At 69.9% G+C, this 226,941-nt stretch carries 214 protein-coding genes, 8 tRNA genes, 3 rRNA genes, 1 other RNA gene and 1 pseudogene (2 of these 227 running past the window's edge); 108 read left to right on the top strand and 119 right to left on the bottom strand.

Annotated features, from left to right (window positions below):
• The 10 genes from EXU32_RS01660 to EXU32_RS01615 all read right to left on the bottom strand — a co-directional run.
• Positions 1-245, bottom strand: the 5' portion of a protein-coding gene (locus tag EXU32_RS01660) for a histone-like nucleoid-structuring protein Lsr2 (protein WP_130628329.1). Its footprint begins 85 nt before the window's first position; the window shows 245 of its 330 coding nt (coding positions 1-245); the start codon lies at positions 243-245; its stop codon lies off the left edge, out of view.
• 42 nt (positions 246-287) lie between these two features.
• Positions 288-494, bottom strand: a complete 207-nt coding sequence (locus EXU32_RS01655; protein WP_130628328.1) for a lysyl-tRNA synthetase — start codon at positions 492-494, stop codon at positions 288-290.
• 1 nt (position 495) lies between these two features.
• Entirely contained in the window at positions 496-1,947 is a 1,452-nt protein-coding gene (gene lysS, locus EXU32_RS01650; protein WP_130631000.1) for a lysine--tRNA ligase, read from the bottom strand.
• A gap of 147 nt (positions 1,948-2,094) precedes the next feature.
• Positions 2,095-3,423, bottom strand: coding sequence for a DUF6297 family protein (locus tag EXU32_RS01645; protein ID WP_130628327.1), 1,329 nt, complete (start codon positions 3,421-3,423; stop codon positions 2,095-2,097).
• The gene (locus EXU32_RS01640) at positions 3,416-4,045 is read right to left on the bottom strand and encodes an ABC transporter ATP-binding protein (RefSeq protein ID WP_242612851.1); all 630 of its coding nucleotides are present in this window, start codon (positions 4,043-4,045) and stop codon (positions 3,416-3,418) included. The genes EXU32_RS01645 and EXU32_RS01640 overlap by 8 nt, the downstream gene beginning before the upstream one ends.
• Positions 4,042-4,926, bottom strand: a complete 885-nt coding sequence (gene nadC / locus EXU32_RS01635) for a carboxylating nicotinate-nucleotide diphosphorylase (RefSeq protein WP_130628326.1) — start codon at positions 4,924-4,926, stop codon at positions 4,042-4,044. Before nadC ends, EXU32_RS01640 begins: the two co-directional genes overlap by 4 nt.
• On the bottom strand, positions 4,923-6,671 hold the full coding sequence (locus EXU32_RS01630; RefSeq protein ID WP_207233859.1) for an L-aspartate oxidase: 1,749 nt from the start codon (positions 6,669-6,671) through the stop codon (positions 4,923-4,925). The genes nadC and EXU32_RS01630 overlap by 4 nt, the downstream gene beginning before the upstream one ends.
• Positions 6,664-7,107, bottom strand: coding sequence for an aspartate 1-decarboxylase (panD, locus tag EXU32_RS01625; RefSeq protein WP_130628325.1), 444 nt, complete (start codon positions 7,105-7,107; stop codon positions 6,664-6,666). Before panD ends, EXU32_RS01630 begins: the two co-directional genes overlap by 8 nt.
• A 58-nt stretch (positions 7,108-7,165) precedes the next feature.
• Complete coding sequence (gene panC, locus EXU32_RS01620; protein ID WP_130628324.1) at positions 7,166-8,074, bottom strand: pantoate--beta-alanine ligase; 909 nt, start codon at positions 8,072-8,074, stop codon at positions 7,166-7,168.
• On the bottom strand, positions 8,071-8,973 hold the full coding sequence (locus tag EXU32_RS01615; RefSeq protein ID WP_130628323.1) for a Rossmann-like and DUF2520 domain-containing protein: 903 nt from the start codon (positions 8,971-8,973) through the stop codon (positions 8,071-8,073). Before EXU32_RS01615 ends, panC begins: the two co-directional genes overlap by 4 nt.
• A 394-nt stretch (positions 8,974-9,367) precedes the next feature.
• Between EXU32_RS01615 and EXU32_RS01610 the strand changes: the two genes are divergently transcribed.
• Complete coding sequence (locus EXU32_RS01610; protein WP_130628322.1) at positions 9,368-10,747, top strand: IS1380 family transposase; 1,380 nt, start codon at positions 9,368-9,370, stop codon at positions 10,745-10,747.
• A gap of 200 nt (positions 10,748-10,947) precedes the next feature.
• On the top strand, positions 10,948-11,886 hold the full coding sequence (locus tag EXU32_RS01605) for an SAM-dependent methyltransferase (protein WP_130628321.1): 939 nt from the start codon (positions 10,948-10,950) through the stop codon (positions 11,884-11,886).
• On the opposite strand, the gene EXU32_RS01600 is transcribed toward EXU32_RS01605, so the two are convergent.
• Positions 11,869-13,098, bottom strand: a complete 1,230-nt coding sequence (locus EXU32_RS01600) for an SGNH/GDSL hydrolase family protein (protein WP_165399535.1) — start codon at positions 13,096-13,098, stop codon at positions 11,869-11,871. The genes EXU32_RS01605 and EXU32_RS01600 overlap by 18 nt on opposite strands.
• A 55-nt stretch (positions 13,099-13,153) precedes the next feature.
• Here EXU32_RS01600 and EXU32_RS01595 point away from each other — a divergent pair, with 55 nt between their 5' ends.
• The 4 genes from EXU32_RS01595 (at position 13,154) to EXU32_RS01580 (ending at position 17,778) form a co-directional block, all read left to right on the top strand.
• Positions 13,154-14,335, top strand: a complete 1,182-nt coding sequence (locus tag EXU32_RS01595) for an NADH-quinone oxidoreductase subunit D (protein WP_130628319.1) — start codon at positions 13,154-13,156, stop codon at positions 14,333-14,335.
• A gap of 130 nt (positions 14,336-14,465) precedes the next feature.
• Positions 14,466-15,320 (top strand): DUF6801 domain-containing protein, encoded by an 855-nt coding sequence (locus EXU32_RS01590; RefSeq protein ID WP_130628318.1) that lies wholly within the window; start codon positions 14,466-14,468, stop codon positions 15,318-15,320.
• Between the two features lie 193 nt (positions 15,321-15,513).
• Complete coding sequence (locus EXU32_RS17285) at positions 15,514-16,824, top strand: hypothetical protein (protein WP_207233858.1); 1,311 nt, start codon at positions 15,514-15,516, stop codon at positions 16,822-16,824.
• A gap of 156 nt (positions 16,825-16,980) precedes the next feature.
• Complete coding sequence (locus tag EXU32_RS01580) at positions 16,981-17,778, top strand: class F sortase (protein ID WP_130628317.1); 798 nt, start codon at positions 16,981-16,983, stop codon at positions 17,776-17,778.
• On the opposite strand, the gene EXU32_RS01575 is transcribed toward EXU32_RS01580, so the two are convergent.
• From EXU32_RS01575 to dacB, 9 genes are all read right to left on the bottom strand, one after another.
• Positions 17,771-18,247 (bottom strand): DUF3180 domain-containing protein, encoded by a 477-nt coding sequence (locus EXU32_RS01575; protein WP_130628316.1) that lies wholly within the window; start codon positions 18,245-18,247, stop codon positions 17,771-17,773. The two genes, EXU32_RS01580 and EXU32_RS01575, sit on opposite strands and share 8 nt — an antisense overlap.
• Complete coding sequence (folK, locus tag EXU32_RS01570; RefSeq protein WP_130628315.1) at positions 18,247-19,101, bottom strand: 2-amino-4-hydroxy-6-hydroxymethyldihydropteridine diphosphokinase; 855 nt, start codon at positions 19,099-19,101, stop codon at positions 18,247-18,249. The genes EXU32_RS01575 and folK overlap by 1 nt, the downstream gene beginning before the upstream one ends.
• Positions 19,098-19,955, bottom strand: coding sequence for a dihydropteroate synthase (gene folP, locus EXU32_RS01565; protein WP_130628314.1), 858 nt, complete (start codon positions 19,953-19,955; stop codon positions 19,098-19,100). Before folP ends, folK begins: the two co-directional genes overlap by 4 nt.
• On the bottom strand, positions 19,952-20,527 hold the full coding sequence (gene folE, locus EXU32_RS01560; RefSeq protein ID WP_130628313.1) for a GTP cyclohydrolase I FolE: 576 nt from the start codon (positions 20,525-20,527) through the stop codon (positions 19,952-19,954). The genes folP and folE overlap by 4 nt, the downstream gene beginning before the upstream one ends.
• A gap of 3 nt (positions 20,528-20,530) precedes the next feature.
• On the bottom strand, positions 20,531-22,651 hold the full coding sequence (gene ftsH, locus EXU32_RS01555; protein WP_130628312.1) for an ATP-dependent zinc metalloprotease FtsH: 2,121 nt from the start codon (positions 22,649-22,651) through the stop codon (positions 20,531-20,533).
• A gap of 225 nt (positions 22,652-22,876) precedes the next feature.
• Positions 22,877-23,428 (bottom strand): hypoxanthine phosphoribosyltransferase, encoded by a 552-nt coding sequence (gene hpt / locus EXU32_RS01550; RefSeq protein WP_055992932.1) that lies wholly within the window; start codon positions 23,426-23,428, stop codon positions 22,877-22,879.
• A 28-nt stretch (positions 23,429-23,456) separates the two neighbouring features.
• The gene (gene tilS / locus EXU32_RS01545) at positions 23,457-24,461 is read right to left on the bottom strand and encodes a tRNA lysidine(34) synthetase TilS (protein WP_130628311.1); all 1,005 of its coding nucleotides are present in this window, start codon (positions 24,459-24,461) and stop codon (positions 23,457-23,459) included.
• A 1-nt stretch (position 24,462) separates the two neighbouring features.
• Positions 24,463-25,506, bottom strand: coding sequence for a zinc-dependent metalloprotease (locus EXU32_RS01540; protein WP_130628310.1), 1,044 nt, complete (start codon positions 25,504-25,506; stop codon positions 24,463-24,465).
• A gap of 70 nt (positions 25,507-25,576) precedes the next feature.
• On the bottom strand, positions 25,577-26,971 hold the full coding sequence (gene dacB / locus EXU32_RS01535; RefSeq protein WP_130628309.1) for a D-alanyl-D-alanine carboxypeptidase/D-alanyl-D-alanine endopeptidase: 1,395 nt from the start codon (positions 26,969-26,971) through the stop codon (positions 25,577-25,579).
• A gap of 85 nt (positions 26,972-27,056) precedes the next feature.
• Here dacB and EXU32_RS01530 point away from each other — a divergent pair, with 85 nt between their 5' ends.
• A complete protein-coding gene (locus tag EXU32_RS01530) occupies positions 27,057-27,680 on the top strand; it encodes an inorganic diphosphatase (RefSeq protein ID WP_130628308.1) in 624 nt (207 codons plus the stop codon).
• Here EXU32_RS01530 and EXU32_RS01525 read toward each other — a convergent pair.
• On the bottom strand, positions 27,667-28,113 hold the full coding sequence (locus EXU32_RS01525; RefSeq protein WP_130628307.1) for an SRPBCC family protein: 447 nt from the start codon (positions 28,111-28,113) through the stop codon (positions 27,667-27,669). The two genes, EXU32_RS01530 and EXU32_RS01525, sit on opposite strands and share 14 nt — an antisense overlap.
• A gap of 39 nt (positions 28,114-28,152) precedes the next feature.
• On the opposite strand from EXU32_RS01525, the gene EXU32_RS01520 reads away from it, so the two are divergent.
• Positions 28,153-29,040: an alpha/beta fold hydrolase gene (locus EXU32_RS01520; RefSeq protein ID WP_130628306.1), complete on the top strand. Its 888-nt coding sequence runs from the start codon at positions 28,153-28,155 to the stop codon at positions 29,038-29,040.
• Positions 29,041-29,142: 102 nt separating this feature from the next.
• Positions 29,143-29,219: transfer RNA gene (locus EXU32_RS01515), tRNA-Thr, on the top strand.
• Between the two features lie 211 nt (positions 29,220-29,430).
• Here the strand turns inward: EXU32_RS01515 and EXU32_RS01510 are convergent.
• The 4 genes from EXU32_RS01510 to tmk form a co-directional block, all read right to left on the bottom strand.
• Positions 29,431-30,090, bottom strand: coding sequence for a lysophospholipid acyltransferase family protein (locus EXU32_RS01510; protein ID WP_130628305.1), 660 nt, complete (start codon positions 30,088-30,090; stop codon positions 29,431-29,433).
• A 61-nt stretch (positions 30,091-30,151) separates the two neighbouring features.
• Positions 30,152-31,684, bottom strand: a complete 1,533-nt coding sequence (locus EXU32_RS01505) for an alpha/beta hydrolase (protein ID WP_130628304.1) — start codon at positions 31,682-31,684, stop codon at positions 30,152-30,154.
• Between the two features lie 68 nt (positions 31,685-31,752).
• Positions 31,753-32,925 (bottom strand): DNA polymerase III subunit delta', encoded by a 1,173-nt coding sequence (locus EXU32_RS01500; protein ID WP_130628303.1) that lies wholly within the window; start codon positions 32,923-32,925, stop codon positions 31,753-31,755.
• Entirely contained in the window at positions 32,922-33,539 is a 618-nt protein-coding gene (gene tmk / locus EXU32_RS01495; protein WP_130628302.1) for a dTMP kinase, read from the bottom strand. Before tmk ends, EXU32_RS01500 begins: the two co-directional genes overlap by 4 nt.
• A gap of 60 nt (positions 33,540-33,599) precedes the next feature.
• Between tmk and EXU32_RS01490 the strand changes: the two genes are divergently transcribed.
• The gene (locus EXU32_RS01490) at positions 33,600-34,940 is read left to right on the top strand and encodes a serine hydrolase domain-containing protein (protein WP_130628301.1); all 1,341 of its coding nucleotides are present in this window, start codon (positions 33,600-33,602) and stop codon (positions 34,938-34,940) included.
• A 42-nt stretch (positions 34,941-34,982) separates the two neighbouring features.
• Here the strand turns inward: EXU32_RS01490 and EXU32_RS01485 are convergent, their stop codons facing one another.
• From EXU32_RS01485 to topA, 4 genes are all read right to left on the bottom strand, one after another.
• Positions 34,983-35,420 (bottom strand): pyrimidine dimer DNA glycosylase/endonuclease V, encoded by a 438-nt coding sequence (locus EXU32_RS01485; protein WP_130628300.1) that lies wholly within the window; start codon positions 35,418-35,420, stop codon positions 34,983-34,985.
• Between the two features lie 266 nt (positions 35,421-35,686).
• Positions 35,687-37,255 (bottom strand): AMP-binding protein, encoded by a 1,569-nt coding sequence (locus EXU32_RS01480; protein WP_130628299.1) that lies wholly within the window; start codon positions 37,253-37,255, stop codon positions 35,687-35,689.
• Positions 37,256-37,262: 7 nt separating this feature from the next.
• Positions 37,263-37,715: an SCP2 sterol-binding domain-containing protein gene (locus tag EXU32_RS01475; RefSeq protein WP_130628298.1), complete on the bottom strand. Its 453-nt coding sequence runs from the start codon at positions 37,713-37,715 to the stop codon at positions 37,263-37,265.
• Positions 37,716-37,804: 89 nt separating this feature from the next.
• On the bottom strand, positions 37,805-40,585 hold the full coding sequence (gene topA / locus EXU32_RS01470; protein WP_130628297.1) for a type I DNA topoisomerase: 2,781 nt from the start codon (positions 40,583-40,585) through the stop codon (positions 37,805-37,807).
• Between the two features lie 166 nt (positions 40,586-40,751).
• Between topA and EXU32_RS01465 the strand changes: the two genes are divergently transcribed.
• Positions 40,752-41,537, top strand: coding sequence for a dioxygenase family protein (locus EXU32_RS01465; RefSeq protein WP_130628296.1), 786 nt, complete (start codon positions 40,752-40,754; stop codon positions 41,535-41,537).
• 177 nt (positions 41,538-41,714) lie between these two features.
• Entirely contained in the window at positions 41,715-42,104 is a 390-nt protein-coding gene (locus EXU32_RS01460) for a DUF4878 domain-containing protein (RefSeq protein WP_130628295.1), read from the top strand.
• Between the two features lie 71 nt (positions 42,105-42,175).
• On the opposite strand, the gene EXU32_RS01455 is transcribed toward EXU32_RS01460, so the two are convergent.
• From EXU32_RS01455 to EXU32_RS01435, 5 genes are all read right to left on the bottom strand, one after another.
• On the bottom strand, positions 42,176-43,687 hold the full coding sequence (locus EXU32_RS01455; RefSeq protein WP_130628294.1) for a DUF7059 domain-containing protein: 1,512 nt from the start codon (positions 43,685-43,687) through the stop codon (positions 42,176-42,178).
• 246 nt (positions 43,688-43,933) lie between these two features.
• Positions 43,934-46,270 (bottom strand): sodium-translocating pyrophosphatase, encoded by a 2,337-nt coding sequence (locus EXU32_RS01450; RefSeq protein WP_130628293.1) that lies wholly within the window; start codon positions 46,268-46,270, stop codon positions 43,934-43,936.
• A 98-nt stretch (positions 46,271-46,368) separates the two neighbouring features.
• Complete coding sequence (locus EXU32_RS01445; RefSeq protein ID WP_130628292.1) at positions 46,369-47,148, bottom strand: hypothetical protein; 780 nt, start codon at positions 47,146-47,148, stop codon at positions 46,369-46,371.
• Entirely contained in the window at positions 47,145-48,113 is a 969-nt protein-coding gene (locus EXU32_RS01440) for a 2-hydroxyacid dehydrogenase (protein ID WP_165399534.1), read from the bottom strand. The genes EXU32_RS01445 and EXU32_RS01440 overlap by 4 nt, the downstream gene beginning before the upstream one ends.
• A 68-nt stretch (positions 48,114-48,181) precedes the next feature.
• Positions 48,182-48,535, bottom strand: coding sequence for an STAS domain-containing protein (locus tag EXU32_RS01435; protein ID WP_130628290.1), 354 nt, complete (start codon positions 48,533-48,535; stop codon positions 48,182-48,184).
• A gap of 18 nt (positions 48,536-48,553) precedes the next feature.
• Between EXU32_RS01435 and EXU32_RS01430 the strand changes: the two genes are divergently transcribed.
• From EXU32_RS01430 to EXU32_RS01420, 3 genes are read left to right on the top strand one after another with little or no spacing between them, the layout of a single operon-like run.
• The gene (locus EXU32_RS01430; protein ID WP_130628289.1) at positions 48,554-50,878 is read left to right on the top strand and encodes a DEAD/DEAH box helicase; all 2,325 of its coding nucleotides are present in this window, start codon (positions 48,554-48,556) and stop codon (positions 50,876-50,878) included.
• An 18-nt stretch (positions 50,879-50,896) separates the two neighbouring features.
• Positions 50,897-51,424 carry a hypothetical protein gene (locus EXU32_RS01425; protein ID WP_130628288.1) on the top strand — a complete coding sequence of 176 codons (528 nt, stop codon included), beginning with the start codon at positions 50,897-50,899 and terminating at the stop codon, positions 51,422-51,424.
• A gap of 12 nt (positions 51,425-51,436) precedes the next feature.
• Complete coding sequence (locus EXU32_RS01420; RefSeq protein ID WP_130628287.1) at positions 51,437-51,817, top strand: DUF1304 domain-containing protein; 381 nt, start codon at positions 51,437-51,439, stop codon at positions 51,815-51,817.
• Positions 51,818-51,864: 47 nt separating this feature from the next.
• Here EXU32_RS01420 and EXU32_RS01415 read toward each other — a convergent pair whose 3' ends face one another.
• The 8 genes from EXU32_RS01415 to EXU32_RS01380 form a co-directional block, all read right to left on the bottom strand.
• Entirely contained in the window at positions 51,865-52,257 is a 393-nt protein-coding gene (locus EXU32_RS01415; protein WP_130628286.1) for an Rv3654c family TadE-like protein, read from the bottom strand.
• Positions 52,244-52,576, bottom strand: coding sequence for a TadE family type IV pilus minor pilin (locus EXU32_RS01410; RefSeq protein WP_130628285.1), 333 nt, complete (start codon positions 52,574-52,576; stop codon positions 52,244-52,246). Before EXU32_RS01410 ends, EXU32_RS01415 begins: the two co-directional genes overlap by 14 nt.
• A gap of 19 nt (positions 52,577-52,595) precedes the next feature.
• Positions 52,596-52,787, bottom strand: coding sequence for a DUF4244 domain-containing protein (locus tag EXU32_RS01405; protein ID WP_130628284.1), 192 nt, complete (start codon positions 52,785-52,787; stop codon positions 52,596-52,598).
• A 230-nt stretch (positions 52,788-53,017) separates the two neighbouring features.
• Positions 53,018-53,569 (bottom strand): type II secretion system F family protein, encoded by a 552-nt coding sequence (locus tag EXU32_RS01400; protein WP_130628283.1) that lies wholly within the window; start codon positions 53,567-53,569, stop codon positions 53,018-53,020.
• Positions 53,566-54,243 carry a type II secretion system F family protein gene (locus tag EXU32_RS01395; RefSeq protein WP_130628282.1) on the bottom strand — a complete coding sequence of 226 codons (678 nt, stop codon included), beginning with the start codon at positions 54,241-54,243 and terminating at the stop codon, positions 53,566-53,568. The genes EXU32_RS01400 and EXU32_RS01395 overlap by 4 nt, the downstream gene beginning before the upstream one ends.
• Positions 54,240-55,277 carry a TadA family conjugal transfer-associated ATPase gene (locus EXU32_RS01390; RefSeq protein WP_242612850.1) on the bottom strand — a complete coding sequence of 346 codons (1,038 nt, stop codon included), beginning with the start codon at positions 55,275-55,277 and terminating at the stop codon, positions 54,240-54,242. Before EXU32_RS01390 ends, EXU32_RS01395 begins: the two co-directional genes overlap by 4 nt.
• Positions 55,274-55,990: a hypothetical protein gene (locus EXU32_RS01385; RefSeq protein ID WP_130628281.1), complete on the bottom strand. Its 717-nt coding sequence runs from the start codon at positions 55,988-55,990 to the stop codon at positions 55,274-55,276. Before EXU32_RS01385 ends, EXU32_RS01390 begins: the two co-directional genes overlap by 4 nt.
• A 295-nt stretch (positions 55,991-56,285) precedes the next feature.
• Positions 56,286-57,140, bottom strand: coding sequence for a Fic family protein (locus EXU32_RS01380; RefSeq protein WP_130628280.1), 855 nt, complete (start codon positions 57,138-57,140; stop codon positions 56,286-56,288).
• Between the two features lie 32 nt (positions 57,141-57,172).
• On the opposite strand from EXU32_RS01380, the gene EXU32_RS01375 reads away from it, so the two are divergent.
• The 6 genes from EXU32_RS01375 (at position 57,173) to EXU32_RS01350 (ending at position 63,205) form a co-directional block, all read left to right on the top strand.
• Positions 57,173-58,372: a histidine kinase gene (locus EXU32_RS01375; protein ID WP_207233857.1), complete on the top strand. Its 1,200-nt coding sequence runs from the start codon at positions 57,173-57,175 to the stop codon at positions 58,370-58,372.
• Between the two features lie 10 nt (positions 58,373-58,382).
• Positions 58,383-59,147, top strand: coding sequence for a LytR/AlgR family response regulator transcription factor (locus EXU32_RS01370; RefSeq protein WP_130628279.1), 765 nt, complete (start codon positions 58,383-58,385; stop codon positions 59,145-59,147).
• Positions 59,144-59,515: a hypothetical protein gene (locus tag EXU32_RS01365; RefSeq protein WP_130628278.1), complete on the top strand. Its 372-nt coding sequence runs from the start codon at positions 59,144-59,146 to the stop codon at positions 59,513-59,515. Before EXU32_RS01370 ends, EXU32_RS01365 begins: the two co-directional genes overlap by 4 nt.
• Positions 59,512-61,035, top strand: coding sequence for a cation acetate symporter (locus EXU32_RS01360; protein WP_130628277.1), 1,524 nt, complete (start codon positions 59,512-59,514; stop codon positions 61,033-61,035). Before EXU32_RS01365 ends, EXU32_RS01360 begins: the two co-directional genes overlap by 4 nt.
• 209 nt (positions 61,036-61,244) lie before the next feature.
• Positions 61,245-61,586, top strand: a complete 342-nt coding sequence (locus tag EXU32_RS01355; RefSeq protein WP_130628276.1) for a DUF485 domain-containing protein — start codon at positions 61,245-61,247, stop codon at positions 61,584-61,586.
• Between the two features lie 2 nt (positions 61,587-61,588).
• Positions 61,589-63,205, top strand: coding sequence for a solute symporter family protein (locus EXU32_RS01350; RefSeq protein ID WP_130628275.1), 1,617 nt, complete (start codon positions 61,589-61,591; stop codon positions 63,203-63,205).
• A gap of 59 nt (positions 63,206-63,264) precedes the next feature.
• Here the strand turns inward: EXU32_RS01350 and bioB are convergent, their stop codons facing one another.
• Positions 63,265-64,323, bottom strand: coding sequence for a biotin synthase BioB (gene bioB, locus EXU32_RS01345; RefSeq protein ID WP_130628274.1), 1,059 nt, complete (start codon positions 64,321-64,323; stop codon positions 63,265-63,267).
• Positions 64,324-64,467: 144 nt separating this feature from the next.
• Between bioB and EXU32_RS01340 the strand changes: the two genes are divergently transcribed.
• Positions 64,468-65,049 (top strand): TetR/AcrR family transcriptional regulator C-terminal domain-containing protein, encoded by a 582-nt coding sequence (locus EXU32_RS01340; RefSeq protein ID WP_242612849.1) that lies wholly within the window; start codon positions 64,468-64,470, stop codon positions 65,047-65,049.
• 13 nt (positions 65,050-65,062) lie between these two features.
• On the opposite strand, the gene EXU32_RS01335 is transcribed toward EXU32_RS01340, so the two are convergent.
• On the bottom strand, positions 65,063-65,983 hold the full coding sequence (locus EXU32_RS01335; protein ID WP_130628273.1) for a phenylalanine 4-monooxygenase: 921 nt from the start codon (positions 65,981-65,983) through the stop codon (positions 65,063-65,065).
• Positions 65,984-66,259: 276 nt separating this feature from the next.
• Between EXU32_RS01335 and acs the strand changes: the two genes are divergently transcribed.
• Positions 66,260-68,194 carry an acetate--CoA ligase gene (gene acs, locus EXU32_RS01330; protein WP_130628272.1) on the top strand — a complete coding sequence of 645 codons (1,935 nt, stop codon included), beginning with the start codon at positions 66,260-66,262 and terminating at the stop codon, positions 68,192-68,194.
• Positions 68,195-68,343: 149 nt separating this feature from the next.
• Here acs and rrf read toward each other — a convergent pair.
• From rrf to EXU32_RS01310, 4 genes are all read right to left on the bottom strand, one after another.
• Positions 68,344-68,460 (bottom strand): 5S ribosomal RNA (gene rrf, locus EXU32_RS01325).
• A 92-nt stretch (positions 68,461-68,552) separates the two neighbouring features.
• A 23S ribosomal RNA gene (locus tag EXU32_RS01320) occupies positions 68,553-71,664 on the bottom strand.
• A 347-nt stretch (positions 71,665-72,011) separates the two neighbouring features.
• Positions 72,012-73,534: ribosomal RNA gene (locus EXU32_RS01315) — 16S ribosomal RNA — on the bottom strand.
• Together the 16S, 23S and 5S rRNA genes form the textbook arrangement of a ribosomal RNA operon.
• Before the next feature lie 650 nt (positions 73,535-74,184).
• On the bottom strand, positions 74,185-74,997 hold the full coding sequence (locus EXU32_RS01310) for a glycerophosphodiester phosphodiesterase family protein (protein WP_130628271.1): 813 nt from the start codon (positions 74,995-74,997) through the stop codon (positions 74,185-74,187).
• 225 nt (positions 74,998-75,222) lie between these two features.
• On the opposite strand from EXU32_RS01310, the gene EXU32_RS01305 reads away from it, so the two are divergent.
• Complete coding sequence (locus EXU32_RS01305) at positions 75,223-75,681, top strand: phage holin family protein (protein ID WP_130628270.1); 459 nt, start codon at positions 75,223-75,225, stop codon at positions 75,679-75,681.
• Positions 75,682-75,761: 80 nt separating this feature from the next.
• Positions 75,762-76,589 (top strand): alpha/beta fold hydrolase, encoded by an 828-nt coding sequence (locus EXU32_RS01300; protein WP_242612848.1) that lies wholly within the window; start codon positions 75,762-75,764, stop codon positions 76,587-76,589.
• Here EXU32_RS01300 and EXU32_RS01295 read toward each other — a convergent pair.
• Together EXU32_RS01295 and nth are read right to left on the bottom strand one after the other, a co-directional pair.
• On the bottom strand, positions 76,552-77,238 hold the full coding sequence (locus EXU32_RS01295; RefSeq protein WP_130628269.1) for an NUDIX hydrolase: 687 nt from the start codon (positions 77,236-77,238) through the stop codon (positions 76,552-76,554). The genes EXU32_RS01300 and EXU32_RS01295 overlap by 38 nt on opposite strands.
• Positions 77,235-77,987: an endonuclease III gene (gene nth, locus EXU32_RS01290; protein ID WP_130628268.1), complete on the bottom strand. Its 753-nt coding sequence runs from the start codon at positions 77,985-77,987 to the stop codon at positions 77,235-77,237. The genes EXU32_RS01295 and nth overlap by 4 nt, the downstream gene beginning before the upstream one ends.
• 51 nt (positions 77,988-78,038) lie before the next feature.
• Here nth and EXU32_RS01285 point away from each other — a divergent pair, with 51 nt between their 5' ends.
• Positions 78,039-78,716 (top strand): Crp/Fnr family transcriptional regulator, encoded by a 678-nt coding sequence (locus EXU32_RS01285; RefSeq protein ID WP_130628267.1) that lies wholly within the window; start codon positions 78,039-78,041, stop codon positions 78,714-78,716.
• Between the two features lie 102 nt (positions 78,717-78,818).
• Here EXU32_RS01285 and EXU32_RS01280 read toward each other — a convergent pair whose 3' ends face one another.
• From EXU32_RS01280 to EXU32_RS01265, 4 genes are read right to left on the bottom strand one after another with little or no spacing between them, the layout of a single operon-like run.
• Complete coding sequence (locus EXU32_RS01280) at positions 78,819-79,628, bottom strand: MBL fold metallo-hydrolase (protein WP_130628266.1); 810 nt, start codon at positions 79,626-79,628, stop codon at positions 78,819-78,821.
• Complete coding sequence (locus tag EXU32_RS01275) at positions 79,625-80,458, bottom strand: NUDIX hydrolase (RefSeq protein WP_130628265.1); 834 nt, start codon at positions 80,456-80,458, stop codon at positions 79,625-79,627. Before EXU32_RS01275 ends, EXU32_RS01280 begins: the two co-directional genes overlap by 4 nt.
• Complete coding sequence (locus tag EXU32_RS01270) at positions 80,458-80,922, bottom strand: RidA family protein (RefSeq protein WP_130628264.1); 465 nt, start codon at positions 80,920-80,922, stop codon at positions 80,458-80,460. The genes EXU32_RS01275 and EXU32_RS01270 overlap by 1 nt, the downstream gene beginning before the upstream one ends.
• The gene (locus EXU32_RS01265; protein ID WP_130628263.1) at positions 80,922-81,077 is read right to left on the bottom strand and encodes a DUF4177 domain-containing protein; all 156 of its coding nucleotides are present in this window, start codon (positions 81,075-81,077) and stop codon (positions 80,922-80,924) included. The genes EXU32_RS01270 and EXU32_RS01265 overlap by 1 nt, the downstream gene beginning before the upstream one ends.
• A 29-nt stretch (positions 81,078-81,106) precedes the next feature.
• On the opposite strand from EXU32_RS01265, the gene EXU32_RS01260 reads away from it, so the two are divergent.
• Genes EXU32_RS01260 through EXU32_RS01250 form a run of 3 tightly spaced genes read left to right on the top strand, consistent with a single transcriptional unit; the run spans position 81,107 to position 85,866 of the window.
• Positions 81,107-82,102 carry an ArsA-related P-loop ATPase gene (locus tag EXU32_RS01260; RefSeq protein WP_130628262.1) on the top strand — a complete coding sequence of 332 codons (996 nt, stop codon included), beginning with the start codon at positions 81,107-81,109 and terminating at the stop codon, positions 82,100-82,102.
• The gene (locus tag EXU32_RS01255; RefSeq protein WP_130628261.1) at positions 82,102-83,256 is read left to right on the top strand and encodes an ArsA family ATPase; all 1,155 of its coding nucleotides are present in this window, start codon (positions 82,102-82,104) and stop codon (positions 83,254-83,256) included. Before EXU32_RS01260 ends, EXU32_RS01255 begins: the two co-directional genes overlap by 1 nt.
• Positions 83,257-83,313: 57 nt before the next feature.
• On the top strand, positions 83,314-85,866 hold the full coding sequence (locus EXU32_RS01250; protein ID WP_130628260.1) for a transglycosylase domain-containing protein: 2,553 nt from the start codon (positions 83,314-83,316) through the stop codon (positions 85,864-85,866).
• Between the two features lie 64 nt (positions 85,867-85,930).
• Here the strand turns inward: EXU32_RS01250 and EXU32_RS01245 are convergent, their stop codons facing one another.
• Positions 85,931-86,389: a GatB/YqeY domain-containing protein gene (locus EXU32_RS01245; protein ID WP_130628259.1), complete on the bottom strand. Its 459-nt coding sequence runs from the start codon at positions 86,387-86,389 to the stop codon at positions 85,931-85,933.
• Positions 86,390-86,445: 56 nt separating this feature from the next.
• Between EXU32_RS01245 and EXU32_RS01240 the strand changes: the two genes are divergently transcribed.
• The 8 genes from EXU32_RS01240 (at position 86,446) to EXU32_RS01205 (ending at position 91,101) form a co-directional block, all read left to right on the top strand.
• Positions 86,446-87,381 carry a metallophosphoesterase gene (locus EXU32_RS01240; protein ID WP_130628258.1) on the top strand — a complete coding sequence of 312 codons (936 nt, stop codon included), beginning with the start codon at positions 86,446-86,448 and terminating at the stop codon, positions 87,379-87,381.
• Entirely contained in the window at positions 87,378-87,893 is a 516-nt protein-coding gene (locus tag EXU32_RS01235) for a hypothetical protein (RefSeq protein ID WP_130628257.1), read from the top strand. The genes EXU32_RS01240 and EXU32_RS01235 overlap by 4 nt, the downstream gene beginning before the upstream one ends.
• 74 nt (positions 87,894-87,967) lie before the next feature.
• Positions 87,968-88,041 (top strand) — tRNA-Pro (locus EXU32_RS01230).
• Positions 88,042-88,160: 119 nt separating this feature from the next.
• The gene (locus tag EXU32_RS01225) at positions 88,161-88,586 is read left to right on the top strand and encodes a VOC family protein (protein ID WP_130628256.1); all 426 of its coding nucleotides are present in this window, start codon (positions 88,161-88,163) and stop codon (positions 88,584-88,586) included.
• On the top strand, positions 88,583-89,224 hold the full coding sequence (locus EXU32_RS01220; protein WP_242612847.1) for a GntR family transcriptional regulator: 642 nt from the start codon (positions 88,583-88,585) through the stop codon (positions 89,222-89,224). The genes EXU32_RS01225 and EXU32_RS01220 overlap by 4 nt, the downstream gene beginning before the upstream one ends.
• A 16-nt stretch (positions 89,225-89,240) precedes the next feature.
• Positions 89,241-89,987 (top strand): YoaK family protein, encoded by a 747-nt coding sequence (locus EXU32_RS01215; RefSeq protein ID WP_130628255.1) that lies wholly within the window; start codon positions 89,241-89,243, stop codon positions 89,985-89,987.
• 14 nt (positions 89,988-90,001) lie between these two features.
• Positions 90,002-90,364, top strand: coding sequence for a YchJ family protein (locus tag EXU32_RS01210; RefSeq protein WP_130628254.1), 363 nt, complete (start codon positions 90,002-90,004; stop codon positions 90,362-90,364).
• Positions 90,364-91,101: an enoyl-CoA hydratase-related protein gene (locus tag EXU32_RS01205; RefSeq protein WP_130628253.1), complete on the top strand. Its 738-nt coding sequence runs from the start codon at positions 90,364-90,366 to the stop codon at positions 91,099-91,101. Before EXU32_RS01210 ends, EXU32_RS01205 begins: the two co-directional genes overlap by 1 nt.
• A 19-nt stretch (positions 91,102-91,120) precedes the next feature.
• Here the strand turns inward: EXU32_RS01205 and EXU32_RS01200 are convergent, their stop codons facing one another.
• The 11 genes from EXU32_RS01200 to EXU32_RS01150 form a co-directional block, all read right to left on the bottom strand.
• The gene (locus EXU32_RS01200; protein ID WP_130628252.1) at positions 91,121-92,323 is read right to left on the bottom strand and encodes a pyrophosphate--fructose-6-phosphate 1-phosphotransferase; all 1,203 of its coding nucleotides are present in this window, start codon (positions 92,321-92,323) and stop codon (positions 91,121-91,123) included.
• Entirely contained in the window at positions 92,320-93,228 is a 909-nt protein-coding gene (locus EXU32_RS01195) for a LytR C-terminal domain-containing protein (RefSeq protein WP_130628251.1), read from the bottom strand. Before EXU32_RS01195 ends, EXU32_RS01200 begins: the two co-directional genes overlap by 4 nt.
• 219 nt (positions 93,229-93,447) lie before the next feature.
• Positions 93,448-94,527, bottom strand: coding sequence for an aspartate-semialdehyde dehydrogenase (locus EXU32_RS01190; protein WP_130628250.1), 1,080 nt, complete (start codon positions 94,525-94,527; stop codon positions 93,448-93,450).
• A complete protein-coding gene (locus tag EXU32_RS01185; RefSeq protein WP_130628249.1) occupies positions 94,524-95,798 on the bottom strand; it encodes an aspartate kinase in 1,275 nt (424 codons plus the stop codon). Before EXU32_RS01185 ends, EXU32_RS01190 begins: the two co-directional genes overlap by 4 nt.
• A 186-nt stretch (positions 95,799-95,984) precedes the next feature.
• Positions 95,985-96,539 carry a DUF5063 domain-containing protein gene (locus tag EXU32_RS01180; RefSeq protein ID WP_130628248.1) on the bottom strand — a complete coding sequence of 185 codons (555 nt, stop codon included), beginning with the start codon at positions 96,537-96,539 and terminating at the stop codon, positions 95,985-95,987.
• Positions 96,532-97,131, bottom strand: coding sequence for a recombination mediator RecR (gene recR, locus EXU32_RS01175; RefSeq protein ID WP_130628247.1), 600 nt, complete (start codon positions 97,129-97,131; stop codon positions 96,532-96,534). The genes EXU32_RS01180 and recR overlap by 8 nt, the downstream gene beginning before the upstream one ends.
• 56 nt (positions 97,132-97,187) lie before the next feature.
• Entirely contained in the window at positions 97,188-99,332 is a 2,145-nt protein-coding gene (locus EXU32_RS01170; RefSeq protein WP_130628246.1) for a DNA polymerase III subunit gamma and tau, read from the bottom strand.
• A gap of 133 nt (positions 99,333-99,465) precedes the next feature.
• Positions 99,466-100,029: an NADPH-dependent FMN reductase gene (locus tag EXU32_RS01165; RefSeq protein ID WP_130628245.1), complete on the bottom strand. Its 564-nt coding sequence runs from the start codon at positions 100,027-100,029 to the stop codon at positions 99,466-99,468.
• Between the two features lie 72 nt (positions 100,030-100,101).
• Positions 100,102-101,745, bottom strand: coding sequence for a hypothetical protein (locus EXU32_RS01160; protein ID WP_130628244.1), 1,644 nt, complete (start codon positions 101,743-101,745; stop codon positions 100,102-100,104).
• A gap of 125 nt (positions 101,746-101,870) precedes the next feature.
• An RNA gene (gene ffs / locus EXU32_RS01155) (signal recognition particle sRNA small type) lies at positions 101,871-101,967 on the bottom strand.
• A 122-nt stretch (positions 101,968-102,089) separates the two neighbouring features.
• Positions 102,090-102,177: transfer RNA gene (locus EXU32_RS01150), tRNA-Ser, on the bottom strand.
• Between the two features lie 84 nt (positions 102,178-102,261).
• On the opposite strand from EXU32_RS01150, the gene EXU32_RS01145 reads away from it, so the two are divergent.
• The 3 genes from EXU32_RS01145 to EXU32_RS01135 all read left to right on the top strand — a co-directional run bounded on the left by EXU32_RS01145 (position 102,262) and on the right by EXU32_RS01135 (position 105,562).
• A complete protein-coding gene (locus EXU32_RS01145) occupies positions 102,262-102,720 on the top strand; it encodes a DUF3817 domain-containing protein (protein WP_130628243.1) in 459 nt (152 codons plus the stop codon).
• 89 nt (positions 102,721-102,809) lie between these two features.
• Positions 102,810-104,174: a condensation domain-containing protein gene (locus tag EXU32_RS01140; RefSeq protein WP_130628242.1), complete on the top strand. Its 1,365-nt coding sequence runs from the start codon at positions 102,810-102,812 to the stop codon at positions 104,172-104,174.
• Positions 104,171-105,562 (top strand): condensation domain-containing protein, encoded by a 1,392-nt coding sequence (locus tag EXU32_RS01135; RefSeq protein ID WP_130628241.1) that lies wholly within the window; start codon positions 104,171-104,173, stop codon positions 105,560-105,562. The genes EXU32_RS01140 and EXU32_RS01135 overlap by 4 nt, the downstream gene beginning before the upstream one ends.
• 78 nt (positions 105,563-105,640) lie before the next feature.
• On the opposite strand, the gene EXU32_RS01130 is transcribed toward EXU32_RS01135, so the two are convergent.
• On the bottom strand, positions 105,641-107,497 hold the full coding sequence (locus tag EXU32_RS01130; protein WP_130628240.1) for a hypothetical protein: 1,857 nt from the start codon (positions 107,495-107,497) through the stop codon (positions 105,641-105,643).
• An 80-nt stretch (positions 107,498-107,577) separates the two neighbouring features.
• A complete protein-coding gene (locus tag EXU32_RS01125; protein ID WP_130628239.1) occupies positions 107,578-109,128 on the bottom strand; it encodes a helicase HerA-like domain-containing protein in 1,551 nt (516 codons plus the stop codon).
• A gap of 51 nt (positions 109,129-109,179) precedes the next feature.
• Here EXU32_RS01125 and EXU32_RS01120 point away from each other — a divergent pair, with 51 nt between their 5' ends.
• Both EXU32_RS01120 and EXU32_RS01115 read left to right on the top strand, forming a co-directional pair.
• Positions 109,180-109,479 carry a type II toxin-antitoxin system VapB family antitoxin gene (locus EXU32_RS01120; RefSeq protein WP_130628238.1) on the top strand — a complete coding sequence of 100 codons (300 nt, stop codon included), beginning with the start codon at positions 109,180-109,182 and terminating at the stop codon, positions 109,477-109,479.
• Between the two features lies 1 nt (position 109,480).
• Positions 109,481-109,987, top strand: coding sequence for a LytR C-terminal domain-containing protein (locus tag EXU32_RS01115; protein ID WP_130628237.1), 507 nt, complete (start codon positions 109,481-109,483; stop codon positions 109,985-109,987).
• Between the two features lie 20 nt (positions 109,988-110,007).
• Here the strand turns inward: EXU32_RS01115 and EXU32_RS01110 are convergent, their stop codons facing one another.
• The 4 genes from EXU32_RS01110 to EXU32_RS01095 all read right to left on the bottom strand — a co-directional run bounded on the left by EXU32_RS01110 (position 110,008) and on the right by EXU32_RS01095 (position 111,470).
• Entirely contained in the window at positions 110,008-110,361 is a 354-nt protein-coding gene (locus tag EXU32_RS01110; RefSeq protein WP_130628236.1) for a hypothetical protein, read from the bottom strand.
• Between the two features lie 49 nt (positions 110,362-110,410).
• A complete protein-coding gene (locus tag EXU32_RS01105) occupies positions 110,411-110,620 on the bottom strand; it encodes a hypothetical protein (protein ID WP_130628235.1) in 210 nt (69 codons plus the stop codon).
• Between the two features lie 249 nt (positions 110,621-110,869).
• Positions 110,870-110,959, bottom strand: a tRNA-Ser gene (locus EXU32_RS01100).
• Positions 110,960-111,023: 64 nt separating this feature from the next.
• On the bottom strand, positions 111,024-111,470 hold the full coding sequence (locus tag EXU32_RS01095; protein ID WP_130630992.1) for a nucleoside deaminase: 447 nt from the start codon (positions 111,468-111,470) through the stop codon (positions 111,024-111,026).
• Positions 111,471-111,551: 81 nt separating this feature from the next.
• On the opposite strand from EXU32_RS01095, the gene upp reads away from it, so the two are divergent.
• The 3 genes from upp (at position 111,552) to EXU32_RS01085 (ending at position 113,212) form a co-directional block, all read left to right on the top strand.
• A complete protein-coding gene (upp, locus tag EXU32_RS01090) occupies positions 111,552-112,190 on the top strand; it encodes a uracil phosphoribosyltransferase (RefSeq protein WP_130628234.1) in 639 nt (212 codons plus the stop codon).
• A gap of 90 nt (positions 112,191-112,280) precedes the next feature.
• On the top strand, positions 112,281-112,454 hold the full coding sequence (locus EXU32_RS17080) for a hypothetical protein (protein ID WP_165399533.1): 174 nt from the start codon (positions 112,281-112,283) through the stop codon (positions 112,452-112,454).
• A gap of 2 nt (positions 112,455-112,456) precedes the next feature.
• On the top strand, positions 112,457-113,212 hold the full coding sequence (locus tag EXU32_RS01085; RefSeq protein WP_130628233.1) for a PH domain-containing protein: 756 nt from the start codon (positions 112,457-112,459) through the stop codon (positions 113,210-113,212).
• On the opposite strand, the gene EXU32_RS01080 is transcribed toward EXU32_RS01085, so the two are convergent.
• The 6 genes from EXU32_RS01080 to EXU32_RS01060 form a co-directional block, all read right to left on the bottom strand.
• Positions 113,206-114,180 carry a permease prefix domain 1-containing protein gene (locus EXU32_RS01080; RefSeq protein WP_130628232.1) on the bottom strand — a complete coding sequence of 325 codons (975 nt, stop codon included), beginning with the start codon at positions 114,178-114,180 and terminating at the stop codon, positions 113,206-113,208. The genes EXU32_RS01085 and EXU32_RS01080 overlap by 7 nt on opposite strands.
• Positions 114,177-114,512, bottom strand: coding sequence for a PadR family transcriptional regulator (locus EXU32_RS01075; RefSeq protein WP_130628231.1), 336 nt, complete (start codon positions 114,510-114,512; stop codon positions 114,177-114,179). The genes EXU32_RS01080 and EXU32_RS01075 overlap by 4 nt, the downstream gene beginning before the upstream one ends.
• Positions 114,513-114,784: 272 nt before the next feature.
• Entirely contained in the window at positions 114,785-116,233 is a 1,449-nt protein-coding gene (gene pntB / locus EXU32_RS01070) for a Re/Si-specific NAD(P)(+) transhydrogenase subunit beta (protein WP_130628230.1), read from the bottom strand.
• A 3-nt stretch (positions 116,234-116,236) separates the two neighbouring features.
• A complete protein-coding gene (locus tag EXU32_RS01065) occupies positions 116,237-117,763 on the bottom strand; it encodes a Re/Si-specific NAD(P)(+) transhydrogenase subunit alpha (protein WP_130628229.1) in 1,527 nt (508 codons plus the stop codon).
• 151 nt (positions 117,764-117,914) lie between these two features.
• Positions 117,915-118,046 carry a hypothetical protein gene (locus EXU32_RS17590; protein ID WP_278044454.1) on the bottom strand — a complete coding sequence of 44 codons (132 nt, stop codon included), beginning with the start codon at positions 118,044-118,046 and terminating at the stop codon, positions 117,915-117,917.
• A gap of 82 nt (positions 118,047-118,128) precedes the next feature.
• On the bottom strand, positions 118,129-118,473 hold the full coding sequence (locus tag EXU32_RS01060; RefSeq protein ID WP_165399532.1) for a DUF4333 domain-containing protein: 345 nt from the start codon (positions 118,471-118,473) through the stop codon (positions 118,129-118,131).
• Positions 118,474-118,531: 58 nt separating this feature from the next.
• Between EXU32_RS01060 and EXU32_RS01055 the strand changes: the two genes are divergently transcribed.
• From EXU32_RS01055 to EXU32_RS01045, 3 genes are read left to right on the top strand one after another with little or no spacing between them, the layout of a single operon-like run.
• Positions 118,532-119,749, top strand: coding sequence for a pyridoxal phosphate-dependent aminotransferase (locus tag EXU32_RS01055; RefSeq protein ID WP_130628227.1), 1,218 nt, complete (start codon positions 118,532-118,534; stop codon positions 119,747-119,749).
• Positions 119,746-120,177, top strand: coding sequence for a fluoride efflux transporter FluC (locus EXU32_RS01050; protein WP_130628226.1), 432 nt, complete (start codon positions 119,746-119,748; stop codon positions 120,175-120,177). The genes EXU32_RS01055 and EXU32_RS01050 overlap by 4 nt, the downstream gene beginning before the upstream one ends.
• Positions 120,174-120,530 (top strand): fluoride efflux transporter FluC, encoded by a 357-nt coding sequence (locus EXU32_RS01045; RefSeq protein WP_130628225.1) that lies wholly within the window; start codon positions 120,174-120,176, stop codon positions 120,528-120,530. Before EXU32_RS01050 ends, EXU32_RS01045 begins: the two co-directional genes overlap by 4 nt.
• Before the next feature lie 70 nt (positions 120,531-120,600).
• Here the strand turns inward: EXU32_RS01045 and EXU32_RS01040 are convergent, their stop codons facing one another.
• Positions 120,601-121,197 (bottom strand): superoxide dismutase, encoded by a 597-nt coding sequence (locus EXU32_RS01040; RefSeq protein WP_130628224.1) that lies wholly within the window; start codon positions 121,195-121,197, stop codon positions 120,601-120,603.
• A gap of 122 nt (positions 121,198-121,319) precedes the next feature.
• Between EXU32_RS01040 and EXU32_RS01035 the strand changes: the two genes are divergently transcribed.
• From EXU32_RS01035 to EXU32_RS01015, 5 genes are all read left to right on the top strand, one after another.
• Positions 121,320-121,823, top strand: coding sequence for a MarR family winged helix-turn-helix transcriptional regulator (locus EXU32_RS01035; protein WP_130628223.1), 504 nt, complete (start codon positions 121,320-121,322; stop codon positions 121,821-121,823).
• Between the two features lie 71 nt (positions 121,824-121,894).
• Positions 121,895-125,149 carry a fused isobutyryl-CoA mutase/GTPase IcmF gene (gene icmF / locus EXU32_RS01030; RefSeq protein WP_130628222.1) on the top strand — a complete coding sequence of 1,085 codons (3,255 nt, stop codon included), beginning with the start codon at positions 121,895-121,897 and terminating at the stop codon, positions 125,147-125,149.
• Between the two features lie 21 nt (positions 125,150-125,170).
• Positions 125,171-125,536 (top strand): YidH family protein, encoded by a 366-nt coding sequence (locus EXU32_RS01025; RefSeq protein WP_130628221.1) that lies wholly within the window; start codon positions 125,171-125,173, stop codon positions 125,534-125,536.
• 7 nt (positions 125,537-125,543) lie between these two features.
• The gene (locus tag EXU32_RS01020) at positions 125,544-125,870 is read left to right on the top strand and encodes a DUF202 domain-containing protein (protein ID WP_130628220.1); all 327 of its coding nucleotides are present in this window, start codon (positions 125,544-125,546) and stop codon (positions 125,868-125,870) included.
• Complete coding sequence (locus EXU32_RS01015) at positions 125,870-126,628, top strand: helical backbone metal receptor (RefSeq protein ID WP_130628219.1); 759 nt, start codon at positions 125,870-125,872, stop codon at positions 126,626-126,628. Before EXU32_RS01020 ends, EXU32_RS01015 begins: the two co-directional genes overlap by 1 nt.
• A 63-nt stretch (positions 126,629-126,691) precedes the next feature.
• Here EXU32_RS01015 and EXU32_RS01010 read toward each other — a convergent pair whose 3' ends face one another.
• The 3 genes from EXU32_RS01010 to EXU32_RS01000 all read right to left on the bottom strand — a co-directional run bounded on the left by EXU32_RS01010 (position 126,692) and on the right by EXU32_RS01000 (position 131,266).
• On the bottom strand, positions 126,692-128,446 hold the full coding sequence (locus EXU32_RS01010; protein WP_130628218.1) for a S8 family peptidase: 1,755 nt from the start codon (positions 128,444-128,446) through the stop codon (positions 126,692-126,694).
• 182 nt (positions 128,447-128,628) lie between these two features.
• Entirely contained in the window at positions 128,629-129,894 is a 1,266-nt protein-coding gene (locus EXU32_RS01005; RefSeq protein WP_130628217.1) for an acyl-CoA dehydrogenase family protein, read from the bottom strand.
• Between the two features lie 46 nt (positions 129,895-129,940).
• Positions 129,941-131,266 (bottom strand): acyl-CoA dehydrogenase family protein, encoded by a 1,326-nt coding sequence (locus EXU32_RS01000; protein ID WP_165399531.1) that lies wholly within the window; start codon positions 131,264-131,266, stop codon positions 129,941-129,943.
• Between the two features lie 258 nt (positions 131,267-131,524).
• Between EXU32_RS01000 and EXU32_RS00995 the strand changes: the two genes are divergently transcribed.
• Positions 131,525-133,363: a phosphoenolpyruvate carboxykinase (GTP) gene (locus EXU32_RS00995; protein WP_130628216.1), complete on the top strand. Its 1,839-nt coding sequence runs from the start codon at positions 131,525-131,527 to the stop codon at positions 133,361-133,363.
• 87 nt (positions 133,364-133,450) lie between these two features.
• The gene (locus EXU32_RS17585) at positions 133,451-133,579 is read left to right on the top strand and encodes a hypothetical protein (protein ID WP_257907875.1); all 129 of its coding nucleotides are present in this window, start codon (positions 133,451-133,453) and stop codon (positions 133,577-133,579) included.
• Between the two features lie 907 nt (positions 133,580-134,486).
• Here the strand turns inward: EXU32_RS17585 and EXU32_RS00990 are convergent.
• The gene (locus EXU32_RS00990) at positions 134,487-134,882 is read right to left on the bottom strand and encodes a DUF4190 domain-containing protein (protein ID WP_130628215.1); all 396 of its coding nucleotides are present in this window, start codon (positions 134,880-134,882) and stop codon (positions 134,487-134,489) included.
• A gap of 804 nt (positions 134,883-135,686) precedes the next feature.
• On the opposite strand from EXU32_RS00990, the gene EXU32_RS00985 reads away from it, so the two are divergent.
• From EXU32_RS00985 to EXU32_RS00975, 3 genes are all read left to right on the top strand, one after another.
• The gene (locus EXU32_RS00985) at positions 135,687-135,869 is read left to right on the top strand and encodes a hypothetical protein (RefSeq protein ID WP_114204275.1); all 183 of its coding nucleotides are present in this window, start codon (positions 135,687-135,689) and stop codon (positions 135,867-135,869) included.
• 68 nt (positions 135,870-135,937) lie between these two features.
• Complete coding sequence (locus tag EXU32_RS00980) at positions 135,938-136,111, top strand: hypothetical protein (RefSeq protein ID WP_162787020.1); 174 nt, start codon at positions 135,938-135,940, stop codon at positions 136,109-136,111.
• A gap of 77 nt (positions 136,112-136,188) precedes the next feature.
• Positions 136,189-136,587 (top strand): hypothetical protein, encoded by a 399-nt coding sequence (locus tag EXU32_RS00975; protein ID WP_114204277.1) that lies wholly within the window; start codon positions 136,189-136,191, stop codon positions 136,585-136,587.
• A 978-nt stretch (positions 136,588-137,565) separates the two neighbouring features.
• Here EXU32_RS00975 and EXU32_RS00970 read toward each other — a convergent pair.
• Positions 137,566-138,945: an IS1380 family transposase gene (locus EXU32_RS00970; RefSeq protein WP_130628214.1), complete on the bottom strand. Its 1,380-nt coding sequence runs from the start codon at positions 138,943-138,945 to the stop codon at positions 137,566-137,568.
• A gap of 739 nt (positions 138,946-139,684) precedes the next feature.
• Here EXU32_RS00970 and EXU32_RS17075 point away from each other — a divergent pair.
• Genes EXU32_RS17075 through EXU32_RS00955 form a run of 3 tightly spaced genes read left to right on the top strand, consistent with a single transcriptional unit; the run spans position 139,685 to position 142,547 of the window.
• Positions 139,685-141,229 carry a replication initiator gene (locus tag EXU32_RS17075; protein WP_165399530.1) on the top strand — a complete coding sequence of 515 codons (1,545 nt, stop codon included), beginning with the start codon at positions 139,685-139,687 and terminating at the stop codon, positions 141,227-141,229.
• Positions 141,226-141,420 (top strand): helix-turn-helix domain-containing protein, encoded by a 195-nt coding sequence (locus EXU32_RS00960; RefSeq protein ID WP_207233856.1) that lies wholly within the window; start codon positions 141,226-141,228, stop codon positions 141,418-141,420. The genes EXU32_RS17075 and EXU32_RS00960 overlap by 4 nt, the downstream gene beginning before the upstream one ends.
• The gene (locus EXU32_RS00955) at positions 141,417-142,547 is read left to right on the top strand and encodes a tyrosine-type recombinase/integrase (RefSeq protein ID WP_130628213.1); all 1,131 of its coding nucleotides are present in this window, start codon (positions 141,417-141,419) and stop codon (positions 142,545-142,547) included. Before EXU32_RS00960 ends, EXU32_RS00955 begins: the two co-directional genes overlap by 4 nt.
• A gap of 145 nt (positions 142,548-142,692) precedes the next feature.
• Here the strand turns inward: EXU32_RS00955 and EXU32_RS00950 are convergent.
• The 7 genes from EXU32_RS00950 to EXU32_RS00920 form a co-directional block, all read right to left on the bottom strand.
• Positions 142,693-142,765, bottom strand: a tRNA-Arg gene (locus EXU32_RS00950).
• A 186-nt stretch (positions 142,766-142,951) separates the two neighbouring features.
• A tRNA-Ser gene (locus EXU32_RS00945) sits at positions 142,952-143,040 on the bottom strand.
• A gap of 79 nt (positions 143,041-143,119) precedes the next feature.
• Positions 143,120-144,592 (bottom strand): LCP family protein, encoded by a 1,473-nt coding sequence (locus EXU32_RS00940; RefSeq protein ID WP_165399529.1) that lies wholly within the window; start codon positions 144,590-144,592, stop codon positions 143,120-143,122.
• Positions 144,593-144,828: 236 nt separating this feature from the next.
• Positions 144,829-145,032, bottom strand: coding sequence for a cold-shock protein (locus EXU32_RS00935; RefSeq protein WP_055991015.1), 204 nt, complete (start codon positions 145,030-145,032; stop codon positions 144,829-144,831).
• A gap of 226 nt (positions 145,033-145,258) precedes the next feature.
• Entirely contained in the window at positions 145,259-145,708 is a 450-nt protein-coding gene (aroQ, locus tag EXU32_RS00930) for a type II 3-dehydroquinate dehydratase (protein ID WP_130628211.1), read from the bottom strand.
• Positions 145,709-145,732: 24 nt separating this feature from the next.
• Positions 145,733-147,094, bottom strand: a complete 1,362-nt coding sequence (locus EXU32_RS00925; RefSeq protein ID WP_130628210.1) for a protealysin inhibitor emfourin — start codon at positions 147,092-147,094, stop codon at positions 145,733-145,735.
• Positions 147,095-147,159: 65 nt separating this feature from the next.
• A tRNA-Ser gene (locus EXU32_RS00920) sits at positions 147,160-147,246 on the bottom strand.
• A 93-nt stretch (positions 147,247-147,339) separates the two neighbouring features.
• Between EXU32_RS00920 and EXU32_RS00915 the strand changes: the two genes are divergently transcribed.
• A complete protein-coding gene (locus EXU32_RS00915; protein WP_130628209.1) occupies positions 147,340-147,681 on the top strand; it encodes a protoporphyrinogen oxidase in 342 nt (113 codons plus the stop codon).
• Positions 147,682-147,752: 71 nt separating this feature from the next.
• Here EXU32_RS00915 and cysE read toward each other — a convergent pair whose 3' ends face one another.
• Together cysE and cysK are read right to left on the bottom strand one after the other, a co-directional pair.
• On the bottom strand, positions 147,753-148,349 hold the full coding sequence (gene cysE, locus EXU32_RS00910) for a serine O-acetyltransferase (RefSeq protein ID WP_130628208.1): 597 nt from the start codon (positions 148,347-148,349) through the stop codon (positions 147,753-147,755).
• A gap of 2 nt (positions 148,350-148,351) precedes the next feature.
• The gene (cysK, locus tag EXU32_RS00905) at positions 148,352-149,278 is read right to left on the bottom strand and encodes a cysteine synthase A (protein ID WP_130628207.1); all 927 of its coding nucleotides are present in this window, start codon (positions 149,276-149,278) and stop codon (positions 148,352-148,354) included.
• A gap of 238 nt (positions 149,279-149,516) precedes the next feature.
• Here cysK and EXU32_RS00900 point away from each other — a divergent pair, with 238 nt between their 5' ends.
• The 3 genes from EXU32_RS00900 (at position 149,517) to EXU32_RS00890 (ending at position 154,264) form a co-directional block, all read left to right on the top strand.
• A complete protein-coding gene (locus EXU32_RS00900) occupies positions 149,517-153,140 on the top strand; it encodes a (Fe-S)-binding protein (RefSeq protein ID WP_130628206.1) in 3,624 nt (1,207 codons plus the stop codon).
• A gap of 182 nt (positions 153,141-153,322) precedes the next feature.
• A complete protein-coding gene (locus tag EXU32_RS00895) occupies positions 153,323-153,685 on the top strand; it encodes an SPW repeat protein (RefSeq protein ID WP_130628205.1) in 363 nt (120 codons plus the stop codon).
• A gap of 9 nt (positions 153,686-153,694) precedes the next feature.
• The gene (locus EXU32_RS00890) at positions 153,695-154,264 is read left to right on the top strand and encodes a TetR/AcrR family transcriptional regulator (RefSeq protein ID WP_130628204.1); all 570 of its coding nucleotides are present in this window, start codon (positions 153,695-153,697) and stop codon (positions 154,262-154,264) included.
• 108 nt (positions 154,265-154,372) lie between these two features.
• Here the strand turns inward: EXU32_RS00890 and EXU32_RS00885 are convergent, their stop codons facing one another.
• From EXU32_RS00885 to EXU32_RS00860, 6 genes are all read right to left on the bottom strand, one after another.
• Positions 154,373-154,777, bottom strand: a complete 405-nt coding sequence (locus EXU32_RS00885) for a DoxX family protein (protein ID WP_055990993.1) — start codon at positions 154,775-154,777, stop codon at positions 154,373-154,375.
• Between the two features lie 118 nt (positions 154,778-154,895).
• The gene (locus tag EXU32_RS00880) at positions 154,896-155,837 is read right to left on the bottom strand and encodes an ABC transporter substrate-binding protein (protein WP_130628203.1); all 942 of its coding nucleotides are present in this window, start codon (positions 155,835-155,837) and stop codon (positions 154,896-154,898) included.
• The gene (locus EXU32_RS00875; RefSeq protein WP_130628202.1) at positions 155,834-156,568 is read right to left on the bottom strand and encodes an ABC transporter permease; all 735 of its coding nucleotides are present in this window, start codon (positions 156,566-156,568) and stop codon (positions 155,834-155,836) included. Before EXU32_RS00875 ends, EXU32_RS00880 begins: the two co-directional genes overlap by 4 nt.
• A complete protein-coding gene (locus tag EXU32_RS00870; RefSeq protein ID WP_130628201.1) occupies positions 156,565-157,215 on the bottom strand; it encodes an ABC transporter permease in 651 nt (216 codons plus the stop codon). Before EXU32_RS00870 ends, EXU32_RS00875 begins: the two co-directional genes overlap by 4 nt.
• A gap of 1 nt (position 157,216) precedes the next feature.
• Positions 157,217-158,350, bottom strand: a complete 1,134-nt coding sequence (locus EXU32_RS00865; protein WP_130628200.1) for an ABC transporter ATP-binding protein — start codon at positions 158,348-158,350, stop codon at positions 157,217-157,219.
• Positions 158,351-158,404: 54 nt separating this feature from the next.
• Positions 158,405-159,439: an enoyl-CoA hydratase/isomerase family protein gene (locus EXU32_RS00860; protein ID WP_130628199.1), complete on the bottom strand. Its 1,035-nt coding sequence runs from the start codon at positions 159,437-159,439 to the stop codon at positions 158,405-158,407.
• A gap of 61 nt (positions 159,440-159,500) precedes the next feature.
• Between EXU32_RS00860 and EXU32_RS00855 the strand changes: the two genes are divergently transcribed.
• Entirely contained in the window at positions 159,501-160,466 is a 966-nt protein-coding gene (locus tag EXU32_RS00855) for an endonuclease/exonuclease/phosphatase family protein (RefSeq protein WP_130628198.1), read from the top strand.
• On the opposite strand, the gene EXU32_RS00850 is transcribed toward EXU32_RS00855, so the two are convergent.
• Positions 160,467-161,996 (bottom strand): amidase, encoded by a 1,530-nt coding sequence (locus tag EXU32_RS00850; protein ID WP_130628197.1) that lies wholly within the window; start codon positions 161,994-161,996, stop codon positions 160,467-160,469.
• Positions 161,997-162,139: 143 nt separating this feature from the next.
• Complete coding sequence (gene dcd, locus EXU32_RS00845; RefSeq protein ID WP_130628196.1) at positions 162,140-162,715, bottom strand: dCTP deaminase; 576 nt, start codon at positions 162,713-162,715, stop codon at positions 162,140-162,142.
• Between the two features lie 251 nt (positions 162,716-162,966).
• On the opposite strand from dcd, the gene EXU32_RS00840 reads away from it, so the two are divergent.
• Complete coding sequence (locus EXU32_RS00840; protein ID WP_130628195.1) at positions 162,967-163,515, top strand: hypothetical protein; 549 nt, start codon at positions 162,967-162,969, stop codon at positions 163,513-163,515.
• Positions 163,516-163,772: 257 nt separating this feature from the next.
• On the opposite strand, the gene EXU32_RS00835 is transcribed toward EXU32_RS00840, so the two are convergent.
• Together EXU32_RS00835 and EXU32_RS00830 are read right to left on the bottom strand one after the other, a co-directional pair.
• Positions 163,773-163,846, bottom strand: a tRNA-Gly gene (locus EXU32_RS00835).
• Positions 163,847-163,908: 62 nt separating this feature from the next.
• On the bottom strand, positions 163,909-164,940 hold the full coding sequence (locus EXU32_RS00830) for a low temperature requirement protein A (RefSeq protein WP_207233855.1): 1,032 nt from the start codon (positions 164,938-164,940) through the stop codon (positions 163,909-163,911).
• A gap of 255 nt (positions 164,941-165,195) precedes the next feature.
• On the opposite strand from EXU32_RS00830, the gene EXU32_RS00825 reads away from it, so the two are divergent.
• Complete coding sequence (locus tag EXU32_RS00825; RefSeq protein ID WP_130628193.1) at positions 165,196-167,067, top strand: acyl-CoA dehydrogenase; 1,872 nt, start codon at positions 165,196-165,198, stop codon at positions 167,065-167,067.
• Between the two features lie 88 nt (positions 167,068-167,155).
• Here EXU32_RS00825 and EXU32_RS00820 read toward each other — a convergent pair whose 3' ends face one another.
• From EXU32_RS00820 to EXU32_RS00810, 3 genes are all read right to left on the bottom strand, one after another.
• The gene (locus tag EXU32_RS00820) at positions 167,156-167,359 is read right to left on the bottom strand and encodes a DUF6458 family protein (protein ID WP_130628192.1); all 204 of its coding nucleotides are present in this window, start codon (positions 167,357-167,359) and stop codon (positions 167,156-167,158) included.
• A 22-nt stretch (positions 167,360-167,381) separates the two neighbouring features.
• Positions 167,382-167,582 (bottom strand): hypothetical protein, encoded by a 201-nt coding sequence (locus EXU32_RS00815; RefSeq protein WP_130628191.1) that lies wholly within the window; start codon positions 167,580-167,582, stop codon positions 167,382-167,384.
• A gap of 75 nt (positions 167,583-167,657) precedes the next feature.
• On the bottom strand, positions 167,658-169,631 hold the full coding sequence (locus tag EXU32_RS00810) for a bifunctional copper resistance protein CopD/cytochrome c oxidase assembly protein (protein WP_130628190.1): 1,974 nt from the start codon (positions 169,629-169,631) through the stop codon (positions 167,658-167,660).
• Positions 169,632-169,750: 119 nt separating this feature from the next.
• On the opposite strand from EXU32_RS00810, the gene EXU32_RS00805 reads away from it, so the two are divergent.
• The gene (locus EXU32_RS00805; RefSeq protein WP_130628189.1) at positions 169,751-170,152 is read left to right on the top strand and encodes a MarR family winged helix-turn-helix transcriptional regulator; all 402 of its coding nucleotides are present in this window, start codon (positions 169,751-169,753) and stop codon (positions 170,150-170,152) included.
• Positions 170,153-170,246: 94 nt separating this feature from the next.
• Here the strand turns inward: EXU32_RS00805 and EXU32_RS00800 are convergent, their stop codons facing one another.
• The 3 genes from EXU32_RS00800 to pdhA are packed head-to-tail and all read right to left on the bottom strand — an operon-like array spanning position 170,247 to position 173,917.
• Positions 170,247-171,677: a dihydrolipoamide acetyltransferase family protein gene (locus EXU32_RS00800; RefSeq protein ID WP_130628188.1), complete on the bottom strand. Its 1,431-nt coding sequence runs from the start codon at positions 171,675-171,677 to the stop codon at positions 170,247-170,249.
• A gap of 12 nt (positions 171,678-171,689) precedes the next feature.
• Positions 171,690-172,679: an alpha-ketoacid dehydrogenase subunit beta gene (locus tag EXU32_RS00795; protein ID WP_130628187.1), complete on the bottom strand. Its 990-nt coding sequence runs from the start codon at positions 172,677-172,679 to the stop codon at positions 171,690-171,692.
• The gene (pdhA, locus tag EXU32_RS00790) at positions 172,676-173,917 is read right to left on the bottom strand and encodes a pyruvate dehydrogenase (acetyl-transferring) E1 component subunit alpha (protein WP_130628186.1); all 1,242 of its coding nucleotides are present in this window, start codon (positions 173,915-173,917) and stop codon (positions 172,676-172,678) included. The genes EXU32_RS00795 and pdhA overlap by 4 nt, the downstream gene beginning before the upstream one ends.
• A 391-nt stretch (positions 173,918-174,308) precedes the next feature.
• On the opposite strand from pdhA, the gene EXU32_RS00785 reads away from it, so the two are divergent.
• Positions 174,309-175,241: a type IV toxin-antitoxin system AbiEi family antitoxin domain-containing protein gene (locus EXU32_RS00785; RefSeq protein ID WP_165399528.1), complete on the top strand. Its 933-nt coding sequence runs from the start codon at positions 174,309-174,311 to the stop codon at positions 175,239-175,241.
• 41 nt (positions 175,242-175,282) lie between these two features.
• On the opposite strand, the gene EXU32_RS00780 is transcribed toward EXU32_RS00785, so the two are convergent.
• Together EXU32_RS00780 and hisC are read right to left on the bottom strand one after the other, a co-directional pair.
• Positions 175,283-175,681 (bottom strand): phage holin family protein, encoded by a 399-nt coding sequence (locus EXU32_RS00780; RefSeq protein WP_130628184.1) that lies wholly within the window; start codon positions 175,679-175,681, stop codon positions 175,283-175,285.
• A gap of 36 nt (positions 175,682-175,717) precedes the next feature.
• Entirely contained in the window at positions 175,718-176,791 is a 1,074-nt protein-coding gene (gene hisC / locus EXU32_RS00775; protein ID WP_130628183.1) for a histidinol-phosphate transaminase, read from the bottom strand.
• A 339-nt stretch (positions 176,792-177,130) separates the two neighbouring features.
• Here hisC and EXU32_RS00770 point away from each other — a divergent pair, with 339 nt between their 5' ends.
• From EXU32_RS00770 to EXU32_RS17370, 5 genes and pseudogenes are all read left to right on the top strand, one after another.
• Positions 177,131-178,969, top strand: coding sequence for a substrate-binding and VWA domain-containing protein (locus tag EXU32_RS00770; protein ID WP_130628182.1), 1,839 nt, complete (start codon positions 177,131-177,133; stop codon positions 178,967-178,969).
• A gap of 157 nt (positions 178,970-179,126) precedes the next feature.
• Entirely contained in the window at positions 179,127-180,020 is an 894-nt protein-coding gene (locus tag EXU32_RS00765; RefSeq protein ID WP_130628181.1) for an ABC transporter substrate-binding protein, read from the top strand.
• Positions 180,020-181,036, top strand: coding sequence for an amino acid ABC transporter permease (locus EXU32_RS00760; protein WP_242612845.1), 1,017 nt, complete (start codon positions 180,020-180,022; stop codon positions 181,034-181,036). Before EXU32_RS00765 ends, EXU32_RS00760 begins: the two co-directional genes overlap by 1 nt.
• Before the next feature lie 5 nt (positions 181,037-181,041).
• The gene (locus EXU32_RS00755) at positions 181,042-181,854 is read left to right on the top strand and encodes an amino acid ABC transporter ATP-binding protein (protein WP_130630987.1); all 813 of its coding nucleotides are present in this window, start codon (positions 181,042-181,044) and stop codon (positions 181,852-181,854) included.
• 134 nt (positions 181,855-181,988) lie between these two features.
• Positions 181,989-182,528 (top strand): annotated as a pseudogene (locus EXU32_RS17370) (DinB family protein).
• 18 nt (positions 182,529-182,546) lie between these two features.
• Here EXU32_RS17370 and EXU32_RS00745 read toward each other — a convergent pair.
• The gene (locus EXU32_RS00745) at positions 182,547-184,358 is read right to left on the bottom strand and encodes a flavin-containing monooxygenase (protein WP_207233898.1); all 1,812 of its coding nucleotides are present in this window, start codon (positions 184,356-184,358) and stop codon (positions 182,547-182,549) included.
• A 127-nt stretch (positions 184,359-184,485) separates the two neighbouring features.
• Between EXU32_RS00745 and EXU32_RS00740 the strand changes: the two genes are divergently transcribed.
• From EXU32_RS00740 to EXU32_RS00695, 10 genes are all read left to right on the top strand, one after another.
• Positions 184,486-185,775 (top strand): GAF domain-containing protein, encoded by a 1,290-nt coding sequence (locus tag EXU32_RS00740; protein WP_130628179.1) that lies wholly within the window; start codon positions 184,486-184,488, stop codon positions 185,773-185,775.
• Between the two features lie 9 nt (positions 185,776-185,784).
• Entirely contained in the window at positions 185,785-187,056 is a 1,272-nt protein-coding gene (locus EXU32_RS00735; protein WP_130628178.1) for an MFS transporter, read from the top strand.
• 86 nt (positions 187,057-187,142) lie between these two features.
• Positions 187,143-188,582 carry a cytochrome ubiquinol oxidase subunit I gene (locus tag EXU32_RS00730; protein WP_130628177.1) on the top strand — a complete coding sequence of 480 codons (1,440 nt, stop codon included), beginning with the start codon at positions 187,143-187,145 and terminating at the stop codon, positions 188,580-188,582.
• A 15-nt stretch (positions 188,583-188,597) separates the two neighbouring features.
• A complete protein-coding gene (cydB, locus tag EXU32_RS00725) occupies positions 188,598-189,698 on the top strand; it encodes a cytochrome d ubiquinol oxidase subunit II (protein WP_130628176.1) in 1,101 nt (366 codons plus the stop codon).
• A gap of 2 nt (positions 189,699-189,700) precedes the next feature.
• The gene (cydD, locus tag EXU32_RS00720) at positions 189,701-191,377 is read left to right on the top strand and encodes a thiol reductant ABC exporter subunit CydD (RefSeq protein ID WP_130628175.1); all 1,677 of its coding nucleotides are present in this window, start codon (positions 189,701-189,703) and stop codon (positions 191,375-191,377) included.
• Complete coding sequence (gene cydC, locus EXU32_RS00715; RefSeq protein WP_242612844.1) at positions 191,374-193,245, top strand: thiol reductant ABC exporter subunit CydC; 1,872 nt, start codon at positions 191,374-191,376, stop codon at positions 193,243-193,245. The genes cydD and cydC overlap by 4 nt, the downstream gene beginning before the upstream one ends.
• Positions 193,220-193,648, top strand: coding sequence for a BlaI/MecI/CopY family transcriptional regulator (locus EXU32_RS00710; protein WP_130628174.1), 429 nt, complete (start codon positions 193,220-193,222; stop codon positions 193,646-193,648). Before cydC ends, EXU32_RS00710 begins: the two co-directional genes overlap by 26 nt.
• Positions 193,645-194,496: a M56 family metallopeptidase gene (locus tag EXU32_RS00705; RefSeq protein ID WP_130628173.1), complete on the top strand. Its 852-nt coding sequence runs from the start codon at positions 193,645-193,647 to the stop codon at positions 194,494-194,496. Before EXU32_RS00710 ends, EXU32_RS00705 begins: the two co-directional genes overlap by 4 nt.
• 116 nt (positions 194,497-194,612) lie before the next feature.
• The gene (locus EXU32_RS00700; RefSeq protein ID WP_130628172.1) at positions 194,613-195,338 is read left to right on the top strand and encodes an AIM24 family protein; all 726 of its coding nucleotides are present in this window, start codon (positions 194,613-194,615) and stop codon (positions 195,336-195,338) included.
• 165 nt (positions 195,339-195,503) lie between these two features.
• On the top strand, positions 195,504-195,776 hold the full coding sequence (locus tag EXU32_RS00695) for a hypothetical protein (protein ID WP_207233852.1): 273 nt from the start codon (positions 195,504-195,506) through the stop codon (positions 195,774-195,776).
• Positions 195,777-195,807: 31 nt separating this feature from the next.
• On the opposite strand, the gene EXU32_RS00690 is transcribed toward EXU32_RS00695, so the two are convergent.
• Entirely contained in the window at positions 195,808-196,284 is a 477-nt protein-coding gene (locus tag EXU32_RS00690) for a MarR family winged helix-turn-helix transcriptional regulator (RefSeq protein WP_165399527.1), read from the bottom strand.
• A gap of 99 nt (positions 196,285-196,383) precedes the next feature.
• On the opposite strand from EXU32_RS00690, the gene EXU32_RS00685 reads away from it, so the two are divergent.
• The 8 genes from EXU32_RS00685 (at position 196,384) to purB (ending at position 205,298) form a co-directional block, all read left to right on the top strand.
• Positions 196,384-196,920, top strand: a complete 537-nt coding sequence (locus EXU32_RS00685) for an NADPH-dependent FMN reductase (protein ID WP_130628170.1) — start codon at positions 196,384-196,386, stop codon at positions 196,918-196,920.
• A 304-nt stretch (positions 196,921-197,224) separates the two neighbouring features.
• The gene (locus tag EXU32_RS00680; RefSeq protein ID WP_130628169.1) at positions 197,225-198,529 is read left to right on the top strand and encodes an ISL3 family transposase; all 1,305 of its coding nucleotides are present in this window, start codon (positions 197,225-197,227) and stop codon (positions 198,527-198,529) included.
• 59 nt (positions 198,530-198,588) lie between these two features.
• Positions 198,589-199,191 carry a TetR/AcrR family transcriptional regulator gene (locus EXU32_RS00675; RefSeq protein WP_165399526.1) on the top strand — a complete coding sequence of 201 codons (603 nt, stop codon included), beginning with the start codon at positions 198,589-198,591 and terminating at the stop codon, positions 199,189-199,191.
• A gap of 75 nt (positions 199,192-199,266) precedes the next feature.
• Entirely contained in the window at positions 199,267-201,567 is a 2,301-nt protein-coding gene (locus EXU32_RS00670; RefSeq protein WP_130628167.1) for an MMPL family transporter, read from the top strand.
• 140 nt (positions 201,568-201,707) lie between these two features.
• A complete protein-coding gene (locus EXU32_RS00665) occupies positions 201,708-202,721 on the top strand; it encodes a 2-dehydropantoate 2-reductase (protein ID WP_130628166.1) in 1,014 nt (337 codons plus the stop codon).
• Positions 202,718-203,302: an AAA family ATPase gene (locus EXU32_RS00660; protein WP_165399525.1), complete on the top strand. Its 585-nt coding sequence runs from the start codon at positions 202,718-202,720 to the stop codon at positions 203,300-203,302. Before EXU32_RS00665 ends, EXU32_RS00660 begins: the two co-directional genes overlap by 4 nt.
• Positions 203,299-203,796, top strand: a complete 498-nt coding sequence (locus tag EXU32_RS00655; RefSeq protein ID WP_130628164.1) for a low molecular weight protein-tyrosine-phosphatase — start codon at positions 203,299-203,301, stop codon at positions 203,794-203,796. The genes EXU32_RS00660 and EXU32_RS00655 overlap by 4 nt, the downstream gene beginning before the upstream one ends.
• A 92-nt stretch (positions 203,797-203,888) precedes the next feature.
• The gene (purB, locus tag EXU32_RS00650) at positions 203,889-205,298 is read left to right on the top strand and encodes an adenylosuccinate lyase (protein ID WP_130628163.1); all 1,410 of its coding nucleotides are present in this window, start codon (positions 203,889-203,891) and stop codon (positions 205,296-205,298) included.
• A gap of 343 nt (positions 205,299-205,641) precedes the next feature.
• On the opposite strand, the gene EXU32_RS00645 is transcribed toward purB, so the two are convergent.
• The 5 genes from EXU32_RS00645 to EXU32_RS00625 form a co-directional block, all read right to left on the bottom strand.
• A complete protein-coding gene (locus EXU32_RS00645) occupies positions 205,642-207,783 on the bottom strand; it encodes an MMPL family transporter (RefSeq protein WP_207233851.1) in 2,142 nt (713 codons plus the stop codon).
• Between the two features lie 37 nt (positions 207,784-207,820).
• Positions 207,821-208,894 carry a GDSL-type esterase/lipase family protein gene (locus EXU32_RS00640; protein WP_242612843.1) on the bottom strand — a complete coding sequence of 358 codons (1,074 nt, stop codon included), beginning with the start codon at positions 208,892-208,894 and terminating at the stop codon, positions 207,821-207,823.
• A 110-nt stretch (positions 208,895-209,004) separates the two neighbouring features.
• Positions 209,005-209,202, bottom strand: coding sequence for a hypothetical protein (locus EXU32_RS00635; protein ID WP_242612842.1), 198 nt, complete (start codon positions 209,200-209,202; stop codon positions 209,005-209,007).
• Between the two features lie 242 nt (positions 209,203-209,444).
• Entirely contained in the window at positions 209,445-210,299 is an 855-nt protein-coding gene (locus EXU32_RS00630) for a transglutaminase-like domain-containing protein (RefSeq protein ID WP_130628162.1), read from the bottom strand.
• Between the two features lie 59 nt (positions 210,300-210,358).
• Entirely contained in the window at positions 210,359-210,709 is a 351-nt protein-coding gene (locus tag EXU32_RS00625; RefSeq protein ID WP_130628161.1) for an ArsR/SmtB family transcription factor, read from the bottom strand.
• A gap of 81 nt (positions 210,710-210,790) precedes the next feature.
• Between EXU32_RS00625 and arsM the strand changes: the two genes are divergently transcribed.
• The 7 genes from arsM to EXU32_RS00590 all read left to right on the top strand — a co-directional run bounded on the left by arsM (position 210,791) and on the right by EXU32_RS00590 (position 217,684).
• Positions 210,791-211,612, top strand: coding sequence for an arsenite methyltransferase (gene arsM / locus EXU32_RS00620; RefSeq protein WP_130628160.1), 822 nt, complete (start codon positions 210,791-210,793; stop codon positions 211,610-211,612).
• Entirely contained in the window at positions 211,612-212,709 is a 1,098-nt protein-coding gene (gene arsB, locus EXU32_RS00615; RefSeq protein WP_130628159.1) for an ACR3 family arsenite efflux transporter, read from the top strand. The genes arsM and arsB overlap by 1 nt, the downstream gene beginning before the upstream one ends.
• A complete protein-coding gene (locus EXU32_RS00610; protein WP_130628158.1) occupies positions 212,706-213,329 on the top strand; it encodes a low molecular weight phosphatase family protein in 624 nt (207 codons plus the stop codon). The genes arsB and EXU32_RS00610 overlap by 4 nt, the downstream gene beginning before the upstream one ends.
• Before the next feature lie 25 nt (positions 213,330-213,354).
• Complete coding sequence (locus tag EXU32_RS00605; RefSeq protein ID WP_130628157.1) at positions 213,355-213,777, top strand: arsenate reductase ArsC; 423 nt, start codon at positions 213,355-213,357, stop codon at positions 213,775-213,777.
• A gap of 155 nt (positions 213,778-213,932) precedes the next feature.
• Entirely contained in the window at positions 213,933-215,477 is a 1,545-nt protein-coding gene (locus tag EXU32_RS00600) for a peptide chain release factor 3 (protein ID WP_347400284.1), read from the top strand.
• Positions 215,474-215,887, top strand: a complete 414-nt coding sequence (locus EXU32_RS00595) for a MerR family transcriptional regulator (protein WP_130628155.1) — start codon at positions 215,474-215,476, stop codon at positions 215,885-215,887. Before EXU32_RS00600 ends, EXU32_RS00595 begins: the two co-directional genes overlap by 4 nt.
• Before the next feature lie 111 nt (positions 215,888-215,998).
• Complete coding sequence (locus tag EXU32_RS00590) at positions 215,999-217,684, top strand: ribonuclease J (RefSeq protein ID WP_130628154.1); 1,686 nt, start codon at positions 215,999-216,001, stop codon at positions 217,682-217,684.
• Between the two features lie 39 nt (positions 217,685-217,723).
• On the opposite strand, the gene EXU32_RS00585 is transcribed toward EXU32_RS00590, so the two are convergent.
• On the bottom strand, positions 217,724-218,254 hold the full coding sequence (locus tag EXU32_RS00585; protein WP_130628153.1) for a YbaK/EbsC family protein: 531 nt from the start codon (positions 218,252-218,254) through the stop codon (positions 217,724-217,726).
• 67 nt (positions 218,255-218,321) lie between these two features.
• Here EXU32_RS00585 and EXU32_RS00580 point away from each other — a divergent pair, with 67 nt between their 5' ends.
• The 8 genes from EXU32_RS00580 to EXU32_RS00545 form a co-directional block, all read left to right on the top strand.
• Positions 218,322-219,524: a transcriptional regulator gene (locus EXU32_RS00580; protein ID WP_130630982.1), complete on the top strand. Its 1,203-nt coding sequence runs from the start codon at positions 218,322-218,324 to the stop codon at positions 219,522-219,524.
• Between the two features lie 16 nt (positions 219,525-219,540).
• On the top strand, positions 219,541-221,196 hold the full coding sequence (pgm, locus tag EXU32_RS00575; protein WP_130628152.1) for a phosphoglucomutase (alpha-D-glucose-1,6-bisphosphate-dependent): 1,656 nt from the start codon (positions 219,541-219,543) through the stop codon (positions 221,194-221,196).
• A 111-nt stretch (positions 221,197-221,307) separates the two neighbouring features.
• Positions 221,308-222,831, top strand: coding sequence for an acetaldehyde dehydrogenase ExaC (gene exaC / locus EXU32_RS00570; protein ID WP_130628151.1), 1,524 nt, complete (start codon positions 221,308-221,310; stop codon positions 222,829-222,831).
• 28 nt (positions 222,832-222,859) lie between these two features.
• Positions 222,860-223,231 (top strand): DUF779 domain-containing protein, encoded by a 372-nt coding sequence (locus EXU32_RS00565; RefSeq protein ID WP_130628150.1) that lies wholly within the window; start codon positions 222,860-222,862, stop codon positions 223,229-223,231.
• 76 nt (positions 223,232-223,307) lie between these two features.
• Complete coding sequence (gene ilvA / locus EXU32_RS00560; protein WP_130628149.1) at positions 223,308-224,558, top strand: threonine ammonia-lyase IlvA; 1,251 nt, start codon at positions 223,308-223,310, stop codon at positions 224,556-224,558.
• 51 nt (positions 224,559-224,609) lie between these two features.
• Complete coding sequence (locus tag EXU32_RS00555; protein ID WP_130628148.1) at positions 224,610-225,416, top strand: class I SAM-dependent methyltransferase; 807 nt, start codon at positions 224,610-224,612, stop codon at positions 225,414-225,416.
• Between the two features lie 73 nt (positions 225,417-225,489).
• Positions 225,490-225,771 (top strand): metal-sensitive transcriptional regulator, encoded by a 282-nt coding sequence (locus tag EXU32_RS00550; protein ID WP_055990820.1) that lies wholly within the window; start codon positions 225,490-225,492, stop codon positions 225,769-225,771.
• A 71-nt stretch (positions 225,772-225,842) separates the two neighbouring features.
• A protein-coding gene (locus EXU32_RS00545) for a heavy metal translocating P-type ATPase (protein ID WP_130628147.1) crosses the window boundary here: on the top strand, positions 225,843-226,941 show its 5' end (the start). The gene runs 1,103 nt beyond the window's last position; 1,099 of the gene's 2,202 nt are visible here — the first part of the coding sequence; the start codon lies at positions 225,843-225,845; its stop codon lies beyond the right edge, outside the window.

Genomic DNA, 226,941 nt, shown 5'->3' with positions numbered 1-226,941 from the left:
CACTCACGGATCTTGCTCAGCTCGCCGCTGCTGGAGCGGGCACTCGATGCGGTGCCGGTGCTCTTGCGTCCGGAGACCCGACGACCCGCGCCGACATATCCGGCGAGCGAGTCGCGCAGGGCGGCGGCATTCTTGTCGTTGAGGTCGATCTCGTAGGTCACACCATCAAGACCGAAGGTGACGGTCTCGGTGGCGTCGCCGCCGTCAAGGTCGTCCTCGAGGATGATCTGGACTCGCTGCGCCATGTGAATTCCAATCGTGGGGTGAATGATTGGACTCCACAATAGTCATGAACTCGCAGAATCTCCTGAGTTATCCCCAGAAGCGTTCTCGGAATCGGCCTTTGTGTGATCTGCATTCCACTTCGCGAGGGCCTTTCGTTCACTCCGGTCGGCCTCGATCATGTATCGGATGATCCAGTAGAAGAGAAAGGCGACACCGAGCGTGGGCAGCAATGCCGCCACATAGGGCCAGTATTCATTGATGAAGTCCATCTCAGGCCTCCGGCTTCAGGTGCGGGAAGAGAATGGTCTCTCGGATGCCCACACTGGTGAAGAGCATGATGAGCCGGTCGATCCCCAGGCCCAGACCGCCCATGGGCGGGGCACCGAACTCCAAGGCGCGCAGGAAGTCCTCGTCCAGCGCCATCGCCTCGTCATCACCCGCGGCCGCGCGCCGCGACTGGTCCTCGAGGACCTCCCGCTGGATGACGGGGTCGATGAGCTCGGAGAAGGCGGTACCACGCTCGACCCCGCCGATGAAGAGGTCCCAGGCCTCGATCTGCCCCGGCCTGTCGCGGTGCGGACGGGCGAGCGGCTGGGCGATGGCGGGATAGTCGCAGATGAAGGTCGGCTGCACGCAGGTCGGCTCGACGAGCTCGGCGACCAGCTCCATGGCGGCCTTGCCGGCGTCCCAGGCGGGGTCGAGCTGGACCCCCTTCGCGTCGGCGATCTCGCGCAGACGCTGCACCGATGTAAAGACGTCGACATTCTCGCCGACGGCCTGGCTCAGTCCGTCGTAGAAGGACAACCAGCGCCATTCGCCACCGAGGTCGACCTCACCGGCTGCCGTGCTCACGATCTGGGTGCCGGCAACCTCTGCGGCGGCCAGGTGCAATTCCTTGATGAGCTCGGCCATCGTGAACTGGTCACCCCAGGCCTCGTAGGCCTCGAGCGAGGTGAATTCGGGTGAGTGCGTCGAATCCACGCCTTCGTTGCGGAATAGGCGACCCATCTCGTAGACCTTGTCGACACCCCCGACGACCGCCTTCTTCAGCGGCAGCTCCAAGGCGATGCGCAGCGACATCTTCTGGTCGAAGGCATTCATGTGCGTGTCGAAGGGGCGCGCGGCGGCGCCACCATGCACCAGCTGCAGCACGGGCGTCTCGATCTCGATGAAGGAGCGCGCGTGCAGGGTCTCTCGGATCGCGCGCACGATGCCGGCGCGCAGGCGCACCATGTCGCGCGCCTCCTGGCGCACGACGAGGTCGGCGTAGCGCTGACGCACGCGTGCCTCCTCCGACAGCTCCTTGTGCAGGACCGGCAGGGGGCGCAGTGCCTTGGACGCCATGGTCCAGGCGGTCGCCATGACGGAGAGCTCACCGCGGCGGGAGCGGATGACCCGACCGGTGACCGCGACGTGGTCGCCCAGGTCGACGTCGGCCTTCCACTGCGCGAGGGACTCCTCGCCGACCTCGGCGAGGGAGAGCATCACCTGCAGCCTGGTCCCGACGCCCTCCTGGAGGGCAGCGAAGGCGAGCTTGCCCGTGTTGCGCACGAACATCACCCGGCCGGCGACGGTGACGACGTCCTGGGTCTCCTCGCCGGTCTCGAGGTGCTGCCAGCTCTCGGTGACCTCGGCGAGGGAGTGGGTACGGCCCACCGTGACCGGGTAGGCCTCCTTGCCGTCGGCGAGCAGGCGGTCTCGCTTGGCGCGACGGATGCGCATCTGCTCGGGCAGCTCGTCGTCGACGGGGGTATCGGTGGGGTGGTCGCTCACGGGGCACCACGATATCCGCGCGCCCCTCAACCCCCGAATCCGCACGCTGTCGCGCTCACCACGGGCGCGGTGCGGGGGCCGGTCGATGCTCGCCCGTCAGTCCCGTGGACGCAGGAGCTGCCAGGCCGCGAGGCCGGCGCAGGTGAGCAGTGCGAGCGGCCCCTGGTCGACAGCTGCGCCGATGAGCACCACCGCGGCGCCCGCGAGCACGATGTCCGGCCCGAGGACGAGACGCTGGACCAGCCCGACGTGGACGGCTCCGGCAGGAGTGGCGAGGGCGGCCCCGAGCTCGGGCGGCGGGTCGCAGGAACGCATCGCGCCGGCCATCGCGGCGAGGGCGAAGGCCACCGGGGCCCACCACGGCAGACCGAGGGCACCCACCGCGACGAGCGCCCCGATGACCGCCATGACGAAGGGGGGTACCGCCAGGACCGCAGCGACAGCCGCCGGGTGCTCCGGCAGGGCACGACGAAGGCCGGGGGTGGTCAGCCACGTCGACAGCCCTCCGGCGCTGGTGCGGGCGACGGCGAAGACGACGAGCGCGGCGACCACTGCTCCGGCGAGGCGCCCGAGGAGGAGACCCACGACGAGCGCACCCACGCACGACAGCAGTGCGGTGAGGAGCTGCCGGGAGCGGCGGGTGAGGGCGTGGACCTCGTGGACGAGCATGCTCGGCAGGGGGCCCCCGGCACCGGGACGGCTCGCGTACCTCCCACGGCGGGCGAGGCGCCGACGGGCGGCCAGCACCTCCAGGGCGACGGTGTCGAGCATGAGCGTCGCGGCCGTGACCGCCTGCACGACCTGACCGGCCCTGCCCAGCTCGACGTCGGGGACGGCGCGCGCGGCGGACGACAGCCCGAAGGACCCGCCCTGCCGGCGCAGCGTCAGCGGCACGATCACGAGGCAGGCGAGCAGCCCGACCACCGCGCACCCGACGACGGAGACGACGGGATCAGTCGCCGCACCGGACCCGCTGGCGAGGGAGAAGCCGATGAGGACACCCCAGGCGGCGCCGGCCACCGCGGCCACGAGCAGCACGCGCAGGACCCGGCCGCGCAGCAGCAGGCCCCGGTCCGCCGGTGTCGACAGCAGCCAGCTCATCTGCCCCGGGTCCGCGGACACCGGCCCGACGGCGCGCAGCCCGACGACGGCCGCGAGCAGACCGAGCATCGCCGCGACGAGCGCCACGACGTCATGGCCTCCGGTGCCGAGGCAGACCGCGGTGTCGCAGTCGGGGCGCAGGATGGCCGGCCCGGTGGCGGCGAAGAGCATCGTGAGCAGGGTCGCGGCGATGAAGAGGCCCACGTACCAGTCCTGGAGGACCTGCAGCGCGCTGGGCGCGTGCGTCGCGCGGCGGCGGGTGCGCAGCACCTCCCGCGCGGCCTGCCGGTCACCGGTGAGCGGCTCGGCGCTCACCTCAGACATCACCCTCGAGGGTCACGATGCGGGCACCGCTGCGCCGCACCACCTCCGGGTCGTGGCAGGCGACGAGCACGGCTCGACCGGCGGCGGCATGGCCGGCCAGCCAGTCACCGAGCCACCCTCGACCTGCGTCGTCGAGACGCTGCTCCGGCTCGTCGGCCAGGAGCAGCGTCCACGGCCGCACCATCGCGGTCGCGAGCGCGAAGCGCTGCGCCTGCCCGGACGACAGGGTCCCCGGCAGCTGGTCGCAGACGTGCTCGATCTGCGCCTCGTCGAGCGCTCCCGCGACGATCGCTGCGGGGTCCTCCACGGCATGCCCACGGGCGAGCAGGTCGAGGTGCTCCGCGACCGTGAGGTCGGGCAGGATGCCGAGGTCGCCCAGCACGGCGCATACGGCCCGCCGGGTCTGCGGTTGGCGGGTGTCGAGCCGGTGCTCGCCGAGGAGGACCTCCCCTTCGTCGGGGGTGTCGGCCCCCACGATGCACCGCAGCGCGGTGGACTTGCCGACGCCGTTGGGGCCGACGAGGGCCACGACCTCACCGGCGGCGACCTCGAGGTCGAGACCCTGGAGCACCGGGCGCCCACCGAAGCCCTTGGCCAGGCCCGTGACGCTCAGCAGGCTCATGCGAGGTCGAGGGCGAGGTCGATGATCGGCGAGGAGTGCGTCAGCGCGCCGACGCTCATGTAGTCGATGCCGGTCGCTCCGTACTCGGCGGCGACGTCGAGGGTCAGTCCACCCGTCGCCTCGATCTCGACCCCCTCGCCCCGCTCGCCCGCCCACGCCCGCGCGGCGGCCACGGTCGCGCGCAGCAGGTCGGTGGACATGTTGTCGCACATGAGGAACCGGGAGCCGGCCTCGAGCGCCTCGAGCGCCTGCTCGGTCGTCTCGACCTCGACCTCGACGGTGATGTCGGGGTACCGCGCGCGGATGGCGGTGTAGGCGGCGCCCACTCCCCCGGCGGCGAGCACGTGGTTGTCCTTGACCATCGCGACGTCGAAGAGGCCCATCCGCTTGTTGGTCCCGCCGCCGGCCCGCACGGCGTACTTCTCGAGCGCGCGCAGCGCCGGCGTCGTCTTGCGGGTGTCGAGGACGGTGCAGCCGGTCCCCTCGAGCGCGTCGGCCCAGCGGCGCGTGTGGGTGGCCACGCCGGAGAGCCGCGACATGACGTTGAGCAGGGTCCGCTCGGCCATGAGCACCTGCTGGGCCGGTCCGTCGAGCACCGCGATGACGTCCCCGGGGACCAGTCGGGTGCCGTCCGCGATCCGCACCTCGAGCGAAGGGGGGATCCCCCCGGTCCTCGTGGCGACCCCTTCCAGCACGAGGGCGATGACCGGCGCACCGGCGAGGACCCCGGCCTCTCGGGCGACGACGTGCCCGGTCGCGGCCTGGTCGGCGGGGATCGTCGAGGTGCTCGTGACGTCGAGCGCGTCGGGTCCGAGGTCCTCGTCGAGCGCGATGTCGACGAGCCGGCGGGCGTCGTCGAGCGGGAAGTCGAGCGTGGTCACTGCGTCCCCTCCAGCGGGTCCTCGTCGGCGTCGTCGTCGGCCTCGGGCCAGGCGAGGTCGACGTCGAGCTTGATGACGGCGAGCTCGCCGTCGTCGGGGTCACGAACGTGCAGCAGGTGGGCGGCCCAGCCCGTGTCGTCGTGCTCGGGGTGGTCGCGGCGTACGTGCCCACCGCGGGTCTCCTCGCGCAGGTGAGCGGCCGTGGCCAGCGCCTGACCGAGGTGGAGCAGGTTGGTCGTCTCCCACGAGAGCGGACCGGGCTCGGCCGTGCCCGGGGGCAGCGCGGCCAGGGTGGCCAGGTCGGCGAGCGCGCCGCTGGTGGACTCGGCGGAGCGGAGCGGACCCACCCCCCGCGTCATCGTGCGCTGCACCTCGGTGCGGTGACGGGCGTCGAGGAGGCCGTGACTCCCTTCGTCCTGCATTGCCATGGGGGAGTGCAGGTCGACGGCGGGCAGCTCACCGGCCGCGAGCCGCTGGGTGAGGTCATCGGCGATGCGGTGGGCGAAGACGAGGCCTTCGAGCAGCGAGTTGCTCGCGAGCCGGTTGGCGCCGTGGACCCCGGTGCACGACGTCTCACCGCACGCGTAGAGCCCGGGGAGGTTGGTCCGGCCCCGCAGGTCGGTGCGCACCCCGCCGGAGGCGTAGTGCTGCGCCGGGGCGACGGGGATCGGCTGGGTCGCCGGGTCGATCCCGAGCTCGCGGCAGCGCGCGACGATCGTCGGGAAGCGCTGCTCGAGGAAGTCGCCGCCGAGGTGACGCGCATCGAGGTAGACGTGGTCGGTGCCGGTCGTCTCCATGCGCTCGAGGATGGCCCGCGCGACCACGTCGCGCGGCGCGAGATCGGCCATCGGGTGCACGCCGGTCATGAAGGCCTCACCCGCCTCGTCGACGAGCACGGCGCCCTCACCCCGCACCGCCTCGGAGACCAACGGCTGCTGACCCGTCGCGCCCTCGCCCAGGTGCATGACCGTGGGGTGGAACTGGACGAACTCGAGGTCCGCGAGCGTGGCCCCCGCCCGCAGGGCAGCGGCCATCCCGTCACCGGTGGCGACGGGTGGGTTGGTCGTCGCGGAGTAGATCTGACCCAGGCCACCGGTCGCCAGCACGACGGCACGGGCGTGGGCGGCCCCGATGCCGTCGATCTCGCCCTCACCGATGACGTGCACGGTGGCTCCCCCGACGGTCCCGTCGGCAGTGGTGAGCAGGTCGAGGACCAGCGCGTGCTCGATGATCTCGATGCCCGGGTCGGCGCGCACCGCCTCGAGCTGGGCGATGAGGGCCCGCGAGATCTCGGCGCCGGTCGCGTCGCCGCCCGCGTGGGCGATGCGGTCGCGGTGGTGCCCGCCCTCCCGGGTGAGGGTGATCTCGCCGGCCGCGTCGGTGTCGAACCGCGCCCCGAGCCCGATGAGCTCGCGCACCCGGGCCGGACCCTCGGTGACGAGCACCTCGACGGCCAACTCGTCGCACAGCCCGACGCCCGCGACGAGGGTGTCGTCGAGGTGCTCCTCGGGCGAGTCCTCGGGGGCGAGCGCCGCGGCGATGCCGCCCTGCGCCCACCGGGTCGAGCCGGCAGACAGCTCGGTCTTGGTGACCAGGAGGACCCGGTCGACGTGCTCGCGCAGTCGCAACGCGCAGGTCAGTCCCGCGATGCCGGACCCGACGACGAGGACGTCCGCACGGGTGGTCCACCCCGGTGACGGGGAGGTCAGGTACCGCGGCAGGACGACCGGCGCGGGATCATGCACCTGCTGCGCCCTCCGGGTGCTCACGGTGGGTGACGGCCGAGGTCTTCAGCCCGTAGCCCTCGGGCACGTCACCGGGGTCGTGGTACTGCTCGACGATCGTGTTGTCCCCGTCGACGAAGACGACATTGGGCTCGAAGGTCCGCGCCTCCTGATCGTCCATCGCGGCGTAGGCGATGATGATGACGATGTCGCCGGGCGAGACGAGCCGGGCGGCCGCACCGTTGATGCACACGATGCCGGTGCCGCGCTCGCCCTCGATGGCATAGGTGGTCAACCGGCTGCCGTTGTCCACGTCGACCACGTCGACCTGCTGGCCGGGGAGCATCCCGGCAGCGTCCATGAGGTCCATGTCGATGGTGAGCGACCCGACATAGTGCAGGTCGGCCTGCGTGACCGTGGCCCGGTGGATCTTGCTGTGGAGCATGAAGCGCTGCACGGGGAGTGTCCTTCTGATCGGCGGATGACCGAGGCTCAGTCTCTCAGAACCTCGCGACTCACCCGCGCGGCGCCGCCTCGGGGCTGTCCGAGAAGACCTCCCGCGCTCCCCCACCGGGGCCGACGAGCACGGGCGTGTTGTCGATGAGGCGGGTGGTGCCGACCTTGGCCGCGACCGCGAGCAGGGCCTCGCCCTTGTACCACTCGGGTACGTGGTCCAGCGTCGTCGGATGGACGAGCACGAGGTAGTCGACGAGCGCGAGGGGCTCCTCGATGAGCACCTCTCGGGCAGCGCGACGGATGGCCGAGGGTCCCTCCTCGGCCCGGGCCGCTCCGGCCTGCAGCGCGCGGGAGAGCGAGAGCGCGGTCTGCCGGTCGCTGTCGGAGAGGTACATGTTGCGACTGCTGAGGGCCAGCCCGTCCTCCTCGCGGACCGTCGGCACGGCCACGACGCTGGCGGGGAAGTCGATGTCGCGCGCCATCCTGCGGATGAGCAGCAGCTGCTGGGCGTCCTTCTGCCCGTAGTAGAAGAGGTCACCGCCCGTCAGGTGCATGAGCTTGCCGACGACGGTGAGCATCCCGTCGAAGTGGCCCGGCCGGGACTGCCCCTCGAGGACGTCGCCGAGCGGTCCCGCGGAGATGCGCACGCCGGGGTCGCCGTCGGGGTAGATGACGTCGGGGGTCGGGGCGAAGACGAGGTCGACCCCTTCGCGGGTGCAGATCGCCAGGTCGGAGTCGAAGGTGCGCGGGTAGCGCGACAGGTCCTCCTTGGGCCCGAACTGGAGCGGGTTGAGGAAGATCGTCACGATGACGTGCTCGGCCCGCTCGCGGGCCGTGCGGATGAGCCGGGCGTGCCCCTCGTGAAGGGCGCCCATCGTCATGACGACCGCGGTGTCGCCGCCGGTGAGGGCGGCGCGGGCGGTGGCCAGCTCGTCGCGTGTACGGGCGACGACGGGGGCGGCGGTCATCGGGTCTCCTCGTCGAGGGTGGTCAGGATGGTCTGGGCAGCATCCTCGCGCAGCCGGCCGCTGCGCGTGGCGCGCAGCGCGGTCGCCCGCGCCTGCGCCCGGTAGGCGGGGGCGATGTCCTCCGAGAGGGTGGACAGCTCACTCAGGTGCGCGGCCACGGTACCCGCGTCACCCCGTGCGACGGGACCGGTGAGCGCGCCGTCGCCGGAGGAGAGCGCGTTGTCCAGACTCGCCTGGAGCAGCGGGCGCAGGACGCGGTCCGCGGGCTCGATGCCGGCCGAGCGCAGGATCTCCATCGCCTGGGCGACGAGTGTGACCAGGTGGTTGCTCCCGTGGGCCAGGGCGGCGTGGTAGCGACCACGCGACTCCTCGGGCACCCAGACGGGCTCACCGCCCATCTCGACGACGAGCGCCTCGGCGACCGGGCGCAGCTCCTGCGGGGTGGTGATGCCGAAGCAGCACTCGGTGAGCCGGTGCAGGTCGAGGCTGGTCCCGGTGAAGGTCATGGCGGGGTGGATGGCCATCGGGAGCAGCCGGTCGGCCACCGGGGCGAAGGGGGCCAGCCCGTGCCTGCCCGAGGTGTGGGCCACGAGCTGCCCGGTCACCCAGGTGCCCGTCGCGTGCAGTCCCGCGACGAGGTCAGTCAGGGCGTCGTCGGGGACGGCGAGGATGACGAGCTGGGCGGACCGGACCACCTCGGGGACGGGCAGCACCGGCACGCCCGGCAGGAGCAGCTCGGCGCGCTCGCGCGACTCCTCGGAGACGGCAGAGACCGCGACGACCTCGTGGCCGGTGGAGCGCAGGGCCGCGCCGAGGACGGCGCCGACGCGGCCGGCTCCGACGACCCCGATCCGCAGGGTCGGGCGCGCGGGGACCGGTGGCGGGGCGGGGATGCTCACCGGCCAGACGGTACCCGCCCGGCCACTCCTCCCCCCTTCCGCATCTCCTTGAGGTCGTGCGCATTTCTGGCCGCATCTCCTTGAGGTCGTGCGCATTCCAGGCCGCATCTCCCTAAGGTCGTGCGCATTCCGGGCCGCATCTCCTTAAGGTCGTGCGCATTCCGGGCCACATCTCCTTAAGGTCGTGCACAGTTCAGGCCGCATCTCCTTAAGGTCGTGCGCATTTCTGGCCGCATCTCCTTGAGGTCGTGCACAGTTCAGCCCGGATCCACCGATGAGGTGTCGATGACGTAGGCAGTTGTGCGGGTCGGAACATGCGAATGCCCCTGCGAGCGAGGAGAATTGGGACTTACGACAGTTCCAGTTCACCAAGCAAAGAAGGGGCATCCGGTAGATGCAATCCTCTCACAACCTCACCGCCGTTTTCGATGACCCGAACCTGGTCTCCTGCGCCGGGCTGGCCCCGACCATGGCGCTGGCCCAGCGCGCCGGCCTGGCCCGGCTGGTCACCAAGCACCTGACACTCGAGGGGGACGGCAGCGCCAACGCGCACCTGAAGATCCCCGCCCTGGTCGCGGGGATGGTCGCCGGCGCGGACTCCATCGATGACATGGACCTGCTGCGCCACGGCGGGATGGACCGCCTGTTCACCGGGGTACGCGCTCCCTCCACGCTGGGCACGTTCTTGCGCACCTTCACCTTCGGGCACGTGCGGCAGCTGGACGCGATCGCCTCCCGGTTCCTGACCGGCCTGACCAAACAGTCTCCGGTCCTGCCCGGCGCGCACCGAATCGCCTACCTGGACGTCGACGACACGATCAAGGCCACCCACGGCTACGCCAAGCAAGGCGTCGGCTACGGCTACAACCACGTCAAGGGCGTCAACGCGTTGATCGCCACCCTGTCCACCCCGCTGGCCGCGCCGGTCATCGTGGGCACCCGACTGCGCAAGGGCAACACCAACTCCGCCCGCGGCGCGGGCAAGTTCGTCGCCGACGCACTGGCCACCAGCCGCGCCGCCGGCGCGACCGGCGAGCTGATCGTGCGCGCCGACTCCGCCTATTACGGCCACGACGTGGCCGCCGCCGCCCACCGGTCCGGTGCCAGGTTCTCCGTCACCGCCCGGATGAACACAGCTGTCACAGCGGCGATCTCGACCATCAGCGAGGAATCGTGGGTCCCGATCCGCTACCCCAACGCGATCTGGGACGAGGACGAACAGCGTCTGGTTTCTGACGCCGAGGTCGCCGAGATTCCCTTCACCGCGTTCACCTCCCGCCGCAAGAGTGAGCACATCACCGCCCGGCTGATCGTGCGCCGCGTCAAGCGCCTCAACCCCACCAGCGTGCCCGCCGGGCAAGGCGAGCTGTTCCCCACCTACCGCCACCACGGCGTGTTCACCGACACCCCGCTGCCCATGCTCGACGCGGAGGTCGCGCACCGCGCCCACGCCATCATCGAGCAGGTCCACGCCGACCTGCGCTCCGGTCCCCTGGCCCACGCACCCTCTGGCTCGTTCGCGGCGAACAGTGCCTGGCTGGTGCTGGCCGCGATCGCGTTCAACCTCACCCGCGCCGCCGGGGCCCTGGCCTCCCTCTTCCACGCCAAGGCCACCACCGCCACCATCCGCGACCAACTGATCAGCGTCCCGGCCCGGCTGGCCCGCTCCGCCCGCCGCCTGCGCCTGCATCTGCCCGAGGGCTGGCCCTGGCAGTACGCCTGGGAAGTCCTGTTCGCCGCCACCTGCGCACCACCAGGCACCGCGAGGAACTGACCACCAGCCCCGCCGGGGCACGACCAAGGACCTGCAGTGGAAGAGCCGGACAGACCGGCGACTACCTCACGCCCTCACACGCGACCACCCGAAAATCGTGAATCACGCCGTCACGAGAACCCGGACGGTGGATCCGGGTTCAGGCCGCATCTCCTTAAGGTCGTGCGCATTTCTGGCCGCATCTCCTTAAGGTCGTGCGCATGGTGCGGACGTGGGAGCAGGCATGGCACGACGCCTTGTACGGCGACGTGGGCTTCTACCGGCGGCCGGAGGGACCGGCCGGCCACTTCGCCACCTCCGCCCAGGGACCGGCCGCCGACGTGCTGGCCGACGCCCTCCTCGAGCTGGCGCGAAGGGAGTCACTCACGACGATCGTCGACGTCGCCTGCGGTCGGGGCGAGCTGCTGGGCAGCCTTGCCGCACAGGCCGACTCGGCGATGCGTCTGGTCGGCGTCGACGTGGTCGACCGCCCCATCGACCTGCCCGAGCGCGTCGAGTGGGTGCGCTCTCCCGGCGGCACCGACCTGCCGGACCTCGGCTCCCCCGAGCGCGCGCTCGTCCTCGCGCACGAGTGGCTCGACGTCGTGCCGTGCCCGGTCGCGCAGGCCGACCGGCATGGCGTGCTGCGGACCGTCCTCGTCGACGAGGACGGCACCGAGAGCCTCGGTGAGCCGCTCGCCACAGAGGATCTGCGATGGGCCCAGAGCCACTGGCCCGGCCCCCACGCGTGCGGTGACCGGGTCGAGGTGGGCCGCCCCCGCGACGCCGCCTTCGCCACCCTCGTCGCCCGCACCGGCTCCGGGCTCGTCGTGGCCGTCGACTACGGCCACACCGTGGCCGCTCGCCCCCGCGCGGGCACCCTCACCGGCTTCGCCGATGGCAGTGCCTGCCTACCGGTCCCCGACGGGAGCTGCGACGTGACCGCCCACGTGGCGATGGACACCCTCGGGGCGGACGGGCTGCACACCCAGCAGGACCTGCTGCGAGGGCTGGGGGTCGACGGCACGCGGCCGCCCGTGGCGCTGGCCCGCAGGGACCCGGCCGGCTACCTCGCAGCCCTCGCTGCGGCCTCGCACGCCTCCGCACTCACCGGTCCGGGTGCCGGGGACTTCCTGTGGGCGCTACGACGCGTCGGGTGAGGAGCCCACCGTGCTGCTCAGCTCGCCCGGCGGCGCGAGGATCTCGGTCAGGCTCGCGGCGATGAGCGGCTGCCCCGCTGCCGAGGGGTGCAGCCCGTCGATGAAGTACCGCGACCTCGGGTCGGCCCGCGGCAGCACTGCCGACAGGTCGACGAAGCTCACCCGCTCGTGGGCCGTCCTCGCCCGCATCTGCTGCAGGTAGGCCGACCAGGCCGGCCGACCCGGCTCCGTCTGCGGGGTGAACCAGCCGACGAGCAGGATGGGGCCCTCGTAGCCCATGCCGCGCGCCTGCTGGACGAGCGAGTCGAGACTGCGACCGAACTGCGCGGCGGGGACGTCCGCGCGCTGGTCGTTGAAGCCCAGGGGCACCAGGAGCAGGTCGGGGTCGAGCGAGAGCGAGTCCTTGAGATAGGTGGGCGTCTGGGCGATCGTCTGCACCGACACCCCCGACCGGGAGGCGTCGAGCACGTGCACGCAGCGATCTCGATCCCCGCGGAAGGGGGTGAGGTCCGTGACCGTGGCGGCCGTCGAGCTCGTCGTCGGCAGGGCATTGCGCACCGTCACGGTGTGCTGCCCGGGACCCAGGTCACCGGAGGACCACACCGCGCGCTCGGCCCGCGGGTCGGTGTCGGTGGGCACCGCCCGCCCGTGCGCGGGCACCACCCCGTCGACCTCGATCTGCAGCGGGCCACCGGCGAAGCGCGTGCGATAGCCGACGTCGACCGAGTCGGCCGTGACCGTCCAGGTGACCGCCCCGCCGGGCTTGAGCGTGAGTCCCCGGCCACCGGGCCCGAGCGTGGGTGCAAGGACCGTGGGGCCCGTGACGAGAGGGTCGGGCAGCGTCGGCGCCCGGTAGTCCGCGGGCACCAGTGAGGTCGTGCCGTGCCATCCGCCCGCCGTCGTCGGGCACGCGGGTGTCCCCAACCGCGTCCGCAGCGCCGCCTGCAGCCGGTCCAGCCAGCGCCTCTCCAGGTGATCGCCCAAGCCGTAGCCCTCGCTGACGGAGTCGCCGAGGACCACGATGCGGGCCGCGTCACGGTCGTCGCGCCGCACGGCGTCGAACCACGGGTCCAGCACCGTCGGGGACTCGACCGCCGCGACCCCGGTGGCGCTCTCCCCTTCGCCCGAGTCGTCGGAGCAGCCGGCGAGCAGACCGAGACCAAGGGTCAGTGCCACCAGCCCCGCCCCTGCTCGTCGCGTCGCGCGTGCCATCCGGTCATCGTGCCAAACCGCCCTGCGTTCCCGGGGCTGACGCATACTGGCGGTCATGACGAGCGCACCGGGCCCCGACGGCACCCGGACCCTCGACGTCGGGGTGGGTGACGGCTCCCTCGCGAGCGCCGACATGGTGCTCAACATCGGCCCCCAGCACCCCGCGACCCATGGGGTCCTGCGGCTGCGGGTCGTCCTGGACGGCGAGCGGATCGTCTCCGCGGACCCGATCGTCGGGTACATGCACCGTGGCGCGGAGAAGCTCTTCGAGGTCCGCGACTACCGGCAGATCACCGTCCTGGCCAACCGGCACGACTGGCTCTCAGCCTTCGCCAACGAGCTCGGTGTCGTGCTGGGGGTCGAGGCGATGCTCGGCATGGAGGTGCCCGAGCGGGCCATCTGGGCACGGACCCTGCTCGCCGAGCTCAACCGCGTGCTCAACCACCTGATGTTCCTGGGCTCGTACCCCCTCGAGCTGGGTGCGATGACGCCGATCTTCTACTCCTTCCGTGAGCGCGAGGAGATCCAGGCCGTCATGGAGGAGATCTCCGGCGGTCGCATGCACTTCATGTTCAACCGCGTCGGTGGCCTCAAGGAGGACCTCCCGGCCGGGTGGCTCGACCGGGTGACCGCGGCGGTCGCCGCGGTGCGCGCCCGCATGCCGCAGCTCGAGTCGCTCATCGTCGACAACGAGATCCTCGACGGACGGACCCGAGGCATCGGCGTGCTCTCTCGTGAGCTCGCCTGCGCCTACGGCGTCTCCGGGCCCATCGCCCGGGCGAGCGGTGTGGACATGGACCTGCGCCGCGATGCTCCTTACCTGGCCTATGGCGAGCTCTTCGGCGAAGGGGGTCCCGGTCGGGTCGTCACCCGCACTGGTGGCGACTCCCTGGCCCGGCTGGAGGTCCTGCTGGAGCAGACCCACGTGAGCCTCGACCTCGCCGACGCGTGCGTCGAGCGGCTGCGCTCCCTTGACCGGGGGCCGATCAACCAACGCCTGCCCAAGGTGCTCAAGGTCCCCGAGGGCGAGCGGTACACCTCGACCGAGGGTCCCCTCGGCCTCAACGGCTACCACCTCGTCTCCCGCGGGGAGAAGACGCCGTGGCGGCTGAAGCTGCGCTCGGCCTCCTTCAACAACGTGCAGGTCCTGCGTGAGCTGCTGCCCGGCTGCCTCGTCGCCGACATGGTGTCCGTGCTGGGCTCGATGTTCTTCGTCGTCGGGGACGTCGACAAGTAGTCACCGGCGTCGGCGGGTCGGTGAGGCAGGGGTCACCCGGCTGCCCGGTTGAGAGGCTACCGACGGGTAGGTACGGTGCGGGAGACCGCGCCGCTCTCGAGCGGACGACCGATCTACCTGATGGAGCGTCATGTCCCACCGCTTGAAGACCAACCTCTCCGCCGGAGCCGCTCTCGTCGCCGGCTGCGGGATGCTCGGCCTCGCCACTGCCGCCCCGGCCCAGGCCCAGGTCTCCGGAAGCCTCGACTACACCTGCTCCGAGACGGGCCAGAACATCAAGTTCACCGACCCGTGGAAGGTCGCGCTGACGCTCGACATCCCCGAGACCGTCGCCCAGGGCGAGACGATCCCGGCCGGCGCCGTCACGGCGAAGGTCACTCCCGGCGCCGACGCCACCCAGACCATGCAGGGGCTGGGGGTCAAGACCCTCAAGGGCACCGGCAGCACCACCTACACGCTGGGTGACGGCGAGGCGCGCGACATCGCCCTCGAGGTCCCGCAGACCGACGTCCCGGCGACGGGCGAGGTCTCGGTGGAGGCCACCGGTCAGACCACCGAGGAGACGGCGCCCGCCGAGGACACCAACCTCCCCATCACTGCGGGTGACTTCACGGCCGACCTGGAGAACCAGGACGGCTTCATCTTCAAGATCTCGTGCACGGCCCCGGCCGACGCGACCGTGGGCACCATCGCGGTCGGCGACGCCACGCCGCCCGCGGAGGAGCCTGACGACGAGCCCACTGCTCCGGCGGACGAGCCCACGGCCCCGACGGAGGACCCGAGCGCGCCGGCGGAGGACACCCCCGCCCCGGCCGAGGACCCGGCGAGCGGCGACGCGGGCCAGCCCGAGGTCCCGGGCGTCGTCCAGACGGACGGTGTGCGGGGCGAGGGCTCCGCGGCGCCGCTCGCGCTCGGCGGCCTGCTGCTCGCCGGCGCCGGAGCGGGCGCTGTCGTCGTGGCTCGTCGCAAGGCAGCTCAGCACTGAGCCGGACGACGAAGGGCCGCGGCTCGGGCAGGTGCCCGTCCGCGGCCCTTTGTCGTGCGTGTCGACAGCACCACATGCACGACGCCTGACAAAAGTCTGAGAAAACCTTGAGTACTTACCCAGCAGTCGGTAAGTTTCACTGCGACGGCACCTGCCAAGGGGGCCGCAGGGACAGCTTCAAGGGGAAAGACACATGGCCAAGCGCCTCAAGACCCGCCTCTCGGCGGGCGCAGCACTCGTCACCGGACTCGGCATGATGGGCCTCGCCACGGCCGTGCCGGCCCACGCCGCCGCCACGATGCAGTACTCGTGCACCACCCCGCTCGGGCCGCAGGTCCTGGACGTCAAGCTCGACACCGACGCCCCGGAGACCGCCACCACCGGCGAGGCCCTGACGATCACGCCGAGCGGCACGGTCACGCTCAACGAGAGCATCTCCAACGCCATGGCGGGTGCTCTGGGCTGGGAGGACGTCTCCGCGGACATCCCGGGCGTCGTCGCCACAATCAGCAACGGCACGGACAGCGCCGACTTCACCACTGACCTGAGCATCCCGCGCACCACGATCCGCACCAACGGTGCCTGGGTCACGGACTCCACGCCCGACCTGCCGATCACGGGCACGGCCCAGTCGACGACGATCGAGCAGGCCGGCAGCTACACCCTGAGCGCTCCGGACACCTTCAACACGACCTTCCACGGTTACGACGCCGCGGGCGAGACCGGGACCCTGAGCCCGATCGCGTCGGTCTGCACCTATGTCCCTGACTCCGGTAGCAAGGTCATCGACACGATCACCGTCACGGAGGCTCCCACGACGCCTCCGCCCACCACGGACGAGCCGACCACGCCTCCGCCCACCACGGACGAGCCCACGACGCCTCCGCCCACCACGGACGAGCCGACCACGCCTCCGCCCACCACGGACGAGCCCACGACGCCTCCGCCCACCACGGACGAGCCGACCACGTCGGTTCCCACCGTCGAGGCCAACGACTGGTTCGACGAGCCGAGCAGCCTGCCGATCACGTCGGACCAGAAGCACTTCTCGATCACCGGAACGGCCGACCGGGCCGGCACGATCGACGTCGTCCTGCTCGACGCGGACAAGAAGGTCCTGCGCACCATCAACTGGGACGTCACCCAGGGCTCCAACACCAAGGAGTTCGCGTTTGCCGAGGGCACCGGCTACGTGCGCATCGTGTCGCAGGACTGCGTCGATGCTGACGGCAACGACGGCTCCGTCGCCGACAGCGGCTGCAATGTCGAGTACTACGCCCCGTGGATCAACCCCGACGACAGCGAGACCGGCACCGACGACGGTGACGACAACGCTCCGACTGGTCCCGAGACCCCGGGCGTCGTCCAGACCGACGGCTTCACCCGCGTCCAGGAGCCGGCCGGCAACAACACGGCCGCCTTCCTCCTCGGCGGTGCCCTGCTCGCCGGTGCGGGCGCAGGCTCGATCGTCCTGGCTCGCCGCCGCCAGAGCGCCCAGCACTGAGGTCGCGCACTGACCCTCGTCAGTGACTGACGGAACGGGCCGTCGGGTCGGGATCACTCCCGCACCCGGCGGCCCGTACCGTTGAGACAGGGGGAACTTCACACCCCCTTCGCGCGTTCCACCCGTGAGCCGCTCGTGAGCACCAGGAGGACAGCTGTGACGACCCCACCGACGCGCCGTCAGCGGTGGCGGGACCGCAAGCGGTACCGCCGCACGACGGCGGTCCTCGCTGCGGCGGCCGCCGTGCTCCTCGGCGGCGGCGTCGCCGCAGGCACCTGGTGGACCACGCAGCAGGACGACGAGGCCACCGTCTCACCCGGCACCTATGTGCCTCCCAGCAGCATCATGCCGACCTCGCAGACCCCGTCGACGCCGACTGCGACGACTGCGAAGAAGACCTCGAAGAAGAAGACGTCGTCCTCGACGAGTGCTCCGACGTCCACGAGCAGCTCCTCGAGCGCGAGTGCTCTCGCTCCCGCGGTGCAGGCGCCCCAGGGCAGCCCCACCCGAGTCCAGGTGACCTCGGGCGGTCGCGAGCTCGTCAACGCCAGCCTCGAGGCGACGAAGCTCGACGCGCAGAAGGTGCTGGCTCCTCCCTATGGCACCGCCGGCTGGTACGCCGAGCCGGGCTGGCCCAAGCCGGGCCACAAGGGTGCCAGCATCCTCGTCGGGCACATCAACAGTGGCGGCAACCCCGACGTCTTCTGGAACCTGCCGAGCGTCAAGCTCGGCGACCTCGTCACCGTCACCTACGGCTCCGGCGAGCAGGTGAAGTTCAAGATCACCCGCTCCGAGGCCGCTCCCAAGACGGGCGTGCCCAAGGACGACACGATCTGGGACTGGGACAACCCCAAGCCGGTCCTGCGCCTGATCACCTGCGACCCCGAGACCCCGCTCAAAGGCGGTCACTACGAGGGCAACTGGGTCGTCTGGGCCGACCAGATGGTCAGCTGAGGCGCGAGCTCGAGGTCGGGTCCTCGTCGTCATCGTCGTCGAGGCGGCACCACGACTGCACCAGCAGTCCCGCTGCGACGAGCGCCAGGGCGCCGAGCGCACCGACCGCCCACTTCACGGCGAGCTCACCGCGCCCGGCGAAGCCGACGTCGGGCAGCAGGGCGAGCGCCTGACCGAGGTCCAACCCGGCGATGACCGCGCCGGTGAGTGCGCTGGCCTGGGCCAGCCCCAGGATGCGCGCAGCGACCAGCGGCTCGACATGGCCCTGGCCACGGCGCATCCGCCACATCCGTCGGCCCGTCGCGACCACGACGAGGCCCATGCCCAGCAGCAGCACACCGGCCAGCCAGCCGACCCGCATCGGCGCGTGCCCGCCGGCGACCCACCATCGCCCGCCGGCCCAGCTGAGCACGCCTACCGCGACGAGCACGATCGCCACCGTCGAGGAGCGCAGTCCCCGCTCCAGCATCAGATGTCCTCGACGTCGCTCGCGTCGACGCCCGCGAGCAGCTCGGTCACGGGCACCACCCGGTCCCCGACCCGCAGGACCGCGTCGGGATCGACGCGGGACCACGGCTGGAGGACGAATCCGCGCTCGTGGGCCCGGGGGTGCGGCAGGGTGAGGACCAGGTCATCACACCTGACGTCGGTGCCCGATGCCGGGTCGCCGTACTGGATCAGGTCGAGGTCGAGCGTGCGGGCACCCCACCGCACCTCGCGGACGCGACCGTGACGCGCCTCGACGGCGTGCAGTCGGGCCAGCAGCTCGTGCGGGGCCAAGGCGGTCGTCGCGAGGACGACGGTGTTGGTGTAGCGCGGCTGGTCGGGTCCGCCGACCGGGTCCGTGCTGACGAAGGGAGCCCGACGCACCGACTGCACGGCGTCACCGAGGTCGTCGATGGCGCTCTGGAGGGTGCGGGGCGCGTCACCGAGGTTGGCCCCGAGGGCGATGACGACCGGGACGGCGCGAGTGCGCTCGATGGTGACCGCGACATCGCCGAAGGGCACGCCGACCGGCGCTGACGGCTTGTGCACGGTGACCTCGACGGCGCGCACACCGGGTCGGACCAGCGCGTCGGCGGCGACCTGCTCGGCGAGGGACTCGATGAGGTCGAGCGAGGGGCCCTCGATGCGGCGGACGACGTCGGCGCCGACCTCGGCGTAGTTGATCGTCAGGGCCAGGTCGTCGGTGGTCCCGGCCGGCGCGAGGTCGACGTGGAGGACGACGTCGACGACGAAGTCCTGGCCGTCCCGCTTCTCGTCGGCGAGCACGCCGTGGAACCCTCGAGCACGCACGCCGAGCAGGCTGATCCGGTCACTCACAGCGCGACCTCTCCCAGGGCTGCGACGACGTCGATCGCGTCGACCGTGGCGGTCACGTCGTGCACGCGCACGCACCACACGCCGGCGCGGGCCGCGCGGGCGCTCGTGGCGGCCGTGACGACGGCCCGGGCATCGAGGGGACGCTCCTCACCCGGCGCACGCCCGACGCTGCCCAGGAAGCCTTTGCGCGAGGTACCCAGGAGCACCGGGTGGCCGAGGTCGACGACCTGCTCGAGGCCGGCGAGCAGGCGCCAGTTGTGCTCGGCCGTCTTGGCGAAGCCGATGCCCGGGTCGAGGATGAGCTGATCCCGAGAGGCCCCTGCTGCCAGCAGCACGTCGACCCTCGCGGTCATCTCGGCACAGACCTCGGCGACGACGTCGGCGTACTCGGCCTTCGTCTGCATGTCGTGCGCGTGACCTCGCCAGTGCATGACGACGAAGGGAGCCCCGCTCGACGCGACGAGGGCGGGCATCTGCGGGTCGGCCAGGCCGCCGCTCACGTCGTTGATGATCGCGCCGCCTGCCGCGAGCGCGACCTCGGCCACGCTGGCGCGCATGGTGTCGACGGACACGGCGATCCCGTCGGCCGCGAGTGCCTCGACGACCGGTACGACGCGACGCAGCTCCTCGGCCTCGGAGGGCCGCTCGGCACCGGGTCGGGTGGACTCGCCCCCGACGTCGACGATCGACGCGCCGGCGGCGACGAGCTCACGACCGTGGGCGATGGCGGAGTCGGTCTCGATCCACCGGCCCCCGTCGCTGAAGGAGTCGGGAGTGACGTTGACGATCCCCATGACGACCGGGCCCGGCCGGTCGTGACCGGCCGCGATCCGCTCGAGGACCGCGTGGGTCACCGAGCGGCCCCGGCGAGCAGTGCCATCGCCTCGGCGCGGGTGGTGGAGTCCCGCAGCTGGCCGCGGACGGCGGAGGTGATCGTCTTGGCCCCCGGCTTGCGCACCCCGCGCATCGACATGCACAGGTGCTCGGCCTCGACGACGACAATGACACCGGCGACGTCGAGGTGCTCGACGAGCGCGTCGGCGATCTGGCTCGTCAGCCGCTCCTGCACCTGCGGTCGCTTGGCAAACATGTCGACCAGGCGGGCCAGCTTGGACAGCCCGGTCACCTTGCCGCTCGGCCCCGGGGTGTAGCCGACGTGCGCGACACCGTGGAAGGGGACGAGGTGGTGCTCGCAGGTGGAGTAGAGCTCGATGTCGCGCACGATGACGAGCTCGTCGTGATCGATGTCGAAGGTCGTCGACAGCAGCTGCGCAGGGTCGGACCGCAGCCCGGCGAAGACCTCGGCGTAGGAGCGCGCCACCCGCGCCGGGGTCTCGACGAGGCCGTCACGGTCGGGGTCCTCCCCCACCGCGATCAGGATCTCGCGCACGGCCGCCTCGATGCGGTCCAGGTCGACATCGGCCATCGGTCAGCCGCGTCCCTGGTCGTCGCCGTCGACGGCCTCGCCCGGTGCGACCTGACGGATCTCGGTGGCGGGACGCTCATTCGCCTCGTCCGTGGGGATCGTCGCGCCCTCTTCGGCGGCGCGGTCGATGGCCGCGGTGACGCGGGGATCGCTCTGCGGCGCGTCGGTCCGGCCCGGCTCGGTGTCGCGGGCGCGCATGGCGGCCTGCTCGGCGGGCGTGAGGACCGGCGGGATGTCGGAGATCGTGCGGGACTCGCTGCTCAGCCACGTGGGGCGGCGAGGGCGCTTGCGCACGCTGGCGAAGACGACCTCGAGGTCCTTGGTGTTGAGCGTCTCGTGCTCGAGCAGCTCGAGGACGAGCTGGTCGAGGACGTCGCGGTTGTCGTTGAGCGCGTGCCAGGCCTCGTCGTGGGCGGCCTCGATGAAGCGACGGACCTCGTGGTCGACGATCCCGGCGACCTCCTCGGAGTAGTCGCGCTGGTGGCCCATGTCCTTGCCGAGGAAGACCTCGCCGGTGGACTGGCCGAGCTTGACCGCACCGATCTTCTCGCTCATGCCGAACTCGGTGACCATCTTGCGGGCCATGCCCGTGGCCTTCTCGATGTCGTTGGAGGCACCGGTCGACGGGTCGTGGAAGATCATCTCCTCCGCGACGCGACCGCCGAGGGCGTAGGCGAGCTGGTCGAGGATCTCGTTGCGCGTGGTCGAGTACTTGTCGTCCAGCGGCATGACCATCGTGTAGCCGAGTGCTCGGCCACGCGGGAGGATCGTGATCTTGGTGACCGGCGCGGTGTGGTTCATCGCCGCTGCCACGAGCGCGTGACCGCCCTCGTGGTAGGCCGTGATCTTGCGCTCCTGGGCGCTCATGATCCGGGTGCGCTTCTGCGGGCCGGCGATGACGCGGTCGATGGCCTCGTCGAGGATCTCGTCGTCGATGAACTGCTTGTCGAGACGGGCCGTGAGGAGCGCTGCCTCGTTGAGGACATTGGCCAGGTCGGCACCGGTCATGCCGGGGGTGCGACGGGCGACGGTGAGCAGGTCGACGCCGGGGGCCATCGGCTTGCCGGCCGCGTGCACCTCGAGGATGCGGTGGCGACCGATCATGTCGGGGTTCTCGATGGCGATCTGCCGGTCGAAGCGGCCCGGACGCAGCAGGGCCGGGTCGAGGATGTCGGGACGGTTGGTCGCCGCGATGAGGATGACATTGGTCTTGACGTCGAAGCCGTCCATCTCGACGAGCAGCTGGTTGAGCGTCTGCTCGCGCTCGTCGTGACCGCCACCCATGCCGGCGCCGCGGTGACGTCCCACGGCGTCGATCTCGTCGACGAAGATGATCGCCGGGGCGTTGGTCTTGGCCTGCTCGAAGAGGTCGCGCACCCGGCTGGCACCGACACCGACGAACATCTCGACGAAGTCCGAGCCGGAGATGGAGTAGAAGGGCACGCCCGCCTCGCCGGCGACCGCACGGGCCAGGAGGGTCTTGCCGGTACCGGGCTGGCCGTAGAGCAGCACGCCCTTGGGGATCTTGGCGCCCACGGCGAGGAACTTGCTCGGCTCGCGCAGGAACTCGACGATCTCGTGCAGCTCCTCGACCGCCTCGTCGGCGCCGGCCACGTCGACGAAGGTCACCTTGGGGGTGTCCTTGCTGGCGAGCTTGGCCTTGGACTTGCCGAACTGCATGACCTTGGAGCCGCCGCCCTGGGCCTGGCTGAGGATGAACCAGAAGAGGCCCACGAGCAGCACGAGGGGCAGCAGCGAGAAGAGCAGGCTGGACCAGACGCTCGGCGTCTCGACCGTGTCGTTCTGCACCCCGTCGACGTTGTCCTCGACAAGCTTGAGCATCTGGCCCGCGCGGGCGTCGATGAACTCGGTCTCGACCTTGCTGGCGTCCTTGACCGACTCGCCGTCGGAGTAGGTCTGCCCGTCCTTGAGGTCGAGCTGCAGCAGGTTGTCGGTCGTGAAGTGGGCGTCCTTGACCTTGCCCTCGGTCACGAGCTTTTCGGCCGCGGACGTGTCCACGCGTGAGTACTCGTTGCTGTTTCGCGTCGTGAACATCAGGACGAAGACTGCGATGAGCAGCAGTGCCCAGAATGCGGGTGCGCGGAAGATCTTCTTGGCGTTCATACGGGTACGGGGACTCCCCGGACTTCCTGGCTCGACGACGTGGCGACCCCCAACGACAGCGGGGACATCAGGACGAAACTACCTGAACGCCGGCATCGAGCGGTCACCAGACCAACGCCCACCTGTGCGGGGGTGTTCCCGAATGCCCCCCGATCCCTGAGGAGGTTGCGCAGCAACCGTCTCGAAGGGCCCGATCCCTGAGGAGGTTGCGCAGCAACCGTCGGGTCAGGAGTAGACGTGCGGCGCCAGCGTCGCGACGTCGCGCAGGTTGCGGTAGCCCTCGGCGTAGTCGAGGCCGTAGCCGACGACGAACTCGTTGGCGATGTCGAAGCCGACCCAGCGGGTGTCGATCTCGACCTTGGCGGCCTCGGGCTTGCGCAGCAGCGTGAGGATCTCGACGGACGCGGGCGAGCGCGAGTCGAGGTTGGCGCGGATCCACGACAAGGTCAGACCGGAGTCGATGATGTCCTCGACGATCAGCACGTGCTTGCCGCTGATGTCGGTGTCGAGGTCCTTGAGGATCCGCACGACACCGGAGGACTTGGTGCCGGAGCCGTAGGAGCTGACGGCCATCCAGTCCATGGGGGCCGATCCGGGCAGGTGGCGCATGAAGTCGGCCATCACCATGACGGCGCCCTTGAGCACGCCGACGAGCAGCACGTCCTTGCCCTGGTAGTGCTCCCAGACCTCGGTGGCGAGCTCGGCGAGCCTCGCCTGGATCTGGTCCTCGGTGATGAGGACCTCGACGAGGTCGTCCTGGATGTCCTTGGAGTCCACAGCTCTCCTTTGTCGGGTCGGGCCGGTCTCATTGTCCACCAGGTGCACGCCCGATGTGCACCCGGTGGTCGGCTCGGCGCACCCTCAGGTCGCCGGGCAGGTGGAGGGCGCCCTGGCCGTGCCAGTCCGTGACGAGGCGGTCGCAGGCGGCGACGTGCGCAGCACCCAGGGCGCCTGCGGGCGCACCGGCGGCGACGAGCAACCGTCGCCACACCCGTGAGCGAAGGGCGGGGGCCAGGTCCGCGAGGTCCGTCACCGGGATGCCGGCCGGGTCGTCGTCGGGGACGGCCTGCTCGGCGAGGTCGTCGAGCAGGTCGGCGTCGTCACGCAGCAGGTCGGCGCTGCGCGCCAGCGCCTCGGCCAGGCCCGGCCCGAGGTCCGCCTCGAGGGCCGCGAGCGCCTGCCGGACCCGCACGCGGGCGTAGGCCCGGTCGGAGTTCATCGGGTCCTCCCACGCCACGAGGCCCCATGCGGCACACGCCTTCTCGGTCGTCGTGCGGGGCAGGTGCAGCAGCGGCCGGACGAAGGGAGTCCCCGCCCGGACCACGAGGTCGGCCATCCCCGCGAGCGACCGCGCACCGGAGCCGCGGGCGAGGCCGAGGAGCACCTGCTCGGCCTGGTCGTCGCGGGTGTGGCCGAGCAGGACGACGTGCGCGGGGTGCTCCTCCCCCATCGCGGCGGCCGTCTCCGCGAGGGCGGTGTAGCGCGCCTCGCGGGCATCGGCCTCGAGCCCGTCGCCGGAGGAGGTGATGACGGCCTGCACGACCGCGACCGGGGCGAGCCCGAGGTCAGCGCACTGCTGGGCGGCGAGCACCGCCGTGTCCGCCGACTCCTCCTGCAGCCCGTGGTCGACGACGATCGCCCCGACGGTCACGTCGTGGGCGGCACCCTCCGCTGCCAAGGCCCCCGCGAGGGCCAGCGAGTCCGTGCCCCCGCTGACCGCGGCGAGCACCAGCGAGCCTGCCGGGAGCCCGTCGAGGACCGCGCGGACCCCCCTTCGGCAGTCGGCCTGGGAGGGGTGGCCGGCACCCACCTCAGCCGTGGACCCGCCGCACCCAGGCGGCGGGGTCGGTGATCTCGAGGGCGGTCGGCAGCGTCTCGGGAGAGGTCCAGACGGCGTTGAAGCCGTCGACGCCGACCTTGTCCTGCACCTCGCGGACGAAGACGGCACCGTCGCGGTACTGGCGCATCTTGGCCTCGAGGCCGAGGAGCCGGCGCAGCAGGCGGTCGGCGGCTCCGGCGCCCTTGCGGCGCTTGGTGAAGCGCACACGGATGGTCGCCACGGTCGGTACGTGCTCGGGGCCGACGTCGTCCATGACGACGTCGGCGTGGCCTTCGAGGAGGGACATGACGGCGGTGACCTCGGCCATGCGCTCGCGCTGCTCGGGCGTGATGACCAGCTCGGCGAGGCCCTGGCCGTCGCCGCTGAGGGCGCGGGGCACCTGGGTGGCGATCTGCTCCAGGCGTGACTTCAGGGACTCGGCGTCGGGCATGAGGTCACCGGCGAGGCCCCGGGCGCTGTCGATGAGGTGCTCGCGCAGCCACGGCACGGCGGTGAACTGCACCCGGTGAGTCTCCTCGTGCAGGCAGACCCAGAAGCGGAAGTCTCGCGGCACGACGGACAGGTCACGCTCGGTCGTCATGATGTTGGGCGCGACGAGCAGGAGCGCCGGGGTGCCGTCGGGTGCGATGTCGTACTGCCCCAGGACCTTGGTGGAGAGGAAGGCGAGCATGCCGCCGGCCTCGGCGCCGGTGAGCTTGGACCCGATGGCCTGGGCCGGGGCCCACGGCTCCTTGCCCTTGCGGCTGGCCATGGCCTGCATCGCGGGGTCGAGCAGCGCTGCCATGGAGTCGGCGTTGACCTCGATCCACGTGGGCCGGTCGACGACGAGCGGGGCGGGCGCGTCACCGGGCGCGGTCAGCCGTGAGGTGGCCGCGACGGGGGCGACTGCTGCGGCTGCCAGCTCGCGGATCTCGGCGACCGTCTCGGCTGCCTCGTCGTGGCTCACGTCGGGCCCGGGCGGGACGAGCCGCGCGCCGGCGGTCTTGGCGAACTTCCAGTCCACGTATTGGGTCACGGGCCCACCCTACGGAGCAGACCCCCTTCGCCCAACCCGCGATGTCGGGGCCGCTGCGCGGACGGACTACTCAGCGGCAGCCGCAGGCGGTCAGGTCGGCCACGATCTTGTCGAGGGCCGCCCGAGCGCCCAGGGTGCCCGTTGTCGAAGGGACGCGATCGGCGACGAGCACGAAGGACAGCAGTCGCCCCTCCTGCGTCGTCGTCGTCCCCGCCAGCGCCGAGGTACCCGTGAGGGTGCCGGTCTTGGCCCGGGCGATGCCCGCGGCGGCGTGCGAGGCGCTGGTCTGGAAGCGCTCGTGCAGGGTCCCGGTCAGCCCGGCGATCGGCAGCTCCGACAGGACCAGGCTCATCGTCTGCGCCGACCCGGTGATGCCCAGCTGCATCACGTCGGAGGTCACCCGCGCGGGCACGACCTGGCCGGAGCTGAGGCCGCTGTTGTCCTTGAGCCGCACGCCGGTGAGGTCGATCCCGGCCCCCTCGAGGGTGGAGCGCACCCAGGCGGTCACCTCGGCGAAGGACGAGCCGGCGCCGTCGGCCACGGCGGCCTGCCGGGCGACGTTCTCGGTCAGGGCGTTGTCGCTGTGGTCGAGCGCGAGGGCGAGCACGTCGCCCAGGGGCGCCGACTCCACGGCCCCGAGCTGCTCGGCACCCTGCGGGGCCGCCTGCTTCCACGACGCGGCCGAGTCGTCGACGGAGACCGTGACGCCCGCCTTCTTCAGCTGGGCCGCGAAGGCCTTGAGGACGGCCTTCTCCGGGAAGCGTGGCGAAGGTTTGAAGGGCTCGGGTCGGTCGCCGGCGAGGCCCACCATCGACACGCCCTGGGTGTAGCCGGCGGCGACGTCGGCCATGTCCCACGTCGGCGCGTAGCGCTCGCCGGCCGCGTACGTGGCGTCGAGGCGAAGGGAGTGGCGGGCTCCCCCCTTCGTCCCCAGGGAGGCGGCGACCTGCTTGGCCAGGTCGGCCAGGCCGGCCCGGCCCTCGACCGTGGTCGGGTCGCCCGCGCCCTTGGCGAGCATCGTGTCCCCGGAGGCGACGAGGACGAGCTCGTCGCCCTCGCCGCGCACCACCGTGGTGGTCATGGTCGTGCTCAGGTCGGCGCGCTCGGCGACCGCGGCAGCCGTGAGGAGCTTGGCCGTCGAGGCGGGCGTCTGGGGGCGGTCCTCGCCGAGGGAGTAGAGGGTCTCGCCGGTCAGTGCGTCGCGCACGACGACACCGACGCGGGGCCCGAGCTGCTTGTCGCGGACGTCGTCGCGCAGGGCCCGGGTGATGCCGGCGTCGGTCGGTGCAGGCGCGCTCTTGGACGCGGGCGGCAGGACCACGGCCGGCTCGACCGGCCGGGGGACCTGCTCGGAGACGGCCTCGTCGATCGTCAGGACGCCCGGGACCCGGTCGTTGGCGTCGGCCACGCCGTAGCCCACGACGAGGGCTGCGACAGAGGTCAGTGCGATCAGTGCGCGGCGCACGCGTGGCCCCCTGCGGTGTTTCGGCGGTGGTGGTGGAACACTGGCCCCGAGAGTAGTTCACCCATCACGGACAAGAGGTACACCTGTGGAGTTCGACGTCACCATCGAGATCCCGAAGGGCCAGAAGAACAAGTACGAGGTCGACCACGCCACCGGGCGCATCCGCCTCGACCGCATGCTCTTCACCTCCATGGCCTACCCGAGCGACTACGGCTATGTCGAGGACAGCCTCGGTGAGGACGGCGACCCGCTGGATGCCCTCGTGCTCCTGGACGAGCCGACCTGGCCCGGCTGCCTCGTGCGCGCCCGGCCGATCGGCATGTTCCACATGCGCGACGAGGCCGGCGGCGACGACAAGGTCCTGTGCGTCCCCGCGGGCGACCCGCGCAAGGAGGGCATCAAGGACCTCGAGGACATCAGCGAGTTCGACCGCCTCGAGATACAGCACTTCTTCGAGACCTACAAGGACCTCGAGCCCGGCAAGTCCGTCGAGGGTGCCCACTGGGTCGGTCGCGAGGAGGCCGAGCAGACCGTCCGCGAGGCCGTCGAGCGCGCCAAGGCCAACGGCATGAGCACCGCCCGCTGGAACATGCCGGCCGGGCACACCACGCAGCCCGACGTCACGCACTCGGAGGACGACATCAAGGCCGCCGCCGCACGGGCCCGCGAGGAGCTCGCGACCAAGGAGAACCCGCTCAGCGACGACTGACCAGGTCACCAGCCAACCCGCGGCGGCCCTGCCGCATCATCCACGCGTGGTTGGCTCGCAGCACCGCAGGCGCGAGGGTCGCCGCCCGGGACAACCGGGCGGCGACCCTCACGTCTTGGTCGAAGACCGCGGTCGTCGCACCCCCGCTCGATGCGATCGACCACTGGGCCCACCCGCTGAGGTCACCGTCGAGGACGACGCGCAGGCGGCCCCCTTCGTGGTCCTCGATGTCACGGGTGAGGACGAGCTGCAGCGTGATCGGCAGCAGGCTGCGGATCTGCACCTGCCCGGACCGGTCGTCCAGCTGCTCCACCGACCGGACCTGGGGCCACCAGCGCGGGTAGTGCTCGATGTCGGCGAGCGCGGCGACGACCGGCTCGGCGGGACCGGGGAGCGACCACTCGTGGTGGAAGACGAAGCGCTGGGTGCTCACACTCCCATCCAACCGCACACATGAACTACGGTTCGGATCGTGCGCTACTACTCCCGTGACGGCCTGACCTTCGACGTCGACGACTCCGGCCCCGAGGGCGCGGATCTCGTTGTCCTGCTGCATGGTTGGCCGCAGGACCGCACGGCGTGGGACAAGGTGACGCCCCTGCTCACCACGACCGGTGTGCGGGTCATCGCGCCCGACCTGCGCGGATACTCCCCCGGCGCCCGCCCCGGCAACCACCTCGACTACGAGATCACCGAGATGGTCGCCGACGTCGTCGCGCTGCTCGACGAGGTCGGTGCCGAGCAGGCGCACATCGTCGGGCACGACTGGGGCGGAGCGCTGGCCTGGGCCATCGCTGCCCGCGCGCCCGAGCGCGTCGCGACCCTCACCGTGCTGTCCACGCCGAGCCCGTCCGCGATGGCCAAGGGCGTGCGCTCGGGTGACCAGCTGAAGCACAGCTGGTACATGGCGCTCTTCGCGCTGCCGGTGCTCCCGGTCCTGTTCTTCCGGCTCTTCGCCCAGCAGATCCTCGAGAAGATCGGGATGCCTCGCGAGCGCGCCGCCCACGACGCCCGCCGGCTGAAGTCTCCCGGCGCCGCCGAGGGCACCTTCGCCTGGTACCGGGCAGCCCTCTCCCCCACCCTGATCTGGCGCAAGCGCAGGGCGAAGGGGGGTCCCCGCCGCAGCGTGCACCGCCGGGTCATCCCCACCGCCTTCGTCTGGGGCAGCAAGGACCCGGCCTTTGCCAAGGTGTCGACGGACCACACGGTCGAGCAGCTGCGTCGGCGAGCCGGCGACCGGCCCGAGCTGGCGATCACCCGCGAGCTGCACACCGGGCACTGGCTGATGGAGACCCACCCCGAGGTCATCGCCGAGGTCGTCCTGGAGCGGATCAACACCCCGACGGCCCTCGCTGGCTGAGGTGCGAGGCCGCCCGCGGCCGAGCCTCGAAGCCACGCGCGGCCCCGATTACGTCGCACGGGCCCGGATCCGTATACTCGTGCCTCGCGTCCTCGGGCGCACGCCGCCTTAGCTCAGTCGGCTAGAGCGTCTCACTCGTAATGAGAAGGTCGTCGGTTCGATTCCGACAGGCGGCTCCACGCAAGCCCCCCGGTAACTCGGGGGGCTTCGTCGGTTCTGCGGGCTGCACGTTTTCGGCCACTCCCCCTTCGCCCTGACGTTGGTACCCCCTTGGTACCCCCACTCGACATGCAGCCGGCCCGGCCCGGCGTCGTTATGAGCACTTGGCCGACCCTCTCCGGGCAACCAGGCGCCGTCAACGACGCCAGGCTCTCGCGGGCCTTGCTGGTCCTAGCGTGCGCTCCACATCTGCTGGGCATGGCCGATCTCGTCACGGATGGCGGTCATGATGACGTCCGTGACCTCCCGCGCGGCCGCGTCGTCGGTGCGCTCTGCCCAGACCGACAGGTCAAGGCGGGGGCCCACCGACAGGCAGGCGGTGTGGCGGTGCCAGATGTGGTGGTGGCCCTGCTGCGGCCCCCACGTGCCGATCGGGATGACGACTGCCTCGGGATGACGCAGCGCAAGCCGAGCAGCACCGGTCCGCGCCGGCCCCGGCATCCGGTCGACCTCGGTCGTGAGCCGGCCCTCGGGGTAGAGCGCGACGAGCTGTCCCTGATCCAGCCGCTCGGAGGCGCTGTCGAGAGCGTCACCCGCAGCCGCCGACCCTCGTGCGACCGGGATCTGACCGGTGACCCGAGCCAGCGCGCCGACACCCGGCCAGCCGAAGACCTCCTGCATCGCGAGGAAGTGGGGGAAACGTCGGTGCCCGATGACCACCCGGGCCACCGCCAGCGGGTCGGTCATCGTGAGGTGGTTGGCCACGAGGATCACGGGCCCGGTGCGTGGGATCTCTCCGGCCCGGAAGCGCACCCGGTGGGCCACCTTGGCGACGAGCCACACCAGGACGAAGCCTGCGGCGTTCTTCACGTGCTGACGAGGTGTGGTCACGCCTGCATTCTGGTCCACGGGCCACCTCGACCGAAGGGGTAGAAGTCCTCAGCCCGCGGGGTCACTCCGAGCAGGTGAGCTCGCCTCCCTCGGGCGTCTTGCCGGTGAGCCAGTACTGGTCCACTGCCTTGTCCACGCAGTCGTTCTGCCGCATGTACGCGGTGTGGCCGTCGCCTTCGTGGGTGACGAGGGCCGAGTCCGCGAGCTGCTCGTGCAGGCGCACGGCCCACTCGTACGGCGTGGCCGGGTCGCGGGTGGTGCCGACGACGAGGATCGGGTCGGCCCCCTTCGCGGCGATCTTGTGGGGGGTGTTGGTGGCGTCGATCGGCCACTGGGGGCACGGGGACTCCGAGGCGAGCGCGCGGCCCCAGATCGGCGCAGCCGCGACGGCCTTGTCGATGAGCGCCTGCTGGTCATCGCCCTCCTCGGGGCGGTCCAGGCAGTTGACGGCAGGGAGCGCTTCCAAGAGGTTCGTCGCGTAGCGGCCGTTCGCGTCGCGGCCCGCGTAGGCGCGTCCGAGCTGGGCGAGCGGACTGCCGTCGCCGTCCTGCGCACTGACGAGGGCATCGGTCAGCTGCGACCACATCCCCTGGTCGTAGAGAGCCTGCGCGATGCCGTAGGTCGCCCACCCCTCCGTCAGCTCGATGCCTGCCGACGCCGGCAGCGGGTTCTGGTCGAGCTGCACCAGCTGGTCCTGCACGTTCCCCACGACCTCGTCCACGCTGTTGCCGAGCGGGCAGTCGTTGTCGACGCAGCTGCGGGCCCAGGCCTTGGTCGCGGTGTCGAAGCCTGTGGCCTGGCCGATGACGGACTCCTCCGCCGACAGGTCGGGGGGCATGACCCCGTCGAGCACGAGACGGCCAGCGCGGTCGGGGAAGAGGTCGGCGTAGGTCGCGCCGAGATAGGTTCCGTAGGACTTCCCGAGATAGGTCAGCTTGCCGTCGCCGAGTGCCGCCCGGAGCACGTCCATGTCCCGAGCGGCCTCCGCCGTCGAGACATGCCCCAGGAGGTCGCCGCTCTTGGCCTTGCACCCCTGGCCGAAGGACTTCTGCTGCGCGTTGTCCGTCGCCCACTCCTCGGTGGTGTCCGGCGTCGGGTCCTTGGCCAGGTAGGCGTCCAGGTCGGAGTCGCTCAGGCAGTCGATGGGGGCCGAACGTCCCACACCCCGCGGGTCGAAGCCGACGACGTCGAAGTACCTGCGGATCTGTGGGCTGACGATGTTGTCGGCGGCCGCCGCGTAGTCCACGCCCGAGCCTCCCGGCCCGCCGGGGTTGACGACCAGGGATCCCGCAGCCTGCTTCTTCGCCGGCATCCGCAGCACGGCGATCTCGATCGTCGTGCCGCCGGGGTCGTCGTAGTCCACCGGGACCGTGAGCTTCGCGCACTCCCCCGAGCCCGTGTCGCAGTCACCCCACTGCAGGGCCTGCTCGTAGAAGGGCTCCAGGCCCGTCGTCCCCTCGGGCGGGCGCTTGTCCCCCGTGGACAGTCCCGTCGGCGCGATGTCCGGCTCGAGCAGTGAGCACCCCGACAGCGGCAGGAGGAGTGCCACAGCCGCCGCCAGGACACGAAGGGGGCGGTGCGTGCGACGGATCATGGCCCAGACGCTACCTGCCGCCTGTCCCGCTCCGGATCAGCGCTCACCGGCCGACGCCACCGAGCGGTCTAACGAGCAGCAGGCAGCTGCAGCGACACGGCCATGGCCTCGAGCGCCAGCAGCGGCGCGACATTGGCCGCGATGCGCTCGCGCGCAGTGGCGATCGCCTCCATGCTCAGGAGCAGGCCCTCGCCGCTGAACGAGCGAGCGACCTCCTCGACGACGGGCCGGGCGTCCTCGTTGACCAGGGCCACAGGTGACCCGGCGTGCAGGACGAGCGCGTCGCGGTAGACCGAGAGCAGGTCGACGAGGGCGCGGTCGATCATGTCGCGGGTGAAGCGAGTGGCCCGCGTCTTCTGCTCCTTCTCCAGCGCGCTGACCTGGGCCCGCACGTGCGGGGGCTGGGTCCGGGCGCTCGGGTCGGCGCCGAGCGTCTCGAGGAGACGCTGCTTCTCCGCGGCGCCTCGGGTCTCGAGGGTGCGGTCACGCTCCTGCTCGGCGATCTGGAGCAGGTCGGCGGCGGCGCCGACGGCGTCGGAGACGCCGCGGATGCGCGCGGACATGGCGATCGTGTCGCGCCGCCGGATGCGCGCGCCCTCGTCGGTGGCCAGTCGCTTGGCCAGCCCGATGTGGCTCTGGGCGGCTCGTGCGGCATAGGTCGCCATGCCGGGGTCGATGCCGTCGCGGCGCTGCAGCAGCCGGGAGACCTCGGCGACCGGGGGGGTGCGCAGCCGCACGTGCCGCGAGCGCGAGCGCACCGTGATGAGCACGTCCTCGAGGCTCGGGGCGCACAGCAGCCACACGGTCCGGGGCGTCGGCTCCTCGAGGGCCTTGAGCAGGGCGTTGCCGGACTGCTCGGTCAGGCGGTCGGCGTCCTCGATGAGGATGATCCGGTACCGGCCGACGCTCGGCGAGCGACCCGCCAGCTGGACGAGGTCGCGGGTGGCGGCGACACCGATCGACAGTGCCTCGGTGGCCAGCACGTCGACATCGGCGTGCGTGCCGTCGAGCGCCGTCCGGCACTCGCGGCACTCGCCGCAGCCACCGGCAGGGCACAGCAGCGCCCCGGCGAAGGCCCGCGCCGCAGTCGATCGGCCGGACCCGGGCGGCCCGGTGAAGAGCCACGCGTGGGTCATCGCGGCCGCGTCGCTGACGGCGCGCTGGAGGGTCTGGATCGTCTGGGTCTGGCCGACGACATCGCGCCAGATCGGGGGCTGCTGATCGGCGACCGGGGCGCTCACAGCACACCCTCCCGGACCAGTCGCTGCCGGACCTGCGCGGCGATCTCGAGCGCCGGGGCGGAGCCGTCGACGACGAGATAACGCTCGGGGGCTCCCTTCGCCATCGCCAGGAAGTGCTCACGAACCGCAGCGTGGAAGGCGTCGGCCTCCGACTCCATCCGGTCGTGCGTGCCACCGCGACGACGCCTCCCTTCGCCCGGGTCGACGTCGACGAGCACGGTGAGGTGCGGGGTCAGCCCACCGACGGCCCATGACTGCAGGTGGGCCACCTCGTCCGCGCCCAGCGAGCGCCCGGCGCCCTGGTAGGCGACGGAGGAGTCGGTGTAGCGATCGGTGACGACCACCGCTGCGCGGGCGAGCGAAGGGAGGATCACCTCCTGGACGTGCTGGGCCTTGTCCGCGGCGAAGATCAGTGCCTCGGCGCGTGGGGTGATGTGCTCACCGTGCAGCACGAGGTCGCGCAGCGCGGAGCCCAGCGTCGTGCCGCCCGGCTGGCGGGTCACGACGACCTCGCGACCGGCCTCCTCGAGCGCCGCCACGAGGTGACGCACCTGCGTCGACTTGCCCGCGCCGTCGCCGCCCTCGAAGGCGATGAAGTAGCCACTGTCCGTCACGTCGTCGACCCTATGGCACCGGTCGGACACCCGGGACCAGCCGGCGATACGTTGGGGATCATGAGTTTCAGCGACGAGACCGGCCGAGCCCTCACCATCCGCGCCCTGACCGCCCAGACCGATGGGCGGGTCCCTGGCCTCGCGGCCGGGGTGGCCCGCGCGGGCGCCCTGGAGTGGTCCACCGGGGTCGGGACGATCGACCTCGCCTCCCCCGGGGACGCACCCGACGCCGACACCCAGTACGCCGTCGCGAGCAACTCCAAGACCTTCACCGCCGTGGCCGTCATGGCACTGCGCGACGAGGGCCGCCTCGACCTCGACGACACCGTCGAGACCCACCTGTCCGACAGCTCGCACGCCCGCGTGACGATCCGCCAGCTGCTCTCGCACACCTCCGGGATGCAGCGCGAGCCGGTCGGCGACGTCTTCGACACCATGGTCATGCCCAGCCGCGAGGAGCTGCTGACGGGATGGCCCGGGGCGGAGCGCGTGGGCCGACCGCACGACCGCTGGCACTACTCCAACCTCGCCTTCTCCGTCCTCGGCGAGATCATCTCCCGCCTCGACGGGTGCTCGTGGGAGGACTCGATCCGCCGTCGGATCCTCGACCCGCTCGAGATGACGCGCACCGGGACGCTCCCGTCCGGGCGCCGGGCAAAGGGGTACTACGTGCCCCCCTTCGCCGATGTGCCGCTCGAGGAGCCGGTCTTCGAGGCGCGCGCCATGGACCCGGCCGGTGGGCTGCGCTCGACCCTGACCGACATGGCGCGGTGGGGCGGCTTCATCGCGGCCCCGGTGGACGAGATCCTCTCCCCCGACACCCTCGAGGAGATGTGCCAGCCGCAGGTCATGTCGGACCCGATCGGCTGGACCTCCGCGTGGGGTCTGGGGTTGCAGCTCGTCCGCCACGAGGGGCGCACCTGGGTCGGCCACACCGGCGGCTGGCCCGGCTCGATCACGGGCGTCTTCACCGAGCGCTCCTCGGCGACGACCGGCCTGATCTTCATGAACAACTCCGCGCCCGTGGCGCCGGGTGCCGCCGCGATCGAGCTCGCCACCATCGCGATCGAGCGCGAACCCGTCGTCCCCGAGCCGTGGCAGCCCGGCACCACGGTCCCCGAGGACCTCGTCCCGCTGCTCGGGCACTGGTACTCGGAGGGGACCCACTTCGTGCTGTCGGTGCGGGAGGGCAAGCTCGAGGCGCGCGTGGCCGGTCAGCCCAAGGAGCAGCCGCCGTCGATCCTGGAGCCCGACGGCACCGACCGCTATCGCACGGTCTCCGGCCGCGAGAGCGGCGAGCTGCTGCGGGTGCAGCGCGACGAGTCGGGAGCGGTGAGCCACTTCAACTGGGCGACCTACCGATTCACCCGCGAGCCGCTGGCCTTCGGCGCCTGGCTCTGAGTCAGGCTCGAGGCCGGGCTCGGGTCCGGCTCGAGGCCGGGCTCAGGGCAGGACGGCCCGCTCCCACGAGGCGACCGGGCCCTCGACGACCTCGAAGACCGGGTGCGGTCGGGCCGGCTCCGTCCTCAGCCGTGCCGCCCACTCGGGCGCACGCTGGTCGCACTTGGCGAGCAGGTGCTGGTACTCCAGCGCGAGCTGCCCGTCGGTGACGGTCATGCGCAGGGTCTCGTCGGCGACCCCGGCCAGACGGGTGCGGTCGAAGCGGTAGCCGCGCCGGTCGGCCTCGTCGGCCAGCCCGGCCAGCCAGGTGATGACACCCGTCGCCGGCTCGTCGAGCTCACGGAAGCGCTCGAGCTGCGGGTGGCGCGTGTACCCCTTCGTCCGTCCGAGCAGCACGGCCTGCGCGAGCAGCCCCTCGCGCCAGCCCGAGACGAGCGCCGCCCGGTCCAGCTGGGCAGGATCCAGGCTCCACAACCGCATCGCCGCTCCGATCCCTAGTAGCTACTTGCGGGTACGACGTGCACCTCTCGTCGCCTCGCGCCGACGACTCCCGCAATTCCGGGGGACTTCATCGCGGTCACCTGACAAGTGCACGTCGTACCCGCAAGTAGCCCGATGGAACCGGAGAAGCGGGTGAAGGCAAGGGGATGGCCCGACTCATGACGCAGTCCGTCCACGGCCGGAGTCTTGGGGCCATCCCTTGCCCTTCACCCGCACCCAGCTGGACCGAGGGCAGGCAGGGCCCATCAAGCGAAGTGCTTGCGCAGCTCCCGGTTGAGGATCTTGCCCGTCGCGTTGCGCGGCAGCTCGTCCATGAAGACGACCTCGCGCGGGACGCAGTGGCGGGCCCGGTGGGCGCGCACGTGGTCCTTGAGCTCGTCGGCCGAGAGCTCGTGACCCTCGTTGAGCGCGACGAAGACCGCGAGCCGCTGACCGAAGTCGGGGTCCGGCACACCGATGACCGAGATCTCGCGCACGGCCGGGTGCTCGGCGAGCAGGCCCTCGACCTCGATGGGGTACACGTTTTCGCCGCCGCTGACGATCATGTCGTCGTCACGCCCGTCGACGAAGTACAGGTCGCCCTCGACGTGGCCCATGTCGCCGGTCGAGACGAGCCCGTCGATGAAGTCCTTGGTGTTGCCGTTGGTGTACCCGTCGAAGACGAGCTCGTTGCCGCAGAAGATCCGGCCCTTCTCGCCCGGGGCGACCTCGCGGCCGTCCTCGTCGAGGATCTTGACGACGGTGCCCAGGGGCGGGGTGCCAGCGGTGTTGGCGTCGCGCCGCATGTGCTCCGGGGTCGCGATGCAGACCCAGGAGGCCTCGGTGGACCCGTAGAGGTTGTAGAGGACGTCGCCGTACTCGTCCATGAACTTCGTCGTGAAGCCGGACGGGTAGGCCGATCCGGAGGTCGCGACGACGCGCAGCCTGCGTCGCGATCGGGCGGCCGGGTCGCTCGGCAGCTCCATCATCCGCTGCAGCATGACGGGGATGGCGAACATCGCGTCGGGCTGCAGCTCGTCGAGGGCCGCGCGGGCGGACTCGGGCTTGAAGCGGCGCTGCAGGATGATCGTGGCGCGCAGTGCCATCGACAGCTGCATCGCGGCGTAGCCCCACGTGTGGAAGATCGGCGCGGAGATCAGGATCCGGTCGTGCGCGCGGAGCGGGATCCGGTCGATGATCGAGATCAGCGGACCGAAGCCACCCGGGGTCTTGCGGGCGGCGCCCTTCGGCGTACCGGTGGTGCCGGACGTCAGGATGACCGTGCGGCCCCCCTTCGCCGGGACCGGGAGGGAGTCGGGCCGCGCGGTCTGCGCCACCCGGCTGGCCAGCTCGGTCTCGGTGACCTTGGGCATCGACTCGGGCAGGTGGGCGACGACCTCGGCGAACTCGTCGTCGTGGATGAGCGCCTTGACGCCCTGCTGCTCCAGGACGACCGCGAGCTGCGGCCCGGCCAGGCCGGTGTTGCCCAGGACGAGGTCGATCCCGACGGCCGAGGTGGCGGTCATGACCTCGATGGCCTGCACGTGGTTGCGGGCCAGCAGGCCGATCCGGTCACCGGGACCGAAGCCCATCTCCCGCAGGATGACGGCGATCTTCTCGGAGTTGGCGAGCAGCTGCGCATAGGTCGTCTCGCCGCGGGTCTCGTCGATGACGGCGACCGTCTCCGGGGAGCGGTTGGCGGCCTGGCGCAGCTCGCCGGCGAGGCCGAAGCCCCACTTCTTCAGTGCGGTCAGCTGCTTGACCTGGGCGACGGGCGGCCCGGGGTTGAGCATGCCGCGCTTGGCCATGGTCTTGGCGATGATCAGGGGATTCATTGCGGTGTCACGCCTTCGGGATGTCGAAGAGTGTCGGGAACTTGGCGGCCACGGCGATGTCGCCCTTGACCTTGATCTTGCCCCGCATCACGAGCATCGTCGGGTTGCCTCGACCGGTGGCGATCTTGGTGAACTCCGGCGGCGCCATCATCAGCGACGCGTCGAACTGCTCGCCGGGGGCGTCCGAGATCGAGCAGGCACCGTCGTCGATGACGACCTCGTAGGTGTCGTGGGGGTGGTCGTCGGGTCCACCGGTGATGCGGAACTGGATGACGGCGCTCAGTGCCCCCGCCTTGTCCGCGCGGAAGAGCTCGGGGAATCGTCCGAAGATCGCGTCCAGGATCGGCACCCGGTGCTCGCCGCGCATCACCTCGGCGATCTCGTTGTCGGACATCGCCTTGACGGTCCGGGCGAACTCCTGCGGGGTCATCGACTCGAATGTCGACGGGTCCAGGTCCATGTGCAGCTCCTCTGGTGCGCGGTCGAGGCGACCATACCCACGGGTATTGGACCCGGCAACGGCTCGCGCTGCCGGACCCACCCTCGTGATCAGGACTTCTTGGCCGCCGTCTTCTTGGCGGTCTTCTTCGCCGCGGCCTTCTTCACGGTCTTCTTCGCGGCCTTCTTGGTCGCCTTCTTCGCCGACTTCTTGCGGGTGCTGGGCCCCTTGGCCCGCTTCTCCGCGATCAGCTCGTAGGCCCGCTCGGCAGTGAGCGTCTCGGGCTCGTCGTCACGGCGCAGCGTGGCATTTGTCTCACCGTCGGTGACGTAGGGACCGAAGCGACCGTCCTTGACGACGACCTTCTTGCCGCTCACCGGGTCCTCGCCGAACTCGGCCAGGGGCGGCTTGGCGGCGGCCCGCCCACGCTGCTTGGGCTGGGCATAGATCGCGAGCGCCTCCTCGAGGGTCATCGCGAAGATCTGCTCCTCGGTCTCGATCGAGCGCGAGTCGGTCCCCTTCTTCAGGTACGGGCCGTAGCGGCCGTTCTGCGCCGTGATCGGCACCTCGACCTGCGTCTCGGTGCCGTCCTCCGCGGTCGTGGTCTCGGTGACCGTGCCGAGGGTGCGAGGAAGGGAGAGCAGGCGCAGCGCCTGCTCCAGGTCGACGGTGGCCGGGTCCATGCTCTTGAAGAGCGAGGCCGTGCGCGGCTTGGCCTTCGCCTTGCCACGCTTGGGCTTGTCGTCCGCGGCCTCCTCGAGCACCTCGGTGACGAAGGGCCCGTAGCGGCCGTTCTTGACGATGACCTCGCGACCGGTCTCGGGGTCCTGCCCGAGCACCCGCCCGTCGTCGGCAGCGGCCGCGAGGAACTCGCGGGCCATCGCCGGCGTCAGCTCGTCGGGGGCCACGTCGTCGTTGATCGTCGCCCGCTTGGGCGCCGGCGTCGTCTTGGTCTCGTCGGTGACCTCACCGGTGGCAGGGTCAACCCCCTTCGGCACGACCTCCTCGACGTACGGGCCGTACCGACCGACGCGGACGACGATGCCGTCGCCGATGTCGATCGTCGAGATCGCGCGGGCGTCGATGTCGCCCAGGTCCGAGACGAGGCTGGCGAGCCCCTCGCTGCCCTGGCCGTCGCCGTAGTAGAAGCGCTGCAGCCACGCCACCCGCTCGGCCGAGCCGGAGGCGATCTCGTCGAGGTCCTCCTCCATCGAGGCGGTGAAGCGGTAGTCGACGAGGCGGCTGAAGTGGACCTCCATGAGCCGGGTCACGGCGAAGGCGAGCCACGTCGGAGCCAGGGCACTCCCCTTCTTGCGGACGTACCCACGGTCCTGGATGGTGCTGATCGTCGAGGCATAGGTGGAGGGTCGGCCGATGCCGAGCTCTTCCATCTTCTTCACGAGGGAGGCCTCGGTGTAGCGCGCGGGCGGCGAGGTCTCGTGCCCCGAGGCGTTGGCGTCGACGACGTCGACCGCTGCGCCCTCGGAGAGCTTCGGCAGACGTGCCTCGCCGTCCTTCTTGGACTCTCGCGGCTCGTCGGTGCCCTCCTCGTAGGCGGCCAGGAAGCCCTTGAAGGTGATGACCGTGCCCGAGGCCGAGTACTCGGCCGTCGTGGCGACCTCGCACCCGCCGAGGTCGGCGCCCAGCTTGATCGTCGCGGTCGAGCCCTTGGCGTCGGCCATCTGCGAGGCGACGGTCCGCTTCCAGATCAGCTCGTAGAGCTTGAACTGGTCACCGCGCAGCTCGCCGGCCACCTGGGCGGGGGTGCGGAAGCGGTCCCCGGCGGGGCGGATCGCCTCGTGCGCCTCCTGGGCGTTCTTCGACTTCTTGCCGTAGACACGCGGCGACTCCGGGACGAAGTCGGCGCCGTACATGTCCCTGGCCTGGCCGCGGGCGGCAGCGATCGCGGAGCCCGACAGGTTGGTGCTGTCGGTACGCATGTAGGTGATGTAGCCGTTCTCGTACAGCTTCTGCGCCACGCCCATGGCCGCCTTGGCGCCCAGGCCGAGCTTGCGACCGGCCTCCTGCTGCAGCGTCGAGGTGGTGAAGGGGGCGTACGGCCGGCGGGTGTAGGGCTTCTCCGTGACGGACGAGACCGTGACCGCGGCGGCGATCGTGGCCTCGGCGACCGCGGTCGCGGCCCGCTCGTCCAGCTGCCGGGCGGTGCCCTTGAGCGATCCGGTGTCGTCGAAGTCGCTTCCGGTGGCGACCTTGGTCCCGTCGAGGGAGGCAAGCCGTGCGGCGAAGGGAGCGGACGTCGAGCTGAAGGTGCCCTCGACGCTCCAGTACGAGGCGACCTTGAAGGCCATCCGCTCGCGCTCACGCTCGACGACGATGCGGGTCGCGACCGACTGGACGCGACCGGCGGACAGGCCTGCCTTGACCTTGCGCCACAGGACCGGCGAGACCTCGTAGCCGTAGAGACGGTCGAGGATGCGGCGGGTCTCCTGGGCGTTGACCAGGTCGATGTCCAGCTCGCGGGTCTCCTCGACCGCGCGCTGGATGGCCTCCTTGGTGATCTCGTGGAAGACCATCCGCTTCACGGGGACCTTGGGCTTGAGTGTCTCGAGGAGGTGCCAGGCGATGGCCTCGCCCTCACGGTCCTCATCTGTGGCGAGGTAGAGGGTGTCGGCGTCCTTGAGCAGGCGCTTGAGCTCGGCGACCTTCTTCTTCTTGTCCGGGTCGACGACGTAGAAGGGCTCGAAGCCCTCCTCGATGTTGATCCCGAAGCGGCCGAAGGGGCCCTTCTTCATCTCCGCCGGCATCTCGGAGGGGGTCGGGATGTCGCGGATGTGGCCCACCGACGCCTCGACGACGTAGTCCGAGCCGAGGTACCCACCAATGGTCTTGGCCTTGGCGGGTGACTCCACGATGACGAGCTTGGTGGCCATGTGCGCCTCATTCCTGACCCCACGTGCAGCGGATTCGTCGCTGCTTCGACGTCGGGGTGCATCTGGCGCCGACCGTACTACGGGCCGTCAACCCCCTTCGCACGGCGGGGTGGTGGTGAGATCGCTCCTCTTGATTTTAATTGTAGGTACAAGTATTGTGAGGGCCATGACGACCCCACCCGTGCTCTTCCTGTCCCACGGCGCTCCCCCGCTGGCCGACGACGCCCGCTGGACCGCCGAGCTGGCCCGCTGGTCCGGATCCTTCGAGAAGCCGAAGAACATCCTGATGATCTCGGCCCACTGGGAGGACGCGCCCGTCACCGTCAGCCCCACGCAGCGCAAGGTCCCGCTGACCTACGACTTCTGGGGATTCCCCCAGCACTACTACGACGTCCGGTACGACGCCCCCCTGGCACCCGAGCTGGCCAGCGAGGTGTCCGGCCTCCTCGCGGCGAAGGGGGTCGACGTCCAGCACGACGAGACCCGCGGCCTGGACCACGGCGCCTACGTGCCTCTCGTCGAGATGTACCCGGAGGCCGACATCCCGGTGCTGCAGATGTCGATGCCCACCCTCGACCCGCACGCGCTCGTCGACCTCGGCCGTGCCCTCGCGCCGCTGCGGGACCAGGGCACGCTCATCGTCGGCTCCGGCTTCACCACCCACAACCTGCGGTGGTTCAACCCGCGCGCCGGCGCGGACGCCGCGCCCCCGGCGGCGTCCAGCGAGTTCGACCACTGGGCCGCCGAGACCGTCGGGTCCGGTGACCTCGATGCCCTCGAGCGCATGCTCGAGGTCGCACCCGCAGCCCACGAGGCGCACCCGCGCACGGAGCACTGGGCTCCCCTGTATGTCGCGGCGGGCGCCGCAGAGGCCTCCGGCGCGAGCGAGCGGGCCGTGGCCGTCGACGGGTTCTGGTTCGGCTTGTCCAAGCGGTCCTGGCAGTTCAGCTGATCGTCGGCCGCTCGCACCAGCCGATCGCGTCGGCCGCTCGCGGCGGCCGATCGCGACGTGAGGAGCGACACGGGCGTGGGTAGTCCTCCCCATCGCTGACCGGCCCCGTGGTCGTTAGGGTCGTCCCCAGGACACCGTCCGACGCCACGTCGGGCACCGACAGGGAGGACCACCCACATGAAGAAGCTCGCCACCATCGTCGCTGCCAGCGCACTGACCCTCGGCCTCGCCGGCTGCGGCGGCGGCAACGACGCCGAGAAGACCGTCGAGTCCTTCGGTCAGGCGCTCAAGGACAAGGACTTCAAGACCGTCTGCGACACGATCGACCCCGAGCTGGTCAAGACCATCGAGGCGGGCTCGCCCGACGGCCAGTCCTGCGCCGACGCGATGAAGGCCAGCGAGGACGAGCTGACCGGCGACATCGGCGAGGACGACGAGATCAACATCGTCAAGTCCGAGATCGCCGAGGACGAGAAGACCGCCACGGTCACCGTCAAGAACAAGGACGACAAGGAGCAGGACATCAAGCTGAAGAAGGTCGACGACGACTGGAAGATCACCTTCTGATGACCTGACCGGCTCGAGCACCTCGAGCCAGCTGACCAAGGGCGGCCGGACTCCGGCCGCCCTTCGTCATGTCATCCCGGCAGCAGCAGACCGTCCGCCGCCAACCGCCGCACGAGAGCGGCTCCGGCCCCGAGCGACTCCCCGGTCGGCAGGTCGAGCAGCGCCGAGATGGCGATGAGCGACTGGCGTGCGGTGAGCTCGCCGTCGCTCACCGACACGAGGGCGGCGTCGAGGGTGTCGAGCCTGATCGAGCGGGCGAGCCCGCCGCCCTGCCGCAGCACGATGACATTGGGGTCGCTCGCACCCGGGGCCGCGTGGGTCTCGGTCGTCACGTCCGCTGCGCAGGTCCAGGCGGTGTCCAGGACCTGGTCGTCGTCCATGCCGGCGAGCCGGTCGCGCGCCGCGAGCCCGGCCACGATGGTCGGCCCCATCGGGGAGGCCACCGGTCCGGTGAGCTCGACGAGGTCGACGAAGGGCGCCCGCTGGGTCGTCGGTCGGTGCAGCGTGATGATGCCGAAGCCGATCTGCTCGACCCCACGCGCGGCGAAGTCGTCGAGCCAGGCGCCGACGAGCGCCTCGTACTCGCTGGTCCCGGGCAGGTGGCCGCCGTCGCGGGACCACAGCTCGGCGTACTCCGCCGGGTCCTGCACGTCGCGCTGCACCACCCAGGCGTCGAGCCCGCTGGCCGCGACCCACTCCCCCAACCTCTCGCGCCAGTCCTGCCCCGCCGCGGTCTCCCAGTTGCCGAGGAGCTGGGCGACCCCGCCCGGCGCGAGGTGGGCGCCCACGCCCTTGGTCAGCGCCTCGACGACCGCGTCGCCGGCGGCGCCGCCGTCGCGGTACTCGTAGAGCGGCACCCCTGCGGACCGGGGCGTGATGACGAAGGGGGGATTGCTCACGACGAGGTCGAAGGCCTCTCCGGCGACCGGCTCGAGGAAGGATCCCTCGCGCAGGTCCCAGTCGGCCTGGTTGAGTGCGGCGTTGAAGGCGGCGTACCCCAGGGCCCGACGCGACAGGTCGGTGGCGACGACCGCGTCGGCGTGCCCGGAGAGGTGCAGGGCCTGGACCCCGCAGCCGGTGCCGACGTCGAGCGCCCGGGCGACCCGGGTGCGGGGGGTCCACGAGGCGAGGGTCGAGGACGCCCCGCCGATGCCGAGGACGTGGTCGACGGGCAACGGCCCGGTCCGGGTGTGGTCGGTCGGGTCGGACGCCACCCACCAGGAGCGTCCCTCGTCGTCCCCGTAGGGCCGCAGGTCGCAGGTCGCGACGACGTGCGCGCCGTGGGGCTCGACGATGCCGAGCGTCACCGCACCGGTGACCCCCGTGCGGGGCAGCGCCCTGGCGAGGTCGTCCGCGGCCGTGGGCAGCCCGAGCCCGAAGCACCCGACGAGCACCCCGAGCGCGTCCCGCGCGCCGGCGACCGCGCGTCGGGCCGGCAGCGTCTGCTCACGGCCCAGTGCGTTGGCGGCGAGGTCGCCGAGCCTGGCCCGGACCTCGTCGACGCCGAAGGGGGCGTCGGCGAGGTCCTGCCGGAGCGAGTCGAGCAGGGCCGGGTCGGTGCGCGGGGTCGCCGTGGAGGTCACGACGCCGAGCCTAGTGCGGGGTGCACCTCCCGGGCCCTCCCCCCTTCGTCACCCGCCCACCGCATCTCCTTGAGGTCGTGCGCTCCCGGCTGCGCATCTCCTTAAGGTCGTGCGCTCCCGGCTGCGCATCTCCTTAAGGTCGTGCGCTCCCGGCTGCGCATCTCCTTAAGGTCGTGCGCTCCCGGCTGCGCATCTCCTTAAGGTCGTGCCCTCCCGGCCGCGCATCTCCTTGAGGTCGTGCGGATCTCAGGCCCGGTCTACCGCCGGCTCCGCCTCGGTGCTGCTCATCGCCACGTCGTCGCGCTTGGTGATGACGAGGGCCACGACGATGATCAGCAGTGCCACGAGCGCGATCCCCCAGCGGACGATCTGGTCGGTGCTGTCCCCGAGGTAAAGGGTGATGATGGCCGGCGCGATGAGGACCGCGACGAGGTTCATCACCTTGATGAGCGGGTTGATCGCCGGGCCGGCCGTGTCCTTGAAGGGATCGCCGACCGTGTCGCCGATGATCGCGGCCTCGTGACCGGGTGAGCCCTTGCCACCGTGGTTGCCGTCCTCGACGATCTTCTTCGCGTTGTCCCAGGCGCCACCGGAGTTGGCGAGGAAGACGGCCATGAGCGCACCGCAGGCGATGGCACCGGCGAGGAAGCCGGCCAGCGCCCCGATGCCGAGCCCGAAGCCGACGATGATCGGCGTCAGCGCAGCGAGCAGGCCCGGGGTCGCGAGCTTGCTCAGCGAGTCCCGGGTGCAGATGTCGACGACGCGGGCGTACTCGGGCTTCTCGGTCCCCGCCATGATCCCGGGGTGCTCGCGGAACTGTCGCCGCACCTCGTGCACGATGGACCCCGCCGCCACGGTGACGGCGTTGATGGCGAGGCCGGAGAAGAGGAAGACGACCGCGCCTCCGATGAGCACGCCCACGAGGACGCTCGGCGAGACGATCTGGGTGTTGACCATGAGCTCGAGGTCGGCGATGCGCTCGGGGCTGACGCTCCCCTGCGCGACCCCGGACAGTGCCGAGCGCCACGCATCCGTGTAGCTGCCGAAGAGCGCGGTGGCGGCGAGCACCGCGGTGGCGATGGCGATGCCCTTGGTGATGGCCTTGGTCGTGTTGCCGACCGCGTCGAGCTCGGTGAGGATCTGCGCGGCCTCCTCGTCGACGTCACCGGACATCTCGGCGATGCCCTGCGCGTTGTCCGAGACGGGGCCGAAGGTGTCCATGGCGACGATGACGCCGACCGTGGTCAGCAACCCGCACCCGGCGAGCGCGATGAAGAACAGTCCCAGGACCACGGACGAGCCACCGAGGAGGAAGGCGAGGTAGATGACGACCGCGATCGTCACGACCTTGTAGACGGCCGACTCGAGGCCGAGGCTGATGCCGGAGAGGATCACCGTGGCGGCACCGGTCTCGGTGGTGCGGGCCACGTCCATCGTCGGCCGCTTGTCGGTGCCGGTGTAGTAGCCGGTCATCCGCAGGATGACCGCCGCCAGGACGATGCCCAGGACCACTGCGAGGAGGGCTGCGCGGCGCGGGTCGCCCACGAGCTGGGAGACCGTCTCGTCGGTGGAGCCGAGGTCGGCGTAGGCGCCCGGCAGGTAGAGGTAGGCAGCGGCAGCGCAGAGCACGGCGGAGATGACCGCCGAGATGTAGAAGCCCCGGTTGATGGCGTCGAGGGCGGACTCGCCTGCCCTGGCCCGGGTGATGAAGATCCCGATCATCGCGGTCACCGCACCGATGGCGGGGATGAGGAGTGGGAAGACGAGCCCGTAGGCGCCGAAGGCCGCGGAGCCGAGGATGAGGGCGGCGACGAGCATGACGGCGTAGGACTCGAAGAGGTCTGCGGCCATCCCCGCGCAGTCACCGACGTTGTCGCCCACGTTGTCGGCGATGGTCGCGGCATTGCGGGGGTCGTCCTCGGGGATCCCGGCCTCGACCTTGCCCACGAGGTCGGCGCCGACGTCGGCGGCCTTGGTGAAGATGCCACCCCCGACGCGCATGAACATCGCGAGCAGCGCTGCGCCGAAGCCGAATCCCTCGAGGACCTTGGGCGCGTCACCCCGGTAGACGAGGACGACGACGGCGGCGCCGAGCAGCCCGAGACCGACGGTGAACATGCCGACGGTCCCTCCGGTGCGGAAGGCGATGCGCATCCCGTCGTCGCGTCCCGTCGATCGGGCCGCCTGGGCCACCCGGACATTGGCCTTCACGGCGAGGGACATGCCGAGGTAGCCGATCGCCGCGGAGAAGGCCGCGCCCAGGATGAAGAACCCGGAGCGACCCCAACGCACGGCCTGCGAGTCGGCCGGGAGGAAGAGGAGCAGGACGAAGACGAGTGCGACGAAGACGACCAAGGTGCGGAACTGCCGCCGCAGGTAGGCGTGCGCGCCCTCCTCGACCGCTCCGGCGATCTCCTGCATGCGCTCGGTGCCGGCTTCGGCGGCGAGAACCTGCCCCCGCAGGACCACCCCCAGCACGAGGGCGACCAGGCCGATGACGGCCACGCCGCCGACCAGGCCCAAGTTGGTGCCGCCGAGCTCGATCGCCGAAGCGCTGACCACGGTCGAATACGTGCCTGCCATGCCATCCTCCTTGATGGACGCGGGTCACGGCCGGACCGTCGTCGTGGCGGCACGACCGTTGCCTCACACTACTGCTCAGTCGCCCGCGTGGGGAGGACTCAGCGCACGGACTCCTCCGCGGGCGCCCCCGAGCCACCCGTCGCCCCGGCCGCATCCTCCGACGGGGTCGGGTTCGCGCTGCCAGCCGGGTTCGCAGTGGCGGCCCTCCCTTCCCGCGGGGCCGGGTCCGCGATGCCGGCCGGGGTGACGTGCTCGGTCACCAGCGACATCAGGCGCAGGGTGACCGCCCCGAGGTAGGACAACCCCGCCCACAGCTCGATGCACTCCTCGAGGGACTGCTGCACCCGCTCGGCCCCGACCGACCAGCTGCCCGGGTCGATCGAGTCGGTGCCGACCGCGACCAACGACAAGGCGACCCCGATGCCGAAGAGGGTCCGGGCCCATCGGTCGACCCGGATCGTGCGCAGCACCAGTGGCAGCAGGAGCAACCCGCAGGCCGCGACGAGCACGAGCAGGAAGTCCCCGGGAGCGATCCAGGTCAGCAGCGGCAGCCGCACCCCACGAGGTGCCAGGACCCCGTCGCGGACGCGCTCGTGCACGGCGAAGCGCTCGTCGAAGGCGAGCGCGGCGAATCCCACGGCCAGCAGGGCGAAGCCGCTCCTCGGTGTCACGTCCGCCGTGCGGCTCACGAACCACGCGAGCAGGCTGACCGCCCCGGCGAGCACGAGGGCGACCGACTGGAACCAGGTCATCGGGACCTGCTCCTGGGCGATCCACACCCACCAGCGGGGGTACTGCGCGACGAAGAGCAGGGCGGGCACGACCAGCCCGGTGACGGTGAGTGCGGCGACCACGGCGCCGCGGGCCCGAGTCGTCATGCCGCTCGCTCCTCGGCGACCTCGGTCAGGCAGTCGAGGATCGCCTGACCGAACTGCGTGGCCCCCCGCTCGAGGGCCTCGTCGCGCCACCACGCACTGTGCCCTGTCTGCAGGGCCCGCCCCTCCATCAGGAGATCGGCATGGCCCCCGGGGTCGAGCACGACCTCGTCGACGCCGTAGCCCCTCAGCCGTCGTGACCGCAGGGCGGCGACGACGGCCCCGGTGTCGACGAGGACCGGACGACCGACGTTGACGAGGAAGGCCCCCTCCCGCAGCAGCCCCACCCGGCGCGCGTCGACGATCGTCGAGTGCGCGCGGTCCGTCGATGCGCACACGGCGACGACGTCGGACCGCGTGAGCAGCTGGTCCGTCGAGGTCATCTCGAGTCCGGCTGCCCCGGCGACCGTGCACGCATCCGCGTCGATGTCGCTGCCGATGACCTGCATGCCGATCCCGTGGGAGATCCGGGCGAGGTGGGTGCCGATGCGCCCCACGCCGATGATCCCGAGCGTCCGGCCGCCCAGCTCGATGCCGCGCAGCGAGGTGTCCGTCGGGACCAGGCCGCGCGACCGGTCGTTGGCCAGGTGCGCGCGGGTCGCCAGCGTGAGCACGAGACCCAGGGCGTGCTCGGCCACGGCAGTCGTGGCATACGCGGGAAGTGTCACTAGGTCCACCCCGTGACGAGCGAGCAGCTCGTCGTCGACGTGCTCGTGGCCGGTGGCCAGGAGCACGACCCGACGCAGGTCGGGCAGGCGCCGCAGCACTTCGTCGTCGAGCGCGGGCAGGGTGACATTGGTCGTCGCGAGCACGGTGGCCCGGCTCAGCAGTCGAGCAGTCTCCTGCGGCCCCGGCGCGTGCTGCCGCACGACGAAGTCGATGGCGGCCCTCTCGCGGACCTGCCTGACCAGCTCCGCGGGCAGCGACCGCTCCCCGGCCCGGCTGATCACCACGACGTTGTCTTCCATTCCGACCATCCCCTGTCGTCGACCTGTTGTTGTCAGGTCCAGACGCGCATGGGGCCGGTTGGGTTGCGTCAGGCGCTGACGGCTCCTGCCGCCCGGACGGCGCCCTCGAGATCGGGGTGGATGTCGATGAGTCGATCGAGCCCGGTGATGGTGAAGACGCGCAGCACCCGCTCGTGGGAGACGACGACGGTGAGGGTCCCGCCGTGGCGGGTCAGCTTCTTGAGCCGACCGACGACGATGCCCAGACCGGTGGAGTCCATGAAGGTCACTCCACCGAGGTCGAGGGTCAGGCGGCGGCGTCCATCGGCGATGAGCGCCTCGAGGGCATCGCGCAGCACGGCGGCGGAGGTCACATCGATCTCACCACTGACGTGGACGATGTTGACCTCTCCGGCTTCGCTGGTCGTGACGGAGATCGGCATCCGCCTACCGTAGATCACATGTCCCACCACCGTCCGCAGGCTCCCGAGCTGCTCGCCGCCCTGTCGGCGGGTCGCGAGGACCGCGTGCGCCACGTGGAGCACATCGCGGCACGTCCCGCGGAGCACGCCGAGCTCCCCGACTGGGTCGCGCCGCCGCTGCGCCAGTCGCTGGCCGGGGCGGGGATCGACCGGCTGTGGTCGCACCAGGCGCAGGCCGCGCAGGCCGCGCGCGAGGGGCAGCACGTCGTGCTCTCCACGGGGACGGCCTCGGGCAAGTCGCTCGGCTACCTCCTCCCTTCGCTCACCGCGGTGCTCGACGGGAGGTCGAGCGCCAACGGGCGCGGCGCCACCGCCCTCTATCTCTCGCCGACCAAGGCGCTGGCGGCCGACCAGCTGGCGCGCATCCAGTCGTGGGCCGTGCCCGGGATCCGCGCGGCGACCTACGACGGGGACACGCCCACCGATGAGCGGCGTTGGATCCGCGACCACGCCGACGTGATCCTCACCAACCCCGATCTCGTCCACCACTCCCTGCTGCCCGGGCACGAGCACTGGGCGCACGTCCTGCGGCGGCTGCGCTATGTCGTCATCGACGAGTGCCACGTCTACCGGGGCGTCTTCGGGTCGCACGTCGCCCTCCTCCTGCGCCGGCTGCGGCGGGTGGCGCGCCGCTACGGGGCGGACCCGGTCTTCGTCCTCGCGTCGGCGACGGTCGGCGACCCCGGCGGGCACGCCTCGCGCCTCATCGGCGACGACGTGCTCGCGGTGACCCACGACGGGTCCCCGCGTGGCGCGCTCACCTTCGCCCTGTGGCAGCCCCCCGAGGACGACGAAGGGAGCCGCCGCTCCCCCACGACCGAGGCCGCCGAGCTGATGGCGCAGCTCGTGGGACGGGATGTGCAGACGCTCGCCTTCGCCCGCTCCCGCGCGGGCGTCGAGGCGCTCGCCTCCTCCGCGTCGCGTCAGGTGAGCATCGTGGACGAAGGGAGGATCGCGGCCTATCGCGGCGGCTACCTCCCGGAGGAACGGCGCGTCATCGAGCGGCGCCTGCGTGATCGCGACCTGCTCGGGCTCGCGGCCACCAACGCCCTCGAGCTCGGCATCGACATCGCCGGTCTCGACGTCGTGCTCATGGCGGGGTGGCCGGGTCGCCTGGCCTCGGTCTGGCAGCAGGCCGGGCGGGCCGGTCGTGACGGGCAGGACGCTCTCGCAGTGCTGCTCGCGGCCGACGACCCGCTCGACACGTGGGTGGTCGAGCACCCGGAGACGATCTTCGACGCTCCGGTGGAGACCAGCGTGCTCGACCCGCGCAACATCCACGTCCTCGTCCCGCACGTGGCCTGCGCCGCGGCGGAGATCCCGGTGACGATGGACGACACCCGGTGGTTCGGCGACGGCCTCGCGGGGGTCCTCGAGGTCCTGGTGGAGCGCGGGATCCTGCGGGCCCGGCCGGGCGGATGGTTCTGGACCCGTCCCGACCGACCGGGTGAGCACGTCTCCCTCCGCGGCATCGGTGACGTGGTGAGCATCGTCGAAGGGAGGTCCGGTCGCGTCCTCGGGACGATCGACGAGGGCTCGGCGCACGCCCAGGTCCACACCGGGGCGGTCCACGTGCACCAGGGCCGCACCTTCGTCGTCACCGACCTCGACCTGGAGCAGGCGACGGCGACCGTGACGCAGGGCGACCCCGGCTGGTCGACGCACGCCCAGTCGGTCTCCTCCTTCGACATCGTCGCGGAGGAGTCGGGCATCGACCACGGCCCCGTGCGGGTCAGCTTCGGTCGGGTCGACGTCCGGCGGCAGGTGACCGGCTTCCTCCGGCGTCTGCCCAGCGGCGAGGTCATCGGTCGGCACGAGCTCGACCTGCCCGAGCAGACCCTGTCGACCCGGGCCGTGTGGTGGACGATGACGCCCGAGTCGCTGACTGCCGCCGGTGTGGCCGAGGCCGACGTGCCGGGCGCCACCCACGCGGCCGAGCATGCTGCCATCGGCATGCTGCCGCTGCTCGCCACCTGCGACCGCTGGGACATCGGCGGGGTCTCGACGGCCCAGCACCCGCAGACGGGCCTGCCGACGATCATGGTCTACGACGGGCATCCCGGTGGTGCCGGATTCGCGGCGCGTGCCCACGAGCAGATCGGCACATGGCTGGCGATGACCCGTGAGACGATCGCCTCGTGCCGGTGCGCGCAGAGCGGCTGCCCGGCCTGTGTCGTCTCGCCCAAGTGCGGCAACGGCAACGAGCCCCTCGACGCGCCCAGCGCCGTTGCGCTGCTTGACCTGCTGCTGGACTCCCTCGGTCATACAGTGAGTGCAGAAGCTCCGCCGGCGACCGCCGGCTGACGTACCGGAAGGACTGACATGGTCATCCTCGGCCTCATCCTCGTGCTCGTCGCCCTGGCCCTCGGGGCAGCGCTGCTCATGGGCACCTCGGCGCCGGAGGTGTCCGGACAGGACGTCGACATCCGGCTCTTCGACACCGTCACGATCAACCTCAACCCCCTCACCCTGGTCATCGTCGGCATGCTGACGATGCTCCTGCTGTGGCTGGGACTCGTGCTGATCAAGTGGGCCCTGACCCGCAAGGCGCGGGCCCGCCGCCTGCGCAAGGAGCAGGCGGCCGAGGCCCGCGAGCGCCAGGCCCGGCTCGATGCCGAGCACCAGGAGGAGATCGCTCGCCGTGAGCGCGACCTGGAGGACCAGCGCACCTCGACCCAGATCGCCCGTGAGCGAGCCGAGGCCGCCGAGCGCCACGACCCGACCCTCGCCGAGCAGCGGACCCAGCGCATCGACACCAGCGCTGGCGGCGCCACCCGACCCGTGCGTCGCGAGGGTGTCGCCGACGACGCCACCCGCCCGATCCGCCGTGAGGGCGACACCCGTCTCTGACGGGTCAAGACCATGGTCATCGCGGGGCTCGTCTTCGCCGGTCTCGCCGCCCTGCTGCACGTCTTCATCTTCTACCTGGAGTCGATGGCCTGGACGACCCGAGCGCGGGCCGTCTTCGGCACCACCGCGCAGGAGGCCGAGGCGACGCGGGAGATGGCCTTCAACCAGGGCTTCTACAACCTCTTCCTCGCCATCACGGTGGGACTCGGCATCGTCCTCCACGCGGCAGGACAGCACGCCGTCGCCGCCACGCTGGTGCTCACCGGCGCCGGCTCGATGGTGGCCGCCAGCCTCGTCCTGCTCCTGTCGAGCCCTGACAAGGCAGGCGCTGCGATCAAGCAGGGCGCGCTCCCCGCGGTCGGGGTTGCCCTGCTGGTCGTCGGTCTGCTCTGACCCGGCCGCGCCCTCCCCGGTGAGGCACGCGCCGGACGCGGCCCGGCTCATCGTGGTGTCTCCGCCAGCGGCGCCGGCCCGGCTCGCGCCGTCCCCTCCGCGTGATCCGGCCCGAGCCCCCCGAGACGAAGGGGGATCGCCGCGGACGTCGTCACCGTCACCTCTCCCCCGCCACCGATGCGGCAGGTGATGACCTGGACATCATGACGAGCAGCGATGCGCGTCGCCTCGGCACAGGCCGCCCCTGCATCGGGTGACTGCTGGTACTCGATCGCTCCAGCGAGGGCGGCCAGGTCGGAGACCGAGCGCGCCACGTGCGCTGCTCGCACCGCACTGAGGACCGCCAGGGCGGCCAGCGTGACGGTCAGCAGGACCGCGATCAGCCCCACCGCCAGCACGGTCGACGACCCGCGCTCGCTCGCGATGTCACGACAGATCATCAGTCGACTCCACCCGAGCCGTGGACGAGCACGAGGTCTCCTGCACGGCGAAGGCCAAGGCCGGCGGCGGCGGGTTCGTCACGGTGACCGTCACGTCCCCACCACTGCGACTGACCGTGACTCGGGCCCCCTCCGGCGCGGCCCGCTGCGCATCGGCCAGCGCGCGTCCTGACGGCTCACCACGCGCCAGCTCGCGCACCGTCACCCGGGCCGCATCGACGCACTGCACGCGCTCAACACCCCAGGACAGGGCAGAGAGGCAGATGACCAGGACGAGGACGACTGCGGGGAGGGTGAGGGCCAGCTCGGCCGTCACCATCCCCGCCTCGTCGCCGGCCCTAGCGGATGCCGAGCGCCTCGAGGATGACACCCGACAGTCCCGTCTCGACCGTTCCCGACTTCACGACTGCCAGGAGCACGATCGCGAAGGTGCAGGCCGCCAGGGTGCCGACTGCGTACTCCGCGGTCGTCATCCCTGCGTCGCACGCCAACCGAGCCCGGTGGCCACACCGGACGATGGACCTCTTCATGGGAAGCTCCTCCCCTTGGGCGGCACCCGATGTGCCGCGGTGAGACCCACCCTTCGCTCCCCGACGCCCTCCGGTGGGTCAGCACCCGCACCTGTGCACGAGCGGGTCTCATGCCACGACTGCTGTGGACAACCACCCCTCGGGCAAGCGGCGGCCTCACCCTCCCGGCCAGGTCCCATCACCGCCGAGGGCGCAGGCCCCACCTCGGGTGTGACGTCCACCGGACGAGCTCACCCCAGCTGCGTCCCCACGAGGACCGCGACGACAGGGACGACAGCCGTGGCGATGAAGGCAGGCAGGAAGCACAGCCCCAGCGGGAGCACGAGCATCACCGCGGCCCGACCCCCCGCCTCCTCCAGACGACGAGCCTCCGCGTCGCGCAGGCTCGCTGCGGCGTCGAGCAGCACCGACGCCGACGGCGCACCCACAGCATCCGCGACGACGAAGGCCGTGGCCGTCGGTCCCCACACCCTGCGGGCGTAGGACCATGCCTGGCTCATGGAGCGGCCCCAGCGCAGAGCGGCCGCCACCCGCCGCAGGTCCTCCCCTGCGCCCGCCGCCGAGACGCCGGCGACCTCCTCCAACGCCTGGACCATGCCGCGGCCGGACTGCAACGCCAGGGCCAGCAGCACGCTCGCGTCAGCCACCTCGTCGACGGTGAGGGCAGACACCGGCGGGTCGCCCTGCGCCTCCACCTCACGGCGCAGCCACCGCACGCGGGAGTCGTGTCCGGGCCACAAGGCCACCGCCGCGACCACGAGGGTGACGAGCAGCAGACTCACCGGTGCACCGTGGGCGCGACCGCCCTGGCCAGCACCCAACGACAGATGCCCCACCCGATCGCGGTGAGCACCAGACCGAGCACGGCGCAGGCCATCGTCACCGCGCTGTGCCCGTACACCTCCCACGGGGTGAGGCCGAAGGCGAAGCCGGCGAGCAGCCCCACCAGGGGCAGCAGCGTGAGCATCCGCATCGTCGCCCTCGCGCCCGCGGTGGAGGCCTCCAGCCGTCGCCGGGCCTGCACCCTGGCCCGCAGGACCTGGGCGCTCGTCGCCATCGACGGCGCCAGGGCCACGCCGAGGCCCTCGCTGAGCGCCCAGGCGCCTGCGACCGCGCCGAGCTCGGGATGCTCCTGCACGTGCCTGCGCCACACCTGCCCGGCGACGCCACCCGACGACAGCTCCTCGTGCACCTCCTCGAGGACCGGCTGCCACGGTCGTGGCGCCTCGGCAGCGACCACGCTGACCGCGGCGACCGGCGTGGCTCCCGAGCGCAGGGCCATCGCGAGCAGGTCAGCCACCCCGGCGAGCGACTCGAGGTCCTGCAACCGGCCGCCCTCCGTGCGGCGCCACGGCCGCCAGGCCGGCGTGCCCTGACCCCCCAGCCCGACCCCGGCCCACCGCCCCGGCCACACCAGCGCGGCCGCCAGGACCAGACCCACGACCCAGGGCGTCACGATCGCGCCCCCGGCAGCGGGCCGATCGAGTCGATCACCCGTCGACCACCCGCCCGACGCAGGTGCACGACCACTTCCAGGGCGCTGGCCACCTGCGCCCGCACCGCCTCCGGGCTCATCCCCGCCAGCGCCCCCAGGGCCTCGAGCCGGCTGGGCACGTCGGCGGCACGGTTGGCGTGCAGGGTGCCGCAGCCTCCTTCGTGTCCCGTGTTGAGCGCGAGGAGCAGGTCCCTGACCTCGGCGCCCCGCACCTCACCGACCACCAACCGGTCCGGTCGCATGCGCAGGGCCTGGCGGACGAGCTGGACCATGGTCACCTCGCCTGCCCCCTCCGTGTTGGCCGATCGAGCCTGCAGCCGCACGACGTGCGGGTGACCGACCTGGATCTCGCCGACGTCCTCGACCACGACGAGCCGCTCGTCCGCCGGAACCTCGGCGAGCAGTGCCGCCAGGAGGGTCGTCTTGCCCGTCCCGGTGCCACCGGTCACCACATAGGCCTGCCGATCGCGCACGACCTCCCGCAGCTGGTCCGCCTGCCGAGGTGTCGCCATCTGCAGGTCCACCAGGGCGGACAGCCCACCAGCCCGGTGGCGGGGTACGCGCAGGCTGATGTGCGCCCCGCCGGCGACGAGGGGCGGCAGGACCGCGTGCAGCCTGATGCCCCTCGGCAGCAGCCCGTCCACCCACGGCTGGGCGTCGTCGAGCCGACGACCGGCGAGCGCGGACAGGCGGGTCGCCAGCCGACGCACCGCGCCCTCGTCACCCACCTCGACATCGGCGCGGGTGACCCCGCGACCTCGGTCGACCCACACGGTCCCGTCGCCGTTGACGAGCACGTCGGTGACCCGCTCGTCGCCGACGAAGGACTCCAGGACGCCCAGGCCCATCAGGTCGGCCCTCAGCTCGCCCGACCTGCGCACTGCGCCGGAGCCCCCCAGCCGCACCTCCTCCGAGCGGGCCACCTCCTCGATGACCTGCTCGTCGGGAGCGCGCCCGGCCTGCACGTGCGCGTCGATTGCGCTCGACCACCTCACGAGGCCAGTCCCAGCACGTGCTCGGCCAGGGGGCCGGTCGCCGACGGCAGTGCCGCGGCGAGGGCGCGGGCCACCTCTCCGACGGACCCCCTGGGGCGGGGCGAGCGCCCGTGCGCCTCGTCACGCAGCACCCCGGGATCATCGGCGAGATGGTCGAGGAGTGGGATGCCGAGGTGCTCCGCAGCCCGGTCGCAGACCCGCTGCGCCCGTCGCGGGCCACGGGTGACCAGCAGCGCGGACTCCCGTCGCTCCCCCAGCGTCGAGGCCCAGGCCTCCCCGTCGCGCAACCAGCGCGGCCGCAGGCCGACGAGGACCACCACGACGTCGGCGAGCTCGGCCCACACCGGCGGGACCCGGCCCGAGCACGGCAGGTCCACGACCACCGGCCCGAGGTCCGCGAGCCCGGCGACGACATCGCGCACGACGGCCGGCGTCGGGCGCGGGCCCCGGGCCGCGAGCGTGGGGACCGCTGCCCGGGGAAGCGCGCCCCGCAGACGCGCTGCATCGACCGTGCCCTCGTGCGCCGAGAGATCTCCCCACCGCAGTCCGTCGACGTGCTCCGCCGCGATCGTCGCGTCCAGGCCGCCGGCGCCGAAGGCCGCGTCGACGAGGGTCGGCGAGGAGTCCCGGGCGAGCACGGTGGCGGTGACGGCCGCGAGGGTGGAGACGCCCAACCCACCCGAGGCTGCGGTGATGACGACGACTGGGTGCATGACCGCGACCCTGCCGCGCCGCCCCACCCTGCGGCCGGCTCGCCGCACGACTGGGGACAACCCCCTTCGTCAGGCAGAGCCTGTGGACGAGTCCCCGCCGACCCAGATGTCGTGGCAAAAAAGGGGACGGCCCCGGCGGGGGAGCGCCGGGGCCGTCAACGCGCGGACTCCGGGGGGGAGGGAGCCGTGCGTTGGTTGCTCGACCCGAAGGGAGCAACTGAGAAGAACTGTAATCGTGATTTCTGTGAGCGCAATTCGACGCGCCTTCAGGTTTTTCCCAGTTCTGGCCCAGCCTCTAGCCCAGCCGCCCGGCGCGCACCGACTCGGCCACCCGCCAGCCCTCCTCCGCACCCGCCACGAGCGAGTCGCCGCAGTGCTTGAGCCACAGCGACACCCCCGGAGCACCGCCGTGGACGTAGCCGTTGAGCGAGCCGAGGTAGGCCGGTCCCCCTTCGTGCCCGTGGCCGGCCTCCGGCACCGCGACACCGGTCGGGTCCAGCCCCGTGGCAGCGATGAGAGCGCGCTCGACGGCGCGGGCGACGAGGCCGTTGCCGACGACGAAGGGACGCACTGTCGCGATCTCGGCGTGGACGATCGACGCGACCACGAGTGCCGGGGCCTCGCTGGCCGAGCGCATCAGCTCGATGATCCCGTCGAGGCGTCGCCGCAGCTCTTCCCCCGTCGGCGCGGGACCGAGGTCGGCGAACTCGTCGCACCCCTCCCCCTCGACCCGCGGCCGGCCGAGCTGGTCGCGGTCGTCCACGAGCTGGGCCGCAGCGGCCGTGTGCAGGCGCGCCAGCGCCTGACCCGGGGAGTGCGTCACGAGGTCGCGCAGGTGCTCGGTCTCGGCGGTGGCGGCGATCGCTCCGTGGATCACGCGCTCTGCCGGGTCCGGCTCGGCGCTGCGCCCCCGGGCGCCCATCATGATCTCGCGCACGATCGACGCGGTCGAGCGGGCGCCGTCGAGCTCCGCGCTCGCCCAGGCGCCACGCACCCGCGACTCGGCCGAGGCCTCGGGGATGCGACGTCGCAGCGCCTCGTGCCAGCGCAGCTGCGTACACACCTCACGGGCATGGTCGGAGGCCGCCGCCACCTCGGGCAGGGCGGCGAGCTGGGTCAGGGCGGCAACGAGAGGGCTGGTGTCAGGCACCGTGCCAGCCTAGGCCGCACTAGGGTTCCGCCATGACTGCCGGCCTGCACCTCCCCACTGTGGTGGTGGTCACGGGCGCCTTCCTCGCGCTCTGGCTGGTCGTCACCCTCGTGCGGTGGCGCCGGGCACGTCCCGGCTTCATCTCGGTCACCGACCAGGCGACCTACGAGACCCTGCACACCGCCTCCGAGGCCGCCCGGCACCTGGCCGACGGGTTCACCGACGACGGGTGCGAGCGCGCGGCCCCCTACCTCAAGGCGATGCTCGCGACCCCCGGCCTGGCGGTCTGCGATGCCTCCAGCGTCATCGTCTGGGAGGGCGAAGGGAGGCACCACCTGCCCGCAGTCATGGACCAGGCAGCGCAGGTCCTCGCCTCGGGTCAGCCCGTGGTCCTCGGCCCGGACGTCGTGACCTGCACCAGCACCGACTGCTCGATCCGGGCCGCGGTCATCGCACCGGTGGTCGTGGACGACCGGGTCATCGGGGCCATCGCCGGGTACGGCCCGGCCGTGTCGGCCGGCCTGGCCCGGGCCGCGGAGGAGGTCGCGTCCTGGGTGGCCACCCAGGTCGAGCTCGCCGATCTCGGCTACGAGCGGACACGCGCGATGGAGGCCGAGCTGCGAGCCCTGAGGGCCCAGATCTCCCCGCACTTCATCTACAACTCGCTCGCCGCGATCGCCTCCTTCGTGCGCACCGACCCGGCCCGGGCCCGCGAGCTGCTGCTCGAGTTCGCGGACTTCACCCGCTATGCGCTGCGTCGCGGTGGGGCCTTCACGACCGTCAGCGAGGAGCTGCGCAATGTCGAGCGCTACCTCGTGCTGGAGCAGGCCCGATTCGGCGACCGGCTGGCCATCACGCTCAAGATCGCCCCGGAGGTGCTGCCGGTCCGGGTGCCCTATCTCGCCATCCAGCCCCTCGTGGAGAACGCCGTGCGCCACGGACTCGCGCCCAAGGAGGGGCCGGGTCACGTCACGTTGAGCGCGACCGACCACGGCAGCGAGGCGGAGATCAGCGTCGACGACGACGGTGTCGGGGCCAGCCCCGACGCCATCCGCAAGATCCTCGACGGCCAGTCACGCTCCGACTCCGTGGGGCTGGGCAATGTCGACGCCCGGCTGCGGCAGGTCTACGGCGAAGAGTTCGGTCTGGTCGTCGACACCGCGCCCGGCGCCGGGATGAGGGTCTCCTTCCGAGTACCCAAGTACTCCCCGGCGCTCGAGGAACCGGCCTAGTCTGGTGGCCATGCCGCGTCCGCCACAGCCCGCAGCGCTCACCGTGCTCGTCGTCGACGACGAGGCGCCAGCACGCAACGAGGTCGCCTGGCTGCTCGACCAGGACGATCGGGTCGGGCGGGTGCTCACCGCGTCCAGCGGCACGGCCGCCCTGGCTGCGCTCGAGCGCGAGAGCATCGACGTGGTCTTCAGCGACATCTCGATGCCCGGCCTCGACGGCATGCAGCTGGCCCGGGTGATCCGGCGCTTCACCGAGCGGCCGCAGGTCGTCTTCGTCACCGCGCACGACACCCACGCGGTCGACGCCTTCGACCTCGACGCCGTCGACTACATCATGAAGCCGGTCCGCCCCGAGCGGATCGGCGAGGCCGTCCGCCGGTGCCTGGCCGCTGGCGATCGGGACGCACCTGCCTCCGCCACCCCCGAGGACGACGAGACGATCCCGGTCGAGCTGGGCGGCGTCACGCGGTTCATCCCCCGCAGCGACATCCGCTGGGTCCAGGCCCAGGGCGACTACGCCCGCCTGCACACCCCGACGGGCTCGCACCTCGTCCGCATCCCGCTGGCGACCCTCGAGGAGCAGTGGGCCGACGCGGGCTTCGTCCGCATCCACCGCTCGACGCTCGTCTCGACCCGGCACATCAGCGAGATCCACAACGACGGCGGTCGCTGCACCGTGATCGTCGACGACATCGAGCTGCAGGTGAGCCGTCGGCACACCCGGCACCTGCGCGGCACCCTGCTGCGGCCTCGCACGACCACCGACGACGGATGAGCACCCCACCGGTCCGCGTGCGCGTGACCCGCACGCGTCGCCCCAGCCGTCACACCCGCCCGCGCACCGTCCGGGACGAGATCGCCGGCAACTCACAGCTCGGCACCGCCTATGTCAGCTCACTCGTGCGGGCGCAGCTGCAGCTGTCACTGGGCACGCTGGCCTTCGGCGCGGTGACCCTCGGCGCACTCCCCCTCCTCTTCGCGCTGGTCCCAGCGACCCGGCGACTGAGCATCCTCGACCTCCCCGTGCCGTGGATCGTCCTGGGCGCCCTCGTCTACCCCGGGGTCGTCCTCACCGCGTGGTGGTACACCCGCTCCAGCGAGCGGATCGAGGCCGAGTTCGGCGACCTCGTGGGCCGCCGGTGAGCGAGCCGCTCAGCGTCCTGGCGATCGCCCTCGTCTGCCTCACCACGCTCACCCTCGGCGCCCTCGGCCTGCGGCTGGCTAAGGGGACGAGTGACTTCTACGTCGCGGGTCGGGCCGTCTCGCCGTGGCGCAACGCCAGCGCCATCAGCGGCGAGTACCTCTCGGCCGCAAGCTATCTGGGCGTGGCCGGCCTGGTCTACGACCGGGGCGTCGACATGCTCTGGATGCCGATCGGCTACACCGTCGGCTACCTCGTGCTGCTCATCCTCATCGCCGCTCCCCTGCGGCGCTCCGGCGCCTACACCCTCCCCGACTTCGCGGAGTCACGACTGGAGTCGCGCACCCTGCGGCGGGGCTGCGCCCTGCTCGTGGTCGGGATCGGCTGGCTCTACCTGCTGCCCCAGATGCAAGGCGCCGGGCTCGCCCTTCGCCACGTCAGCGGTCTGCCCACCTGGGTCGGGGCCACCGTCCTGACCGTGATCGTCGTCCTCAACGTCGCCGCCGGCGGCATGCGCTCGGTGACCCTCGTCCAGTCCGTGCAGTACTGGATCAAGCTCACGGCGATCGCCGTCCCCGCCTTCGTCCTGCTCCTGGTCTGGCAGCGCGACGGGGGGCCGATACCGCAGGCGGCCACCTCGTGGTGGGAGCCGCTCACGAGCGACGAGCCCACGAGCCGCACGCTCTTCACGACCTACAGCACCCTCGCGGCCCTGTGCCTGGGGACGATGGGCCTGCCCCACATCGCCGTGCGCTTCTACACCAACCCCGACGGCGTCGCCGCCCGTCGCACGACCGTGTCGGTGCTGGCCCTGCTGAGCATCTTCTACGTCTTCCCGCCGATCTACGGCTACCTCGGGCGGGCCTACCTCGACCACGGCGACGTCGGGGGCGACGCCAGCCGCACCGTCGTCCTCGCCCTCCCGGGAGCCGTGCTCCCCGGGCTCGACGGCCAGCTGCTCACAGCGCTCGTCGCCGGCGGCGCCTTCGCCGCGTTCCTGGCCACGGCCTCCGGTGTGGCGATGTCGGTCGCCGGCGCCATCGACCAGGACGTGATGCGGCCGCTCACCGCTCGGCTGTCCCGGGGGGACGTCCCGCCCGCCTCCTCCTTCCGCCTCGCTGCTCTCGTCGGGGTGCTGGCCCCCTTCGTCGCCGCCATCACCGCCGAGCCCGTCGGCATCTCCTCCGCCGTCGGTCACGCCTTCGCCATCGCGGCCGCCACCTTTGCGCCGCTGCTCATCCTCGGCGTCTGGTGGACCCGGCTGACGGCGAAGGGAGCCGCCGCCGGGGTGACGGTGGGCGGGCTGACCACGGTCATCGCCGCGATCGTGTCCGTGATGGGCCTCGCCCCGGCCGGCTGGCCGGGAGCACTGGTGGCGGCGCCGACCGCCTGGGCGACGCCCCTCGCCTTCGTCGTGACGATCGTCGTCTCGCTGCTCACGCCGGCCTCCCGGCCACGGCGCTGGGCCCGCACGATGACGAGACTGCACACCCCCGAGGACGTGCTGGTCGAGGGCAGCTGACCGCAACGCCGGAGCGCGACCACCGCTCGACGCCGACCGCTCGTCCCGCACAACCTGCCGTTCGTCGCGTCCGGGCCGCCCGCACGGCGACGGCAGCACCCGCCGGCCGCCTGCCCCGCGGCGGTCCCGGACGTGGGTGCGTGATCCGGGCCACTCTGTAGCTCGTTCGGTCAACGCTGTCCGGACCCACTCACAACCGGAGGTGAGCCATGAGCAACGACGCTCAACCGCTCGGCGAGCGCTACATCGCCGTCCAGGAGTCCGAGGAGTTCGGCGACCTGCGCCGCACCTTCCGCGGCTTCGTCTTCCCCGTCACCGCGTTCTTCCTTGCGTGGTACTTCCTCTACGTGCTGCTGTCGATGTTCGCCCACGACTTCATGAGCACCAAGGTCTTCGGCAACATCAACATCGGGGTCATCCTCGGGCTGGGTCAGTTCGTCACGACCTTCGCCATCACCATCATCTACGTCCGCTGGGCCAGCCGGGTCCTCGACCCCAAGGCCGAGGCGGTCTTCGACCAGGTCGGGGCCATCGTCCCCGAGGAGGACTGATCATGAGCTCTCTCGTCGCCCTCGCCGCAGAGGCCAAGACCGGGTCCCCCGCTCTCAACATCACCATCTTCGTCGTCTTCGTCGTCGTGACGCTGGCGATCGTCATCAAGGTCGCCTCCGGCACCAAGACCGCCAGCCAGATGTACACCGGCGGCGCGTCCTTCTCCGGCCGGCAAAATGGACTGGCCATCGCCGGCGACTACCTCTCCGCCGCGAGCTTCCTCGGTATCGCGGGCGCCATCGCCCTGCAGGGCTATGACGGCTTCCTCTACTCGATCGGGTTCCTCGTCGCCTGGCTCGTCGCGCTGCTCCTCGTCGCGGAGCTCTTCCGCAACACGGGCCGCTTCACGCTCGCCGACGTGCTCACCTACCGCCTCAAGCAGCGCCCGATGCGCATCGCGACGGCCAGCTCGGTCCTCGCGGTCTCCTTCTTCTACCTGCTGGCGCAGATGGCCGGCGCCGGTGGCCTGGTCTCCCTGCTGCTCGGCGTCGACGGCTCCATGGCGCAGAACCTCGTCATCGCGGTGGTCGGCATCGTCATGGTCGCCTACGTGATGATCGGCGGGATGAAGGGCACGACCTGGGTCCAGATGATCAAGGCCGTCATGCTGATCTTCGCCGTCGCGATCATGACCTTCTGGGTCCTGGGCAAGTTCGGCATGAACCTCTCCGGCGTCATGCAGGCCGCCGTCGACAAGAACCCCGAGGCCGGGGAGAAGCTCCTCGAGCCGGGCCTGAAGTACGGCAAGTCCCTGACGACCAAGATCGACTTCATCTCGCTGTCGCTCGCCCTCGTCCTCGGTACGGCCGGACTGCCCCACGTGCTGCAGCGCTTCTACACCGTCCCCACGAGCCAGCAGGCCCGCAAGTCGGTCGAGTGGGCCATCTGGCTCATCGGTGGCTTCTACCTCCTGACGCTCGTCATCGGCTACGGCGCCGGCGCCCTCGTCGGCCCGGACGTCATCGCCAACGCGCCCGGCAAGGCCAATGCCGCTGCCCCGCTGCTCGCCTTCGAGCTCGGTGGTTCTTGGCTGCTCGGCATCGTCTCCGGCATCGCCTTCGCGACGATCCTCGCGGTGGTCGCCGGACTGACGATCACGGCCAGCGCCAGCGTCGCGCACGACCTGTACAACCAGGTCTTCAAGAACGGCACGGCCACCCAGGAGCAGGAGGTCAAGGTCTCGCGGTACGCGGCCCTGGGCACCGGCATCGTGGCGATCCTCGGCGGCATGCTCGCCAAGGACCAGAACATCGCCTTCCTCGTGGCCCTGGCCTTCGCCGTCGCGGCGAGCGCCAACCTGCCGACCATCCTCTACAGCCTCTTCTGGAAGCGCTTCAACACCCGCGGCGCGCTGTGGTCGATGTACGGCGGTCTCGCCTCGGCGCTCGTCCTCATCGCCTTCTCGCCGGTCGTCTCCGGATCCGAGACCGCGATGATCCCGGGCGCGGACTTCGCCGTCTTCCCGCTGGCCAACCCCGGCCTGATCTCCATCCCGCTCGGCTTCATCCTCGGCTGGGTCGGATCGATCACGAGCAAGGAGTTCAACCGCGCAAAGTACGCCGAGATGGAGGTGCGCAGCCTCACCGGTCACGGTGTGGCCGAGGTGATCGACCACTGATCGTCCGCACGACAGGGCGAAGGGAGGAGAGCCGCGGCTCTCCTCCCTTCGTCGTGTCGTCAGGCGTTTGCCGGGGTCTGCGTGCCCGCTCCCCTGCGACGGATGACGGGGTGGTCCTCCCGGGGCCCGGACTCGTCGTCGGGCGACCCGAGGACGACGAAGCCGTTGTCCGCCAGGAGCGCCAGGTCGTCGTCGGCAGCCTGCCCCTCAGCGGTGAGGTAGTCCCCGAGGAAGATCGAGTTGGCCAGGTGCAGCCCAGTGGCCTGCAGGCTGCGCAGGTGCATCTCGCGACCGGCGGCGATCCGGATCTCGGCGGCCGGGGCGAGCAGCCGCGCGGCCGCGAGGATCTTGATGCACCGCAGGGGCGACAGCTCCCAGGTCTGCTGCTTGGGGGTCCCGTCGAAGGGGATGAGGAAGTTGATCGGGATCGACTCCGAGCCCAGCTCGCGCAGTGCGACGAGCGCCTCGACGAGCTGCTCGTCGCTCTCCCCCAGCCCGGCGATGAGGCCGCTGCAGGCGGACAGCCCGGCGCCCTGCGCCTTGGCCACCGTGCGCACCCGGTCCTCGTAGGTGTGCGTGGTGACGATCGAGTCGTGGTGGGACTCCGCCGTGTTGATGTTGTGGTTGTAGGCGTCGACGCCCGCCTCGCGCAACCGCTCGGCCTGCCCGTCCTTCAGCAGCCCGAGGCAGGCGCAGACCTCGACCTGGGGGTGCTCGCTCTTGATCGCGTCCACCATCCCGGCGACGCGGTCGATGTCACGCTCGCTCGGGCCACGACCGCTGGCGACCATGCAGACACGGGTCGCGCCACCGCGAAGCCCTGCCTGCGCCTGGGCCAGCGCCTCGTCCTCGCTGAGCCAGGTGTAGCGAAGGATCTCGCTCGTCGAGCCCAGTGCCTGCGAGCAGTACCCGCAGTCCTCGGGGCACAGACCAGACCTGAGGTTGACGAGGTAGTTGACCTTGACCGTCATGCCGAAGTGCTCGCGGCGCAGCCGGGAGATCGCCGCGACGAGCCCCATCACCTCGTCGTCGGGTGTGCGCAGGACGGCGAGCGCGTCCTGCGCGGTGGCATCGGCGCTGGCGAGGACACGGTCGACGAGCTGGTCGTACGAGGTCATGGCTTCCTCCGGTGGGCTGGTCGTGACCGGACCGGCTGCCGGCCACGAATCTACTGAACGACGTTCAGTTGGTGAACGAGGTTCAGGCTAGATGCGGTGACGGGTAGGGTCAAACCGCTCCGCCCACCACCTCGAAGGGAGCCCGTGTTGCCACCCCCGCGCCACCCCCGCTCCCCCCTCACGCACGCGCAGGTCGTCGACACGGCGCTGACGATCCTCGCCCGGGTCGGCCTGCCGGACCTGACGATGCGGGCCATCGGGTCCGAGCTGGGCGTGCAGCAGAGCGCGCTCTACCACCACTACGCCAACAAGCAGGCCCTGCTCGGCTCGGTCGCCGACGAGATCCTCGCCCGCGGGTCACGCACGCCGAGCCACGACGCGACGTGGCAGGAGCGGGTCCGACTGCGCTGCCAGGACCTCCATGCGGCAGTGACCGGCTATCCGGACGGGGCCGACCTCGTCATGAGCATGTGGGCCTTCGGGATGGGCGCGCAGGCTCCCTTCGACGAGCTGCGCGGCCTGCTGGCCGACGCGGGGCTGCCCGACGACGTCGCACCGACCGCGGCCCGCACCCTCCTGCACTTCGTCTACGGCCACGCCTACGACGAGCAGTCGCACGCCCACGCGACCCGCTCGGGGATCGTCACCGCCCACCGCACCCCGAGCGACTTCGAGACCGGCCTGGACATCGTCGTCACCGGCATCGCGGCCCGACTCCCGGACTGACCCCGACGGCCCGTCAGTGCCGGGCCAGAGGCAGCAGCCCCCGACGTCCCGCCTCCACCCGCAGGGCAGCTGCGGCGTCGTCGTCGACGGTTGCGAAGAAGTCTCCGACGACGTCCTCGAGGTGGGTCATCGACCGGGCGGCGAAGAGCACCGGCTGGTAGGCGGTGATGTCGTAGTTGAGCGTGCCCATGTCGGCCAGGTCGAGGTCGCGGATCTCCATGTCGGCGAACTCCTGGATCTCGCCGTAGCTCGACAGGATCCCCGCGCCGTAGGCCTTGAGGTCGTCGCCGTCGTACATGACGCCGAACTCGATGGAGAACCAGAAGACGTCAGCGACCAGCTTCATCGCCTCGTCGGTCTCGAGCCGGAGCGACGCCCGCCCCGCGGCCTCGGTGATCGCCGCGAGGCGCGGGCTCGCCAGCTGGTTGGCGTGCCCGATGACCTCGTGGATGATGTCCGGCTCGGGTGTGTAAAGGGGCTCAGCCCCGTGGCGCAGGTACTGGGTGGAGTTGAAGGTGCGGCCGCCGAGGTCGGCGTAGAAGTCGCGAAGGGGGACCAGCCCCGGTGCGCACACGTAGCTCCAGCCGGTGAGCGGCAGGAGTCGCTCGCTCACCTCGGCGAGCTGGGGGACGTGCCCTGTCGGAAGCCCGAGCCGCTCCTTGGCCTCCAGGTACTCACGGTGGGCGAACCTGGCGTGCAGCGGCGCGAGCTCGTGGCTGACCCGGCTCCAGACGGCGTGCTCCTGCGGCGTGTACACGATGGTGGGCACAGGCACGTTGCCCCGGTCCCATGCGAGAGCTGCGCCGGCGATCTCACCACGGCGCTGCAGGTACTGCGCATCGTCACGGCCCGGGTGCGTGTCGGCGAGGTGCACCTCGACGGTGCCGTCCTCGTGGGTGGTCACGGGTGAGTACAACTGTCCCTCGGTGAACACGACAACCACCTCCTTGTGGTCATCCAACGGTCGCAGAAGTCGGGGATCCGCACCACGGACCCGCTGGTCACTGATCAGAGTGCTCAGCGGCGGAGCGAGCCGGGTGCCGCATCGCTGTGCACTGTGCCCACGCCCGGCGGCTACCGCTCGTCGCCCCGCGTCCCTCGCCCGGCGACGAAACGAGACCCCGCCGTTGTGCTCGTGCCGTCATGGGTGAAAGGTGGAGGGTGACACAGGCTCGCGCGACGACGCGCGACCACTCGATGAGGAGGACATGTGACGGACTACGCGCCCAGCCCCGCGTTCACCGAGCAGGCGATCGGCAAGGCCGAGCTCTACGACGAGGCCGCTGCCGACCACGAGGCCTTCTGGGCCGCTCGGGCCAGGGAGTATGTCACCTGGAGCACCGACTTCGACACCACGCTCGACTGGAGCGATGCTCCCTTCGCCACGTGGTTCGGCGGTGGACAGCTCAACGCTGCCTACAACTGCGTCGACCGGCACGTCGAGGCCGGCAACGGTGACCGGGTGGCGATCCACGCGGTCGCCGCCAACGGCGACGACCGCTCCATCACCTACTCCGACCTGCTCAGCGAGGTCTGCAAGGCGGCCAACGCCATCGAGGCACTCGGCGTGGCCAAGGGCGACCGCGTGGCCATCTACATGCCGATGATCCCCGAGGCCGTCGTCGCGATGCTCGCCTGTGCGCGCATCGGCGCGCCTCACTCCGTCGTCTTCGGCGGCTTCTCCTCCGACGCGCTCAAGGCGCGGATCGAGGACGGCGAGGCCAAGCTCGTCATCACGAGTGACGGCCAGTTCCGCAAGGGCAAGGCGATGCCGCTCAAGACCGCCGTCGACCAGGCCGTGGAAGGCACGACCGCGAGCAAGGTCCTCGTCGTGCAGCGCACGGGCATCGACGTGGCGTGGGACGACGAGCGTGACGTGTGGTGGCACGACGTCGTCGACTCGGCATCGGATCAGCACGAGGCACAGCCACACGACAGCGAGCACCCGCTCTTCATCCTCTACACGTCAGGGACCACCGGCAAGCCCAAGGGCATCCTGCACACGACGGGCGGCTACCTGGTCCAGACCGCCTACACCAACGCCGTCGTGCACGACCTGCACCCGGAGAGCGACGTCTACTGGTGCACCGCCGACATCGGCTGGGTGACGGGCCACAGCTACATCGTCTACGGGCCGCTCGCCAACGGCGCGACCCAGGTGCTCTTCGAGGGGACTCCCGACAGCCCGCACCAGGGGATCTTCTGGGAGATCGTCGAGAAGTACAAGGTCTCCATCCTCTACACCGCACCGACGGCGATCCGCACCTTCATGAAGTGGGGAGCCGACATCCCGGCCAAGTTCGACCTCAGCTCGCTGAGGGTCCTCGGCTCGGTGGGTGAGCCGATCAACCCGGAGGCCTGGCGCTGGTACCGCGAGCACATCGGTGGCGGGAGCGCTCCCATCGTCGACACGTGGTGGCAGACCGAGACGGGAGCCATCATGAACTCCCCCCTGCCCGGCGTCACCGACCTCGAGCCCGGCAGCTCGCAGAAGCCGATCCCCGGCATCGCCGCCGAGATCCTCGACGACGAGGGCCAGCCGCTCACCGAGCCCGAGCAGGTGGGCTATCTCGTGCTCACCAAGCCCTGGCCAGCCATGCTCCGCGGTATCTGGGGCGATCCGGAGCGGTACAAGGAGACCTACTGGAGCCGCTTCGGTCCCGAGTACTACTTCGCCGGTGACGGCGCCAAGTACGACGACAAGGGCAACATCTGGATCCTCGGCCGCGTCGACGACGTCATGAACGTCTCCGGTCACCGGCTGTCCACAGCCGAGATCGAGTCGGCCCTGGTCTCCCACCCCCGGGTGGCCGAGGCAGCCGTGGTGGGCGCCTCCGACGAGACGACCGGTCAGGCTGTCGTCGCCTTCGTGATCCTTCGTCAGGACGGCGAGGCCGGCGGCACGACGGGCGATGACCTGGTCCAGGAGCTGCGCAACCACGTGGGACAGCAGATCGGCCCGATCGCCAAGCCTCGCTCGATCATGGTCGTCGACGAGCTGCCCAAGACCCGCTCGGGCAAGATCATGCGCCGTCTGCTCAAGGACGTCGCGGAGAACAGGGAGATCGGCGACGTCACCACCCTCGCCGACTCGTCGGTCATGTCCCTCATCCAGGACGGGATGAACACGCCGGCCGAGGACTGACCTCACGACGACGCACGAACAGGGGCCCACCGGATATCCGGTGGGCCCCTCTTCGTGTGCATTCCAGATGACCAGGCGTTGCATTCCCATACGTGCTGGAACGCGCGAGAGCCCCCAACGACTCGTTGGGGGCTCTCGGCTCAATGGTTGTCCGGCTGCGTCCTACTCTCCCACACCGTTCCCAGTGCAGTACCATCGGCGCTGAGGGGCTTAGCTTCCGGGTTCGAAATGGGACCGGGCGTTTCCCCCTCGCTATGACAGCCGAAACTCTATGGAGTTACGTGGGTGTTCCCGACCGTATCTCGGGAACTGCACAGTGGACGCGAGTCATTCTTTTGTTACGCAACAAAGTTGTGTGTGTATCAAGTTATCGGCTTATTAGTACCAGTCAGCTCCATGCATTACTGCACTTCCACATCTGGCCTATCAACCCAGTAGTCTACTGGGAGCCTCTCGGAGCAAAGCTCCATGGAAACCTCATCTTGAGACATGCTTCCCGCTTAGATGCTTTCAGCGGTTATCACTTCCGAACGTAGCTAATGAGCGGTGCCCTTGGCAGAACAACTCACACACCAGAGGTTCGTCCAACCCGGTCCTCTCGTACTAGGGTCAGCCTCTCTCAAGTTTCCTACGCGCACAGCGGATAGGGACCGAACTGTCTCACGACGTTCTAAACCCAGCTCGCGTGCCGCTTTAATGGGCGAACAGCCCAACCCTTGGGAGATACTCCACCCCCAGGATGCGACGAGCCGACATCGAGGTGCCAAACCATCCCGTCGATATGGACTCTTGGGGAAGATCAGCCTGTTATCCCCGGGGTACCTTTTATCCGTTGAGCGACGGCGCTTCCACAAGCCACCGTCGGGTCACTAGTTCCGACTTTCGTCCCTGCTCGACGTGTCAGTCTCGCAGTCAAGCTCCCTTGTACACTTGCACTCGCCACCTGATTGCCAACCAGGCTGAGGGAACCTTTGAGCGCCTCCGTTACATTTTAGGAGGCAACCGCCCCAGTTAAACTACCCACCAGGCAATGTCCCTGATCCGGATCACGGACCGAGGTTAGATAACCAGAACGACCAGAGTGGTATTTCAACGTTGACTCCACACACACTGGCGTGCATGCTTCACAGTCTCCCACCTATCCTACACAAGCCGTCCCGATCACCACTACCAAGCTATAGTGAAGGTCCCGGGGTCTTTCCGTCCTGCTGCGCGTAACGAGCATCTTTACTCGTAATGCAATTTCGCCGAGTTCGCGGTTGAGACAGTGGAGAAGTCGTTACGCCATTCGTGCAGGTCGGAACTTACCCGACAAGGAATTTCGCTACCTTAGGATGGTTATAGTTACCACCGCCGTTTACTGGGGCTTAAATTCTCAGCTTCGCTCAAAGAGCTAACCGGTCCTCTTAACCTTCCAGCACCGGGCAGGCGTCAGTCCGTATACATCGTCTTGCGACTTCGCACGGACCTGTGTTTTTAGTAAACAGTCGCTTCTCCCTGGTCTCTGCGGCCCATCTTCCTATCCCGTAAAGGGCTTCAGAATCCGGGCCCCCCTTCTCCCGAAGTTACGGGGGCATTTTGCCGAGTTCCTTAACCACGATTCACTCGATCGCCTTAGTATTCTCTACTTATCCACCTGAGTCGGTTTGGGGTACGGGCGGCTAGAACCTCGCTAGAGGATTTTCTCGGCAGCATAGGATCACCCTGCTTCCCGCTAAAAGCGGTCACTATCAGGTCTCAGGATATGTGCCAGGCGGATTTGCCTACCTGACTCCCTACACCCTTGGACGTGGACAACCATCGCCACGCGGAGGCTACCTTCCTGCGTCTCCCCATTGCTTGACTACTACCAGATCGGGTCACGCGTTCCACTCACCAGCGAAACCCCGAAGGGTCTCTACGGCAAGATTCAGGCGTTTAGCATCACTGGATTCATCATGGGCGGTTCTTCGCCGGTTCCGGAATATCAACCGGATGTCCATCGACTACGCCTGTCGGCCTCGCCTTAGGTCCCGACTTACCCAGGGCAGATTAGCTTGACCCTGGAACCCTTGGATATTCGGCGGACGGGTTTCTCACCCGTCTTTCGCTACTCATGCCTGCATTCTCACTCGTGTGGCATCCACGACTGGATCACTCCGCCGCTTCACTCGCCACACGACGCTCCCCTACCCATCAACACGCCTGGACACCAAAAGATGCCGAGCAGTGTGTCAATGCCATAGCTTCGGTGGTGTGCTTGAGCCCCGCTACATTGTCGGCGCGGAATCACTTGACCAGTGAGCTATTACGCACTCTTTAAAGGGTGGCTGCTTCTAAGCCAACCTCCTGGTTGTCACGGCAACTCCACATCCTTTTCCACTTAGCACACGCTTAGGGACCTTAGCTGATGATCTGGGCTGTTTCCCTCTCGACTACGGAGCTTATCCCCCGCAGTCTCACTGCCACGCTCTCACTTACCGGCATTCGGAGTTTGGCTAACGTCAGTAACCTGGTGAGGCCCATTAGCTATCCAGTAGCTCTACCTCCGGTAAGAAACACGTGACGCTGCACCTAAATGCATTTCGGGGAGAACCAGCTATCACGGAGTTTGATTGGCCTTTCACCCCTACCCACAGCTCATCCCCTCAGTTTTCAACCTAAGTGGGTTCGGTCCTCCACGACGTCTTACCGTCGCTTCAACCTGGCCATGGGTAGATCACTCCGCTTCGGGTCTAGACCCAGCGACTCAATCGCCCTGTTCGGACTCGCTTTCGCTACGGCTTCCCCACACGGGTTAACCTTGCCACTGAGCACTAACTCGCAGGCTCATTCTTCAAAAGGCACGCCGTCACCCCACAAGGAGGCTCCGACGGATTGTAAGCGCACGGTTTCAGGATCTATTTCACTCCCCTCTCGGGGTACTTTTCACCTTTCCCTCACGGTACTTGTCCGCTATCGGTCACCAGGGAATATTTAGGCTTAGCGGGTGGTCCCGCCAGATTCACACGGGATTTCTCGAGCCCCGTGCTACTTGGGAAATCTTCCATGGAGTCCACACCATTTCGTCTACGGGGGTTCCACCCTCTGTGCCGGGCCATTCAAGACCCTTCGACTATGACATGAATTTCTTACTCCACCACGAAATGTCAGTCCCGTGAAAAAGCTCCCACAACCCCGAACATGCAACGCCTGACAGCTATCACACACATCCGGTTTGGCCTCATCCGCTTTCTCTCGCCAATACTCACGGAATCACTGTTGTTTTCTCTTCCTGCGGGTACTGAGATGTTTCACTTCCCCGCGTTCCCTCTACCTGCCCTATATATTCAGGCAGGAGTGACTGGACTTGCCTCCAGCCGGGTTTCCCCATTCGGAAATCCACGGATCACAGTCTGGTTATCGACTCCCCGTGGCTTATCGCAGATTCCTACGTCCTTCTTCGGTTCCTGGTGCCAAGGCATCCACCGTGCGCCCTTAAAAACTTGAGCCACAAAGATGCTCGCGTCCACTGTGTAGTTCTCAAAATACGGGAGGCACCTCACCACACGATGACGCCAACACCACAACAGTGATGCGGTACGCCACCAGGCAAGGCCCACAACCAACCCTTACGGGCCGGCCTTGAAGCTTCACTCGCGTGAACCCTCAGGACCCAACAACGTGTCAGACACCCCCAACCCAATCGATCAACGTTCCACCACACCCAGAAGGTGCAGGTACTTGCCTCACGAACAGTTGAGAGCGTCAAATAATCGATGTTCCACCCGAGCACCTGGTGTCCCTCGAACGGAGACAAACCAGGCTCTGGACCACAATCGCGGCCAGTGCTCCTTAGAAAGGAGGTGATCCAGCCGCACCTTCCGGTACGGCTACCTTGTTACGACTTAGTCCCAATCGCCAGTCCCACCTTCGACGGCTCCCCCCACAAGGGTTGGGCCACCGGCTTCGGGTGTTACCGACTTTCGTGACTTGACGGGCGGTGTGTACAAGGCCCGGGAACGTATTCACCGCAGCGTTGCTGATCTGCGATTACTAGCGACTCCGACTTCATGGGGTCGAGTTGCAGACCCCAATCCGAACTGAGACCGGTTTTTTGGGATTCGCTCCACCTTGCGGTATCGCAGCCCTTTGTACCGGCCATTGTAGCATGCGTGAAGCCCAAGACATAAGGGGCATGATGATTTGACGTCATCCCCACCTTCCTCCGAGTTGACCCCGGCAGTCTTCCATGAGTCCCCACCATTACGTGCTGGCAACATAGAACGAGGGTTGCGCTCGTTGCGGGACTTAACCCAACATCTCACGACACGAGCTGACGACAACCATGCACCACCTGTATACCGACCTAAAAGGGGCAACCATCTCTGGAAGTTTCCGGTATATGTCAAGCCTTGGTAAGGTTCTTCGCGTTGCATCGAATTAATCCGCATGCTCCGCCGCTTGTGCGGGCCCCCGTCAATTCCTTTGAGTTTTAGCCTTGCGGCCGTACTCCCCAGGCGGGGAACTTAATGCGTTAGCTGCGGCACGGATCTCGTGGAATGAGACCCACACCTAGTTCCCAACGTTTACGGCATGGACTACCAGGGTATCTAATCCTGTTCGCTCCCCATGCTTTCGCTTCTCAGCGTCAGTAGTGGCCCAGAGACCTGCCTTCGCCATCGGTGTTCCTCCTGATATCTGCGCATTTCACCGCTACACCAGGAATTCCAGTCTCCCCTACCACACTCTAGTCTGCCCGTACCCACTGCAAGTCCGGGGTTGAGCCCCGGATTTTCACAGCAGACGCGACAAACCGCCTACAAGCTCTTTACGCCCAATAATTCCGGACAACGCTCGCACCCTACGTATTACCGCGGCTGCTGGCACGTAGTTAGCCGGTGCTTCTTCTGCAGGTACCGTCACTTTCGCTTCTTCCCTGCTGAAAGAGGTTTACAACCCGAAGGCCGTCATCCCTCACGCGGCGTCGCTGCATCAGGCTTTCGCCCATTGTGCAATATTCCCCACTGCTGCCTCCCGTAGGAGTCTGGGCCGTGTCTCAGTCCCAGTGTGGCCGGTCGCCCTCTCAGGCCGGCTACCCGTCGTCGCCTTGGTGAGCCATTACCTCACCAACAAGCTGATAGGCCGCGAGCCCATCCCAAACCGAAAAACTTTCCAAACCATACCCATGCAGGTTGGTCTCGTATCCAGTATTAGACGCCGTTTCCAGCGCTTATTCCAGAGTTTGGGGCAGGTTGCTCACGTGTTACTCACCCGTTCGCCACTGATCCACTCCAGCAAGCTGGAGCTTCACCGTTCGACTTGCATGTGTTAAGCACGCCGCCAGCGTTCGTCCTGAGCCAGGATCAAACTCTCCGTTGATGATCAACACCCCCAAGACCCGCAAGGGCCTCGAAGGGGCAATCCATTACCCAACAAAGGGCTGTATCCATGACCGAGTAAGAACAACCAGCAAAAACTGCTGTTTGATTCTCGTTCAACCAAAGGAAAAAAATTTCACTTCAACCAACCACACCCAACCCCGAACGGGACCAGGCACAATCAGCCAAAACGAGGTATTGGCATCGATTTTTGACACGCTGTTGAGTTCTCAAGATTCACACGCACACCCACCACGACCACCGTCAAGCTCTCGGTGACCCGCTTCAGGGGCAACTTCTCCAACTTACTACCGTGATCGCTACAGAGTCAAACTCGCTTCCCAACCTGGCGAGGCCAAGAAACGCATCAACACCCTGCGGCGATCTCCCACACTAGCAGCCAAGCCGCAGTGCCCCAAAACCCGCTCCAGCGGCACCGAAATGCCAAGAACGAACTCTCAGAAGGGAATCAACTCGGCGGGACCGGCCTACTTGGTGCAACCCAGCAAGGGCTGCCACTTGGTGTCCGTTCCTCCCTCTCGGGCTGACATCGAGAACATTAGGTCACGTCAGTCCCGGACGCCAAATCGCCTCCTCAACCACCCGTGGATGAGGAGGGTCCGGCCCGGGTTCTCGGGCCTCGTGGCCGGCTCAGCGCCTGATGGCTCCGCCCCCGACGTCCCCCGGCACGAGGCCACCGCCCCCCATGGGTGTCCATATCCCGCGGCTGATCAACACCGACCGAAGACGATCCGGCCGGTCGGTGATGATCCCGTCCACCCCCATGTCGAGCAGCTCGTGCATCTGCAGGGGGTCATCCACCGTCCACACGATCACGCGGACCCCGAGTCGATGGGCCCTGCGCACGAGCGCCGGTGAGTGGGTGCGCAGCCGGCCGAGCTGGATGGGCACATGGGCGAATCGACCCCGCACCACCGAGGCCGGCGGTGGCACCCCTGCCTTGGCGGCGGAGATCAGGGCCACCAAGGAACGCCAGCCGAGGGCCGTGCGCACGTGTGGGACCTGGGAGGCCAGGTGCTGCAGCCAGCCGTCCCACGCGCCAGCGACACACACTCGCTCGGCGTAGTCGCGACGCTGCAGCAGCCGAGCCATCGGTGCTATCGCTGCCCGGTCCTTCAGGTCCACGGTGAAGCAGGCATCCGGGAAGGTGGCGAGCGCCTCCTCCAGCGTGGGGATCGGCTCGACCCCACCGACCCGGACCTTCTGTCGCAGCTGCGCGAGGGTGTGCTCCCCCAGCCGCCCTGTCCCGGTCGTGCAACGGTCGAGGAGCTCGTCGTGGAAGCAGACCAGCTGACCGTCGGCAGTGAGCTTCACATCGCTCTCGAGGTACCTCAGGCCGAGTGCGGTCGACAGCGAGAAGGCCGCCAAGGTGTTCTCGGGGGCCAACCCCGCGCCACCTCGATGGCCGATCGCCAGAGGAGTCGTCTCCTCGCCATAGCTCATACCCTGATGGTGGCGCCCACGACGGCCGCGCGCAGTCCACATGGGTGCGATCCGAGGAAGGTTCACGGTCTCTTCTGCCCGGGTTCACCCTCCCTTGGCCATCCCGGCGGCACCGCCTCCGCAGGCCCGGCGTACCCGCAGACGGGGGGACTCGTGGGTAGGGTGACGACGAGAACCGCGCGCCATCACGTGGGGCGCACGACACACGCATCGACCAGGAGCAGCATGAGCAACGATCACGCCCGCACCGCCAGCACCGACCCCGCCGCCCGGCGTCTCGTCGGTCAGCCCGCTCCGGGCGAGACCGAGCGCTCTGTCGGCCAGCTCGTCGCCGACGCGTCGCACGACATCTCGGCCCTGGTCCAGAGCGAGATCCAGCTCGCCAAGTCCGAGGTCACCAAGGGCCTGTCCTTCGGTGGCAAGGGCGCGGGCCTCCTCGGCGCCGCCGGCTTCGTCGCCCTGCTCGGGCTGATCTTCCTCTTCCACACCCTGGCCCAGGTCATCGCGATCTGGCTTCCCATGTGGGCGGGCTACCTCATCATCACGGTGCTGCTCTTCGTCATCGCAGCCATCGCCGGTCTCCTCGGCCTCAAGGCGCTGAAGAAGGCCAAGGCCAACACCGTCCCGCAGAAGGCGATCCGCAACGCGCAGGAGACGGTCGCCGCCATCAAGCCGCGCAGCTGAACCCGCCCGACGCCGCGGCCGCTCTCGTCGAGGGCCCGTGGGAGCACCGATTCGTCTCGGCGAACGGCGCCCGCTTCCACGTGGCACTCGCCGGCAGCGGTCCGCTGGTGGTCCTCGTCCACGGCTACCCGCAGTTCTGGTGGGCCTGGCGCCACCAGATCCCCGCGCTGGCGTCTGCGGGCTATCGAGTTGCCGCCGTCGACCTGAGAGGCTTCGGCGCGAGCGACAAGCCCCCAACCGGGTACGACGCACCGACGGCCTGCGACGACCTCGCGGCCATCATCCGCAGCCTGGGCGCCGACGACGCCGCGATCGTCGGTCTGGGCCTCGGCGCGTGGATCACGTGGAGCATGCCGACCCACCAGCCGGCGGTCACCACCGCCATCGCCCCGATCGGGATGCCGCACCCCGCGATCTTCCACCGGGCGATGTGGCGCCACCCCCTGCAGTGGCGCGCCAACCAGTACCTCCGGGCTATGCAGGCCCCCTTCGCCTCCGAACGCCAGGCGCTGACCGTCACCCGACGCCTGCGGGCCTGGTCGGGACCGGATCACGGCTGGATCACCGCCGAGACCGCCGACCGCTACACCGAGGCGATGGCCGTCCCCTTCGCCGGGCAGGCTGCCGCGGAGTACCACCGGTGGTTCTACCGGTGCCGGCTCACCCCTACCGGGGTCCGCTACCTGCACCGGGTCGGCGCGAGCATCGACACCCCGGTCCTGCACCTGCAGGGCGAGCAGGACCCGACCTCGCTGCCGGTCATGGGTCAGGAGAGCCGTCGCTTCGTCGATGCAGCGATGACGTTGACCGACATCCCGGGTGTGGGCCACTTCCTCCCCGAGGAGGCCCCCGAGGCGGTCAGCTCGGCGCTCATCGCCTGGTTGGCCGTCGCCCACCCGTCCCGGTGAGGTACTGACGGACAAAGCGCCACGGCAGACGACGGCGCACTCCTTCGTCCCACGGCTGGCTCAGGCCAGCGGCGTCCAGCAGCACGCTGAGCAGCTGTGCCGTGAAGCCCCACACGAAGAGGTCGGCCACCTCGAAGCCCGGGCCGGTGAAGCCGCTGGGGCCCTTGACCATGAACCGGTTGGCGGGATCCACGAGGTCGGCGACCGGGATCCGCTCGACCCGGGCGACCTCCCCGGGGTCGACGACGCGCAAGGTCCCCGGCTCGCGCCACCACCCGAGGACCGGGGTCACGGCGTTCTCGCTCGGACCGAGCCAGAGGTCCGGGAAGGACCCGACGATGTCGATACCTGCCGGCTCCGCACCGACCTCCTCCCACGTCTCCCGCAGGGCCGCCTCGACTGCGGTCTCCCCCGGGTCGAGCCTGCCTCCGGGGAAGGAGACCTGGCTGGCGTGGCTGCGCAGGCTGCCGGAGCGCTCGGTGAGCACGATGTCGTGCCCCATCTCCCCCGCAGCGACGAGCATGAGCACCGCGGACCGACGTGGCGCACCAGCCGGTGGTGCGAACTGCGTGAACCATCCCGGCAGGTCGGCGCGCAGGGACGACTCCGCCGCGAGCAGCCACTCGGGCGGGACCTCTGGCGTGCTCACGAGTCCTCCGTCGCAGGCTGCGCAGCGGGGGTCAGGACACCGGGGGCCAGCTCGTACTTCAGCAGCTTCGCGGCCTTGTCCGGATCGGTCTCACCGATGCCGTAGGAGGGGCACCACTGCGCCACGGGGCAGGCGCCGCACGCCGGTCGCCGGGCATGGCAGGTGCGCCTGCCGTGGAAGATCAGCACGTGGCTGAGCATCGTCCAGTCCCGGCGCGGGACGAGCTCGCCGACGGCGTGCTCGACCTTGACCGGGTCCTCCTCCTCGGTCCACCCCATCCGGCGGGCCAGCCGACCGAAGTGGGTGTCCACCGTGATCCCCGGGACGCCGAAGGCATTGCCCAGCACCACATTCGCCGTCTTACGACCCACTCCCGGGAGCTTGACCAGATCCTTCAGCCGGGGCGGGACCTCCCCGTCGTGGTCCTCCACGAGGGCGATACCGAGCTTGATGACGGAGTTGGTCTTGGCCCGGAAGAAGCCGGTCGGACGCAGGACCTCCTCCATCTCGGTCCGGTCCGCGCCGGCGAGGTCGGCCGCCGTGGGCCACCTGGCGAAGAGGGTCGGCGTCACCTTGTTGACCGTCACGTCCGTGGTCTGCGCGGACAGGACCGTGGCGACCAGCAGCTGCAGCGGGCTGTCGAAGTCGAGCTCGCAGTGAGCGTAGGGATACCGCTCGTGCAGCGTGCGGTACATCCGCCGGGCACGACGGGTCAGGGCCAGCGGGGACTCCTCGCGCACGACAGACACCCCCGCAGCCTAGGCCCCCCTCGACTCGGGTCACGTGGCACACTGCCCACTGTGAACCTCGATGTCGTACGCCGCGCCCCGCTCTTCGCGACCCTTGACGACGCCGACGCCGCTGAGGTGATGGCGACGATGACCCCTGTGCGCATGGAGCGCGGGGACGTCCTCTTCAACGAGGGCGACCAAGGTGATCGCCTCTACGTGATCACGGAGGGCAAGATCAAGCTTGGTCGTTCCTCCACCGACGGCAGGGAGAACCTGCTGGCGATCCTCGGCCCCTCCGAGATGCTCGGCGAGCTGAGCCTCTTCGACCCGGGGGCGCGCACCGCCACCGCGACGGCTGTCGCCGAGACGCAGCTCATCGGCCTGGGCAACGAGCAGCTGAGCCAGCTGCTCGGAGCCCACCCGCGTATCGCCGGCACGCTCCTGTCGGCTCTCGCGCGCCGCCTGCGCCGTACCAACGAAAACCTGGCGGACCTCGTCTTCACCGATGTCCCGGGACGCGTCGCCAAGGCCCTGCTCGAGCTGAGCCAACGCTTCGGCCGCCCTGTCGAGGACGGGGTGATGGTCGCCCACGACCTCACCCAGGAGGAGCTCGCCCAGCTGGTCGGCGCCTCCCGCGAGACGGTCAACAAGGCCCTGGCCGACTTCGCCTCCCGCGGATGGCTTCGCCTCGAGGCCCGCGCGGTCCTGCTCACCGACGTCGAGCGCCTCCAGCGCCGCGCCCGCTGACACCAGACGCACCGAAGGCCCCGGACCACACGGTCCGGGGCCTTCGTCGTCCCCGGCGAAGGCAGGGGCAGCGATGGAGTGCCGGCGACAGTGCAGACCGGGTCAGGCGTCGAGGTACCGCATCTGAGCCAGCACGGACAGCTTCGCGGCCGGCCACACCGACCGGTCGACGTCTGCGTAGACGGTCGCGACCACGGCGTCGGCGTCAGCCGCGCCGTCAGCCATCGCCGCGCGGACCTGCTCGAGTCGCTCACGACGGTGCACCCGGTAGAAGTCGACCATGGCGCCAGCATCGGGGACGGTGGGCCCGTGGCCGGGCAGGATGGCGGCGACCTCGCCGTCACCGGTGAGCGCCTTGATGCGCTCGAGCGAGTCGAGGTAGGCCGCCAGCTCCCCGTCGGGGTGGGCGACCATCGTCGTGCCGCGACCGAGGACGGTGTCGCCGGTGAGGAGGGCGTGGTCTGCGGCGAGCGCGAAGGAGATGGAGTCCGAGGTGTGTCCCGGGGTGGCCACGACGCGCACGTCGAGCTCACCGGCGGTCAGGACGTCACCGTCGCCGAGGTCGTCGTGGCCGCGCCCCACGGCCTGCACCGGGGCCCCGGTCAGTCGCGCCAGTCGCGGTGCGCCCTCGCTGTGGTCGAGGTGCCCGTGGGTGAGCACGATCCGGGTGACCCGCGCCCCGAGCCCGGTCACGTGCTCGACGACCCGCTGCTGGTGCGCGGCCTCGTCCTCGCCCGGGTCGATCACGATCGCCTCGGTGCCCCCGGGCGTCATGAGGACCCAGGTGTTGGTCCCGTCGAGTGTCATGGGTCCCGGGTTGCCCTGGAGGAGGCAGTACGCGTGCTCGCTCGCCTGACCTCCCGCCCACTGCCCGAAGGGAGCCGACGGCTCGGGGGCGACCACCGCGCTCACGGCAGCTGTGCCCGCATGGCCGGGCCGGCCTCGGTCTGCACGAGCTGGGGCATGACCGGGACGATCGCGATGGCCTGGGCAAGTGCGGCGCTCACGGTGCTCACCTCGGCGAGCTGCTCGAGGCAGACGAGCGTCGGCGGCATGAGCATGAGGTCGCCGTCCTCGAAGGCGCCGACGGCGGCGTCGGGACGCAGCCACTCGCAGTGGTCGGCCTCGCTTGTGTCACCGTCGGGGTCCTGGCCCTCGGGAACCGCCGCGATGAAGAAGCGGGTGTCGTAGCGGCGCGGCTCGACCTCGGGAGTGATCCAGTGCGCCCGGTACCGCAGCAGGTCGCTGCGCAGGACGAGGTGATGCTCCAGGAGGACCTGGCCGAAGCCGATCTCGTGCGCGACGAGCCGAGCCCTCAGGTCGGCGGCGACGTCACGGTCGAGCTCGGGGGCCTGGCTCTCGTCGGAGACGGGAGAGGCGAGCAGGACACCGGTCTCCTCGAAGATCTCGCGCACCGCGGCCGCGACGAGCATCCGGGCGCTGGCCTCGTCGGTGTCCAAGGTCTCGGCCCACTCCTCGACGGATGGCCCGGCCCACGGCACCTCGTCCTCGGCGTCGCGCCGGTCCACGCCACCTCCGGGGAAGACGTGCATCGACGGCGCGAAGGCCATCGAGGAGACCCGCCGGAGCATGAAGACCTCGAGCGGGCCCTCGTCGTCACGCACGAGCATGACGGTCGAGGCCAGCTTGGTGGGTGCGGGCTCGGCCGAGGCCGGGCGCTCCCCGTCCAGTCCCAGGAGCGCCTCACGCATGGAGCCGAGGAGGAAGTCCCGCTGTGCCATCAGTCGCGGATCCGAACCGTGACCTCGACCTCGACGGGGGCGCCGAGCGGCAGGGCAGCGACGCCCACGGCAGAGCGCGCGTGCTCCCCGGCCGTGCCGAAGACCTCGCCGAGCAGCTCGCTCGCGCCGTTGATGACACCGGGCTGGCCGGTGAAGTCGGGTGCGCTGGAGACGAAGCCGACCACCTTGACGACCTGCTCGACCTTGTCGAGGTCGCCGATCGCGGACCGGATCGCGGCGAGCGCGTTGATCGCGCAGACCCGGGCCAGCGCCTTGGCCTGCTCGGGGTCCACCTCGGAACCGACGTGGCCGGTCGTGGGCAGGGCCCCGTCGACGATCGGCAGCTGGCCGGAGGTCAGGACGTGGTTGCCGTCGACGATCGCCGGGACGTATGCCCCTGCGGGGGCTGCCGGCTCGGTCAGGGTCATGGACAGCTCGACGAGCCGGTCGTCGATGCGCCCCATCAGGCGCCCTTGGGACGCTTGAGGTAGGCCACGAGGTTGCCTCCGTCGCCCTGCAGCACCTGGACGAGCTCCCAGCCGTCCTCTCCCCACTGGTCGAGGATCTGCTTGGTGGCGTGGACGATGAGCGGCACGGTGACGTATTCCCACTGGGTCATGTCGGCACCCTACTCGTAGGGTGGGGAGCGTGACCGGCCCCTCTGACTCCCCCGTCCGCCTGCACGTCGTCACCGGCAAGGGCGGCACGGGCAAGACCACTGTGGCCACGGCCATGGCCCTGGCCCTCGCTGCGCGCGGACAGCGAGTCCTGCTCGCCGAGGTCGAGGGGCGGCAAGGCCTAGCCCAGGTCCTCGACGTCGCCCCGCTCGGCACCGAGGAACGCACCCTCGTGACCGATCCGTCGGGCGGCGAGGTCGTCGGCCTGTCCGTCGACGCCAAGACGGCACTGCTGGAGTACCTCCAGAAGTTCTACAAGCTCGGCCGGGCCGGATCGATCCTCGAGAGGGTGGGGGCCGTCGACTTCGCGACGACAATCGCGCCGGGCGTCCGCGACGTCCTGCTCATCGGACGGGTCTACGAGGCTGTCGGGCGGGTGACGAAGGGGGCCAAGAAGCGCCCCGTCTTCGACTCCGTGGTCCTCGACGCACCTCCCACCGGCCGGATCGGCCGGTTCCTCAACGTCAACGCCGAGGTCTCGGACGTCGCCAAGGTGGGGCCGGTGCGCAACCAGGCCGACTCGATCACCCGCCTGCTGCAGAGCCCGGCGACCGCGATCCACCTCGTCACCCTCCTGGAGGAGATGCCGGTGCAGGAGACCCTCGATGCGATCGACGAGCTGGGGACCCTCTCCCTTCGTGTCGGGTCGGTCATCGCCAACGGTGTGCGCCAACCGATCCTGACCCACGACGACGCCGCAGCAGTGGCCGATCAGGACCCGCGGGTCCACGAGGCGCTCGAGGCAGCGCTGACGGCTGTCGGCATCAAGACCGGACCGGCGCTCGTCGGGGGGCTGCTGCAGGAGGGCGCCGACCACGTGGAGCGCGCCCGGCTCCAGGCCGAGCAGCACGCGATCCTGCAGGCTCTCGACGTCCCCGTCCACGCACTCCCCCACCTCAGCGACGGGGTGGAGTCCGGCGAGCTCGGACTCCTCGCTGACGTGCTCGCCGAGCAGGAAGGCCTGTGATGGTCCCCCAGCAGACCCCGGTCCTCGACCTGGACACCGTCGTCACCGACCACGAGCGACGGATCGTCGTCTGCTGTGGCTCCGGTGGAGTCGGCAAGACGACCACGGCCGCGGCCCTCGCAGTACGGGCCGCCGAGCACGGACGACGGGTGGTCGTGCTCACGATCGACCCGGCGCGCCGGCTGGCGCAGTCCCTCGGACTGGAGGAGCTCGACAACACACCGCGTCCCGTGACCGGCCTCGACACGTCGGCCGGAGGTTCCCTCGACGCGATGATGCTCGACATGAAGCGCACCTTCGACGAGGTCGTCGAGGCGCACGCTGCGCCGGACAAGGCCGCGCAGATCCTTGCCAACCCCTTCTACATCGCCGTCTCCAGCTCCTTCGCCGGGACGCAGGAGTACATGGCGATGGAAAAGCTCGGACAGCTGCGCGGGCTGATGGCCGACGGGTCCCGGGACTGGGACCTCATCGTCGTCGACACCCCGCCGTCGCGGTCAGCGCTGGACTTCCTCGACGCCCCGAAGCGCCTCGGTTCCTTCCTCGACGGCCGCTTCATCCGCCTCCTCACCGCCCCGGCGAAGGTCGGGGGCCGGGCCTCCCTCAAGGTCTTCAGCGCCGGGGTCTCCCTGGCGAGCGGCGTCATGACGAAGCTCCTCGGAGGCGACTTCCTGCGGGATGTCCAGACCTTCGTCGCCGCCATGGACACGATGTTCGGTGGCTTCCGTCAGCGCGCGGACCAGACCTACGCCCTGCTCTCCCGTCCCGAGACCGCCTTCGTCGTGGTCGCGGCTCCCGAACGAGACGCCATGCGCGAGGCCGGCTTCTTCATCGAGCGTCTGGCCAGCGACCGGATGCCCCTGGCCGGAGTCCTCATCAACAGGGTCCACGTGGCCGCCGCCAAGCAGATGGGACCGGGTCGGGCCGAGGACGCCGCGGCGCAGCTCGAGGAGATGGGTGGCCACGACCTCGCCGCCGCACTGCTCACGGTGCACGTCGAGGTCGCCGAGACCGCCGCTCGTCATCGCGGCGTCATCACCCGCTTCCGCACGTCCCACCCGGGCGTGCCGCTCGGTACGGTCCCCGCGCACGCAGTCGACATCCATGACCTCGAGGGCCTGCGCGAGATCGGCGAGGCCCTCGCAGGTCGCTGACCACACGTCCGCGCGGGCTGCCGTCCTTGCACAGGTTCCGCAGTTACCCTGTTGCGCATGTCTGACTCCCGGATGCCGCACCTCTTCCGACTGCTCGGAGCCTTCGTGGCCGTCGCCGTCGGGATCGGACTCGTGGGTGCCGGCATCGCCATCCCCCTCGCCGGCGCGACGGGCGGAGCCGCCCAGTCGACCGCGAAGAGCTTCAACGAGCTGGACGACGAGTTCACCGCCAACCCGCTCGCCCAGCAGTCGAAGATCTACTCCGCGGACGGCAAGCTGCTGGCGACGCCCTACGACGCCAACCGCATCGTCGTCCCGCTGAGCAAGGTCTCGCCGTGGATGCGCAAGGCGCAGATGGCCATCGAGGACAGCCGCTTCTACGAGCACGGTGGCATCGACGTCCGGGGCACCCTGCGGGCCCTCGTCTCCAACGCCTCCAGCGGCCAGACCCAGGGTGGATCCTCGATCACCCAGCAGTACGTCAAGCTCATGCTGCAGGAGAAGGCGGTGCGCGAGGACGACCAGGCAGCGGTCCGCGCGGCCACCGAGCAGACCTACAGCCGCAAGCTGCAGGAGCTGAAGTACGCGCTCAACGTCGAGAAGACGCACACCAAGGACCAGATCCTCGGTGGGTACCTCAACCTCGCGCTCTACGGCGACCAGGCGTACGGCGTCGAGGCCGCGGCCAACCACTTCTTCAGCAAGCCCGCCAAGGAGCTGACGATCGGCGAGTCGGCCACCCTCGCGGGCGTGGTGCAGTCGCCGAGCCGTCTGAACATGCGCACCAACCCCGAAGAGGTCCAGAAGCGCCGCGACGTCGTCCTCGACCGGATGCAGCAGCTGGGGATGATCACCCCTGAGCAGGCGGACGCCGCGAAGTCCAAGAGCGTCGAGAGCATGCTCAAGATCAAGAAGAACGAGGGCGGCACCTGCTCCAAGGCGGCCGACCCCTACTTCTGCAACTACGTCGTCCAGTACCTGCGTCAGATGCCGGAGCTGGGCCCCGACCCCGACGCCCGTATGCTCGCCGTCAACACGGGAGGCCTGCGGATCAAGACCACCCTGCGGCGTGACTGGCAGAAGGACCTCAAGGAGGAGCTCACCCAGCGGGTGCCCAGCGGCACCGAGAAGTTCGGCGCCGCGGGCGCTCTGGTCGAGCCCGGCACCGGCAAGGTGCGGGCCATCGCCCAGACCTCGACCTACAAGGTGGGGCTGAAGAAGGCCTCGACCAGTTACTCCGAGCAGGCATGGAGCGTGCCGGCCCAGTACGGCGGCACCAATGGCTTCGCCATCGGGTCGACGGCGAAGATGTACGCGCTCGTCGCTGCGCTCGAGAAGGGCAAGCCCCTCAAGTCGACGGTCAACGCACCCCCGGCAGGCGTGAAGAACCCCCACGCCTTCTCGTCGGACGAGTTCCAGTCCAAGTGCACCACCACCGGCCCGTGGCGCGTCTCCAACGACTACCAGGTCGGCGGCACGATGACCCTGGCCGAGATGACCAAGAAGTCCATCAACACCGCCTTCGCCCAGCTGGCCTCGGACGTGGGCTCGTGCAACATCCCCAAGGTCATGTCCAAGATGGGGCTCACGGACGGCTACGGGCTGCCGTACGGCCTCAGCTACGCCAACGGCAAGAAGGTCAAGGGCGACTACGCCATCTCCAACCTGGTCCTCGGCTCCGACTCGACCTCCCCCCTTCAGCTCGCGTCCTCGTACGCCACGCTCGCGGCCGACGGCAAGTTCTGCCCGCCCAACCCGATCGAGTCGATCACCACGGCCAACGGCAAGAAGATGAAGATCAAGACGCCGCCGTGCAAGCAGGTCATCGACAAGAACGTCGCCCGAGGCGTCACCCAGCTGCTCCTCGGCCCTCTTGAGTCGGGTGGCACCGCAGCCGGCAACGAGCTCGACGGTGGCCGCCAGGCCGCGGGCAAGACGGGAACCACCGACAACCACAAGCAGTCCTGGTTCGCCGGCTACACCCCGCAGCTCTCGACCGCGATCTGGGTCGGCTCCCCGATCCGTGAGTACGACATGGACGGGATCACCCTCGGTGGTCGCTACTACTCCCAGGTCTTCGGTGGCACCCTCGCCGCCCCGATCTGGAGCGACATCATGAACGACGCGTCCAAGGGCATGGCGAAGAAGAAGTTCACCAAGCCGAGCAGCAAGGTCGTCAACGGCGACCTGAGGAGCATCCCGGACGTCACCGGCATGGGCCCGACGCAGGCCAAGGAGAAGATCGAGAAGGCCGGCTTCAAGGCCACTGAGGGCAGCCAGGTCCCGAGCAACGCGCAGGCCGGCGCGGTCGCCTACACCGAGCCCAGCGGTCAGGCACTCAAGGGCAGCAGGGTGACGATGTACGTCTCCAGCGGAGTCCCGCCGTACACGCCACCGCCCTACACGCCTCCGCCGTACACGCCGCCGCCGGCGCCGACCACGACGCAGGCGCCGGTCCCCCAGCCGAGCACCACGTCGGCTCCGAAGACGACGTCCAAGACGTCCTCGAGGACGACGAGCCCCAAGCCGACGTCGAAGACGTCCAGTCCCAAGGCGACGAGGAAGACGGCAGACCCACCGAAACCGAAGAAGACCGACACGAAGAACTGACGTCGGACATGACTGAGGCGGTGCCCCTCCACGGAGGGGCACCGCCTCGGTCATGTCATCGGGCTCAGCCGGCCAGGCGTGCCTTGACCTTGGCCGCGAGCGCGCCGCCGTCAGCCCGACCGGCAGCCTCGGCCTGGGCCAGCTTCATCACCTGCCCCATCTGGGCCATCGAGGTGGCCCCGACCTGCGCCACCGCCCGGTCGACGATCGCGGTGAGCTCGTCATCGCCCAGCTGCTCGGGCAGGTAGGCCTGGAGCACCACGAGCTCGGCCTCCTCACGCTCGGCGAGCTCAGGACGGTTGGCCTCGCGGTAGGCGGTCGCCGACTCCTTGCGCTTCTTGGCCTCCTTGGCCAGCACCTTGAGGGTCTCCGCGTCGCTGAGCTCACGGGCGGAGGTCCCGGCCACCTCCTCGTTGCTGATCGCCGTCAGCGCCATGCGCAGCGTGCTGATCGTGACCGTCTCACGGGCGCGCATGGCGTCGTGGAGGTCGTGCTGGAGGGTGGACTTGAGGGTGTCGGTCATGGATCGATTGTGGCAGCGTCCACCCGCGCGCCCGTCCACTTTGCGAGGATGACCTCGTGAACCTCCCCCCTTCTGCCCGGCTGCTGGCCGGCACCGCCGCCGCTGGGGCCACCGCCCTGGCATGGGGCACCCTCGTCGAGCCGCGCCTCTTCGCGCTGCGCAGGTACACCCTGCCGGTGCTGCAGCCGGGGTCGCTCCCGGTGCGCGTGCTCCAGCTAAGCGACATCCACATGGTCCCCGGCCAACGTGCCAAGACCGAGTGGATCCGCGGTCTCGCCGCCCTCGAGCCTGACCTCGTCGTCAACACCGGTGACAACCTCAGCCATCTGCAGGCCGTGCCGGCGGTGCTCGAGGGTCTCGAGCCGTTGCTCGAGCGGCCCGGCGTCTTCGTCATGGGGTCCAACGACTACTACGCCCCTGCGCCCAAGAACCCTGCCCGGTACCTCACCAAGCACCACGCCAGGGTCTCGGGCCCTCGCATCGACCTGCCCACGGACGAGCTGCGGTCGGCGATGACCTCCCACGGGTGGAGCGACCTCGACAACGCCCGCACCCGCCTGACGCTGGCCGGACAGCCGATCGGCCTCGTCGGGGTGGACGACCCACACATCGGACGCGATGACTACGCCTCGGTCGGTGCAGCGGCCGATCCCGCCGTCACGACCATCGGCATCACCCACGCCCCCTACCAGCGGGTGCTCGATGCCATGACGGCTGATGGCGCCAGTCTGGTCATCGCCGGTCACACGCACGGCGGACAGCTGTGCATCCCCGGTTTCGGCGCGCTCGTCACCAACTGCGATCTCGACCGGGGCCGGGCCAAGGGGGCCTCCCGCTGGTGGCCCGGCGCCGGCAGCTCGACGGTGGCACCGGCCGATGCTGCCTGGCTGCACGTGTGCGCCGGGTTGGGCGCCTCGCGGTACGCTCCGATCCGGTTTGCCTGCCGGCCGGAGGCTGCCTTGCTGACGCTCGTCTCCCGGGAGGTTGCGTGATGAATGTCCGAGAGGTGGCTGCGCTCACGGCGGCCGTGATCTTCGCCGGTGGAGCCTCCACGTGGGCCGTCGCCAATGCCGCGCCCGCCGTCGACCTGCCTCCGGCGCCCACGCTGTCGACCAGCTCGTCGACGACGACGTCCGCGACGAAGGTCACGAAGAAGAGATCCAGCTCCTCGACCACGTCCGGGCCCACGAGCAGCTCCACGAGCTCGTGGACCCCGACGCAGACGTCCACGACCGCGGAGAGCGCCTCGGAGACGACGACGACGTCCGAGGCGCCCGAGCCCACCACGACGTCGACCTGGACGCCGGAGCCCACCACGACATCGACGTGGACCCCTGCCCCGACGACGTCGGCGTGGACGCCACCCTGGACGCCGCCGTCCACCCCCCAGACCTCGCCGGTCGACCCGGGGCCGACGACGACGCCGAGTCCGACCGAGCCGACGGGCACGTCCACCAGCAGCTCCCCACTGGACGACGTCGTGGGGACCCAGCTGCCGGGCTGATCCCCCGATTGTCACTCGGGCCGACGACTGGGTTATCCTTCCTTGTCGCTTCCTGATGCAGGGGGCGAACAGTTCGGGGTGTGGCGCAGCTTGGTAGCGCGCTACGTTCGGGACGTAGAGGCCGCAGGTTCAAATCCTGTCACCCCGACCCGCCAAAACCGGCTCTGGTCCACTGGACCGGAGCCGGTTTTTGCGTTTCCGCCACACCTCACACTTGTATACAAGTGCTGTTGATGCATACATTGGTCTCCCGACCGAGGAGGACCCATGACCGACCGCCCCTGCTTCCATCTCGCCATCCCCGTCGACGACATCGTCGCCGCCCGCGCCTTCTACGGCGGCGTGCTCGGCCTGAGCGAGGGCCGCTCGGACACCCTGTGGGTGGACTGGAACTTCTACGGCCATCAGGTCGTCACCCACCAGACCGCCGACGGCTCCCCCGGCCCCGCGGGCCACAACCCTGTCGATGACCACCAGGTCCCGGTGCCGCACTTCGGCGCCGTCCTCACCTACGACGACTTCCACGACCTCGCGGACAAGATGAAGGCCGCGCGCGCAGAGTTCGTCATCGCGCCCTACCTGCGCTTCGAGGGCCAGCCCGGCGAGCAGTGGACGATGTTCTTCCTCGACCCGGCCGGCAATGCCATGGAGTTCAAGGCCTTCGCCGACGAGTCGATGATCTTCGCGAAGTGACGGTGGCGACCTCCCCTTCGCCCGCCACCAAGGCAGGGCGCCTGCACACGGCCCTGCGTGATGACATCCTGACCGGGCGGCTGGCTGCCGGCGACCCGGTGGACGAGGCCACGACCGCGGCCCAGCACGACATCTCGAGGACGCCGGTGCGCGAGGCGCTGAAGGCCCTGACGAGCGAGGGGCTGCTCGTCCCCGGCCCGCGACGGCAGCTGCGGGTCGTCGACATCTCACCGGAGCACCGACGCGAGGTGACCTCCCTTCGCGTGGCACTGGAGGTCACCGCAGCGCCCACGGCCTGCGAGCGGCGCACCGACGAGGACCTCGACGATCTGCGCACCCTCGTGGACCGCCAACGCCGCCAGGCGAAGGGGGGCGACGTCACCGCCTTCCTCGAGGCCGACGAGGCCTTCCACCGGGCTCTCGCAGCCACCGCCGCGATGCCCACCCTCATGCTGCTCCTCGACCAGCTCGGCGCCTTCGTGCGGCTGGCCCGGCTGGGGGCGCCGACGCCGCAGCGGCACCTGCTGGCGCTCACCCGCGAGCACGACCACCTCGTCGACCTCCTCGAGGCCGGAGACGGTGCCGCGCTCTCGAGCGCGCTCGAGGAGCACATCCGCAGCACCGCCCTGCGCGGATGAGACCTACAGTTCGCCCATGAGCAGCGGTGGGTACCTCGACCGGATCGCCGGTCCCGAGCGGACGCCATCCCTCAACCATCAGCTCGCGAGCCTCCTCGCGCTGGTCGCGGGGATACTCAACAGCGTCGGCTTCATCGCCGTCGCCTTCTACACCTCCCACATGACCGGCGTCAGCGCCCAGGTCGCCGACCAGCTCGTCCTGGGCGACTACTACCTCGTGGGCGTGGGTCTGCTCTCGGTCGCCAGCTTCATCGCCGGCGCCATGGCCTGCGCGGTGATCTTCAACTGGGGTCGACGGCGCGGTCTGCGCGGGCGGTACGCCAATGTCCTGCTCCTCGAGGGCGTGCTCATGCTCGTCTTCGGCCTGCTGGCGGAGGAACTCACCGCCTCGTGGCGCGAACTCGTCTTCATCCCCGTGCTCTGCTTCACCATGGGCCTGCAGAACGCGATCATCACCAAGATCTCCGGGGCCCAGATCCGCACGACACACGTGACGGGGATGGTCACCGACATCGGCATCGAGCTGGGCAAGCTGGCCTATCGCAACCGAACGCCGGGCCTCGACCCCGTGCAGGGCAACACCCCCAAGCTCGCGATGCTCGCCTCCCTCGTCGTGCTCTTCGTGCTCGGTGGGGTCATCGGCGCGGCCGGATACCTGGCCATCGGCTTCGCCGTCCTCGTCCCGTGCGCCCTGCTCCTCGTCGTCGTCTCGCATCGGCCCCTCATGAGAGACCTCGGCGCCCGCGCCGAGGACCGTGCCTGACCTACCCTGCAGTCATGGACCCTGACCCCTGCCCGTGCGGCTCCGGCCGCGCCCTCGGCAGCTGCTGCGGACCGCTGCTGGCCGCTGAGCGCCAAGCCATGACGGCCGAGGAGCTCATGCGCAGCCGGTACACCGCGCACGTCTACGGCAACGCCGAGCACCTGTGGCGCACCTGGGACGGTCGGACCCGGCCGCCCGAGGTCCACCTCGACGACACCCGGTGGCTCGGCCTGGAGGTCCGCCAGACCATCGACGGAGGGCCCGAGGACACCACGGGCATCGTCGACTTCATCGCTCGGCACACCGATGGCGAGCTCGCCGAACGCAGCGAGTTCACCCGTCGCGGTGGCCGCTGGTTCTACACGAAGGAGATCTGATGACCGAGGTCCGATATGCCGTCACCGACCACATCGCGACGATCACGCTCGACGCCCACGAGCGCCGCAACGCGCTGTCCGTCGAGATGTCCCGCGAGCTGATCGACGCCGCCCGCACCGCAGAGGGAGACGACTCCGTGGGGGCCGTCATCGTCACCGGCGGACAGCACTTCTGCGCCGGCGCCGTGCGAGGCGTCCTCGCCGACGTCGGGAGCGACCCCGTCGAGGACGGTGCCTACCGCGACCTGGAGACGGTCTACCGGGCCTTCACGACGATCGGGACGATCGGCCTGCCGACGATCGCCGCCGTGCGCGGGGCTGCCGTCGGCGCCGGACTCAACCTGGCCATGGCGACCGACCTGCGCGTCATCTCCACGACGGCTCGTCTGCTGCCGGGCTTCGCCCAGATCGGGATCCACCCCGGTGGCGGCCACCTGTCCCTGCTCCACCGCACGGCCGGTCGTGAGACCGCAGCCGCCATGGGCCTCTTCGGGGAGGAGGTCCGCGGCGACCAGGCCGTCGCGCGAGGCCTCGCGTGGGCAGCCGTCGACGACGACGCGGTCGAGCAGACGGCTCGCGACGTGGCCGCGCGGGTCGCCGCCGACCCCCAGCTGGCGCGCCGGCTGGTGCAGAGCTTCCGCCGCGAGACCGCACCGGGCGGCCTGCCCTGGGAGGTCGCGGTCGAGGTCGAGCGCTCCCCCCAGATGTGGTCCCTGCGCCGCAAGCACGAGGGCTGAGCGCCGGGTCGGGCAGCGCTCAGCGCGTCTGGCCGATGTCCTTCAGCAGGTCGGCGAACCAGTCGACGGTCGGGTCGAAGGCGCGGCCGCCGGCGATCCGGTCGAACTCGATGAGGCGCAGCTCGTCGCCGCGCTCCGCGTCCTGCCCCACGACGCCTGACCCGGTCCCGAGCGCGGCCGACACGGCCAGGTCGGCGCAGCGGCCGATGAGCGCGAGGTCCTCGGCGTTGGGAGCGGCCGAGCGGGCGAAGTAGCCCGACTTCCACACCTTCGACTTCTCCGCGCCGATGCGCTCGGCGAAGGTCGAGGCGAGGTACTCCCCGGGGTTGACCTGGTCCAGCTGGACGTGGCCGAAGGCGTCTCTCGGGACCTCATGGCCGGAGGCCTCGAGGGAGGCGACGATGTCGTCGACACCCGCGCCCTCGGCGACGAAGACGTTGACGCACCCGATCTCGTCCATGATCGCGCCCAGTCGCCCCCCTTCGCCCTCGAGGTCGATGTCGACCTCCGGCACGTAGACGGCGTGCACGTCCCAGCGACGCGGGTCGTTGCCGAGGCCTGGGACGAAGGACCGCGTGGCCAGGTCCGACCGGTACCGGCGCGCGGTCTCTGCCGTGAGCCATCCGCTGTGCCGCCCCATGACCTCGTGGACGATGAGCATGCGGGGGTTGGAGGAGTGCTCGGCGATGATGTTGCGGGCGAAGAGCGCCCCCTGCTCCGCAGCCGTCCAGGCCCCCAGGCTCTGCCGGATGGGGACGATGTCGTTGTCGATCGTCTTGGGCAGCCCGACGACGCGCATGTGGTGGCCGTGCTCGGCGAGGTGGGCGGCCAGGTCGGCTGCCGTGGTGCTCGTGTCGTCGCCACCGATGGTGTGCAGCACGTCGACGCCGTCAGCGACCAGCTGCTCCGCCGCGACGCGAAGGGGGTCAGCCCCCGGCTCGACGAGCCCTCGCCGCTCCAGGTCGGCTGCGTTGGTCAGCTTGACCCGCGAGTTGCCCAGCGGCGAACCACCGAAGTCGTGCAGCCGCCCGGCCTGGGCCCGCACCTCCTGCGTGACCTCGATGCTGCGGCCGGTGAGCAGGCCGGCGTAACCGTCGAGGTAGCCGATGATCCGTACGTCGGGAGCCAGGCGGGTGTACCGCTCGATGAGGCCACCGACCGCGGACGAGAGGCAGGGTGCCAGCCCACCCGCGGTGAGGACCGCGACCGTGCGGACGCTCACTTCTTCGGCAGGGTGCACGGCTTCTGGATGGTCTCAGGCGGCCGGACGAAGGGCTTGACCTCGGGGACGGACGAGGCCGACTTGAGGCCGTCGTACTTGTTGCCCAGGACGAGCGAGACGGTCGCGTCGGTCCGGTCGTCCTTCTGCAGCTGCACCCCGGAGATCTGCTCTGCCAGTCGCTTGGCCGAACGCTGACCCTCGGGGCCGAAGCGGATGATGGCCACCTCGTCCTCGAGGAAGCTCATCTGGGGATCGTTGCCGGTCTTGCCGACCTTGAAGCCGCGGTCCTTGAGCTGCGTGGCCGTCTCGGAGGCCAAGCCGTCCTTCCACGTCGTGTTGTAGACGTTGACCTTGATCTCGGACGGTGCCGGGAGCGGCGGGTCGGGCTCGGTGACGAGCTTGTCGAAGCCGTACCCGAGGACGAGCTGCACGCTGTTGCCCGGCCGCGCATCGTTCCAGACCTGCGACCCCGGGATCTGCTTCTGCAGCAGCAGCGCATTGTCGCGGCCCTCGGCGCCGTAGTAGATCGTGGCCGCGCCCTTGACGTAGACCGAGCTGTCGGCGTTGCCCACGGTCGCGATCCTGAAGTCGCGGAGGGTCAGCTCGCGCGCCACGTCGGTGCCCAGGCCGTTGGTGTCGTTGCTGTTGAGGAGCGTGATCTCGAAGGAGTCGCGCGCGGGTGCCTTCTCGGAGATCGGCTCGCAGGTCACCGTCGGCGAGCCGATCAGACCGGTGCCGTAGGCGGTCGCCACGGTCGCGGTCCCCAGGAAGAGGCCCGGGAGGGTCACGAAGAGCAGCAGACGCCGTCGCCGCTGCCGGCGGTAGTGTGCCGCCGCCGCGCCCTCGAGCTCGTCGAACCCGACAACGCGGTACGAGACGGGTGCGTCGTCCGAGTGCTCATCCACGTGCTGACCCCTGTCCTTCACTGGTTCTATCCCCTCCCGAAGTGTACGTGGTCCACAGAGTCACTCCTGCACCACCAGTCACACAAGTCACATGAGTCGATCGTTCTCCGACCGAGACCGATCCACCCTCACCAGTGTTGACGCGCGGGATGACGAAGAGGTTGCCCTTGCATCACCATCACGAGTCGTTGTCGGACCCACGACGATCGACGCAGGTCGTCACGCACCCGTGATCTCGTCGCGGACCAGCTCGGCGATGAGCACCATGGCACTCGCCCCACGACGGATCGTGTCGGCGCTGACGAAGAGGTCCACGTGGTGGCCGGCGCCCTTGGGCTGGCGGATCCGGCCCACGAAGCGCGGGTCGATGCCGACGCTGTCGACCGGTGTCGGCACCTCCCCCGTCTCCTCGTCGAGATGGACGAGCGAGGGGGCCGCGACGCAGGCCTGGCGGACCTTGTCGATCGCGATCGGTCTCGCGCACCGCGCGTGCAGGGCCATCGAGTGGGCCAGGACCACCGGGACCTGGACGAGGGTGACGACGACGGGGACGCTCTCCTGCAGCCCCAGGACCTTGCGCACCTCGTCACTGACGGCCAGCTCCGAGGAGGTGAACCCCCCTTCGTCGGCCTGGCCGACCCACGGGATGACGTTGAGCGCCAGCGGCGCGGGGAAGGGGGACGCCACCGGGAGGTCGGAGACCGCGGCCCGCACATCGCCGGGGTGCAGCCCGATGGTCGGCTCGGAGGCAACGGTGTGCAGCTCTTCGCGCAGTCGGGCCACGCCTTGGTCCGACTTGGAGACCGCCGCGATCAGGCCGGTGACGACGAGGTGCTGCAGCTCCCACCCCTGGTGCAGGACGTGCGCCACGTCGATGAGGCCCCAGGTCACCGGGCCGGGCAGGGCCACGACCCCCTTGGGCCGGTGCGAGACCTGGTCGCTGTTGATCCCCGGGACGACGAGGGGGACGTCGGGGTCGGTGCGGTGGGCAGCGCTCGCGTCGACGACGACCGCCCCGGCCGTCACGGCACGGGCGGTCCACTCGTGGGTGATCTCCGGGGCGAGGTTGAAAAGCGCCACGTCCACCCCGTCGAAGGAGTCCTCGCGCAGCACCTCGATCGGCTGCTCACGTCCGCGAACGCTCAGGGTGCGCGTGCTCACGCCCGGCGCCAGCAGGCGGATCTCGCCCCAAGAGTCGTCCCGGAGCGCCAGCGAGGAGACGACCGCCTCCGCGAAGCGGCCCGTCGCCCCCACCAGGGCCAACGTGGGCCGGGTGACGGGCGACGGGTCGAAGCTCACCGGCCGGTGCCGCCGTAGACGATCGCTTCGCCGTCGGCGGAGTCCAGGCCGAAGGCCGTGTGCAGGGCGCGCAGCGCGTCATCGAGCTGGTCGGCGCGGGTGACGACCGAGATGCGGATCTCCGAGGTGGAGATCATCTCGATGTTGACGCCGGCCTCGGCCAGCGCCCGGAAGAAGGTCGCAGAGACCCCCGGGTTGGTCCGCATGCCAGCACCGACGAGCGAGAGCTTGCCGATCTGGTCGTCGTACTGGATCGACTCGAAGCCGACCTCGTCCTTGGTCCGCATGAGCGCCTCGACCGCGGTCTGGCCGTCGGTCATCGGCAGGGTGAAGGAGATGTCGGTCAGGCCGGTGTCGGCCTCCGACACGTTTTGCACGATCATGTCGATGTTGACCTGTGCCTCGGCGACGGTCGTGAAGATCTGGCCGGCGCGACCCGGCTGGTCCGGCACCCCGACGACGGTGATCTTGGCCTCGCTGTTGTCGTGGGCGACTCCGGCGATGATCGGTTCTTCCATGTCCTCGGCTCCTTCAGGGTCGGGGGGCAGGACCCACGTGCCCTCCTTCGACGAGAAGGACGAACGCACGTGGATGGGCATGTTGAAGCGGCGCGCGTACTCGACGCACCGCAGGTGCAGGATCTTGGCGCCGCTGGCGGCCATCTCGAGCATCTCGTCGTGCGAGATGCGGTCGATCTTGTGGGCCGTGGACACGATCCGCGGGTCAGCGGTGAAGATGCCGTCCACGTCGGTGTAGATCTCGCAGACGTCGGCCTCGAGGGCCGCGGCGAGCGCCACGGCCGTGGTGTCCGAGCCACCTCGCCCGAGGGTGGTGATCTCCTTGGTGCCCTGGCTGACGCCCTGGAACCCGGCGACGATGACGATGTGCTTCTTGCCCAAGGCCTCGGTGATCCGGCCCGGGGTCACGTCGATGATCTTGGCCTTGCCGTGCGCGGCATCGGTGATGACGCCGGCCTGGCTCCCGGTGAAGGACCGCACGCTGTGGCCCAGGTCTGCGATGGCCATGGCGACGAGGGCCATCGACATGCGCTCACCAGCGGTCAGGAGCATGTCCATCTCGCGGGGAGGGGGCACCGGGCTGACCTGCTCGGCGAGGTCGAGCAGGTCGTCGGTCGTGTCTCCCATGGCTGAGACCACGACGCAGACGTCGCTGCCGGCCTTCTTGGTCTCGACGATGCGGTGTGCGACGCGCTTGATGCTCTCGGCATCAGCGAGCGACGATCCGCCGTACTTCTGGACAACCAGGCTCAAGGAATGCTCCGTGAAATTGTTCGCGGGTCCGGCCCGGACTCGGACCGGCGCGGCCCCTTGAGGATAACGACCGCTCGCCGTCAGACCGATTCGAGTCCATCAGGCGGGTGCCGTTGAGACCCAGACGTGACGTCGCGAGGGCCGTCGTGGCGCAGCCTGTGGACCTCAGGCGTGACTCGTCACACGTCAGGAGTTGAGTGCGTCGAACTCCGCCTCGCCGACCAGCTCGTCGTCGGCGTCGAGCCGCAGGTGCGCCAGCAGCGTCTGCAGGACCCGCACGGCCATCGCCGCCCGGTCGCCCCAGTCCGCGAGGTAGCTGTACTGCCACCACCAGAGGGCCTCGGCCGCTCGGCCGGCCTCGTGGTGGGCCAGCCCGTGGGTCAGGGCGGCGGCGATGGCGGCGAGGTCGTTGCTCAGCGCCCCGGTGGTGGTCTCGACGGAGGTCACCGGGTCGACGACATCGGCGTAGTCGTCCACGCCCTCGAGGAGATGGGCCAGGCCCGCACGCAGGGGGTCGAGCTCGGTGTCGGGGCCGGTGTCGTGCTCGAAGCGCTCGTCGAGGACGACATCGGCGATCGCGCCGAGCCGGGCACCGACGAGCTGGATCTGGCTCGTCGTGAGCAGCAGCAGGGGGATGGCGCTCTCGGGGGCTGCGCCGGAGGCGATGTCTGCAACCGTCGCCAGCCATGTGCTGGCCTCGACTGCGCACTCGTCGGCGAGCAGCGTGGTCTCGTCAGGCATTGAGCAGCTTCCTCCCTTCGAAGGCCCGCCCGAGCGTGACCTCGTCGGCGTACTCGAGGTCACCACCGACCGGGAGGCCGGACGCCAGGCGGGTCACTCTGATGTCGAAGGGGGACAGCAGCCTCGCCGTGTAGGAAGCCGTCGCCTCCCCCTCGAGGTTGGGGTCCGTGGCGATGATGACCTCGACGACGCCCCCGTCGGACAGGCGCGCCATGAGCTCGGTGAAGCGCAGGTCGTCCGGGCCGACGCCGTCCATCGGGCTGATGGCACCGCCGAGCACGTGGTACCGACCGCGGAACTCGCGCGTCCGCTCGATGGCGACCACGTCCTTGGGCTCCTCGACCACGCAGATCGCGGTCGTGTCGCGTCGCGGATCTGCGCAGATGCGGCACAGGGCGCCCTCGGCGACATTGCCGCAGGTCTCGCAGAAGGTGACCTTGTCCTTGACCTCGCTGAGCGTCTGGACCAGCCGCTGCACGTCCTGCGGATCGGCTTGGAGCAGGTGGAAGGCGATCCTCTGGGCACTCTTGGGACCGATGCCGGGGAGTCTCCCGAGCTCGTCGATCAGGTCCTGGACCACGCCTTCGTACACGCCTTGACCCTACGCTGAACCACGGACGTCGTGGGACATCGAGGCGGCGCGCCGGGTCACTCCTCGCGGATGACGGTTCCGCCGAGGATCCGCTCGACGACAGCCGGTCCGGCGGCACCGGCGTCGATGATGTCCTCGTCGTCGGCACTGACCGACGAGTCGTCGGGCTCACGGGGGGTCGTCGGCTCCGGCGGTGAGGTCGGGGACTGCGGTGCCGGTGCGGGCGCGGCTGTCGCCCACGACGGTGCGGCCGACGCATCGGCGCCAGCGCTCCCCCAGTCGGCTCCGGACGGTCCCCCGACGGGTGCAGCGACCCCCACGTCGGTCGGCGGGGGGCTCTGGCGCGGCTCTGCGGTGGGGGCCGGAGCCCCGGCACCACCCCCGCCCGGAGCCGTGGCCGTGGCGGGTGCGCTCGTGGCCTGGGCCCCGCCACCGGTGGGCAGGGACCCGATGTCGTGGGGCACACCCTCGACCCGGGCGTCCACCCCCAGCGTGTCGATGAGCGCCTGCCGCACGACCTCCGCGTGGGAGCCGACGCGGAAGGCATTGGCCAGCCCCACCGTCGCGATACCGAGCACGAGGCGCTGGCCGTCATAGCTGATCACCTGCGCGTGCTCGGACAGGAAGGTCCAGGTGGCCCGGCGCATCTGGTAGATCCGACCGAGCACGTCGGGCCAGCTGCGGCGCAGCGCCTCGACGTCGAGGCCACCTGCCGAGGGGCGCGTGGGCTCCTCGGGTGCCTGCGGCTGGGGTGCCTGCTGCTCTGGTGCCCGCGGCTCGGGTGCGACGACCACCTCCGGCGTGGGCTCGACCGCCGGCTCTGGCACCGGCTCGACCGCGGTCTGGGGGTGGTGCGTCGGGCTCTCGGCCACCACCGGTGCGGGCCCCTCCGCCGGTGCGCGCGTCTGCGCTGCTCGCGCCGCGGGCTCCGTCGTCGCTGCGGGCGCTGGAGCCACCGTTCCGTGAGCGGGCGCCTGTGGCTGCGCAGGAGGCAGGTGTGCGACCGGATGGGCCGCGCCGCCGTCACCGGTGGGTACTCCCCCGACCTCGAGACGCCGCTCCAGGCGGTCCAGTCGTGCCGCGTACCCGGCCTCGCCGGCTGCGGCCGGCAGCAGGACCCGGGCGGCGATGATCTCCAGCTGCACACGAGGCGAGGTGGCACCGGTCATCTCGGTCAGACCGGCGTTGACGATGTCAGCCGCACGGGAGAGGGAGGCCGCACCGAAGACGGCGGACTGCTGACGCATCCGCTCGATCTGGTCGCCGGGCAGCCCACGCAGGATGGCCGCCGCGCCGTCGGGCGCTGCGGCGACGACGATGAGGTCGCGGAAGCGTTCGAGCAGGTCCTCGACGAAGCGTCGCGGGTCCAGCCCGGTCTCGATGACCGAGTCGATGACCTTGAAGACACCCGCGGCATCGCCCGCGCCGAAGGCCGTGACGGCCGAGTCGAGCAGCTCGGAGTCGGTGAAGCCGAGCAGCGCTGCCGCCCGCTCGTAGGTGAGCCCCTGCGCGTCGCTCCCGGCCATGAGCTGGTCGAGGACGGACAGCGAGTCACGGACCGACCCGCCGCCGGCTCGCACGACGAAGGAGAGCACGCCGGGCTCGACCTGCACCCCCTCGGCAGTGCAGAGCTCGGCCATGTAGTCCTGCAGTCGGGCGGGCGGGACGAGACGGAAGGGGTAGTGGTGGGTGCGTGATCGGATCGTGCCGATGACCTTCTCGGGCTCCGTGGTCGCGAAGATGAACTTCACGTGCTCGGGCGGCTCCTCGACGATCTTGAGCAGGGCGTTGAAGCCCTGCGGTGTCACCATGTGCGCCTCGTCGATGATGTAGATCTTGTAGCGGCTCTGGGCCGGGCCGAAGGAGGCCCGCTCACGCAGGTCCCGAGCGTCGTCGACACCACCGTGGCTGGCCGCGTCGATCTCGATGACGTCGACCGTGCCGGCCCCGCCGCGCGCCAGGGCGGTGCACGAGTCGCACTCGCCGCACGGGATCGGCGTGGGCCCCTGCTCGCAGTTGAGGCAGCGGGCCAGGATGCGCGCACTCGTCGTCTTGCCGCAGCCACGGGGACCGGAGAAGAGGTAGGCGTGGTTGACCCGCCCGGATCGCAGCGCCTGCATCAGGGGCTCGGTGACGTGCTCCTGCCCGATGACGTCGGCGAAGGACTCAGGACGGTAGCGGCGGTACAGGGCGGTGCTCACGGATGTGAGCCTACGTGCGGAGCACGACAGCGGCCTCCCCCGTGGGGAAGGCCGCTGTGGATGGTGCGGATCAGGGACCGGATTCGTCCGATCAGGAGCCCGATTCGTCTGATCAGGAGCCCGACTCGTCCGATCAGGAGCGAAGGGAGGAGGTCGCCTCGGTCAGCCGGGTCAGCTGCCGCAGGACATTGCCCAGCTCCTTGGCGCGCCGCTCCGCGGGAGCGAAGACCGCGCCGTCCTGCTCGACCTCGATCATCGTGCTGAAGGAGACCTGGCCCCGCACGACGTGCATCTGGGGGTTGGCGAGGATGGTCCGCCAGTGCTCGACGGCCCGGACACCACCGTCGGCCCCGTAGGACACGAGGGCAGCGCCCTTGTGCACCCACTCGGGGTACAGGACGTCAACGGCGTTCTTGAGGGCGGCCGGCACCCCGTGGTTGTACTCCGGGGTGACGAAGACGAAGCCGTCGAACTCGTCGATCTTGGTGCTCCACCGACGCGTCTTGGGGTTGTCGTACTGCCGTTTGGCAGCACCGGGGACAGTGGGCTCGTCGAGCAGGTCGAGGTCGTAGTCCGCGAGGTCGACGAGCTCGTACTCGGCGTCTTCACGCCCCTCCACCTGCTGCATGACCCACTCGGCGACCTGGGCGCCGAAGCGCCCTGGACGGGTGCTGCCGAGGATGATGGCGATCTTCACAAGACTCCTTGTGTGTCGTGGGCACGGAGGAGGGCCCGCCACCCGGAGGTGGCGGGCCCAACCGTCGTGAGGTCAGCTGCGGGGACGCTCGTCCCCGCGGATCTCCTCGACCTTACCGCGCACCTTGTCCATGAACCCCGGCTTCTTGTGGCCGCCGGGCTCCGGCCGCTCCTCCGGATCGAGGTAACTGGACCGCTGCGTCGTGGCCTCGGTGTCGGTGGACGAAGGGAGGTCCCCGTCGCCGCGGACGACGTCGGGCCGCGCGGGGTCGGAGGACTCCCACCCGCGAGCGGCATCAGGGGCCGGCTCCACCGGCGAGGCGGACTGCTCGGTCTCCCAGCCACGCGTGGAGTCACTCGTCCCCACCACGGGGGACGAATCGTTCGCACCAACCACAGGGGACGAGTCGTTCGCCCCCACCACAGGGGACGAACCAGCCGGTCCACCAGCCGGAGCGCCGGCCGAGGTCACGCCTGCACCCGGCTGATCCACGTCAGCCTGTGGGGCCGGGTCCACCGGCGAGGCGGACGGCTCGGCCTCCCAGCCACGCGTGGAGTCACTCGTCCCCACTGCAGGGGACGAGTCGTTCGCCCCCACCACGGGGGACGAACCAGCCGGCCCACCAGCCGGTCCACCAGCCGGAGCGCCGGCCGAGGTCACGCCCGCGCCCGGCTGATCCACGTCAGCGTTCGGGGCCGGCTCCACCGGCGTGCCGGCGAGGCCTCCCGTGGAGGTGGTCGTGCCGGGCTCGTCGACACGCGTGCCGGGCTCGTCGAACCGCTGCTGGCCCGCACCGCCGTACTGGGGCTGGGTCGTCGTGGCGCCGTCGGCGTAGGAGTCCTCGGACTCGATCACACCGTCACGGAAACCGTCCCGGTTGCCGTCGCCGAAGCCGCCATCGTTGCCCGCCCTGTCGGCGCGCAGTGGGTCGTCGTCCCGCGTGCCGCCACGCTGGTCACCAGCGAGCGCTCCCGCACCTGCCGCCGCGCCACCGGCACCGACGGCCGTCGCGCCACCACCGTGCTGGGCAGTGCGCTCGTCGTCGCGCAGACCGCGGTCGGAGCCCGGTCCACGACCGGAGCTCACGCCATCGTCAGCGCCCAGCCCGTCACCGTGACGCGGGCCCTGGTCTGCACCCAGCGTGTCGTCTTGCCGGACGGTGGAGTCGTCCCGCGCGTCGTCGGTCCGGTACTCGTCCCGGTCCGCAGCATGCGCACCCGCACCTGCGGCAGCACCGCCGGCGCCGGCCGCCGCCGCGCCAGCGGCTGCCCCGCCACCGGGGCGGTCACCGTCATCGAGCCGGTTGCCGTCGTCGTCCGTCCGTATGTCGGGGTCCTTGGCGTCGGCCTCGCGGAGCTTGTCGTCGTAGGCCCGCTGGTCCTGCGCTGCGACCTCGGACTTGGCCTGGGCCTCCTGCTGCAGACGCTCGGCCTCGACCCGACGCTGCTCGGCCTCCGCCGCCTGGCGGTCGGCCTCGGCAGACTGTCGCTGTGCGTCAGCCTGAGCCGCGCGCGCGTCCGCGTCGGTGGCCGCGGCAGCCGCCTGGCTCTCCCTGGTCGTGCGCTCACGCTCGGCGGCCTCGCGGCGGAGCTGCTCGGCCTCGACCCGCTCGCGCTCGATCCGCTTGGCCTTGGAACCTCGCGTCAACGCCGCGATGATCCCGATGATGATGAGCACCAGCACGATGCCGATGATGATCCAGATCCACGTGTCCATGATCCCCTCCTCGGGGTGGGCATGCGGTCGCGGTCACGACCGCTCTGCAACCCAAACTTACGGATTACTCGGCGATGCGCCACCCGAAACGGTGCGCGCGTCGAGGGAAATCATCACCTCGGGCGCACAGGGACACCCCGCGTACCTGGAAGAGCTCGCCTACCCTTGCTGCATTCCTGCCCTGGGGGAGTTTGGCGAGGTACCACCACGCGGGGTGCCGATCGCAGAGTCTACGTGCACGGCCGGCTGCGACCAAAGCCGGGGAGCCCCCCTTCGCCCCGGCGGCGCCCAAAGCCGTCCGCGCAGGAGAAAAGGCCCCGATCACGAGGATCGGGGCCTTGCTCTGGCGGAGGATAGGGGATTCGAACCCCTGAGAGCTTTCACTCAACGCGCTTTCCAAGCGCGCGCACTAGGCCACTATGCGAATCCTCCGCCGCAGAGATTACCCGAGCACCCCCCTACGTCGAAATCGGGTCGATTTCATCCCACGATCACCTGTCGGCAATCATGGTCGGCATGACCCTCCCTTCGCCCCGTCGCCTCTACATGATCGTCGCCACGGCCGAGGCGGTGACGTGGACGCTGCTGCTCATCGGCATGTTCCTCAAGTACGTCACCAAGACCACCGAGCTCGGGGTGCGCGTCGGAGGGATGCTCCACGGGATCGTCTTCATCGCCTACGTACTCGTGACGATCATCGTGTGGGTCGACCGCAAGTGGCCGGCGAAGCAGGGTCTCGTGGCGCTCGCCTCGGCCATCCCCCCGCTCCTCACCCTGTGGACCGAGCGCTGGCTGGATCGTGACGGCCACCTCCCCACCGCATGGCGCCTCCTGGCGAAGGGAGAAGCCGTCACCGTCCCCGAGAAGGTCGTCTCCGGCGCGCTGCGCCGTCCGGCCCTCGCGGCGCTCGTGCTCGTCGTCGCCGTGGCCGTCCTCACGGGGCTCGCCCTGCTCGTCGGGCCGCCCGTCGGCTGAGCGAGACAGATCACAATCCTTCGGGTCGCGCGACGAACTCCCCACTGACACAGTGACATTCGTCCGCACGCCGCGACCCGGAGGCCCGCTTGACCCCATGCACTCTGGCCCGCCAGACCCTCCTCGGCGGTGACGTCACCCGATGGGACCTCGACGCCACCAGCCTCGAGCGCTGGGACGCCTCCCCGCTCGACCAGCGCCCGCCCAGCCATGACCAGCTCGGCCGGCTCCACGAGGACCCCGACGGGTCCAACCGGTGGTCGGCCTGGATCGGTCTGTCGGTCCTGCTCCCCGACGCCACGACGGAGACCGTCGGGCGGACTCTCACCGAGTGGTTCCGTCAGCACGAGTCGCTGCGCAGCCACCTGACCCTCGACGACGAGCAGCCACACCGGCGCACCCTCGCGCCCGAGCACGTGGACTTCACTCCCATCGTCCTCGGCGGGCACGACCCAGAGGCACTGCGCGAGCTGCTCACCCGCGAGTTCCACACCCGGTGCCGGCCCACGCGGCGGCCCGCGTGCGCGCTCTTCACTGTCGAGGTGGAGCACGGGCACGTCCTGCACGCGGCCTTCGACCACATCACCTTCGACGGGCTGTCCGCCTATGCCGCCGTCGGCCACATCGCCGGGCTCCACACGGCGGTGGTCAACGAGGTGCACCGACCGCACACCTCCCCCAGCCACGTCGACCTGGCCGCGACCGAGATCGCGGTCTGCGACGACGTCGATCCGGCCGACGAGCGGCTCCTGCCCTGGCGGGACTTCCTGCGCGGCGGCCGGATCCCCGCAGCGCCGGCGGCATCCGGCATCGACCCCGAGGGCCACTACGACCACGACCTCGTGCGCCACGACGTGTGCTCCGGGGACGTCGCCGCCATGCTCGCGCTGCAGTACTCGGCGGAGGGCATCCCCACCGGGATGCTGTGGGCCGCGATCCTCATGCAGGCCCTCGGCGACGACGTGCACGTGCTGATGTCGACGCACGGACGCCCGTCCTCGCTGTGGAGCGACTCCGTCGGCTGGTTCGCCGGCGTCGCACCGCTGTCGATGTCGATGCCGGCCGGTTGCGACACGAGCGACTGGGTCCTCGAGTGCGTGCGGACCTGGCGTGAGGTCGCGTCGTCGTCAGCTCTGCCACTCGGCCTGGTCCACAGACTGCTCGACGTCCCCATCTCACCGCAGGTCGTGCTGTCGATCATCGACGGATCCCGCATCGAGGGCCACGAGTGGTGGCAACCGCTCGGCTCCAGCATCCAGCTGGGCGACGTGCCCTCGAGCAGCCAGACCCACATCTGGCTGACGGTCGTGCCCGAGGGCGTCACCCTCGCCACCAGGCTGCCGCTGGCCCCGGGCGCGCGCGACTGGCTCGACGCGGTCGCCGACCGCTTCGCCCGTCTCGTCGAGTCCGCAGCAGCCACCCCCTTCGCCCTCCAGCAGGAAGTCCCCGCATGATGCGCATGAGCCGGATCACCGATCGGTCGTCGATCCCCGGCACCTACGTGGCCTTCGAGCCGACCCCCACGATGGAGGCCGCCATCGCCGCGGCCACCCCGGGGAGCCGCCAGCCCTCCTTCATGCAGGCCGCCCACCTGGACCTGCGCAGCGAGACGAGCACCTCCGGCGAGCAGGACGACATCTGGCTCGGCTTCACCTACCGCATCCCCGGGCGCTTCGACGCCGAGGCGATGGCCCGCGCACTCACCCGCTGGGTCCGCCGGCACGGCGTCATGCGCGGTTGGTTCGTCACCGACGCGGACCGCGAGACGGGCTGGGCGCGGGTCGATCTCGCGGAGGACGCGATCGGCTTCGCCGCCCGGGACGAAGGGAGCATCGCCGCCGCCGAGGTCAACGACCGGGTCAGCGACGACTTCCGTGCCGGGTGCAACCCCCTCGGTCGGATCGGCTACTGCGTGCGCGCCGTCGTCGGCGAGGACGAGACGATCTTCTACCTCGGCCTCGACCACAGCTACACCGACGGCTTCTCCTTCTTCCTCGTGTACTTCGAGCTGGAGGCGCTCTACCGCGAGGAGAGCGGCGGCGACGCCGCCGAACTGCCCCCGGTGGGCGACTTCATGGACTTCGCCCAGACCGAGCGGGAGCGCTTCCGCGCCGTCGACCTCAGCCACCCGTCCCTCCAGGGCTGGGCCGAGTTCTGGAGTGCCGGCGACGAGGAGCTCGGACGCTTCCCGCTGCCCCTCGGAACCACCGTCGGCGAACCCGTCGAGCTCGAGCACCACCACCACGACCTGCTGACCGGCGAGGAGGCCCTTGCGCTCGACGCGGCGGCCGAGCGGCTGGGCACGCGCACCACACAGCTCGTCTACGCGGCCATCGGCCTCGCGGGCCGGGACCTCGACGGCACGACGAGTCTGCGCTTCCTCAACCCGGTGCACACCCGTGACGCGCCGGAGTGGCTGCTGTCCGCGGGGTGGTTCATCAACGTCATGCCCGTGCACGTCGACCTCGAGGGTGGGGACGTCGTCGAGGTCGCCGGCCGGGTGCGCCAAGCCTTCCGGACCGCCCGGGCGGCATCGCAGCTGCCGGCAGCGAGGATCTACGACGTCGTCGAGGACGCGCTCGGCGTCAAGCTCTCGCAGGTCGGCGAGCGCTTCATGCTGTCGTACATGGATCTGCGCCACCTGCCGGGCGCCACGACCTGGGGCGACGCCGACACGGTGCTCGTCTCCCGCGGAGCCCGCGACACCAACGTGACGTCGTGGATCATGCGCGAGGACCCGATGATGTACATCCTGTCGATCCGGCCCGAGACCCCCGAGGCGCGCGAGAGCATGACGCGCGTGTACACGCGGGCCGGTGAGATCCTGCGCTCGCTGATCTGAGGCCCCGCGGGTCGGGGCACCGGGGTCAGACCACGGAGGCGACGATCTCCTCGGCGATCGCCAGGGTGCGCCCAGTCGTCACGTCGCGGATTCGTGGCTCGCGACCTCACCCGTCGGCGTGGCCAACTCCCCTGTTGCGGTGTGGTGATCCAAGGACACGCCCTGCGAGACGCCCAGCGGGTCCTGCGCGATCACCCGCATGATCTCGGCATCGCTGCCGGCCCCCAGCAGGGCGCGGGTTCCGTTGGACTCGGCTCCGTCCGTCACGTCAAAGATGCCGGTGTCGGGGTCCGCCTCCACCGTGGCGATGACGTCCTCAGCCGTCATCCGTGTGCCCTCGGGGTAGTTGTAGCGCTCCGGGTCGGCGTTGATCATGGTGGCTTGGGTCTCTGCAGCCTGCATGCGCATCGTCTGCAAGTCGTCGTGGGTGTAGGTGAGCACGACGTTCTGCTCCGCATCGACCTGGGTCGACGAGCCTCGCACGTACTGGTTGAAGTCATTTGCTGCCTGGGGGTCGACGCCCTCGAGCCTCACGTAGTACGTGCCCTTCTCCGGCACAGGGTTCCCGGCCTCATCGAAGTAGGCGGTGCCCCCTGTCTGCACACCCTTGCTCTCGCCCGTCCAGTCCAGCGTCGTCGTCCCATCGTCGTGGGTGCGCTGAACCCCTCCGGCACTCCACTCGGAGAGGGTGCCGCCTGCGCTCCAGTCACCGGCTGTCCCCGAGATGTCGACGGACGCCTGCGCGTTCATCACGGTGAGGTCGGCGACGTCGACGACCCCAGCAGTGCCGACCGCAGGAACCGCGCCACCACCGAAGAGGAGCGACTCGTAGGTGGCCTGCCCCGCGGGGGTCGATCGGTCGATCACCACTTCCCGCGCCGAGCCGGACGAGATCCCGTTGTTTGCCCCCACCTTGGCGTTGAGCTCGTCGGTCCCGACGCCGAGCTGGGTGGTCGCTCTGCGGAACTCATCATTGCCGACGAGAACCGTGACCTCGTTGCCGTCGCCCTTGCTGACCTCGATGTACTGCCCGGTGCCGACCTCTTGGCCGATCCCGACGATGAGACCGCGGTAGTTGCCCTCCAAGCCGTAGCCGGCGTAGAAGCTCTCGTCGAAGCGGACGGACACGCCCTCAGGCCATGTCTCCGGTCTGAGCGGGTCGATCGAGAGCGGGTCGACGCCCGCGGGAGCCGTCACCGAGTAGCCGACCTCGGCCCCGGTGTAGCCCGTCCCCGTGACGCCGACGCCATCGATCTTCTTGCCGAGCTCGATCGCGCCCTCGCGCGACAACGTGACCTCCGTCGTCTGCACGCTGCGCCCCTCGGCGTCGACGGACTCGCCGCTCACCGAGGCCGTCGCGGTGTCAGTCACCTTCAGCGGGCCGGCCTCGACGGAGGTGGACTTCGAGACGCTTCCCGACTGGTCGATCTGCCCGGGGTCGCTGTCGGACGCTCCCCCATCGATGTCGCTCACGCCACCGCCCCCGCCGTCAGCCGAGTGCTGGTACGCGGTGGCCGAGTTGGCGAGGGGGTTCCCTCTCTGCCAGCCGGGCACGGCCGCGCCCGTGGGCGCACCACCCGGGGCAGAGAGCCCGCCGAACCGGCGAGCTCCCTCGCGCACTGCATCGCGGATGCCTTGCCCCGAGCCACCCGAGCCGCCGGACCCCACGGACCCTGAAGCCTGCTGGTCGGCCTGCGCGCTCAGGCCGTCGGCCCAGGCCACCAAGGTCGCACCCGCGCCCGCGAGGGAGGGACGCAGACCATTCGCCTGCACCAGCAGCGCCTCGGCGTCGGGACCTCCCCACGCCTCCTCGAGCATCGCGGACAGCGGACCCAGCTCGTCGCCGAGGTCCTGCACCCGCTCACCCTGGGTGCGGATGACCCCGGCGACCTCCCGCAAACGCTCAACATCCGCGCCGTGCGTCACATCCGTCATCGTCCGTCCTCCCCAGTCTGTGCATCAAGCACACATCCTGTCAGCCGGGCAGCAGCCCGATCAACGGGGGGCACTCCCCATCAGCGGCGGCGCCGCGAGGTACCGAAGAGCGAGCGGGTGATCTCCCGGCCGATGACGGTGCCGGCGGACCGCAGAGCGGACTTGAAGGCCGAGGAACCCACGACCTTCTCGACCATGCCCGGGTCCTCCTTGGCCGGCTTCGACGACGAAGGGGGTGTCTCCCCCTTCGTCTCCACCGGCGCCTGCTCGGCGGTGGGAGCCGCCTCGTGCTTGGCGGCGAGCTTCTCGTACGCGGACTCGCGGTCGAGCGCCTCCGAGTACTTCGGCGCGAGCGGGGACCCGGCGACGGTCTGCTCCAGCAGCTCCTTGGTCGACGGCGACATCAACGACTGCGGTGCCCGCATCATCGTGTGCGCGACCGGTGTGGGCGTGCCCTTCTCGGAGAGCACGGTGACCACCGCTTCGCCGGTGCCGAGCTGGGTGAGCAGCTCCTCGAGGTCGTAGTCGGTGTGCGGGTAGGTCGTCACGGCGGCCTTGATCGCCTTGGAGTCCTCAGGGGTGAAGGCGCGCAGCTGGTGCTGCACCCGGTTGCCCAGCTGCGCCAGGACGTCGCCCGGCACGTCCTTGGGGCTCTGCGTCACGAAGAAGACGCCCACCCCCTTGGAACGGATGAGCCGCACGGTCTGCTCGATGGCGTCCTGGAAGGCCTTGCTCGCCTCGTCGAAGAGCAGGTGCGCCTCGTCGAAGAAGAAGACGAGCTTGGGCTTGTCGACGTCGCCGACCTCGGGCAGGTCGTGGAAGAGGTCCGCGAGCATCCACATGAGGAAGGTCGAGAAGAGCTGCGGGCGCTCCTGGACGGCCGGCAGCTCGAGACAGGTGACGACGCCGCGACCGTCGTCGGTCGTGCGCAGGAGGTCCGCGGTGTCGAACTCCGGCTCGCCGAAGAAGACCTCCGCCCCCTGGTCCTCGAAGGCGATCAGCTGACGCAGGATGACTCCGGCGGTCGCGCTCGAGAGCCCACCGAGCCCCTTGAGCTCGGCCTTGCCCTCGTCGGAGACGAGGTACTGGATGACCGCGCGCAGGTCCTTGAGGTCCAGCAGCGCCAGGCCCTGCTTGTCGGCGAAGTGGAAGATCAGGCCCAGGCTCGACTCCTGGGTCGCGTTGAGGCCCAGGACCTTGCTCAGCAGGGTCGGACCGAAGCTCGTGATCGTCGTGCGGACCGGGACGCCGATGCCCTGGCCGCCGAGGGTGAGGAACTCCGTGGGGAAGGCCGTGGGCTGCCAGTTCTGACCGATGGAGGCCGTGCGCGAGGTGAGCTTGTCGCTCCCTTCGCCCGGGGACGCGATGCCGGACAGGTCACCCTTGATGTCCGCGAGGAAGACGGGGACACCCGCGGCGGAGAGCTGCTCGGCCATCAGCTGCAGGCTCTTGGTCTTGCCGGTACCCGTCGCGCCGGCCACGAGTCCGTGCTTGGTCAGGCTCGCCAGCGGCACGCGCACGGGCGTGTCCGCGTAGGGCTGCCCGTCGAGCACGGCAGCGCCGAGGTCGATCGCGGGCGTCTCGAAGGTGTAGCCCGCGCGGATGAGGTCAAGGTGTGAAGAGTCGGTCACGGACCCGAGACTAGTGCCAGCTTCGGGCGCCGTGCCTCCTATCGTGGCTGCGTGATCTTTCAGTCCGTCGGTGACACCCGCCCGTACCCCGAGCACGGGCGCACCACCCCCCGCGACTGGGCCGACGTGCCGCCCCGCCCCGTGCGTCTGGAGCAGCTGACGACGACCAAGAGCTCGCTGAACCTGCACGACCTGCTCGCCGAGGACTCGACCTTCTACGGCGACCTCTTCCCGCACGTCGTGCTCTGGCGCGGCAAGCACTACCTCGAGGACGGCCTGCACCGCGCCCTGCGCGCCGCCCTCCAGCAGCGAGGGACCCTGCACGCCCGGGTCCTCGAGGTGGCCGACTGACATGTCGCAGGACCCCTACGACGACCTCGACCCGGCCCGCTCGCGTCGCCGCCGGTCGATCATCACCTTCGCCATCGTGCTGCTGATGCTCTTCTTCGCGGCCTGGTACGCCCTGTCCTACATCCGCGCCGACGGCGCCCAGACCGGCCGGACCGGCTCGTCGACGACGCAGAGCTCACCCTCGACCTGCGGCATCTCGCCGAAGCAGGTCGAGGTCAACGTCTACAACGCGACCGACCGTGACGGGCTCGCCGGGCGGGTCGCGACGCAGCTGACCGCGCGCGGCTTCGCCGTCAAGACGGTTGCCAACGACCCCAAGAAGGTCAAGATCGACGGTGCCGGAGTGCTGCGCTACGGCAGTGGCGGCCGCAACGAGGCCAAGCTCGTCGGGCTGCACACCGGCAAGCTCGAGATGCTCCAGGACGCGCGCAAGCGGACCACCGTCGACGTGGTCCTCGGCCCGACCTTCAAGAAGCTTGTCCCCGAGGCGGACGTCCAGCCCTGCTGAGCGTCACTCACGGCAGCGCCTCACGGTCGGGTCGTCGTCAGCTCCACCGAGTCGTCCCCCACCACGTCGCAGGTGATCGTCGTGTCGACGATCTGGAAGCTGCTGCCCTGGGTGCAGGTGCTCTCCACGCCGCCTGCCTGGATGAGCGCCTCACCACCCTGCGTCGCCGAGACCAGCCGGATGCGGTCCGCCGACTCCAGCCCGTGGTCCTTGTCGTAGGGCCGCGGGAAGTCGTTGAACTGGTCGCCGGAGATCTTGATCGAGCAGGTGTTGTCGGTGTCGCACTTCGAGCTCCACGTGTCGCAGGCGCTCAGCGGCACGGCCACAGCGACGATGGCAGCAGCGGACAGGACGGCTCGGGTGGGACGACGCATGGGATCAGGCAACCAGATCTGCGGCTCGGGGGCGAAGTGGAACCCTCGGTCAGGGCTTCGTGGCCACGCTCTGCAGCTCCCCGACCGTGACCTTCTGCGTCGATGACATGTCCTGGGTCACGGACCCGGTCTCGTCCCCGGTCCACGCGACCTGCCAGACATAGGTCGCGGTAAGCGTGTAGGTCCCGGGCTTCTTCCAACCGTGCTCGAACCCGCACTCAGGGGCAGACTGCGAGGTGGTGCTGCTCGACGAGCTCACCGTGCCACTGTCGCTGTCGCCGCCACAGCCTGCCGACAGCGACGAGCGCGACAGCGCTGGCGACGACTGTGGTGGAGCGGTAACGCATGGATGCCTCTCGGTACGGCGCGACCGATGGAGTTCCCCGATCCAAGATCGCACGACAGGGCCCGTCACGCCACCGAAGATGACCGACCGCCCTTCCCTTCGGCGCGCCCCAACCCGGAGCGAACAGAAAAGAGCCCCGGGTGGTTTCCCGGGGCTCTTGACTGGCGGTGGCGGTGGGATTTGAACCCACGGTCGGCGTTAACCGACAAACGCTTTCGAGGCGTTCTCCTTAGGCCGCTCGGACACGCCACCGCGGAGCACCATACAAGGTCGAGGGCGTTGGCCCCGAATCGGGCGAAGAGGGACCCTCGCGATGTCATCCATCGGCACCCGGTCGATGGTCCGCGAAGAAGTCCACGAGCAGCTGCGCGGCCTCCCCTTCGCGCACCCCGCCGATGACCTCGGCACGGTGGATCGAGCGCCGGTCACGCACCACGTCCCACACCGACCCGCAGGCGCCCATCTTCGCGTCCCACGCGCCGAGCACCACGCGCGGCACGCGACTGGCTACGACGGCGCCCGCGCACATCGGGCAGGGCTCGAGGGTGACGACGAGAGTGCAGCCGGTCAGGCGCCACTCCCCCTTCGCCACCGCTGCGGCCCGCATCGCCACGACCTCGGCGTGGCCCGTCGGATCGCCGTCCCGCTCACGGGTGTTGCGCCCTTCGCCGATGATCACGCCGCCGGCGTCCACGACCACGGCGCCCACCGGGATGTCGCCGTCGGCGGCCGCCTCGGCCGCCAGCTCGAGGGCACGCCCCATCCACGCCTCTTCGGTGGGGCGGGCAGGACGGACGGGGTCGGGACTCACGGGACCAGTGTCGCGCACGGTAGTTTCGGGCACATGCGCGTCATCGTGGCGGACCACCCGCTCATTGCCCACAAGCTGACCTACCTGCGGCACAAGGACACGGACAGCCCGACCTTCCGCCGGCTGGCCGACGAGCTGGTGACCCTGCTCGCCTACGAGGCCACCCGGGAGGTGCGCACCGAGCCCTTCGACATCGAGACGCCGGTCGGCCCCACCACCGGGATCAAGCTGTCCACCCCCAAGCCGCTCGTCGTGCCGATCCTGCGCGCGGGTCTCGGCATGCTCGAGGGCATGGTCCGCCTGCTGCCGACGGCAGAGGTGGGCTTCCTCGGGATGCTGCGCAACGAGGAGACCCTCGAGGCGGTCACCTACGCCAACCGGCTGCCCGACGACCTGTCCGGACGCCAGTGCTACGTCATCGACCCGATGCTCGCCACCGGTGGCACCCTGGCGATGTCGATCCGCTACCTGGTCGATCGAGGGGCCGACGACATCACCGCCGTCACCCTCCTCGCGGCGCCGGAGGGCATCGACGCACTCGAGCGCGAGCTCGGGGGCCTCCACGTGCCGATCACGCTCGTGACCGCGGCCGTCGACGAGAAGCTCAACGGGCAGGGCTACATCGTCCCGGGTCTCGGCGACGCCGGCGACCGGCTCTACGGCGTGGTCTGACCCGTCCCACGCGTCACATCTGCCACACTGGACCCGATTCACGCCCATAGTGGGTGACCACCGCCCACAGACGACGGAGACCAACGAGCCATGAACACGCCGCCGATCAAGAAGATCGTCCTCTGGCTGCTCACGATCTTCCTCCTCTACGCGATCCTGACCTCCCCCGACGAGGCGGCCAACATCGTCGGGTCCGCCTGGGACGTCATCGCCAACGGCGTGAGCAACATCGGCAAGTTCTTCGACTCGCTGATCTCGAGGTAGTCATGGCGCAGGAGGTCGCCCACAAGGGACTGCGCAAGTACCTCCTCCCGGGCGAGCACCCGGTGGCGGAGATCCGCCACCACCGCATCGTGCTCGCCAAGCCGGCGCTGGTCCTCGTCGCCGTCACCGCACTCTTCCTGTGGCTGGACATCACGGTCAGCGACGCCAACAGCGGCATCCTCGGCTACCTGTGGTTCGTCTGGATCGGCGTGCTCGGCTGGGCCGCTTGGCAGTGGATCGAGTGGCGCCACACCCGCGTCGTGGCCACCGACAAGCGGATCGTGCTCTTCGAGGGGTGGATCAACCACAAGGTCTCGATGATGCCGCTGAAGAAGGTCACCGACATGGGCTACGAGCGCTCCCTGCTCGGCCGGGTGCTCGGCTACGGCACCTTCGTCCTCGAGAGCGCCGGCCAGGACCAGGCGTTGTCCAAGATCGAGTTCGTCCCCGACCCCGACGACAACTACCGCGCCATCTGCTCGGTGGTCTTCGGCATGAGCCTCGACGAGGACGACGAAGGGGGCCGGTCCGACGACCTCGACGACGACGAGCGCGCGTGGGAGACCTCGCAGGAGTACCAGACCCGGCTGGGCCTCGTCGACGGCGTCTTCAACGGCGGCGGCCCGGGCGACGACCCGGAGACCTATGGGCCGGCGCCACGTCGCGACAGCCTGATCTACCGCAGCCGGGACCGGGCCCAGCGAAAGCGCGACGCCGACACCGGCGAGCTGCCACCGTACGACCCCGACGCCTACTGAGCGTCCGACCGCTTGGCGTCGCGCATGCGACGCACCGCCGTCACGGCCTCCCACCCGCACACGAGGACGATGCCGACGGCCACGGCCGGGAGCGAGAGCGTCCAGTCCGCGCCTACACCGAGAGCCGCGGCGGCCTCCGTGGGCACGTCCGTGAGCAGCTGCTCGCCGAGGAGGAGCCAGACGAGTGCGGCGCCCGAGGTGACGGCGCTGACGAGGCTGATCGAGGCAAGGGCGACGCTCCACCCTCCGCGCGCCCAGGCCGCCACGGTGACCACGACGTCGAGCGCCAGCAGCCCGATGATCAGCACCTGCCAGCCGACGGCGAGGTCGGGGTCGAGGACCTGGACGGCACCCTCCCCCACGCCGCGCCATTGCCAGATGGCGACGGCGATGACGACGACGGTCCAGACGACCTCGAAGACCATCTCGCCGAGGCTGGCGCGCCTGGCCCGGTCTGCGGGGTCGGCGAGCTCGTCGGGGTTCCAGTCGGCGACGAGCCGATCGCGCCCCAGTGGGCCGGCACTGCGCTCGACGAGCGCGAAGATGAGGGCCGTCCAGAAGACGAGGTGCACGGCCGTCTGGAAGGCAAGGGCGGCGGCTCCGCCGATGACGGCGCCGAAGTCCGCGTCGCTGCCGAAGGACCGTGCGATCACGTTGCCGACCACGGCGAGCGGCACGATCACGACGAGCAGCAACTTGACCAGCCGCACCCAGGCCGGGAAGTAGGCCGGTCCGATGAGGTGGTTGGGGCGGCCCCCGTACTCCCGGGCCAGGACGTCGGGGTCGCCGAGCCCGAGGATCGTCTCGCGCTCGGCCGTCGCCGGCTCCTCACCGGCGGCGATCCTCCCTTCGACCGTCTCCTCGATGCTCCCCCGCAGCTCTTGCGCGACGTCGGGCCCGCTCTCGGGCGGGAGCTGGCGGGTCACGGTCCAGACGTAGCGGTCCGTGAGGCTGGTGCTGGCAGTCATGAGTTGTCCCCGTTCAGTGCCTCGACCGCCGAGTTCAGCGATCTCCATTGGGTCATCAGATGGGCGCGCAGCTCGGCGCCGGCCGGGCTGGTGCGGTAGAACTTCCGCGGCCGGGCCTCGTCGGTGTTCCACTCGCTCGTCAGCAGGCCCTGCTTCTCCAGGCGCCGCAGCAGCGGGTAGAGGGTGTTGCCGTCGACGGCGAAGCCTGCCGCGTCGAGCGTCTCGAGGAGGGCGTATCCGTAGCGCGGCCCCTCGAGGGTCGCCAGGCACGCGAGGACGACCGTCCCCCGCCTCAGCTCCTGGAGATGTCCCGCGAGCAGCTCTTCGTCCATGCGTCACACCATAGTGTGTGAGACACACTATTGTCCATCACCCTCCCCAGGCGCACGACCTTAAGGAGATGCGGAGGTGGGGACGCACGACCTTAAGGAGATGCGGAGGTGGGGACGCACGACCTTAAGGAGATGCGGCTTTTGGGGGCATGACCTTAAGGAGATGCGGAGGTGGGGACGTACGACCTTGAGGAGATGCGGTTTTGGGGCCATGACGAAGGGCGGCGCTCACCCGATCGGGTGAGCGCCGCCCTTCGCGGTGCGGGTCGGTGTCAGAGCGCGCGGAGGATGTCCTCCACGCGGTCCTTGGCGTCACCGAAGAGCATCTGCGTGTTGTCCCGGAAGAAGAGCGGGTTCTGCACGCCCGCGTACCCGGTGGCCATGGAGCGCTTGAAGACGACCACGTCCTTGGCGTTCCACACCTCGAGCACCGGCATGCCGGCGATCGGGCTGGTCGGGTCCTCGGCAGCGGCCGGGTTGACCGTGTCGTTGGCCCCGATGACAAGCACGACATCGGTCTCCGGGAGGTCGTCGTTGATCTCGTCCATCTCGAGGACGATGTCATAGGGGACCTTGGCCTCGGCCAGGAGCACGTTCATGTGACCGGGCAGGCGGCCGGCGACCGGGTGGATGCCGAACCGGACGTCCACTCCCTTCGCCCGCAGCTTGGCGGTGAGGTCGGCGACCGGGTACTGCGCCTGGGCGACCGCCATGCCGTAGCCGGGGGTGATGACGACCGACGAGGCGTCCGCGAGGAGCTCCGCGACCGACTCGGCGTTGGTCTCGCGGTGCTCGCCGTGGTCCACGTCGCCGCTGGAGGCCGGTGCAGCCGCACCGAAGCCACCGGCGATGACGGAGATGAAGGAGCGGTTCATCGCCTTGCACATGATGTAGGACAGGAAGGCACCGGAGGAGCCGACGAGCGCACCCACGACGATGAGCAGGTCGTTGGAGAGCATGAAGCCCGCCGCGGCCGCCGCCCAGCCCGAGTAGCTGTTGAGCATCGAGATGACGACCGGCATGTCGCCGCCGCCGATGGAGGCGACGAGGTGCCAGCCGAAGAGCAGCGCGATGACCGTCATGATCACCAGCGGGAGCAGCGACGGGGAGATGACGAACCAGACGCACAGGGCGATCGAGACGAGCACGGCCAGCAGGTTGAGCCAGTGGCGCATCGGCAGCACGAGCGGAGCCGACTTCATCTTCTCGCTGAGCTTGAGGTAGGCCACGATCGAGCCGGTGAAGGTCACGGCGCCGATGAAGACGCCGACGAAGACCTCGCCGTTGTGGATGCCGACCATGTCGCTGGCCTCGAGGGCCTTGTGCGCGGCGACGGCCTCGGCCGAGTCCCCGTGCGCGCCGAGGAAGGAGTTGAACCCGACGAGCACGGCGGCCATACCCACGAAGGAGTGCATCATCGCGATGAGCTGGGGCATGCCGGTCATCTCGACGCGGCGGGCGATGCGCACGCCGAGCGCCCCACCGAGGGCCATGGTGATCACGAGGACACCCAGGCCCCACTTGCCGGCGCCGGTGGCCTCGCCACCGGAGTAGACGCCGTCGATGACGAGGGCGATCGTGGCGAGGAGGGCGATGGCCATGCCGGCCATGCCGAACCAGTTGCCGTGCTTGGCCGTCTCGTGCTTGCTGAGGCCGGCCAGGGACAGGATGAAGAGGAGCGCCGCGACGATGTAGGCGGCGGTGACGACGGTGGAGAGCACGACTCAGCCCTTCCGGAACATGTTGAGCATCCGGTTCGTGACCGTGAAGCCACCGAAGACGTTGATGCTGGCGAAGAAGATGGCAGCTGCGGCGATGACCTGGATCGCGAGGTTGGACGAGGTCACCTGCAGCAGTGCGCCGACGACGATGATCCCGGAGATCGCATTGGTCACCGACATCAGCGGCGTGTGCAGCGCGTGCGCGACATTGCCGATGACGTAGAAGCCGATGACCACGGCCAGCGCGAAGACGATGAAGTGCGACAGGAAGGCCGCGGGCATGAAGGCGGCGGCGATCAGGAAGAGCAGCGCCGCACCCCCGATGAGCCAGAACTTGCGGTTGGGGTCGACCGGCTTGGCCGGCTCCGCCTCGACGGGGGCTGCGGCCGGGGCCGCGGGCGCCGCCGAGACCTGCACGGGCGGCGGGGGCCAGAGCGTCTCGTCGGCCTGGGTCACGGTCATGCCGCGCACGACCGTGTCCTCCATGTCGAGGACGGGCTGGCCGTCCTTGTCCGGGGTGACCAGCTTGAGCAGGTTGACGATGTTGGTGCCGAAGAGCTGGCTGGCCTGCGTGGGCAGGCGACCGGCCAGGTCGGTGTAGCCGATGATCCGCACACCGTTGTCGGTGACGATCCGCTCGTCGGCGACGGACCCGGCGACATTGCCACCGGAGCCAGCGGCCATGTCGACGATGACCGAGCCGGGCTTCATCGAGGCGACCATCTCCTCGGTGATCAGGCGCGGCGCCTGACGTCCCGGGATGAGGGCCGTGGTGATGATGATGTCGACGTCCTTGGCCTGCTCCGCGTAGAGCTCGGCCGCCTTGCGGTTGAAGTCCTCGCCGGTCTCCTTGGCGTAGCCATCGGTCGACACCTCCTGCTCCACATCGATCTGGAGGAAGTCCGCGCCCATCGACTCGACCTGCTCGGCCACCTCGGGCCGCACGTCGAAGGCCCGCACGATGGCACCGAGGGACCCGGCGGCTCCGATGGCCGCCAGACCTGCGACGCCTGCACCGCAGACGAGGACCTTGGCCGGCGGGACCTTGCCCGCGGCCGTGACCTGTCCGGTGAAGAGGCCGCCGAACTCGTGAGCCGACTCGACCACCGCGCGGTATCCCGCGATGTTGGCCATGGAGGACAGCACGTCGAGGGACTGCGCGCGGGAGATGCGCGGCACGGCGTCCATCGCGAGCGCGGTCACGCCCTGGGCGCGCAGCGCCTCCACCTTGTCGGGGTTGAGGGCCGGGGCCAGCAGCGAGGCGAGGATCGCCCCCTTCTGCAGGAGCGGGACCTCCTCGTCGGAGGGCGCGTTGATCTTCGCGACCACGTCACTGGCCCAGACCTGCTCGGCGGGCTCGAGGGTCGCGCCGGCGTCGACATAGGCCTGGTCCGGGTAGGCCGCAGCCTCACCGGCGCCGGCCTCGACGACGACGTCGTATCCGAGCTTGATCAGCTGCTCGACTGTTTTGGGGGTCGCCGCGACGCGGGTTTCTCCGCGCTTCGACTCCTTGGGCACGCCAAGTCGCATCGTCACTCCTGGTCAGGGGTGGTGGGTGTGGTTGCAGGGCAACCTACGACAGTGCGCGCGGCGGCTGCTCACTTTGTGACGGGGATGATCATCACACGCCACAAGATGAGACGAGGCGGCGTCGATCGGCCGCGGCCGCTAGGGCGGCCACTCAGGGCTGCTGCGCCTCGTCGTCCTGGTGCGCAGGGCCGTCGTCGTCCTCGGCGAGCTCGCCCGACGCGAGGGCGGCCTCGCGCTCGGCCTCCTCGTCGTCCCAGACGGTGTGCGAAGGATCAGTGCTCACCTGTCCAGACTACGGGCACCACCGGCGTCGCCGCCCCGCAATTCGCACCCGCTCGACCACGGAGAGGTGAGGCCCTGCTCGCTCACGAGCTCGGGCTGGGGGTCACCTCGTCGTCGTTCTCGAAGTGCAGGCTGGCCGAGCCGTCGACGATCTCGGTGACCGTCACGGTCATCCCGATCGAGCTGCCGTCGGGGACCGACCAGGTGCATCTCGTCGTGCCGTCGACCTTCGCGGCGAGCGTCTCGGGGCAGTCGAGCGTGGACCCCTCGGGCATCTTGGGACCGATGAGGCGCTCGGCCTGGGCGGTGACGTCCGCGGGCATCACGGTCTGCGTGCTGCCTGCGTCGGGCCGGTCAGCGTCGGAGCCGCACCCGGCGAGGAGCGCGGCACTGGCCAGGACGAGTGATGCTGCGGGGGCGACACGCACGGCAGCCCTTTCGAGATGGTGGCCCGGACGCCCACACCGTACTGCGAGACTGGACCTCATGCGTCAGATCCGACAGAGCCGCAAGTTGAGGGATGTCCGCTACGACGTGCGGGGTCCGATCCTCGTCGAGGCCCAGCGCCTCGAGGCCGAGGGCCACAAGATCCTCAAGCTCAACATCGGCAACACCGCCCCCTTCGGCTTCGAGGCGCCCGAGGCGATCATCGCCGACATGACGCGGCACCTTCCCGATGCCCAGGGATATGTCGACAGCAAGGGCATCTACTCGGCCCGCACGGCCGTGGCGCAGTACTACCAGTCCCGCGGCCTCACCGAGACGACCGTCGAGGACGTCTACATCGGCAACGGCGTGTCCGAGCTCATCACGATGGTGCTGCAGGCCTTCGTCGACAACGGCAACGAGATCCTCGTCCCGGCTCCGGACTACCCCCTGTGGACCGGCGCGGTCTCGCTCGCGGGCGGCACCCCCGTGCACTACCGGTGCGACGAGGACAACGGGTGGAACCCCGACCTCGAGGACATCGAGTCCAAGATCACCGACAACACGCACGCGCTGGTCATCATCAACCCCAACAACCCGACGGGCGCCGTCTACTCGCCGGAGATCGTGCGCGGGCTGATCGACATCGCCCGGCGCCACGACCTCGTGGTCATGGCCGACGAGATCTACGAGAAGATCGTCTTCGACGACGCGGTGCACCACCATGCGGCGGAGTACGCGGCCGACGACGTCCTGTGCCTCACCTTCTCCGGGCTGTCCAAGGCGTACCGGGTCTGCGGCTACCGCGCCGGCTGGGTGATGATCTCGGGCCCCAAGCACCAGGCCGCCGACTTCCTCGAGGGTCTGACCCTGCTGGCCAACATGCGCATGTGCTCCAACGTCCCCGCCCAGCACGCGATCCAGACCGCGCTCGGCGGCTACCAGTCGATCAACGAGCTCATCGTCCCCGGCGGTCGCTACTACGACCAGGTCAAGCTCGCCGCGCGCCTGCTGAACGACATCCCCGGCGTCAGCTGCGTCGAGCCCCGGGGGGCGCTCTACTGCTTCCCGCGCCTCGACCCCGAGGTGTACCCGATCGAGGACGACGAGGCCTTCGTCATCGACCTGCTGCGGGCGAAGAAGATCCTCGTCACCCACGGCTCCGGCTTCAACTGGCCCGAGCCCGACCACTTCCGTCTCGTGGCGCTCCCCGACGAGGACGTCCTCACCGAGGCGATCGGCCGGATCGCCGAGTTCCTCGAGACCAAGCGGGCATGAGCCCGACCCCTCCACACCCGGGCGAGGGGGGGGGCCTCGCCGCCATCGCGGCCGGCGGGGCCATCGGGTCGCTGGGTCGGTGGGTTGTCGGGTCCTTCGCGTCGGGTGCCGTGTGGTCGACCCTGCTCGTCAACCTCACCGGGGCCTTCGCGATGGGGCTGCTCGTCACCTGGCTCGCCCGGCGCGGCGCACACCCGCTCGTCCGGCCCTTCCTCGCGGTCGGGCTGCTCGGCGGATGGACGACCTACTCCAGCTTCGCCCTCGACACCCACGGCCTGGCCGGTGACGGGCTGATCGGGCTCCTCGGCTACCTCGTCACGACCCTCGGTCTCGGGGTGGGCGCCGCGCTGCTCGGACTGGTGGTCGGCGACCGGCTCTGGCGCAGCGACGAGGTGGCCGACGAGGTCGTCGCGGAGGGCGAGCTGTGACCGCGCTGCTCGTGGCCCTCGGCGCCGCGCTCGGCGCGCTGTCCCGCCATCTGGTGACGAGCTCCCTTCGCCAGCATGGTGCGACCGCTGCCGGCGGGGTCCTGACGGTCAACGCGACCGGGTCGCTGCTCCTGGGCCTCGTGGCCGGGCACGCCTCCGGCACGGGTCCGGGCTGGCTGCTGCCCCTCGTCGGGGTCGGCTTCTGCGGCGCCTACACGACCTTCGCCACGCACGCGGTGGAGGTCGCCTCGGCGGCCCGGACGGGGCGCACCCGCCACGCGCTCGCCGACCTCGGCCTCAACCTCGTGCTCGGGGTCGCGCTGGTGTCCCTCGGCTGGGCGATCACGGCCTAGCCGGTCCACCCGGTCCATGACGAAGGGAGGGACCCACCGTCGTGGTGGGACCCTCCCTTCGCTGCCGTGCTCAGGCCTTCTTGGCGGCCTCGAGGCGCGCGGAGACGTCGTTCCAGTTGACGATGTCCCAGAGCTTCTCGATGTAGTCCGGCTTCACGTTCTTGTACTGCAGGTAGTACGCGTGCTCCCAGGCGTCGAAGGCCAGGAGCGGCGTCATGCCCGTCGCCACGTTGCCGTGGTGGTCGTAGACCTGCGTGACGAGCAGTCGCTCGCCGACGGGCTCCCAAGCCAGAACGCCCCAGCCCGAGCCCTGCGTGGTCTGCGTCGCGGCGGTCAGCTGCGCGCGGAACTTGTCGAAGGTGCCGAAGTGCTCGTCGATCGCGGTGCCGAGGGCGCCGTCGGGCTTGTCGCCACCGTCCGGGGAGAGGTTCTCCCAGAAGATCGAGTGCAGGACGTGGCCGGAGACGTTGAAGGCCAAGGTCTTCTCGAGGCCGACGAGGCCACCGAGCTGGTCCTTGTCGCGGGCCTCGGCCAGCTTCTCCAGCGTGTCGTTGGCGCCCTTGACGTAGGCGGCGTGGTGCTTGTCGTGGTGCAGCTCGAGGATCTCGCCGCTCATGGCGGGCTCGAGGGCTCCGTAGTCGTAGGAGAGGTCGGGAAGGGTGTACATGAAACCTCCGTGATTGCGAGTGTTGTGCACCTCCTACCCTTCCACGACGCGACGACACGGTCCATGAAAGGTCACCCTCACAACGGACCCACCCCATTCCTAGGACGTCCTACAATCTCCTCATGACCGACCGCGACCCCATTGCCGCAGCTCATGCCCAGTGGATCTCGCACGGCTGGTCCGACGCTGCCGACGGCATGGCGCTCGTGACATCCGTCGTGCGCGCGCAGCAGCTTCTCCACGAGCGCGTCGAGGCGACCCTGCGTCCGCACGGGCTGACCTTCGCCCGCTACGAGATCCTGCGGCTGCTCGCCTTCAGCCGGCAGCGCTCGATGCCGATGAGCCGTCTCGGCTCCCTGCTGCAGGTCCACGCGACCAGCGTGACGAGCGCCGTGGCGCGGCTCGAGACCCAGGGTCTCGTCGAGCGGCTGCGCCGCGAGTCCGACCGTCGCGTGGTCCTCGCCTCGCTCACGGCTGCCGGGGAGGAGCTGGTCGAGCGCGCCACCCGCGACCTCAACGAGCAGGTCTTCTCCTCCCCCGGCCTGGACCCCACCCAGGTCCGCGACGCCACCCGACTCCTGTCGGCCCTGCGGGCAACCCATGGAGATGTCGTCGGGGTGACGTGACTGGCGCGCAAATACTTGGATGTCCTAGCATTGATGCAAGACCCCACCGCACTTCGACGACGAGGTAGGCCATGACCCAGGCTCCGCAGCTGCACTCCCCGACCCACCCGGTCCGATTCGTCACGGCCTCCGCGCTGTTCGACGGCCACGACGCCTCGATCAACATCATGCGGCGGATCATGCAGAGCCAGGGCGCCGAGGTCATCCACCTGGGCCACAACCGCTCCGTCCAGGAGGTCGTCGACGCGGCGATCGAGGAGGACGTCCAGGGCGTTGCCGTCTCCTCCTACCAGGGCGGGCACGTCGAGTACTTCGAGTACCTCACCCAGCTGCTGCGCGAGCAGGGCGCTGGGCACATCAAGGTCTTCGGCGGGGGCGGCGGCGTCATCGTGCCCGAGGAGATCTCGCGGCTGCGCGAGGCCGGGGTGCGGATCTTCTCCCCAGAGGACGGCCAGCGGCTCGGCCTGCCCGGCATGATCAACACCCTCATCGCCGAGTGCGACACCGACGTCTGGGAGACCGCGCCGGTCTCCCTCGACGCGGTCCTCGCGGGCGAGCGCGCCGCGATCGCCCGCGCCATCTCGGGTGCCGAGCTCGGCCACCTCGACGAGACCTTCCTCGCTGGCATCGCGCAGGCGGCCAAGGCCTCCCACGCCCCCGTCCTGGGCCTCACGGGCACCGGCGGCTCCGGCAAGTCCTCTCTGACCGACGAGCTCGTGCGCCGCTTCCGCGTCGACCAGCAGGACAAGCTGCGCATCGCGGTCATCGCCGTCGACCCCACGCGACGCAAGGGTGGTGGCGCCCTCCTCGGCGACCGCATCCGGATGAACTCCCTCGGCGAGAGCACCGGGGGCGTCTCCCCCGTCTTCTTCCGGTCCCTGGCCACCCGTGGTGACCGCGAGGTCCCCGAGGCGATGCAGACGGTCATCGACATCACCAAGGCCGCCGGCTACGACCTCGTCATCATCGAGACCCCCGGCATCGGCCAGGGCGACGCCGCGATCGTCCCCTACGTCGACGTGCCGATGTACGTCATGACGCCGGAGTTCGGCGCGGCCAGCCAGCTGGAGAAGATCGACATGCTCGACTTCGCCGAGGTCGTCGCGATCAACAAGTTCGAGCGCCGCGGTGCGGCCGACGCGCTGCGCGACGTCGCCCGTCAGCTCGTGCGCAACCAGGAGGCCTTCGGCAAGCGTCCCGAGGAGATGCCGGTCTACGGCACCTCGGCCGCGACCTTCAACGACGACGGCGTCACCGCGCTCTACCAGCACCTGCGCGACCTGCTCGCCGACAAGGGCCTCGTCGTCGACGAGGGGCAGATCCCGCGCGTCGACACCAAGTACTCCACCCGCTTCGGTCAGATCGTCCCCGCCACCCGGGTGCGCTACCTCGCGGAGATCACCGAGACCGTGCGCGGCTACCACTCCCGCACCCAGCAGCTCGCCGAGGGAGCCCGCCGCGTGCAGCGCCTGGCGGCCGTCGACGACGAGCTGACCGCAGCGGGCAAGGACGGCCACGGCGTCGACGAGCTGCTCGACGCGGCACGCAAGGAGCTGCCGACCGAGGTGTCCGAGCAGATCGAGCGCTGGCCCTCGGTCGTCGAGTCCTACGCCGGCGACGAGCAGGTCGTCACCATCCGCGGCAAGGAGCTGCACACCAAGCTCACCAAGCAGTCGCTGTCGGGCAACAAGATCCCGCGGGTCGCCCTGCCCAAGCACACCGACCACGGCGACCTCGTCACCTACTGGCGCTCGGAGAACCTTCCGGGCTCCTTCCCCTACACCGCCGGCGTCTTCCCCTTCAAGCGTGACAACGAGGACCCGGCGCGCATGTTCGCCGGGGAGGGCGACCCCTTCCGCACCAACCGTCGCTTCAAGCTGCTGTCCGAGGGCCAGCCGGCCACCCGCCTGTCCACGGCCTTCGACTCGGTGACCCTCTACGGCCGCGACCCGGGCGAGCGTCCCGACATCTACGGCAAGGTCGGCACCTCCGGGGTCTCCGTCGCGACCCTCGACGACATGAAGGCGCTGTACGCCGGCTTCGACCTGCTCTCGCCGACGACCAGCGTCTCGATGACGATCAACGGACCCGCGCCGACGGTCCTCGCCTTCTTCCTCAACACCGCGATCGACCAGCAGGTCGACGCCTTCCGCGAGCGCGAGGGCCGCGAGCCCTCCGGCGCCGAGGCCGAGGAGCTGCGCGGTCACGCCCTGCAGAACGTGCGCGGCACGGTCCAGGCGGACATCCTCAAGGAGGACCAGGGGCAGAACACCTGCCTCTTCTCCACCGAGTTCTCGCTGCGGATGATGGCCGACATCCAGGAGTGGTTCATCGAGCAGGGGGTGCGCAACTTCTACTCGGTGAGCATCTCCGGCTACCACATCGCCGAGGCGGGGGCCAACCCCATCAGCCAGCTCGCCTTCACCCTGGCCAACGGCTTCACCTATGTCGAGGCCTACCTGGCGCGCGGCATGGACATCAACGACTTCGCGCCCAACCTGTCCTTCTTCTTCTCCTCCGGCATGGACCCGGAGTACTCCGTGCTCGGCCGCGTCGCCCGGCGCATCTGGGCCGTCGCGATGAAGGAGAAGTACGGCGCCAACGACCGCAGCCAGAAGCTGAAGTACCACATCCAGACCTCGGGCCGGTCGCTGCACGCGCAGGAGATGGACTTCAACGACATCCGTACCACGCTGCAGGCGCTCAACGCGCTCTACGACAACGCCAACAGCCTGCACACCAATGCCTACGACGAGGCCGTCACCACGCCCTCGACGGAGTCGGTGCGACGCGCCCTCGCGATCCAGCTGATCATCACCCGCGAGTGGGGGCTGTCGATGAACGAGAACCCTCTCCAGGGCAGCTACATCATCGACGAGCTCACGGACCTCGTCGAGGAGGCCGTCCTCACCGAGTTCGACCGGATCAACGACCGCGGCGGGGTCCTCGGCGCGATGGAGACCGGCTACCAGCGCGGCAAGATCCAGGACGAGTCGATGCTCTACGAGCACGGCAAGCACGACGGCTCGGTACCGATCATCGGCGTCAACACCTTCCTGCGCGAGGACGGCGCGAAGGGCGAGCCTGACGAGATCGAGCTGGCCCGCGCCACCGAGGACGAGAAGGTCTCGCAGCTGCAGCGGGTGCGCTCCTACCAGCAGACCCACCGCGAGGAGGCCGAGCAGGCCATCGAGAGCCTCAAGGAGGCCGCGACCACCGACGCCAACGTCTTCGCGGTCCTCATGGACGCCGCTCGCGTGTGCAGCCTGCAGCAGGTGACCGATGCCTTCTTCGAGGTCGGTGGCCAGTACCGGCGCAATGTCTGACACCTCGCTAGCGTGGGCCCTGTGAGCGACGATCGTTGGCCCGCGCAGGTCTATGGCGAGGGGGAGGACCCGGACTACCGCTTCTCCCTCGCCAACGAGCGCACCTTCCTCGCGTGGCTGCGCACGACCCTGGCCCTGCTGGCCGCCGGTGTCGCCGTCGACGTCCTCGACCTGGGGGTGCCCGACGGCTTCACCCGGGCGCTGGCGGCCATGCTGCTCGTCCTCGGCGCCATCTGCCCGGCACTCGCCTTCCTCAGGTGGGCGATGGCCGAGCGGGCCATGCGTCGGGGCGAGTCGCTCCCTTCGCTCGGAGTGGCCGCGGCCGTGATCACGGGCGTCATCCTGGTGGCGGCCGCAGTCCTGGCCGTCGTCGTCACGGGGTCGTGAGCACCGGATGAGCGAGCTCGCCGCGTCCGCCCCCCACGGAGCCCAGCCGGAGCGCACGGCTCTGTCCTGGCAGCGCACTGCGCTGGCCAGCGCCGGGGGCGCCGCGATCATCGCCCGCCACTCCGGGGAGACGCTGGGCCCGGCGGCCGTGGTCATCCTGCTCGCCACCCTGGCCCTCGCGGCCACCGCCTTCGTCCTGGGCCGGCAGCGGTACGCGACAGCCCCGGTCGAGCCGTCGCGACGACGTGACGGCCGGGCTCCCTTCGCCCTCGCGCTGGCCGTGGCGGCCATGGCCCTGACCGAGCTCCTCGCGCTGGCGGTGACGGTGTCCTGATGCTCCTCGACGATCTCGGCGCCCCAGTCGACCTCCCCTTCTCGCCCCAGCGAGTGGTCTCGCTCGTCCCGAGCCTCACCGAGGCCATCGCCGCGAGCTGCCCCGACGTCCTCGTCGGGGCCACCGACTGGTGCACCCACCCGGCCGACCTCGACGTCGCCCGGGTCCGCGGGACCAAGAACCCGAACCTCACGGCCATCCGCGAGCTCTCCCCCGACCTCGTCGTGGCCAACAAGGAGGAGAACCGCGAGCTCGACGTGCGACGGCTGCGCGAGCAGGGGGTCGCGGTGTGGGTCACCGACATCGAGGACGTGCCGACGTCGCTGCTCGCGATGCGCCGGCTCTTCGGCGAGGCGCTCGGTGTCACGACTCCGGACTGGCTGGAGCGCGCCGACGAGCTGTGGTCCGCTCCCCCGCCGGAGTCCCGAGGCCGGGTCGTCGTCCCGATCTGGCGCGACCCGTGGATGGCCGTCGGGCCGCGCACCTACACGACCGACCTGCTCATCCGGCTGGGCTGGACCAATGTCCTGACGGGACCCGACGCCGACCCGAGCGACCGGTACCCGCACGTCGAGCTCGACCAGATCGACCGCGACGACATCGACCTGGTGCTCCTGCCCGACGAGCCCTACGAGTTCACGGCTGACGACGGCCCCGAGGCCTTCACCCACGTACCCACCCAGCTCGTCAGCGGCCGACTGCTCACGTGGTACGGCCCGGCCATGGTCGAGGCCCACCGCGTCTTAGCCCCGCGCTGACATGACGAAGGGGGTCGGCCACCTCCACGGTGACCGACCCCCTTCGCGCGTGCTGGGACTACCTCAGCGGCCGCTGACCGCAGCGAGGGCGTCGATGATGCCGTCGCCGTAGAAGCCGTTGAAGTCCTCGTCGCCGACGCACTGCGCGTTGTACGAGGCCGGGATCTCCGGGTAGTCGAACAGGCTCGGCGTCGGGCAGGCCTTGTCACGCGCGGAGTCCATGAGGATCTCCTTGGTGGTGTCCGCGTCGAGTCCGAACCCGGTGTGGCCGTTGTTCGAGCCGAACTGGGAGACGATCAGCGCGGCGACGCCGGCTGCGTGCGGCGAAGCCATGGACGTGCCCTGGTAGTACTCGTAGTACCCGCACTCCTGCTTGCCCTTGACCATGGCGCAGTCCTTGAAGACCCAGCCCTCACCAGCCTCGGTGATGTTGCCGTCCTCGTCGACCGAGCCCTCGGCCTTGACGACGTTCTCCGGGACGGAGGAGAGGATGAGGTTGCCGGCGGTCGCGAAGTCCTCGGTGCCGACCTTGTCGCGGTAGTCGCCACCGGGCGCGCTGATCTCGATCTCACCGGACTCGATGTCCGTCGTGTAGTTCGAGTAGTAGGCCTTGCGCTCGGTCGGACCGACGGAGGAGACACCGATGACGTGCTCGCCCTCGACCGGCAGGTCGAAGCAGCTCGCGTTGTCGATGGTGCGCGGGTGCTCGTTGCCCTCGGGGTAGTTCGGGCTGGAGGTGTCCGAACCCGGGTTGGCCAGGTCGGTCGCCGCGTTGCCGAGGGCACCGACGAGGGTGACGTCCTTGGAGTTGGCGTAACGCAGTGCGCGGGACATCGCCTCGATGGTCATGTCCTGCTGTGCGGCCTCCTCCGGGTTGTCCTCCGGTGCGCCACCGACGCAGTTGTAGGCCCACGGGTCGACGTAGAAGCTCATGTTGACCACGTCGAGACCCGCGTCCGCGGAGTAGGTCAGCGCGTTGACGGTCGAGCCGAGGAAGAAGTAGCCCGCGTCCTGACCGGCGCGCACGTTGACGATCGACACGTCCGGAGCGACACCGGAGACGCCGATTCCGTTCTTGGCCGCCGCGACGGTGCCGGCGACGTGGGTGCCGTGGCCGCCCTCGTCGACGCCTGCCGGGTCGACACACGACTCGACCTCGCACGGCCCATCGATGTCGGGGATGTCGGTGACGAAGTTGCGCGAAAGCTTGTGGTTGAAGTTCGGCGCGATGTCCGGGTGGCTCGCGTCGACACCGGTGTCCATGATGCCGACGGTGACGCGCTTGTCACCGGACTGGACCTTGTGCGCCTGGCCCGCCTTGATCATGTCCATGCCCCAGAGCTTGGAGTCCAGGGGGTCAGCGGCGCGGTTCTTGCTCTTGCCCTTGGGGCCCTTGACGACGTCCGGTGCGCCGGCGGTCTTGCCCTCCATGCGCGGACGCTCGACGCCGGCCTTGTCCTTGGCCTTGTCCGGGGTGCGTCCGACGATGCCTTCCTCAGCGGCGCCGAAGACGCCCTTCATCGAGCGCGCCTGCTTGACGAAGTCGCTCGACGTCGACGCGACGGTGACCATGCCGACCGCTTCGTTGACCGCGGTGACGGTCGCCCCCTTCGCCTCCAGGCGCTTGGCGAGCGCCTTGGCGCTGGAGCCGCGGTCGGCGAGCACGACGTACTGGGTGCTGCCGCCCGCCGAGGATGCGGTCTTGGTCGTGTCTGCGGTGTCTGCGGTCGGCGCGGCGGTGGCGTTGCTCGTCGCTGCGAGACCGGTCAGCCCGAGCGCCAGAGCGCCCAGTGCCGACACCATGCGAGTGTTGCGCATGTTTTTCCTCCCAGTTGTCGTCATCGACGGGTTGCCGACGACCCCATCGACACTATGACGTGGATCACTTTCTCGCTCGTCGAGAGGCGGCGGGCCCCGGACGCAGGCACGCCCCCTGCGTCCGCGATGGACGAAGGGGGCGTGTCACCGATCCCGGCCGGCGCGACCGGGTCAGGTCTGGACTACTTGAGCTCCTTGCTCGAGTAACCGAGGATCCGGCGGGCGACGACGAGGAGCTGGATCTGCTGGGTGCCCTCGAAGATGTCGAGGATCTTGGAGTCGCGGGCCCACTTCTCGAGCAGCTCGGTCTCGGCGTAGCCGGTGGCACCAGCCAGCTCGACGCAGGCCAGCGAGACATTGACGCAGGTGCGACCCGCCTTGGCCTTCGCCATGGATGCCTCCATGGAGTTGGGCTTGCCGTTGTCGGCCATCCAGGCGGCGCGGAGCGTCAGCAGGTAGGCGCTCTGGTAGTCCGCCTCCATCTCGATGAGCTTGGCGGCGGCAGCGGACTGCACGTGCGCGGGACGGTCCCAGTCGACCTCGACACCCGCGTCCTTGAGCAGCTCGGTGGTCTTGTCGAGCGAGGCGCGGGTCAGGCCCAGTGCCATCGACGCCACGAGCGGACGCGTGTTGTCGAAGGTCTGCATGGCGCCACCGAAGCCGCCCTCGATCTTGATCTCCGGGTCGCCCAGGAGGTCCTCGGCGGGCACGCGGCAGTCGTCGAGGACGAAGGCGGCGGTGTCGGAGGCGCGGATGCCGAGCTTGTGCTCCAGACGCACCAGCTGCAGGCCGGGGTTGTCGCGACGGACCACGAAGGACTTGATCGCGGTCTTGCCCAGGCTGCGGTCGAGGGTCGCCCAGACGACGACGAGCTCGGCGCGCTCACCCGAGGTGACGAAGATCTTCTCGCCGTTGAGGACGTACTCGTCCCCGTCCTTGATCGCCGTGGTGCGGATGGCGCCGGAGTCGGACCCCACGTCGGGCTCGGTGATGGCCATGGCGGCCCACTTGCCGGCGTAGCGCGCCTTCTGCTCGTCGTTGGCGACGGCGGCGATGGCCGCGTTGCCGAGGCCCTGGCGCGGGATCGACAGGGTCAGGCCGACGTCGCCGCGGCAGGTCTCCAGGATGGAGAGGACCGAGGAGAGGTTGGAGCCGTTCTTGTTCTCCTTCTCCCCCTTCTTGCTGGCCCGGCCGGAGCCGACGGCCGCGACGTCGCCCTCCTCGGCGCCGTCGTCCTTGGCGCGGGTCGAGGAGGAGGCGCCGGCACCCTGCCCGGCGCCACCGTCGGACATCCCGTCGATGACGGCCGACACCAGGTCGAGCTCGGCGGGGTACTCGTGCTCGGCGCGGTCGTACTTGCGCGAGATCGGCCAGAAGACCTCCTCGGCCATGCCACGTGCCTGGGAGATGAGCGGACGGAACTTCTTGGGAACCTCGAGGTCGATCATGATCGTGTCCTTCGTGTCAGGTAGGTAAGAGGAAGGGGGGCGCGGCTCAGACGAGCAGCGTGCCCTCGAGGACTCCGGCGCCCCGCAGGTCGCGGTACCAGCGCTCGTTGTCGAACTCCTTGACGAAGCCGTGGCCGCCGAGCAGCTGCACACCGCTCGAGCCGATCCACGTGGCGTGACGGGACACCAGGCTGCGGGCCTGGGCGATCTCGGCGCTGGCGTCCTCACCGCGGTCGAGGCGGGCGGCGGCCTTCCACACGACGAGGCGCAGGCCGGCCAGCTCGATGGCGATGTCGGAGACGGTGAAGGCGACGGCCTGGCGGTACCCGATGGGCTCACCGAAGGCCTTGCGCTCCTTGACGTACTCCTTGACGTGGTCGAGGACGGCCTGCGAGGTGCCGACGGCGGCAGCGGCCCAGGCCAGCCGGGCGCGGCGCACCGCGTCGGCGTGGTCCTCGGTGCTGCCGAGCAGGTCGCTCCTGGGGACGCGGACGCCCTCGAGGTGCAGGCGGGCGGTCTTGGCCGCACGCACACCCATGGCCGGGTCGTCCTCGACCTGCACACCGTCGGTGCCGGGCTTGACGATGACCAGCCGCGGCTGGCCGTCGATCGCAGCGGAGACGATGAAGAGGTCTGCCGTCTCGGCCCCGGGGACGATCGCCTTGGTGCCGTCGAGGATGATCTCGTCACCCTCGACGCGACCGGTGGTCCGCAGGGCGAAGGGGTCGAAGAGCACCTGGGGCTCCTGGATGGCCAGGGCCGCGGAGGGCGGGTTCTCGCTGGTGAACTCCGGCAGGTAGGTGGCCTGCTGGTCGGCGTCGCCGTAGGCAGCGATCGCGGTGGCGACGGCCGCGGGGGCCATGATCGCGGCGGCGATGCCCATGTCGCCGCGGGCGAGCTCCTCGAGGACGATGGCGCCGGTGACGGCGGAGCGCTCCTCGGCGATGCCCTCGAGCTCGGCCGGGACGCCCACGAGGTGCAGGCCCATGTCGGCGGCGGCGGAGCGGACCTCGTCGGGGACGCTGCGCGCAGCGTCGGCCGCGGCGGCCGCGGGCCGGATGACCTCGTCGGCCAGATCGCGCGCGACGCCCTGGATCATCTGCTGGTCCTCGGACGGGTTGAGGTCGAAGAGCGGCTTCGGCTTGGCCGTCGCCGCGCGGGCCGGGTCACCCGCCCCCTTCTTCTTGGCGAAGGCGCGACCCGCAGCGGTCTGCGCCTTGAAGCCGGTGACGGCGCCCTTGTAGAGGTAACGCTCGACCTTGGCCCGCACCTCCTTGTCCTTCAGGCCAGGCAGGCCGCCGGCCTTGGCGATCAGACGCAGGCCGAGGCGCTGCCCCTTGTCCGCCAGGGACATCGATTCACTGGAAGCCATGTGGGACTACCCCTTCGAGACAGTGCTGAGTGGAAGAAAAGTGTGCGATACCGACAGTACCCGCTACAGCACGTATCGGTAAACTGGTGAGTCACAACGGGTGGTCATGATCTGTCGCACACCCCTCGCGTGCGTCAGATCACGCGAGCCGCGCGACATCCTCCCCGCCACGGCTGGTCACAGGGCGGTAACCTGCCCGCAACCGGGAGAACCCGTGAGGGACCGCCCGCACACCAGCACGTGAGAGGGAAACTGAGCATGGTCGACGTCGACGCCGCGCTTGACGCGTCAGGTCTCACCAACGAGGCCGTCCGCGAGTACGTGAAGCACTGGGCCGAGATCACCCAGCCTGACCGGATCGAGGTGGTGGGCGCCCAGGACGACGATCGACTCATCGCGGAGGCCGTAGAGGCCGGGGAGCTGCTGCCTGCCGGGGAGGGTCGGTACTACTCCCGCTCCTACTCCAAGGACACCGCGCGCTCCGAGGAGCGCACCATCGTCGCCACCAACGACGAGAAGGACAAGGGCGTCTACAACAACTGGCGCCCCGCCTCGGAGATGAAGGACAAGCTGACCGAGCTGATGCGCGGCCAGTCCAAGGGCAAGACGATGTACGTCCTGCCCTACCTCATGTCTCCCAAGAACAACGAGCTCGCCCAGTGGGCCACCGGCGTCGAGCTGACCGACAGCCGCCCCGTCGTGCTGCACATGATCCGCATGTCCCGCGTGGGCATCGAGCACGTCAACGACCTGCCGCAGCAGGACAACTTCGTGCGCGCCGTGCACGTCACCGGTGACCTGGAGAACCTCGGCCAGGGGACCCCGGACGACAAGCGGTACTTCGTGACCGTCGCCGACGAGCGGATGATCCTGCACTTCGGCTCCTCCTACGGCGGCAACGCACTGCTGGGCAAGATCGCCCACGGCCTGCGCCAGGGCGCCTACGACGGCTGGGACACCAAGAAGTTCCTCGCTGAGCAGTACATGCTCATCGGCATCTCCGACAAGGAGACCGGCAAGCGCTACCACATCACCGGCGGCTTCCCGAGCGCCTCGGGCAAGACCAACCTCGCGATGATGCTGCCGCCGGACGCACTCGGCGACCGCTACCAGGTCGACTTCTACGGCGACGACATCGCGTGGCTGTGGGTCGACGAGGCCACCGGCAAGCTCATGGGCATGAACCCCGAGTTCGGCGTCTTCGGTGTCGCCAAGGACACCAACGAGAAGACCAACCCGACCGCGCTGCACTCGGTCGACCCGGGGACCAAGACGATCTTCACCAACATCGCCTACAACCCCAAGACCGAGGAGGTCTGGTGGGAGGGCCGCACGCCCGAGCCGCCGGCCGACGTCGACGGGTGGCTGGACTGGAAGGGCGAGCCGATCGCCGACCGCGAGGCGGGCGACACCTCCCCGTGGGCGCACCCCAACAGCCGCTTCACCACGACGCTGGCCAATGTCCCCAACGCCGCTCCCGACTTCGACGAGCCCGTCGGTGTCGAGGTCGACGCGATCATCTTCGGTGGCCGCACGCGTGACCGCGAGCCGCTGATCCGCGCGATCACCGACCAGGCCGAGGGCGTCTACGACGGCCTCACGCTGGGCGCCGAGGCGACCGCCGCAGCCGAGGGCGTCGAGGGCCAGCTGCGCTACGACCCCATGTCCAACCGGCCCTTCATGGCCTACGGCGAGGGCGACTACGCGCAGCACTACCTCAACATCCTCAGCCAGGTGAAGGACAAGCCGCTCTTCGCGCACGTCAACTGGTTCCAGAAGCACCCTGACGACGGTCACTACCTGTGGCCCGGGTACCGCGAGAACATCCGCCCGCTCCTGTGGCTGATGCGCCTCAAGGCCGGCGAGGTCACGGGTCGCCAGACCGCGGTCGGCATCATCCCGACGCAGGACGAGCTCGAGATGACCGGTCTCGACATCCCGCAGGAGGACCTCGACCGGATCCTGTCCATCGACGTGCCGCGCTGGCAGCAGGAGATGGGCTTCCGCGAGGAGCACCTCAAGCAGTTCGACCGGCTGCCGGAAGAGATCTGGGAGGCGCACCGCCGCGTGTCGGCCGCCCTCGACAACGAGGCCTGATCGACCGCACCACATGACGAAGGGGGCCGCCCGGGTTTGATCCCGGGTGGCCCCCTTCGTCATGTCCGGCTGAGTACGCTGGCGTCCATGGCCGACCTCACCGAGCCCTGCCCCAACTGCGACCGCCTGATGCGCTGGGAGACCTCCCACGAGCGCTGTGACGGGTGCGGGTACATCCGGCCGTGCTGCGAGGGTGCCCCCTGCCCCATCCCATGACCCGAGTGGGCTGGGCCAGGACCGGGCGGCGCGCGACATCGGAGTTTCCACCGCACCCGATCGAGATCGAGATGGCCCGGGATGGGCTGAGCAGCCATGGTTGTGTGTTGAACTGGTAGCCAGGCCTGCCGGCGAGGCTCCTATGGCGGCGCCGGCACCCAGAACTACCGGTTCAACACACAACCATCGGCCCGGGTGATCTTCCGCCCCGGGAACGAGTCAGGCCCCGCCGCGTTTCCGCTGGCAGGGCCTGTTCCGTCTGTCTCAACACAGAGTGCGCCCGAAGGGATTCGAACCCCTAACCTTCTGATCCGTAGGCGCGTCCAGGGGTGGAGTGGCGCACACCATGCACCGAGATCCCGGGGGTGGCAGTACCTATTGCCTCGACTGGAACGCACTGCGGAGGTCCCGGTTGCTGTCATGGCTGCTGTCAGGTCGGGCGGAGGTACCCGCCGACCCGATAGCGGAGCAGAGCCGGTCGGAGCGGGTTCGGGTCAAGCGGTCCGAGTTCGACGCCAGGTGCGGTTCGCAGGCGCGGAGCGCGTCCCGGATGTCCTGCGCGGTGGCCGCTTGAGCCGTGCCCGTGGAGGCCGGATGGTGTAGCGCCGGGTCGGCGGTTCGAAGGTGAGGGCACTCGATGAGGTGGTCATCGGGTGTCCTTGCTTGTGCTCGGTCGGCGACGAAGGGCGCGCAGGTGGGGGTGCGCGGAGGGCGGGGAACGAGCCCGGAGCGCGGGGGTCCCCACCGGAGCGGCCGTAGGCGACGGCCGCGGGCCGAAGGCCCGCCTTGAGTCAGTAGAGAAAGTCCTCACACCTTTGCCATCGAGCGGTCTGTCGCCGTCCATTCCGGCCGTCGCCCAGCTCGGGCGTCTAGACGTGTGAGGGAGCAACGTTGCGCCTGGTCTCGCTCAAGCGCTAGGCGGAGGGTCGATCAGCACGAAGTAGAGGATGAGGAGCACAATGAGGCTGACGAACAAGGTCCCCACCATGCCGAGGATTCTGCCCACGACGACAAAATCTCGACGGCTGTAGGCGCCAGGATTGGCATCAATCTGACGAAGGACCCAGCCGCCCATAACCCACGCCACAGGTGCGATGAAGGGGACGACAGTCACCCCGATGATCCCGAGGACAAGCACCGCGATGGCCTGCGGGTGCTCCCGCGGGCCATACATCATGTTTGGGTAGATGGGCATCGCCGGACCCGCTTCAGGCCGAGGTGCCGGTACGGCCGCCACCTCCCCGTGGAGCCCCGCCGAACCCGACTTCTGGTCCTGCTCGGCGTCCCTGCTCTCCTGCGTCATGCGCGAACCATACATGTCGCCGCTACCCGGCGTTTGACCCCTGCGGATAGCTTCAGGTTCCAGTCGGAGTCGAACGAGAGGGGACCGGGCCTCCGGTCGAAGTCCGCGGCGATTATTCGTCAGCCACGGCTTGCCTACGCAATCGCCCTACCGCTGGCCACAATCATTGATTGAGGGCATCGCTTCCACCCTGGGTGACGTCCTGTGGTGCTTTTGAGTCAGCGCTCGCCGGCGCAAAATCCTTCGACTCAGCGGCAACTTGCGAGCGGTGAGGGCACCCCCCAGCTACGACACCGAGGGCGGCAATCGCCCACCACACAAACCAGTAGGGAGCGCCATCAATCAAACCGGCGATAGCACTTCCCACCCAAGCCAACATCGACACGTTGAGGGCCACGGTGAGAACCCGACGGCAGCACAAGTCGCCGTGGGGGTGCAGGAACCACGAACTGAGCAAGTTCACTGCACCTCCCTGACACGGGCGCTCGATCAAGCGCCGGACCCCAGGTCGCACGCATAGGGACGGCAGCACGGATCAGCTGAATGACCCAATGGTCAGTGAAAGTCAGGGTTTCGTCAAGGAACGCGGCGAAAGTAGCGCGGGCTGTATTTGGGCAGCGTCCCTATGCTGACCCTTCCCGTGTGAGCCCACGCCGCAGACCCGCCAACGCCCCCTTCTCGTTCGCTGTCCGCGTAGCCCCCCCATGGGTCCTCCGCCCAGCCCTGCAGCCAAGCAAGCACGTCGGTAGGGTCCGCGTGGCTATCTACCCGGGACTCAGTCCTGGATGTGCTTTAGTAGCGAGCATGCCGCCGTACGTGCGCTGGTCGATTGCCAGCATCGTGTGTCTCATCGCCGGGCCATTGACCGGTCTCTGGCTCGAAGGTGACGTAGCGACCTGGGCTTCCTTCTTGTTCGGAACCGGACTCATCGTGACTTTGATCGTGGCGTTCTTCAGCTGGTTTCGCTGGACTCAACGAGAAAAGTGATGGGTTCCCCCTTCGACCCACCCGAGCCGACGGCAGCCGAGCGACGCCGCGCCCTTCTCCTGTCCGGGATGGTGGTGCTGCTGATTCTCCTCTCCTGCGCCTTGAGCGGGCTGGCTCACGATGCGCCATGGTTTCGGCCCGTGATGACGGTCGTTCTTCTGGCCCTAGGTGCAGTGCTGGTCGCCGGGTCCATCGACCGGGCGAAGTTGGCGCGTTCGCTCGAGGAACGAGAGAAGGGCTGAGGACTCTCAACCGGCGTCGTGGCTCTGGATTTGCAGATCGGCAGAAGGTTGGCACTTAGGGCTGGCATGATCGGTCCATGATCTCCGAGCCCGGCCGTGACTTGCTTGAGGAGGTACTCAGGCAGGTCGTCGGACAGGAAGCGCAGATCGAGTGGGTCGACGAGGGCAGGGAATGGTCCGCCCATGCACGGCTTGTAGGGGCAGGGGGCCTCGTCAGCCACGTGCTCACTTCCGGCGAGATTCAGATGGCTAGGTTTGAGGATCCTCCGTGCAGCACCGTCATCCTCACGAGCACCGATGAAGACGAGGTGCGCGAGGCGCTGGCCAAACTTGCTCGTGCCGTTGCCGAGTACTCAGCGGGAGGCGGTCACGTGGTGCAACGGAAGGGGCTCTTTGGAACTCGACCAGTCCTCGTTCTTCGCACTACTGAAGGAGAATGGCGGATCGGAAAGCGCTCCGGCACTATCCCGTATTGACTGATCCGCATCACCTCACCGAACAGGCGTCGCCGGCGGGTCCTGTGGGGAAGGGTCCAGGCCATCCGCAGGTGACCTCCGGCCAAGGATGCGCGGGACCTCACATTGGCCGTGCAGTCACGTCCCGCTCCGGTAATGGACACGCCAATTCGCGCAAGGTCCATGGGCTATGAGCCGCGGTCCGCCACGTCGATGATGAGTATCTATGCCCATGACCACGCGGGGCGACGCCCCCATAAAATCAACTATGCGGACGCACACGATAATGGCTTGGGCTGTCGCCGCCATAGTTCCCTTTCTGATGATTCAGCCCACCTTTGCTGGATTCGTCGCGGACCCCACCTTCATGGGCCAGCAATGGGACACCGAAGATGGCAATTGGTGGGCAATGATGAACGGGTCGCTGAGCCTCGCTTACCTGGCTTGGATAACGCGATGGGCGTGCGCTTCGCGAATCTCATGGGCACCTCGGGCCGCGGGAATTCTTTTGCTTTTGCCGGGCTCTCTATTTAGCACCTATTTAACAATAGTTGCGGTAGGCATGGCGCTCGGAAGTCCGGCCAGTTCCAACGGTTCAAGCAACGAATCGTTAAGGGATGGGGTTTTCATAGCCTCAGCCGTCTCGTTCGTGTGCGCAGCGCTCTTGACTGTCCTGGATCACCGACGATCCAATCGGACGGCGCCCGAATGAGGTTCTGATGCCACTTCAGTCGTTCCGAAAGACAACGACCGCACTTGCGGCATCGACAGCCCGCCACAACTCCGCTCGGTAAAGCAGCGCACCAGGTGCGTTCGCGGGCGGCTGCCAACCCTTAACGTCCTCGAAGTCCGACTGAACCCGGATCCACCGTCCGGGTTCTCTTGGCGGCATGAGGGCGGGATTTTCGTGTGGTCCTGGATGAGGGCGTGAGGGGGCCACCGGGCTGTCCGGTTCTTCCACTGCGGGTCCTTGGTCGCGCCCCGGTGGGGGCTGGGTGGTCAGGTCATCGCTGGGCTTGGTGGCCCGCAGGCGGTGGTGAACAGCGCTTCCCAGGCGTCCTGCCAGGGCCAGCCTTGGGGTAGGTGCATGCGTAGGCGTCGGGCGGAGCGGGCCAGCCGGGCCGGGACGGCGATCAGGTGGTTGCGGATGGTGGCGGTGGTGGCCTTGGCGTGGAAGAGCGAGGCCAAGGCTCCGGCGGCGCGCGTGAGGTTGAAAGCGATCGCGGCCAGCACCAGCCAGGCACTGTTGGCCGCGAACGACCCGGAGGGCGCGTGGGCCAGCGGGCCAGATCGTAGGTCGGCGTGGACCTGCTCGATGATGGCGTGAGCGCGGTGGGCGGCCTCCGCTTCGAGCATTCCCAGTGGGGTATCGGTGAACACGCCGTGGTGGCGATAGGTGGCGAACAGTTCGCCCTGCCCGGCGGGCACGGTCTTGGGGTTGAGCCGCTTGACCCGGCGCACGATCAGCCGGGCGGTGATGTGCTCGCTCTTGCGGCGGGAGGTGAACGCGGTGAAGGGAATCTCGGCGACCTCGGCGTCGGAGACCAGGCGTTGTTCCTCCTCGTCCCAGATCGCGTTCGGGTAGTGGATCGGGGTCCACGCCGACTCGGGAATGCTCGAGATCGCCGCGGTCACCGCGGTGTTGTTGCGGGCGGTGACGGAGAACCGGGCGCCGGCCCGGTGGGCTGCGGCGGCCACGTCGTGGCCGTAGTAGGCGCTGTCGGCGCGCACGACCAGCAGCCCGGTGGCCCCGGCGGCGCGGCTGGTGGCCAGCGCGTCGGCGACGAACTTGGCCGCGCCGCGGGCGGAGTTGGTGTTGCCCCGCCGCAGCCGGGTGCCCACGATCATCGGTGCGGCCAGCGGGGTGGAGAGCGTGGCGATCAACGCGTTCAGGCCCTTGACCTTGTTGTAGCCGTACCCGACGCCTTGCTTGGCGTAGCCGTGGGTGGCCTTGATCGTGTCGTCGACATCGAGGTAGGCGATCTGGTCGGCGCCGGCCAGGACCGGCGCGTGCCGGGTCAGGCCGCTCAGGAACCGGGAAGCGATCGCGTCCAGCTGCCGCACGTGCCCGAAGGAGAAGGTCCGCAAGAAGGTCCCCAGCGTCGAGGGAGCCCGTATCCCGGTGAACAGCCGGCCCATCCCGCCGTGGCGCAGCAGGTCCATGTCATCGATGGAGTCGGCGCCGGCGACCATCCCGGCCACCAGTGCCGGGACCTTCAGGTGCGCGTTGGCGCTACCGGGCTTGCTCAAACTCAGGTGCTCGGTGACCAGTGCCGCCAGGCCGGCGCGCTGCGCCAGCGCCATGGTCGGTGCCAGCCCGGCGCACGAGACCAAGTTGGGGTCATCGAAAACCGCGGACAGGTTGTGAGAGGATCGCATCTACCGGATGCCCCTTTTTTGCTCGGTGAACTGGAACCTTTGACAGTCCCAATTCTCCTCGCACGGAGGGGCATTCGCCTGTTCCGACCCGCACGATTCCCTACGTCACCGACACTTCATCGGTGGATCCGGGCTGAACTGCGGACCACCCGTCTCGTGCCTTATCTGCGATCCACCAGGTGACACCCTCACCGCAGTTGTGGACCGCGACCGGCAGCTCGCTGTCTTGGAGCACGCGCGTGAACTCTGCTCGGCGCAGCCCAACTCTGGAGAGTTCGTACTCCAAACCGGCCGGGTCAAAGAGCCGCTCGCCCCTGGCCCGCCACAACAAACGAGCAGACTGCTGACCTCGTGACCCACCCCGCCGTCTGCCCATGCCGAGATGATGACATGCGCTCACGGCGTCATCCACAGGGATCTTGCGTGAAAGATGCGCGGGCCCTTCGGGTGCGGCAAGGTAGTGGGTGCGGATCAACACACACACTGAACGGGATAAGTCCCTGGGGGTCGGCTCCCCACCTCGGGCCCAGTGCGCTCGCATCACAGATGGCCGTTACAACCACTCGACTGGATCCGCGCCTGCACCCCCTCTATGCGGCGGTGCGACCGGCGTTGAGCGGCCTTGCGACGTCCGACCTCCCTACTTCTTTGCCGCGCTCCCCCACAGACTGGGTGTGTCGCGTGAACCCCAAGGCCAGCACCACCGTTCACGCGGCACACCCTTCGTTCGGGAGGGACCGTGCACACCACAGACACATCACGCCCTCCCGCTGCGGGCCCAGACCGGTTCCCCGGCTTTGGTGAAGACACCCCGCTCGACGTACCGGCCCTGGCCCGCCCCGAGACCGCGCAGCTGATCGCCTCCCGCATGCGCGACGGGACGATGAACGCCTTCTTCCACGCTCTGGCCGCCACCGGTAACTGCGCCCACCCGATCCGGCTGGTCGGGTCCTCGTCCACCGTGGACACCACCACCGGTCAGGTCATCTCCACCTTCGACTCCCGCGAGCTGCCGTTCGGGACCCTGCACCGCCCGTGCGGTAACCGCCGCGCCTCGGTGTGCCCGTCGTGCTCGCGCGTCTACGCCCGCGACACCTACGCGTTGATCCATGCCGGGGTCAGCGGCGGCAAGACCGTGCCCGAGCAGGTCCGCGACAACCCGCTGCTCTTCGTCACCCTCACCGCGCCCTCCTTCGGGCACGTCCACGGCCACCGCAACGGCCGCCCGTGCCGGCCACGACGACGAGATGACCGCACCCGCTGCCCTCACGGCCGACCCACCTGGTGCAACCGCGTCCACGACGCAGACGACGAGATCAACGGGTCCCCGTTGTGCTTCGAGTGCCATGACACGGCCTGCGCGGTGATGTGGCAATGGCACGCACCTGAGTTGTGGCGACGCTTCACCATCGCCCTCCGGCGCGGCATCGCCCACCGCCTGGGCGTCCCCGACTCACGCCTGAGCCGACACGCGTCGATCCAGTACGCCAAGGTCGCCGAGTACCAGACCCGTGGACTGGTGCACTTCCACGCCCTGATCCGCCTCGACGGCCCCGCAGACGGTGGGATCGGCTCCCCCGCACCCGCCTCCGTGGACGGCGCCGACCTCGCTGCGCTCGTGCGCAAGGTCGTCCCGAGCGTCACCGTCCTGGCCGACCCCGTCGACCACGAAGACACCCCACGCGTGCTGACCTTCGGCGCCCAAGTCGATGCCCGCACCGTCCGCGGAGGGTCACGTACCGACGACCCGAGCGGCCCACTGACCCCCGACCAGGTCGCCGGGTACCTGGCGAAGTACTCCACCAAGGACTCCTCCAGCCTGCACGGCCACGGCCAAGGACGCCCCCACCTCCTCGCCCTCAAACGGGAATGCCGCGAGATGGCGCAGCGAGCCGCGACCTTCCACGACGTCGACCACGACTACCAACGCATGAGCCAGTGGGTGCGCTGCCTGGGTTTCCGCGGCCACTTCGGCACCAAGTCCCGGCGCTACTCCATCACCCTCGGCGCCCTTCGCCGCGCCCGATCACGCTGGCAAGAACTCGCCGCCGATTCCCGCCGCACCGGCGCCCCGATCGACACCCGCGACCTCGAAGCACGCCTACTCGCCGACGACGCCGACGAAACCACCCAAGTCATCGGGTCCTGGACCTACATCGGCACCGGCTGGCGCGACCACACCGAAGAAGCCATGGCCCTGGCCGTCGCCGCCCGCACCCGCGAGTACGACCTGTGGAAGGCCCAACGACGCGTGACCCGAAGTGGAGTAGAGACAAGGGGATGACCATGCCAGAGAAGCTGTTGATGACGGTGGCCGAGGCGGCCGAGGTGCTGAACGTCGGAAAGTCCGCGGTCTATGACCTGATTCGGATGAACCGACTGCCCAGCGTGAAGATCGGTCGACTGCGTCGCATCCCGGTCTCCGCGGTTCACGAGTACGTGGCCGCGGTCTCCGACGATTGGTCCAGGGCATGAGCCGGCGGGCCAACGGCGAAGGGTCGATCTACCAGCGCAAGGACGGACGCTGGACCGGCGCCGTCTACGTGTTGAACCGCGATGGTGGCCGGCAGCGACGGCAGGTCTACGGCAGGACCCGCGGTGAGGTGGCCGGCAAGGTGGCAGACCTGCTCAGCCTGAACCGGAAGCACATCCCGGCCGCGCCGGTCGAGGTGACGGTGCAGCAGTACGCGCAGTCGTGGCTCGAACGGCTCGGTTCGTCGGGGCTCAAGCCCGCAACGGTCAGCAACTACCGCTGGGTCCTCGACCGGCATGTCCTGCCGAACATCGGCCGTCAACGCCTGGTCGCGCTGTCCCCTCAACATGTGCGGACCTTGCTACTGGCCGTCTCGGAGTCCGGTGTCTCGGCCCGCACGGTGCAGCTGAGTCGCGCGGTGCTGCGCTCGATGCTCGCGGATGCCGAGCGTGATCAGCTGATCCATCGCAACGTCGCGGCGCTGGTCAAGGGACCTCGCGTCGAGAGGCAGGAGGTCGTTCCGTGGACCGCCGACGAGGCGGGTCAGTTCTTGACCTCGCTGGAGGGGCACCGATTGCGTCCACTCTTCGCAGTGGGCGTCGCGCTGGGCCTGCGCAAGGGAGAGCTGCTCGCGCTGCGATGGCAGGACGTCGATCTCGACGTGGGGGCGCTGCGCGTGCGCGCGACGGTCCAGCGGCTCGGCAAGGGCGTGGGTCTGGTGACGGGGTCGCCGAAAACGGCACGCAGCCGACGCACCCTGCCACTGCCCCAGGTGCTCGTGGACGCCCTGCGTGAGCACCGGACGGCGCAAGCCCTGGAGCGCGAAGAAGCGACCTCGTGGCACGACGCGGGACTGGTCTTCACGACGTCGAAGGGCACGATGATCGAGCCGCGCAACCTCAACCGCTTCCTCGACGAGGCCATCGCTCGAGCCGGGCTGCGGCGGATTCGCTTCCACGACCTGCGGCACACGTGCGCATCCCTGCTGCTGGCACAAGGAGTCTCGCCGCGCGTGGTGATGGAGGTCCTCGGCCACTCCCAGATGAGCATGACGACGGACCTCTACGGTCACGTCATGCCGTCGTCACTGCGGTCGGCTGCAGATGCTCTCGACGGGGTATTCGGGTGATGATGCGGCTGGCTCGGATGCCCGGGTTGCTGTCACGGCTGCTGTCAGTGGCCCTCGACGTCATGCGTCGCAGCGTGCCCGGGAACGAGTCAGGCCCCGCCGCGTTTCCGCTGGCAGGGCCTGTTCCGTCTGTCTCAACACAGAGTGCGCCCGAAGGGATTCGAACCCCTAACCTTCTGATCCGTAGTCAGATGCTCTATCCGTTGAGCTACGGGCGCAGGCCGCCGAACATGTCGGCAACAAGGAAGGACTGTACCGGGTCAAGGGCCTCTCCACGAAATCGGGTGCTGTCAGGGGCCGCTCGCTCCATCGCCACCTCATCGCGGTGTCCTCATGACACGGCGCTCACCGAGTCCGGCACGCGGAAGCGCCCTCGAGCGATCAGCTCGAGGGCGCTTCGGTGCTGGCGGAGGCGGAGGGATTTGAACCCTCGACGGGTGTTACCCGAACCGCATTAGCAGTGCGGCGCCATAGGCCACTAGGCGACGCCTCCAAACAACTCGCACAGACTAGCCGTCCGACATGCGCCACTCAAAGTCAGGGGTACCCGAGGGCCCTGCCGCGCAGTGCGATCAGCCGCAGATGTCCTCGTCGGCGGTGCGGCTGGCGACCTCGGTGGGTGCCGGCGGGGCGGTGACCGAGGGCGCGGGGAGCGGGTCCGTGCCCTCGCGGTTGGGGACCTCCTCGGCAGGGCGAGCGCCGGCGCCGAGGACCAGGCGGACATCCCCCTTCGCCATGGTCTTGTCGACCTTGAGCTTGGCGCCCGGGTACGCGGCGGCGACGGTGCGTGCGCTCTCGATGTCGCCCTTCGCGTGGTGGACGACGACACCGGTGACGGAGGACGTCGGGGCAGTGCCGGCGACGCTCGCCGTGAAGCCCTGCGCAGAGAGCGCGGCGACCTCCTGCCGGGCCAGCCCGGAGACGCCCGTGTCGTTGGCGACGCTCACCGTGACCGCGGACGGGCGGACGGTGAGCTTGTGGCTCGCCGTGCGCACCTTGTCCTGCCCGGGAAGGGGGGCGTCGTCGCGGATCGCGGCCCAGAGCGCCTCGGATGCCTCGGGTCGCCACTGCACCCGGTTGAGATCTGCCGGGTACGGCTCGGTGGGCACGGTTGCGAAGACGATCTTGTTGGTCCCAAGGCCCTTGAGGCTGGAAGCGATCGACGTCAGCCGCCGCAGACCCAGGTCGTCGTCGGCGGTCATCGACTTCGTCGCTGCGTCGAGGAATCGGTAGAGCCGGTCCGGGCGCAGCAGCAGCGAGGTCTTGGTCGCCTCCTGCACCATGGACGACATGAAGGTCTGCTGGCGCTCGATCCGCTGCAGGTCCGAGCCGTCCCCGAGGCTCTTGCGCATGCGCACGTAGCCCAGCGCCTCCTTGCCCATCAGCCGCTGCCGGCCGGCCGGCAGCTCGATCTGAGCGCTCTTGTCGGACACCGGCTTGGGCAGGCACACGTCGACCCCGCCGAGCCCGTCGACCATCGACTGGAAGCCGCTGAAGTCGATGACGGCGACGTGGTCGACGAAGACGCCGGTGAGCCCCTCGAGCGTCTTGACGGTGCAGGCGGGACCGCCCTTGTTTAAGTTGTCGTTCCAGCGGCGCACCTCGCCGTTGTCGACCGTCGAGGCCGGGTCGGCACAGTCGGTGGGCGCCTTGGTCATCGAGTCGCGCGGGATCGAGATGACCTGCGCCGACTGACGGTCTGCGGCGATGTGGACCAGCAGGTTGGTGTCGGAGCGGGGTCCGCCCTCTGCCGTCCCGACGCCGTACTCCGAGCCGAGCCCCTCGCGGGTGTCGGACCCGATGACGAGGATGTTGAGCGCGCCGTCGACGTCGTCGGGCCGCGCCGCGGACCCGTGCGCGATGTCGACGCGAGAGATGTTGCCGTTGAGGTGGACCGCGACCCCGACACTCGTCGCCACGCCGAGCGCGGCGGCGACGCCGGTGACCTTCAGTGCCCGTCGACGCAGGAGCGCTCGTCGACTGTCTCGCTGCGTCCGTCGTGCGCTGCGCGTGCCCTCCTGCGCGGACGCTACACGCGCAGGCATCGCGCGGGTGGCTTGACGATCGGGAGGGACGCGGGCGCGCTTCCCGGCGCGGGCGGCCTCACGCCGCGCCGCGCGCGTCTGGTGATCGCCCGTGTCGTTCATCGGGAGGACACCCTAGCGTCCACGTCCGAGAAATCTGACCAAACACTGACGAAGGCCCCCGCCAGATGGCGGGGGCCTTCGTGCGAAGCGGTGGAGTCACCGCATCAGGTGATGCGTCGTCCGGGTGAAAAAAATCAGACGGGACGGACGCTCTCAGCCTGCGGGCCCTTGGGGCCCTGGGTGATCTCGAACTCGACGCGCTGCGCCTCGTCGAGCGACCGGTAGCCGGTCGTGTCGATTGCGGAGTAGTGAACGAACACGTCGGGGCCTCCGCCGTCCTGGGCGATGAAGCCAAAGCCCTTCTCAGCGTTGAACCACTTAACGGTGCCCTGTGCCATGAGGTGAAACTTCTTTCCTGTTGAACAATCCGGTCCCGCAGGTCGCGGTACCTTGTGCAAGCTGCAAAGCTCCCCTCGGCAGAGGAACACGCCTCTGGTAATACTGTGGGCTCGGCTGGCGGCCGTGCCCAAATGCATCGTGCGAGAGTTCTGTACTGCAACTACGCGAGCGACGCTACCAGCAATCGCGCGTAGTGGCATGGTCGCGTCCCACCGCGACCTCGGGTCACCCCTCGCGGACCCGCTCGCCCACGGCGTCGATGGCCTCGGCGTAGCCCCTGACTCCTCGTCCGACGATGACCTCGTCAGACACGTCAGTGATGTACGAGAAGTGCCGGAAGGCCTCTCTCGCATGGACATCCGAGATGTGCACCTCGATCACCGGCGCTCGCACGGCGGCCAGCGCGTCGCGGATCGCGACCGAGGTGTGCGTCCAGCCGCCGGCGTTGACGACGAGTCCGACCGCGCTGGCGCGCACCTCGTGGATCGCGTCGATCATGACGCCCTCGTGGTTGGTCTGGCGGAAGTCGAGGCGCCACCCCAGCTCGTCGGTGCGGGTCCGGCACAGGGCCTCGACGTCGGCCAGCGTCTCGTGGCCGTAGACATCAGGCTCTCGCTCACCGAGCAGGTTGAGGTTGGGGCCGTTGAGGACGACGAGGGTGGGTGCTGGGCTCACCCGGGCAGCCTAACGGCGGCCTGCTCAGCCCTCCCGGCGCAGCGTCCGCTCGAAGAGGCTGCGCGTCGCCCGCGGCAGGACGCTCTCGGCGACCTGCACGTCGAGCTCCGGTCGCTCGCACCGCAGTCCGTAGCAGAGGGCGTCGGGGCGCGAGGTCCCCTCCGCGGCCAGACGAGGCAGCTGCGGCCCCTCGATGAGGGAGCGGAAGGCGCGGGCATCAGGCGCCGGCAGCTCTCCCAGGCTCAGCTCACGCGATCGGCTCAGGCCGGCGACGCCACCCGAGCGACTGAGACGCAGCAGCGCACCCTCGTCCGCGGGAGTCTCCTCGGCGGGGGCGCTCCCCCCTTCGCCAGCGACGACGCCCACCTGCTGCCAGTCGTCGGCCACCGCCGCAGCCTGCGTCGAGCCCTCGCCGTACCGGGCCTGCGCGGCAGCCACCGTGAGCGCCGCGAAGGTCGCGAAGTCGCAGTCCGTCGCGATCTCGCCCGTGAGAACATCGCACCAGATGAGGCCGGTCGCCTCCCACGCCGGGCCACCGATGGCGGTGGCGGCCAGATGGAAGGCCTTGTTGGGGATGCCCGAGTTGATGTGCACCCCGCCGTTGTCGTCGCTCGTGCGCACGAAGTCGTCCATGTGCGCCGGCTGCGGGTCCTTGCCCATGCGCGGGTCGTCGTAGGCGGTACCGGGTGCCGCCATGGAGCGCAGCGCCTGCCCCTGGACCGAGGCGGTGAGCAGCTCGGCGCCGATGAGCCAGTCGGCCTCGTCCGCCGACTGGCCCAGATGGCGCTGCTTGACGAGGACACCGAAGACATCGGAGACGTGCTCGTTGAGCGCCCCGGGCTGACCGCGGTAGACGAGTGCGGCGGTGTGCTCGGTGACCCCGTGGGCCAGCTCGTGCCCGATGACGTCGAGGCTCGCGGTGAAGCGGGTGAAGATCTCGCCGTCGCCGTCGCCGAAGACCATCTGGGCGCCGTCCCAGAAGGCGTTGTCGTAGTCCTGTGCGTAGTGGACGGTGGCCACCAGCGGCATCCCCGCCCCGTCGAGGGAGTTGCGGCCGTACTCGCGTGCCCACAGCTCCCAGGTGAGCCCGAGACCGTCGTAGGCCTCGTCGACGGCCGGGTCGTCGGAGGGCGGCTCGCCTTCGCTGCGCACGACGGCGCCGGGCAGGTCCTCGCTGCCGTGCGCGTCATGGATGGTGCGACGCGGTCCCTGATCGGGGGTGACCTCCGAGGGGACCAGCGAAGGGCGGGAACCCACCGGGGTGCGGGAATGGCGCAGGGTGGCGTCGATGGCCAGCGTGCGCGCGGCGACGAGGGCCGGCTGCGCCTGCGCGGAGCGGGCGAGTGCGGCGAGGACGTGCGGGGGGACGATGCTGCACCGGGTCATCCGTCCAGTGAACTCCCCTCCCCCGACAACCGCACCCCGAGCGAGGCCCGGGACGTCGAGCCGAGCGGAGGGCGTGGGATTCGAACCCACGATGACGTTGCCGCCATAGCGGTTTTCAAGACCGCCGCACTAGGCCACTATGCGAGCCCTCCTTGCTCGCCGTGGCGAGCGAGACCACGGTAGGCCATCCCCCGTGTGGGTAGTGTCGGAGGTGACGTCCCGACCCCAGATCGAAAGGTCACCACATGTCGAAGTTGTCCTTCCTCCTCAGCGCCAGCGTCGGATACGTGCTGGGCGCGCGGGCGGGCCGGAAGCGGTACGAGCAGATCCGCTCCGGCGCCAACCAGCTCTGGAGGTCGCAGCCCGTCCAGAGCCAGGTTGCCTCCGCCAAGCACGCTGCCACGACCAAGGCGGCCCCGGCGGCCCTCGGCGCCGTGAGCACTGCCGCCTCGGTTGCGAGCGAAAGGATGCGTGCCGGGGCCAGCAAGGTCAAGAGCGACCCGCAGCGCGACGTCGCGAGCGCGGTCACCGCCGACTCCCAAGGCCCGGCGACCTACCCGCTGGGCGAGGGTCCGACGCCGGCGTAGGTCTGGCCGGAGCATGCCGAAGGGAGGGTCCCACCAGCTGGTGGGGCCCTCCCTTCGGCGTGCTCTGCGGATCAGATGAAGATCGCCGGGTCGGCGTACATCAGGTCCTCGGCCGACGGGCCGCCCACCTCCAGCTGGGGGAAGCGGTACAACGCCGGGATGCCGGTTGCGACCGCGCCGGTGGGCACGTCCTTGACGACGACCGAGTTGGCGCCGACCTTGACATTGCTCCCCACGTGGATGTCGCCGAGGATCTTTGCCCCGGCACCGACCATGACCTTGTCGCCGAGCGTGGGGTGACGCTTGACGCGCTGGCCGGACGTGCCGCCGAGGGTCACGCCGTGGAAGAGCATGACGTCGTCGCCCACGATCGCGGTCTCGCCGATGACGACACCCATCCCGTGGTCGATGAAGAAGCGCCGGCCGATGTGTGCGCCCGGGTGGATCTCGATGCCGGTGACGGACCGCGAGACATAGGCGAGCAGGCGGGCGGGCCATCGCCAGCCGGGACGCATCCACCAGCGGTGGGCGACCCGGTGCAGCCAGATGGCGTGCAGACCGGCAGAGGTGAGGAGCACGACCCACCGCGAGGTGGCGGCGGGGTCGCGCTCCATGGCCGCGGCAAGGTCCTCACGGATCGTGGCGCGGATCGGCAGATGGGAGGACACGGTCAGTCGAGGAGTCCCTCGAAGAGCGGCGTCGAGAGGTAGCGCTCGCCGAAGCTCGGGATGATGACGACGATCGTCTTGCCGGCGTTCTCCGGGCGACGCGCCACCTGGTCGGCGGCCGCGAGGGCGGCACCGGAGGAGATGCCGACGAGCAGGCCCTCGTCGGTGGCCGACTTGCGGGCCCACTCCATCGCGGTGGGGGCGTCGATGTCGATGACCTCGTTGTAGATCTCGGTGTCGAGGATCTCCGGGACGAAGTTGGCGCCGAGGCCCTGGATCTTGTGCGGGCCGGGTGCGCCGCCGTTGAGGATCGCGGACTCGGCGGGCTCGACGGCGATGATCTGGACGTCGGACTTCTTCGAGCGCAGGTAGCGGCCCGCGCCGGTGATGGTGCCGCCGGTGCCGATGCCCGAGATGAGGATGTCGACCTTGCCGTCGGTGTCGTCCCAGATCTCCGGGCCCGTGGTCTTCTCGTGGATGGCCGGGTTGGCCTCGTTGGCGAACTGCTTGGCCTGGACGGCGCCGCGCTCGTTGGCGATCTCCTCGGCCTTGTCCACCGCACCCTTCATGCCCTTGGGGCCCTCGGTGAGGATCAGCTCGGCACCGTAGGCGCGCAGGAGCGCACGACGCTCCTTGGACATCGTCTCGGGCATGGCGAGGACGACCTTGTAGCCGCGTGCCGCGCCGACCATCGCCAGGGCGATACCCGTGTTGCCCGAGGTGGCCTCGACGATCGTGCCGCCGGGCTTGAGCTCACCCGATGCCTCTGCGGCGTCGATGATGGCGGTGCCGATGCGGTCCTTGACGGAGCTGGCCGGGCTGTAGAACTCGAGCTTCGCGGCGACGGTGGCCTCCGACTCGATGATGCGGTTGATCCGCACCAGAGGGGTACGGCCGACAAGCTTCGTGGCGTCTTCGTAGATGGGCAACGCGGTTCCTTCCATCGGTGGGGCAGGGTGCCGCGACGTGCGGCCGACTCGGTCGCGACAACGAACGAGACGTTATGGATATTCCAACATTCTGTTATCCATCATCGCAAGGGTGTCTCAGCGGCGCACGCCGCCCCCCTTCGTCATCGGTCCCACCCACCGAGACCGTCACGGGCGGGTGATGAGCGACGCATCCCCTCAGGCCTTTTCGGCGAGCAGCGAGACCTAGACTCCCACCATGTCTGCCCTCCAGATCGTCGCGATAGTCATCGGGGTCGGGATCACCATCGTCGGATGGGGCCTGCTCGCCCGCGCCGTCAAGCATTTCCTGACCGTCTTCAAGCTCGCCCAACCCACGCAGGGCGAACGCACCAACTCCCCGGGAGCGCGTCTGGCGACACTCTTCCGCGAGTTCCTCGGCCACACCCGCATGTCGCGCCTGCCGATCGTGGCGGTCGCGCACTGGGTCACGATGATCTCCTTCGGGGTGCTCTTCCTGACGCTGGTGCAGGCGACGGGGCAGCTGTTCGACCCGCACTTCGTCATCCCCTTCATCAGCACCTTCTTCCTCTACGAGTGGGTCTCCGAGTTCTTCGCCATGGCCGGCATCATCACGATCGTGATGCTGATGGTCATCCGTCAGAAGAACCACCCGCGTTCGGCTGATGGCGACGAGGGCCGCAAGTCCCGGTTCTTCGGGTCGACCTTCTGGCAGGCCTACTACGTCGAGCTGACGATCCTCGGCGTCGGCGTCTGCATCGCGCTGCTGCGCGGCATGGAGCGCGCGCTGCTGCTCAACACCGGCGAGACCGCGCACGCGTCGCTCTTCCACTTCCCGCTGACCGGCTGGATCGGTTCGCTCTTCTCCGGCATGTCCGTCGGTGCGCTCGAGACCGGGATCATCGTCGTCGCGCTGATCAAGCTGGTCATCTCCTACGCGTGGATGATCACCATCTCGATCAACCCGACGATGGGTGTCGCCTGGCACCGCTTCCTCGCGTTCTTCAACATCTACTTCAAGCGGCACGCCGACGGCCGCACCTCCCTGGGTGAGCTGCAGCCGATGATGGTCGGTGGCAAGCCCTTCTCCATGGAGTCCATGGAGGAGATGGACGAGGACATGACCCTCGGCGTGGGCAAGGTCGAGGACTTCACCTGGAAGGGCCTGCTCGACTTCTCCACCTGCACCGAGTGCGGCCGCTGCCAGAGCCAGTGCCCCGCGTGGAACACCGAGAAGCCGCTCTCCCCCAAGCTGCTGATGATGACGCTGCGCGATCACGCGCACTCCAAGGCTCCGTACCTGGCGGCCGCGCAGGGCGTCTCCGGCGTCCTGTCCTCCCCGGGCGGCACCCGTGCGCAGACCGCCCACGGGGCCGTCGCCCTGGCCGGACCCCCGATGCAGAGCGGCGCCGACGCCGCGGTCTCCGTCGAGGAGCCGCCCGTCATCGACTGGGGCCAGATGGCTCTCATCGGGCAGACCGGCTACGACCCGGAGAACCCGCTGTCGGCGTACAACCCGCACGGTCCTGACGCCGTCATCGACGAGGACGTCCTGTGGTCCTGCACCACCTGTGGCGCCTGCGTCGAGCAGTGCCCGGTCGACATCGAGCACGTCGACCACATCGTCGACATGCGTCGCTACCAGAACCTCATCGAGTCGGCCTTCCCGAGCGAGCTCGGGGGCCTGTTCAAGAAGCTCGAGTCCAAGGGCAACCCGTGGGGCATGGGCGCCAAGGCCCGCATGGACTGGGCGAAGGACCTTCCCTTCTCCGTCAAGGTGCTCGGCGAGGACGTCGAGTCGGCCGATGACGTCGACTACCTCTTCTGGGTCGGCTGCGCCGGCGCCTACGAGGACCGGGCCAAGAAGACCTCGCGCGCCGTGGCCGAGCTGCTCGACCACGCGGGTGTCGACTTCGCGATCCTGGGCAACGGCGAGACCTGCACCGGCGACTCCGCTCGCCGCGCGGGCAACGAGGTGCTCTTCCAGATGCTCGCGGAGCAGAATGTCGCGACGCTCAACGAGGTCGGCGCGACCAAGATCGTCGTCACCTGCGCGCACTGCTTCAACACGATCAAGAACGAGTACCCGCAGCTGGGCGGCAACTACGAGGTGCTGCACCACACGCAGCTGCTCAACCGCCTGGTCCGCGAGAAGAAGATCGTCCCGGTCAACCGTGCGGAGGCTCCGCGCCGCTCCAGCAACAAGGACGTCGCCTCCACCGGCCCGTCGGTGACCTACCACGACCCCTGCTACCTGGGCCGTCACAACAACGTCTACGCCCCGCCCCGTGAGCTCATCTCCGCCCTGCCCGGGGTCGAGCTCAAGGAGATGGAGCGCTCCAAGGAGAAGTCCTTCTGCTGTGGCGCCGGTGGCGCTCGCATGTGGATGGAGGAGCAGCTCGGGTCGCGGATCAACCTCAACCGCACCGAGGAGGCCATCGCGACCGGCGCCGACCGGATCGCCGTCGGCTGCCCCTTCTGCCGCGTCATGCTCAGCGACGGCCTGACGGCCAAGCAGTCCGAGGGCGCGTCCGAGGACATCGAGGTCGTCGACGTCGCGCAGATGCTGCTCGCGTCGATCAAGGAGGCCACGGTCCCGACCAAGGCCGCCCCGACCGAGTCCGAGGAGCAGGCCGAGGCCGAGCCCAAGACCGCTGTCCCAGCTCCGGCCGAGGCTGCCGAGCCCACCACCGAGCAGGCAGAGGCGAAGGGGGACGAGGCCCCGGCCGCGACCCCTGCCGCCAAGAACGCCGCCCCCTCCTGGGAGACCGGCGCTGCTGTCGCCGGCGCGGGCGCCGTGGGAGCAGGAGCTGCGGCTGCTGCTGCGTCCTCCGACGACAGCGCTGCGAAGAACGCGGCTCCGTCGTGGGAGAACGACTCCGCGGCCAAGAACGCTGCTCCCTCGTGGGAGACCGGCGCTGCGGCTCCAGCTGCCGAGGAGCCGAAGGCGGAGGAGTCCAGGGCCGAGGCCAGCGCTGCGGCTGAGGACTCCCCGGCTGCCAAGAACGCCGCACCCTCCTGGGAGACCGGTTCGGCCGCCGAGAAGAACGCCGCACCCTCCTGGGAGACCAACGCTGCCGCCCCGGCTGCCGAAGCCCCCAAGGCCGAGGCCACCGCCCCGGCTGAGGACTCCCCGGCCGCCAAGAACGCTGCTCCCTCCTGGGAGACCGGTTCGGCCGCCGAGAAGAACGCCGCACCCTCCTGGGAGACCGGCGCTGCTGCTCCGGCTGCCGAAGCCCCCAAGGCTGAGGCCGCCGCGGCAGACGACTCTGTCGCTGCCAAGAACGCCGCTCCTTCCTGGGAGACCGGCGCTCCCGCTGCCCCGGCCGTGACCGAGGCACCCGCGGCCGAGGAGACCCCGGCGCAGGAGCCCGTCGCTGACGAGCCTGCCGCTGAGGTCACCCCGAATGAGGCCGCCACCCCGGCCGAGGCTCCTGCCGCCGAGGCCACCCCGACCGAGGCACCTGCCGCCGAGGAGACGACCGCCCCCGCGGCCGCACCCACCGGCGACAGCGACCTGGCAGCCAAGAACGCCGCTCCCTCGTGGGAGACCGGCGCTCCCGCCGCAGCCGCCCCGGCAGCAACCGAGGCACCCGCGGTCGAGGAGCCCAAGGTCGAGGAGCCCAAGGTCGAGGAGACCCCGGCGCAGGAGCCCGTCACGGACGAGCCTGCCGCCGAGGCCACCCCGGCCGAGGCACCCACCGCGGAGACCGAGGCACCCGCCACGGAGTCCGCAGCGCAGGCCACCGAGGAGCCCTCCGAGGCCGAGGCGTCCGCCCCGGTCGAGCAGGCCACTCCCCCGGCCACGACCGGCGACCTCTCGGACCTCGCGAAGAAGAACGCGAACCCGTCCTGGGAGTGACCCCGCACGACGAAGGGCGCCGTCCACCACGAGGTGGGCGGCGCCCTTCGTCGTTCTCGGCGTGTCCTACTGCGTCATAGCCCTCCGCAGGCCTTGACCGACCGGTCAAGCAGGTCGAGAATTGAAGGACACGATCCGCCTCAGGCGCGACGGATCCCAACCCTCGAAGGTGGGATGTTGTGATGAAGATGTCGACTCGATGGCAGGACTGGGTGGCCCTGATCGCCGGCGTGGTGGCACTGCTGGCTCCTCTGGTCACCACGACGGACACACGCGCGACATGGACGATGGTCATCCTCGGTGGCCTGACCGTGATCGCGTCGGCCTACTCCCTCCTCGCGCCGAGCGCGAGGGCCACGATGGGCGAGGGCTCGCACGCAGTGCTCGGGGTGCTGCTCTTCATCGCCCCGTGGGTCATGGGCTTCACCGACCTGAGCGGTCTTGCCTGGACCGCGTGGATCACCGGCGTCGTCGCGTTCATCGTCGGCGTGATGACGCTCCCGATGGTCAGCGCGAGCATGCACCACGCGGCCCCCACCCACTAGGAGACGCAGATGGGCACCTCGACCTCGCGTCGTGAACGCATCCTCGACGCAGCCGAGGCGCAGTTCGCCGGTGGTGGCTTTGCCGCCACCGGCACCACCGCGATCGCCGACGGGGCCGGCGTGCCCAAGGGGCTGGTCTTCTACTACTTCCCCCGCAAGGTCGACATCCTGCGCGCGCTCCTGGCCGAGCGGCTCCCTTCGCACCCTCTGTGCGAGCCGGTCGAGGTGGCCAGGCCCGGCGATCCTGTCGCCTCGCTCGTCGCGCTCGCCCGCACGCTCGGACTGGGGCGGCACGAGTCGATCGTCCTGCGCACGATCATCTGGCGTGAGTCCGGCACCCACCCCGAGGTTCGTGAGCACCTCACGGCCCTGCGCGACAGCATCATCGAGCTCACCGAGCGCGTCCTCGACGTCGCGATCGAGCACACGATCGACCCGGTCATGCGCCGTCAGGCGGCCCAGACCTTCGTCGCCGTGGTGATGGACGAGGCCAACGCGCAGCGCTTCGACGGCGCCGGTCCCGATGTCGCCGGAGCGGCGCGGATCATCGGCGACGCCCTGGCATCCGAGACGACCTGAGCGACCCTCAGGAGCGCTCGACCCTCAGGAGCACTGGACCCGTCGACCCGCAGACACGCGTCAGCCCCGGCCACCCGGCCGGGGCTGACGTCGTCACGCAGGATCAGCTCAGAAGAGCGGGCCCGTGACGGTGAGGCCGAGCTCGGGGACCATCGCGAAGAGCGCGAAGAGCGCGAGCGCCCCACCCGCCAGCGACAGGGTCTTGTTGAACTGGACCTGCTCGTTCATACGGGCCTCGCCCTCTGCCGCCCAGAACTTGTGCATCAGGAAGGCGATCGGCGCGACGGCGACGAGGATCAGCAGGGCACCGAGGTCGCCCCACACGCCGAGGATGACGGACAGCGCGCCGACGAGCATGAGGACGCCCGAGACGATGACGCTCAGCTTGGCCGCCGGGACACCGACGGACTTGGCGTAGCCCGCCATGGCGTCGCTCTGGGTCAGGTGACCGATGCCGGACGCGATGAAGATCGCGGCGAAGAGGATGCGGGCGATGAGGACGATGACGTCCATGGAAAGACCTCCGAATACTTGATGTTTTAACTATCGAAGGTCTCAAGCGTCATCGACTCCGCAAACTTCCCCGCTCGAGCGTGACCTCCGTCACCCCGGGAGCGGGCCCTGGCGCCGGTCAGTCGAGCCCCTCCTCCTTGAGGAAGTCCGCGGCCACCTTGTCCGGGTCGTCCTTGTCGATGTCGGTGCGCCCCAGCATCTGCTGCAGCTTGTCGGTGGTGAGCTTGGCCGAGACCTCGTCGAGGGTCTTGGCCACCTGGTCCTTGGCGTCGTCGCGCACGAGCGGGACGACGTTCTGGCTGCCGAAGAGCTTCTTGGTGTCGTCGAGGACCACGAAGCCGTTCTCCGCGATCGCCGGGTCGGTGCTGAAGATGTTGGCGGCCTGGATCTGACCGTTCTTCAGCGCACCGTTGGTGGCCTGACCCGGCTTGAGCGGGCGGAAGCTCTTGAACTCGATGCCGTAGGTCTTCTTCATCCCCGGGATGCCCTGCGAGCGCGTCTTGAACTCCGACGGCGCGCCCAGCGTCATCTCACCGGCGACCTTGCTGAGGTCCTCCATCGTCTTCAGGTCCTTGGACTGAGCCGTCTCCTTGGTGACGACGATCGAGTCCTTGTCCTCGGCGGCCGACTTCTCCAGGACGCTGGTCCCCTTGGGCAGCAGGTCCTTCAGCGCCGCGTACGTCTTGTCCGGGTCCGTCTCGGAGAAGTTCTTGTCGTAGTAGAGCGCCAGTCCGCCGGTGTACTCGGGCATGACGTCGACCGACCCCTCGTCGAGGGCCTTGAGGTAGACCTCGCGGGAACCGATGCCGGTCTTGGCCGACGCCTTGATCCCGTCGGCCTTGAGCGCACCGACATAGATGTTGGCCAGCAGGACCGACTCCGAGAAGTCGGCGGAGCCGACGACGACGTCGCCAGAGGCGCCGCCACCCCCTTCGCTCGAGGAGGAGCTGGAGAGCGGGTCACCGCCCCCGCCACAGGCGGACAGACCGAGCGCGCCGGCCATGGTGAGTGCGAGCGCAGCGGTGCGCAGGCGTCGACGGGAGTTGGTGGTCGAGCTCATGGGGTTCCTCCAGCGGGAGCGGTGCGGTTGGGTTCGGACGGACGAAGGGAGCGGGAGCGGCCGGTAAGTCCCGGGGAGACCACGAGACGCTCGAGCAGGGCGAAGGGAGCGTCCAGCACCAGCGCGAGGACGGCCACGAGGAGCGCGCCACCGGCGGTGCTCGCGTAGTCCTGCGTCGCCAGCCCGTCGATGAGGAACCTCCCGAGACCACCGAGCCCGACATAGGCAGCGACGGTCGCGGTGGCGACCACCTGCAGGACGGCGGCGCGCAACCCGGAGATGAGGAGCGGCAGGGCGATGGGCAGCTCGACCTTCCACAGCACCTGGCTGCCCGTCATGCCGATCCCGCGAGCGGCGTCGCGCGCGGCCGGCGAGACGGCCTCGACGCCCGCATAGGTCCCCGAGAGGATCGCCGGGACGGCGAGCAGGACGAGGACGATGACGCTGGGGACGAGGAAGGCCGCGTCACCCGGGAGCAGCGGCAGCAGCACGAGGGTCAGGGCGAAGAGCAGCCCGAGGGTCGGCACCGCGCGCAGTGCGTTGGCGGCCGTGACCATCCACCGGCCCCGACCGGTGTGACCGATCCACAAGCCCAGCGGGATGGCGATGAGCGCCGCGATGACCAGGACGAGGAGCGTATAGCCGACGTGCTCCAGCAGCCGGACGAGGATGCCGTCGTTGCCCGACCAGGACGCGCTGCTCGTCAGCCAGTCGAGGATGGAGCCGATCATGCTGCGCCTCCCCGGTCCGCACGCCGCCACGGGGTCAGCGCTCGCTCCAGTCCCCGGATCGCGACGTCGAGGACGAGCGCGAGCAGGACGCAGCCGAGGATCCCGGCGGCGAGCTCGCCGGAGATGGCCCGGTTGTACCCGTCGACGAGCAGGTCACCGAGCTGGTTGACGCCGATGAGGGAGGCGATGGAGACGATCGAGACATTGCTGACGGCGGCCACCCGCAGGCCGGCGGCGATGACGGGGACCGCCAGCGGCAGGTCGACGCCGAAGAACCGGCGCACGGGCGTGTAGCCCATGGCCGTCGCGGATCGGGCGACCTCCTCGGGCACCGAGCCGAGCCCGTCGACGACCGAGCGCACGAGCAGCGCGATCGTGTAGATCGTCATCGCGACGACGACGTTGAGCGGGTCGAGGATGCCCGTACCGAGCACGAGGGGCATGAGGACGAAGAGGGCCAGGGAGGGCACCGTGTAGAGCAGGCCGGCCCCGACGATGACGGCACCGCGCAGCCGGCGGTGCCGGTTGGCCAACCACCCGAGAGGAAGGGAGATGAGCAGCCCGATGACGAGGGGCACGCCGGCCAACCACGTGTGCCGCAGGGTCAGCGACAGGATGTCGTCGAGGTGATCGAGGATCCAGCTCATGTCAGTGGACCGCGTGCGCGGAGTGCTCGCCGGGGTCGCTCGGCCGCTCCCGGGCCTCGATCACGGACAGGACCTCGGTCGCCCGGCAGGTGCCCGCGAGGGCGCCGTCGCCGTCGACGACCACTCCCCGCCGGCTCGGGGAGGACAGCGCCGCGTCCAGGGCCACCCGCAGCGGTCCGCCCACGCGGGCGAGGGTGCCGCCGAGCGCCAACGAGCGCTCGTCGATGCTCCCTTCGCCCGGCAGGTCCGTGGGACGCGCCCACCCCTGGGGGTGACGGCGGTCGTCGACCACGAGGACCCACCCGTCGCTGCCCGCGCGTGCGGCCGCCTCGGCGACCGTCGCGCCCAGCGGGATCGTCGGCTCGTCGTGCAGCGGGACGCTGGCGCTGTCGAAGCCGAGCGCGCGGTAGCCGCGGTCACGACCGAGGAAGTCGGCGACGAAGTTGTCGGCGGGGTGCGCGAGCAGCTCGGCCGGCCGGGCCAGCTGGGCGATGCGCCCCCCGACCTGCAGCACGGCGACGTGGTCACCGAGCTTGATCGCCTCGTCGATGTCGTGCGTGACCATGACGATCGTCTTGCCCAGCTCGCCCTGCAGGCGCAGGAACTCGTCCTGCAGCTGCTCGCGCACGACCGGGTCGACGGCGGAGAAGGGCTCGTCCATGAGCATCACCGGCGGATCGGCCGCGAGCGCCCGGGCGACCCCGACCCGCTGCTGCTGTCCCCCGGAGAGCTGGCTGGGGTAGCGCCGACCGAGGGCGGGGTCGAGGCCGACCAGCTCGAGCAGCTCGCGGGCACGGCTGATCGCCTCCCTCTTGGCGGTACCGAGCAGGAGGGGCACGGCCGCGACATTGCGCTCGACGGTGTGGTGCGGGAAGAGACCGCCGTGCTGGATGACGTAGCCGATCCCGCGGCGCAGCTGCGCGGCGTCCATGGCGAGGACGTCCTGGCCATCGATCGTCACCGAGCCCGAGGTCGGCTCGATCATCCGGTTGATCATCCGCAGGGTGGTCGTCTTGCCGCAGCCGGAGGGCCCGACGAGCACCGTGATGGCTCGGTCCGGCGCCGTGAGGCTCAGGTCGTCGACGGCAACCGTGCCGTCGGGGTATTGCTTGGTGACGCCGTCGAGCCGAATCATCCGGCACCAGTCCCATCTGGTCGCGCGGGCAGTGACTCCGCGTGGTCTTCCAACCTAACCTGTGAAGACGCCCAGCACCTCTGTCCGCGAGACGTTTTCCACCGAGTCGTGGCGCCAGCGGGGCTGCCGGTCCTTGTCGACGAGCAGGGCGCGGACCCCTTCGTCGAAGTCACCCCGGGCGAGCAGGGCGCGCGCCACGCGAGTGTCCTGCTGCAGCACCTCGCGCACGGACGTGGCCTGCGCGGCCCGTCGCAATGCCTCGAGGGTGACGGCGACGGACAACGGCGAGCGAAGGGAGATCTCCTCGGCGGCAGCCCGGGCGTCCGGGTGGTCGTGGGCGCGCAGCCGAATCAGGATGGCGGCCGGGTCATCGCCGACATAGCACTCGTCGATCCAGTCGTGGGCCGCGGCGAGGGCGCTGTCCTCGCTCGTCGCCGCCCCGGCGGGCACCGGCTCCACGGGGCCGCCGGCCGCGATGGCCCGGACGAGCTCCGGCAGGCGCGCGTGGTCGACGACGGCGTCGGCCAGGCCGAGGTGCACCGCGTCGGCACCGGTGAAGGTCGTGCCGGTCATCGCGACGTGGGTCCCCGCCTCCCCCGGAGCCCGGGAGAGCAGGTAGGTCGCGGCGACGTCGGGGAAGAAGCCGATGATCGTCTCGGGCATGGCGACCCGGGAACGCTCGGTGGCCCAACGGGCGTCGGCAAACATCGAGATGCCCAGACCGCCGCCCATGACGATGCCGTCCATGAGCGCGATGACCGGCTTGGGGTACTCGGCGATCTGCGCGTCGAGGACGTACTCGTCGGCCCAGAAGTCCACTCCCCCAGAGGTGCCCGCGAGGTGGGCCTCACGGACGGCGCGGACGTCACCGCCGGCGCACAGACCACGCTCCCCCGCGCCCTCGATCGTCACGGCACTCACCGTGTCGTCCTGCTCCCAGGCGAGCAGCTGTGCGCGGACGGCCACGACCATGTCGCGGGTCAGCGAGTTGATGGTCCGGGGCCGGTTGAGCAGGATCCGGCCCAGGGTCTCGTCGACGGCGAAGAGCACCTCGTCGGTGCCGGTGGGGCCGGGAGCGAAGTCAGGCATGGTCGCCACCTTGGCACAGGCCCCGGGACGCTCTGGCACGGGCTGGCACACTGACGTCGCGATGACGACTGACGGGGCGAGGACACGCTGGGGGACGGCGGCGGCACGGGCCAGCCTGGCCGTCCTCGTCCTGTGCGTGCTCGCGGTCGTCCTCATGCACGTCAAGGGCGGACGCACCAGCCTCGGGGTGGTCCTCGCGGGTGGCCTGCCCGTGATCCTCCTCGTGGCGGTGGTCGCGGCCCTGCTGCCGTGGCGGCATCACCGGTGGTGGCGGCTGGCGCTCGTCGCCGGCCTCTTGACCAGTCAGGTGTCACTGCTCGACCACCTGGTCGCCGATGACCGTCAGGTACCGCCGGACTCCCCCACGATCACCGTCGCGACACTCAACACCGCGTGGGCCGGCCCGACCGACGCGGAGCTCGTGGACCTGGCGGAGGGCGCCGACGTGCTCGCGCTCCAGGAGTGGGCGCCGGACCGCACCGAGGGCCTGGGCCGGGCGCTCGGTCCGCAGTGGCGGCTGGCCGACAGCGACCACGACGACTACATCGGCGCCGATGTCGACGTATGGGTCCGCGCTCCCTGGCGGGTGGTCGCGAGCGAGCCGCTCGCCGGCCGACAGCCGGGAAGCGTCCTGCGGCTGCGCTCAGGTGACACCGAGGTGAGCGTCATCGGCACCCGCCTGCAGAACCCGGCCTTCTTCGCAGCCGAGCGGTGGGGAGAGGGGCTGGACTCCCTTCGCACCGCCACGCAGGGGACCGACGGTCCGGTCGTCGTGCTCGGCGACCTCAACGCCCCGCCGAGCGCGGTCGCCTTCCACGACTTCGTGCGCCGCAGTGGCGTGCGCGACTGCACCACCCAGCTGGGCGCGGGTTTCCCCGGGACCTGGGGGCGCACGCGGGGCGCCGGCTTTGCCCCCGTGCCCATCGACCACGTCCTGACCCGTGACGCGACCTGCACCGATCTCGTCGTCACCCGCGAGCGCGGCAGCGACCACCGTGCCCTCACGGCGACGGTGGCGCTGGACTGATCAGGCGGCCGCGCCGTCGATGCGGGCGAAGGCGCCGTCCTGAGGCGCGAGGGCCCCCGGGCCCGGGCCTCGAAGGGGAGCGGCCGCCTCCAGCTCGAAGGCCAGCTCCAGCAGGAGCCGCTCCTGTCCCTTGCGGGCCGAGAGCATGACGCCGATCGGCCGCCCGTCGTCGGTGCGGCCCAGCGGCAGCGAGATCGACGGCTGACCGTTGGCGTTGTGCAGCGGGGTGAAGCCGACATAGCCGGTGAGCCGCTCGAAGTGGGTCTCGAAGTCCAGGTCCGCCGACAGGTACCCGATGCGCGGGGTGGTGTGCGTCAGGGTCGGGGTGAGGACGAGGTCGGTGCCGGCGGGGAAGAGCCGCTCCGACGCGATCCCCGTGGCCGCCAGGCGGGCGACGCACAGCGGGATGCGGTGCAGCCGCCGCTTGGCCCTGGCGGCGAGACCGAGGGTGACGTTGTCCAGCTGCGAGGCGTCGAAGTCCTGGCCGAAGAGCGACTTGCCCTGCGCGGCAGAGGCCATGGCGAGCAGGCCCCAGTAGTCCTCGAAGTCGGTCTTGAAGAACGCGGGGACGGCGATCTGGACGCTGTCGTCGACGGTGTGGCCGAGGCTCTCGAGCAGTCGGGCTGCGCCCTCGACGGCCTCGCGGGTCTGCGAGTCGGTGGCCGGAGCCAGGGGCGAGTCGAGCATCATCCCGATCCGCAGCCGGCGAGCTCCGGGGCCCTCGACGAGACCGACCGGGGGCAGCTTGCCGGAGGGCTGGAAGCGCTCGGCGGCCGCGAGGAAGGCCGCGGTGTCGCGGACGGTGCGGGTGAGCACGCCATTGACCACGATCGCGATGGGAGTCTTGTCGGTCGTCGGATCGCCGAGGAGACGGCCGCGGGTCGCCTTCAGCCCGACGAGCCCGCACGCGGCTGCAGGGATGCGGATGGATCCGCCACCGTCGTTGCCGTGCGCGATGGGCAGCGCGCCGGAGGCGACGAGCGCGGCCGACCCGCCGGAGGAACCACCGCTGGAGTACCCGGTGGCCCAGGGGTTACGGGTGACCCGGCCCTGCGGGCGCTCAGTGGTCGCGGTCCAGCCGAAGGGCGGGCAGGTGGTCGTCGCCACGGGGATGACCCCGGTGGACAGGTACTGCCGGACGAATGCCCCGTCGACCTCGTTGGGCCCGGCAGGGAGGGCGTCGGAGCCCATCCGCATGGGCAGCCCGGCCACGGTCACGTTGTCCTTGAAGGCCGACGGGACCCCGGCGAAGGGGGCCGACGTCCCGGCCGGCAGGTGGCTGGCGCGGCTGCGCGCCCGCTCGTGGTCGTCGACCGTGGTCGCGCCGAGCACCGGGTTGACCGCGGCGATGCGCGCGATGGCCGCCTCCACCGCCTCGGTGGCGCTGATGCTGCCCGCCCGGATCGCCGCGGCGACGCCTGTCGCGTCGAGGGTGCCGAGCGCGTCGTCGGTGACGGCGGACACCCGGCGACTGTCGTGCTCCTCGCGAGGCTGGTCGTACGGGGCCGGCGTGTGCGTCGTGGTGCTCATCCCCGACATGTTACTTGCCAGTCACGAGCGCGCGCCGGGAAGGCTCCTCTGCCCTGATCCCTGAGGAGGCCGCCCGCGGCCGTCTCGAAGGGTCAGACGTCGCCCTGATCCCTGAGGAGGCCGCCCGCGGCCATCTCGAAGGGTCAGACGTCGCTCCGATGGAAGTTGGCGAAGGACCGGCTCGCCGTCGGCCCGCGCTGCCCCTGGTAGTGCGACCCGTAGGCGGCCGACCCGTAGGGGTGCTCGGCCGGGGAGGACAACCGGAAGAAGCACAGCTGGCCGATCTTCATGCCGGGCCACAGGCGGATCGGCAGGGTCGCGACATTGCTCAGCTCGAGCGTCACGTGGCCGGAGAAGCCGGGGTCGACGAAGCCGGCCGTGGCATGGGTCAGCAGCCCGAGGCGGCCGAGCGAGGACTTGCCCTCGACGCGCGCAGCCAGGTCGTCAGGCAGCGTGACCGTCTCGAGGGTGGAGCCCAGGACGAACTCCCCCGGGTGCAGCACGAAGCCCTCGTCCGGCTCGACCTCGATGAGCCGGGTGAGGTCGGGCTGGTCGGCCGCGGGGTCGATGACGGGGTACTTGTGGTTGTCGAAGAGGCGGAAGTACTTGTCCATGCGCACGTCGACGCTGCTGGGCTGGACCATCGCCGGGTCCCACGGCTCGAGCGCGACCCGTCCACCGTCGATCTCGGCGCGGATGTCCCTGTCGGAGAGCAACATGGTCCAGACCCTAGAGGACCGGACGCGCCATCCAGTCGTTCATCGAGGCTCCTCACATGCGTGTCCGTGGCGTACCAGTCGCTCGCCGTGAGCGCCAAAACCGGCAGGTCAGAGGCAAGAGTCACGCTTTGCAAATATCTCGCCAAGAACGCCTCTTATTACTGACAGGTAACGGTAGCCTTCGAGCCGTTCCGGTCACGGGGAGGTGACGTTCTGCCTCGTGGTCATGCGCAAGCCTCTGGAGGAAGAACGTGTCTGACCTGAATACGAGCCGCCGCACCATCGTCAAGGGTGCAGCTTGGGCCGTGCCCGCCATCTCTGTCGCCGCCGCCGCACCTTCGCTCGCTGCATCACCCGAGCCGACCCCCGACATCGACCTGTCGACGTCGACGCCGGGCGCTGCTGGCGTCGTGCGCCAAACCGACACGCAGATGAACATCTCGGCGACGACCTTTAGGAACACCGGCACGGTGCCCGCCGAGGGCTTGGTCGTCACCTTTGCCGTCGACAGCGGCCAGACGATCGAGGGGATCCAGGTCTTCGGCTCGGACATCAAGAACGTCGCACAGGGCGCCACAACTTCGGGCTATGGCACCAACACCGTCACCCTGACCCTCGCGCCTGGCACCGGCTTGGGTCAGGTCACCATCGCCCCGGGAAGCGAATACACGTCACCTGTCGGCCAAGACATCCTTCTCGGTCAAGCTGGCGCCTTCAATCTCACCGTCACCGTGCAGGCAAGCAACGCCACCGCTAACAGCGTCGGGTACATGCCGGCACCGCAGGCGATCCCGGCCTGATTCACGTCACGCTCATCGAAGGGCCCGCGTCCACCAGGACGCGGGCCCTTCGCCATGCCCCACCGAACCTGCCGTCGTTGTGCGCACCTGGCCCCCGATATACCGTCGGCCAGGCGTCGCCAACGACGCCGGGCCAAACCAGTTGCTCAGCCCGCGTCCGCGAGCCACACCTCACCTTGGTAGTGACGAGGGGGCACGTCGCGCAAAGCCGGAGGGGGTGTCGCCGCAAATGCGGCGACACCCCCTTCGGGGACGGCTGGAGCCGGTGACGGGAATCGAACCCGCGTGTCCAGCTTGGGAAGCTGGCGCTCTACCATTGAGCTACACCGGCGCGCGAGGCGCAGCGGCAATGCTAACCCACGACGCCCCCGCCGATGCCACCGACCGCCACGGTCACGTCCCTCGCGCAGCCCGCTGGTCCAGCACGTGGTGCAGGGCCACGCCGACGACGAGGGCGACCCCCATCAGCAGGACCTCGACGCTCATCGCCGGGCCGACCGCCGCGACAGCGAGCACCAGCACGGCGACGACCAGACCGGGCGCCAGGCAGCGGGCCACCGGGTCACCGCCGAGCAGGTGCAGGCCGCCGAGGGTGAGCAGGTACACGACGATCGCACCGGCGAGCAGCCACCCGACCGCCTGGGCGGAGACGTGCGCGTCGTGCGTCGCCACCTCGACAGCGGCGGCCAGCGCCGCGCCGACGGCCGCGACGGACGCGTAGACGAGGTAGTGGGAGTAGCCGAAGACCCACACCCCGTGCCGGTGCTCGACGAGGTCCACGTGCTCCCGGCGGAAGTAGAGCCACCACAGCGAGAGGACCACGAGGAAGGCGCCGACGACGAGCAGCACCAGGCCGGGCGAGCGACCCTCCCCACCACCACCGCCGGCCAGCGCCGTCTGGGTCGCGAGGACCGTGGCGAGCACGACCTCGCCGAGGACGATGATCGTCAGCAGCCCGTACCGCTCGGCGACGTGCTCGGGGTGGAAGGGGGTGTGTGCCCGGCGCTCCGCCACGAAGGGGACGGACAGCTCCAGCACCACCCCGACCAGGAAGGTGACGACCACCCAGGTGGGGTCGACGACGAGGAGCCGAGCGATCCACAGCAGCTGGACGAGCAGGATGCCCACCGCGTAGGTCAGGGCGATCGATCGCCGCTGCGGGTCGTGCCGGGCGGCCCTCAGCCACAGCGCAGCCATCCCGACCCGCATGATCGCGTAGCCCGCCACGAGGACGCCGGACTGCCCGTCGGCGAAGAAGCCGGGCACCCCGGCCGCGAGGGTCAGTGCGCCACCCATGATGACGAAGGTCAGCAGACGGAAGAGCACGTCGTCGACTGCGTAGGCGGAGGCGAACCACGTGTAGTTCAGCCAGGCCCACCAGATCGCGAAGACCAGGTCGAAGAGCAGCTCCAGTGGCGTGGACACGCGACCGGGCTCCTTCGGGTCCCGCGGACCCATGACGCCTCGTAGTGGGATGACAGGCACAGAACTCACCGGGACAGTGTCGCCCCGGCAACCGCCTCTGACCCGGCAACGCCTGTGGTCTTCCTCACCGTCACTTCGCTTGCCCCAGCAAGCACCGCGGGCGAAGATGTGCGGAGCGGGCGATAAGCGCTTGCTTACCTACCCGGTGCCGGGGCTGACCCTCGGCGCTCATCACGACGACCAGGAGACGCCAGCATGGGTCACTACAAGAGCAACCTGCGCGACATCGAGTTCAACCTCTTCGAGGTCTTCGGCCGCGGCGACGTCCTGGGCCAGGGACCGTACGAAAACGTCGACGTCGACACCGCACGCGAGATGCTCAAGGAGTACACGCGCCTCGCGGAGAACGAGCTCGCCGAGTCCTTCGCCGACGCCGACCGCAACCCCCCGGTCTTCGACCCGGAGACCTCCTCGGTGGCCATGCCCGAGTCCTTCAAGAAGTCCTACAAGGCCTTCCAGGATGCCGGCTTCTGGTCCCTCGACCTGCCCGCTGAGCTCGACGGCACCGTCTCACCCCCCTCCCTTCGCTGGGCCATGAACGAGCTCGTCCTCGGCGCCAATCCCGCCATCGGCATGTTCGGCGCGAGCTACTCCTTCGCCCACCTGCTCCACCTGCTCGGCACCCCCGAGCAGAAGAAGCTGGCCAAGTGGATCGCCGAGAAGGGTTGGCACTGCACGATGGTGCTCACCGAGCCCGACGCCGGCTCGGACGTCGGAGCCGGTCGCACCAAGGCGACCGACAACGGCGACGGCACCTGGAACATCGAGGGCGTCAAGCGCTTCATCACCTCCGCCGAGTCGGACATGACCGACAATGTCGTCCACTTCGTGCTCGCCCGCCCCGAGGGCGCCGGACCCGGCACCAAGGGTCTGAGCCTGTTCATCCTCACCAAGTTCGAGGTCGACCTCGAGACGGGTGAGCTCGGCGAGCGCAACGGCGTCTACGTCACCAATGTCGAGAAGAAGATGGGCCTGAAGGTCTCCACGACCTGCGAGGTCACCTTCGGCGAGAAGCACGCAGCCGTCGGCACCCTCTTCGGCGATGTCCACGATGGCATCGCCCAGATGTTCCGCGTCATCGAGAACGCCCGGATGATGGTCGGCACCAAGGCCATCGCCACCCTCTCGACCGGGTACCTCAACGCGCTCGAGTACGCCAAGGAGCGCGTCCAGGGCGCCGACCTGACCACCCCGGCCAAGGACGCACCGCGGGTGACGATCACCCACCACCCGGACGTGCGGCGCAGCCTCATGCTGCAGAAGTCCTACGCGGAGGGCCTGCGGGCGCTCGTCTTCTACACCACGACCCAGCAGGACACCGTGGACCTCGAGCAGCAGGCCACCGGCTCCGAGGCGATCGCCGAGGACTCCCCCGCCGCGATGGCCAACCGGGTCAACGACCTGCTCCTGCCGATCGTCAAGGGCCTGGGCTCCGAGCGCGCCTGGACCCTCCTCGGCACCGAGTCGCTGCAGACCTTCGGCGGCTCCGGCTTCCTGCAGGAGTACCCGATCGAGCAGTACGTCCGCGACGCCAAGATCGACACCCTCTACGAGGGCACGACCGCGATCCAGGGCATGGACTTCTTCTTCCGCAAGATCGTGCGTGACAACGGCCAGGCGCTGGGTCACATCGCGATGCAGATCCAGGAGTTCGCCCAGGACGTCGACGCCCAGGGCTGCGCGCTCAAGGCCGAGCGGGCGCTGCTCGGCAAGGGCCTCGAGGATGTCCAGGGGATCCTGGGTGCGATGTTCCAGGCCCTCATGGCTTCCGACCCCAAGCAGGACGGGGCGGACATCACCAACATCTACAAGGTCGGCCAGAACACCTCGCGCCTGCTCCTCGGTGCCGGTGACCTGGTCGTCGGCTGGCTGCTCCTGCGCCAGGCCGCCATCGCCACCGAGGCCCTCGAGGCCGGCGCGAGCGGCAAGGACAAGGACTTCTACACCGGCAAGATCGCCGCGGCGAGCTTCTTCGCCAAGAACGTCCTGCCGCGTCTGGCCTCCGAGAAGGCCATCGCCGAGGCGACCGACAACACCCTGATGGACGTGCCGGAGTCGGCCTTCTGATCACGGCCCACCACCGCACCACCTGACGAAGGGGGGTCCCCGCCAGTTGATCTGGCGGGGACCCCCCTTCGTCGTGCTCGTGCTCGGCTCAGTAACGCCGGTCGTCGCGCACGATCGTCTCCCGGCGACGACGGTCGAGGATCAGGCTCAGGATGATCGCCAGGACGCCCAGGACGATGGCGATCCAGCCGATGGCACCGATGTCGAGGCCCGCGATGGACATGTCGCCGTTGTAGGCGAAGACGATGACGAGACCGATGAGCAGCAGGAGGATGCCGGCTCCGATGTACATGTGTTGCTCCTTTGTCCCCGGCTCAGAGCCGGTTGTCCGACTGGGTGGGGTCCACGCGGTCTGCGGGGAGGTGCCGACCCCGCGGCTCCTTGGGGTCAGCGGACACCCCGAGATGGGTCTGGACGGCACGTGACCTGCGCGGCCGATCGAGGAGGACGAAACCGATCACCATCAGCAGGCTGAAGATGACGATGAAGACCCAGAACACTGCCTCGCCGCCCATGCCGTCCTCTCTCGTCGTGGTGTCGTCCAGAGTATGCCGAAGCCCCTGCGATCGGGCGGGGAGACCCGGGTCGGATCAGTCCCTGCGGCCGAGCTCGGCGAGGTGCCGGTTGTAGGCCTCGAGCTCGAGGTCGCCGTCCCGGTCGGCCCGCCGGTCGCGACGGGTGGTCTCGCGGCCGTCGCTGCGCATCCACTGCCAGGCCACGGCCATCGCGAGGACCAGTGTCGGCGCCTCGCCGACGCCCCAGGCGATGGCTCCGCCCTTGCGCTGGTCCGCGGCCGGGTCGGTCATCCACTGCAGGTCGAGCCGACCGAAGTAGTCCGGCGCGAGGAGCTCGGTCGACTGCGTGAGGATGACGCCGAAGAAGGCATGGAAGCTGATGGTGGCGAGCAGCACGACGAGGAGCGCCAGCGGGGGCCACCGCTTGGGCCCCGGGTCGATCCCGATGAGCACCCAGACGAACATGTAGCCCGAGGCCAAGAAGTGGGCCATCATCAGCACGTGCCCGGTGTGGGTGCGCATGGCCAGCTCGAAGAGCGGGCTGTAGTAGAAGATCGCCAGGCTGAAGAAGAACAGCGAGGCCGCGACGGCCGGGTTGGCGAGCACTCGCAAATAGCTCGAGTGGACGATCGCGAGGATGACCTCCCGCGGACCGAGGGTCTTGTCCTTGCGTGCCCGCATGGCCCGCAGGGCGAGCGTGATCGGCGCGCCGGGCACCATGAGCAGCGGCGCGATCATCGCCACCCCCATGTGCTCGATCATGTGCCAGCTGAAGAGGACCTTGCCGTAGACGCCGGGACCGGCCGAGGTGAAGTAGAAGAAGACCACCCAGCCGAGCACCCAGCTGATCGTGCGCAGCACCGGCCAGTGGTCGCCGCGGGCCCGCAGGCGCAGCGCCCACCTGACGTAGACGACGATCGCGATGACCGACACCGCGAGCCAGAGCCAGTCGACCTGCCACGTGGTCAGCCAGCTCGTGGAGCTCGGCGGGCCGGGGTCCGGGTAGCCCGACAGGTCGTAGACGATCGTCCGCGGCGGCGCCTCCGCGCTGTCGGGGGTGGGCGTGCGGCCGACGGCCACCCCCAGGCCCATCGCGGTCGCCATGACCGCGACCTCGCCGATGGCCAGACGGACGAAGGGGGCAGCCCCCTTCGCGCCTGCCTCCAGGGCCGCGATCGTGCGGGAGCGGTGCCACCAGCCGATGACTCCGAGGACGACGGCCGCGACGGCCTTGAGGATGAGCAGGACCCCGTAGCGCGAGTCGAGGCCGTCGAGGCCCCCGATGTTGATCCAGGTCGCGAGCAGCCCCGAGGAGACGAGCAGGACGAAGCACCAGGCCGCGATGCTCGAGTAGCGCCGCGTGGTGACCGCCAGATGGGTGCCGAGCGATGGCCGGATCACGAGCAGCGCCACCAGTCCACCGATCCACACCGTCGCTGAGACCAGGTGGAAGGCGAGCGCGTTGACGCCGCTCATGTGATCGAGGCTGGCCGCGGAGTGGCCCGCCAGGGCGAGGGGCAGCAGCGCCAGGATCGAGGCCGCCGCCGCCCAGGCCAGGGCTCCCTTGCTCTTGGCCAGGGGCACCGTCACCGCGATCACCGCGACGATGACCGAGGAGATGACCGCGGTGCGGGTGCTGTCGAGGTCCCAGACGAAGGCCACGAGCTGGGAGAGGTACTGGGGGTCGGTGAGCGGGATGCCCGCGAGCGACGCGAAGTCGGTGAGCATGCGTCCGAGACCAGCGAGGAACCACACGATCGCCGCTCCCCCGGCGAGCCGGGCGAGCGTCTCCCGGCGCGTGGTGCGGGTGGTCTCGGGCACGAGGAAGGCACCGACGACCAGGGCGCCGACGGTGACGGCAGCGGCTGCGTCGTGGAGGGTCCGCAGGATCGGGATGGACCAGCGGACCAAGGGGCCGGGGTCGCCGAGCTCGAGCGCTGCAGCACCCCCACCGAAGGCGGTCGCGGCCAGCACGACGACGATCGACACGAGACCGAGGACTGCGAGCGGCGATGATGAGGTGCGGCCGATGCTCGAGGTGGTGGACATGCCCTCTAATCTAGGCAACTACACCCGTGACACCTGAATCGCCTGCGCGGGAGCCCACCACCACCCGAGGAAACGCCGTGCCTGCCACAGCCCGTCAGCTCAGCACCAGCGTGATTCGCATGCTGCGCACGCTCCATGCCACCCGCGCCCGGGCGCCGCGAGTCCACCCGAACGTCGAGTTCAGCCACCACTCCGTGCTCGTCGCCGTGCGCGACCACCCCAGCCGCGTCGGCGACATCGCCGAACGCAACTTCTCCGACGCCTCCACGGTGAGCCGCCAGGTGAGCCACCTGACCTCTCTCGGGTTCCTCCAGAAGGTCCCCGACCCCGACGACGGCCGCGCCCAGCTCGTCGCGCTGACCGACGAGGGCGCCGTCCTGCTCGAAGCGCTCGTCGAGCGCCGTGAGGCGTGGTACGCCGAGCTCCTCGCGGACTGGAGCGAGGAGGACATCGCCGCCTTCGTCTCCTACGTCGACCGCTTCTGCGACTCCGTGGCCGCGGACGAGCGGCACCAACGCTGACCGGGCACCATCACCGAGCGCACTGCCGAGCCCAGCACGAAGGGCGGACCTCACCGATGCGGTGAGGTCCGCCCTTCGTCGTGCGGGGCTCGGCTCAGGCCCAGAGGAAGGCCGTGCCCGGGTCGTGCAGCAGCGCGGCCACGTCGGCGAGCAGCTTGGAGCCGAGCTCGCCGTCGACGAGCCGGTGGTCGAAGGAGAGCGCGAGCTGGGTGACCCAGCGCGGCTCGATCGACTCGCTGCCATCGGCCGCCGTCACGACCCACGGCATGCGGCGGACAGCGCCGAAGGCCAGGATCGTCGCCTCTCCCGGGTTGAGGATCGGGGTACCGGTGTCGACACCGAAGACACCGACATTGGTGATCGTCGCGGTGCCACCGGACAGGTCCGTGGGCTGCGTGCGCCCCTCCCGGGCCGTGGCCACGAGGCTGCCGAGGGCACCCGCGAGGTCGTGCAGCGAGAGCCGGTCGGCCGCCGTGATGTTGGGAACGAGCAGACCGCGCGGGGTGGCTGCGGCGATGCCGAGGTTGACGTCGCCGTGCAGGACGATCTCCTGCGCGGCCTCGTCCCAGCTGGAGTTGGCCTCGTGGTTGCGGCGCAGCGCGAGGCAGAAGGCCTTGGCCACGAGCAGCAGCGGCGTGACCTTGACGTCCGTGAAGGCACGGTCCTTCTTCAGCCGGTCGACCATCGCCATCATCGCGCTGACGTCGACGGTGACGAACTCCGTGACGTGGGGCGCGGTGAAGGCCGACGAGACCATCGCCGCGGCCGTCGCCTTGCGCACCCCCTTGATCGGGACGCGCACGTCCTGGCCTGCCCCGGGCCCTTCGAGACGCTGCGGCCGCGGGCGGCCTTGCTCCTCAGGGACCGGACCAACCGCTCCCTGACGCGGGTCGAGGTGCGAGGAACGAGCCTCGAGACCTGCGTCCGGTCCGCCACCCGACGACGCCGCCTCGACGTCGGCCCGGGTGACGATGCCACCGTCACCGGACGGGGTGATCGACTGCAGGTCCACGCCGAGGTCCTTGGCGAGCTTGCGCACCGGCGGCTTGGCCAGGGCGCGGGTGCGCTCGGGGGTGAGCGGCTCGGCTGCCCTTCGAGACGGTTGCTGCTCAACCTCCTCAGGGACCGGGGGTGCAGCGGCCGGAGCTGACGCGGGGGCGCTCTTGCGGGCGCGACGGCGGGTGCTGGCGGCCTTGGCCCCGTAGCCGACGAGGTTGGGCCCACTGGACTCGTCGCCCTCCTCGGCGGCGGGCGCCGCGGGGGCGGCCGGCTCGGGGTCCGAGCCCGCGACCTCGACGGCGATGATCGGGGCGCCCACGTCGACGGTGTCACCCTCGGCGGCGAGGAGCTCGACGACCTTGCCCGCGAAGGGGATCGGCAGCTCGACGAGCGACTTGGCGGTCTCGACCTCGATGACGATGTCGTTGACGGCGACCTCGTCGCCGACCTTGACCTTCCAGGTCGTGATCTCGGCCTCGGTCAGGCCCTCACCGGGGTCGGGCAGGTTGAAGTTCTTGACGGCCACGTGTCCTCCTGGTCAGTGCGCGAAAGAGCGGTCGACGGCGTCGAGGACGCGGTCGAGGGTCGGGAGGTACTCCTCCTCGAAGCGGCTGGGCGGGTACGGGATGTTGTACCCACCGACCCGCAGCACGGGCGCCTCGAGGTGGTAGAAGCACTCCTCCTGGACCCGGGCGGCGATCTCCGCACCGAGACTGACGAAGGTCTGCGCCTCGTGGACGACGACGGCCCGACCGGTCTTCTTCACCGACGACGTGATCGTCGGCAGGTCGAGCGGGCTGAGCGAGCGCAGGTCGATGACCTCGAGGTTGCGGCCCTCCTCCTGAGCCGCCGCGGCGGCCTGGAGGCAGGTCTTGACCATCGGTCCGTAGCAGAGCAACGTGAGGTCGCTGCCCTCCTTGGCCACGCGGGCGTCGTACAGACCAAGGTCAGGGGAACCCCCTTCGTCGATCTCGGTCTCACCCCGCTCGTGGTACCGGCGCTTGGGCTCGAAGAAGATCACCGGGTCATCACTCTCGATGGCCTGCTGGATCATCCAGTAGGCGTCCGCCGCGTTGCTGCACGAGACGACCCGCAGGCCGGCGGTGTGCGCGAAGTAGGCCTCGTTGGACTCGCTGTGGTGCTCGACCGCGCCGATGCCGCCACCGCAGGGGATGCGGATGACCATCGGCATCTTGAGGTGCCCGAGGGAGCGGGAGTGCATCTTGGCGACCTGGCTGACGATCTGGTCGAAGGCCGGGTAGACGAAGCCGTCGAACTGGATCTCGACGACGGGGCGGTAGCCGCGCAGCGCCAGCCCGACCGCGGTGCCGACGATCCCGGACTCGGCGAGCGGGGTGTCGATGACGCGGTGGTCACCGAAGTCCTTCTGCAGGCCCTCGGTGATGCGGAAGACGCCGCCGAGCTTGCCGACGTCCTCGCCCATGAGGACGACCTTGGGGTCCTTGTCCATCGCCTTGCGCAGGCCGGCGTTCAGCCCCTTGGCGAGGGAGAGTCGGGTGCCGCTCATGCCTGGCCCCCTTCCTCGGCGAAGCCGGCGTGGTAGGCGAGGAACTCCTCGCGCTCGGCCTCCACCAGCGGGTGCGGCTCGGTGTACTGGTTGTCGAACATCGTCGGCAGCTCCGGGTCGGGCATCTCCTGGCAGGCCTTGCGGATGCGAGCGGCGACCTCGTCGGCCTCCGCGTCGACCGCGGCGAAGAACTCGGGGTCGGCGTGGCCGCGCTCCTGCATGAAGCCACGCATCCGCTTGATCGGGTCCTTGTGCTTCCAGATCTCGACCTCGGCGTCGCTGCGGTACTTGGTCGGGTCGTCGGAGGTCGTGTGCGCGCCCATCCGGTAGGTGTAGGCCTCGATCAGCGTCGGACCCTGGCCGCTGCGCGCCTTGTCGAGCGCGTCCTTGGCGACGGCATAGCTGGCCAGCGGGTCGTTGCCGTCGACGAGCACGCCGGGGAAGCCGAAGCCGCGGGCGCGCTGGTACGGCGGGATGATGAACTGCTTGTCGTTGGGCTCGGAGATGGCCCACTGGTTGTTCTGCACGAAGAAGACGACCGGGGCATTGGTCACGGCCGCGAAGACGAGGGCCTCGTTGAAGTCGCCCTGGCTCGTGCCGCCGTCGCCGGTGAAGGCCATGACGGCCGCGTCGCGCTCCGGGTCGCCGGTCCCCACGTCACCGTCGGCCGCGATGCCCATGCCGTAGCCCACCGCGTGGAGCATCTGGTTGCCGATGACGATCGTGTAGAGGTGGAAGTTGTTCTCGTTGGAGTCCCACCCGCCGTGGTTGACCCCGCGGAACATGCCGAAGAGGCTCACCGGGTCGACCCCGCGACACCACGCGACGCCGTGCTCGCGGTAGCCGGGGAAGGCGTAGTCCTGGCTGCGCAGGGCGCGACCGGCGCCCACCTGCGCGGCCTCCTGGCCGAAGAGGCTCGGCCACAGGCCGAGCTCACCCTGACGCTGGAGGGCGAAGCCCTCGGCGTCGATGCGGCGCACGAGCACGAGGTCGCGGTAGATGATCCGCGCGTCCTCGCTCGTCATGTCCTCGACGATCTGGGCGTACGGGGCATTGGTCTCGTTGGTCGCCAGACGGTTGCCGTCCGCGTCGACGAACTGGACCATCTCCGGGTTGTCGTCGGAGAAGTGCCCCGAGATCTGCGAAGGGGGCGTGGGCCCCATCTCGGGCGAGGGCTCGAAGGCCCCCGCCATACGTCCTCGGGTCCCGGCGTGGCCGGCGACGTCGCTGTCGCTCACTGCTGCTCCCTTCGGCCTCGGCCCAGGGGATCGCCCCGCCCGCGGCCACGGAGGGCGTCGTCTCGACGCCTCGATCGGCTGCGGCGGGCTTGTGACCCGAGCCACAGTTCATTGGCGTGAGCCAACCTAGCGTCTCAGCACGTGGACGCCCAAACCGGGTGCTTCCAGCCGCATCTCCTTAAGGTCATGCGCACCCCAGCCGCATCTCCTTAAGGTCATGCGCACTCGGGTCGCATCTCCTTAAGGTCATGCGCACCCCTGCCGCATCTCCTTAAGGTCATGCGCACCCCAGCCGCATCTCCTTGAGGTCATGCGCGTCGTGGACGAGGCGTCAGCCGGCCCCTGTGGAAATCCCCGCCGCCCATCACCGCCAACAGGGCAGGCTCGGACCATGCCTCCCAAATTGCGCGTCGCACTCTCCGAGCTCGGCGACATGCCACTCTTCAGCACTGCCGAGGCCGAGGCCCGAGGCATCTCGCGCCGCGACCTCGCCGTCCTCGTGCGTCGCGGACTTCTGTGGCGGGTCGCTCGCGGGTGGTACTCCTCCAGGATCGATGCCTCGGCCGAGGAGGCCCACGTCCTCCGAGCTGTGGCGACCCTGCGCCTCCAGGACGCGCAGACGGTTGCCGCTCGGCACACGGCAGCCGTCCTCCACGGGCTGCCGTTGGCCAGGACCGATCTGACCGTCGTCGAGATCGCCAAGCAACCGTCGACCCACGGGCGGGTCGCGAAGGGGGTTCGCGTCAGCGAGATGGACATGGAGACGATCCGGCCGGTGGAGGTCGAGATCCCCGACCTGGGCGTCACCGTCTCCGCGGTCCCGGCCGCCGTGGCGATCGTCGGAACGGCGCTGTCCAACAATCCCCTCGCGGCACTCGTGGCCGGCGACCACGCCCTTCGTCACGAGGTCTGCACTCGGGCACAGATCGAGGAGGCCCTCACGTCCGCGCGAGGGGCGAAGGGGGTGGCCCGGGCCAGGGAGGTGCTTGCCCACCTCGAGCCTCGCCATGAGTCGCCCGGCGAGACGCTGACGGCGGCGGTCCTGCGGCGCAGCCCCTGGACCTTTGAACCTCAGGTCTGGGCCCGCGCGGCCGGACATGACTACCGACTTGACTTCGCCATCAGAGAGATCAAGCTGGCCGTCGAGTTCGACGGGGACATCAAGTACACCTCACCCGATGTGATGGCGGCCCAGATCGTGCGGGAGAACAACCTGCGTGCTGAAGGCTGGGAGTTCGAGAGGGTCACGTGGTCCCACTTCGAGGACGAAGAGGAGATTCTTCGGCGAGTGACCGCCAAGGCCTACGAGTGCGAGGCCGCCTGACGGGCACGGCCCTGGGGAGAAGTGGTCTTTGGTGCCCGACCTCAGCGGTCGAGGTCTTCCTTCTCCGGCAGGACCCAGTTGAGGATCATCGAGACGATGGTGATGACCAGTGCGCCGATGACGGCGTCCCACCAGAACTTCGTGATCTCGAAGCTCAGGCCGAGAGGCCCGGAGATCCACTCGGTGATCTGCAGGAGGAAGGCGTTGACGACGAAGGTGAACAGCCCGAGCGTCAGCACGATCGCAGGGAAGGCGAGCACCTTGGCGATCGGCTTCACGATCGCGTTGACCACCCCGAAGATCAGCGCGACGAGGATGACGGTCGCGAACTTCGAGGCGAAGGTCGTGTCGTCCTCGGCCAGGACGATGCCGTCGATGAGCCATGCGGCCACCCACAGGGCGACGGCGTTGACTCCGGTCCGGATCAGGAAGTTCGTCATGCGCCCAGCATGTCAGTCGAACTGAGCGACCGCTGGTCAGGCGCGCACGAACTCCCGCGCCACGTCGAGGAGCCGGTCGTTGGCCTCGGTCTCGCCGATGGTGACGCGCACGCCGTCCGTGCCGTAGGGCCGCACGGACAGGCCCGCGTCGGCGCAGGCCGCGACGAAGTCGGTCGTGCGCTCGCCGAGCGGGAACCACACGAAGTTGGCCTGGCTGTCGGTCATCTCCCAGCCCGCCTCCCGCAACCCAGCGAGGACCCGGGCGCGCTCGGCGACGATGTCCTTGACCCGCACGTCGAGCTCGTCCTTGGCCTCGAGCGAGGCGATCGCCGCGGCCTGCGCGATGAGGTTGACACCGAAGGGGGTGGCCGTCTTGCGCAGCGCCTCGGCCACCGGCTCGGGTGCGACCGCGTAGCCCACCCGCAGACCGGCCAGGCCGTACGCCTTGGAAAAGGTGCGCAGCAGCATGACGTTGCCGTGCTGGCGGCGAAGGGAGAGCCCGTCGACCTCCCCTTCGCCCTCGACGAACTCCAGGTAGGCCTCGTCGACGACGATCAGGACATCGCGCCGCACCTTGGCGATGAAGTCCTCGAGCTCGGCGTGCTTGACGGCCGGCCCGGTCGGGTTGTTGGGAGTGCAGACGAGGACGACGCGGGTGCGGTCGGTGATCGCTGCGGCCATCGCGTCGAGGTCGTGGCGGTGGTCCGCCGTGAGCGGCACCTGCACGGACGTCGCACCGGCGATCGCGACGACGATCGGGTACGCCTCGAAGGACCGCCACGCGTAGACGACCTCGTCGCCCGGGTCGCAGGTCGACTGGATCACCTGGGCGAGCACGCCGACGGAGCCGGTGCCGGTCGCGATCTGCTCGCGGGGCACGTCGAGGTGCGCGGCGAGAGCGTCGGTCAGGCCGGTGACGCCCATGTCGGGGTACCGGTTGACCTGGGTGGCCGCCTGCTGGATGACCTCGACGACCGAAGGGAGCGGCGGGTTGGGGTTTTCGTTGGACGAGACCTTGTAGACCGTGAGGCCCTCACGAGGAACCGGCGGCTTGCCAGCAACGTAGGCGGGAACCTGGTCGAGGGCCGAGCGCAGCCGTGGGGTGTCCATGCGCGCACCTTAACCACCTGCTGTGAACCGCATCTCCTCAAGGTCATGCGCACCCGGGGCCGCATCTCCTCAAGGTCGTGCGCACCTGGGGCCGCATCTCCTTAAGGTCATGCGCAAGCCGGAGGCATCTCCTTAAGGTCGTGCGCAAGCCGGAGGCATCTCCTTAAGGTCGTGCGCACGCCGGCCGCATCTCCTTAAGGTCGTGCGCACCTGGCGGCCGACCGGTCCTGCGTGATCGTCCGCACAGGATCGCCCATCCTGCGGCCTTGGTGTGGTCCTCTGGTGGGCCATGATTGACCGGGGGGCAACGATGACGTGCCCGCGGCGAAGGAGAACTTGATGACCGGCGACGGCCGACCCTCACGGCGACGCGACCTCTGGGACGACGACGGCCCAGAGACGACCGGGTCCCCCGCAGCGGACCCCTCCCCCGCCGCCGAGCCCGCGGCCCCCGCCGCCGAGCCCGCGGCCCCCGCCTCAGAGCCAGCCACCACCGAGCCAGCGGCCGTCGCCCCCGTGACGAAGGGAGCGGACCCCGAGCCCACGCCGACCCGCCGCTCCGCCCGCCACGAGCACAAGAAGCGCCCCGTGTGGCTCATCCCGCTCGCTGCGGTCGTCGTCCTCGCCCTGTGCGGTGGCGGCGCCTTCGCCGCGCTGGGTGGCAGCGACGGCACCGACTCGGCCTGCGCCGACCAGACGATCACCGTCGCGGCCACCCCGGAGATCGCCGGCCCCCTCGAGGAGGCTCTGGCCAAGGTCAAGGAGAGCAACGCCTGCGCGACCTTCGACGTCACCTCCACCTCAGCGGCCGACGCGGCGAAGAACATCAACGACGGCCAGGCGCCTGACGTCTGGATCCCCGACAGCTCGACCTGGATCGACGCGATCGACGCGAGCAAGACCAAGGGCCAGTGGATCGAGGGGCAGTCCATCGCCTCCTCCCCCATCGTGCTCGCCAGCGGCGCCGACCAGGCCAAGAAGGTCACCGACTTCCAGTCCTGGGGCACCCTGGTCAACCAGGACGGCGGCCTGCGGATGGCCAACCCGGACACCGACACGGCCAGCCGGCTCGCCTTCCACGCCAGCCGCATCGGGCAGCCGGACCGCATCGGCCTCGAGACCGGCTCGCGCCTGATCTTCATGTCGCGCTTCGCGGCGCCGTCGCTGACCAAGCTCTTCGCCGACTACACCTCGGACCAGAAGAAGACCCAGCCCTTCCCCGCGTCCGAGCAGCAGATCGCCACCTACAACGAGGACAACCCGGACGTCACCCCCCTTCGCGCGGTGATGCCGGCCAAGGGGACCCTGTCGCTGGACTACCCGTGGATCACCAATCCCGCGCTGAGCGGGGACGTGCTCAAGACGGCCGACAGCGCGCGGACCGAGCTGGGCACGCTCACCATGCGCAAGTCGCTCACCGAGGCCGGCTTCCGCGACTCCAGCGGATCGGGCGGCCCGACGGTCGCCGACCAGCCCGCCGCCCCGCTGAGCGAGCTCGAGCCGCTGGACCGCAACGAGCGCCTCGCGGCCGTCGACCAGTGGGACAAGATGCGCACCGACATGCGCATGCTCGCCGTCATCGATGCCTCCGGCTCGATGCAGTGGGACAGCCCCACCCCCGGCCTGACCCGGTGGGAGGTCACCAAGGGTGCCCTCGACAAGGGCGCCAGCATCATCCCGGCCGGCAGCGAGGTCGGTGCGTGGGTCTTCAGCACCGACCAGGCCAAGGGCAAGGACTACCGGCAGATCTCACCGGTCAAGCGGCTGGACTCGGCCGACGGCGCGGGTTCCCACCGGGACAGGCTGCGCGCGCTCATCGAGGGCGGCGACCAGTACCTCGGTGGCGACACCGCCCTCTACGACTCGATCTGGGCCGCGCACCAGAAGATGGTCAAGGAGTACGACCCCGAGTACGTCAACTCGATCGTCGTCTTCACCGACGGGGAGAACGACGACCCCAACGGCGGCCTGAGCCTGAAGCAGCTGCTCAGCAAGCTCGACGCCGCCTACGACCCCAAGAAGCCGGTGCGCGTCATCACCATCGGCATGGGCGAGGCCAACCCGACGGCCCTGCAGAAGATCGCCGACGAGACGGGCGGCACCAGCTACATCGCCGAGACGCCCGACGACATCGAGCGGGTCTTCGTCCAGGCATTGCTCGCGCGCAGCGGGCGCTGACCGCGACGCGCAGCGGGCGCTGACCGGGACGAAGGGAGCGGAGCGTCACGATGTCGTGACGGTGCGGCGCGGGTCTCGCGCTGCCGCCCGGCGCGGTGGCACGATGACCCGCACCGGGCACGCATCCAGTGCCCCATCGTGCATCTGGAGGACCACCATGCGCCGTGCCCACGTCGCTCTCTTCGTCTCGCTCGCGGTCAGCGCGAGCGCCCTGACCGCGTGCGGTTCCGACAGCCTTGAGGGCAGCGGGTCCAGCGGCAGCGACAGCCCCACCGCAGCCGCCGACGTGACGGTCGACGACGCCGTCGCGAAGCTCGTCCCCGAGGACATCAAGAGCAAGGGCACGCTGAAGATCGGCTCCGACGCCTCCTACGCGCCCAACGAGTTCCTCGGTGACGACGGCAAGACCGTCGAGGGCATGGACGTCGACCTCTTCACGGCCGCAGCCTCGAAGATGGGCCTGAAGACCACCTGGAACAACGCTCCCTTCGACGGCCTGATCCTCGGCGTCTCCTCCAAGAAGTACGACGTCGGCGTCAGCTCCTTCACGATCAACCCGGAGCGCAAGAAGCAGGTCAGCATGATCAGCTACTTCAACGCAGGAACCCAGTGGGTCACGACCAAGGGCAACCCGGGCAAGGTCGACCCCAAGGACCCGTGCGGCAAGACGATCGGCGTGCAGAAGGGCACCGTCCAGCTCGACGAGCTGACCGCGCTCAACAAGAAGTGCGACCAGAAGATCAAGATCGTCGTCGAGGGTGAGCAGGCCAAGGTCACCGCGAGCCTCGTCTCCGGCAAGACCGAGGCGATGGCCGCCGACTCCCCGATCAGCCTCTACGCCGTCAAGCAGCAGGGCGACCAGCTCGAGACCCTCGGCGACACCTACGACTCCGCGCCCTACGGGATCATCGTCCCCAAGGACCAGACGAAGTTCGGTGAGGCCATCGCCGCCGCCTTCGAGAGCATGAAGAAGGACGGCAGCTACGAGGCCATCCTGAAGAACTGGGGCAACGAGTCGGGCGGCATCGACAAGTTCGCGGTCAACCCCTGATGACCACCGACAGCGGCGCGGCGGTCCCCCCTTCGCTCGACGAAGGGGGGTCCGCCCCCGTGTCGGACGACGCCGGCCCCATCAACGCGGTCCCGGTGCGTCACCCGGGTCGCTGGGTCGCGCTCGTCGTCATCGCGATCTTCTTCGCGATGATCGCCTCGAGCTTCATCACCAACGAGCGCTGGGACTGGCCCTTCGCCTTCCAGGTGATGAACTACAGCCCGGTCCTCGAGGGCCTGCTCAAGGGCACGATCCTCGCGACGATCGGCTCGATGATCATCGGTGTCGTCCTCGGGGTCGTCGTCGGCGTCATGCGGCTGTCGGACAACCCGGTCCTGAAGTTCGTCGGGTTCCTCTACACGTGGTTCTTCCGCGGGATCCCGCGCCTGGTGCTCGTCGTGCTCTTCGGCACCGGCATCGGCTACCTCTACCCGAAGTTCGACATCGGGCCCTTCCCCTTCAGCCAGCAGCTTGCCGGGTGGCTGGGGATGAGCAGCGACCTGACGCTCTTCACCTTCAACGTCAACCAGATCAGCAGCACGCTCATCTGGGGCATCATCGCGATGGGCCTGTCCGAGGCGGCCTACATGGCCGAGATCGCGCGCGCCGGCATCATGTCGGTCGACGAGGGCCAGCGCGAGGCGGCCTCGGCCCTGGGCATGAAGCCGAGCTTGTCGATGCGTCGGGTGATCCTGCCGCAGGCGATGCGCGTCATCATCCCGCCGACGGGCAACGAGACGATCGCGATGCTCAAGGACACCTCGCTCCTCATGGCTCTGCCGCTGAGCACCGAGCTGTTCTTCCAGGCCCAGGCCATCGGCAACCGGACGCTGAAGATCATGCCGACCCTCATGGCCGCCTGCCTGTGGTACCTCGTCATCACCTCGGTGCTCATGGTCGGCCAGTACTTCCTCGAGCGGCACTTCGGTCGCGGCTACGGCAACACGTCCGTGCAGACCAAGACCGACACCACAAAGACCCGGCTGATGGGTCTGACGATCGGAGGCGGCAAGTGAGCGACATGCCACTCGTCCACGCCGTGCAGGTGCGCAAGTCCTACGGCAGCAACGAGGTCCTCAAGGGCATCGACATGGACGTCACGGCCGGCGAGGTCGTCTGCCTGCTCGGGCCCTCCGGCTCGGGCAAGACGACCTTCCTGCGGTGCATCAACCAGCTCGAGGACATCCAGGCGGGGAGGATCTGGGTCGACGGCGACCTCATGGGCTACCGCGACCAGGGCACCCCGGGGGCGTCGAAGCTGCACCGCCTAAAGGACAAGGAGATCGCGGCCCAGCGCCGCGAGATCGGCATGGTCTTCCAGCGGTTCAACCTCTTCCCGCACATGACCGCCCGCGAAAACGTGATGGAGGCCCCGGTCAAGGTGCAGGGCCGCCGCAAGGCCGAGGTGCGCGCCGAGGCCGACGCCCTGCTCGACAAGGTCGGTCTGGGTGACAAGGCGAATGCCTATCCCAACCAGCTCTCGGGTGGCCAGCAGCAGCGGGTCGCCATCGCGCGAGCACTGGCGATGCAGCCCAAGCTGATGCTCTTCGACGAGCCGACCTCCGCGCTCGACCCCGAGCTCGTCGGCGAGGTCCTCGAGGTCATGCGCGACCTCGCCGGCCAGGGCATGACGATGATCGTCGTGACCCACGAGATGGCCTTCGCGCGAGATGTCGCCGACCGGGTCGTCTTCATGGACGGTGGTGTCGTCGTCGAGCAGGGCGCCCCCAAGGACGTCATCAACAACCCGCAGCACGCCCGGACCAAGGACTTCCTCAAGCGACTGCGCTCGGAGCACGAGCGGGTCGCCGAGGCGGCTGCCGAGCTCATCTGAGTCGCGGGCCGGGTCCAGGTCACCGATGGTTGTGTGTTGAACCGGTAGCCACGGATGCCGGCGAGCCGTATTTGGCCTCGCCGGCTCTCAGAACTCCCTGTTCAACACACAACCATTCTGTGAGGGTGGGGAACATGAGCGACCCGACCGTCATCGTGCGCGAGCGACCCGACACCCGCAGCGACGGGCCGATGCTGGGCGGTGAGCGCGAGGTCCTCGAGCACTGGCTGGACCTGTACCGCAAGACGGTCTTCCTCAAGGTCTCCGGGCTGACCGGTGACCAGCTCGCGAGCCGGGCGGTCCCCCCTTCGTCCCTGAGCCTGGCAGGGGTGGTGCGCCACCTCACCGAGGTCTAGGCCTACTGGCTGCGGACCGTGCTGCTCGGCGAGGACGTGGTCGCCCGCTGGTCGACGAAGGGGGACCCCGACGCCGACCTCGACGGCGCCACCGGCGACAACGCGGCCGAGTCGATCGAGGCCTACGAGCAGGAGCTCGCCGCCTCACGGGCCGCGCTGGCCGGGTGGAGCGACCTCGACGGCGCGGTGGTCGGCCGGCGACGCGGGCAGCAGCTCAACCTGCGGTGGATCCTCACCCACCTGATCGAGGAGTACGCCCGCCACCTGGGGCACATGGACCTGCTGCGCGAAGCGGTCGACGGGCGCACGGGGTACTGAGCACCCCGTGCGCCTGCCTCAGCTGCGGTGGTGCACCGGGGCGAGGTCGTGGACCGGGGTGTCGAGGCGCTCGTACCGCGCCTTGAGCTGCAGGGCGAGATAGAGCGAGTAGTGCCGCGACTGGTGCAAGTTGCCGCCGTGGAACCACAAACCCGGTTGCTGGGTCGGCTTCCACATGTTGCGCTGCTCGCCCTCCCAGGGACCGGGGTCCTTGGTGGTCTCGGAGCCCAGGCCCCACACCTTGCCCACCTTGTCCGCGACCTCCTGACTGATGAGGTCCGCGGCCCAGCCGTTCATCGAGCCGTACCCGGTGGCGTAGACGACGAGGTCGGCCGGCAGCTCGGTGCCGTCGGCGAGGACGACCGCGTCCTGCGTCAAGTGGTCCGGCTGGCCCTGGACTAGCTTGACGCTGCCGTCCGCGACGAGCTCGGCCGCGCCGACGTCGATGTAGTAGCCCGAGCCGCGACGTAGGTACTTGAGGAAGAGCCCGGAGCCGTCATCGCCGAAGTCCAGCTGGAAGCCGGCCTTCTCCAGCCGCGCGTAGAAGTCGGCATCGACCTCCTTCATCCTGTCGTAGAGCGGGATCTGGAACTCGTGCATGATCCGGTAGGGCAGGGAAGCGAAGACCAGGTCCGCCTTCTCCGTCGTCATCCCCGCGGCGAGAGCCCGCTCGGAGTAGAGGTCACCGAGCCCGATCTCCATGAGGGTCGCGCTCTTGACGATGTGGGTCGACGAACGTTGCACCATCGTCACGTCGACACCGTGCTCCCACAACGCTCCGCAGATGTCGAAGGCGGAGTTGTTGGACCCGATGACCACGACCTTCTTGCCCGTGTAGGCGTCAGGACCCGGGTGGTCCGAGGAATGCTGCTGCTCGCCACGGAAGATGTCCTGACCGGGCACGGTCGGCACGTGGGGCTTGCCGGACATGCCGGTGGCCATGACGAGCTGGGTCGGCCGCAGGGTCATCGGCTGACCGTCGCGCTCGATCTCTACGGTCCACTCCCCCTTCGCCTCGTCGTACTCGGCGCTCCTGACCGTCGTGGACGCCCAATAGGGCACCTCCATGATCTTGGTGTAGCTCTCGAGCCAGTCACCGATCTTGTCCTTGGGGGCGAAGACCGGCCAGTTGTCCGGGAACTTCAGGTACGGCATGTGGTCGTACCACACCGGGTCGTGCAGGCACAGGGACTTGTAGCGCTGCCGCCACTGGTCGCCGGGCCGCTCGTTGCGGTCGAGCACGAGGGAGGGCACGCTGAGCTGACGCAGCCGGGCGCCGAGAGCGATGCCGCCCTGGCCGCCGCCGACGACGAGGACATAAGGCTGGGCGCTCTCACCCATTGCCGCGTCCTCGGCCTCGCGCTTCTCCTTCCAGCTCAGTCGCTGGGGTTCGATCCCGTGCTCGGCCCCCTTCGGGCGGTACTCACCGCTGGGCTCCTCGTGGCCCTTCAGCTCGTAGAGGGTGGTGAGGAAGGTCCATGCCTTGTCCTCACCCTCCTCGTCGACGAGCCGGCAGAGCCCGCGGCCACGGCCGACCGCGGTCTCGAAGGTGAACCAGGCGGTGACGACTCCATCGACCTCCGTCGCCTCCTCCGACAGCGCGAAGCTGCGGGCGGCGGTCGCCCCGGCCGTGCTCTCGAGCAGTTCTCTCACCCCCTCGCGGTGCTCCACGGTGGTGAGGTTCCACGAGAAGGCCACGAGGTCTCGCCAGTAGCTCTCAGCGGCGAAGAGAGCCGCGGCCGATGCCACGTCCTGCGCCGCCAGGGCCGCCTCAAGGGCCTCGAACCAGGACTGGGCGCGCTGCGTCGCCGTCGTCTGCTGCTTGGTCATCTGGGTCACGATCCGCTCCTTTGCGTTGTACCGTGACCCACACAACTCCGGCGAGGGTGCCGGGCGACAGGGTTGCACGACGTTGCATCCCCCACCGCTCCCCCGACGGCCGGGCGAGGAGCGAGACATGGACCCGAGTGAGCACGAGCGGGCACGACGACGCGACGCGCACCTGAGCGGCAGCACGAAGGGTGGATCCCGCGGCCGCGCGGACATCGCCGCCTCGTGGCGCCGGGTCAGCGCCGCAGGGGTCGACCCCGGTGGCCGACCGCGGGTCGCGCCGCTCGACGAGAGCGAGGTGCAGCGGCGACGAGGACGCGACGGCCTCGACCGGATCACCGCCGAGCTGACGCCGCACCTGCAGTCCGTCGTCGACAGCGGGCACCTCATCGTGGTGGCCGACGCGGACGGGCACGTCCTGTGGCGGCTCGGCCGGCCGGGGGTCCGCGGGCTCGCCGACGAGCTCGGTTTCGTCGCGGGGTCGGAGTGGACCGAGGGGAATGTCGGGACCAATGCGATCGGTACAGCGCTCGTGCTCGGCGAGCCAGTGCACATCCAGGGCGCCGAGCACTTCGTCGAAGCGCACGCCCGCTGGGGCTGCTCGGCCGCTCCCCTCCGCGACCCTTGGACCGGGCGGGTCGTCGGGGTTGTCGACATCAGCGGTCCACGCACGGCGATGCACCCGAGTCTGCTGGCCACCGCGTCGATGGCTGCACGACTGGCCTCCATGGAGCTGCTCGAACGGCACAGGCGCGCCCTCGAGGACCTGCGCACCGGCTCCGGCCACCTCCTCACACGGGTCAGCGGTCCCGCAGCCGTCGTCGACCGCACCGGGCACGTTGCCGCAACCTCCGGCCTGCTCACCCAGCGGCAGGTCTGCCTGCCCGACGGTATGCAGCCCGGGGTCGCGCACCTGCCAGGGGTCGGCGAGGTCATCGTCGAACCTCTGCCCGGCGGCTGGCTCCTACGTGGGTCGTCGGCGGAGGGCCCGCTCGGTACGCGGGCCGTGCTGGACTTCACCGGCGAGCCGCGCATCCAGGTCATCGCCGAGTCGGGTCCGTGGACTCGTCGCCTCACCCCCCGGCACGCCGAGCTGCTGCTCGCCCTCGTCGGGGCGGGCGACGTCGGTCTGAGTGCCGCGGCTCTGGCTGAGGAGGTCTTCGCCGACCCGAGTCGTGTCATCACCGTGCGGGCCGAGCTCTCACGTCTGCGTCGGGTCGTCGGCGGACTCCTGCTGACCCGGCCCTATCGGGTCGCCCCCACCGTCGACGTCGAGATCCGCTGGCCTGCGGCGGGTGGCCAGCTGCTGCCCGGCGCGAGCGCGCCGGTCGTCGTGCGGGCCAGAGCGGCGCTGGCTCCCTCCGGAGAGGGTAGACCCGCAGGCGGGCTCCGGCCGAGGAGAAGGGGTCGGGCGTAGGGTGACGCGGTGCGTCGCCTCCGGGGCCTGCTGGCCGACACTCGCCCTCTGAAGGTTCCGGCCTACCGACGTCTCTTCACCGCCCAGATCGTCACGGTCATCGGGGCACAGCTGACGGTCGTCACCGTCCCCGCGCAGATCTACTCGATGACCGGGTCGAGCGCCTATGTCGGGCTGACCGGCCTCTTCGGCCTCGTGCCGCTGGTGATCTTTGGCCTCTACGGTGGGTCGCTGGCCGACCACTTCGACCGGCGGCGGCTGCTGACCGTTACGACGTGGGGCCTGATCCTCACCTCGGCGATCTTCTTCATCCAGGCCGCACTCGGCAACACCAATGTCTGGCTGCTGCTGGCGATCTTCTCGATGCAGCAGGCCTTCTTCGGGGTCAACCAGCCCACTCGCTCGGCCGTCCTCCCCCGGATCGTGCCGGCCAACCTGCTGCCCGCGGCCAACACGCTCAACATGACCGTCTTCACCGGCGGCGCGATCGCCGGGCCGCTCATCGGCGGGGCACTCATCCCCCTTCTCGGGTTCTCGTGGCTCTACCTCGTCGACACCTTCTTCCTCTTCGCCACGCTCTGGGCGGTCATCTCCCTTCCGCCGCTGCCGGTCACGGTCATCGCCGGCTCCTCCCCCGGGCTGCGCTCCGTCATCGACGGCTTCGTCTACCTCGCGACCCAGCCCGTGCTGCTCATGTCCTTCGTCGTCGACCTGATCGCGATGGTCTTCGGCATGCCGCGCGCGCTCATCCCCGAGATGGCGCACGTCGACTTCGGCGGGCCGAGCGAGGGCGGCCTGGCCTTCGCGCTGCTCTTCGCCGCCATGCCCATCGGCGCCTTCCTCGGGGGCGTGATGTCCGGCTGGGTCTCGCGGGTGGAGCGGCAGGGGCTGGCCGTCACCGCCGCGATCCTCGTGTGGGGCGGGGCGATCGTCGGCTTCGGTGTCGCGGTCGCCCTCGCGGACGGGCTCGTCGTGCCGTGGCTGGGTATCGCCTGCGCCTTCTTCGCGATCGGCGGCGCTGCGGACACGGCCTCGGCGGCCTTCCGCTCGACGATGCTCATGACGGCCGCGACCGACGCGATGCGCGGCCGGCTCCAGGGGGTCTTCATCGTCGTCGTCGCCGGCGGCCCGCGACTGGCCGACGTGGTCCACGGACTCGTCGCCGGCGAGCTCGGCACCGCCGTCACGACGATCGGTGGCGGTGTCCTGGTCATCGTGCTGACCCTCGTCGCGACCGCGGTGAGCCCGGCCTTCGTCCGGTACCGGGTGCCCCGGGCCTGAGTGCCGGCACCCCGACGTTTGGTCCCGTACCCGGACCGGAGTAGCGTCTACGACGTCATGTAGTACTAGACGTCGTAGGAGACGCTGTGGACGTGCTCGACCTCGCTCGGTGGCAGTTCGCCATCACGACCGTGTACCACTACTTCTTCGTGCCGGTCACGATCGGGCTGTCCGCGATCGTCGCCTGGTACCACTCGCGGTGGATCCGCACGCGCAACGAGGACCACCTGCGGATGGCGAAGTTCCTCGGCAAGCTCTTCACGATCAACTTCGCGCTGGGGCTCGTCACGGGCATCGTCCAGGAGTTCCAGTTCGGGATGAACTGGTCGACCTACTCCCGCTTCGTCGGCGACATCTTCGGCGCACCGCTGGCCCTCGAGGCGCTGCTGGCCTTCTTCCTCGAGTCGACCTTCCTCGGTCTGTGGATCTTCGGCTGGGGCCGCATCCCCGAACGGCTGCACGCGGCGACCATGTGGATCGTGCACATCGGCACCGTCCTGTCGGCGTACTTCATCCTCGCCGCCAACTCCTTCATGCAGCACCCCGTCGGCTACCGGATCAACGAGACGACGGGCCGCGCGGAGATGGCCGACTTCTGGGCGGTGCTCACCAACCCGGTCCAGCTCGTCGCCTTCCCCCACGTCATCACCGCCTGCTACCTCGTCGGTGGCGCGCTCGTCATGGCCGTCGGCCTGCACAAGCTCCGCCAGAACAGCGCGAAGGGGGGTCCCTCCGCCGATCGCCGGATGTACCGTCACGCGGCCCGGCTGGGTGCCGTCGTCGTCCTCGTCGCGGGCATGGGTGTGGCCATCAGCGGTGACCTGCAGGGCAAGGTGATGACCGAGGTCCAGCCGATGAAGATGGCTGCGGCCGAGGCCCTCTACGAGACCCCGCCCGCGGGCGAGTGCGCCCCCTTCTCCGTGCTGACCGTCGCCGGGCTCGGTGGCGAGAACCCGAAGCACATCATCGAGATCCCCTGCCTGCTCTCCTTCCTCGGCACGGGCAGCTTCGACGGGCAGGTGCAGGGCATCACGAACCTCGAGAACGAGTACCGAGCCTCCTTCGGTGACAGCGAGCTGACCCAGGCCGACACCTATGTCCCGCCGATCGCGATGACCTACTGGAACTTCCGCCTGATGATGGCCACCGGTTTCTTCGCCATGGCCGTCGGCGCGTGGGTGCTGTGGGCGACCCGCAAGGACCGGATCCCCTTGCAGCGGTGGGTCTTCGGGCTCATCGTGCTGACCCCGATCTCGACGGTTCTCGGCAACAGCTTCGGCTGGATCTTCACCGAGGTCGGCCGCCAGCCGTGGGTCGTCTTCGGCGAGATGACCACACGCACGGCAGTCTCCCCGAGCGTCGGGACCGCTGACGTGTGGACCTCGATGCTCGTCTTCACGGCCCTCTACGGCGGCCTGGCCGTCGTCGAGGTCCGCCTCCTGCTCGACTACATCCGCCGCGGCGCCGAACCCTTCGAGACACCACGTCTCGTCGAGGACGACCAGCCGCTCGAGTTCTCGTACTGATCGGGGAGCACTGACATGGATCTCATCACCGTCTGGTTCGTCCTGCTGGCCATCCTGTGGACCGGCTACCTCGTCCTCGAAGGCTTCGACTTCGGCGTCGGGATGCTGCTGCCGGTGCTCGAGGGCAAGGGCAGCGAGGTGGAGCGCGACACCAAGCGCCGCACGATGCTCACGACCATCGGCCCGCACTGGGACGGCAACGAGGTGTGGCTGATCACCGCGGGCGGCGCGACCTTCGCCGCCTTCCCCCACTGGTACGCCACGATGTTCTCCGGCATGTACCTCGCGCTGCTGCTCCTGCTCGTCACGCTCATCCTGCGCAACATGGGACTGGAGTACCGGCACAAGCGCACCGACCGGCTGTGGGTGCGCCGCTGGGACCTGGCGATCGTCGGCGGGTCCTTCGTCGCCCCCTTCGTCGTCGGCGTCGCCCTGACCAACCTCGTCGCCGGCCTGCCGATGACCGAGCACACCATGGGTACGACGAAGTACACGGAGTTCGACGGGTCCCTGCTCAGCCTGCTCACCCCGGTCGCGCTGCTCGGCGGGCTCACCATCACCGTCCTCTGCCTGGCGCACGGCGCACACTTCCTCGCGCTCAAGACCACGGGCGAGATCCGCGAGCAGGCCCGGCGCATCGCGACCCGAGCCGGTCTCGGGTCGGCCGTCCTGGCCGTCGCTCTCTTCGTCGCGCTCGGGGTGCAGCGCGGCACCCCTGCCGCGGTGGTGGTCATGGTCGTCGCTGCCCTCGCGCTCCTCGCAGCGATCGCCGCCAATGCGAAGGGAGCGGAGGGCTGGGCCTTCGCCGGCACCTCCGCGACGATCGGCCTGACCGTCGTCAGCTACTTCCTCATGCTCTCGCCCAATGCCATCAACGGTCGCGGGGACAGCGCCGACCTCACCCTGGCCGCCGCGGCCAGCTCGCCGATGACCCTGACGATCATGACCTGGGCGGCGGCGGTCTTCACCCCGATCATGCTCGGGTACACGGTGTGGAGCTACTGGATCTTCCGCCGGCGCCTGTCAGTCGATCACCTGCCCCAGCGGCACGTGGTCGAAGCCGGGGCCGAGGCCGAGGCCGGGGCCGAGGCCGAGGCCGAGGCCGAGGCACACTGACGATGAAGCCCTTCGACCCGCGCATCCTGAGAGTGGTCCCAGCCACCCGCAGGCCGGTCGCTGCCCTCGCGGGCATCGGTGTGGCACAGGGCATCGCGACGATCGGGACCGCCTTCGCCCTGGCGGCGCTCGTCGTGGCCGTGGTGCGCGGCCAGGACCTGGTCGCACCGTTGGCGTGGACGGGTGGACTCTTCGCCGTGCGCGCGCTCCTCGGGGCCGTCTCGGAGATGATCGCGGCCCACGCCGGCACGGTCGTGGCCACCCGCCTGCGCGAGCAGCTGCTCGAGGTGTGGTCGCGGCGCACGATCGACGAGCGCCCCTCTGGCGACAGGGCGCTCACCCTCGCGACGCAGGGCACCGGTGCGGTCGAGCCCTATGTCGCGAAGTACCTGCCGGCGCTCGTCTCGGCCGCCGTGGTCCCGCCGCTGGCCATCGCCTGCCTGCTCGTCGTGGACTGGCCGAGCGCCCTCGTCGTGATCCTCACCGTGCCCCTGCTGCCGCTCTTCGCCGCACTCATCGGGGCGACGACCCAGGAGAACACGGAGCGGCGGTGGGACTCCCTTCGTGATCTGTCGGGGCACTTCCTCGACGTCATGCGCGGGCTGCCGACGCTCGTCAGCTATGGCCGGGCCGAGCGCCAGGTCGAGGTCATCGGTGAGGTGAGCCAGCGTCACCGCAGGGCGACGATGCGCACCCTGCGCCTGGCCTTCATGTCCGCGGCCGCGCTGGAGCTGCTCGCGACGATCTCGGTCGCGATCGTCGCCGTCGTCGTCGGGCTGCGCCTGACCACCGGGTCGACGGAGCTGCTCGTCGGGCTCACCGCGATCCTGCTCGCCCCCGAGGCCTACTGGCCGATCCGCCGGGTGGGCACCGAGTTCCACTCCGCCGCCGACGGCGCCGCGGCCCTCGACGAGATCCTCGCCGACCTCGAACCGCACGAAAACCCGCACGACCTCAAGGAGATGCGGCCGGATGCGCACGACCTTAAGGAGATGCGGCCTGATGCGCACGACAACCCGCACGACCTTAAGGAGATGCGGGCGAAGGGGGGTGCCCCCTTCGCCCTGCCCGGCACCGTCTCGCTCACCGGGGTGGACTACAGCTATCCCGGCGCGGAGCGGGCGGTCCTGGCCGGCGTCGACCTCGTCGCCGGACCCGGGCTGACCGTCGTCACCGGACCGTCGGGGTGCGGCAAGACGACCCTGCTCGAGGTCATCGCCGGCATCCGCCGCCCCGACCGCGGAGAGATCCACTCCCCAGAGGTGCATCTGGTGACCCAGCGGCCCTTCCTCGGCGCTGGCACCCTGCGCGCCAACCTGACGATCGCGGGCCCGGCCGAGTCCACCGATGTCTGGCAGGCGCTGCGCGAGGTCGGGCTCGACGAGGCGATCGCCGCACTCCCCCAGGGCATCGACAGCCCCCTGGGCGACGACGGCTTCGGGCTCTCGGCCGGCCAGCGCGCCCGACTCGTCCTCGCCCGGGCGCTGCTCTCCCCTTCGCCCGTGGTCCTGCTCGACGAGCCGACCGCCCACGTCGACCTGGAGTCGGCAGCCACGATCGGAGACACCATCACCCACCTCGCCGCCACCCGCACGGTCATCGCGGTCAGCCACCAGCCCGACCTCGTGGCCAGGGCCGACCACCACGTCCGCCTCGGCCAGCCGGCGGTGACCCGATGAGTGCGCACGACCCCAAGAAGATGCGGCCGGGTGCGCACGACCTTAAGGAGATGCGGACAGGTGCGCACGACCTTAAGGAAATGCGGACAGGTGCGCACGACCTTAAGGAAATGCGGCCGGGTGCGCACGACCTTAAGGAGATGCGGGTTCTGGGACTCAGCCGCGGGCTGATCATGGCCGGCCTCCTGGGCGGGATCGCCACCGCCTCCGGCATCGCGCTGACGACCACCTCGGGCTGGCTGATCGTCCGGGCCGACCAGCGACCGCAGATCATGCTGCTGCTGACGACGATCGTCGCCGTGCGCACCTTTGGTCTCGCGCGTCCCGTCTTCCGCTACTGGGAGCGACTGCGCAGCCACGACGTCGCGCTCGGCGACCTCGCCGAGCGGCGCACCCGAACCTACGCGGCCCTCATCCCCCTCACCCCAGCCAGGCTCGGGTCCCGCGGGCGCGCCGACGTGCTCACCGGCGTCGTCGACGACCTGACCGACGTCGTCGAGGCATCGGTGCGAGTCACCGTCCCGGCGATCGCCGCGCTCCTCGCCGGCATCACGGCCGCGGCCCTGACCGCCCTCGTCGACCCCGGCGTCGGCCTGGTCGTCGCCGGCATGCTCGCCGCCACCGCCGTGGTCGCCACCATCGCCGACCGCCTCGAGTCGCAGTCACAGTCCGAGGTGCTCACAGCCCGCGCCGAGGTCGCCCGCGTCGCCCAGCTGGGCTCCGAGCACTCCGACGAGCTGCGCTCCATCGGGGGCACGGCCACCGCCGCCGAGTGGTTGCGCGCCGCGCACGACACCCTCCAGGCCACGGTCACCAGACAGGCCCGCGGCCGATCGCTCTCTGCCGCAGCGGTGCTCGTGATCACCGGGGCCGGCGCCCTCGCCTCGGCCACCCTCGCGGCAGGCTCCGGCGCGAGCACCCCCGTCATGGCCCTCCTCGTCCTCGCCCCCGTCGCGACCGGCGAAGCCCTCGGCGTCCTCACCGACGCCACCCGCGCCCATGCCCGGGCCCGCGCCTGCCAGCAGCGTCTCGACGAGCTGCTCGACCAGGAGCCGGCCGTGGTGGAGGGCGCCCTTCGAGACGGTCGCTTCGCGACCTCCTCAGGGAACGTGACCTCCTCACGGACCGCGACCTCCTCAGGGAACGTGACCTCCTCACGGACCGCGACCTCCTCAGGGAGCGCGACCGCGCCACGGCTCGAGCTGCGCGGGCTCACCGCCGGCTGGCTCCCCGGCCGCACCCACCTCGGGCCCCTCGACCTGACCGTCGAGCCGGGTGCCCGCATCGCGCTGGTCGGGCCCAACGGCAGCGGCAAGTCGACCGCCCTCGCGGTCCTCGCCCGCCACCTCGACCCGATCGGTGGGAGCTACACGATCGGCGGCACCGACGTCGCCGATCTCGACCTGGCCGACGTGCGAGCACTCTTCGCCATCGTCGACGACGAGCCGCACGTCCTCGCCGCGAGCCTGCGCGCCAACCTCGCCCTCGCCGCACCGGACGCCGACGACGAGGCGTTGGTCGACTCCCTTCGCCGGGCCGGGCTGGGCACCTGGCTCACCGGACTCCCCGACGGTCTCGACAGCCGGCTCGGGACCGGCGGGCTGGGGGTCTCGGGCGGCGAGCGGGCCCGACTGTCCATCGCCCGGGCCATCGCGAGCGGGCGACCGGTGATCCTGCTCGACGAGCCGGTCGCGCACCTCGACCACCCGACCGCAGAGGCGGTCATCGCCGACCTGCTGCAGCACGCCGGAGAGCGGTCGGTGATCATGGTGACCCACCACGGGGTCGGTCTGGACCGCATGGACCGCATCGTGACGATCGAGACGAAGGGAGTGAGCCGCCGTGCCCAAGAGCGCATCGCTGGGTGACCTCGAGCAGGCCGTCATGGACGTGCTGTGGACCGACGACACCGGCCACGGGCTCACCGTCCGCGAGGTCTCCGACCGCCTCACCGGCCGAGACCTCGCCTACACGACCGTCATGACCGTGCTCTCCCGCCTCGAGGCCAAGGGCGTGACGACCCGCGAGCGGGACGGCCGCGCCTGGCGCTACCGGCCGGCGTCCACTCGCGAGTCACTCACCGCGCAGGCCATGCGCAGCCCGCTGCACGACCTGAGCAGCGCGGACCGGCAGGCCGCGATCCTGCACTTCCTCTCCGAGGCGAGCGCCGACGACCTCGACGCCGTCCGGGCCGCGATGGCCGATGTCGAGGCGAAGGGAGACCGTCCTCGCCGTCGTCGTGGACGGGGTGCGGCAGACTCGACAGGGTGATCGCCGCCCTGCTGCTGCTCTGCGCGGCAGCACTCCTCGCCGCGCCGCACGTCCTCGTGCGGATCGAGCGGTTGCGCCGCAGCCCGCGGGCGGCGCTCTTCGTCTGGCAGGCCCTCTCGCTGTCCGCCGTCCTGTGCCTGCTGACCGCGGCTCCCCTCGCCTGGCTGCGACCCCGACCTGTGCCGAGTGCGCCCGAAGCCCTCGTCCTCGTCCTCGCGACGATCGCCTCCATCGGGGTCCTCGTGCGGCTGCTCGTCAACGGGCACAGCGTCGGTCGCCGGATCCGGGCCGCCCGCGACGAGCACCGCCAGCTCGTCGACCTCGTCGGCCGGCACGAGGGCGCGCACACCCGGGTGCTCCCGTCGGAGCGGCTGTCCGCCTACTGCGTCCCCGGTGCCGGCTCGCGGCTCGTCATCACCGAGGCAGCACTGGCCGCGCTGCCCGACGATCAGCTGGCGGCCGTCGTCGCCCACGAGGAGGCGCACCTGCGCGAGCGTCACGACCTCGTCCTGGAGTTCTTCACCGTCCTGCACACCGCGACGCCACGACTGCTGCGCACCGACGCCGCGCTGCGCGAGGTCGCCCTGCTCGTCGAGGTCCTCGCCGACCGCGCCGCCCGGGAGGACGTCGGTGAGGTCGCGCTCGGTCGAGCCATCGTCTCGCTGTCCGAGGCCGCCGCGCAGACCGATCTGACGCCGGGGGTCTCCGCCGGCGCCGGCGCCGCGGCCACCCGCATCCGGCTGCTCGTCGCCGACGACCCCGCCCCGTGGCAGACGCTCGTCCTCTACGTCGTCTGCGCGGCCGCCCTCGTCGTGCCGCCCGCTCTCGTGGCGGTCGTCGCGCGCTGACCGGGGGGATCCCCCCTTCGCGCCGGGGAGCGGTCCCCCTAGCCGGAGGCCGGGCGCGCTCTCTAGGGTTGGGGCAACTGGCGCCCGGGGGGGGCCTCACGAGAAGGGCGCACGACATGCCGATCCACGGATCCCTCTTCACCGACTTCAAGGAAGAGCAGTCCACCGACCAGTTCTCGCTGCAGAACAAGAAGCTGCTCAAGATCCAGATGGGCCACGGCCCGGTCATGGCGCGGACGGGCTCGATGGTCGCCTACCAGGGCGATGTCCGCTTCGAGAACCAGGGCTCCGGCGGGGTGGGCAAGTTCCTCAAGCAGGCCGCGACCGGTGAGGGCGTCAAGATGATGACCTGCTCCGGCCAGGGCGAGCTCTTCGTCGCCGACGAGGCCCAGGAGATCCAGGTCATGTACCTGGAGAACGACATGATCTCGGTCAACGGCAACAACATCCTGGCCTTCTCGTCGTCCATCGAGTGGGACATCCACCGGATCCAGGCACGCGGAGCGGCGATGACCGGCGGCCTGTACAACGTCGTCCTGCGCGGCAGCGGCTATGTCGCCATCACGACGAAGGGAGAGCCCGTCGCCCTCGACGTCGCGAGCGCGCCCACCTTCGGTGACGCCCAGGCCGTCGTCATGTGGACCGGTGGGGTGCGGATGGACATCAAGGTCGACACCGGCGGCCTGAAGTCGCTCGTGCGCGGTGGCACCGGCGAGACCTTCCAGATGGCCTTCGGCGGCCAGGGCTACGTGCTCGTCCAGCCGGCGGAGTCGGTGGCCGACGGTGGTCACCAGAGCCAGGGCCGCAGCGGCGGCGGGCTCGGTGACCTGCTGGGTGGTTGATCGTCGGCGCAGGTCGCAGGTCGCCGAGAGCAGCGGTCGCCGCGGGGCCGGGTGGAGGTGAACTCGCGGGCGATTCGTCCGCGAGTCGGCATCCACTCCCGAGCACCCGGGGCGTTGGTCGGGGGTCGCGTGGAGGGTGAGCGTGACATGGGTGACAATCGACGCATGACTGACCTGCCCACCGCTGGCGACTCCGGATGGAGCGACCCCGACACCCTCGGTGCCATCCCGCCCGTCGTCGCGATGACCTACTGCGCCCGCTGCGGCAACTCCGCCAACAAGGGCAACCACGTGCTGTGCCGGCAGCAGCTCGCCGTCGAGCCGCCCCTCCACTGCACGACCTGCCGTCGGACCCTCGCGGTGGAGCGGACCGGAGCCGACTGGACCGCCACCTGCAAGAAGCACGGCCGGACGAGCGGGACCCTGCAGAGCGCCTGAGGGCGACCCCGGCGCCGGCGCCCGGCCGCGATCAGCAGGCAGTGCCCTCGCCGAGGAGCTCGGTGAGCGCCTGACGCAGGGCGGCGACCGGCTCGGCGCCGATGCGCTCGGCCCAGTCGTGCTCGACCTGCTCGAAGAGGCGATGGACGACGACCTGGGCGCACTCCCCCTTCGCCGTGAGGCTGATGATGCGGGCGCGCTGGTCCCCCTCGTCGCGGCCGACGACGACGAATCCGTTGCGCTCCAGGTGCGCGATCTGCTGGCTCACGGCCTGCTTGGTCACGCCGCAGCGGTCGACGATGTCGCGCGCGCGGCGGGGGCCCTCGGACAGGTGGCGCAGCACATTGGTGGAGTGCGCCAGGGAGAGCCCGTCGATCTCGGAGGCGCGCAGTCGCGCCTCGAAGTCGGCGATGAAGCTCGCCTGTGCCCGGGCCAGCAGGTTGACCAGCGGCGGTCGCCCGTCGGCGCCGGTGCAGGCATCGACGCGCGGAGGCAGGGGCGTGGTCATGCCTCTCATCGTAAGCCATTGGTCAAGGACTTGACTTTGACGATTTCAGGCGCGCACCATGGTCAAGCACTTGACCAAAACCTCGTCTGGAGTCCCCACATGAACGTCCTCGTCCTCCTCGGCAGCCTGCGCGCAGGCTCCACCAACCGCGCGCTCGCCGACGCGGCCGTCGCCCACCTGCCCGAGGGCTGCACGGCGACCGTCTTCGACCGCGGCGCGGAGCTGCCCCACTACTCCGAGGACCTCGACCTCGAGGGCCAGCTGCCCGAGGTCGCCGCCGAGCTGCGCGCCGCCGTCGCCGCCGCCGACGGCCTGATCGTCGTCACCCCCGAGTACAACGGCACGCTGTCCAGCGTCGTCAAGAACACCATCGACTGGGCCTCCCGCCCCTACGGCGTCGCATCGATCACGGGCACCCCGGCCGTCGTCATGGCCGCCTCCGGCTCGCCGCACGCCGCCGAGTGGGCCCGCCAGGACGCCGTGCGCAGCCTCAAGATCGCCGGCGCTGCCGTCGTCGAGGACACCTTCGGTGTCGGCTCGTCCTTCGAGGCCTTCGCCGAGGGCCGGCTGGTCGACGAGGAGGCGGACACCGCCCTTCGCTCGCTCGTCGGTCGCCTGGCGCCGGTCAACGCCTGAGCCATACGCAACGCCCCGAAGGGGGCCGGCCATCGCGAGAGCGGAGGGCCGGCCCCCTTCGTCGCCCCAGAATCCGCACGACCTTAAGGAGATGCGGCTGGGGTGCGTACGACCTTAAGGAGATGCGGCTGGGGTGCGTACGACCTTAAGGAGATGCGGCCCGGGTGCGCACGACCTTAAGGGGCTCTTCACAGATGAGGGTGTAACTGGGTTTGTGGCCCCGGGCGGCGTGGCGGTGGCGGGGTAGGCGTCGAGGCCTTCACATGATGGAAGTTCTCACACAACCCATCAGGAAGACCTCGACATGTCTGACGCTACCTTCACTGCCCCGGATCTGACCACGTTCGCCCGCTTGGACCAGCTCGGACTGGAGGTCACTGGCCAGTGCCTCGAGGCCGGGCAGGCGGTGCTGGCCTGCCGGGTGGTCGAGCCGGATGACTGGTGCCACCGCTGTGGCTGTCAGGGCCGGCCACGCGGCAGCGTGGTGCGCTCCTTGGCGCATGCCCCCTTCGGTCAGCGCCCCACGACCCTTCGGGTGCGGGTGCGCCGCTACACGTGCACCGACTGTGGTCATGTGTGGCGTCAGGACACCTCCCGGGCGGCTGAGCCTCGAGCCAAGCTCTCTCGTGGGGGGCTGGCGTGGGCGTTGAGCGCGATCGTGTGCCAGCACCTGTCGATGTCCCGGGTCGCCGAGGGCTTGGGCGTGGCGTGGAACACCGCCAACGACGCGGTCCTGGCCGAAGGGCGACGGGTGCTGATCGATGACCCGGCCCGCTTCGAGGGGGTGAAGGTCCTGGGTGTCGATGAGCATGTGTGGCGCCACACCCACCGCGGGGACAAGTACGTCACCGTGATCATCGACCTGACCCCTACTCGTCAGGACGGCGGCACGGCCCGGTTGCTGGACATGGTCGAAGGGCGTTCCGGGGAGGTCTTCGCTGCGTGGCTGGCCCAACGGCCCCAAGCCTGGCGTGAGGGCATCGAGGTCGTCGCGATGGACGGGTTCACAGGATTCAAGGCTGCCGCCACGAAAATGGTCCCCACCGCGGTCACGGTCATGGACCCCTTCCACGTCGTCGCCCAGGCCGGTGAGGCGATGAACCGGTGCCGACAGCGGGTGCAACGAGAGACGTGTGGGCGCCGCAGCCGCAAGGGCGACCCGTTGTACCGCGTGCGCAGGGCACTGTTCGTCGGCGACCAGTTGCGCACCCAGCGCCAGAGCGAACGCATCACGCCCGTGCTGGCCGATCCCGCCCACGCCCAGCTCGCGCAGGCCTGGCGCGCCTACCAAGAGATGATCAACGCCTACCGCGACGAGAAGCCTGCTCGAGGACGCCAGAGGATGGCCGATCTGATCGATCACCTCAACTCCCAGCCCCCCGAACAGATCGAACTACGCAAGCTCGGCAAGACCCTGCACCACCGCGCTGAGGACGTCCTGGCCTACTTCGACCACCCCGGCTCATCCAACGGACCCACCGAAGCCATCAACGGACGCCTGGAACACCTACGCGGCCTGGCCCTGGGCTTTCGCAACCTGACCCACTACATCGCCAGATCCCTCCTAGAATCCGGCGGCTTCAGACCCCAACTACACCCTCAGTTGTGAAGAGCCCCTTAAGGAGATGCGCTTTGCACTGACACCGAAATAGTGCAAAACTGCACTTCGTGACCAATAGTGCAACGACCCCCTCTGCCGCACCGCGGGCAGGGGGCAGCCGCCGTCAGGCGATCGTCGCGGCCGCCCAGCGGCTGTCGATCAGCTGCGGGTACTCCGGCTTCACCGTCGAGGACCTCGCCTCGGCCGTCGGCGTCTCGCGCCGTACCCTCTTCAACCACGTCACGTCCAAGGAGGAGGCCGTCCTCGGCGTACTCCCGGTCCTCACCGACGAGCAGGCCGAGACCCTGCGCAGCGGCGGGCCGACCGGCGACCTCTTCGAGGACCTGCTCATCACGACGCTGCAGTGCCTGCGCGCCGACGAGGGCAACCTCGACGACTGGCAGCAGCTGCACCACGTCATCGAGCGCAACCCCGAGCTCGTCATCCGGGTCAAGACCCACGTCGACGAGCTCGCCGAGGAGATCGTCACCCACCTGTCGACCCGCGACGGCGTGGACCCCACGCGGGCTCGGATGGCGCTGAACCTCGTCGCCGGCATCGTCCAGCGCTCGGTCGAGGAGATCATCACCGACCCCGCCAGCGGCCCTCTGCGGCAACGCATCCAGGCCAATCTGACCCTCGCCCGGGAGATCCTCACCGCCCGGGCGTGACCCCCTTCGCTCCTGCATCACCGGTCCCGACGACGTGGCCGACCACCACCCACGACGCCTCGAAAGGCACCTGACATGGCTCACGCCCTCTACCGGCTCGGCCGGCTCGCGCACCGGCGCTGGCCCGCCTTCCTCGTCGGCTGGCTGATCGTCCTCATCGGGGTCGGTGCCGCCGCCGGCACCCTCTCCAAGCCGCTCAGCGACAAGTTCTCCATCCCCGGCATCGAGTCCGAGCAGGCCCAGAACCTGCAGCAGGAGCTCTTCCCCGGCACCCAGGACGCCTTCGACCAGGCCACCGCCACGGTCGTCGTCCAGGCACCGACGGGCGAAGAGCTCGCTGACCCGGACAACACCGCGGCCGTCAACGACCTGCTGGCGAGCCTGCGCAAGGTCCCGCAGGTCGGCGACCCGGCCCAGCTGGTCCACCCCGTCGACGCCGCGAAGGGGGTGGAGAAGACCTATCTCGACAACGCCACGAAGAACGGCCAGCCCGCCGCCGTCGCCAGGGCCAACGCGGCCGCGGTCTCCCCGCTCACCGCAGACGGACGCACCGGACTGATCCAGTGGACCTTCGACGTCCCCACCATCACCGATGTCGAGCAGCCCACCCGTGACGCCGTCATCACGGCAGTCGACGACGCCCGCGACTCCGGCCTGACCGTCGAGGTCTCCGGCAGCGGCATGCAGGGCATGCCCGAGATGGGGATGACGAGCGAGCTCATCGGTGTCGCCATCGCGCTGCTCGTCCTCGTCCTGACCTTCGGCTCGCTCGTCGCGGCCGGCCTGCCGATCCTCACCGCGCTCGTCGGCGTGGGCATCGGGATCACGGGCATCACCGCGTCGACGGCCTTCTTCGACCTCGGCACGACCACCCCGATCCTCGCCTCGATGCTCGGCCTGGCCGTCGGGATCGACTACGCCCTCTTCATCCTGTCGCGGTACCGCACCGAGCTGCGCACGACCTCCGACCGGGGTCACGCGATCGGCCTGGCCGTCGGTCGCGCCGGGTCCGCCGTCGTCTTCGCCGGGCTGACCGTGATCATCGCGCTCGTCGCGCTGGCCGTCGTCAAGATCCCCTTCCTCACCGCGATGGGTCTGGCCGCTGCCGGCACCGTCCTCGTCGCCGTCCTCGTCGCCCTCACCCTGCTCCCCGCGATCCTCGGGGCGCTCGGCACGCGGGCCTTCGCGGGGCAGATCCGCAAGGACCGCTCCGTCGACGAGGGTCAGCACATCGACAACGGCGGCACCCGCTGGGCCCGCGCGATCGGCTCCCACCCGGTGGTCGCCGCGCTCGTCGCCGTCATCGCCCTGGGCGCCCTGGCCATCCCGGCCAAGGACCTCCACCTCGCCCTGCCCACCGACTCCACCGCCTCGGCGCAGACCTCGCAGCGCAAGGCCGCCGACCTCATCACCGACGGCTTCGGCCCCGGTCAGGAGGCCCGGATGATCGTCGTCGTCGACGGTCGCGAGATCACGGACCCGCGGCAGGCCCCGGCTGCCTACGGCGAGGTCACCACCTGGCTCGGCGGGCTCGACGGCGTCGCCAACGCCCAGGTCGTGGGGATGAACAAGGAGGGCACCGGCGCCCAGCTGATGGTCACCCCCACCACCGGCGCGAGCGACGCGGCCACCGAGGAGCTGCTGCACACGATCCGCGACGGCATCCCCGCGCAGGAGAAGGCGTCGAGCACGACCATCGGCGTCACCGGCCTGACCGCGATCCAGACCGACGTGTCGGAAAAGCTGCAGGACGCGCTCATCCCCTACCTCGCGGTGGTCGTCGGGCTCGCCTTCGTGCTGCTCATGCTCGTCTTCCGCTCGATCCTCGTGCCGCTCACCGCGACGCTCGGCTTCGTGCTGTCGACGATGGCCACCATCGGCGCGACGGTCGCGATCTTCCAGCAGGGCGCCTTCGGTCTCGTCGACGGTGCACCGCTCGTCAGCTTCCTGCCGATCCTCATGATCGGGATCGTCTTCGGCCTCGCGATGGACTACCAGGTCTTCCTCGTGACCCGGATGCGCGAGGCCTACATCCACGGCGACAGCGCCCGTGAGGCCGTCGTCGACGGGTTCCGCCACGGCGCCCGCGTGGTCACCGCGGCCGCGGCCATCATGATCTCGGTCTTCTCCGCCTTCATGCTGCAGCCGGACAACCTGATCAAGTCGATGGGCTTCGCGCTGGCCGCGGCCGTCCTGCTCGACGCCTTCGTCGTGCGGATGGTGCTCATCCCCGCGCTGATGTACCTCCTCGGCGACCGGGCCTGGGCGATGCCCCGCTGGCTCGACAAGGTCCTGCCCAATGTCGACGTCGAGGGCGAGGCGCTCACCAAGCACACCTCCGCCACCGACGCGGAGGAGCTGGTCCCGGCGGGCTGACCCTCGGGAGCGAAGGGAGGGTCCGGCCAGTCGGCCGGGCCCTCCTTCGTCATCCCATAGGCTGGCGCCACCTGACCGCAACCGGTCCGGACCAACGGGCACGAGGGGTGACGAGAGTGGATCGCACGAGGGTGGCCATCATGGGTGCGGGCAGCGTCGGCTGCCACCTCGGCGGCTGGTTGGCTGCCGCCGCTGACGTCACCCTCGTCGGCCGGCCATCGCTGGTCGACGCCGTGCAGCGTGAGGGGCTCACCGTCACCGACCTGCGCGGCCACACCCGCACCGTGCCCCCCGAGGGACTGACCCTGGCGACCGAGGCCAGCGCGGTGGAGGGCGCCGACTACGTGCTGCTGACGACCAAGACGCTCGGCACGGCGACGGCCGTGCGCCAGATCTCGCCCTTCCTGCGGCACGACTCCGTCGTCGTCTCCTTCCAGAACGGCCTGCGCAACGCCTCGCAGATCGACGAGGCGCTCGCGTCCGCCTTCCCCAGCCGGGCCTCGCGGCCGCTCGTGCTGTCCGGGATGGTGCCCTTCAACGTCGTGCGCTCTGGCGAGACCCACTGGACCCAGACCACGAGCGGGCGACTGAAGGTCAAGGACCACCCGCGGGTCGACCCGCTGGTCCGCGCCGCCCAGGGCGGCGGCCTGCAGCTCGACGTCGAGCCGGACATGCGGGCGGTCCTCTTCGGCAAGCTGCTGCTCAACCTCAACAACGCGATCAACGCCCTGACCGGCCTGCCGCTGGCGGTCGAGCTGCGCGACCGGGACTGCCGGGTGGTCCTGGCAGCCTGCCAGGAGGAGGCGCTCGCCCTGGCGCGACGACTCTCGATCACTCCCGCCCGGCTCACGCCGCTACCCGCGGCCGCGATGCCCACCCTGCTGCGCTCGCCCACCCCGGTCTTCGCCAACCTCTCCCGCTCCGCGCTCAAGGTCTCGCCGACCGCCCGCTCCTCGATGGCCGACGACCTCGACGCCGGGAGGACGACCGAGATCGACGAGCTGCAGGGTGCGGTCGTCCACTTCGCCGGGGACCACGGTGTCCCGGCACCCGTCTGTGCGCGGATCGTCGAGCTCGTGCGCGAGGCCGAGGCGGCGGGAGCCGACCGGCAGCGCTGGAGCGGCGCCCAGCTGCGGCGGGCGGTGGGCCTGTGAGCACCCTCGAGGAGCTCTCGCTCCCCCGCGTCGTGCTCGTCGTCGACGCTGACGGGGCCGATGCCCGCCTCGCTGCGACAGCGCTGACCTCGGTGCTCGCCGCCACCGGCACCGCGGTCGGTTCGCTGCGGCTCGCCGCCGGCGACGGACCTGCCGTGCGCCAAGCCGTGACCGCCGTCGCGGGCGACCATGACGTGCTCGTGATCGACGCCGCCTGCGGGTTGCTCGACCCGCTCGACGAGCGAGGTGGGACGCTCGCGGACGTGGGCACCGCCCTTCGCTACAAGGGGGTCTCCACCGGGGAGGTCCTCGTCACGACGGGCGGGCGTGCGGCACCCAATGCGCTGGCGCTCAACGCCGAGGCCCTGGCCCGACGCGAGCTGCCCGTCATCGGAGTCGTCGTCATCCGCGCTGCGCAGGCGGTCGGCGAGGCGACGAGCCGGGCCGGGCTGACCGCTGCCGCGGGCGCGCCGCTGCTCGCCGTGCTGCCCGCCGACCTCGCGAGCGACGACCCGTCGTCACTGGAGTCACAGGCTGCTCTCGGCTTCTCCTCGGACACGTGGGAGACGATGGCGCAATGACATATCGGATCACGGTGGTGTGCACCGGCAACATCTGCCGCTCCCCCATGGCCGAGTGGGTGCTGCGCGAGCGGTTCGACGCGGCGGGCCTCGGTGACCGGGTGGTCATCGACTCCGCCGGCACCACCGCGTGGGAGGAAGGCAACCCGGCCGACGACCGGACGATCGCCGCGATGCAGCGCCACGGGCACATCGGCGACTACTCGGGTCACCAGGCGCGAGTCTTCGACAAGCGGTGGTTCGACGACCGCGACCTCGTCCTGGCCGCCGACCACGGGCACCACACGGTGCTGCGTCGGCTCGCTGGCACCGACGAGGCCAAGGACCTCGTGCGGATGATCCGCTCCTTCGACCCGGCCGGGCTCAAGGGCGATGCCCTCGCGATCGACGACCCCTGGTACGGCGACGACTCGTCCTTCGACCAGACCTATGCCGAGATCATCGCGGCCGCCGACGGCATCGTGGAGCACGTCCGACGCCACCTGGTGGAGTAGGCCACGGCGTCTGCGCCCGGCCAGGGCGAAGGGGGCGTGGGCCACCCCGGACACGGGAGGGACCTCCCTTCGCGTGATGGGAGGATGTGCCCATGCAGAGCCTCGCTGACGCCACGCCCCAGATCGCCCTCGGCGCGCTCGACGGTCGCTACCGTCCCGCCGTCTCACCGCTCATCGACCACCTGAGTGAGCCTGCGCTCAACCGCATGCGGGTGCACGTCGAGGTCGAGTGGCTGATCCACCTGACGACCCAGCAGGTCGTGCCGGGCGTGCGGCAGCTCACCGAGACCGAGCAGGCCGAGCTGCGCCAGGTCGTCCAGGACTTCGGCCCCGAGGACATCGCGGAGCTGGGGGCCACGGAAAAGGTCACGCAGCACGACGTCAAGGCCGTCGAGTACTACCTCAAGGAGCGGCTGCGCAAGATCGCGCCGGCACCCGAGGACGCGGGCCTGTCCGAGCTGATCCACTTCTGCTGCACCAGCGAGGACATCAACAACCTCGCCTACGCCCTCATGGTCCAGGGGGCCGTCGAGGATGTCTGGCTCCCCCGCGCCGACGCGCTCGCCGAGGCCGTCGCGACGATGGCCGACGAGCTGCGCGAGGTGCCGCTGCTCGCCCACACCCACGGTCAGCCGGCGACGCCGACGACCATGGGCAAGGAGCTCGCGGTCCTCGCCCACCGCCTCATGCGCCAGCTGCGTCGCATCCAGAACGACGAGTACCTCGGCAAGCTCAACGGCGCGACCGGCACCTTTGGTGCACACCTCGCGGCCGTCCCCGAGGCCGACTGGGTCGAGGTCTCGCGCACCTTTGTCGAAGGCCTGGGCCTCACGTGGAACCCGCTCACCACGCAGATCGAGTCGCACGACTGGCAGGCGGAGATCTACGCCGACATCGCGCGCTACAACCGCGTACTGCACAACCTGTGCACCGACCTGTGGTCGTACATCTCAATGGGCTACTTCGCCCAGGTCCGCGGTCAGGGCACCGTCGGGTCAAGCACCATGCCGCACAAGGTCAACCCGATCCGGTTTGAAAACGCGGAGGCCAACCTCGAGGTCAGCAATGCCCTCCTCGACGTCCTCGCCTCGACGCTCGTCACCTCACGCCTGCAGCGCGACCTCACGGACAGCTCGATGCAGCGCAACATCGGCACCGCCCTGGGTCACTCGCTGCTCGCGATCGACAACGCGGGTCGTGGGCTCGCCGGTCTCGACGCGGTCCCCGCGGCGATGGCTGCCGACCTCGACGGCAACTGGGAGGTGCTCGGCGAGCCGATCCAGTCGGTCATGCGCGCGCTCGGTGCCCGCGGTGTCGAGGGCATGGACGAGCCCTACGAGCGGCTCAAGGAGCTCACCCGCGGCCGTCGCATCGGTCAGCCCGAGCTCGTCGAGTTCGTCAAGGGCCTCGGCCTGCCCACAGATGTCGAGGAGCGCGTCGCCGCGATGACCCCCGCCACCTACATCGGCGTCGCGCCTCAGCTGGTCGACCTGCTGGACTGAGCCGGGGCCACGCACCCCGCGCCCGGGTGGAGGTATGCGCGCGGACGATTCATCGGCGAGTTGGCATCCACCCGAGGCGTTGTGCGGCAACGTGCTGGGCACTACGGAGGGTCTGTCTGCTCGCTCCGTCCGTGACTCATGCGGTGAATCAGATTCATCCCGTGAGTCACGGACGGAGGGAGCACACACCTCGGCCCTCGTTCCCCCCGATCCTGGCCGGATCGTCACCGCCGGTGGAGGTGATCGCCGGGTGGACTCGGACACGCGGGCGATTTACCCGCGTGTTTACCTCCACTCAGCCGGCGGGCGGGGGCGGGGGCGGGGGCGGGGCGAAGGGGTACCCTCAGTCCTCGCGCCCCGTCACCGCGTCATCGGCCACCTCGTCGTCAGGAGCCATCTGCCCGGCCCACGGCCACCAGATGCGGTTGCCCAGGTCGGCGGCGATCGCCGGCACGAGGATCGAGCGGGTGACGATCGTGTCGAGCAGCACGCCGAAGGCGACGATGAAGGCGATCTGCGCGAGGAAGAGCAGCGGGATCACCCACAACGCCGAGAAGGTCGCGGCCAGCACGACGCCCGCGCTCGTGATGACGCCGCCAGTGACGGCCACCGCGCGACGGATGCCGCGCCGCGTCCCGACCTGCAGGGACTCCTCGCGCGCCCTCGTCATGAGGAAGATCGAGTAGTCGACGGCGAGCGCGACGAGGAAGACGAAGCCGAGGACCGGCGTCGACGGGTCGGCTCCCGGCTGGCCCAGGACCTGGGTGAAGAGCACCGCCGAGATCCCGAGGGTCGCGGCGAAGGTCAGCACGTTGACCGCGACGAGCAGCATTGCGGCGGTGACGGATTGCAGCAGCGCCATGAGGATCAGGGTGACGACGACCAGGATGGCCGGGACGACGACGCGGTAGTCCCGGGTGCTCGCATCATCGGTGTCGACGGTCGTGGCGGTGGATCCTCCGACGAGGATCCCCGCGTCGACCTCGTGCAGCTGGGTGCGCAGGTCCCGCACGACATCTCGGGCTTCCTCGGACTCCGAGCCCACGGTCAGCGTCGCCGAGAGCAACGTCGTCCCCGACCCGGTCGTCGACTCCTTGGCCTCGACTCGCTCGGCGACATCGGCGTGGTCGGTGAGCACACCCTGTGCCTCCTGCACGGCGGCATTGGGCACGACGACCTGCACCGGCTGCTGGTCCCCACCGTCGAAGTGCCGGTCGAGGACCTCCTGCCCGTCGACCGACTCGACCTGCGTGGTGAAGAACTGCGCCTGGGTGATCCCCGAGGTGGGGAAGGTCAGCGCTGCGGCGGCGGCCACGAGCAGGAGCGCCGTGGTGACGACCCAGGTCAACCGCGGGCGGCTCGTGACACGCCGGGCCACGGAGGCCCAGAAGCGGTGCTTGGGCTCGGTCCCCCGCTTGGGCACCGACGGCCAGAAGGCGGCCCGGCCGAGGAGCGCCAGCGCCGCCGGGAGCAGCGTCAGCGCAGCGACCATCGCGCCGAGGATGCCCAGCGCCCCCACCGGGCCGAGCCCGGAGATGTTGCCGAGGTCGGACAGCAGGAGGCAGAGCAACCCGGCGATGACCGTGCCACCACTGGCCGCGACCGGTCCGAGCGTCTGCCGCCACGCGACCGCGAGCGCCGGCAGCGGGTCACGCGAGTGCAGCTCCTCGCGATATCGGGCGACGAGGAGCAGCGAGTAGTCGGTCGCTGCCCCGACGACGAGGATGAAGAGGATCCCCTGGCTCTGACCCGACAGCTGGATCCACTGGGCATCGGCCATCGGGTAGATGAGCAGGGCCGCCAGCGACAGGCCGAAGATGCTCGTGAGCAGCACGACGAAGGGGAGCACCGGGCTGCGGTAGACGACGAGCAGGATGACCAGGACGACGACCAGCGTCACGAGCAGCAGCAGCCCGTCGATGCCGGCGAAGGCCTCACCGAGGTCCGCGGCAAACCCGGCCGGGCCGGTCACCGCGACCGTGGCCCCGTCGACCTCCGGACCGAGATCGGCTCGCAGGTCATCGACGAGCAGGTTGGAGATGCTCGTCTCGTCGACGGTCTCCTCCACGGCCTGTGCGTCGAGGCTGACCACGGCGATCGCGGCCTCACCGTCCTCGGAGGGGATGACCGGGACCTTCGGCGCGGTCAGGTAGTCAGCCACCGTCCCGGGGACGCCTTCGGCAGACTGCTGGGGCAGCTCCTTCGCCCACGACTGCAGCTCGCCGAGCGCTGCCGGTGACAACCCCCCTTCGCCCTCCACCGTGAGGATCAGCGGCAGCGTCGCGTCGGCGTCGAAGCCCGGGAGCTGCTCAGCGACCCGCGTCGACTCCGCCGACTGCGGGAGGAAGGACGCCTGGTCGTTGTTCTGCACGCTCGAGAGCTGACCGACGAGCGGGCCGCCGATCCCGGCGAGGGCGAACCACAGGAGGACGACGATGCCGGCGAGGACCCGCATCCGGGGGCGTGACAGCGCTCTGGAGACCATGCGCAAACCTTATACGAAGGTTGTACAGTCGTCGACCTCACATGGCGGCGTACAGAGCGAGGGCATTTGCGCCCCAGCCGGCCGCGTTGGGGTGGACCCATTCGCTGTACTCGCGGCCCACACCCAGCACGGGCACGAGCCAGGAGTTGCTGTTGTCCGCACCGAGGGGCGTCGGGTCGATCCCGTGGGTGAGGCCGCCCCAGTCCTTCTTGACGTCGACGAAGACGAAGCCGCCCTTGCCGGGGGTGGTGCGGTCGAGCTCGACCATCGCGGCCCGCTGGGCGTTGTCGCCGCGACGCTGGAGCAGGTCGAGCTCCTTGCCGAAGTCGTAGGTGGAGCTGAGCTTGTGGGACGTGGTGTTGATCAGGTGCGGGTACCCGAGCAGGTAGATGTCCGCGCGCCCGCCGGAGCGGTCATGCACGGCCTTGAGCGTGGCCTTGGTCCGCTTCTTCATGTCGGCGAGCTTGGAGTTTGCCGAGTCGATGGCCTTTTTGCAGCCACTGGCCGAGCGCAGCGCCAGGCACTGGGTGACGATGGTCGTGAAGGCGAGATCGTTGCCGCCGATGGTGACGAAGACGGCGTCCGTGGACGTCGTCACCGAGTTGATCTGCGGCCGGGCCGTGAGCTGGCAGCGCACCGTCGCCGTGAAGAGCCTGCCGGCCGAAGCGCTCGAGCGGATCGAGTAGGTGTAGGAGAAGTCGCGCTGCGTGGGCGTACCGCACAGCTTGTCGGCCTTGGCCTGCTTGAGCCACTGGGCTCGAGCATCGACAGCCCCCACAGGCACCCTGTAGGTCCTGGTGCGCAGCGACGACGAGCCCAGCGTGCGGGGCTGGAGGATGTCGTCGAGGACGCCACCGCTGCACGCCGCGTTGGTGTAGGTGGCGCCCTGCCGCGTCGCGACGCGCTGGCCGTAGTTGTTGGGCGAGCGCCAGCACGACTTCTCGGTGTAGCTGCCGGCGCCGTTGCCCGCGGAGTAGGAGTCACCGAGCTGCACGTAGTGAGGCTTCGGGGCAGCGGCCGAGGCCGCGGACGCCCCTGGGGCGCCGAGCCCGACACCGGCCGCGACGGCGGCGAGTGTGGTGACGATGGACAGGGCGCGACGACGGCGCATGAGGACCTCCCGGGCGAGGTCGATCGCCGATGACCGACCAATTACCGAACAGTAACCTACTGATCAGTAGCTGGTCGAGGGTCACGTCCCGTCGGGCACGTCACGCCCGCTCAGCCGCCGAGGCCTCCGCTGCCGCAGAGGCTGCTCATCATCCGGATAATGCCGGGCCCGATGATGACGACGAAGAGCGCGGGGAAGATGCAGAAGAGCAGCGGGAAGAGGATCTTGACCGTGACCTTCTGCGCCTTTTCCTCACCCTTCTGACGCCGGGTCACGCGCATCGCCGAGGTCTGCTCACGCAGCACCATGGCGATCGGGACTTGCCAAGCTGGATCTCGGAGAGCACCCGGGCAAACTCGCGTGACATCGGCCCGTCGCCGCCGCGAGCGACCCTCAGGAGCGCGGCATCATCGGGGGAGTCATCGCTGCGGCCCTGCTGGTGTTGCGGCGCAAGGGAGCTCGCGACGAGTTCGCCTACGGGCCACCGATGATCATCGGTGCCGTCGGCGCGATCGTCGTCCCCGCCGTGCTGCGGGCACTCTGACGAGGGTCAGGCCAAGCGCACCAGAGCGGTGGAGTCCTCGCGGGGCAGCTGACCCTCGGTGAGGACCGCTGTGACCTCTTGCCGGTTGAAGGTCATCCGGCCACCCCGGGTGGTGAGGAAGGCGGTGTCCGCGGCGTCACGGCCTGTCGCGATGCGGACCATCGCCTCGCGCGGCGCCATGCTCGTCGCGTCGACGATGTGCCATGCCCCCTCGACCCAGACCTCGGCCACTGCGTGGAAGTCCATCGGCTGCAGGCCCGGCGCATAGACCGACACGAGCCGCGCCGGCGTGCCGAGGGCGCGCAGGAGTGCGACGACGACGTGGGCGAAGTCGCGGCAGACGCCCGACGCCTGGAGGATCGAGTCCACGGCGCCATCGGTCCCGCGGCTTGCGCCGGAGATGTACGACATGTGGGTGTTGACCCAGAGCGCGACGGCCTTGACCCGCTCGAAGCCGGTCTGGTCGGGGAAGAGCCGGGCCGCCATCGGTGCCAGCCGGTCGGACTCCGCGTAACGGCTCGGGCGGGTGAAGACCCACCGGTCGAAGTCGACCTCGGGGCCGACCTGCTCGCCCGTGGGGCGGGTGATGTCGACGAGCGCGGAGTAGGTGACCTCGAGCCAGCCGTCGCCGACGCCCTCGACGAGGTGCAGCCGGGTGCCGTGGTTGCCGGCGAGCTCACGGGCCTCGATCTGCTTGCCGCCCGCGTGGATGAGGATCTCCTCCTCGAGGATGTCGTGCGCATTGGACACGGCGAAGGACAGCAGCGCCTCACGGACACCCTGCGTGCCATAGGCGAACTTGGTCCCCACCCGGGCCTGGAGCGGGGTGGATGCAGCGTCAACGATCGCGAGGTCGGTCATGTCCCCATGGGACCGCGGCGGAGGCCACCCCGTCAAAGCGAAGGGGGGTACCCCCGCGATCAGGCCGGCTCGGTGACTGCGAGGAGCGTGGAGAGCGCCCCGAGAGCCTCGGGGTTGACCCAGTAGTAGACAAAGGTCCCGCGCCGCTCACAGTCGACAAGGCCGGCCTCGCGCAGCAGCTTCAGGTGGTGGGAGATCGTCCCCGACGACAGGTCGAAGGCAGGGGTGATCTCGCAGACACACAGCTCGGGCTGGGCCGCGATCATCGACACCATCCGCAGCCGGACCGGGTCACCGAGCGCCTTGAAGACCGGCGCCAGGAGGGCCGCGTCCTCCGGCGTGACCGGTGAGGTCGCCAGTCCGCAGCAGGTGACGGCCTGCTCCCGCGGCACGGACTCGAGGATGCTCATCACCCTATCTTGACACATGCCAAAGTAGAAGGACATGCTTCGCTTGGCAGTTGATTCGACATCCATCGAAGCAGGAGCACCGTGAACACCGCAAGAGACACCCACGAGGCCGTGCGCGAGCGCTACGCCGCCGCCGCCCGCGACCAGCTGGAAACCGGCGGCTCCTGCTGCGGCCCCACCGCCACCGACCCGATCACCGTGGGGCTCTACGAGGGGACGGACTCCCCTTCGGACACCGCGCTCGCCGCCTCGCTCGGCTGCGGCAACCCGACCGCCCTGGCCGACCTCTCCCCCGGCGAGGACGTGCTCGACCTCGGGTCCGGCGGCGGCCTCGACGTCCTGCTCTCCGCGCGACGGGTCGGCCCCATCGGCACCGCCACCGGCCTCGACATGACCGACGAGATGCTCGAGCTCGCCCGGCGCAACCAGGCAGAGGCAGGCGTCACCAACGCTCGCTTCGTCCGCGGGACCATCGAGGAGATCCCCCTTGACGACGCGTCCGTCGACGTCGTCATCTCCAACTGCGTCATCAACCTCTCGCCTGACAAGGCGTCCGTGGCCCGCGAGTGCCACCGCGTGCTACGCACGGGCGGTCGCTTCGCCGTGTCCGACATCGTCCTGCTGCGCGAGATCCCCGACGCGCTGCGCGGGATCGTCGGCCTGTGGACCGGTTGCGTCTCGGGCGCTCTGCTCGACACCGACTACATCGCCACGCTGACGGAGGCTGGGTTCGCCGACGCGTCGGTCAAGGTGACCCGCACCTTCGACCGGGCAGAGCTGGAGCTCATGTCCGACATGGTCGACGGCCAGCTCCCCGAGGGATGGTCGCTCGAGGACGTCATGGACTCCCTCCAAGGCGCCTTCGCCAGCGCCTTCATCCGCGCCCGCAAGGGTGACGCCTGATGACCACCGACACGATGACCCCACCGCGCCTGTCGACGCTCGACCGCTACCTGGCCGTCTGGATCGGGCTGGCCATGGTCGCCGGCCTGCTGCTCGGCCGCCTCGTCCCGGGGCTCGGCGAGGCGTTGAGCGCGATCGAGATCGACGGCATCTCCCTGCCGATCGCCATCGGTCTGCTCGTCATGATGTACCCGGTGCTCGCCAAGGTCCGCTATGACCGCCTCGACACCGTCACCAGCGACCGGCGACTGCTCGGCTCCTCGCTCGTCCTGAACTGGATCATCGGCCCGGCGCTGATGTTTGCCCTGGCCTGGATCTTCCTGCCCGACCTGCCGGAGTACCGCACCGGCCTGATCATCGTCGGACTCGCCCGCTGCATCGCGATGGTCATCATCTGGAACGACCTGGCGTGCGGCGACCGCGACGCCGCGGCCGTGCTCGTGGCGATCAACAGCCTCTTCCAGGTCGTCGCCTTCGCCGCTCTCGGCTGGTTCTACCTCACCGTGCTGCCGGGCTGGCTCGGCCTGGACCAGACCGGATTCGACGTCTCGCCGTGGCAGATCGCCAAGTCCGTGCTGATCTTCCTCGGCATCCCGCTGCTCGCCGGCTACCTCACCCGCCGGGGCGGCGAGCGCCGTTGGGGCCGTAAACGGTACGAAGAGTCCTTCCTGCCCAAGATCGGGCCGTGGGCCCTCTACGGGCTGCTCTTCACCATCGTGCTGCTCTTCGCTCTGCAGGGTGAGCAGATCACCTCCAAGCCCGGCGATGTCGCCCGGATCGCGCTGCCGCTGCTGGCCTACTTCGCCATCATGTGGGGCATCGGCTACCTCACCGGTCGCCTGCTCGGCATGTCCTACGAGCGCACGACGACCCTCGCGTTCACCGCCTCGGGCAACAACTTCGAGCTGGCCATCGCCGTGGCGATCGCGACCTTCGGCGCCACGAGCGGTCAGGCCCTCGCGGGAGTCGTCGGACCGCTCATCGAGGTCCCCGTCCTCGTCGGCCTGGTCTACGTCAGCCTCGCGCTGCGTCGACGCTTCCCCCACCCTTCGCCAGCAGTGGTCCCGTCCCGCACCCCCGTGGAGGATCGATCGTGAGCACCGCACCCCACCAGCCCGACACGTACGACCGACTGGTCGACGACCTCAGCTACGCCTACGACGGGGTCTTCTCCCCGGAGACCGTGGCCACCGTCGTGCACGAGGCCCGCGCCCTCCTCGAGCCTCGTGCGACGATCACGCAATACCTGCCGATCTTCGTCGCCAAGCAGGCCCGCGAGCAGCTCATGGCCGTGGCCCAGGCCGAAGGGAGAGTCGCCAAGCAGGTCCCCGAGGTCCTCTTCGTCTGCGTGCACAACGCTGGCCGCTCCCAGCTCGCCGCCGCGCTCACGGAGCACCTGTCCGCGCGCAAGGTCCACGTGCGCTCGGCCGGATCACAGCCCGTCGACGAGATCAGCCCTGTCGTCCGCGAGGCCCTCGCCGAGCGCGGCATCGAGCTGGGCGCGCCCTATCCCAAGCCGCTCACCCACAGCGTCGTCCAGGCCGCCGACGTCATCGTGACGATGGGTTGCGGGGACGCCTGCCCGGTGTTCCCCGGCAAGCGCTATGAGGACTGGGACGTTGCCGACCCCGATGGCCAGCCGCTCGACGTCGTGCGCGACATCCGTGACGACATCCAGGCACGCGTGACCACACTCCTGCGCGATGTCCTCCCCTGAACACCACAGAGACCCGGAGACACTCATGACCTATCGCCCTTCCGTCCTCTATGTCTGCGTCCACAACGCCGGCCGCTCCCAGATGGCCGCCGCCTACACGCGCGTGCTGTCCGGCGGTGCCGTCGAGGTGCGCTCGGCCGGCTCCGCGCCCGCCGACTCGATCAACCCGGCGGTCCACGCGGCGATGCTCGAGGACGGGATCGATCTGTCCGCCGAGTCGCCCAAGGTGCTGACGACCGAGGCCGTGCAGGCCAGCGAGGTCGTCATCACGATGGGGTGCGGCGATGCCTGCCCGATCTTCCCCGGCAAGAGGTACGAGGACTGGCAGCTCGAGGACCCCGCCGACCAAGGGGTCGAGTCCGTGCGGCCGATCCGCGACGACATCAAGCGACGTGTCGGCGAGCTGCTCGCCTCGCTCGACGTGCCCGTCCAGGACGGGCCGCGCTGACGCCCTCCTCCGATCCGGCGATGCGGAGACAACTCTGCCGCAACGTTAGAGTGGCTGGCGCCGGTTCCCCACGCCATCACGACGCTGGCCGGCCACAGGAGGATGCATTGAGTGACGACGTGACCAGGGAGGCCACCCGGCGACGGACATTTGCGGTGATCTCTCACCCCGATGCCGGCAAGTCCACCCTCACGGAGGCACTCGCTCTCCACGCGCACGCCATCGCCCAGGCCGGTGCCGTCCACGGCAAGGGATCCCGGCGCGGCGTGGTCTCCGACTGGAACGAGATGGAGCAGGCGCGCGGCATCTCGATCACGTCCGCCGCGCTGCAGTTCCGCGTCCAGGACGTCGTGATCAACCTGCTCGACACCCCCGGGCACGCCGACTTCTCCGAGGACACCTACCGCGTCCTGTCGGCCGTCGACTGCGCCGTCATGCTCCTCGACGCGGCCAAGGGGCTGGAGCCGCAGACCCTCAAGCTCTTCGAGGCGTGCCGGGCACGGGCCACCCCGGTGATCACGGTGATCAACAAGTGGGACCGGCCCGGCCAGGAGCCGCTGGCGCTCCTGGACGAGATCAGTGACCGTCTCGGCATCCAGCCCACGCCGCTGAACTGGCCCGTGGGGATCGCCGGGGACTTCCGCGGGGTGACCGACGTGGAGACGGGCGGGATGACGGAGTTCACCCGCACGCCCGGCGGAGCGACGATCGCGGCGCGGGAGTCGCTCACCGCAGCCGAGGCAGCCGAGCGCCACGGCGTGGACTGGGAGCGGGCCACCGAGGAGTTCGAGCTGCTCGCCGCGTCCGGCCAGACCCACGACCAGGCCGAGTTCCTCGCCGCGCGGACCACACCCGTCCTCTTCGCCGCCGCAGTGCAGAACTTCGGGGTCGCCGAGCTGCTCGAGGCCGTGATCGAGCTCGCCCCACCACCGAGCGCGTGGACCGACACCAAGCAGCAGCCACGGCCGGTCGAGGCTCCCTTCTCCGGGTTCATCTTCAAGGTGCAGACCGGGATGGACCCGGCCCACCGCGACCGGATGGCCTTCATGCGCGTCTGCTCCGGCCGCTTCGAGCGGGGCGCTGTCCTCACCCAGGCCCGCACCGGCCGGCCCTTCCAGACCAAGTACGCGCAGTCCGTCTTCGGCAGGGAGCGCGAGACGATCGACGAGGCCTACCCCGGCGACGTCGTCGGCCTGACCAACGCGCAGGCGCTCCAGGTCGGCGACACCCTCTACGACTCCCGTGCGGTCACCTTCCCCGGGCTGCCCCGCTTCGCCCCCGAGCACTTCGCCGTCTTCCGGCCCCGCGACACCGGGCGGGCCAAGCAGTTCCGCCGCGGGATCGAGCTGCTCGACCAGGAAGGCGTCGTCCAGGTGCTCGTCTCCGACCGTCGCGGGGTCCAGGCGCCGGTCCTGGCCGCAGTAGGCCCGATGCAGTTCGAGGTCGCGGCCCACCGGCTCGAGCACGAGTTCGGCGCGCCCGCCAGCCAGGACCGTCTCGCCTACGGCGTCGCGAGCCGCGTCACCCCCGAGGCAGCGCCCGTCGTCGACCGCGAGCGCGGCGCGGAGGTGCTCGAGCGGACCGACGGCGTGGTGGTCGCGCTCTTCGCCGACACCTGGCGCATGCACGCCATCGCCGGACGACTGCCCAGCGGCAGCCTCCCGCCCATCTTCGCCGTCGACGACGAGGTGGGTGCGTGAGCGAGAGCGAGCCCCACGTCCAGATCGGTGAGGTCGTCAGCCGCACCGGACTCTCGCACCGCACCCTGCGGTACTACGAGGAGATGGGCCTGCTCACCCCTTCGTCCCGGACCGACGGCGGCTTCCGCCTCTACGGCGAGGCCGACATCGAGCGCCTGCTGCTGATCACCCCGATGAAGCCGCTCGGCTTCTCGATCGAGGAGATGCGTCAGCTCGTGGATGCCCTCGACGTCCTCGGTGACCCCACGGCGGACGCGGCCGACGCCACCTGCGCCCGGGCGCAGGTCGACGCGATCCGCGACGACGCGGTCACCAAGGTGACCGAGCTGAAGGAAGCCACCGCACGAGCCGAGTCATTCACCCACCAGCTCGCGCAGCTCTCGCTGCCGGCACCGCCGGAGGCCCACTAGCCAGCCCCATCGGGTGCGCGCCACCACGGGCGGCGCAAACCTACCGTTGCGTAAGAGTAATGTCATGAGCAGTCAACACCCCACCTATCCACCCCTGTACCGAGGAGATCAATGAGTCATCCGCACCCCGAGCTGGGCGCACCCCCCGCACTGCCCAAGGACGCCCTGCGAGTCATCCCGCTGGGTGGCCTCGGCGAGGTGGGCCGCAACATGATGGTCCTGGAGCACCGCGGCAAGATCCTGGTGATCGACTGCGGCGTCCTCTTCCCCGAGGAGCACCAGCCGGGCGTCGACGTCATCCTGCCGGACTTCACCTACCTCAAGGACCGCCTCGACGACATCGTCGGCGTCGTCCTGACCCACGGGCACGAGGACCACATCGGTGGCGTGCCCTACCTGCTCAAGCTGCGCAACAACATCCCCCTGATCGGGTCGCGGCTCACCCTGGCGATGATCACCGCGAAGCTCAAGGAGCACCGGATCAAGCCCACGACCATCGAGGTCGTCGAGGGTGACCACCGGGACCTGGGTCCCTTCGGCTGCGAGTTCATCGCGGTCAACCACTCCATCCCCGACGGGCTGGCCGTCGCCGTGCGCACCACAGCAGGCCTGCTGCTGCACACCGGTGACTTCAAGATGGACCAGTTCCCGCTCGACAAGCGGCTGACCGACCTGCCCGCCTTCGCCCGTCTGGGCGCCGAGGGCGTCGACCTCTTCTGCACCGACTCCACCAACGCGGAGGTGCCCGGCTTCACGACCGCCGAGAAGGACCTGGCGCCGGCCATCGAGACCGTCTTCCGCACCGCCCCGGGGCGCGTCATCGTCTCCAGCTTCGCCAGCCACGTCCACCGCATCCAGCAGGTGCTGGACTCGGCGCACCGCAACAAGCGCAAGGTCGCCTTCGTCGGCCGGTCGATGGTGCGCAACATGGACATCGCCCGCCAGCTCGGCTACCTCGACGTCCCCCGCGGGCTCGTCGTCGACGTCAAGGAGCTCGCCAAGCTCCCCGACCGCAAGGTCACCCTCGTGTGCACCGGGTCGCAGGGCGAGCCGATGGCCGCGCTGTCCCGCATGGCCAGCGGTGACCACCAGATCCGCATCGGCGACAACGACACCGTGCTGATGGCCTCCTCGCTCATCCCCGGCAACGAGACCTCCATCTCGCGGGTCATCAACGGCCTGACCCGGCGCGGCGCCGACGTCGTCCACAAGGGCAACGCCAAGGTGCACGTCTCCGGCCACGCCAGCGCGGGCGAGCTCGTCTACTGCTACAACCTCGTCAAGCCGCGCAATGTCATGCCGGTCCACGGCGAGTGGCGTCACCTGCAGGCCAACGCCGACCTGGCCATCGCCACCGGCCTCGACCCCGAGCACGTCCCGGTCGTCGACGACGGCGTCGTCGTCGACCTGCAGGACGGCCAGGTGCGCGTCGTCGGCAAGGTCCGCGCCGGCTACGTCTACGTCTCCGCAGGCAACGTCGGCGGAGTGACCGAGGAGAGCCTGCGCGACCGCGTCACCCTGAGCCAGGAGGGCATCGTCACGGTGCTCGCGCTCATCGACATCGACACGGGCAAGCTGGTCGAGCCGCCGGAGTTCCTCACCCGCGGCCTGGGCGCCGACGACTCCCTCTTCGACGACGCGATCCCGTCGATCGAGAAGGCCCTCGCCGCCGCTGCGTCGGACGGGGTCGGCGACCCGATCGACCTCGAGAAGCGGATCGGGCGTGCCGTCACCCAGTGGGCCGGCCGCAAGCACCGCCGCAACCCGCTGGTCATCCCGGTGGTCGTCGAGGCGTGATCGACTGCGCCTGCTGGGGCCAGCCCCAGCAGGCGCAGCTCAGGCTTGTGCGAGCGCCAGCACCTCGGCGCTCGGCAGCGCGGCCAGCTCGGTCGCGTCCACGAGCAGCTTGGACCCGCGGACCCCGGAGCCGATGACGACCTCACCGGCCGCCAGGACGGCGTCGTCGATGAGGACCGGCCAGTCCGCGGGCAGGCCGACCGGGGTGATACCGCCGTACTCCATGCCGGTGATCTCGACGGCCTCGGCCATCGGCGCGAAGGAGATCTTGCGCGCGTCGATGTGACGGCGCACGACGCCGTTGATGTCGGCCCGGTCGCTCGCGAGGACCAGGACGGCAGCGTGCTTGGTCTCCCCTCCCCTTCGCCCGGCGACGACGACGCAGTTGGCGGAGAACTCCATCGGCGAGCCGTAGGCCTCGCAGAAGGCTGCGGTGTCCGCCAGGTCCGGGTCGATCTCGGCGACGCGGGCGGAGGGCAACGCGGCGATCGCCTCGGCCACGGGCGCGGCGAGCAGATCGGGCCGCTCTGCCGCGGGGGTCCAGGTCAGGGTGCCGGCTGCTGCGCTCATCCCTCGACCATATGGCCCAGCCCACCTACGCTGGGCAGGGACCACGAGGAGGAGGCCGGTGGCGGCGATGGAGTCCGGGCGACGACGCACGCTCGAGCGAGCCTGGGAGCGCTGGCGACAGGGCAGCACCCCCGACACCGACGTGCGCCCCGAGATCCTCTCCTCGTGGCAGCGCTCCGCCGAGCAGGTCATCGACGCCGTCGACGCCGCACCGCTGGCCGACGAGGGCGAGACGCGCAGCAGGTTCGAGGACTCACCGCTGTCGGCAGCGGTCAACCGGCTCGAGGGCGCGCTGCGCTCCGCCGCCGAGGACGGCGACCTCGTCGTCGCCGTGACCGACCCGCAGACGCGGATCCTGTGGACCTACGGCGGCCGGGTCATGCGCAATGCCGCCGAGGAGGTCAACTTCGTCGCCGGCGGCCGCTGGGACGAAGGGAGCGTGGGCACCAACGCCCTCAACCTCGCCCTGCGCAACGACCGCGTCTCGACCGTCTTCGCCGCCGAGCACTACGCCCCGATCGTCCACAGCTGGGTCTGCTGGGCGGCACCCGTCCATGACCCGGTGACCGGAGTGCAGCTCGGCGTCCTGGACCTGTCGACCACCTGGGACCGCGGCCACCCCATCGGCGCGGCCACCGCCCAGGCGCTCGCCCGGCTCCTCGAGACGGCCATCCCGCCGTCAGGCAGCCCCGCGGCCGATGGGGCACTTTCTGCCGGACTGCACCTGCGGCTGCTCGGTGCCGTCGAGGTCCACCTCGACGGGGCCCGGCTGCTGCTCACCCGACGCCAGTGCGAGATCCTCGCGCTCCTCGCGCTGCACTCCGGTGGCCTCTCGCTCGGCGAGCTGCACGCCCACGTCTACGGCGACGAGCGGGTCTCCACGAGCACGCTGAAGTCCGAGGTCAGCCACCTGCGTTCCGCGCTCGGCGGACGCCTTGCCTCGCGTCCCTACCGCCTCGACCTGCCGGTGACGAGCGATGTCGAGGCGGTGCGCGCGGCGGTGCGCCGTGGCGATGCACGCGCGGCCGTCGACGCCTACGGCGGCGACCTCGTGCCCGGCACCCGCTCACCGCATCTCACCGAGCTGGCCGAGTACCTCGCCGTGGCCGTGCGCGAGTGCCTGCTCGGCAACCCCGACCCCTCCGCCGTGCTCGCCTACAGCGAGGTCGTCCCCGACGCCGAGGTCGTCCAGCGTGCCCTCGAGGCCCTCGACGACGAGCGGCACCCCGCTCGCGCCCAGCTCATGGCCCGGCTGGCAGCCGCGCGCTGAGCGGTAGCGTCGAGGCATGAGCTCAGCCGCTGATCGTGCCGGGACACCCGCGCTGCCCGAGGACCTCATCGACGTCAGTCACGTCGTCACCGCCTACTACGCGGTCCAGCCCGACCCGGACGATGTCGACCAGCAGGTCGCCTTCGGCACGAGCGGGCACCGCGGGCGGTCGGTGAACGGTTCCTTCAACGAGGCGCATATCCTCGCCACCACCCAGGCGATCGTCGACGTCCGGCGGGCTGCGGGCATCGACGGACCGCTCTTCCTCGGACGCGACACCCACGCCCTGTCCGAGCCGGCCTGGACGAGCGCGCTGGAGGTGCTCGTCGGCAACGACGTGACCGTCCTCGTCGACTCCCGCGACGGCTACACCCCGACCCCCGCCATCTCGCACGCGATCCTCGCCGCCAACCGAGGCAAGGACCTGAGCGCGAAGGGGGTGGTCCTGGCCGACGGCATCGTCGTCACCCCGTCGCACAACCCGCCGAGCGACGGCGGCTTCAAGTACAATCCGCCCCACGGTGGGCCAGCCGACACCGACGCGACCACCGCGATCGCCGACGCCGCGAACGCTCACCTGCGGGACGGGTTGCGTCAGGTGCGGCGGACCCCCTTCGCCCGGGCCCGCGCCGCGGCCACCGATCACGACTACCTCGCTGCCTATGTCACCGATCTGCCCTATGTCGTTGACCTGCAACGGATCAAGGACGCCGGCGTGCGGATCGGCGCCGACCCGATGGGCGGCGCGGCCGTGCACTACTGGGGCGAGATCGGCGAACGTCACGGCCTCGACCTGACCGTCGTCAACCCGCTCGTCGACCCGACGTGGCGCTTCATGACGCTCGACAAGGACGGCCAGATCCGGATGGACTGCAGCTCCCCCGCAGCCATGGCGAGCCTCATCGAGCAGCGCGACCGGTACGACATCGCGACGGGCAACGACGCCGACTCCGACCGCCACGGGATCGTCACCCCTAATGGCGGACTGATGAACCCCAACCACTACCTCGCGGTCGCTCTGCAGTACCTCTACGGGGGTGCCCGGCCCGGCTGGTCGAGCGAGCGGATCGGCAAGACGCTCGTGTCGAGCTCGATGATCGACCGTGTCGCCGCCGACCTCGGGAAGGAGCTGTGGGAGGTGCCGGTCGGGTTCAAGTGGTTCGTGCCCGGGCTGCTCGACGGATCGGTCGGATTCGGCGGCGAGGAGTCCGCGGGCGCGTCCTTCCTCCGGAAGGACGGCTCGGTGTGGACGACCGACAAGGACGGGATCATCCTCGCGCTACTCGCCTCCGAGATCCTGGCCAGCACCGGCCGCTCCCCCAGCGAGCACTATGCCGACCTCGTCGCTCGGCACGGTGAGCCGGCCTACGCCCGTGTCGACGCCCCCGCGACCCGCGAGCAGAAGGCGGCCCTCAAGGCCCTCACCCCCGACGCCATCACCGCGGACGAGGTTGCGGGAGAACGGATCACAGCCACGCTGACCGAGGCCCCAGGCAACGGCGCCGCGATCGGCGGGCTCAAGGTCGTCACCGAGTCGGCCTGGTTCGCCGCCCGCCCCTCCGGCACCGAGGACGTCTACAAGATCTATGCCGAGTCCTTCCGCGGCCCCGAGCACCTCGCACAGGTGCAGGCCGACGCGAAGGGGGTCGTCGACGCCGCTCTCGGTGGGTGAGGCGGACCGCCGGCTCTCCCGACCAACCTTCGACCAACCCCCTTCGTCCTAGCGTCGGCCTCAGGACGACGACGCAACGGTGCGCCGTCGGATGACTTGCAGGAGGCCGACATGACCGTCTACACCCCACCCGGCAGCGCCGACTCGACCATCGAGGTCAAGGGCCAGTACGAAAACTTCATCGGTGGCGACTGGGTCCCACCGGTCAAGGGCGAGTACTTCGACAACATCACGCCGGTGACCGGGCAGGTCTTCACCCGTGTCGCCCGCGGCACCGCCGAGGACATCGACAAGGCGCTCGACGCGGCGCACGCCGCCAAGGACGCCTGGGGCAAGACCTCGATCACCGAGCGGTCCAACATCCTGCTCAAGATCGCCGACACGCTCGAGGCCAATCTCGAAGACATCGCGGTCATCGAGACCTGGGACAACGGCAAGGCCGTGCGCGAGACGCTGGCCGCGGACATCCCGCTGGCAGTTGACCACTTCCGCTACTTCGCCGGGGCCATCCGCGCCCAGGAGAGCGGCAACACCGAGATCGACAACGACACCGTCGCGTACCACTTCCACGAGCCGCTCGGCGTCGTCGGGCAAATCATCCCGTGGAACTTCCCGATCCTCATGGGCGTCTGGAAGCTCGCGCCCGCTCTGGCCGCCGGCAACTGCATCGTCCTGAAGCCGGCCGAGCAGACCCCGTGGTCGATCCTCAAGGTCATGGAGCTCATCGGCCACCTGCTGCCCGCCGGCGTCCTCAATGTCGTCAACGGCTTCGGCGTCGAGGCCGGCAAGCCGCTCGCGTCGAGCCCGCGCATCGCCAAGATCGCCTTCACCGGTGAGACGACGACCGGCCGGCTGATCATGCAGTACGCCAGCCAGAACATCATCCCCGTCACGCTCGAGCTCGGTGGTAAGTCGCCGAATGTCTTCTTCGACGACGTGGCCGCCCAGGACGACGCCTTCTACGACAAGGCACTCGAAGGCTTCTCGATGTTTGCGCTCAACCAGGGCGAGATCTGCACCTGCCCCTCGCGAGCGCTCGTCCAGAAGGGTATGTACGCGAAGTTCGTCCCCGACGCCATCAAGCGGGTCGAGGCCATCGTCCAGGGCAACCCCCTCGACACCGAGACGATGATGGGCGCCCAGGCGAGCAATGACCAGTTCGAGAAGATCAAGAGCTACCTCGACATCGGCCGCGAGGAGGGCGCCAAGGTGCTCACCGGCGGTGAGGTGGTCGACCTCGGCGGTGACCTCTCCGGTGGTTACTACATCCAGCCGACGGTCTTCGAAGGCACCAACAAGATGCGCATCTTCCAGGAGGAGATCTTCGGCCCGGTCGTCTCGCTGACCTCCTTCACGGACGAGGAGGAAGCCCTGTCGATCGCCAACGACTCGCTCTACGGCCTCGGCGCGGGCGTCTGGTCGCGCAGTGCCCACACCACGTACCGCATGGGCCGGGGCATCCAGGCCGGCCGGGTCTGGACCAACTGCTACCACCAGTACCCCGCGGGCGCTGCCTTCGGTGGCTACAAGGCTTCGGGCATCGGACGTGAGAACCACAAGATGATGCTCGATCACTACCAGCAGACCAAGAACCTGCTGGTGAGCTACGACCAGAACAAGCTCGGCTTCTTCTGATCCGTCCGAGCGAAGGGAGTACCCCGCCATGGGTGCACGCGTCGACCTCACCGACGAGGCAGCAACACTGCTCGCGAAGCTGGAGCAGCAGCACGGTCCGCTGATGTTCCACCAGAGCGGTGGCTGCTGCGACGGGTCATCGCCGATGTGTTACCCGTCGGGGGACTTCATCACGAGCGAGGCCGACATCAAGCTCGGCACGCTCACGGGTGAGTTCACCCCCATCGAGTTCTGGATGAGCTTGAGCCAGTACGAGTACTGGAAGCACACCCACCTCACGGTCGACATCGTCCCCGGACGCGGCTCGGGCTTCTCGGTCGAGGCGCCCGAGGGCGTGCGCTTCCTCATCCGCTCGCGCCTCATGACTGGGGACGAGCTGCGGGAGTTCGATCTCCTCTGAGCCCGGCCCCCTTCGCAGTGTGTCCGACCTGCGAAGGGGGCCGACCCGCACCTCCCCATCGGACTACGGTTGGTGGGTGACCATCCCGCACCTCACCGCAGCCTCCGTCGACGCCGCGGCCAAGGTCCTCGCCGACGTCCTTCCCCCGACGCCGCTGCACCGCAGCGAGCGCCTGTCCGCCGCGACCGGCGCCGACGTCTGGCTCAAGCGTGAGGACCTGCAGCCGGTGCGCTCCTACAAGCTGCGCGGCGCCTTCAACTTCATCTCCAACCTGAGCGACGAGGAGCGAGCGAAGGGAGTCGTCGCCGCCTCCGCCGGAAACCACGCGCAGGGAGTCGCCTTCGCCGGTCAGCGCCTCGGCGTTCGGTCACGGATCTACCTGCCGCGCAACACTCCTCGCCAGAAGCGTGACCGCGTGGCCATCCTCGGTGGCGACCTGGTCGAGGTCATCGTCACCGGCGAGGTCTACGACGACGCGGCCAAGGCTGCGGCCGAGGACGCGGCCCGCACCGGTGCGGTGGTCGTCCCGGCCTTCGACGCCCTCGACACCATGGCCGGGCAGGGCACCGTCGCCATCGAGATCGTGCAGCAGCTCGGCAAGGTCCCCGACCTCGTCACCGTCCCCGTCGGTGGTGGCGGGCTCCTCGGTGGGATGGCCACCTGGATGGCGGCCCACACCGCCTCGACCCGCCTCGTCGGCGTCGAGCCCGAGGGTGCCGCCTCGATGGCTGCTGCCCTCGCTGCCGGGGCCCCCGTGGACCTGGACGAGGTCTCCCCCTTCGTCGACGGCGCCGCGGTCCGGCGGGTCGGCACCCTCACCCACGCGGCGGTCGCCGCCACCGGCACCCACCTGACGTCCGTGTCCGAGGGCGCGCTCTGCGTCGAGATGCTCGCGATGTACCAGACCGACGGGATCATCGCCGAGCCCGCGGGCGCCCTGGCGACCACGGTCCTGGCCGACCTGCGGATCGAGCCCGGGTCCACTGTCGTCGCGGTCGTCTCGGGTGGCAACAACGACGTCTCCCGCTACGCCGAGATCGTCGAGAAGGCGCTGATCCACGAGGGACGCAAGCACTACTTCACCGTCGACTTCCCCCAGGAGCCGGGCGCCCTGCGCCGGTTCCTCGACGAGGTGCTCGGCCCGGACGACGACATCACCTTCTTCGACTACATCAAGCGCAACAACCGCGACACCGGTACCGCCATCGTGGGCCTCGAGCTCGGCGACCCCGACGAGCTGCGCCCGCTCCTCGCGCGCATGGACGCCTCGCCGCTGGGCATCGAGCGGATCCCGACGGACAGCCCGCTCTTCCGTCTGATCGGCTGACCCTCGCCGCCGGGCCTTCCCACCCGAGCGCCGCAGGAACATACTCGGAGGATGTCCTCCGACAGCAGGTTCGCGGGCTCGATACCGCAGGTGTACGACACCGTCCTGGTGCCGATGATGTTCCTCGACTACGCCGATGACGTCGCCTCCGCCGTCGCTGCGGGAACGCCCCACGACGTCCTCGAGATCGCTGCCGGGACGGGAGCCGTGACCCGCGCCCTGCATCGGCTCCTGCCCACGGTCGAGATCACCGCCACCGACCTCAACCCGCCCATGCTGGATCGCGCCGCAGAGATGCTGCCGCCGTCCGACCGGGTGCGATGGCTGCTCGCCGACGCACAGGACCTCCCCTGCGAGGACGGCACATTCGACGCGGTCATGTGCCAGTTCGGCGTCATGTTCTTCCCCGACCGTCCGCGCGCCTACGCCGAGGCGCACCGCGTCCTGCGCCCCGGCGGGCGATTCGTCATCGCCAGCTGGGGACGGATCGAGGACAACGAGGCGGCTCTGGCCGTGGAGGAGGCCCTCGCCACGCTCTTCCCCGACGACCCACCCCGGTTCCTGCGGCGGACCCCCTTCGGGTACACCGATCTGGACCTCGTCCGGGTCGAGCTCGAGGGCGCGGGCTTCACCTCGGTCGACGCCCGGTGGGTCGAGCATCGCAGCAGGCCGACGTCCGCCCAGGACATCGCCGTCGCGCACTGCCAGGGGACGCCCATCGCCAATCTCCTGGCCGAGCGTGGGGTGGACCCGGCGCACGCCACGGCCGAGATGGCGCGAGTCCTCGAGGACAGGCTCGGCCCCGAGCCCTTCAGCGGTCGCCTGTCGGCCAGCATCGTCGTCGCCACGCACGCCTGATCTGCTGCGCTTGGAAATACCCCCCGGGGGGTATCGTGTTGACCCTGCTGACGACCACCACCAGGAGGCACCCATGGCCGGCTACAGCGGCAGCAAGGACGACTACCTCAAGCGCCTCAAGCGCGTCGAGGGCCAGATCCGCGGCATCTCGCGGATGGTCGAGGAGGACACCTACTGCATCGACATCCTCACCCAGGTCTCCGCGGCGACCAAGGCCCTGCAGGCCGTGAGCCTGGGCCTGCTCGAGGACCACGTCGGGCACTGCGTCGTCGACGCCGCCCGCGAGTCCGACGAGGCCGCCTCGGCCAAGGTCGCCGAGGCGAGCGCCGCCATCGCGCGGCTCGTCCGATCCTGACCCCCTCCGGGGGGCTCGACGCGCCCCCTTCGCCTCCACAGACCCCTGCGACTCCGCGAGATGATGGCCCCATGAGCACCGCGACCGACCCACTCCTCGAGACCGCGGCCGACGTGCACAGCGTCGACCTCGCGATCACCGGCATGACCTGCGCCTCCTGCAGCGCGCGGATCGAGCGCAACCTCGGCAAGATCGAGGGGGTCGAGGCCAGCGTCAACCTCGCGACCGAGAAGGCGACGGTCCGCCACCCCGACTCCGTCGACGTCGACCAGCTCATCGCCACCGTCGAGTCCTCCGGCTACGGCGCCACCGTCATCGAGCCCGAGTCGCGCCTCGCTCCCCCGACGCACACGCCGATCGCGCGGGCCGACCTGCAGCGCCGTGCGATCGTCGCGGGCGCGCTGGCCCTCGTCGTGGTCGTCCTGGCCATGGGCCCGTGGGACTTCGCCGCCAACCCGTGGCTGCAGTGGCTGCTCACGACTCCGGTCGTCGCGTGGGCCGCCTGGCCCTTCCACCGCTCCGCGTACCTCAACGCTCGCCACCTGGCCTCGACGATGGACACGCTCGTCAGCCTCGGCGTGAGCGCCGCCTACCTGTGGTCCTTCGTCACGCTCGTCACCGGTGGGGGCCAGGACGGGCACTACTACTTCGAGACGGCCGCGGTGATCACCGCATTCCTCCTCGGTGGCCGCTGGCTGGAGGCCCGCAGCAAGGACGAGGGCCGCTCCGCCCTCACCGACCTCATGGACGTGGGGTCGAAGGGAGTGGCCGTCCAGCGGATCGACTCGCGCACCCGGGCGACGACCGAGGTCCTCCTGCCCCTGGACGAGCTGCAGGTCGGTGACCACTTCATCGTGCGTCCGGGCGAGAAGGTCGCCACCGACGGGCTCATCATCGACGGCACCAGCTCCATCGACACCTCGCTCGTCACGGGCGAGTCGGTCCCCGTCGACGTGCGCTCCGGCGACACGGTCGACGCCGGCACGGTCAACACCTCCGGCCGCCTGATCGTCGAGGCGACCGCCGTCGGCTCGGACACGACCTACTCGCAGATCGTCCGGCTCGTCGAGCAGGCCCAGACCGGCAAGGCCGACGTGCAGCGACTCGCCGACCGGGTCTCTGCGGTCTTCGTCCCCGTGGTCCTGGGTCTGGCCCTGCTGACCTTCATCG

The sequence above is a fragment of the Janibacter limosus genome (genome assembly GCF_004295485.1).
GTDB lineage: Bacteria > Actinomycetota > Actinomycetes > Actinomycetales > Dermatophilaceae > Janibacter > Janibacter limosus_A.
The sequence above is the reverse complement of the archived record's forward strand: the minus strand, read 5'-3'. Positions and strand labels throughout refer to the sequence as shown.

Bases quoted from the DNA above. Each gene is read 5' to 3' on its own strand.
- EXU32_RS00785 (WP_165399528.1), top strand. From the start codon at position 174,309: ATGCCTCCCAAATTGCGCGTCGCACTCTCCGAGCTCGGCGACATGCCA.
- EXU32_RS00765 (WP_130628181.1), top strand. From the start codon at position 179,127: ATGCGCCGTGCCCACGTCGCTCTCTTCGTCTCGCTCGCGGTCAGCGCG.
- EXU32_RS00585 (WP_130628153.1), bottom strand. From the start codon at position 218,254: ATGAGCGCAGCAGCCGGCACCCTGACCTGGACCCCCGCGGCAGAGCGG.
- EXU32_RS01085 (WP_130628233.1), top strand. From the start codon at position 112,457: ATGGCGCAGGAGGTCGCCCACAAGGGACTGCGCAAGTACCTCCTCCCG.
- EXU32_RS00955 (WP_130628213.1), top strand. From the start codon at position 141,417: ATGAGCCGGCGGGCCAACGGCGAAGGGTCGATCTACCAGCGCAAGGAC.
- EXU32_RS01250 (WP_130628260.1), top strand. From the start codon at position 83,314: ATGTCTGACTCCCGGATGCCGCACCTCTTCCGACTGCTCGGAGCCTTC.
- EXU32_RS01205 (WP_130628253.1), top strand. From the start codon at position 90,364: ATGACCGAGGTCCGATATGCCGTCACCGACCACATCGCGACGATCACG.
- EXU32_RS01035 (WP_130628223.1), top strand. From the start codon at position 121,320: ATGACCGACCGCGACCCCATTGCCGCAGCTCATGCCCAGTGGATCTCG.
- EXU32_RS01385 (WP_130628281.1), bottom strand. From the start codon at position 55,990: ATGCACCCAGTCGTCGTCATCACCGCAGCCTCGGGTGGGTTGGGCGTC.
- EXU32_RS00645 (WP_207233851.1), bottom strand. From the start codon at position 207,783: ATGGTCTCCAGAGCGCTGTCACGCCCCCGGATGCGGGTCCTCGCCGGC.
- EXU32_RS01350 (WP_130628275.1), top strand. From the start codon at position 61,589: ATGAGCTCTCTCGTCGCCCTCGCCGCAGAGGCCAAGACCGGGTCCCCC.
- bioB (WP_130628274.1), bottom strand. From the start codon at position 64,323: ATGACCTCGTACGACCAGCTCGTCGACCGTGTCCTCGCCAGCGCCGAT.
- EXU32_RS01000 (WP_165399531.1), bottom strand. From the start codon at position 131,266: ATGGCTTCCAGTGAATCGATGTCCCTGGCGGACAAGGGGCAGCGCCTC.
- EXU32_RS01430 (WP_130628289.1), top strand. From the start codon at position 48,554: ATGTCCCACCACCGTCCGCAGGCTCCCGAGCTGCTCGCCGCCCTGTCG.
- EXU32_RS01275 (WP_130628265.1), bottom strand. From the start codon at position 80,458: ATGGCACAGCGGGACTTCCTCCTCGGCTCCATGCGTGAGGCGCTCCTG.
- EXU32_RS00970 (WP_130628214.1), bottom strand. From the start codon at position 138,945: ATGCGATCCTCTCACAACCTGTCCGCGGTTTTCGATGACCCCAACTTG.
- EXU32_RS01465 (WP_130628296.1), top strand. From the start codon at position 40,752: ATGACGACCCCACCCGTGCTCTTCCTGTCCCACGGCGCTCCCCCGCTG.
- EXU32_RS01365 (WP_130628278.1), top strand. From the start codon at position 59,144: ATGAGCACCCCACCGGTCCGCGTGCGCGTGACCCGCACGCGTCGCCCC.
- EXU32_RS01015 (WP_130628219.1), top strand. From the start codon at position 125,870: ATGCTCCTCGACGATCTCGGCGCCCCAGTCGACCTCCCCTTCTCGCCC.
- EXU32_RS00960 (WP_207233856.1), top strand. From the start codon at position 141,226: ATGACCATGCCAGAGAAGCTGTTGATGACGGTGGCCGAGGCGGCCGAG.
- EXU32_RS00770 (WP_130628182.1), top strand. From the start codon at position 177,131: ATGACCGGCGACGGCCGACCCTCACGGCGACGCGACCTCTGGGACGAC.
- EXU32_RS00665 (WP_130628166.1), top strand. From the start codon at position 201,708: ATGGGTGCGGGCAGCGTCGGCTGCCACCTCGGCGGCTGGTTGGCTGCC.
- EXU32_RS00825 (WP_130628193.1), top strand. From the start codon at position 165,196: ATGGGTCACTACAAGAGCAACCTGCGCGACATCGAGTTCAACCTCTTC.
- topA (WP_130628297.1), bottom strand. From the start codon at position 40,585: ATGGCCACCAAGCTCGTCATCGTGGAGTCACCCGCCAAGGCCAAGACC.
- EXU32_RS01445 (WP_130628292.1), bottom strand. From the start codon at position 47,148: ATGACGACTCGGGCCCGCGGCGCCGTGGTCGCCGCACTCACCGTCACC.
- EXU32_RS00590 (WP_130628154.1), top strand. From the start codon at position 215,999: ATGAGTCATCCGCACCCCGAGCTGGGCGCACCCCCCGCACTGCCCAAG.
- cydD (WP_130628175.1), top strand. From the start codon at position 189,701: ATGAAGCCCTTCGACCCGCGCATCCTGAGAGTGGTCCCAGCCACCCGC.
- EXU32_RS01110 (WP_130628236.1), bottom strand. From the start codon at position 110,361: ATGCGTCGTCCCACCCGAGCCGTCCTGTCCGCTGCTGCCATCGTCGCT.
- EXU32_RS00690 (WP_165399527.1), bottom strand. From the start codon at position 196,284: ATGACCACGCCCCTGCCTCCGCGCGTCGATGCCTGCACCGGCGCCGAC.
- EXU32_RS01505 (WP_130628304.1), bottom strand. From the start codon at position 31,684: ATGATCCGTCGCACGCACCGCCCCCTTCGTGTCCTGGCGGCGGCTGTG.
- EXU32_RS00640 (WP_242612843.1), bottom strand. From the start codon at position 208,894: ATGCGCCGTCGTCGCGCCCTGTCCATCGTCACCACACTCGCCGCCGTC.
- EXU32_RS00580 (WP_130630982.1), top strand. From the start codon at position 218,322: ATGGAGTCCGGGCGACGACGCACGCTCGAGCGAGCCTGGGAGCGCTGG.
- EXU32_RS00565 (WP_130628150.1), top strand. From the start codon at position 222,860: ATGGGTGCACGCGTCGACCTCACCGACGAGGCAGCAACACTGCTCGCG.
- EXU32_RS17585 (WP_257907875.1), top strand. From the start codon at position 133,451: ATGGCCGACCTCACCGAGCCCTGCCCCAACTGCGACCGCCTGATGCGC.
- EXU32_RS00895 (WP_130628205.1), top strand. From the start codon at position 153,323: ATGAAGATGTCGACTCGATGGCAGGACTGGGTGGCCCTGATCGCCGGC.
- EXU32_RS00900 (WP_130628206.1), top strand. From the start codon at position 149,517: ATGTCTGCCCTCCAGATCGTCGCGATAGTCATCGGGGTCGGGATCACC.
- EXU32_RS01040 (WP_130628224.1), bottom strand. From the start codon at position 121,197: ATGTACACCCTTCCCGACCTCTCCTACGACTACGGAGCCCTCGAGCCC.
- EXU32_RS00795 (WP_130628187.1), bottom strand. From the start codon at position 172,679: ATGAGCGGCACCCGACTCTCCCTCGCCAAGGGGCTGAACGCCGGCCTG.
- EXU32_RS00755 (WP_130630987.1), top strand. From the start codon at position 181,042: ATGCCACTCGTCCACGCCGTGCAGGTGCGCAAGTCCTACGGCAGCAAC.
- EXU32_RS00805 (WP_130628189.1), top strand. From the start codon at position 169,751: ATGCTGCGCACGCTCCATGCCACCCGCGCCCGGGCGCCGCGAGTCCAC.
- cydC (WP_242612844.1), top strand. From the start codon at position 191,374: ATGAGTGCGCACGACCCCAAGAAGATGCGGCCGGGTGCGCACGACCTT.
- EXU32_RS01215 (WP_130628255.1), top strand. From the start codon at position 89,241: ATGAGCAGCGGTGGGTACCTCGACCGGATCGCCGGTCCCGAGCGGACG.
- EXU32_RS00980 (WP_162787020.1), top strand. From the start codon at position 135,938: ATGGTGGTGCTGCTGATTCTCCTCTCCTGCGCCTTGAGCGGGCTGGCT.
- ftsH (WP_130628312.1), bottom strand. From the start codon at position 22,651: ATGAACGCCAAGAAGATCTTCCGCGCACCCGCATTCTGGGCACTGCTG.
- EXU32_RS01600 (WP_165399535.1), bottom strand. From the start codon at position 13,098: ATGGCACGCGCGACGCGACGAGCAGGGGCGGGGCTGGTGGCACTGACC.
- EXU32_RS01590 (WP_130628318.1), top strand. From the start codon at position 14,466: ATGTCCCACCGCTTGAAGACCAACCTCTCCGCCGGAGCCGCTCTCGTC.
- EXU32_RS01595 (WP_130628319.1), top strand. From the start codon at position 13,154: ATGACGAGCGCACCGGGCCCCGACGGCACCCGGACCCTCGACGTCGGG.
- EXU32_RS01010 (WP_130628218.1), bottom strand. From the start codon at position 128,446: ATGCGCAACACTCGCATGGTGTCGGCACTGGGCGCTCTGGCGCTCGGG.
- EXU32_RS01115 (WP_130628237.1), top strand. From the start codon at position 109,481: ATGTCGCAGGACCCCTACGACGACCTCGACCCGGCCCGCTCGCGTCGC.
- EXU32_RS00740 (WP_130628179.1), top strand. From the start codon at position 184,486: ATGGACCCGAGTGAGCACGAGCGGGCACGACGACGCGACGCGCACCTG.
- EXU32_RS00915 (WP_130628209.1), top strand. From the start codon at position 147,340: ATGTCGAAGTTGTCCTTCCTCCTCAGCGCCAGCGTCGGATACGTGCTG.
- EXU32_RS01020 (WP_130628220.1), top strand. From the start codon at position 125,544: ATGAGCGAGCTCGCCGCGTCCGCCCCCCACGGAGCCCAGCCGGAGCGC.
- EXU32_RS01475 (WP_130628298.1), bottom strand. From the start codon at position 37,715: ATGGACCTGGACCCGTCGACATTCGAGTCGATGACCCCGCAGGAGTTC.
- EXU32_RS00860 (WP_130628199.1), bottom strand. From the start codon at position 159,439: ATGCCTGACTTCGCTCCCGGCCCCACCGGCACCGACGAGGTGCTCTTC.
- EXU32_RS01225 (WP_130628256.1), top strand. From the start codon at position 88,161: ATGACCGACCGCCCCTGCTTCCATCTCGCCATCCCCGTCGACGACATC.
- upp (WP_130628234.1), top strand. From the start codon at position 111,552: ATGCGCGTCATCGTGGCGGACCACCCGCTCATTGCCCACAAGCTGACC.
- EXU32_RS00940 (WP_165399529.1), bottom strand. From the start codon at position 144,592: ATGCCTGCGCGTGTAGCGTCCGCGCAGGAGGGCACGCGCAGCGCACGA.
- EXU32_RS00995 (WP_130628216.1), top strand. From the start codon at position 131,525: ATGGTCGACGTCGACGCCGCGCTTGACGCGTCAGGTCTCACCAACGAG.
- EXU32_RS00680 (WP_130628169.1), top strand. From the start codon at position 197,225: ATGTCTGACGCTACCTTCACTGCCCCGGATCTGACCACGTTCGCCCGC.
- EXU32_RS01075 (WP_130628231.1), bottom strand. From the start codon at position 114,512: ATGGACGAAGAGCTGCTCGCGGGACATCTCCAGGAGCTGAGGCGGGGG.
- EXU32_RS00815 (WP_130628191.1), bottom strand. From the start codon at position 167,582: ATGGGCGGCGAGGCAGTGTTCTGGGTCTTCATCGTCATCTTCAGCCTG.
- EXU32_RS01145 (WP_130628243.1), top strand. From the start codon at position 102,262: ATGACCCTCCCTTCGCCCCGTCGCCTCTACATGATCGTCGCCACGGCC.
- EXU32_RS17285 (WP_207233858.1), top strand. From the start codon at position 15,514: ATGGCCAAGCGCCTCAAGACCCGCCTCTCGGCGGGCGCAGCACTCGTC.
- EXU32_RS01610 (WP_130628322.1), top strand. From the start codon at position 9,368: ATGCAATCCTCTCACAACCTCACCGCCGTTTTCGATGACCCGAACCTG.
- EXU32_RS01255 (WP_130628261.1), top strand. From the start codon at position 82,102: ATGGTCCCCCAGCAGACCCCGGTCCTCGACCTGGACACCGTCGTCACC.
- EXU32_RS00700 (WP_130628172.1), top strand. From the start codon at position 194,613: ATGCCGATCCACGGATCCCTCTTCACCGACTTCAAGGAAGAGCAGTCC.
- EXU32_RS00985 (WP_114204275.1), top strand. From the start codon at position 135,687: ATGCCGCCGTACGTGCGCTGGTCGATTGCCAGCATCGTGTGTCTCATC.
- EXU32_RS01265 (WP_130628263.1), bottom strand. From the start codon at position 81,077: ATGACCCAGTGGGAATACGTCACCGTGCCGCTCATCGTCCACGCCACC.
- EXU32_RS00655 (WP_130628164.1), top strand. From the start codon at position 203,299: ATGACATATCGGATCACGGTGGTGTGCACCGGCAACATCTGCCGCTCC.
- cydB (WP_130628176.1), top strand. From the start codon at position 188,598: ATGGATCTCATCACCGTCTGGTTCGTCCTGCTGGCCATCCTGTGGACC.
- EXU32_RS00885 (WP_055990993.1), bottom strand. From the start codon at position 154,777: ATGGACGTCATCGTCCTCATCGCCCGCATCCTCTTCGCCGCGATCTTC.
- EXU32_RS00810 (WP_130628190.1), bottom strand. From the start codon at position 169,631: ATGTCCACCACCTCGAGCATCGGCCGCACCTCATCATCGCCGCTCGCA.
- EXU32_RS01080 (WP_130628232.1), bottom strand. From the start codon at position 114,180: ATGACTGCCAGCACCAGCCTCACGGACCGCTACGTCTGGACCGTGACC.
- EXU32_RS01375 (WP_207233857.1), top strand. From the start codon at position 57,173: ATGACTGCCGGCCTGCACCTCCCCACTGTGGTGGTGGTCACGGGCGCC.
- EXU32_RS00990 (WP_130628215.1), bottom strand. From the start codon at position 134,882: ATGACGCAGGAGAGCAGGGACGCCGAGCAGGACCAGAAGTCGGGTTCG.
- EXU32_RS01485 (WP_130628300.1), bottom strand. From the start codon at position 35,420: ATGCGGTTGTGGAGCCTGGATCCTGCCCAGCTGGACCGGGCGGCGCTC.
- EXU32_RS00695 (WP_207233852.1), top strand. From the start codon at position 195,504: ATGACTGACCTGCCCACCGCTGGCGACTCCGGATGGAGCGACCCCGAC.
- EXU32_RS17080 (WP_165399533.1), top strand. From the start codon at position 112,281: ATGAACACGCCGCCGATCAAGAAGATCGTCCTCTGGCTGCTCACGATC.
- EXU32_RS01160 (WP_130628244.1), bottom strand. From the start codon at position 101,745: ATGGACACGTGGATCTGGATCATCATCGGCATCGTGCTGGTGCTCATC.
- hisC (WP_130628183.1), bottom strand. From the start codon at position 176,791: ATGGACACCCCACGGCTGCGCTCGGCCCTCGACCAGGTTCCCGCCTAC.
- EXU32_RS01490 (WP_130628301.1), top strand. From the start codon at position 33,600: ATGAGTTTCAGCGACGAGACCGGCCGAGCCCTCACCATCCGCGCCCTG.
- EXU32_RS00550 (WP_055990820.1), top strand. From the start codon at position 225,490: ATGGCCGGCTACAGCGGCAGCAAGGACGACTACCTCAAGCGCCTCAAG.
- EXU32_RS01245 (WP_130628259.1), bottom strand. From the start codon at position 86,389: ATGACCGACACCCTCAAGTCCACCCTCCAGCACGACCTCCACGACGCC.
- EXU32_RS01575 (WP_130628316.1), bottom strand. From the start codon at position 18,247: ATGCTGGAGCGGGGACTGCGCTCCTCGACGGTGGCGATCGTGCTCGTC.
- EXU32_RS00935 (WP_055991015.1), bottom strand. From the start codon at position 145,032: ATGGCACAGGGCACCGTTAAGTGGTTCAACGCTGAGAAGGGCTTTGGC.
- dcd (WP_130628196.1), bottom strand. From the start codon at position 162,715: ATGTTGCTCTCCGACAGGGACATCCGCGCCGAGATCGACGGTGGACGG.
- EXU32_RS01005 (WP_130628217.1), bottom strand. From the start codon at position 129,894: ATGATCGACCTCGAGGTTCCCAAGAAGTTCCGTCCGCTCATCTCCCAG.
- EXU32_RS01180 (WP_130628248.1), bottom strand. From the start codon at position 96,539: ATGCCTGACGAGACCACGCTGCTCGCCGACGAGTGCGCAGTCGAGGCC.
- EXU32_RS00855 (WP_130628198.1), top strand. From the start codon at position 159,501: ATGACGACTGACGGGGCGAGGACACGCTGGGGGACGGCGGCGGCACGG.
- EXU32_RS01415 (WP_130628286.1), bottom strand. From the start codon at position 52,257: ATGATCTGTCGTGACATCGCGAGCGAGCGCGGGTCGTCGACCGTGCTG.
- EXU32_RS01135 (WP_130628241.1), top strand. From the start codon at position 104,171: ATGATGCGCATGAGCCGGATCACCGATCGGTCGTCGATCCCCGGCACC.
- icmF (WP_130628222.1), top strand. From the start codon at position 121,895: ATGACCCAGGCTCCGCAGCTGCACTCCCCGACCCACCCGGTCCGATTC.
- EXU32_RS01305 (WP_130628270.1), top strand. From the start codon at position 75,223: ATGAGCAACGATCACGCCCGCACCGCCAGCACCGACCCCGCCGCCCGG.
- EXU32_RS01095 (WP_130630992.1), bottom strand. From the start codon at position 111,470: ATGGGGCGTGCCCTCGAGCTGGCGGCCGAGGCGGCCGCCGACGGCGAC.
- EXU32_RS00625 (WP_130628161.1), bottom strand. From the start codon at position 210,709: ATGAGCATCCTCGAGTCCGTGCCGCGGGAGCAGGCCGTCACCTGCTGC.
- EXU32_RS00635 (WP_242612842.1), bottom strand. From the start codon at position 209,202: ATGGTGCTGCGTGAGCAGACCTCGGCGATGCGCGTGACCCGGCGTCAG.
- EXU32_RS00875 (WP_130628202.1), bottom strand. From the start codon at position 156,568: ATGATCGGCTCCATCCTCGACTGGCTGACGAGCAGCGCGTCCTGGTCG.
- EXU32_RS01480 (WP_130628299.1), bottom strand. From the start codon at position 37,255: ATGAATCCCCTGATCATCGCCAAGACCATGGCCAAGCGCGGCATGCTC.
- folE (WP_130628313.1), bottom strand. From the start codon at position 20,527: ATGGCCGATGTCGACCTGGACCGCATCGAGGCGGCCGTGCGCGAGATC.
- EXU32_RS01050 (WP_130628226.1), top strand. From the start codon at position 119,746: ATGAGCCCGACCCCTCCACACCCGGGCGAGGGGGGGGGCCTCGCCGCC.
- EXU32_RS00760 (WP_242612845.1), top strand. From the start codon at position 180,020: ATGACCACCGACAGCGGCGCGGCGGTCCCCCCTTCGCTCGACGAAGGG.
- lysS (WP_130631000.1), bottom strand. From the start codon at position 1,947: ATGCGCATCCGTCGCGCCAAGCGAGACCGCCTGCTCGCCGACGGCAAG.
- EXU32_RS00865 (WP_130628200.1), bottom strand. From the start codon at position 158,350: ATGATTCGGCTCGACGGCGTCACCAAGCAATACCCCGACGGCACGGTT.
- EXU32_RS01210 (WP_130628254.1), top strand. From the start codon at position 90,002: ATGGACCCTGACCCCTGCCCGTGCGGCTCCGGCCGCGCCCTCGGCAGC.
- EXU32_RS01310 (WP_130628271.1), bottom strand. From the start codon at position 74,997: ATGAGCTATGGCGAGGAGACGACTCCTCTGGCGATCGGCCATCGAGGT.
- EXU32_RS01440 (WP_165399534.1), bottom strand. From the start codon at position 48,113: ATGGAAGACAACGTCGTGGTGATCAGCCGGGCCGGGGAGCGGTCGCTG.
- exaC (WP_130628151.1), top strand. From the start codon at position 221,308: ATGACCGTCTACACCCCACCCGGCAGCGCCGACTCGACCATCGAGGTC.
- arsB (WP_130628159.1), top strand. From the start codon at position 211,612: ATGACCACCGACACGATGACCCCACCGCGCCTGTCGACGCTCGACCGC.
- EXU32_RS00745 (WP_207233898.1), bottom strand. From the start codon at position 184,358: ATGACCAAGCAGCAGACGACGGCGACGCAGCGCGCCCAGTCCTGGTTC.
- EXU32_RS00890 (WP_130628204.1), top strand. From the start codon at position 153,695: ATGGGCACCTCGACCTCGCGTCGTGAACGCATCCTCGACGCAGCCGAG.
- EXU32_RS01425 (WP_130628288.1), top strand. From the start codon at position 50,897: ATGGTCATCCTCGGCCTCATCCTCGTGCTCGTCGCCCTGGCCCTCGGG.
- EXU32_RS00685 (WP_130628170.1), top strand. From the start codon at position 196,384: ATGAACGTCCTCGTCCTCCTCGGCAGCCTGCGCGCAGGCTCCACCAAC.
- EXU32_RS00870 (WP_130628201.1), bottom strand. From the start codon at position 157,215: ATGAGCTGGATCCTCGATCACCTCGACGACATCCTGTCGCTGACCCTG.
- EXU32_RS01355 (WP_130628276.1), top strand. From the start codon at position 61,245: ATGAGCAACGACGCTCAACCGCTCGGCGAGCGCTACATCGCCGTCCAG.
- panC (WP_130628324.1), bottom strand. From the start codon at position 8,074: ATGACCGCCGCCCCCGTCGTCGCCCGTACACGCGACGAGCTGGCCACC.
- EXU32_RS01405 (WP_130628284.1), bottom strand. From the start codon at position 52,787: ATGAAGAGGTCCATCGTCCGGTGTGGCCACCGGGCTCGGTTGGCGTGC.
- EXU32_RS00850 (WP_130628197.1), bottom strand. From the start codon at position 161,996: ATGAGCACCACGACGCACACGCCGGCCCCGTACGACCAGCCTCGCGAG.
- EXU32_RS00630 (WP_130628162.1), bottom strand. From the start codon at position 210,299: ATGACCGACCTCGCGATCGTTGACGCTGCATCCACCCCGCTCCAGGCC.
- EXU32_RS01270 (WP_130628264.1), bottom strand. From the start codon at position 80,922: ATGGGGCGCATCGACGACCGGCTCGTCGAGCTGTCCATGACCCTGACC.
- EXU32_RS00880 (WP_130628203.1), bottom strand. From the start codon at position 155,837: ATGAGCTCGACCACCAACTCCCGTCGACGCCTGCGCACCGCTGCGCTC.
- EXU32_RS00780 (WP_130628184.1), bottom strand. From the start codon at position 175,681: ATGACGAACTTCCTGATCCGGACCGGAGTCAACGCCGTCGCCCTGTGG.
- EXU32_RS01130 (WP_130628240.1), bottom strand. From the start codon at position 107,497: ATGACGGATGTGACGCACGGCGCGGATGTTGAGCGTTTGCGGGAGGTC.
- EXU32_RS01645 (WP_130628327.1), bottom strand. From the start codon at position 3,423: ATGTCTGAGGTGAGCGCCGAGCCGCTCACCGGTGACCGGCAGGCCGCG.
- EXU32_RS00555 (WP_130628148.1), top strand. From the start codon at position 224,610: ATGTCCTCCGACAGCAGGTTCGCGGGCTCGATACCGCAGGTGTACGAC.
- EXU32_RS01435 (WP_130628290.1), bottom strand. From the start codon at position 48,535: ATGCCGATCTCCGTCACGACCAGCGAAGCCGGAGAGGTCAACATCGTC.
- EXU32_RS01655 (WP_130628328.1), bottom strand. From the start codon at position 494: ATGGACTTCATCAATGAATACTGGCCCTATGTGGCGGCATTGCTGCCC.
- EXU32_RS01370 (WP_130628279.1), top strand. From the start codon at position 58,383: ATGCCGCGTCCGCCACAGCCCGCAGCGCTCACCGTGCTCGTCGTCGAC.
- EXU32_RS01640 (WP_242612851.1), bottom strand. From the start codon at position 4,045: ATGAGCCTGCTGAGCGTCACGGGCCTGGCCAAGGGCTTCGGTGGGCGC.
- EXU32_RS01065 (WP_130628229.1), bottom strand. From the start codon at position 117,763: ATGCGACTTGGCGTGCCCAAGGAGTCGAAGCGCGGAGAAACCCGCGTC.
- EXU32_RS00975 (WP_114204277.1), top strand. From the start codon at position 136,189: ATGATCTCCGAGCCCGGCCGTGACTTGCTTGAGGAGGTACTCAGGCAG.
- EXU32_RS01420 (WP_130628287.1), top strand. From the start codon at position 51,437: ATGGTCATCGCGGGGCTCGTCTTCGCCGGTCTCGCCGCCCTGCTGCAC.
- EXU32_RS01055 (WP_130628227.1), top strand. From the start codon at position 118,532: ATGCGTCAGATCCGACAGAGCCGCAAGTTGAGGGATGTCCGCTACGAC.
- EXU32_RS01450 (WP_130628293.1), bottom strand. From the start codon at position 46,270: ATGGCAGGCACGTATTCGACCGTGGTCAGCGCTTCGGCGATCGAGCTC.
- EXU32_RS01605 (WP_130628321.1), top strand. From the start codon at position 10,948: ATGGTGCGGACGTGGGAGCAGGCATGGCACGACGCCTTGTACGGCGAC.
- EXU32_RS00605 (WP_130628157.1), top strand. From the start codon at position 213,355: ATGACCTATCGCCCTTCCGTCCTCTATGTCTGCGTCCACAACGCCGGC.
- EXU32_RS01410 (WP_130628285.1), bottom strand. From the start codon at position 52,576: ATGGTGACGGCCGAGCTGGCCCTCACCCTCCCCGCAGTCGTCCTCGTC.
- purB (WP_130628163.1), top strand. From the start codon at position 203,889: ATGCAGAGCCTCGCTGACGCCACGCCCCAGATCGCCCTCGGCGCGCTC.
- EXU32_RS00670 (WP_130628167.1), top strand. From the start codon at position 199,267: ATGGCTCACGCCCTCTACCGGCTCGGCCGGCTCGCGCACCGGCGCTGG.
- EXU32_RS00925 (WP_130628210.1), bottom strand. From the start codon at position 147,094: ATGACCCGGTGCAGCATCGTCCCCCCGCACGTCCTCGCCGCACTCGCC.
- EXU32_RS01460 (WP_130628295.1), top strand. From the start codon at position 41,715: ATGAAGAAGCTCGCCACCATCGTCGCTGCCAGCGCACTGACCCTCGGC.
- EXU32_RS00820 (WP_130628192.1), bottom strand. From the start codon at position 167,359: ATGTACATCGGAGCCGGCATCCTCCTGCTGCTCATCGGTCTCGTCATC.
- pgm (WP_130628152.1), top strand. From the start codon at position 219,541: ATGAGCTCAGCCGCTGATCGTGCCGGGACACCCGCGCTGCCCGAGGAC.